This window comes from Kitasatospora sp. NPDC114501 (assembly GCF_055633695.1).
Genome location: NZ_JBVKDS010000012.1, coordinates 1 through 227,936, shown reverse-complemented (window position 1 = coordinate 227,936; position 227,936 = coordinate 1). Strand labels below are relative to the sequence as shown.

Genomic DNA, 227,936 nt, shown 5'->3' with positions numbered 1-227,936 from the left:
GAAGTCCGACCGGCCACCGCTCCACCCGGCAGACCGTCTGGTCCCGGATGGACCCGACCCGCACGCTCGCCCCGCAACCGGACCACGGCGACCCGCGCGAGGCCTGGGCACAGTACGTGCTGGACGCCCAAGTGCTGTGCGTACGAAGGCCCGAGGGCCTGCCGTGGACGGCCCCGGCCGGGCTGACCTTCCGCGACTGGATCCGCGGTGCGGGCGAACGCCCGCCCACGCTGGACGACTTGGCCTACCACTGCACCACGCTCTTCCCGCCGGTGCGCCCGCACGGCCATCTGGAGCTGCGGATGATCGACGCCCAGCCCGGGGACGGCTGGGTGGTGGTCGCCGCACTGGTCACGGCACTGCTGGACGACCCGGTGGCCGCCGACGCCGCGCTGGCCGCCCTGGAACCGCTCGACGCCCTCGACCGATCACACGCGGCGGACGGCCCGCGCCCACCGCGCAGCGAGGCCTGGCGCCGCGCCGCCACCCTGGCGATGGCCGACCCCGAGCTGCGCCGGGCCGCCCTGGGCTGCTTCGCCGCCGCCGACGCCGCCCTGGGCCGCCTGCCCGGTGCCGGAGGGCTGCGCGCCACCGTCGCCGAGTTCGCCGAGCGCTACCCCGCGCGCGGCCGCTGCCCGGCCGACGACCAGCTGGACGCCCTGCGCTCCGGCATCCGACGCACTCCCCCGGAGGAGGCCGCACCATGACCGACGTCCGACCCCGCGGGGGCACCGGATCCACCGCCGCGCCCGGCACCGGCACCGACACCGGCCCGGGTACCGGCGCCGCGGGCGACACCACCGCGCTCGGCCCCATCAGCGCCATCACCGCCATCACCGCCATCGGCGACATCGGAGCCCTCGGCACCGAGGCGCTGCGGGAGAGCATCGCCACCGAGCTGCTGGCCGCCCGCGCCCGGACCGCCGCGCTGACCGACTGCGTCGGGGACGGTGACCTCACCGCCCAGCACTCCCCGCTGATGTCCCCGCTGGTCTGGGACCTCGCGCACATCGGCAACCAGGAGGAGCTCTGGCTGCTGCGCAACGTCGGCGGCCGCGACCCGATGCATCCCGAGATCGACCCGCTGTACGACGCCTTCGAGCACCCCCGCGCCGAGCGTCCCAGTCTGCCGCTGCTGCCGCCCGCCGAGGCCCGCGCCTACGCCCACGAGGTGCGCGGCCGGGTGCTGGACCTGCTGGCCGCCAGCCCGCTGGAGGGCGCGCCGCTGCTGGAGGCCGGGTTCGCCTTCGGGATGATCGCCCAGCACGAGCAGCAGCACGACGAGACGATGCTGATCACCCACCAGCTACGCCAGGGCGAGCCCGCCCTGGCCGCTCCCCCGCCGCCGCCCGTACCCGCCGACGCGGCCACCCTGCCCACCGAAGTCCTCATCCCGGCAGGCCCGTTCACCATGGGTACGGACACCGAGCCGTGGGCACTGGACAACGAGCGTCCGGCGCACACCGTCGACCTGCCGGCCTTCCTGCTGGACACCACCCCGGTCACCAACGCCGCCTACCAGCGCTTCATCGCGGACGGCGGCTACGACGACCCGCGCTGGTGGACGCCGGAGGGCTGGGAGCACCGCCGCCGCGCCGACCTGACGGCCCCGCTGTTCTGGCGCCACCAGGACGGCCAGTGGCTCCGCCGGCGCTTCGGCTCGGTGGCCCCCGTCGATCCGAACGAGCCGGTGCTGCACGTCAGTTGGTACGAGGCCGACGCGTACGCCCGGTGGGCCGGTCGACGGCTGCCGACCGAGGCCGAGTGGGAGAAGGCGGCCCGGCACGACCCGGCCACCGGCCGCTCCCGCCGCTACCCCTGGGGCGACGGGCCGCCCGGCCCCGAGCACGCCAACCTCGGCCAGCGCCACCTGCGCCCGGCCGGCGCGGGCAGCTACCCGAAGGGCCAGTCCCCTTACGGAGCCCGGCAGTTGATCGGCGACGTCTGGGAGTGGACGGCCAGCGACTTCCGCCCCTACCCGGGCTTCCGGGCCTGGCCGTACCGGGAGTACTCGGAGGTGTTCTTCGGCCCCGAGTACAAGGTGCTGCGCGGCGGCTGCTTCGCGGTGGCACCGGTCGCCTGCCGAGGCACCTTCCGCAACTGGGACTACCCGGTCCGGCGGCAGATCTTCGCCGGCTTCCGCACCGCACGCGACCTGGAGGCGGCCTGATGTGTCGCCACATCGCCTACCTGGGCGAGCCGCTGGCGCCGAGGGAGCTGCTGGTGCACCCGCCGTCCGGGCTGTACCGGCAGTCCTGGGCGCCCCGGGTCCAGCAGTACGGCACGGTGAACGTGGACGGCTTCGGCCTCGGCTGGTACGCGGACGGGGACGAGGTGCCCGCCCGCTACCGCCGGACCGGGCCGATCTGGGCGGACGAGACCTTCGCCGACCTCGCCCGGGTGGTCCGCACCCGGGCGCTGCTGGCGGCCGTCCGCTCCGCCACCGAGGGCTGCGCGCCGGGTGAGGGCGCGGCCGCGCCGTTCGCCGCCGAGCGCTGGCTGTTCAGCCACAACGGCGCGGTGGCCGGCTGGCCGGGCAAGCTGGACGCCCTGGCCGCCCTGCTGCCCCCGGCCGAGCTGCTGGGGCTGGAGGCGCGCACCGACTCGGCGCTGCTGTGGGCGCTCGCCCTGCACCGGCTGCGGGCCGGCGCCGGGCTGGGCGAGGCACTGGCGGGCACTGTCACGGACGTCGCCGCACACACCACCGGCCGGCTCAACCTGCTGCTCACCGACGGCACCGCGATCGCCGCGACCACCTGGGGCGACACCCTGTACCACCGCGCCCTGCCGGGCCTCGGCACGGTGGTGGCCTCCGAGCCGTACGACGACGCGCCGGGCTGGACGACCGTCCCGGACGGCTCGCTGCTGCTGGTGGACTCGCGCGGCGTCAGCGTGAGCCGCCTCCCCGGCCGTAACTGACCCCCACCCTCCCTTCATCTTCTGAACAGAGGAACCACCCTGTCATGGACACATTTGATCTCACCCGACTGCTGCCCGCCGACCACTTCAGCACCGCGCTGCGCCACGACGTGCAGCACGGCCTGACCTCACAGCCCAAGTGGCTGCCGCCGAAGTGGTTCTACGACGCGCGGGGCAGCGAGCTGTTCGAGGAGATCACCCGGCTGCCGGAGTACTACCCGACCCGCGCGGAGCGGGCCATCCTGACCGCCCGGGCCGGCGAGATCGCCGCCGCCACCGGGGCCCGCACACTGGTCGAACTGGGCTCCGGCTCCTCCGAGAAGACCCGGCTGCTGCTGGACGCCCTGCGCGGGCTCGGCACCCTGGACACCTACGTCCCGGTGGACGTCAGCGAGAGCGCGCTGACCGCGGCCGGGTCCGCGCTCGCCGCCGAGTACCCCGGGCTCGCGGTGCACGGCGTGCTCGCCGACTTCACCGCCCGGCTGGGCCTGCCCCCGGAGGGCGGCCCGCGCCTGGTCGCCTTCCTCGGCGGCACCCTCGGCAACCTGCTGCCGCAGGAGCGCGCGGCCTTCCTGCGCCGCCTGCGCGCCGCCCTCGACCCGGGCGACTTCCTGCTGCTCGGCACCGACCTGGTCAAGGACCCGGCGGTGCTGGTCGCCGCCTACGACGACTCCGCCGGGGTGACCGCCGAGTTCAACCGGAACGTGCTGAACGTGCTCAACCGCGAACTGGGCGCCGACTTCGACCCGGACGCCTTCGAGCACGTCGCGCACTGGGACACCGAGCAGGAGTGGATCGAGATGCGGCTGCGCTCGCTGCGCTCGCAGACCGTGAAGATCCCGGCCCTGGACCTGCCGGTGCACTTCGCCCGGGGAGAGGAGCTGCGCACCGAGGTGTCGGCCAAGTTCCGCCGGGAGCGGGTGGCCGGGGAACTGACGTCCGCCGGGCTGCGGCTGAGCCACTGGTGGACCGATCCGGAGGGCCGGTTCGGGCTCTCGCTCGCCTCACCCGCCTGACCGGTGGGCCCGGGCGGCCTGGACGGCAGGCCCGGGCCCACTTGGACCGGCGGGGCCGGAGGGCTTCGCCGGCAAACCCGGGCAGCCTGGCCGACAGACCCGGGGCCCCAATTTGCTTGTTCACCTTACGAATTCTCAGAGCGAAAATTGAGGGTCCAGGTGTACAAGACTTAAACGAATAGGGGTTACGATCTCGGCTACCGAGCTCAGCGTTGAGTACCAGGAGTCAGATCGTGAGCGTCACCCAGAAGCCCTCCGGGGCGGTCGAGGCCCCCGCGCCCGGCCGCCTCGGCTTCGTCGTCTTCATCACCGCGGCAGCGGCCCTCGGCGGCTTCCTGTTCGGCTATGACAGCTCCGTGATCAACGGAGCCGTCTCCGGGATCCAGGAGAAGTTCGGCGTCGGCAGCGGCGTGACCGGCCTGATCGTCTCCTCGGCCCTGCTGGGGTCGGCGATCGGGGCCGCGTTGGCCGGACGGTTCGCGGACCGGTACGGCCGCATCAAGGTCATGAAGGCGGGCGCGCTGCTGTTCGCGGTCAGCGCGGTCGGCTCGATGCTGCCGTTCTCCGCCTGGGACCTCGCCCTGTGGCGCGTCCTCGGCGGCGCGGCCATCGGCATCGCGTCGGTGATCGCCCCGACCTACATCGCCGAGGTCGCGCCCACCAAGTACCGGGGCCGGCTGGCCTCCTTCCAGCAGGCCGCGATCGTCCTCGGAATCGCGATATCCCAGCTGGTCAACTGGGTGCTGGCGCAGGCGGCCGGCGGTGAGACCCGCGGCCACCTGCTCGGCCTGGAGGCCTGGCAGTGGATGCTCGGCATCTGCGTCATCCCGGCCGCGGTCTACTTCGTGCTCTCCTCGGTCATCCCCGAGTCCCCGCGCTACCTGATCCAGGCCGAGCGCCTGGACGACGCCCGCAAGGTGCTCGCCGAGGTCGAGGCCGAGGGCGTGGACGCCGACACCCGGATCGCCGAGATCCAGTCGCTCATCGCCTCCGACCACCGCCCGCGCTTCCGCGACCTGCTCGGCGGCCGGTTCGGCCTGCTCCCGATCGTCTGGGTCGGCATCGGCCTGTCGGTCTTCCAGCAGCTGGTCGGCATCAACGTGATCTTCTACTACTCGTCGATCCTGTGGCAGTCGGTCGGCATCGACCAGAGCAACTCGCTGCTGATCAGCTTCGTCGGCTCGGTGATCAACATCCTCGGCACGGTGATCGCGATCGTGCTGGTCGACCGGATCGGCCGCAAGCCGCTCGCCCTGATCGGCTCGGCCGGCATGGCGGTCGCGCTCGGCACCGCGGGCTGGGCCTTCTCCTCGGCCACCGGCAGCGGGGACAACCTCACCCTGCCCGACTTCCAGGGCACCGTCGCGCTGGTCGCCGCCAACGCCTTCGTGCTGTTCTTCGCGCTCTCCTGGGGCGTGGTCGTCTGGGTGATGCTCGGCGAGATGTTCCCGAACCGGATCCGCGCCGCCGCGCTCTCCGTCGCCGCCTCCGCGCAGTGGATCGCGAACTGGGCGATCACCGTCTCGTTCCCGTCCATGTCGCACTGGAACCTGTCGGCGACCTACCTGATCTACGCCGCCTTCGCGGCGCTGTCCATCCTCTTCGTGGCGAAGTTCATGAAGGAGACCAAGGGCGTCCGGCTGGAGGACATGGGCTGATCCGCCCGTCGGACTTCCCGGCCCCCGCACTCCGGCGCGACCAGCGCGCGGGTGCGGGGGCCGAATCGTTTCCGCAGAGAATTCCGGCGGGCCGGGGAGGGTCGGCGGGCCGGGGCGGTTCGGCGGGTCAGAGCGTTGCGGCGGGTCAGCCGGGCAGGGCGTTTCGGCCGGCCAGGGCCGCCGGGCGGCGCTTCACGGCCGCTCGGCGAGTCGGGCGTAGCGCAGGGCGAGCCCGTCCAGCAGCGCCTCCAGCCCGGTCTCGAACGCGCCCTCGTCCACCGCTCCCCGGTGACCGGCCAGCCGGTGCGCCTCGCCGAGGTGCGGGTAGTCGGCCGCGTCGTAGACCTCGGCGTCCGCCGGGAACCCGGCCGCGAAGGAGGCGAGCGCCGAGCCGGTGACGAAGTAGCGCATCAGCGCGCCGATCCTGGTCGCCTGGCCGCGCGGCCAGCCGGACTCGACCAGGTGGCCGAAGACCGCGTCGGCCAGCCGCAGCGCGTTCGGCCGCCGCCCGGGGCCCTGGGCCAGTACCGGGACGATGTTGGGGTGGGCGGCCAGCGCGGCGCGGTAGGAGCGGGCCCAGTCGCGCAGCGCCTGCGGCCAGGGAGGCCCGGCGGTCCCGAACATCGACAGGTCCACTTCGCCGATGACGCTGTCCACCACCGCGTCCAACAGGTCGTCCTTGGTGGCGAAGTGGTTGTAGAGCGAGGGCCCGCTGACCGACAGCTCGGTGGCGAGGCGGCGGGTGGACAGGGCGTCCAGTCCCTCGTCGTCGATCAGTCGCAGCGCGGCGGCGACGATGCGCTCGCGGCTGAGCAGCGGGGTGCGTGGACGGGCCATCGCGGCGGGTGCCTCCGGTTCCTCCGGTCGGGTGTGCTGGCGACCGATTCTGGCAGGTGCCCCTTCCCAGCGCGGGCCGGGCGGGGCTACAGTCCCCCCATAAAACTTGCAGCGCTAGTTTAACGGGCCCGGATCCGACGCCGGGCCCGGACACCGGATTCGGGAGCCGCCGTGAACCTGGAGTTGTCCGAGGAGCAGAGCGCCGTCCGGGACCTCGCCGCCTCCTTCGCCGACCGCGAGATCGTGCCGTACGCCGCCGAGTGGGACCGCGCCGAGTCCGTCGACCGCGCGATCATCGGCAAGCTGGCGAAGGTCGGCTTCCTCGGGCTGACCATCCCGGAGGAGTACGGCGGCAGCGGCGGCGACCACCTCGCGTACTGCCTCGTCCTGGAGGAGCTCGGGCGCGGCGACTCGGCCGTGCGCGGGATCGTCTCGGTCTCGCTCGGCCTGGTCGGCAAGTCGGTCAACGCCTTCGGCACCGAGGAGCAGAAGAGGCACTGGCTGCCCCGGCTCACCTCGGGCCAGGCGCTCGCCTGCTTCGCGCTCACCGAGCCGGGCACCGGCTCCGACGCCGCCAACCTCACCACCCGGGCCGTCCGGGACGGCGACGACTGGCTGATCAGCGGCGCCAAGACGTTCATCACCAACGGCACCTGGGCCGACGTCGCCCTGGTCTTCGCCCGCACCGGCGGCGACGAGCCCGACCAGCGGGGCCACCGGGGCATCACCGCCTTCCTCGTGCCCACCGACCTGCCCGGCTTCACCCGCACCGAGATCCACGGCAAGCTCGGCCTGCGCGGCCAGGCCACCGCCGGGCTCTCCTTCGAGGACGTCCGGGTGCCGGACAGCGCCCGGCTCGGCGAGGTCGGCAAGGGGTTCACGGTGGCGATGGCCGCGCTGGCCAAGGGCCGGATGTCGGTGGCGGCCGGCTGCGTCGGCATCGCCCGCGCCTGCCTGGAGGCCGCCGTCCGCTACGCGGGCGAGCGCGAGCAGTTCGGCAAGCCGATCGCCTCGCACCAGCTCGTCCAGGAGCTGCTGGCCGGCATCGCCGTGGACGTCGAGGCGGCCCGGCTGCTCACCTGGAAGGTCGCCGACCACATCGAGCGCGGCCTGCCGTTCGCCACCGAGTCCTCCGTCGCCAAGCTGTACGCCAGCGAGGCCGCCGTCCGGGCCGCCAACAACGCGCTCCAGGTCTTCGGCGGCTACGGGTTCATCGACGAGTACCCGGTCGGCAAGTACCTGCGCGACGCGCGGGTGATGACCCTCTACGAGGGCACCAGCCAGATCCACCAACTGCTCATCGGACGTGCCCTCACCGGCGTCAGCGCCTTCTGACCCCGCCACGAGCACGCCCGGCCCCGCCACCCGACAAGGAGCCCGACGACGTGCGTCCCGTCTACTTCGCCGCCGCCCGCCGCACACCCATCGGCCGGCTGCGCGGTGCGCTCGCCACGGTCCGCCCGGACGACCTCTCGGCCACCGTGCTGCGCGCCCTGCTCGCCGACGTACCCGCGCTCGACCCGGCCCGGATCGACGACGTCTACTGGGGCGCCGCCAACCAGGCCGGTGAGGACAACCGCAACGCCGCCCGGATGGCCGTGCTGCTGGCCGGCCTGCCGGAGACCGTCCCCGGGGCCACCGTCAACCGGCTCTGCGCCTCCGGCCTGGAGGCCGTCACCCTGGCCGCCCGGGCCATCGGCTCCGGCGAGGCGGAGGTGGTCCTGGCCGGCGGCTGCGAGTCGATGACCCGCGCCCCCTTCGTCCTGCCCCGCCCCGACGAGGCGCTGCCGCACCGGATGGAGACCTTCGACACCCGGCTCGGCTGGCGGCTCACCAACCCGCGGATGGCCGAACTGCACGGCGTGCTCAGCATGGGCGAGACCGCCGAGGAGGTGGCCACCCGGTACGGCATCGGCCGCGAGCGCCAGGACGCCTTCGCGCTGCGCAGCCACCAGCGGGCCGGCGCCGCCCGCAAGGACGGGCACTTCGACGCCGAACTCGTCACGGTCGAGCGGCCGGACGGGGTGACGGTGAGCCTGGACGAGGGCATCCGCGAGGACACCAGCCTGGCGAAGCTCGCCGGCCTCAAGCCGGTGTTCCGGCCCGGGGGCACCGTCACCGCCGGGAACGCCTCGCCGATGAACGACGGCGCGGCCGGGCTGCTCCTGGTCAGCGAGGAGGCGCTGCGCGACCTCGGGCTCCAGCCGCTCGGCCGGTACGTGGCCGGCGCCTCGGCGGGGGTGCACCCGGACGTCATGGGCATCGGCCCGGTGCCGGCCACGGCGAAGGTGCTCGCACGGGCCGGCTGGTCGCTCGCCGACCTGGACACCGCCGAGCTGAACGAGGCCTTCGCCGCCCAGGCGCTCGCCTCCGCCGACGGCATCGGGTTCAGCCCGGAGCAGGCCGAGGAGGTGGTCAACCCCAGCGGCGGCGCGATCGCGCTCGGCCACCCCCTGGGCGGCTCCGGTGCCCGCATCCTCACCACCCTGCTGCACCGGATGCGCCGTACCGGCGCCCGGCGCGGTCTGGCCACCATGTGCGTGGGTGTGGGGCAGGGTGCGGCCGTGCTGGTCGAGAACCTCTGACCACCGGCGGGCGACGGTGACGGGTGACAGCGGACGACGAACAGATAACAGATGATGAAATCTGTCAGCTGTTATCTGTCATCCGTCATCTGTTCGCTGTCGGCTGTCGGCTGTGATCCGCCGCTCGCCCCGTCGCCAGTTGATCCAAACTTTTTCCAAGGAGTTCACATGAAGCGGTTCGCGGGGAAGGTCGCCGTGGTGACCGGCGCGGCGCAGGGAATCGGGGCGGCCACCGCCCGTCTGCTGGCCGAGGAGGGTGCGGCGGTCGCCGTCGTCGACCTCACCGCCGAGCGGGCGGCCGGGACGGTCGCCGAGATCACCGCCAAGGGCGGCACCGCCCGGGCGTACGGCTGCGACGTGGCCGACTACGACGCCGTGGAGGCGGTGTTCGCGCAGGTCTCGACGGACCTCGGCGGGGTGCACATCCTGGTCAACAACGCCGGGATCACCCGGGACAACCTGTTCTTCAGGATGCCGAAGTCCGACTGGGACGCGGTGCTGACGGTCAACCTGACCAGCGCGTACAACTGCAGCCACGTGGCACAGAAGTACATGGTGGCGCAGAAGTACGGGAAGATCGTCTCACTCAGCTCGCGCTCCGCCCTCGGCAACCGGGGCCAGGCCAACTATGCGGCCGCGAAGGCCGGCATCCAGGGCCTCACCGCGACCCTGGCGATCGAGCTCGGGCCGTTCAACATCAACGTCAACGCCGTCGCGCCCGGGTACATCGCCACCGCGATGACCGCGGCCACCGCCGAGCGGGTCGGCAGCAGCGCCGAGGAGCACCAGGCCGAGGTCGCCGCCCGGACGCCGCTGCGCCGGGTCGGGCAGCCGGAGGAGGTCGCCTCGGTCGTCGTCTTCCTGGCCAGCGAGGAGGCGTCCTACGTCAGCGGGCAGACACTGTACGTCAACGGCGGGGCCCGCTAGACATTTCCCTGACACATCGTCAGCAGGTCGTCCCAGGTGGGCGGTTACCTTCCCCTGGGACGACCTTTACCTTTTCGCGTGGCCGAGCCTGACCATAACCATGATCATGTGACCCCACCAAATGACTATGGCATGATCATGCGGCTCTCGATGGGATGGCCGGACCGACCCGACCGAACCAGGTCGGGCCCTGCGCCCCAAGGAGCCCCATGGGCAGCCCCGCCACCCTCCGCCGCGCCCTGGCCCTGCTCGCCGTGGGGGCCACCGCCCTCACGGCCGGCACCGTCGCCGTTCCGGCCGCCGGCACCGCGATCGCCGCCCCCGCGCACGACCTCGCGGGCGTCCACGTCCGCCCCGCCTCCTTCGGGCACCACAACGCCCAGGGCCGCGTCGCCCCGTTGAGCACGGCCCAGTGCGTCAGCCAGCTCGGCATCCACTGCTACTCGCCGCTCCAGTACCGGACCGCCTACAACCTGGACCCGCTGTACCAGGAGGGCATCACCGGCAAGGGCCGCACGATCGTCATCGTCGACTCCTTCGGCTCGCCGACCATCCAGCACGACCTGGAGGTCTTCGACAAGCAGTGGGGCATCCCGGACACCAACGTCGAGGTGGTCAAGTGGGGCAACGTCCCCGACTTCGACCCGAAGAACCCCGACCACACCGGCTGGGCCGGCGAGACCACCCTGGACGTCGAGTACGCCCACGCGGTCGCCCCCGACGCGCACATCATCCTGGTCGAGACCGGCGTCGCCGAGACCGAGGGCACCACCGGCCTGCCCGAGATGATGGACGCCGAGAAGAGCCTCATCAAGCAGGGCCGGGCCGACGTCATCTCGCAGAGCTTCGGCGCCACCGAGAACACCTTCCCGGGCTTCGACAAGGGCGACTTCAAGTCGCTCACCGACCTGCGGTACGCCTTCCAGGCCGCCGCCGACCACAACGTGACCGTGCTCGCCGCCTCCGGCGACAACGGCGCCACCGACGCCAAGGAGAACGGCACCGACCTGTACCCGTACAAGGTCAACTCCTGGCCGTCCTCGGACCCGCTGGTCACCTCCATCGGCGGCACCCAGCTCACCCTGGACGACGCCGGCAACCGCAGCGCCCCCGACAAGGTGTGGCACGACAAGTCCGGCGCCGGCGGCGGTGGCGTCTCGGGCGTCTTCGAGCGCCCGTGGTACCAGGCCGGCGTCGCCAACGTCACCGGCAACCACCGCGGCACCCCGGACATCAGCATGAGCGCGGCCGTGGACGGCGCCGCCTGGACCTACGAGTCCTACGACCCGACCTCGGTCGGCTGGCACCTCACCGGCGGCACCAGCGAGGCCACCCCGCTGTTCTCGGGCGTCGTCGCGCTCGCCGACCAGCTCGCCGGCCACCGCCTCGGCCAGCTCAACTGGCGCCTGTACGGGCTGAACCTGCTGCCCGGCAAGTGGAGCGGCATCGTGGACGTGAAGCAGGGTGACAACAGCTGGGAAGGTGTCACCGGCTACAACGCCACCGAGGGCTACGACCTCGCCAGTGGCCTGGGCACCATCGACGGGGCGAAGTTCGTGCACGCGGTCGCCGGTCGCTGAGACGGGCGGGCCGCCGGGGCGGCGGGTCGCCGAATCGTGGGTGACAGGTAACCGCTAACAGCGAACAGCTGACAGATTTCGAAATCTGTCAGCTGTTCGCTGTTTTCTGTCTGCTGTCAGCTGTTCGCCGTCTGCTGTTCGCGTCCGACCGTCAGCCGTCAGCCGCCGGCCGTCAACGGTCAGCTGTCGGCGGTCAACTGGTGGCGGCCAGCTGGGCGAGGTAGCGCTCGGCGGCGCGGAGCTTGCGGCCGTCGGGGCCCGGGAGGTAGGCGCGCAGCTCGATGATCTCGGGGGCGATCCGGATGGCCTCCGCGCGATCGCCGATCGCGCGCCAGCAGGCCTCGGCGTTGGTGGCCGCCCGCTGGGTCTCCGGGTGGTCCGGGCCCTGCGAGCGGAGCAGCGTCAGCGCGACCTCACGGTAGATGTCCGCGGCCTCGGCCGACCGGCCCGCGAGCCGGCAGACGTGCGCCCGGACCTGCCGGACCTGCAACACCGGCTCGGAGACGGCCCCGTGCTCGGCGATCGCCTCCAGCTCGAGGGCGAAGGCCAGGTCGGTGGCAGCGGCGTGGTCCCCGGCCTCGGCGCTGCGGACGATCCGTCCGATGACCTCGCGGTAGTCCGCCCGGGGCCGACCGGCCGCAGCGGCCTCATCGGCCGGTGGCTCGGCGGAGGTGCCGGTCGGGGCGTCGGTCGGCGCGGGCGACGCGTCGGTGGGCGCCTCGTCGGCCGGGAGTTCACCCTGCGACACGGCATCGGTCGGCACCTCGTCGGCAGGCACCTCGTCAGCAGGCGTCTCGTCGGCCGGAACGACGTCGGCGGGCTCCTCGGCCGCCGGGTCCTCGGTGGCCGGTGCCTCGGTGGCCGGTGCCTCGTCGGTCGGCCGTTCGTCGGTCGGCGACTCCTCGGCGGGAGTCGCCTCGCCGGTCGGCTCCTCGGCGGGCACCTCGTCCGCCGGCACGTCCTCCACCGGGACCGCGTCCGTGGCCTCCTCCGCGACCTCGGGAACCTCCACAGCCTCCGGCCCCTCCTCCACGACCTCCTCGGGCGCGTCCTCGCTCGCCGCCTCGACCGCCTCCTCGGCAGCCAGGGCCGCCGCCTCCACCTCGGCTTCGGCGGCCACCACGGCCTCCTCCTGCGGGAGTTCGGGCTCGGCGAGGGCGTCGTCCGCCGGCGCCGGCCGCGACTTGAGGAGCGTGACGCCCGCCGGGCGCGCGCTGTCCTCGGGCACGGCGTCGGCCGGGGCGGGCTTGCGCAGGATCACGCCCTGCGCCTCGACGGTGCCGCCCGCCTTCACGAGGCTGACCGGGCGGGTCGGACGCGGCGGAGTGGGCGGCACACCCGGCTTGACCAGGCTGACCGGACCGCCCGTGGTCACCGAGGACCCGGCGGTCCCGGCGGCCTCGGAGGACCACACGGGCACCCCGGCCGGGTCCGGCACCGGCCGCTCGGGGACGGCGTCCCGTGGCTCCGTCGTACGCGGCAGCGGCGGCACCGGAGGCGGCACCTCGGTCGGCAGTCCCTCGCCGCGACGGGCGGTGTTGCGGAAGACCGGGCGGTCCGGGGCGTGCGTGGCCAGGATGACCACGTCCGGCCGCAGCACCGAGTACACCTGCTGCCGCAGCTGCTCGGGCGCGAGCACCTCGCCCGCACCGGGCCGGCCGCCGTGCAGCGCCTCGATCAGGGCGCGGGTGAAGGTGCCGATCTGCTCCGGGTCCGGGCTGACCACCGCCCACAGCGGGATGCCCTCGCTGAGCGGCGAGACGGTGCCCTGGAGGTACGGCCAGGCGTTCTGGTCGGCGCTCAGGTCGGCGATGACGAGGGTCTGCCACTCGGCCGGACGGTGGCTCAGCTCGGCGGCGACGGCCTGCCAGGGGAGGCCGTCCTGCTTGGCGTCGCGCAGGGTCAGCTGGAGCTGCCCGCCGCGCTTGTCGGCGACGACGTGGCCGCCCAGGTGGATCAGCAGCGGTCCGGGGTGCCGGGACGCGGCGCGCAGGTGGGCGAGGACGGTGTGCGGGTCACCGGCACCGGGGAGGTGGACGGCGTCCACCGCCTCCGCGGCGAGCAGCACCTGCGGCGAGACGGCGGCGAGCATCGCCGAAAGGACCGGCGCCTGGGTCGGTCCGCCACGGCCCCAGGTACGGCGGCCGGAGTTGCCGTACCCGCCCTCGATCACCAGGATCCGTCCGCGCGGCGCGGCACCGAGCCCGCCCGCTCCGACCACGGAGGCGGCCGGCGCCGCGCTCTGGACCGGGAACGGTGGCGGGGTGGCCGCGGACGCGGCCCCGGCGGCGGGCAGCCCGGTGAGGGTCCATCCGGTGGGAGGAACGGGCGGCGCGACCGGGGGCGCGGGCGGCGACGTGGGCGCCTGCCCGACCGGCGGCATGCCGCCCTGCGCTCCCCCTTGCGCGCCCGACCCGGAAGCCGGCGCGGCACTCGACACGGAAGCGACACCCGGCACGGGAGCGGGAGCGGCCGGAGGCGCCGGCGGCGGCTCGTACAGCGCGGCGGGCCCGGGCGGGTGCTCCTCGGCCGGGAGGCGCGGGGGCGGCGGTACGGCGTCCCAGGGACCCGAGTCCGCCGCCGGGTCGGGACCTCCGGAAACCGCTGTCGTCTCCGTCATCTCCTGGTCACCGCCCCGCCCCGCCGCTCCCGCGGCGTCTGATGCCCTTGACTGCGTGGTGCCTGCCACCACACTCCGTGCGCGCCACCCTACGAGATCCCGGCTCACCCGTTCCAGGCCGGGTGGCCGATCGGCGCCCCACGCGCCCCACCCGCTCCGCCCGGCCCGCTAAGGTGCCGCTGTGACCGACACCGGCCGCCCCTTGCTGTTCCTGGACGTGGACGGCCCGCTGATCCCGTTCGGCGACCCGCCTCCGGGCGGCTACCCCACCTTCCGCAGCCCGTACCTTCCACCCGGAGCGGCACCGGGCGGGAATCCCCTGATCGCCCGATCGGACCCGGAGTTGGGGCCTCGGCTGCTGAGCCTGCCGGCCGAGCCGGTGTGGGCCACCACCTGGCTGGAGGACGCCAACGAGTGCCTCGCGCCCTGGCTCGGCCTGCCCCGACTACCCGTCGTGGACTGGCCGGTGGACACCCGGGACACCCCGTACGCCCCGGACACCACAAGCGTGGGAGCCGAGCCGCACGGTCTGCACTGGAAGACCCGAACACTGGTCGAATGGGCAGGCGGGCGCCCGTTCGCCTGGGTGGACGACGAGATCTCCGACGTCGACCGCCGCTGGGTCGCCGCCCACTCCCCCGCCCGCGCCCTGCTCCACCGGGTGGACCCCCGACGGGGGCTCACCGAGGCGGACTTCACCGCCCTGGAGGCCTGGCTGCGAACGGTCTGACCGGCCACCGCACCCCGCCACCCGGCACCCGCCGTCCAGCGCCCGGCAGCCACCCGACCCGCCGACCGCATCCGTACGGAACGCCCCCACGACCGCCACATCCGCCACCGGCCCGACAACCCCACCGGACCCACCAGTCCCGCCGCCCTTGCCAACCGCGTCAGCCCGCCGGTCCCGTCATCCCCTCAGCCCGTCGACTCAGCCCGTCGACGCGACGGCCCGGCCACCCCCATGGGAGCGGCGGGGCCGTCGCCGATCCGCGTCAGGAGCCCGCGAGCAGGTCCCGCAGCAGGGCGACCGTGTCCGCGTCCAGGTCCCGGCCGGTGCGCCGGCTGAGCGCGTCCAAGCGGTTGACGGCGCGCAGGAGTTGGTCCCGGGCGCCGGCCGAGGCGTAGGCGTAGAAGAGGTCCCGGTGCAGCAGTTCGACGTCCGGGGCGACGGCGAGGCCGCGGAAGACGGCGGCCTCGGCGCTGCGGTGGTCGCCGTACTGCAGGCGGCGGGCGGCCAATTCGTGGGCCGTGTCGACGATCGCCGCGATCATGTCCTGCCGCTCGGCCTCCGCCCAGCCGTACGAGGCCGGCGGGGCCTCGGCGAACGGCGCGCCGCGCACCAGGGCCAGGGCGTGGGCGAGGGCCGCGTCGGCGGTGGCACTGGTGCTGCGCATGCCGCGCCGGTAGAGGCTGCGGAACTCGTCCCAGTCGCAGGTGACCGCCGGGGCGAAGGAGTAGCCCTCGGTGCCCTCGGTGGGCAGGAAGGCCCGGCCCTCGGCCGAGGTACCGAACCAGGCGGCCAGATCGGCGAGTTTGGCGGGCAGCGGACTCTTGGCGTCCGCCGAGGTGGGGTGCGGGTCGAGGTGCGCGGCGCCGGGGTGCAGGTCGTGGTCGAGCGCGAGGTGGTCGGAACCTGGCCTCAGCGCCAGGTAGACGGCCAGCTCGGTGAGCCGGGGCAGCGCGCCGGGATCGGCGGTGCCGAGGACCCCCGCGACGTCGACCGGGCCGAGCAGCCGGATCCGGGGGGCGTTGCGCTGGGCGTGCGCCTCCGGGGAGCGGAGGATGGCGAGCAGGTCGTCGCTGTCGCTGCGCCCGGTCGCGGTCCGGGTGCCCGAGGTGACCGGGGCGACCGCGGCGGGGCCGGGCTCGACGACGGGCTCTGGCTCCTCCACAGCGACGGCGTCCGCGGTCTCCGCAGTCTTCGCGGTTCGGGTGGAACCCTCGGTCCCGACGGCCTCCGCGGCCCCGGCCGGCCCGGTCCCGAGGGCGCCGGCGGACGCGGGAGCGGCCTCCGCGACGGGCTCGACGGACGGTTCCGCCTTCTCGACCGTCGTCGACCCCGCCGACTCCTCCCCCACCGGCTCCGCCACGACGGGCTGCGGCGCAACAGGCTGCGGCACGACCGGCTGGACGGCGAGTACGACCGTCGCCGTGGACTCCGAGGAGGCGTCCCCCGACTCGTCCGCGCCGTCGTCCTCGCCCTCCGGCAGGCCAGGCCGCCGCAGGTCCCGGGTGGGCTCGTCGGTGGCCGCCTGCCGCCCCTGCCCGTTGACGACGAACCGCGCCGGACCGGCCGGAACCGGAGCCGGCGCGGGCACCGGAGCCGAGGCCGAAGCCGAAGCCGAAGGCGGCAGGGCGGCGGTAGTCGGAGCAGGCGTCACCGGATCGGTGCCCGCGAAGGGGCTGGCCCCGGTGCCGATGACCCGGGCGAGCAGCCGGGGGCCGGCTGCCGATTCCGCACCCTCCTCCGCCCCTCCGGTCAGGGCTCCGGCGACCGGCCTACCACCGACCGGCGTGCCACCGGCCGACGCACCGACGGCCGACGCACCGACGGCCGAGGCGCCGACGGCGACCGAAGCCCCGACGGCGGCCAGCACCGGTACGGCGGCGGGCAGTTCGGTGGTGTCGGTGTCGTCCTCCGGCCCGTCCAGCGTCCAGGCCGGGGCCGGGTGCTGGGTGGTGTCGTCGGCGACCCGCAGCAGTTCGGCGACCTGGTCGTACTGCTGCCCGCTGAGCCGCTGCAACTCGACCGTCAGGTGCAGGCCCGGGATCGCGGCCTGGCCGGAGGTCGGCAGCGTCCAGCGGGCGACCGGGCCGGTCCCGCGCTCGGGGGCGCGGGTGACGACGGCGACGCAGGTGCGCGGCCGGGCGTCGAGCAGGCGTCCGAGCTCGGCCGGGACGTCCCCGCCGGGCTGGTGGGCGCAGAGCACGATCTCGGGCGTCCAGGACTCGTCGGCCTGGCCCCGGCTGCGGGCCTCGCGCGGGCTGGTGGCCTCGGCGGCGACCAGGGTGGCGCGGGCCTTGGCGGTGCGCGGGCCGAGGGCGGCGAGCGCGGCCTCCAGGGTGGGGTGGCGGTGCACGCGTTCGGCGGCCGGACCGCTGATCGGCACCTCCTCGGCGAGGTCCACCAGGTGCAGGTGGAGCCGGTCGGCGAGCGGGCTGTGGGCCAGTTCGACGGCGAGGGTGCGCAGCACGTCTCGGGCGTCGTCCGGGTGGCCGGACAGGTGGAGCAGCCGGACGGCCTCCAGGTCGGCGAGGACCACCGAGCCGTCCGGCGAGGTGCCGAGGGTGACCAGCGCGGGGTACGGCGCGGCGGTCTTCCGTGCCTGGGCGGGACTGAGCAGGTCGCCCGAGTCGGCGCTGCACCACCACACGTTGGCGGCGTGCGCGGCGCGGAACGGCGCGATCGGGGTGGCCGGGCCGGACAGGTGCAGTTCGACGGTCTGGCCCTGGGTGATCCGGGCGGCGACGATGGCGGGCAGCCGCTTGCCGCCTCGCACGGTGTTGCGGGCCAGGGTGCGCAGGGCCCGGTCCAGCAGGTCCAGTCCGGCCTGGTCCTGCCGGGCCATCAGCTCGTTCTCGAAGGCGGCGGCCTCGGCGCCGGGCATCGCGATACGGTGCCGGGGGCGGCGGGCGCGCTGCTGGGTGCCGCGCTTGTGGGCGACGGTACCGACCATGACGGCGGCGAGCAGCACGCCGACGGTGGAGGCGGAGAGGGCGACGGTGTAGTCGTCGCCGGGAGCCTGGTCGGCGTGCGCGGCGGGGGCGGGCACGTGGGCCGGCGCGCGGGTGGGCGCGGGCGCCGGGGCCGACTGCGGTGCGCCCTGCGAGGGAGCACCCGGAGCGGGCGCCGGAGCCTGATCGGCCGGAGCGGGCGCCGGAGCCGGAGCCTGGTCGGCGGGCGCAGGCGCAGGCGCGGGTGCGGGTGCGGGTGCGGGAGCCTGGTCGGCCGGCGCCGGAGCGGCACCCGCCGCCCCCGGCACCGCGAGCACCATCCCCGGCACCACCACGTCCGGGTCCGTCAGCCGCTCCCCGTCCGGGGCCTGCACCCCCTTGTTCGCCTCGAACAGCTGCGGCCACTGCTCCCCGTCGCCCAACTCCCGCTGGGCGATGGCCGACAGGCTGTCCCCGGCCTGGACGGTGACGGTCCGCTGCCCGCCGGAACCACCCGCGTCGCCCGTACCGCCGGTACCGCCCGCGCCACCAGCCCCGCCGGGCTCGGAACCGGTCTGCGGCGCCCCCTGCGGCGCGCCCTGCGCCGCGTCCCCCGAGGGGGCCGGGGCGGGCGCCGGAGTCATCGCCTCGTCCGGCTTGGCGTCCGCCGGCATCAGCAGCTCCCAGCCGGGCTGGATCGGCCGCTCCGCGTCGAAGCGGACGCCCGAATCGCCCATCACCCGGCCCTCGTTGAGCTTGGCGATCTCCACCCAGCGTTCCCCCGAGCCGAGTTGGCGCTCGGCGATGGACCAGAGGCTGTCGGCCGGACGGGCGTCCCGCACCGTGTAGGTGGTCTGCTGCTCGGCGGCCGGGGTCAGGACGGGCGCGGCCGGCGCGGCGGGCAGCGCGGCGCGCTGCACACCCGGCGTCAACTGCGCCTGCACGGCCGGGCTTTGGGCCAGTTCGGGAACGGCCGCGAAGGCCGATCCGGCCACCGGCAGCAGGGCGAGCACCGAGCCGACCAGCCCGGCCGCGAGCCGCTGGCTCCAGCCGAAGGCCGGGATGCGGCGGGCGATCCGGCCGCGCAGCTGGGCGGGGACCTCCAGCAGGACGGAGAGCGCGAAGCAGGCCCAGGCGAGCCAGCCGACCACCACCAGCGCCCACAGGAACAGGCTTCCGTCGTCCGGGCTGGTGAGCGCCTCGCCCACCCCGCCCGAGGCGATCCCGCCCATCCCGGCGACCGCGTCGGTGCCGTACAGCAGCAGCGCGGGGACGCCGAACAGCAGGGCGAGCAGGGTGACCAGCGCGCCGAGCGCGGTGATCACGGCCCGGCCGCGCCCCCGGGGTGGTCGGGGCGCCGGGTTGGCGGGCCCTCGGGCGCCGCCGGCGCGATGGGACGTCCCGGCCCGGCCGGTACGGGCCTGGGCGGTAGGGGCCTGGTCCTTGGCACGTGGCGCGGCCATCAGTCGGTCTCCGCTTTCTCGACTCCGTGGACGAGGGTCGCACTGCCCTTGCCCGTTACCTTCCGTTCCCCGAGGGCGCCCAGCAGGACCGGGCGGTAGTCGGCCTGCACGGTGACGGTGACGACCCTGCCGTCGCCGGAGAACTCGATGCCGCCGGCCCGCAGGCCGTAGAGGCCCAGGTAGGCGTCGGCGGCGTCCCGGACGTACTTCTCCTGGACCTTGAAGCCCGTGCCCTGCAGGACGGCCGCCCGGTCGAGCTGCTGGCCGCCGACCCGTGCGGCCTCCAGGGCGTAGGCGTCGGTCCGCTCGGCGACCCGCAGCCGGCCGCCCGCGTCGATCACCAGCGCGATGACGAGCACGACGTAGGCCGCGCAGATCGCCACGAAGAGGGCCACCGCGCCCCGGTCGGACCTGCGCGCCGACAGCCGTCGCCGCAGAGGGCTCACCACTCCCGTCCCCTCCCCCCACTTCGCACGCTGCTCTCCCCACCGGCCCCACCGGGCGTCCCTCGGTGCCGCTGTGTCATCCCCCGAGCGCTCTCCGCTTGCGTCTCCCCCGCACGGGCCGTCTCCAATCCCCCGTCCTCCGGGCGACGGCGCCGCGCGCCGTCAGGTGCCCCGGTAACGGTCCACCACCGAGGTGAACTCGCCGACGAGGTGCTTCGTCACGGGTACGCCGGACGGTCCGCCCAACAGGTCGGCGAGTTCGACGTCGCAGACCACCGTGACCGTGACGGTGGTGACCGGTCCGCCCGGCAGGTTCAGCTCCCCCCTGCCGACCCGCACGTCCCCGTTCCGGCAGGACACGCCCTGCTGGCGCAGGATCGCGAGGGCGGAGTCCCTGGCCGGCTGGTCCATCCCGTCCACGCTGCGCTGCAGGGAGGCGGTCCGGGCCGCGGCCCGGGCGGCGGCCTCCACGGTGCCGGCCGTGGTCTGCACCCGCCCGGCGGCGACGGCCACCAGGACCAGTCCGACCACCCCCGGCACGACGATGGCCGCCTCGATCGCGATCCCGCCCCGGTCCCGTCGGCGCCGCCGCCGCAACCTGAGCCGCGACCCGAGCCTCAAATCGAGTCGCGACCGGTGCCGCGACCCGAGCCGAGCGCCGCTCACGGCTTCACCGCCGGCGGTACGAAGTGCTCCCGCGGCGCCTCCGCGAACTGGGTGATGGCGGGCGCCCTGAGCCCGGGTATCAGCAGCGGCGGGGACAGCTGCACGGTGACCCGGACGGTCTGCGCCGTGCTGCCGTCGGTCCGCACCGTGTACCCGTGCACGCCCTGCCGGTCGAGGAAGTCGCGGGCCTGCCGCTGGGCCGCCTCGTTCTTCTCGCCGTCCGTCGCGCTGCCCTGCACCCGTCCGGCGTCCACGCCCTCGCGGGCCGCGGTGAGCGCGACCTGGCGGTCGTACCACCACAGCGCGGCCTGGACGACGAGCAGCACGAGCAGCAGGACGACCGGGAAGACGATGGCGAGGCTCACGCTCATCGACCCCCGGTCGCCCCTGCGGCGGAGAGCAGGACGCATCACTTGGTGGCGCCGCCCGCGCCCGCGCCGCCCGGCATGTTCGGGTCCTGCTCGACCTTCTGGACGACCTTGTCCTTCAGCAGGTAGAGCGCGGTCGCCACGGCACCCGCGACGAAGACCAACGCGATGATGGCGAGGGCGAGTTCGATGCTGATCGCGCCGCGGTCGCCGCGCGCGCGGGCGGCCCGCAGCCGGCCGAGCCGCAGGGTGAACAGCAGGAGCGCGAACTGGACCGGTAGCAGGACGGGGCGCAGCACCCGGCCTGCCAGCTGGGCGAGTCGTACGGTCATCGGGGTCTCCCGGGGGATCTGGCGGTGTGGTGTGGTGTGGTGGTGGCGCCGACTGCTCTGGACTGCGCCGATCGGGCTTGCGGTACGGGACGGGGCGGTGGGCGCTCCGGGAACGCGGTCAGTTGAGCATCTGGTGCAGGGCGGGGAAGACGATCAGGACGGTCATCAGCAGGGTCAATGCGGCCCCGGGCGCGACCATCCGCTCGCTGTCGGCGTTCGCGCGGGCGAGGTCCTCGGCGAGCAGCTCCCCGCGCAGGCCCTTGGCGCGGGCCCGCAGGGTGTCGTACACGGCGGCGCCGTCGGTGCCGGACAGCCGCATGATGTCGGCCACGTCCTGGAGCGGGCTGAGCCCCAACTCCTCGGCCAGCGCGTCGAGTCCGGCCCACGGCGGGAGGCGGTCGGTGGCCGCGCGCTCCAGGGCGTCGCGGATCCGCCGGAACACCGCGCCCTGCCCGACCGCGGCGGCCCGGCGCAGCGCCTCGGCGGGGCCGCAGTCGGCGGCCCGTTCCATCGCGACGAGTTCCAGGTAGGCGGCGATGCCGTGCAGGTACTCGGTGCGCGCCTCCTTGGCCTCGCCGCGCACGATGGCGTCGGGGACGAACCAGAGCAGTCCGGCCAGCAGCGGCCCGGCGACCAGCGGCAGCGCGAACGGCAGGCCGACGTCCATCAGCACGGCCATCGCGCCCAGGTAGGCGGGCAGCATCAGGCCGAGGGCGGCGAACAGCAGCTTGTGCACCATGAACCGGGCCGGGGTGCGGCCGATCAGGGCGAGTTCGCGGCGCGGGACGGAGACCCCGCGCAGGTGGACGGACCGCTCGCCGATCCGGTCGTACCAACGGGGCCGCTCGTCCGGGTCCTGCTCGCGGTCGGCGGGGGTGGCGTGCAGCCGGTCCAGCGCCTGGCGCAGGTCCGGTGGCGCCGGCCGCAGTTCGGCGACCAGCAGGGCGAGGCCGCCGGCCGCGACGGCGCCGGCCAGCACGGACCAGGGGGAGATCATCGGACCTCCCCGAGCTGCTCGGCCGGCGCCGGCTCGGTCGTCGCGGCGGTGGTCCGCCGTCCGCTCCTGCTGCGCCGGTCGGGCGTCAACAGCCGGGGTACCGGCGGGTGGGAGGCCAGCGCCCGCATCCAGGCGATGATCGCCACGAACAGGGCGGCGACCACGGCGAGCACCACCTGGCCGAGGAAGGTCCCGTACGGCCGGGTGTACTCGGTGTTGAAGGAGCCGACGGTGACGACCAGCACGATGATGCCGACCAGCCAGCGGATGGTGGTCCGGTGCTTGGCCCGGTCGGCCTCGATGGCGCGGCGCTGGCGGACTTCCTCGCGCACCGAGTCGGCCATGTCGGAGAGCGTGCGGGCCAGGCCCGGGCCGCTGTCGCCGGCCCGCAGCACGAGTGCGGCGAGCACCTTGTCGGCGGTGGCGTCGGCGAGGCTGTCGGCGAAGGCGCGCAGCGCCTCCTCCGGCCGCCAGCGGGCCTGGAGGCGGGCGGCCAGTTCGCCGATCTCGTCCTCCAGGGCGGCCGGGGCGGTGCGCCGGCTGGTGACGATGGCCTGGTTGAGGCCGACGCCGAGCAGCAGCACGTCGGCGATCCGCTGGGTCCACTCGGAGAGCGCCTCCAGCCGCTCGATCCGGTGGGTGTCCGGGCGGGTGGTGTCGAACAGCCAGGGCAGTCCGAAGACGGCCAGCGGCACCAGCAGCGCGGTCAGCGGGATGCCGGTGAACAGCCAGGCCAGCGGCGCGCCGGCGAGCGCGATCGGCAGCTGGACGCGGCGCAGCCGCACCATCCGGTGCCCGGCCGTCCCGGGGGCGCCGTACCAGAACACGTGGACCCGGCCGGCCAGCGGGTTGGCCGCCCGCTCCGTCCCGTCCTCGTCGCCGGACTCGCTGCCGCGGGCCCAGGTCACCAGGGCGACCAGGCCGCCCGCGACCGCCAGCCCGCAGAGGGCGAAGAGCAGCATCACCGCGCGCCACCGCCGATCCGCAGCTGGAGCGGGGTGGTCCAACTCCCGTACCGGGAACCGAGCAGCGAGGCGTCGAAGCCGGCCCGGCGCAGGTCGTCCAGGCACTGCGGCGGGGTGTGCGGGACGGCCCGCGGCTCACCGAGGTCCGGCCGGGGGCCGAAGACGGTGTTCAGCGCGGGGCGGCCGCTCTCCCCGAGGCCGGTGACCTCCAGGACGTGGGAGACGAAGCGGTGCCGGCGGCCGCCGACGGCGGTCTCGTCGACCATGGTGACGTGCACGATGAGGTCCAGGGCGTTGGCAGTGAGCCGGTAGGCGAGCGAGTCGGTCATGTGCGAGCCGTACTCCAGGCAGAGTTCGGCGATGCGGTCGACGACCATGTGCGGGCCGCGGGCGTGCAGGGTGCACATCGAGCCGCCCTCGCCGTTGGTCATCACCCGCAGCATCGGGACGACCTCGCCGGAGCGGACCTCCCCGACGATGATCCGGGAGAGCGTCATGCGCAGCGCGGCCGGGATGAGGTCGCCGATGCTCAACTCCCCGGCCAGGCGCCCTTCGACGCGCTCGCCGTTGCCCTCCCGGGCCTCCATCGGGACGACCTGGCGCAGGTGACCGAGGGTGTGCAGCCAGAGCTCGAACTCCGACTCCAGGGTGCCGATCCGCTCGTCCGGCGGGATCTCGGCGGCCATCGCGCGCAGCAGGCTGGTCTTGCCCACGCCCTGGGTGCCGGTGATCATCACGTTCTTCCGGGCCCGGATCGCGGCGGCCAGGAAGGCGGCCAGGGTGGCGTCCAGGGTCCCGAGTTCGACCATCTCGGGCAGCGTCGCGGAGGCCACCCGGTGGCGCCGGATCGCCACGTACGGGCGGGGCGTCACCTCGGTGAGCGCCTGGAGGCGCATGCCGCCCTCCAGGCGCAGCGCGAGGGTCGGGCTGGCGGTGGACAGGCTGCGCTCGCCGCCGCCGTGCTGGCGGGCCAGGTCCTGGAGCAGTTCGACGAGTTCGCCGTCGCTGTCGGCCACCGGCGGTACCTGGCGCAGGGGTTGGTGCACCTTGGAGACCCAGACGTCGTCGCAGCCGTTGATCAGGATGTTCTCGATCTCCGGGTCGTCCAGGTAGGGCTGGAGCCGGCCGGCCCGGAACAGCAGGTCGAAGACGGCCTCGGCGAGGGCGCGGTCCTGCTCCCGGGTGGGCGGGATGCCGTGGGTCTGCGCGTACGCGTCGGACCACCGGGCGACGGCCTCCTCGATCAGCGCCCGGCCGCGCTGGCGGCGGGTGGCGCGGTCCGGCTCGGAGCCGGAGGCGGTGGTCAACCGGCTGATCTGCTGGTGCAGTTCGGCCGCTACCTGGCGCTTGAGCTCGCGGGCGACCTGCGGGTCGACGGCGGGCCGGGTGGCGGCGCCGCGCAGGTCCAGCGAGGGCAGCTGGGAGGGTACGGCGGTGGGCCCGGCCGCGCCGGGCGGGCCGGGCTGCGGCGCGACCGGACCCGGCTGGTACCCGTGCGGCGGGGCGACCGGACCGGTCGTCGGCGCGGGCGCGGACACCGGCGCGGCCCAGGGCAGCGCGGCCGGGTCGGAGGAGGGACGCTGGTGCAGGGGGCTACCGCGCACGGAGCACCTCCCCGGGGTTGTGCGGGTACGGCCCGTTCACGTCGTCCTGACGGTTCGTCACCACTGGCTGCTGGAGCGGGTACTGGTCTTCCGGTTCGCCGTACGGGGCGGACTGGACGTGTGCCGGGAACGGCGCCGGAGCGGCCGGCTGCGGCGCCAGCCCGGCCAGCGGCGCCACCGGGCCGGTGGTGATCACCGGCGGTACGGGCTGCGGCGGGGAGTACGAGGGCGACTCGCCCTCGGCCGTCCCCCCGTAGCCCGACTGGCCGTATCCCGACTGGCCGTGGGCCGTCGCGCCGTACCCGCCCTGCCCGTACCCCGGCTGGGAGTATCCCGACTGCCCGTACGCCGGCTGCCCGTACGGGCCCGGCTCGGGTGCGGGCGACGGCACGGGACCGGCCGCAGGAGCGGGCATCGACGGCTGCGGCGCCATCGGCGCAGCCGGCACCGGCCCCATCGGCACCGGAGGCGCCGGGACGGGAGGCGCCGGCACCGCCGCCGCGACCGGCACCGCCGCCGGGCCGCCCGCCGTCAGCTGGGCCGGTGCCGCGCCCTGCACCGCGCCCGGCGCGAGCCGCTGGCGCCGGCGGCGGACCAGCAGCTGCACCTCGTCCGCCGCCGACCGCGCCGTCCGCATCAGCTCCGAGCGGATGAACCGCCGGTCGGTGGTGTCGCCGCCGTCGGAGAGCACCTTCGCCGTCCGGGTGGCGTGCGGCAGCACCCCGAGCACCGGCAGGCCCAGCTCGCGGGACACCTCCGCCCGGGTGTACGGCCCCTCGGCGACCAGCAGCAGCCCGAGCGCGTCCGCCCCGGTGCCGGCGGACGCCAGGTCCTCGGCCAGGGCGGCGAGCCGGGGCCGGGCCGAGCTCAGCCCGCGCAGCGTGGTGCGCACCGTCGCCACCACCACGTCGGCGCGGCGGGAGAGCACCGCGCTGTGGCCGGTGGCGCCGGAGCGGCCGAGGTCCACGATGACGTCGTAGCCCTGCTGTTCCACGCCGTGCAGCAGTTCGGCGAGCGGCTCCCAGGTGTAGGCGAGGCCGGGCGCCTGGGTGGGGTCGGTCAGCCCGGGCAGCAGCAGCCGTTCGGCGTCGCCCTCGGGCGAGAGGTCGATCAGCTGCTCCCAGATGGTCTGCGCGAGCAGCCCGCGCCGGTCGGCGACGGCCAGGTTGCGCAGCCCGTACACCGCCTCGACCCGGCCCTCCAGGGCGCCGGCGAGCACCGCGCCGCCGTCCGGGTCGGCCTCGACCAGCAGGATCCGCCGGCCGGGCGACAGCGGCCAGGACAGCAGCAGTGCCAGGGCGGTGGTGGTCGCGCCCGGTGCGCCCGGGCCGCCGACCACCGCGATCACGGCCATCAGGCGCCGCCCGTCGCGGCCGGGGCCCCGGGCGCGGCGGCACCACCGGCGGGGGCGCCACCAGCGGCGGCACCACCCGGAGTGGCGGTGCCCGGAGCGGCGCCCGGCGCGGTGGCCCCGGGGTTGGTGGCGGCGGCCGAGGGCGCCCCGCTCGGCGCCGGGGCCGGTGCGGTGCCGCCGCCGGGGCCGCCCGCCGCCGCGCCGCGCGGAGCGAGCAGCACCTGGATCCGCCCGCTGGCCACCCACTGCGCCAGCCGGGGCCCGTCCGCCGTGCCGACCGCCACGTCGATCACCTGGCTGCCGTCGGTGTCCACCCGGCCGACGGTGATCACCGTGGCGGGCAGCGAGTCGGCCCGGCCGTTGTCCGGGGTGAAGACGATGACCAGTTGCACGCCGGGCTGGAGCCGGCTCGCGGGCAGCTGGCTGCGCTTGGCGGACACCCCGACCACGATCTGCCCTGGCTGCACCGAGAGGCCCTGCGCGAGATCGGAGCCGGTGAGCATCGCGCCGCGCTTGAGGTCGGTGGCGGCCCGCATGCCGACCGCCTTCGCCCGGTCCTGGGCCGACACCGGGCGCAGCACCGGGTCCCCCGCGATCCGGGCGACCACCAGGTCGTCCTCGGTGATCACCTGCCCCCACGGCACGTCCCGGGCCAGCGCCAGTACCGCGACCCGCTGACCGGTGCTGTTGTACAGGACGGCGCCGCCCAGCCCGCCGGCCGCGATCAGCGCGACCGCCATCGCCAGCACCGCCGGGCGCCGCCGCCTCGCCCGCATGGTCCGCCCTGGCGCGTGCGGCACCGCCCGCCCCCGGCCCCTGCCCTGGCCGCCCTGGTCCGGCTGCTCCGGGAGTGTCACGGACGCCGCGGCGCCCGCGGAGGTGCCGGATCCCGGCGTCGCGAACGTACGGTTCTCCACCGGGTTCCGCCCTTCCCTCGTTCGTCTCTGACTCGTCCGGCCGGCTCGTCCGGCTGGTCGGTGCGCGGATGCCCGCGCCGGGTCGTTCAGTCGGGAGCGGTCGGCCGGGTGCACCCGGCCGGGCGCGCCCGGTCGGCCGCGCTCAGTTGAGCACCTGCATCTCGGCGACCTTGAGGTCGAAGGGCTTGCTGCTCTGGTTGATGCCCGGGATCGTGAACTTCCGGGGGTTCGGCCCGCCGGTGACCACGACGGCGGCCTCCCAGTGCATCGTCACGGTGGCGCTGAAGACGCTGTTCTTCTCGCGGGCCGAGCTTGTCCTGAACTCGTAGCCGCAGTCCGGGGACTTCGCGTCGCCGTACTTGGGGTCGTACGGCGTGCCGGGGGTGGTGCAGGAGGTCTGGAGGTGGTCGCCGAAGCTCCAGACCGCCCGCACCAGCCGGGGCGTGACGGTGACCGAGATGCCCGCGACCGACGCGCTGCCCGGCGCGGGGAGCGCGGCGTCGTCGGCCCAGAGCCAGACCGGGGCGTTGACCACCGCCGTGTTCCGGGGCGCGGCGCGGCCCACCGGCGGCCTGAACCGGACCTGGTCGTAGGCCTGCTGGATGGCCATGGCCTCGGCGTTGACGTTCTGCCCGCCCGGCGCGGTGGCCTCGAAGACGATCTCGGCGCCGCCCTGGCCCCCGTCGGTCTGCGGGCAGACCTTCGTGTAGAGCGATCCGTCCTTCGGGTCGTGGCCGTCCCACGCCGGGTCGCCGGCGGGCGGCGGGTTGTCCAGCGCGCGGAAGTAGCACCCCTTGTCGCTGTTGAACCAGCCCAGCTGGGGGTCGTGGCAGGCCCACGGGACCCCGTGGTAGCCGCACAGCTGCGGGCCGGTGCCCGAACCGCCGCCTCCGCCCGGGTTCGATCCGCCGGGCACGGGGGTCGTCCCACCGGAATTGACGTCTATGCAGATCACGTTCGGGTAGCACTGCTCGGCCCCGCCGCTCGGCGGTTCGTCCGCGACCGCACCAACCGCCGAGGACAGCAGCAGCCCGGCCGACATCGACGCGGCGATCGCGATTCGCCGGGCCGGTTTCCGCGCGTTCAGCACGTCCGGTCCACCTCCCGTTTGAAGTCGTAGATCAACCAATGCGCTTGGAACCAGCGCAGCGACGCGGTTCCGACGTACCGGTTCAGGCGCGCTCCGGGATCCCTCGCGGCCCCGGTGACGGCGTCGACGCGGTGCCAGCCCGACAGGTCGACGCAGTCCTCGATCACGGCGGTCTGCGGATCGGCATTCAGATCAACGGCCTTGACCACCGCGGAATTGCGCGGCGTTCCGGTCATCATGACTTTCGCGTCACGCAGTTGCCGGAGGCCGACCAGACTGTCGGACAGCGCCCGCCCGGAGGAGTACTGCTCCAGTGCGTAACCGTCCGAATCCGACCGCCCGAAGACCTCCGCCTGGGCCTGCCACCAGTCCTGATAGGCCTTCAGGGCCAGTCGTCCCATGGCCCCTTCCGGGCCGCTGGTCGGCGCGATCGAGCCGTTTACCGAACCACTCGAAGGAGTTAGCGGGTCCACGCCCGCGACGGTGGGCGCGGCCGACCCGATCCGATCGACGGAACCACCCGCACCACCGCTCGCACAAGCGCCGAGCAGCAACACCAGAACCGCCCCGCCGACCCCAATCGCCCCAGGGCGCAACACATTTCCGCGCTGCCGCATGGCCCCACCTCGTTGCGACCGACCTGATCCGTGATCCACGGCCGCCAGGAGAATTCCGCCGTCCCACCGGTGTTTCCGCTGGGGATCGATTCTTCGCCAACCCACCCCATCACGGCAACACCTCAGGCCCCCTGACCTTACGCGGAAGGCGGTTCCGTCGGGGCACTTTCCCGCCACAGAACGGCCAACAGTTCCTCGGAAAGCGACAATCCGGCCAATGCGCCCCGAACCGCGGCCCGATTGCGCATCAGGAGCCGCCCGGCGTGCGGCGGAACCAGCAGGCGCGCGCCAGGCGCACCCGAACTACCGGCCGGTTCTCCACCGTCCGTCAGCGCGGCCACGGCCGGCTGGAGATCGAGCGGGGAGACGGCCGCGGGGGCACCCGGGACGCCCTGGCGCAGGACGGTGGTCAGGGCCCGGCTGAACGAGCCCTCCCCACCCGGCCGGACGGCGTCCCGGCCGCGTCTGCCGGGGGCGTAACGGCTGCCCGGGGCGTAGCGGCCTATCCGACCCCAGAGCGGGACCCTCGAGTAGCTCAGCAGTTCGCCCGCGCCGTCCTCGCCGCGCTCCAGCGCCGACCAGGTGTCCCGGTCGACCACCGCGTCGACCAGCAGCAGCGCCTCCTCCTGGTCCCCGTGCACCATGGCGCTGACCACCCAGTCCCAGGCCAGGCCCCGGCGGTAGGCGTTGTCGGCGGTGCTGCCGGCGGCGACCAGGGCCAGCCGGCGCCCGCGCGGGTCGGCCACCAACTGGCCGACCAGGCAGACCAGCAGCCAGCGGCCCGAGTGCTGGGCGGCGTCCCGGACGGCGGTCAGCATCGCGTTGGCGTCCGCGTCCGGTGCCACCGCGGTGACCCGGCAGCCGGCCGCGCCGGTGTCGAAGCACATCCCGGGCAGCACGTCGGCGAGCAGCCGGGCGCCCTCCGGTGCGAGCGCCGCGCCCCCGAAGGTCCGGTCGGGCCCGCCGTCCGCCCCGATCACCACCAGATCGACCCCGCCCGCCATCCGACCGTCCCCCCTCCTGCACCGTTTCTCCACCCGCCGGGCAGGCTACCGTCCGGACGGCCGCCGACGGGGCTCCCGACCCGTCCGCTCAGGGACCATGGGCCCTATCGACGAGCGCACCGACCGGGGACGATCGGACGCATGGAGCGTGAGGACCGTGTGGAGACCCTGAGCGAGGCCGAGTGCCTGCGGCTGCTCAGCACCGTGCCCGTCGGGCGCGTGGTGTACACCGAGCACGCGCTGCCGGCCGTCCTGCCGGTCTCCTTCGAGGTCCTGGACGGGCGGCTGGTGCTGGCCGTGCGCCGGGGAAGTGCCACCGCGCGCGGGCTCGACGGCACGGTGGTGGCCTTCCAGGCGGATCTGCTGGACCCGGTCACCCGCACCGGGTGGAGCGTGCTGGTGCACGGCCGGGCCGACGTGGTGAGCGATCCCGAGCAGGTCCGGCGGGTGCTGCGCTCCGGCCTGCGGCCGTGGGTGGGCGATCCGGAGCCGCTGTTCGTCGCGCTGGTTCCGGAGCTGGTGAGCGGCCGCCGACTGTTCCCGACCGGACCGGTCCTGCCGGGCCGCCAGGCGCGCCGGCCGTTGGGCAGCGGATTTCCGCTCGGCTCCTGACAGATACCGGTGGGTAGGCATACGCTTCCGGCGTCCTGATCCCTGCCCGGGCCCGTCCCCCACCAGGAGCGCACCGTGACGACCTTCGCCTCCCTCGCCGAACTGACCGCCGCCGTCGGCACCGAGCTGGGCACCAGCCAGTGGCACACCATCGAGCAGCGGCAGATCGACCTGTTCGCCGAGGCGACCGGCGACCACCAGTGGATCCACGTGGACCCGGAGCGGGCCAAGGAGAGCCAGTTCGGCTCGACCATCGCGCACGGCTATCTGACCCAGTCGATGATCCCGGTGCTGGCGAAGGAGTGCTACGCCGTCGAGGGTGTGCGGATGGCGCTGAACTACGGCTCCGACAAGGTGCGCTTCCCGGCGCCGGTACCGGTGGGCACGGCGATCCGGGCCACCGCCGAGCTGCTCTCGGCCACCGAGGTGCCGGGCGGGGTCCAGGCGGTGGTGCGGTTCACTCTCACCAGCGAGCGCAGCGCCAAGCCGCACTGCGTCGCGGAGACGATCACCCGCTTCTACGCCTGACCGACGCCTGTCCGGCGGTTGCCCGACGGCGGGCCGCGCGGCCCTCGCCGGTACGCCGATTGGACCGCGCCGGGCCCTCCACCAGGTCCGGACGGCCCATGGCGAGTAATCTCCGACGAGATGGTTGTCGTATCGCAGCAGCCCCACCCGCCGCTGCGCCGCGACCCCGGCATGCCGGGTAGCCGTGACCGTCCCTGGAGGAGCCGTGCCCCGCCCCGCCCCGTGGTTCTCCCGCCTCGCCGGTCTGGCCTCGCTGTTCGTCCCGCCGTCCACCGACCCCGCCGCCGAGCGCGCCGTCCCCGGTCTGGCCGGAGTGCCCCGGGCCGCCTGGCACCGGGTCCGGACCGACGCGTTCGGCGCCGACCCCCGGGGCGAACGGCTGGCCCGCATCCGCCGCTCCCCGCAGTTCTCCGACGGGGCGTTCCGCAACCCGGTGCCGACCCGCCGCCTGGTGTACGAGCGCAGCCCGCTGGAGATCACCCGCGCCCAGCTGACCGGGGACAAGACCCGCCGGACGCCGACCGCCGCCGTCCCGGTGCACCGGCTGCTCCCGGGCGACCTGGCCGCGCCGCCGGAGTCCGGCCTGCGGCTGACCTGGCTGGGGCACGCCACCGTCCTGGCCGAGATCGGCGGACGGCGGGTGCTGCTCGACCCGGTCTGGGGCGAGCGCTGCTCCCCCTTCTCCTGGACCGGGCCCAAGCGGCTGCACCCGGTGCCGCTGCCACTGTCCGAACTCGGGCCGGTGGACGTGGTCGTGGTCTCCCACGACCACTACGACCACCTCGACATGGGCACCGTCCGGGCCCTGATCGGGACGGGCGCGGTGTTCGCCGTCCCGCTCGGGGTCGGGGCTCACCTGGAGCACTGGGGCGTACCGGCCGGACGGATCGTCGAACTGGACTGGTGGGAGTCGGCCGAGGTCGCCGGGCTGACCCTGACCGCCACGCCGGCCCGCCACTACTGCAGCCGCGGGCCGCGCACCAGCGCGCTGTTCCTGTGGGCGTCCTGGGTGGTGGCCGGGGGCGGGCGGCGGATCTTCCACAGCGGGGACACCGGCTACTTCCCCGGCTTCGCCGAGATCGGCCGCCGGCTCGGGCCGTTCGACGCGACGATGATGCAGGTCGGCGCGTACAGCGACTTCTGGCCCGAGGTGCACATGACCCCCGAGGAGGGGGTGCGGGCGCACCTGGACCTGGGCGGCGGGCTGCTGCTGCCGATCCACTGGTGCACCTTCAACCTCGCGCTGCACCCCTGGGACGAGCCCGCCGAGCGGGTGGTCACCGCCGCCCAGGCGCTCGGCGCCCGGCTCGCGGTGCCCCGGCCCGGGAAACCGTTCGAACCCGCCGACCCGCCGGCCCTCCGCCTGTGGTGGCGCGCCGTCGCCGCCGCCCCGCGCGGCACCTCGCCGCTGGTCGGCGAACGGCCGGAGGAGGCGGCGGAGGAGACGGCGGCGGCTGCGGGGGCGGGCGAGGCGCGCGAACAGACGACAACTTTCAGCGAACAGATTTCAAAATCTGTTCGCTGAAATCTGTTCGCTGAAAGTTGTCAGCTGACATCTGTTCGCCGTCAGCCCCACCGAGCCCGCCCGGCCCGCCCAGCCCACCGGACCCGCCGAGCAGCTCCCCGCCCCCTCCTCAGCCCGCGAGGACGTCCCGCAGCGCCCGTGCCTCCTTGACCACCCGGCCCGAGCCGCCGCGCTCGGCCGCCGCCGTCACCTCGGCCACCGGCCCGCGGGCCCCCGTCCGCCGGGCGCAGTCGGTGGCCAGCGCGACCAGGTCGCCGAGCCCGCGCGTCGACGGGTCGGCCTCCCCCAGCAGCCCCGGCAGCGCCGGGCCGAGCACCGACCAGACCGTCCCCCGGGCGCCGGTCTCCGCCGCCATGGCGAGCGCCGCCCCCAGCCGGCCGGCCATCACCGTGCCGCAGGCCACCAGAACGCCCAGCTCGCGGCCGAGCAGCGCACCGTCCAGGTCCCCGCGCGCGGCGAGCACCAGCAGCGCGTCCACCGCCGCCGTCCGGTCCTCGGCGTGCCGGGCGCCCAGGCCGTACGCCAGCGCCAGGTGCAGCGCGAGCCCGGCCGGGCTGTCGGCCTCGGCCAGCAGCGGGAGGTACCGGGCGGCGCCGCGCTCGTCCCGGTCCGCGCCCTCGGCGAAGGGGTCGAGCCAGCGCGCCGCCAGCTCCTCCCGGTGCCGGGGGAGCATCGCGAACCAGTGCTCGACCGGCCGCCAGCTCCAGTCGTGCACCTTGCGCGCCCGGGCCACGCTGGGCTCGGTGCCGTCCAGCAGCGCCCGGAACTCGGCCGTGAGCCGCTCGCCGCCCGGCCCCTTCGGCCCGGCGCCGATGCCCGGCTGGGCGACCGCGATCCGCTCGATCTCCTCCCACCAGCGGTCCCCGTACAGGTTGGTGCGCTTCAGCCCCTGGCCGGGCGCGAACACCACCCGCTCGGACGGCTGCCCGGGCAGCCCGCCGGTGCGCAGCCAGTGCGCCAGCCGGCGCCCGGCCGGTGAGCCGAGCGCCTCGGCGGCCCGCAGCACCGTCCCGTCCGCACCGCCGACCCTCAGCAGGGCCTGGCACAGGTCGGCCTTCCCCGGCGCGACGCCCGCTGCCTCGTACCCGGCGATCCGCTCGACCAGGACGGCCGCGTCCAGGGCACCGGTGGCGTCCGTCGGGGTGGCCAGCAGGTACGGCAGCGTGGCCTGGAAGATCTGCCGGGCCACCTCGTCCAGCCGGGCGGCGAGGACGGCCCCGTGCACGGTGGTGCGCGGGCCGCGCAGCGCGGAGCCGCTCCTGCCGCCGAGGTAGTCCCAGAGCTTCCACGGCGGCGTCTCACCGGCCACCGCCGCCACCACGTAGAGGATCTCCCGGGGCGTGCAGTCCCCCCAGCCGTTGGTGCCGCGCCACGGGTGCGCCCGGCGGACCGGCTCCACCGCCTCGGCGAGCGCCTGCCGGTCCCGGTGGGTCAGCCGGACCAGCCCGTCCAGCACCCGTTCGAAGACCGCCACGCCGGGCTCGCGCGCGGCGAGCAGGGCGGACAGCTCCTCCGCGAGTTCGGCCGCGGAGGCGATCGGCGCGCCGAGCGGGCGCGGTTCGGGGGCCGGCGGCAGGAAGTCGTCCCACCCGGTGTCCGGGTCGTCCCCGCCCCCGCCGACCGGCGCGCCGAACAGCTCGCCCGCGCGCCGGTGGTGGACCGGGTTCAGCGCCTCGGCGGCGGCCCGGAGCTCCGCCACCACCGCCTCCCCCGCCGCCTTCAGGTGACGGGCCACCACGTTCAGCGCCCGCTCCTGGAGGGCCGCGTCCGGGTGGCCGAAGGCCTCGGCCGCGGCCAGCACCACCGGGCCGGAGCGCTCGGGGGCGCGCCGGGCGGCCTTCTCCAGCCACGTCAGCTGGGCGCGGACCAGCTTCTTCTCGCTCCGGAACAGCACCACCGCCGAGGCCTCGGTGAGCACCCCGGGCTCGATCAGCCCGGCCTCGTCCAGCCCGGCGAGCACCTCCTGGGCGTGTCCGGCGAGCACCGACAGGCCGTCCAGCAGCGCCACCACGTCGCGCACCCGGGCCGCGTACTCCTCGGGCGTCGGGTCGAGCGCCCGCAGCACCTCCAGGAAGGCCCGCTGGTCGGCCGGCTTGCCGCCGCGCAGCAGCCGGGCCAGGCAGCGGTCGAGCAGCTCGGCCCGGTCCATCGTGCCGTCCGCGGCCAGTTCGCCGATCGCCTCCGTCCAGACGTCGCCGGGGCGCGGGCTGCCCCGGAAGGTCAGCGCGTAGCCGACGTCCGCGAGTTCGAACAGTTCCGGCAGCAGCACCGGCGTGAAGGCGTCCTTGCGCAGCCGCGCGGCCAGGGTCGGGCGCGGGCCGTTTCGCTCGCCGGCGCGGTCCATCCAGCTCCGGACGAAGGACTCGCCGCGCGGCACCTCGCAGCCGGTGCGCCGGACCACGGTCTCCAGCACCGGGTACATCGACCAGCCCCAGGTCCGCGCCGGCCGGGCGGCGAGCCGGGTGACCACCTCGACCTGCCACTCCACCGGCTGCGCCTCGATGACGTGGTGCAGCGCGGAGTTCCGGGCCCAGTCGCGGCCGCTGAAGTCGCCCGCGGCCAGCCAGGTGGCGGCGGCGGCCGGACCGGCGTGGCAGCCGGCCCCGGCCACCAGCAGCCTGCTCCTGACCGCGGCCGCCTCCTGCGACCAGTCCTGGCGCAACTCCTTGCGCAGTTCCTTGAGGGCGGGCAGGCAGGCCCGCCGCTGGGCCGCGTCCAATCCGGCCAGCAGCTCCGGTATCCGGGCCAGCCGCCCGGAGCGGACGGCCGTCAGCAGCTCGTCGACCGGCCCCTGCCGGTCGGCGCCCGACGTCGCGCTCACGCTCCGGCCCCCTTCGTCTCCCCAGCCCCGGCAGCCCCGGCAGCCGCGGTGCCTCCGACAGCCCCGGCGGCCGACTCGCGCACCATCCCGACCGCCAGCGCGTGCTTGCACGGCCCGCGCCCGCCCCGGTACTTGCCCCACCACAGACAGGTGCAGCTCAGCCGCCCCGACCCGTCCGCCCGCACCCGCTGGATGTGGTCGTCCACCGTGACCACGGCCGTCGCCCCGCCCTCCTCCAGCCGCACCGCGCCCGCCTCGACCAGCGCCCGGGCGGCCCGCAACCGGGGGTTGGCCGCCTCGGCCCGCCCGGCGTCGTACGGGAGCTGCCGGTGGAAGTACGCGGCCTCGGCGGTGTCGTAGCCGATCTGTCCGGCGGTGCCCAGCCGGGTGAGGGCGGCGCGGACCCGCTCGGGGCTCAGCCCGGACTGGGCGGCGAGGTCCCCGACCTCGATCCGGGGCTCCCAGGCGAGCAGCACCGCGATCAGCTCGGCGTCCCGCTCGGCCGTCCCGGTGGCCAGCGAGTCGAGCACCCCGCCCTCGCCGGAGAAGCCCCGGGCGGCGTTCGGCGACAGCGTCAGGGTCAGCCGCATGCCGGGCAGCACCGCCTCCCAGGCGGAGGCGGTCGGTTCGCCGGCCGCCACCGGCCCGTACACCCGCAGGGCGAGCGCGTGCCGCAGCACCCGCTGGAGCGCCACCAGCCGCTCGGGCCCGGGCAGGCAGACCGCCCCCGGCACCGGCCGGGTGGTCGGCCGCAGCGTCTTCCCGGCCGGCAGGACCCAGCCCACGCCGGCCCGCCCGCCGCGCGGCAGCGAGCGCAGGAACCGGACGGCCTCGGCGGCGGGCAGCTCGGCGCGCGGCTCGAAGCCGGCGGCGACCACCTGGGTCTCGGCGAAGCCGCGCAGCCAGCGCTCCGGCAGCGGGACCTTCTTCTCGACCAGCGGGCCGTCGAAGCTGGTGACCTCCAGCGCGTCCGGACCGACCGCGAGGTGCAGCGGGTCGGCCGGGCCGATCCTGGTCAGCGCCTCCCGCAGCGGGTTGTTGACGTCCACGTTGGTGGTGCCGTGGCCGATCTCGTCCCCGTCGAGCCCGGCCCGGAGCACGTCGAGCCGGGCGTAGACGCCGCAGCAGCCCGAGAAGGACTCGAAGCGCAGCCGGTCCCCGTTGGCGGTGACCACCGGGTCGAGCGAGGCGCGCAGCTGCGGCTGGTAGTAGCGCGCGGCTGCGACGTCCGCGACCGCGAGCAGCGCCGCGGCGGCCGGCGCCGGATCGGCCAGGAAGCCCGCGAAGAAACGCGGGTTGGCGGCGGCGCCGAGCGGGGTGGCGCCGCCGGAGGTGGCCAGGTCGAGGCTCCGGCCGTCGGCGCCGTCCAGGACGGCCGACGGGCGCAGATAGGCGTACGCCTGTGCGGATTGCGTCATGCCGAGCACGCTAGGTGAGGACACTGACAAACCCTCGGGAAGCCCGCGGACTGGAACGTGTTCTATGGCAACGAAGCCATCGAACGGGGACCGGGAGGGCGTTACCCAGGTCACACCACCGGACGGTTGGCTTCTGCCACTATGGCCTCGTGACCAACCTCACCGAACCGCACCTCCGGGCCGAACGGCACGCCCGGCCGGCCGCCCCGTTCGCCGAGCTGCTGCAGATCGAGCAGCTGGACGAGAACACGTTCCGGGGCCACTGCCACGCCGGTGCCCCGATGCGCGCCTTCGGCGGCCACGTCGCCGCGCAGGCGCTCGTCGCCGCCGGGCGCACCTGCGAGGGCGGGCGCCCGGTGCACTCGCTGCACGGCTACTTCCTACTGCCGGGCTCCCCCGCCCGGCCGATCGACTACCTGGTCGAGCGGGTCCGCGAGGGCACGTCGTACACCACCCGCCGGGTGACGGCGGTCCAGAACGGGAACGAGATCTTCACCCTCTCGGCCTCCTTCAAGCACCCCGAGCCGGCCGCCGACCGCCAGCGCGAGGTCCCGCCGCTGCCCCGCCCGGAGTCGCTGCCGAACGCCGTCGCCCGGCTGCCCGAGGAGGTCCGCCGGTCGATCGCCGCGGCAGGCGGCTTCCGCGACCTCGACGTGCGGTTCGTCCCGGCGGACGCCCCGGGGCTGCCGCCGGCCGTCCCCGGGCTGCTCCAGCACTTCGTCTGGATGCGCACCGCCTCCCCGCTGCCGGACGGCGACCCGCTGCTGCACGCCGGCGCGCTCACCTACCTGTCCGACCTCACCCTGGCCTCCACCGCCGGGCTGAACGTGCAGCCGAACTTCTTCCAGCGCACCGAGCCGCCCCGGCTGCTGATGGCCTCGCTGGACCACGCGATGTGGTTCCACCGCCCGTTCCGGGCCGACGAGTGGCTGCTCTTCGCCCAGCGCAGCCCGTCCTCCTCGGACGGCCGGGGCCTGGCGCTCGGCGAGTTCTACGACCTGGACGGCCGGCTGGTCGCCTCCGCCGTCCAGGAGGCGCTGATCCGCGATCTCTCGTGACTCCCCGCGTGACGCCCGTCGTAACGCCCCTCGTGACGCCCCTCGCGACCCCCCGGGACCCCGGTGACCTCCGGGCGAACGGAAGGGGGCCGGACGGCGTCATACTCCTGAGCGGCCCCGGCCCGTATCATGGTGCGGGTGACCAAGGTTGACCTGTCACCACGGCCGGTGGAGGCGATGTCTCCGCGTCAGCTCGAACGCCGCGAAAGCCTGATCGCGGCCGCGCTCGCCCTGGTGAACGAGATCGGCGTCGAGCGGATGCAGATGAAGCAGGTCTGCGAACGGTCCGGAGTCGCCCTGGGGACGGCGTACCGCTACTTCTCCTCCAAGGACCACCTCCTGGCCGCGGCCATCGCCGAGTGGCATCGCCTGCTGCTGGCCGACCTGGTGGCCGAGCTGCGCGGGCCGAGGGCCGGACTGGGGGCCACCGACCGGGCGGTCCGGTTCGTCCGGGGCGGGATGCGGGCCTACCAGCGGCAGCCGGAACTCGCCCGGCTACGGGTGGCCGTGGCGGCCTCCACCGACCCGTTCGCCAGCGAGGCGCTGCAAGGCATGGCCCGGGCCGACAGCACCGCCCTCCAGGCGGTGACGGCCGAGGTGCCGGCCGCCGCGAGCGAGCTGGTGCGGCACATCGTCGCCCACGCCTGGCAGGGGGAGCTGACCGCCTGGGTGACCGGCCGCACCACCCTCGGGGACGCCCGGCGGCGCCTGGAGGACGTGGTGCGGCTGGTGCTGACCCCGTACGAGACGCGCTACCCGGCCCCGTACGAGGTCCAGTCCACCGGATGAGCCGCCGGGCGGCGGTTCAGACCACCGTCACCGGGTGGGCCACCACCGCGCCGAACAGGTAGCCCTCCCGGTTGAAGACCGACCGCTCGGGCTGGGTGTTGCCCCGGCGGTCCGTCGCGCGGGCGCGCAGCTCGTACGGACCGGGCCGCTCGGGGCGCCAGTCGATGCTCCAGCGCGTCCAGCCGCCGGCCCGCGGCTCGTCGCGCAGCTCGGCGCGCCGCCAGGTCCGGCCGCCGTCGGCGCTCACCTCGACCCGGCGCACCGCCGCGCTTCCGGACCACGAGCGCCCGTGCAGCCGGTGCTCGCGGTCCGCCGCCAGGCGGGCACCCGCGGCCAGCTCGAAGGCGCTCTTGACCACCTGCGTGGTGAGCGGCTCCCCGCCGCCGGGCGGGTAGTCCGGGCCGAACATCCGGTAGAAGTCGGTGTTCCACGGCGAGTACAGCGGGTGGTCGGCGACCTCGATGCGGCCCACCCACTTGATCGAGGCGATGCCCACCCAGCCGGGCACCACCAGCCGGGCCGGGGCGCCGTGGTCCGGGGTCAGCGGCTCGCCGTTCATCTCGTACGCGAGCAGCACGTCGTCCAGCGCCTTGGCGATCGGCAGCGGGCGGCGCACCGGGCCGTAGTTGGTGCCGCCGGCGACGAAGTCCGGGTCCAGGCCGACCGGCAGCACGTCCACCGCCGCCCGGGTCAGCCCGGCGGCCCGCAGCACCTCGGCCAGCCGCACGCCCCGCCAGCTCGCCGAGCCGACGCCGCCGAGCGTCCAGGGCGTGCCCGGGACGGGCTGGTTCTGCTGCCTGGGGTAGTAGCTGCGGGCGTTGCCGGCGCACTCGATCAGCGCGCTGATCCGGGTGGACGGCAGCTCCCGCAGGTCGTCCAGGCCGAACTCGACCGGGCGCTCGGGCGTCGGCGCGCCGCGCAGACCGCTGCCGAAGAGCTTGAGGCGCCAGGTGTCGGGGTCGATCAGCGGGGTGCTGGTGTGGTTGCGGACGAAGAACCGCTCCACCGGAACGTGGCGGCCGACGACGGCGTCGCCGTCGGCGTCCCGGAAGGCGTCCCAGCGCATCTCGGCGTTGGTGCCGTGCGCCACGAACCACTCGGCGGGCAGCGCTTTGACGATCCCGGGCACCGGCCCGGGCGCCTCCTCGGCGACCGCCCGGCCCGCGGCGAGCAGCGGGACGGCCGGGATCGGCGCGGCGAGCACCCCGGCGGCGGAGGCCATCCGCAGCAGCGTCCGGCGGTCCACGCCGTCGGCGCGGCCACCGTCCCGCGCGGCGCGCCTCGCGGTGGCGCGCGCGGGGGCCTCGCGCCTCGCGGCGGCCCGCGTCGGAATGGCCTGCGTCGGGGCAGCTTCGTTCGGGGTGCGGACCTTGTCGTCCATGAACGGCGTTCCTTCCGTTTCAGCGTAGGCGGTTCGGCGGTACGTGCGACCGCGGTCGGGGCCCGGACGGGGCCCGGTCGGGACCCGGAGACCGTCGTGGACGGGCTCGCGCTCCCCGGCTTGACCTTCTCACCGGTGTGAAGTCCTACCGTTCCCGCTGTCGGCGAAACCCCGGCCCGCGGAGGAGCAACCCGTGTCAGCCACCCCGCTCACCTCCCGGTGGTCGAGGCGCGGCCCGAACTGCGCGACCTCGTGCCGGAGTTCCTCACGGGCTGAACCTCCGTCGGGAACACCCCGGTGGCCTGCGGCGTTCGCCCGGTCATGCGCATCGGAGAACTCGCCCGCCTGACCGGGGTGTCCACCCGCCTGCTCCGCTACTACGAGGAGCAGGGACTGCTGCGGCCGGACCGCACGGCGGCCGGCTACCGCGAGTACGGCGAGGAGGACACCGTCCGGGTGTGGCAGATCCGCCACTTCCTCGCGGCCGGCCTGAGCACCCGGATCATCGCCGAGCTGCTGCCCTGTGCCACCGGTCCCGTCCCCGTCCTGGAGGCCTGCCCGGAGCTGCTCGCCACCCTGCGCGGCGAACTCGCCGACCTGGACTCCCGGATCGACGACCTCACCCGCAGCCGCCGGGCGCTCTCCCACTACCTCGACACCGCGCAGGGCTCCGGGCGCGACCTCTCAGCCGACCACGCACCCGGCCACAGCCACGACTACGGACACGACTACGCCGAGGAGCGGGCGGCCTGACGGGACGTAGGTCCCGACCCGGCGCCTCCCCGGCGCGCCGTCCCGCCCCTCGCGGAGGGAACTGGACATAGTGCGACATACAGCTTGATTCCGAGCGTGCCGAGCGCGCCGAGTATGTCGAGGGGACCATCCGATGAGCAGCCCGCCGCCGCAGCCCGACCAGCCCGCGAAGGAGCCCGACGAACCCGCCGCGACCCTTCCGGCCGACCGGGCGGTGTTCGGGATCGGCGCCGTCCTGGTCCTGGCCGTGGTCGCCTGGGGCGTCTTCGCCGAGGACTCGCTCGGCCGCGCCTCCGGCACCGCGCTCGGCTGGGTGCTGCACAACTTCGGCTGGCTGTTCGTGGTGGCCGCCGACGTCTTCCTGGTGCTCAGCGTGCTGCTCGCGTTCAGCCGCTTCGGCCGGATCCGGCTCGGCCGCGACGACGAGGAGCCCGAGTTCTCCGGCCTCGCCTGGATCGCCATGATGTTCAGCGCCGGCATGGGCATCGGCCTGATGTTCTACGGCGTCGGCGAGCCGCTCCAGCTCTTCGCCACCCCGCAGCCCGGCTCCGGCCTGGAGCCGCAGAGCGCGGCCGCCGCCCAGCAGGCCCTGGAGTTCTCGCTCTTCCACTGGACCCTGCACCCGTGGGCGATCTACGCGGTCGGCGGCCTGGCCCTCGCCTACACCACGTTCCGCAAGGGCCGGGGCAACCGGATCTCCGCCGCCTTCGTCCCGCTGATCGGACAGCGCGGCGCGGACGGCTGGGCCGGGCGGACGATCGACCTGCTGGCCGTGTTCGCCACCGTCTTCGGCTCCGCGACCAGCCTCGGCCTCGGCGCGCTCCAGGTCGCCGACGGGCTCGGTTACATCTCCTCCGTCCGCAACACCCAGAACGCCCAGCTGGTCATCATCGCCTCGCTGTCCGCCGCGTTCGTGGTCTCGGCGTTCTCCGGGGTGCACAAGGGCGTGAAGTGGCTGTCCACCGCCAACGTCGTGCTGGCCTCGCTGATCATGCTCTTCGTCTTCGTGTTCGGCCCGACGGTGTTCGCCCTGGACGCGATCCCCTCCTCCGTCGGCGGCTACCTCTCCGACCTCCTCGGGATGTCCACCCAGACCGGCGCCTTCACCGACGAGAGCTGGCTCGGCTCCTGGACGATCTTCTACTGGGCCTGGTGGCTCTCCTGGGCGCCCTTCGTCGGCACCTTCATCGCGCGGATCTCGCGCGGCCGCACCGTCCGGCAGTTCCTGCTCGGCGTGCTGCTGGTACCCAGCGGGGCGACGGTCATCTGGTTCTGCGTGATGGGCGGCACCGCGATCCGGCTGGCCACCACCGGCGCGGCCGACCTGGTCGCGACCATCCCCCAGGGCCCGGAGGCCTCGCTGTTCGAGATGCTGCGCTCGCTGCCGCTCGGCTCGGTGACCAGCGTGGTCGCGGTGCTGCTGGTGATGACCTTCTTCATCACCAGCGCCGACTCGGCCTCGCTGGTGCTCGGCTCGCTCTCCAGCCGGGGCTCGCTGCATCCGCGCACCTGGCTGGTGGTGGTCTGGGGCGTGCTGATGGGCGGGGTCGCGGCGGCCCTGCTGCTGGCCGGCGGGCTCACCGCGCTCCAGAACGCGACGATCCTGGTCGCGCTGCCGTTCGTGGTGGTGATGCTGCTGCTCTGCGTCTCGCTGGTGAAGGAGCTCCGCGCGGACCCGGCCGCAGGCCCGTCCCGCTTCCACCCGCCGCACGGCCTGCGGGACGCCGTCCGGGAGGTCGTCGGCGAGTCCGGCACACGGCGCTGACCAGCGCGTACGCCCCGCCCGTCGGAGGGTGGGGCGTACGCGGCCAACCGACGCCCAAGCCCCGCCCGGACTTCACCCGCGCGTACCGACCGTTCACACCGCCCTGGAAACCTCCCTGTCATGAACGCCAACCCTCAGGCGCCCGACCAGGAACCGCGCTTCCCCCTGCCCCGACGGCACCGCCGGCTCCTCGCCGCCACCGCCGTCCTCGCCTCCATCGCCCTCGGCACCCTGGGCGTCGGCGCCACCGTGGAAACCGTCGAACACGGCCCCCTCGCCAGCGCCTCCGCCGGCGAGTAGACCCGCACCACCCGGCACCGCGGTCCCGTCCCGGACCCGGTGCTTCTCACTGTCCGCTCCAGGGCCGCACGACCGGCGCGCCGAGCGCCGCCGGTGCGCCCGCCGTCGGCGCGCCCGCTGCTACGCCCACTGTTCGGCGCGCGGGCCGGCCGGGGGCGGGATCAGCGGCCCGGGGCGGGAGTGGCGGCCGGTGCCCGGGGTGGGGTGGAGGTCGGGGGCCGGGGCGTAGCGGGCGGCGGGCGGGCGCAGCCGCCAGGCCGGGGGGCGGGTCGGATGGGGGGTGGGGACGATCAGGGCGAGGCGGTGGAGCAGGTCGAGGGCGTCGCGCCGCAGGGCGGTGCGGTCGGCGAGATAGCGGGCCGGCAGGCCGTACTCGTCCGCGATGTCGCCGAGGACGCCGTCTATCAGCGCGTCCGGGATCGGGACGTCGCCGCTCACCGTCTCGCCGGGCAGCGGGCGGACCTCCTCGACCAGGCGCTCGACCAGCAGCAGGGCCGCCTGGGAGAGCGTCCCGGCGCCGGGCAGGGCGAGGTCGGTGAGTTCGGCGGCCGGGTCGAGCAGGGCGACGCCCTCGGCCCGCAGTTCGGCCTCCAGGCCGAGGAACTCGGCGAGCACCGCCGGGGCGCTGAGCCGGTGCTCCCGCAGCCAGGCGCGGTGGTCCTCGGGGAGGTCGGCGGCCAGGACGGCGGGCGTCTCGGCGAGCAGGCGGCGCACGGCGGTGGCGGGCTCGGCCTCGGCGGCCCGGCGGATCAGGTCGGCGGCGTCGTCGGCGAGGGCCGGCGGGCCGGCCGGGACGGCGCGGGCGAGTTCGCGGTCCACGGTCAGCACGAAGGAGTCGTCGGCCGGGTCGGACGGCAGCTCGCCGAGCACCTGCCAGTCGGCCAGCGCGGCCAGCGCCATGGCGAGGTCGGCCGGTTCGGCGGCGAGTTCGGGGGCGGCGGCGTCCATCGCGTCGAGCAGCCGCCGGTAGCCCAGCTCCTCCGGCGCGTCGACCAACAGGGCCAGCGCGAGGGCGAGTTGGGCGTACCCGGCCGGAGTGAACGGCGCCCCGGTGACGGGGTGTTCGAGGCGGCGGGCGGCGCCGGGGCCGAGGCCGGCCTTGCAGAGCCGGGCGTGCCAGGGGCCGACCACGAGGCGGTAGCCGAGCAGGGTGTCGAAGCGCTCGGCGAGCCAGTCGCGGTGACGGCGGATCAACGGGAAGCCGTCGGCGTGCGGGCCGGAGGCGGTGACCAGCGGGTGGGCGAGCAACAGCCGGGCGGCGATCCGGCGTTCGGCCGCCGGGAGCTCCTCGGCGGAACGGTCCCGCGCCACCGGGGCGAGCGGAGTCACCCGGGTGCGCTCGGGCCTGCGGTGCCGACCCGGCCCGCCCGGTTTGGCACCTGACCGGACGACGGGCAGCGCGGCGTCGTCGCGCCGGGCGCGGCGCAGGCCGCCCTCGGCGCGGTCCTCGCGGGCGCGTACGGGCACGGCGCAGTGCGCGGTGGGGCCGTGCCACCAGCTGACGCCGGGATCAGCCGCGGGCTCGGCGGCGGCGCCGAGGTGGCGCGCCGGGTAGAGGCCGAAGGAGGCGGTGCAGAGGTCGTCGGCGGTGCCGGGGGTGGCGGCGGCGAACCAGTGAGCCAGGCGCAGCAGTCCCGGGTCGGGCGAGAGCGTCGCGCCGGCGGCCTGGCGGCCCGGCACCTGCGGGTCGTCAGCACCGCGCGCCGCGGCCGTCCCAGGTGCCCTGTCAGCGGGACCGGCGGCGGGACGGGACCCGGGGCCGGCTCCGGCCCCGGCGGCAGGAGCGGGCCCTGGACGGGCGTCACGACCGGCGCCAGGACCGGCGCCAGGACCGGCTTCGCGTACGGCGAGGACGGCGTCGGCGGTTGCCCGTCCTGCCCCGCCCATGCGCCCGTCCGGCCTGCCTGCGGCCACCCGGGTGGCACCGACCGCGTAGTCCTGCTGATTCATGTCGAGGTCCAGACTAGACGGTGCCCGGGCCACCCGACGGCAGCAACCGCCCTCCTGAGGAACTCTCCGCAGGAGCCCTCGAAGCGGGCGCCCGCGCTCCGCTCCCCGGCCACCCGTCATCCGCCGCGCCCCGCCGGGGCTACGCGCCGGTAACCGGCCCTTCCGCCGCCGGTCCGGCTCCTCTAGGGTCGGTCCGAAGCAGCGGATCACCGAGAGGCGCACGCATGACCGTCCGTACCACCGACCGCGCCGGCCTCACCGCGCGGCTGCGTTCGGCCACCGGCCTGCTGGGCGGCTTCGCGGCCACCTCGGCGGCGCACCTGGGCGCGATCGCCTCCGGCGCCTCGGTGCTCCGGAACGCCACCAAGCCGGCCCTGATGCCGCTGCTGGCCGCGCACAGCGTGGCGGCGGCCAGGCAGGCCGGGCGGGAGGCACCGAAGCTGCTGGCACCGGCGCTGCTGCTGAGCGCGGGCGGGGACGTGCTGCTCCAGCTGAAGAACGACCCCGCGTTCCTCGCCGGCATGGGCTCGTTCGCGGCGGCGCACGTCTGCTACGTGACGATGTTCGTCCAGCGCGGCGCGCTCACCGACCGCCGCCGGGCCCTGGTGGTCGCTGCCGCGTACGCGACGGCCTGGGTCGCCCTGGTCGGGCAGCTCTGGCCGGACCTCGGGGACCTTCGCGTCCCGGTGGCCGGCTACAGCCTGCTGCTCGCCTCGACGGCCGTCACCTCGGCCGGGCTGGGCTGGCGGACCGGGCTGGGCGGGGCGCTGTTCCTGCTCTCCGACACCCTGATCGCCACCCAGCTGGCGAAGTGGCGGGAGCTGCCGGGCCATCAGTTCTGGATCATGGCGACCTACGTGCTGGCCCAGTACCTGCTGGCCGACGGCACGCTCCGGCACCAGGACCGGGCGCACCGCGAGGGCACCGAGCCGCGGACCGCCTGACACGCCGCCGCGCCGCCGGTCCCGTCGGGCTCCAGCGGCGCGGCACAGGGGGTGCGCCGAGGCGCACGGCGGCGCGGCCGTCAGGCACCGCGCCTGCGTAGCAGCCAGAAGCCGCCGACCCCGCCCGCGACCAGCGCGAGGCCGCCGGCGAGCTCCGCCGGGTCCGCCGCGACGGAGCCGCCGAGGCCGGTCTGCACGGCACCGTGCGGGGCGACCTGCTGGCTGCCGGCGCCGGACTGCCCGAGCGAACCGGCCCACTCCCCCGCCGCCTCACCCCACTCGCCGAGGCTCTTGTCGGGGCTCTTGGCGGGGCCCTTGTCGGTGCCCTTGTCGGGGGTGGTGGCGGCCACCGTGGTGACCGTGACGCTGGTGGCGAAGGCCCCGCCGTCCGGACAGGTGCCGTCGACCTTGCTGTCCCCGGCGTGCTGGCCGGCCAGTCGGGCGGAGCCGCTGTGCTTGCCGTCGGGACCGAGGGTGAGGGTCGCCGGACCTCCCTCGAAGGCGGCGGAGCGGGCGGTGATGGTCTTGGCGTCGGGCTTGTCCGACTTCTCGCAGGAGACCGTGACCGTCACGGTCTGGCCCGGTGCGGCCTGGGACGGGCTGACCGAGGCCGAGCCGTCCCTGGCGGATGCGAGGGGGGCCGTCAGGCCGGTCAGCGCCGTCGCGCCGATCAGGGCGGCGGCGGCCGTACGCATGGGGCGCATGCCGGAACCTCCGGGATTCTCGGGCGCAGCCGGGGGACTCCATGTCCACGTGGTCGATCGACTGCATCCGGTCATTCACCGACGGTAGGCACCCGCCCCGTGCTCGGCCAGCGCTCACGACCGTTCGGGTTACGGCCCGTGACCCGGCGTGACGCCCGCGGGGGCTCAGAGGTCGAGGTCCACCACGACCGGCGCGTGGTCCGAGGTGCCCTTGCCCTTGCGGGCCTCGCGGTCCACGTAGCTGTCGGTGACGGCGTCGGCGAAGGGCTTGTTGGCGTAGGTGAGGTCGATCCGCATGCCCCGGTTCTTGGGGAAGGCCAGCTGGCGGTAGTCCCAGTAGGTGTAGGGGCGGTCGTACTTGAGCGGGCGGGGCAGCACGTCCTGGAGGCCGATCTCGCCGAGGGCCGTCAGCGCGGCCCGCTCGACCGGGGTGACGTGGGTGAGGCCCTCGAAGGCTGCGGCGTCGAAGACGTCCTCGTCGGTCGGGGCGATGTTGAAGTCCCCGAGGACGGCGAACGGGCGGGAGCCGGCCGCGTCCTCGGTGGCCGCCTCGCGCAGCGCCTCCAGCCACTCCAGCTTGTACTGGTAGTGGGCGTGGCCGACCTCGCGGCCGTTGGGCACGTAGACCGACCAGACCCGCACCGGGCCGCAGGTGGCGGCGATGGCGCGCGGCTCCTGCTCGGGCAGCAGGGCGCCGTCGGCGAGGTAGCCGGGCTGGCCGGGCAGGCCGCGCACGACGTCGTCCAGGCCGAGCCGGGAGAGGATCGCGACGCCGTTCCAGCGGCCGTTGCCGTGCGCGGCCGTCTCGTAGCCGAGCTCGCGGACCGCCTCGTACGGGAAGGCGTCGGCCGCGCACTTGAGCTCCTGGAGGCAGAGCACGTCGGGCTTGGCGCTCTCCAGCCACTCCAGGAGCTTGGGCAGCCGCGCGGTGACGGAGTTGATGTTCCAGGTGGCGATGCGGACGGTCACGGCGGGCGGCCTTCCCGGTGGTTCGGTGCGGACGGGCATGCGGACGGGGTGGGCCCGCCCCTCGCGGGGAGACCCACCCCGAACATACCGCCCGGCACCGACAGGCCGACCCGATCAGCGCGCGGGCCGGACCACCGCGGCCGAGCCGCCGCCGCGCCGCACCGGTTCGGCGGCGGCCACCCAGCGGCCGTCCGGCAGCCGTTCCACGCCGGTGGCGGCGCCGATCTCGCCGCCGTTGACGAAGCTGTGTCCGAGGCCCTCCAGCGCGGTCCGCTCGGGCAGCGCCAGGAAGGCCGACTCGGCCTGGGTCGCGGCGCTGTTGCGCTGGCTGGCGCGCGGCGCGGCGATGGCCTGCTCCAGGCTCAGGCCCCGGTCGAGCCGGCCGAGCAGCACCTGGAGGGTGGTGGTGATGATGGTCGCGCCGCCGGGACTGCCGGTGGCGAGCAGCGGCTCGCCGTCGCGCAGCACGATCGTCGGGGACATCGAGGAGCGCGGCCGCTTGCCCGGGCCCGGCAGGTTGGGGTCGGGGACGCCGGGGGCGAGCGGGGCGAAGTCGAAGTCGGTCAGCTCGTTGTTGAGCAGGAAGCCCCGGCCGGGGACGGTGATGCCGCTGCCGCCGGTCTGCTCGATGGTGAGCGTGTACGAGACGATGTTGCCCCAGCGGTCGGCGACCGTCAGGTGGGTGGTGTTGGGGCCCTCGTACGGCTCGGCGACGGTCTGGCCGGTGTCGGCGCAGGGGACCGGGTGGCGCGGGTCGCCGGGGGCGAGCGGGCTGGTGAGCGCGCGGTCCGGGCTGATCAGGCAGGCCCGGGAGGCCGCGTAGCGCTCGGAGAGCAGCTGCCTGGTGGGGACGTCGGTGAAGGCCGGGTCGCCGACCCAGCGGTTGCGGTCGGCGAAGGAGATCCTGGAGGCCTCCAGGAAGTGGTGGTAGTACTGGGTGCCGCTGTACGTCGAGACGTCGCCGCCGTCCTCCAGGATGTTGAGCGCCTCGCCGACGGTGGTGCCGCCGGAGCTGGAGGGGGCCATCCCGTAGACGTCGTAGGCGCCGTGGGAGACGTGGGTGGGCGCCTGGTCGCGGACCCGGTAGTCGGCGAGGTCGGTGGTGTCGACCTTGCCGGGGCGGGCGTTGCGGCCGGAGGCCGGGTCGACCGGCGGGTGCTGCACGGTGTTGACGATGTCACCGGCCAACTCGCCCTGGTAGAAGGCCTTGACGCCGTCCTTGCCGAGCAGCCGGTAGGTGGCGGCGAGGTCGGGGTTGCGCAGCACGCTGCCGACCTCGGGGGGCTTGCCGTTCGGCAGGTAGAGCGCGGCGGTGGCCGGGAAGTCCTTGAACCGGGGGTAGTTGTCCGAGGTCTGGGTGCGGAAGGTGCCGTCCACGACGAAGCCGTCGTCGGCGAGCCGCTCGGCCGGTTCCAGGTTCTGGGCGAGCGAGCGGCTGCCCCAGTGGCGCAGCGCGGCGTCCCAGGTGGCCGGGGTACCCGGGACCCCGACGGCCAGGCCGCTGGTGACGGCATCGGCGAAGGCCAGCGGCTTGCCGTCCTCCAGGAACAGGCCAGGGTCGGCGGTGCGGCCGGCGGTCTCCCGGCCGTCGACGGTGTGCACCCGGCCGGTGGCGTGGTCGTAGTAGACGAAGTACCCACCGCCGCCGATGCCGGAGGAGTACGGCTCGGTGACCCCGAGGGCCGCGGCGGCGGCGACGGCCGCGTCCACCGCGTTGCCGCCCTTGCGCAGCACCTCGATCCCGGCGGCGGTGGCGTCGGCGTCGACGGTGGCCACCGCCCCGCCCCAGCCCACCGCCTCCGGCACCTTCGAGGGCGGCGCCACGGCGCCGGCCGCTCCGGCACCGGACCAGACCAGCGCGGTGGCGAGCAGAAGTGGTGGTGCGAGACGGGTCAGAGCCCTCATCCGGAATCCTCCTGAGTCGGCGTCAACTCAGTTGTTCCACAGGAGGGATGATCCGACAACCACACCGCGCCGCTACCAGCGGGTAGTTGACGGGGCGACACGGGGCGGACAGGCACGCGGGCGGAGGGCGGACAGCTGAGGGCGGACAGCTGACAGGTTTCAGCGAACAGATAACGTCTTCTGTTCGCTGAAACCTGTCAGCTGTTCCCCCCTGCTCCCTCCCCTGCCCCCGCCGTCCCGCTACAGCGCGCTGCGCTCCACCCGCCGCCGCTTGATCGTCCGGAAGCGGCGCGCCACCTGGCGGGCCAGGTCGGCCGCGCCGACCAGGCCGGCCTCGTTGCCGAGGGCGGCGTGCACGATGGCGGCCTCCGGGCGGAAGCCGCGTCCGGTGAGGGTGCGGCGGAAGGTGTCCCGGGCCGGGCCGAGCAGCAGGTCGCCGGCCTCGGAGACCCCGCCGCCGATCACGAAGCGGCCCGGGTCCAGCGCGGCGGCCAGGTTGGCGATGCCGACGCCGAGCCAGGTGCCGACCTCGTACAGCAGCTCGGTCGCGGTCGGGTCGCCGTCCTGGGCGGCCTCGGTGACCAGCGGCCCGGTGATGCCCTCGACCGTGCCGCCCGCCCGGGCCAGCAGCGGCTGCACCACCGGCGACTCCTCGGCGACCAGCTCGCGCGCGTCGCGCACCAGCGCGTTGCCGGAGGAGTACTGCTCCCAGCAGCCCCGGTTGCCGCACGGGCAGCGGTGGCCGCCGGGCAGCACCTGCATGTGCCCGAACTCGCCCGCCAGACCGTACTTGCCGCGGTCCACGTAGCCGTCCCGGACCACCGCGCCGCCGATGCCGGTGCCCAGGGTGAGCATCACCATGTGGTCCTCGCCGCGCCCGGCGCCGAAGCGCCACTCGGCCCAGGCGGCCGCGTTGGCGTCGTTCTCGACGATCACCGGGAACCGCAGCCGCTCGCTGAGCGCCTCCTGGAGCGGCTCGTTGCGCCAGTTGAGGTGCGGGGCGAACAGCACCTTGGAGCGGTCGGCGTCGACCCAGCCGGCCGCGCCGATGCCGACGGCGTGGACGTCGTGCCGGTCGGCGAGCTGGAGCACCAGGTCCACGATGACGTCCTCGACCACCTTGGCGCTCTTGCTCTTGTGCGGCGTGTCCGTGCGCAGCTTCTCCAGCACCTTGCCCTCGCCGTCCACCACCCCGGCGACCACCTTGGTGCCGCCGATGTCGACGCCGATGGTGGGCAGCCGCAGTATCCCGGCGGGCAGGGCGCGGCGGCGGCGCTCGGCGCGCGGGCCGAGGCCGAGCAGGGTGGGCAGGACGGGGGGCCGGGTGCTGCCTTGGGAGCTGGTCACGGCTGCGGACGCTCCTCACGGGGATCGGAATCACGGGCGTCGGAATCACGGGCGTCGGAATCGCGGAAGTCGGCACCGGGCCCGAACTCGCCGGGGCGGGATTCGGGGCCGGTGACGGAGGGCCGGGCCAGCTCGTGCGAGAGCTCGGCGAGGTCGGAGCCGCCGGCCATCTCGGTGGTGAGCCGTTCGAGGCTGATCTCGGCGCGCGGATGGCTGCCCGCCATCCGGCCCCGCTTGAGCAGCGTGAAGTGGTCGCCGACCAGGTAGGCGTGGTGCGGGTTGTGGGTGATCAGCACGACCCCGAGCCCGGCGTCGCGGGCGGCGGTGACGTACTTGAGCACGACTCCGGACTGCTTGACGCCGAGCGCGGCGGTGGGCTCGTCCAGGATCAGCACCTTGGCGCCGAAGTGCACCGCGCGGGCGATCGCCACGCACTGGCGCTGGCCGCCGGAGAGGGTGCCGATCGGCCGGTCGACGTCCTGCAGGTCGATGCCCATCCGCGCGAGCGCCTCGCGGGTGGTGGCGCGCATCCCGTCGGCGTCCAGCCGCAGGCCGCCCCAGCGGCGCATGCCCTGCTCGGAGCCGAGGAAGAAGTTGCGCCAGACCGGCATCAGGGGGACGACCGCGAGGTCCTGGTAGACGGTGGCGATGCCGCGGTCCAGGGCCTGGCGCGGGGAGTCGAGGCGGACCTCCTCGCCGTCCACGGTGTAGCGGCCCTCGTCGTGCCGGTGCAGCCCCGAGATGATCTTGATCAGGGTGGACTTGCCGGCCCCGTTGTCGCCGAGCACGCAGCTGATCTCGCCGGCCCGCAGGGTCAGCGAGACGTCCTGGAGCGCCCGGACGGTGCCGTAGCTCTTGCCGACGCCTTCGAGTGACAGCAGTTCGGCGCCGATGGGAATCTCCGTGCTCATCGCGGCCCCCGTTCGGCCCGACGCTTGACGTAGGCGTTCAGCAGCGCGGCCAGCAGCAGCATCGCGCCGAGGAAGAACTTGAACCAGTCCGGGTTCCACTGGGCGTAGATGATCCCCTTGCTGGCCATGCCGAAGATCAGCGCGCCGAGCGCGGAGCCGACCACCGAGCCGTACCCGCCGGTGATCAGGCAGCCGCCGATGACGGCCGCGACGATGTAGATCAGCTCGTTGCCGACGCCCTCGCCGGACTGCACGGTGTCGAAGGAGAACAGCAGGTGCTGGCCGAGCACCCAGGCGCCGAAGCCGACGCCCAGGTAGAGCACGGTCTTCGTCCGGGCGACCGGCACGCCGACCGCGCGGGCCGCGTCCGCGTCGCCGCCGACCGCGAAGATCCAGTTGCCGAAGCGGGTGCGCAGCAGCACCCAGCTGCCGACGACGAGCAGGCCGAGCCACCACCAGACGGTGGCCTTGATCGTCAGCCCGCCGACGGTCACCTCGGAGGCGAACAGCCAGCGGCAGGCGGCGAAGCCCTCCATGTCGGCGATCGACTTGGTGGAGACGGTGCCGGAGACCGCCTTGGTGACGCCCAGGTTGGCACCGGTCAGCATCAGGAAGGTGCCGAGCGTGACGATGAAGCTGGGCAGCCTGGTGCGGCCGAGCATCCACCCGTTGAACCAGCCGACGGCCAGCGTGGTCGCCAGCGAGACCAGCACGCCGACCCAGGTCACCGCGGTGAACTGGTACGAGACCATCGAGGAGGTCAGCGCGGCGGTGGTGACCAGCACGCCGGCCGAGAGGTCGAACTCGCCGCCGATCATCAGCAGCGAGACCGGCACCGCCATGATCCCGATGGTGGAGGCCGCGTACAGCACGGTGCCCAGCGAGGAGACCCGCAGGAAGGGCTCGGCGGCGGCGGCGAAGACCAGGAAGACCGCGACGGCGGCGATCAGCGAGCCCAGCTCGGGGCGGGCGAGGAACCGCCGCAGGGCCGCCGGACGGCCGTCGACCAGGCCGTCCTGGGCGAGGAGGTCGGGGGTGCTCACCTGGTCCCCCTCGCGACGTACTCGGCGAGCGCGTCGGCGTTGTCCTTGGTCAGGATCTGCGGACCGGTCTCGACGGGCTTGCCGCCACCGAGCATGTTCAGGTTGTACTTGTACAGCCAGACCAGGTCGACGCCCGTGTAGCCCTGGAGGTAGGGCTGCTGGTCGACGGCGAAGCCGACGCTGCCGGACTTGAGCCCGGACACCACCTGCGTGCCCAGGTCGAAGGTGTCCAGCTCGATGCCGCGGTGGGCGTCCTGGACGGCCTGGAGGCCGGTGGCGGCCATCGGACCGGAGAGCGTCAGCACGGTGTCGATGGCCGGGTCGGCCTGGAGCTTGGCGGAGATCGCGGCGCGGGCGTCGGGCATGTCGACGCCGTTGACGTAGAGCACCTGGAAGGCGCCCCCGGCCTTGGACTGGGCGCCGGAGCAGCGCTGCTCCTGGCCGACGTTGCCCTGCTCGTGGATCACGCAGAGCACGCTCTTGCGGCCGCGCGAGGCCAGCTCGGCACCGGCCGCCCGGCCGGCGGTGGCCTCGTCCTGGCCGATGTGGGTGAGCGCGCCGAACTTCTGCGAGTACTCCTGGCCGGAGTTGATGGTGATCACGGGGATGCCGGCGGCCCTGGCCTTGCCGAGGACGTCGGCCATGGCCTCGCCCTTGGCGAGGGTGACCAGCAGGCCGTCGACCTTCTGGTCGATGGCGGCCTGGACGAGCTGGACCTGGTTCTGGGTCTGCGCGTCGTTGGAGTACAGGAACGTGATGTTGTCCTTGGCGGCGGCCTGCTCGGCGCCCTTGCGCACAGTGTCCCAGAAGGCGTCGCCGGCTCCGGCGTGGGTCACCATGGCGACCTTCCAGCGCGGGGTGGTGACGGCACTGCCGCCGGTGGCCGCGGCCTTGGCGCGGGCCTCCTCGGCGCGTCTGCCTCCGGTACTGCTGCAACCAGCCGCGGTGACGGCGAGTGCCAGGACGGCGCACACCGGCCAGAAGCGGTGGGACGGGCGAAAGCGGGTGATGCTCATCCCCATAGTCTCCCTGCCCGGGTCGCGCGGGATCGCACCGCCTCGCCCGGCAGCCCGGACGACCTGGGAGGTAAGGTGCCCCGGGGGACCTTTCCTGGTAGTTCGCTGAACATCTGGTCCGGACGGCATCCGTCCGGGTGGCAGACTAGGCGCCGATCCGAATGGGGCTCATCACGGGAAAGTGATGTTCCTCTCAGGTTCCGCACAGATTCGGACGGCAACCGATCACCGGTCCATCACCGTCTGATGCCATTGACGTGCGTCCGGGCGAGTGGGGCCCGGGCGGCGTGCGACCCGGATACGAGAACTCGATGGAACTGACAGGTACGCCATTCTTCCTCCTCACCGTCATCCTGGTGCCGGTGTCCATCACAGTGGCGTTGCTGTTCTGGGGCAAGGTCGGCGGTCCGCAGCCGGTACGCTACCTCACCCGGATCGTCATGATCATGTTCTGCCAGGTCACGGCCGTCCTGATGGTCTTCGTCATGGTCAACAACGCCAACCTGATCTACGGCAACTGGGACGACCTGCTCGGCACCGGCAACCACGTCCGCGCGGTGCCCGTGGTGCCGCCGGTGGACCCGGCCGCCACCCCGGGGGGCCAGAGCGCCGACGCCGCCAAGGAGCCGCCGAAGATCAAGCAGAGCTTCGGCGGCGTGAACGACCCGCTGGTCCCGAACGACGTGCAGCGGACCGAGCTCAAGGGCCAGGTGTCCGGCGTCGACGGCGAGGTGCTGGTCTGGCTGCCGCCGCAGTACAACGACCCGGCGTTCAAGGACAAGAAGTTCCCCGTGGTCGAGCTGATCCCGGGCTACCCCGGCTCCTCCTCCACCTGGTACGGCACCCTCAAGGTCTCCGAGCAGCTCAAGCCGCTGATGCAGCAGGGGAAGGTCGCCCCGTTCATCCTGGTCTCGCCCCGCACCAAGCTGCTGAACAACCAGGACGCGGGCTGCACCGACATCCCCGGCAAGATCAACGCCGACGCCTGGGTCACCCGCGACGTCCCGCAGATGGTGCTGGACAACTTCCGCGCCGACCCGTCCGCGGACCGCTGGGCGATCGCCGGCTACTCGGCCGGCGCGCACTGCGCGGCCAAGCTGTCGCTGGCCCACCCCAACAGGTACCGGGCCGCCATCGCGATGTCCGGCTACAACGACCCGGCGCAGGAGCCGGACTCCCTGGTCGGCAAGGACGCCAAGCTGCGCGAGGCCAACAACCCGGTCAACATCCTGAAGACCGCCGCGCAGCCGCCGAAGGTCGCCCTGCTGGTCAGCGGTTCCAAGGGGGACGGCTACGAGGACGGCGCGGCGATCCGCGCCGCGGCCAAGGCCCCGACCACCGTCCAGGTCGAGGAGGGCTCCGGCCCGCACACCACCGAGCAGTGGAAGAAGATGGTCCCGACCGCCTTCGAGTGGCTGACCTCGGTCATCCCGGTGCAGTAACGGCCGCGGTAGTACGACGAGGGCCCGCCGCGACCGTGGTCGCGGCGGGCCCTCCGTCCGTCCGGCGCGGCGTCAGGCCAGCTCCAGCGCCAGGTAGAAGTCCACCCGGTCCTCCAGCCGGGAGAGGTCGCGCCCGGTCAGCTCCTCGATCCGGCCGATCCGGTACCGCAGGGTGTTCACGTGGACGTGCAGCTGCCCGGCGCAGCGGGTCCAGGAGCCGTCCGAGCGCAGGAAGGCCTCCAGGGTGCGGACCAGGTCCGCCTGGTGCTCCAGGTCGTACGCGATCACCTTGTCCAGCAGCCGGCCGCGGAAGGCGCGGCGCACCTCGTCCGGGACGGCGGCCAGCAGCAGCACGTGCGAGGCGAGCTCCTCGGGGCCCGCGACGCAGACCCGGCCGACCCGCGAGGCGGCGATCCGGCGGGCGTGCCGGGCCTCCTCCAGGGCCCCGCGCAGGCCGCCGGCCCCGGACGCGGGGGCGGAGACGCCGAGGGTGATCCGGCCCTCCGGGCCGAGTCCGGCCTCCAGCGGGGCGAGCAGTTCGCGCAGCGTGTCGGCGGGCACCGGGACCTCCGGGGCGGGCAGCACCACCACGGCGCCGGTGCCCGTCCCGGCGACCAGGGCGCGGTCGGAGGTGCCGTCGAGCGCCTCCTCCAGCACCGCCCGTACGGTGCCCTCCGGCAGGCCGGTGCCCTCGGCGCTGAGCAGCAGCCAGGAGCCCTCCTCCGCCCGGGACCCGGGCTCGGCGCCCGGGTAGCGGGCGGCCATCGCCGAGGAGGCGTACAGGGTGCGGCCGATCTCGGCCGGGTCGGCGTCGTGGCGCAGCAGGGCGAGCACCTCGTCGGCGAGCCGGCGGCGCAGCCGGCGGCCCTCGTCGCGGCGGTGGCGCTCGGCGGCGACCAGCCGGGCCAGGTTCTCGGCGAGCTGCTGGCGCTTGGTGGTCCACTCGGTGACGTCGCCGGCCACCGCGAGCACCCAGTCGGCCAGCGGGCAGTCGGACCGCGGGGTGTCGGACTGCGGGGCGTCGGGCTCGGCGGAGGCGGAGGCGGGGGCGGGGGCGGGCAGCAGCGAGTAGGTGCCGGCCGCCAGCCGGGCCCGGTGCGGGGGGCGGCGGCGCTGGCGCTGGGCGGCGAGGTGGGCGCGGACCAGCTGGTCGCGGTCCTGGGCGGAGAGCCGGTCCGCGGGGCCGGCGATCACCGCGCCGGTCGGGGCGAGCACCCAGCAGTCCAGGTCGAGGTCGCCACCGAGCAGGTCCAGGACCGCGTCCAGTCCGCCGCCGCCGGCCGCCGAGACCAGCAGGCGGTGCCGGTCGACCAGGGCGGCGAGGTCGGCCGCCCGGTCGGCGGAGACCTGGCGGCCGATGAACTCGGTGACGGTCCCGAAGGCGATGTCGTCGGGGACGGCGAGCAGCGGCATCCGGTGCCGGCGGCAGGCCTCGACCAGGTCCTCGGGCACCGGGCCGACCTCGGCCTCGCCGGCCGCCAGGGCCACCGCGCCGCCGGCCGCGAGGGTGCGGACGAAGCGCTCGGAGTCGGCCGGGACGGTGCGCCAGAGCATGCCGGTGAGCACCAGTTCGCCGCCGTGCAGGTAGCGGCCCGGGTCCTGGAGGTCCGTCGTCATCACGCCGCTGACCTGCCGGTCCAGCTCTTCCTCGGCCGCGAGCAGGCGCAGTCGCGGGGCGCCGGGGGCGAGCAGGTCACGGACGCGCATCCGCGGACTCCTTAACGGGGCTTGGGGGGAGGGATGAAGGGGTAAACGATAGGGCCTGGCCGAGCGGGCGCCCGGGTCCGTAGCCCGCGCATCCGGGCCGGACTACGGTCGTAGGTGGCACCCCGGCGAACACCTGGGCTGCGGGATTCTCCTTCTTAGAGGAACGTACAGGATGCCGGGCGGGCTCACAGCCGGGGCTTCATGCCATCGGTGACTGCCAGTGGGCCGCGTCACAGCGGTTCACTGGGCGACACGCCGCCGGACACCCGGCGGGCGACGACTTGAGGAGACACCCGCATGGAGTTCCTTCGGCCCGCCACCTGGGACGAGGCGCTCGCGGCGAAGGCCGAGTACCCGACCGCGCTGCCCCTTTCGGGCGGCACGGACGTCATGGTCGAGCTGAACTTCGACGTGCACCGGCCATCCGCGATCCTCGACCTGAACCGCGTCACCGAGCTCACCGCGTGGTCCGACGACGGCGGCGTGGTGCGGCTCGGCGCCGCGGTCCCGTACGCCCGGATCATCGCGGAGCTGTCCGGCCCGCTGCCCGGGCTGGCGCTGGCGGCCCGTACCGTCGGATCGCCGCAGATCCGCAACCGCGGCAGCGTCGGCGGCAACCTCGGCGCGGCCTCCCCGGCCGGCGACTCGCACCCGGCGCTGCTGGCGGCCGGGCGGGACGTGTTCGTCGAGGCGGCGTCGGTGCGCGGCACCCGGCTCATCCCGATCGACGACTTCTACACCGGGGTGAAGCGCAACTGCCTGGCGGCCGACGAGCTGATCCGGGCCGTGCGCGTCCCGGTGGCGGACGGGCCGCAGCAGTTCTCGAAGATCGGCACCCGCAACGCCATGGTGATCGCGGTCTGCGCGTTCGGCTTCGCGCTGCACCCGCGGAACGGGACCGTCGGCACCGGCATCGGTTCGGCCGCCCCCACCCCGCGCCGCGCCGTCGAGGCCGAGGAGTACCTCCAGGGCGTGCTCGCCGAACGCGGCCTGTGGGAGTCCGGGGAACCGCTGGGCAGCGAGGTGGTCCAGCGCTTCGGCGAGCTGGTGAAGGCCGCGGCCTCGCCGATCGACGACGTCCGGGGCACCGCCGACTACCGCCGGCACGCGCTCGCCGTGATGGCGCGCCGCACCCTGACCTGGACCTGGAACGACTACGGCAAGCAGATCAGGAGCGCGGCATGAGGGTCACTTTCACCGCCAACGGCAAGCCGGTCGAGGCCGACGACGTGTGGGAGGGCGAGAGCCTGCTGTACGTGCTGCGCGAGCGGGTCGGCCTGCCGGGCTCGAAGAACGCCTGCGAGCAGGGCGAGTGCGGCTCCTGCACGGTCTACCTGGACGGCGTCCCGGTCTGCTCCTGCCTGGTCGCGGCCGGCCAGGTGCAGGACCGGGAGGTGCGCACGGTCGAGGGCCTGAGCGGGCAGGACGGCGAACTAGGCCTGGTCCAGCGGGCGTTCGTCGACGCGGGCGCCGTCCAGTGCGGCTTCTGCACCCCCGGCCTGCTGATGCAGACCGACGCGCTGCTCGCCGACGACCCGCAGCCGAGCGACGACGACATCCGCGAGGCGCTGTCCGGCAACCTGTGCCGCTGCACCGGCTACGAGAAGATCATGGACGCGGTGCGGCTGGCCTCGGCCCGCAAGTGCGCGGGGACGGGGGCTGCGGAATGAGCGAGCGGACGGTCCAGGGTGCTCGGACGATCCAGGGGCAGAAGAACCTCCAGAAGATCCACCAGGCGTCCAAGGACGGCGTCGGCGGATCTCCGCTGCGCCCGGACGGCAACCTGAAGGTCCGGGGCGAGTTCGCCTACTCCTCCGACCTGTGGCACGAGGACATGCTCTGGGGCACGGCTCTGCGCTCGCCGCACGCCCGGGCGAACATCCTCTCGGTCGACGTCTCCGAGGCGCTCAGGGTGCCCGGGGTGTACGCGGTGCTGACGCACGAGGACATCCCCGGCTCCAAGTACTACGGCCTGGAGATCCAGGACCAGCCGGTCCTGGCCATCGACCGGGTCCGGCACCAGGGCGAGGCGATCGCACTGGTCGCCGCCGACCACCCGGAGACGGCCCGCCGGGCGGCGGGGAGGATCGCGGTGGAGTACGAGGTGCTCACCCCGATCGTCACCGAGGAGCAGTGCCTCGACCCGGAGACGTACGGGTACGTGCACGAGCCGCACGAGTACCGGTCCCACGCGCACGGCAACATCTGCCACGAGCAGCGGCTGGTCTCAGGACGCGGCGTCACCGACGAGGTGCGGGCGCTGGCGGACGTGGTCGTCAGCGGCGACTACGAGGTCGGCATGCAGGACCAGGCCTTCCTCGGCCCGGAGTCCGGCCTCGCGGTGCCCGCCGAGGACGGCGGCATCGACCTCTACATCGCCACCCAGTGGCTGCACGTCGACCGGCAGCAGATGGCGCCGGTGCTCGACCTGCCGGAGGAGAAGGTCCGGCTCACCCTGGCCGGCGTCGGCGGCGCGTTCGGCGGCCGCGAGGACCTCTCGATGCAGATCCACGCCAGTCTGCTGGCCCTGCGCACCGGCAGGCCGGTCAAGATCGTCTACTCCCGGGACGAGTCCTTCTTCGGCCATGTGCACCGCCACCCGGCGCGGATGCACTACGAGCACGGCGCCACCCGGGACGGAAAGCTGGTCTACGCCGACGCCCGGATCGTGCTGGACGGCGGCGCGTACGCCTCCTCCTCCCCCGCCGTGGTCGGCAACGCGGCCTCGCTCGGGCACGGCCCGTACGTGATCCCGAACGTCCGGATGCACGCCCTCGCGCTGTACAGCAACAACCCGTCCTGCGGGGCGATGCGCGGCTTCGGCGCGGTGCAGGCGGCGTTCGGCTACGAGTCCCAGATGGACAAGCTGGCCGCCGAACTCGGCATGGACCCGGTCGAGTTGCGGCAGCTCAACGCCGTCTCGCAGGGCGACCGGATGCCCACCGGGCAGGAGATCGACGCACCCGCGCCGGTGGCCGAACTGCTCCGGCGGGCCAAGGGGATGCCGCTGCCGCCGCCGCTGGACACCGGGCACCCGGACGTGCGCCGGCTGCCCGGCGCGCTGTCCAACACCTCGCACGGCGAGGGGATCGTGCGCGGCGTCGGCTACTCGGTCGGCATCAAGAACGTCGGCTTCTCCGAGGGCTTCGACGACTACTCCACCGCCCGGGTGCGGCTGGAGGCGATCGGCGGCGAGCCGGTCGCCATGGTGCACACCGCGGCGGCCGAGGTCGGCCAGGGCGGCGTCACCGTGCACGCCCAGATCGCCCGCACCGAGCTGGGCGTCGAGCAGGTCACCATCCACCCGGCCAACACCGAGGTGGGGTCGGCCGGTTCGACCTCCGCCTCGCGCCAGACGTACATGACCGGCGGCGCGGTGAAGCTGGCCGCCGAGGCGGTGCGCCGCGAGCTGCTCGACCGGGGCCGGCGGCGCTACGGCTGGACCCACGACGACCTGGCGCTGGCCGGCGGCAAGGTGGTCTCGGCCGCGGCCGGCGTGCTGGTCCCCATCGTCGACCTGCTCGGCGACGAGGCGATCGAGCAGACCCGGGAGCACCGCCACCGGCCCACCCAGCCCTTCGACAAGGAGACCGGCCAGGGCTTCGGCCACGTCCAGTACACCTTCTGCGCCAACCGCGCGGTGGTGGACGTGGACGTGGAGCTGGGCCTGGTCAAGGTGGTCGAACTCACCGCCGTCCAGGACGTCGGCAAGGCGCTCAACCCGCTCTCCGTGGTCGGCCAGATCCAGGGCGCCTGCACCCAGGCGCTGGGTCTCGCGGTGATGGAGGAGATCATCGTGCGGGACGGCAAGGTGCGCAACGCCTCCTTCACCGACTACCTGATCCCCACCATCCTGGACACCCCGCCGATCCCGGTCGAGCTGCTCGAACTGCCCGACCCCAACGCGCCGTACGGGCTGCGCGGGGTCGGCGAGGCGCCGACCGTCTCGGCGACGCCGTCCATCGTGGCCGCCATCCGCGACGCCACCGGGCTGGCGCTCAACCGGATCCCGGTCCGGCCGGAGCACCTGACCACCGAACGGCCCGGCTGACGGCCGGAGTTCGGCTCGCCCCGGGGCGCTGACCGACTTCCGCCGTCCCACCGCCCCGGGGCACCCCACCCACCCACTGCCCTGCCCACGCCGGGGCCCGCAGCGGTGCGCACCGCCTCGCACGCCCGCCGGGCACTCCGCTCGCCCCGTCACGCGAGTGCCCCGCCCAGTGAGTCGATACGTCCCCTGCGCCGCTCCGTCGACCGGCGGTCAGGTCGGCTCGCCCACCCCAACCCCCTCTGACACTTGGGAGTGGACATGCCCAGGATCCCCACGGAGCCCGGCCCCACCGACGACAGACCCGCCGACGACCGACCCGCCGACGACCGACCCACCGACGACAGCCCCGCCGAGGACGGCCCCGCCGCCGACCGACCGGTCGGGGACAGGCCCGCCGGCGTCCTGGACGCCTACTTCAGGATCTCGGCCCGGGGATCGACCGTCGCCGACGAACTGCGCGGCGGGCTCACCACCTTCATGGCGATGGCGTACATCATCCTGCTCAACCCGCTCATCCTGAGCGGAGCGGACGCCACCGGCGCCACGCTGGACCACGCCGCGCTGACCACCGCCACCGCGCTCGCCGCCGCCGTCACCACCGTCCTGATGGGCCTGGTCGGCAACGTGCCGCTCGCCCTCGCCGCCGGGCTCTCCGTCTCCGGCGCGGTCTCCGCGCTGGTCGTCCCGCACACCACCTGGGCGCAGGCCATGGGCCTGTGCGTGATCTACGGCCTGCTGATCGTCCTGCTGGTGGTCTCCGGGCTGCGCGAGCGGATCATGAACGGCATCCCGCTGCCGCTCAAGCACGCGATCACCATCGGCATCGGCCTGTTCGTCACGGTGATCGGCCTCCAGAAGGCCGGCTTCCTGCACACCGGCGGCCCCACCCCGCTCTCGCTCGGCCCGGCCGGGGAGCTGACCGGCTGGCCGGTGCTGGTCTTCTGCGTCACCCTGCTGGCGGTCTTCGTGCTGATGGCGCGCGGCGTCCGCGGCGCCATCCTGATCGGCGTCGCCGGTGGCACCGTGCTCGCGATGGTCGTCAACCGGGCCGCGCACGTGCCGGCCGGGGCCTGGCGGAACTCGGTGCCGGTCTGGCCCGGCAGCCCGGTCTCCGCACCGGACTTCAGCCTGTTCGGCCACGTCGACCTGTTCGGCGCCTTCGGCGGCCACGGCATGGGCGCGATCAGCGCCTCGGTCGCGGTGTTCACCCTGGTGCTGGCCGGGTTCTTCGACGCGATGGCCACCATCATCGGCGTCGGCACCGAGGCCGGACTGGCCGACCGCCGGGGCCGGATGCCCGGGCTGTCCAGGGCGCTGTTCGTCGACGGCGCGGGCGGCGCGGTCGGCGGCCTGGCGGGCGCCTCCGGGCAGACCGTCTTCGTGGAGTCCGCCACCGGCGTCGGCGACGGCGCCCGCACCGGACTCGCCTCCACCGTGACCGGCGCCCTGTTCGCGCTGATGCTGTTCTTCTCGCCGATCGCCGGGATCGTCCCGGTCGAGGTGGCCTCGGCCGCCCTGGTCGTGATCGGCTCGATGATGATGAGCCAGGCCCGGCACGTCGACTGGTCCGACCGCGAGGTGGCCGTCCCGGCCTTCCTCACCTGCGTGCTGATGCCGTTCACGTACAGCATCACCGCGGGGGTGGCGGCCGGCGTCGTCTCGTACACGGTGATCAGGGCCGGACTGGGGCGCTGGCGCGAGCCCGGGCCGCTGATGTGGATCCTCACCGCGGTGTTCCTGGTGTACTTCGCGATCACCCCGGTCAAGTCCTGGCTGGGCGTGCACTAGCCGCTCCCGTACCCGACCGCCCTCGGGCGCCACCGCCGCCGTACGGGATCGTTTCCCGTACGGCGGCGTCTCCCGCTACTGTCGAAACCGTGTAAGGAGCCTCCCCCATGCAGGACATCGCCGAGCAGCTGCGGGCCTGGCACGCGTCCGGGCGCTCCTTCGCCGTGGCCACCGTGGTCGGCGTCTGCGGCAGCGCTCCGCGCGAGCCCGGGGCGGCGCTGGCCGTGGACGCGGACGGCGAGGCGGTCGGCAGCGTCTCCGGCGGGTGCGTCGAGGGCGCGGTGTACGAGCTGTGCCAGGCCGCGATCGCCGACGGCCGGCCGGTGCTGGAGCGCTTCGGGTACAGCGACGAGGACGCCTTCGCGGTGGGCCTGACCTGCGGCGGAGTCCTGGACGTGTTCGTCCAGCCGGTGGTGCCGGGGGCCGACGCCGGGCTGGACGCCGGGATCGCCCGCATCGCGGCCGGCACGCCGGTGGCGCTGGTGCGGGTGATCGCCGGGCCGGGCGCGCTGCTCGGGGCCGCGCTGGCGGTCACCGCCGACGGCGCCGACGGCGCGCTCTCCCCGACCCCCTCCACGGTCGGCGGGCTGGAACGGGCGGTCGTCGCGCAGGCCCGGGCGATGCTGGAGGCCGGACGCACCGGCCAGGTCGTGCTCGGCCTGGACGGACGCCCCTGCGACGAGCACGGGCAGGGCGCCGTCACCTGCTTCGTCGAGTCCTACGTGCCGGCGCCGCGGATGCTGGTGTTCGGGGCGATCGACTTCGCGGCCGCGGTGGTGCGGATCGGCAGGTTCCTCGGCTACCACGTGACCGTCTGCGACGCCCGGCCGGTCTTCGCCACCGCCCGTCGCTTCCCCGAGGCCGACGAGGTGGTGGTCGACTGGCCGCACCGCTACCTGGACTCCCAGCTCGGCCGGATCGACGGACGCACCGTGCTGTGCGTGCTCACCCACGACGCCAAGTTCGACATCCCGCTGCTGGAGCGCGCCCTGCGGCTGCCGGTCGGCTACGTCGGCGCGATGGGCTCGCGCCGCACCCACCGGGAGCGCGCGGCCCGGCTGCGCGAGGCGGGGCTCACCGAGGCCGAACTGGCCCGGCTGCGCTCCCCGATCGGCCTGGACCTCGGCTCCCGTACCCCGGAGGAGACGGCGGTCTCGGTCGCCGCCGAGATCGTCGCCCACCGGCGCGGCGGCAGCTGCCTGCCGCTGAGCGCCTCGGACGGGCCGATCCACCACGACCTGTCGCGAACCGACACGGAGGGTGACACGGCCGGAGGGCCAAGACCCAGCACCCACGCGGCCTGAGCCGGAAACGACTCCGGTCCCGCTCACGTTGCGTGGCCACCGGCGCGGCGGGAGGCTGGAGTTGCGGACTCGCCCCGAGCCCGGGGAAGGAGCAGGGATCATGCGTGCCCTGCTGGAAATCGAACTCGACACCCCGACGGGTAACCAGGCCATCAACGACGGATCGATGGCCGAAGGCGTCAAGCAGTCGCTGGCCCAACTCAAACCGGAGGCCGCCTACTTCCTGGCACGCAACGGGCATCGCACCATGATCGTCGTCATCGACGTCCAGGACGAGGCCTCGCTGCCGTCCATCGTCGAGCCGTTCTGGTTGCAGGCGAACGCCAAGGTCGACCTGCACATCTGCATGAACGCCGACGAACTGCTGGAAGGCCTGGGGCGGTTGAGCTCCTGAGCCCCCCGGTCAGTCGCCCAGCGCCAGCTTCACGCCGAAACCCACCACGACCGCGCCGGTCACCCGGTCCATCAGCCGCCGGGCGGCCGGGCGGCGCAGCCATCCGCGCAGCACCTGGGCGAAGCCCACCAGGACGGTCGACCAGAGCAGGCCCTCCACGACGTGCACGCAGGTCAGCGCCACGCCGGCGGCGAAGTGCGGGGCCCCGGCCGGTATGAACTGCGGCAGCACGGCCACGTAGAAGACCCCGACCTTGGGGTTCAGCAGGTTGGTCAGCGTGCCCCGCCGCCAGCCGTGCGCGAACCCGCCGTCCTGCGGCTCCTCCTCCACCGCCACCTCGCCGCCCCGGTTGCGCAGCATCCCGACGCCCAGCCACACCAGATAGGCCGCGCCCGCCCAGCGCAGGACCTCGTACGCCACCTGCGAGGCGGTCAGCAGCGCCGTCACCCCGGCCGAGGTCAGCGTCCCCCAGACCAGCGTCCCGGTCTGGATCCCCAGCACGACCCCCCACGCCTGCCGGCGGCGCCCCAGCGCGGACGTCCGCAGGACCAGCGCGGTGTCGAGCCCGGGCGTGAGCGTGAGCAGCCCCACGACGAGGGCGAAGGACCACAGGGCGGTTGTCATCTCCATGGGCCGGATGCTCTCACAGCCCCGGGCGGCGCCGGCTCGGGCGAGGTCGGTCCGCGGTATCGGACGGGACGACCCACGGGCTCGGCTGGCCGGTGACGGCGGCGATCATGTCGTGGTCGCCGTCGTAGTGCAGGACCGTGGCGCCATGGCGTTCGGCGGTGGCGGCGATGACGAGGTCCTCAAGGGCGGCGTTGACAGCGGCGGCCTTGGTCGTCGTACCGAGGATCTCGGCAGCCCCGGCCAGCAGGCGTCGTCGACGTCTATCACCGTACGGGCCACGGTCGGCCGCCCGAGGCGGAGTAGGGCCTGCGATATCAATGCCGAGCCTGTCCGATATCGCAGGCCCCTATGGCCCGATCAGTCGATGTCCACCCGGTCAGGTGACGTTGAGGCGGGCGGCGAGGCGGAGGAGGCCGGGGCTGAGGCGGGAGAGGAAGCGGGCGGCCTTGGCCTCGGGGGTGACGGGGACGACGGGCCTGCCGGTGCGGACGGCGGTGAGGATGGCGCTCGCGACCTTCTCCGGCGGGAAGCCGCGGCGGGCGTAGAGCTTCGCGGCGCGGGCCTGCTTGGCGGCCTGCTCGGTGGAGGTGGTGGCGGAGAAGGTGGAGGTGCGGGTGATGTTGGTGTTGACGATGCCGGGGCAGATGGTGGAGACGCCGATGCCGTGGCCGACGAACTCGGCGCGCAGGCAGTCGGAGAGCATGAACACCGCGGCCTTGCTGGTGGCGTAGGCGGTGAGCGCCTTGGAGGGCAGGTACGCGGCGGCGGAGGAGACGTTGACGATGTGGCCGCCCTGGCCGCGGTCGGCCATCAGGGCGCCGAAGGCGCGGCAGCCGTGGATCACACCCCACAGGTTGACGTCCAGGACCCGCTGCCACTCCTTCTCGGTGGTCTGCAGGAACGTCCCGGAGTGGCCGATGCCCGCGTTGTTGACCATCACGTCGGGCACCCCGTGCTCGGCGGCGACGGTCCGCGCGAAGTCGTCCATCGCGGCGCCGTCCGAGACGTCCACCCGGTAGGCGTGCGCCTTCGGGCCGATCAGCGAGGCCAGTTCGGCGGTGCGCTCGGCGGCCGCGAGGTCGAGGTCGCAGACCACCACCCGGGCGCCGTCCTCGGCGAAGGCCAGCGCGGTGGCCCGGCCGATGCCGCTGCCGCCGCCGGTGACCACGACCAGCCGGCCGTCGCCCTCCGCCGGTCGGGCCTGTCCCGCTTCGACGCGGGCGGTGAACTCGCGGACCAGTGCGGCCACGGTGGCTCCCTTCTCCAGCAGCGCCGACCAGTGGCCGGCGTGCAGCGTCCTGCGGGTCAGGTCGGGCACCCAGCGCTCCAGCCCCTCGGAGAGGTAGGTGCCGACGTACCGGTCCCGGGTGAGGGTGATCAGCTGGACCGGCACCTCGGTCGGCCGCTCGCGCGGACTTCCCAGGGTGGGGCGGAAGTTGGCCCGGTACAGCTCGATGCCGCGGACCGCGTCGCGGCGCAGCGTGGGCTGCGGGTGGCCGGCGCGCGGGCTGACGTGCTCCAGGTCGCGCAGCACCCGCGGCCAGGCCCGGGCGAGGCCGAGGCGCCAGATGCCGGGGGCGAGGTAGGGCAGGTGGAAGGCGGTGATGTACCAGGAGTGCAGGCCCTGGTGCAGCAGTTGCCCGAGGTGGCGCGGGGTGGGGCGGCGCAGCCGGTGGCGCAGCCAGTACCCCATGTGGTCCAGGCTGGGGCCGGACAGGGTGGTGTACGAGGCGATCCGGCGTTCGGCACCGGGGGCGGTGACGGCCTCCCAGGACTGGATCGAGCCCCAGTCATGGGCGAGCAGGTGCACCGGGCGGTCCGGGCTGACCGCGTCGGCGACGGCGAACAGGTCCTCGGCGAGGTGCTCCAGGCGGTAGCCGGACCGGTCGGCGGGGGCGGCGGACTCGCCGGCGCCGCGCACGTCGTAGCGGACCACGTGGTGGTCGCGGGCGAGGTCGGCGGCGATGTCGTCCCAGACGACGTGGGAGTCGGGGTAGCCGTGCACGAGGAGGACGGTGGGGGCGTCCGGGTCGCCCTGCTCGAAGACGGCGAGCGGCAGGCCACCGGAGTGGACGGTCCGGCGGCGGACCGGGGGCACCGCCGGGGGCTCGGGCCGGCTCGTCATCGGGCGTGTCATCGGGTGGCCTCCAGGGTGGTCGGCTCGGCGGTGGTGTGCGCGCCGGTGGTCGGCTCGGCGGCGGCCGGCTCGGCGGCGGCCGCGGTGGCCGTCGGGGCGGTGGCCGTCGGGTCGATGACGGTCTGCTCGGTGCCGGCGGTCCAGCGGCGGACGTGCGGCAGGTCGTCGTCGAGCCAGTAGGCGTCGTCCTCGGTGACCACCAGCAGCTCCTCGAACTTGATGCCCACGCCCCGGAAGCCGATGTGCGGCTCGACCGCCCACAGGCCCGGGGTGGGCGCGTGCCGGGACGCGCGGCCGTCCGCCCAGAGCGGCGAACGGCCGTGCAGCCGCTCGGAGACGAGCTCGCGGCCGAGCGTCTGGAGGGTGCGCACGCCGAAGCCGAAGACGTTCACCCCGGCCGGACCGCGCGCGGTGTTGCGGGTGACCTGGTGGCCGATCACCCGGCCCGGGTAGACCTGGTGGCGGTTGTCGTAGCCGTGCGCGGCGATCTGGGCGTCCACCGCGGCGTACACCTCGGCGAGCGGCCTGCGGGCCCGCACCTCCTCGAGGATCAGCTCGCGGTAGACCTTCAGGTCGGCGGCCAGGCGGTCCCACACCCGGTTCTCGCCGACCTTGCCGCCGTAGCCGATGTCGGCGGTGTAGCCGTCCACCACGGGCGCGCAGTCCAGCACGTACGGCATGCCCTCCTCCAGGCGGCGGTTGCCGGCGAAGAACTGGAGCGGGGTGTGGAAGTGCCGGAACGCCGTCCGGTCGCCGAACCAGGCGAAGGGGACGTGGAAGAAGTCCTGCACCCCGGCGGCGACCAGGCGGCGGCGCAGCTCGGCGGTGGCCTGCCGCTCGGTGACCCCGGGTTCGATCCAGGCCGCGACCTGTTCGGCGCAGTGGTAGGCGAGCTGCTGGGTCTCGCGGAAGCGGGTGAGGTCGCGCTCGGTGTAGCGGAAGGTCGGGGTCGCTTTCGCCATGGCAGGGGCTCCTTCTAGAGGTCGAGCACGAGGGTCTCGCCACCGGCGGCCCGGGAGACGCAGGGCAGCAGGGCGCCGGCGGCACGCTGCTCGGGGGTGAGGCGGCGGTCCCGGTGGTCGGGCGGGCCGGCCAGCACCCGGACCTCGCAGGTGCCGCAGAAGCCCTGGTGGCAGGAGTACGGGAGGTCCGGGCGGGCCTCGCGCAGCACGTCCAGGGCGGAGCGGTCGGCGGGGACGTCGAGGGTCGGACCGTCGGTGCCGAGGCGGACGGCGAACGGCTCGCCGTCGGTCACCGGGGCGGCGCCGAAGCGCTCGAAGTGCAGGGAGACGGCCGGGGAGTCGTCCAGGGCCCGCTGCACGGCGGTGAGCATCGGGGCCGGGCCGCAGCAGTAGACGGCGGCGCCGCGCGGGGCATGGTCGAGCAGTTCGGCGCCGGTGGGGACCCCGCCGTGCTCGTCGTCGGTGCGCAGCACCACCCGGTGCGGGTCGAGGGCGCGCAGCTCGTCGGTGTACGGGAGGGTGTCGGCGCTGCGGCCGACGTGCACCAGGCGCCAGTCCAGACCGTACCGCTGCGCCTCGCGGGCCATCGGGAGCAGCGGGGTGATGCCGATGCCGCCGGCCAGCAGGAGGACGGTGGGCTCGGCGCAGAAGGCGAAGCCGTTGCGCGGGCGGCGGGCGGTGAGCCGGGTGCCGGGGTGCAGGGCGTCGTGGACCTCGACGGACCCACCGCCGGCCTCGGGCAGCCGCCGGACGGCGATGCGGTAGGCGGCGCGGTCGGCTGGGTCACCGCTGAGGGAGTAGTGGCGCTCGCGGCCGGAGGGCAGGACGAGGCGCAGGTGGGCGCCGGGCTGCCAGCCGGGCAGCGGACCGCCGGAGGGATCGGCCAGGCGCAACTCGACGACATCGGCCGCCAGTTGGCGGCGCCCGGCGACGACCAGCTGGAGCGGCGGGGTGGGGCGGCTGAGCGGGCGGCGGGGGTTGCGGCGCAGCAGCGGGCCGCCGAGGGCCGGGGAGTAGCGGTCGCCGAAGGCGGTGAGCCGGCGCATGAAGCCGTCGGCGCGGGGGCGGCCGTAGAGATCGGGGGGCGGGGTGAGCAGGTCCATCCGGCGGGGTCCTTGGGCGTCGGGGGGCGGGGCGGAGGGGTGACAGCTGACAGGTTTCAGATTTCAGCCTTCAGATTTCAGCGAACAGAAAACGTTTTCTGTTCGCTGAAACCTGAAACCCGTCATCTGTCAGCCGCGCCCGGCGGCCGCCCGGGCGGCCGGGGAGGTGGCGAGGTAGCCCAGCGCCTGACTGGACGAGCCCTCCTGGGTCGGGTGGTAGCCCGGCCGCAGGTAGCGCAGCCCGGAGCGGACCGACCTGACCGGGTCCGGCAGCAGTCCGCGCCTGGCGATCCGCCCCGCCTCCCGCCAGGTGGGCTTGAGCCGCCCCTTCAGGGTGGGGTCGGCGGCGAGCAGGAAGCGGGCGCCGCGCACCCAGAGGTGGACCAGCAGCGGTCCGGAGACCACCATCCCGCGCACCCGGCGCAGGTATCCCGGGTCCAGGTGGACCATCAGGTCGTAGGCGACGCTGCGGTGCTCGACCTCCTCCGCGCCGTGCCAGCGCAGCAGGTCCAGCATCGTCGGGTCGGCCTTGGCCCGGTCCAGGCCCGGGGAGTTGAGCGCCCAGTCGCCGAGGAAGGCGGTGAAGTGCTCGATCGCCGCGATGAAGGCGACCCGCTCGATGACGTTCTCCCGCCGCCGGGCCGGCGGCAGCCCCGGCTTGTCGCCGAGGACGCGCTGGAACAGCCAGGCGATCTGCCGGACGTACGGCCGAGGGTCGAGCCCCTGGCCGAGCAGGTGGTCCAGGACCTCCTGGTGCGCCTCGGCGTGGATGGCCTCCTGCCCGATGAACCCGAGGACCTCCTCGCGCAGCTGCTCGTCGCGGATCAGCGGCAGCGCCTCCTTGAACACCCTGACGAACCACCGCTCCCCCTCGGGCAGCAGCAGGTGCAGCACGTTGATGACGTGGGTGGCCATCGGCTCGTCCGGGATCCAGTGCAGCGGCAGCCGGCTCCAGTCGAAGCGGACGTCCCGGGGCTCCAGGACGAGGCTGTCGTGCACGCGCGCGGCGGGGGCGGCGAGGGCGGGGACGGGGGTGGAACGGGGCATGGCAGGCCCTCCTGACCTGGGGGCGGCGGCTCGGCTCCAGGGAAACGTACTCGCGGGTAGCCGTGGGGACAAGGGGTTCGGCGGGTCTTATCGACATCGAGTCTAATAAGTGCCGCGCGCCGGGCCGCGGCAGGGCGGACCACCGCCACGGCCGGACGGACACCACCCCTGAACACGCGTTCGGGCTGCGGGGAAAGCCCGAGGGCCCCACCGGACGGCACGCGTCCGACGGGGCCCTCCGGCCGGGCGGCGCTCAGACCGCCATCGCCAGCATCAGCGGCGCCGCCCGGGCCGCCAACAGCTCGGCGGCGGCCTTCAGCTTGTGGATGTTGTCCGCCGGCATCGAGGTGGCCAGGCAGCCGACCGTACTGCCCGCCGTGATCGGCACCGCCGCGCACACCGTCCCCAGCGCGTACTCCTGGATGTCCAGCACCGGCACCGTGGCGGGCTGCCGCTCCAGCCGGTGCATCAGCTGGTCGGCGTCGGTGACGGTGCGGGAGGTGAGCCGGGCGACCGGGTGCCGGGAGAGGTGGTCGCGCCGCGCGTCCGCGTCCAGCTGGCCGAGCAGGCACTTGCCGATCGCGCTGGCGTGCGCGGTGGCCCGGAAGTCCACCCACTCCTGCACGGCCGGCGCGTGGTCGGCGGCCGAGACCGCCTCCACCGACAACTCGCCGTCGTGGTACCGACTGAAGTACACCGCTGCCCCCAACTCGTCCCGGAGTTCGGCGAGTTTGCGGTTGAGTCGGGCCTTCACCAGCTGCTCCCGGTTGTGCTGGCCGAGCAGGGCGAAGGTGCCGCCCAGCAGCCAACCGCCGTCCTGGCACTGGAGATAGCCCTCGACCTCCAGGATCTCGGCGAGCCGGCGCACGGTGGGCAGCCCGAGCGAGGTCTCCCGGGCGAGGGCCACCAGGGTGGTGCCGTCGGGGTGGCGGTCGACCGCCTCCAGCAGTCTGAGGGCGTACTGGAGGAGGTGAACGGGCCCGTCGGGCCCTGATCAAGCGCGGCGTGACGACCCGGGGCTGGTGTCGACATGTCGTCCCCTTCCGATGTCCCCCCACGGAGCGACCGCGGGCACGCCACCAGCCTATCCACCCGGCGGCTCCGACCGCTGCCGTCCGTACATATCCGTGGACAATCCGTGCCGACCCCCCGGCCGACCTGGGCTGACACCGCGGGCCCCGCCACCGGGAGGGGGAAGGGGCCCCGCCCTCCGGCTGCCGGGTCAGGCCTCGTCGCCCTCCCGCAACTCGGCGACGGCGGCGGCCAGCCGGGCGCCGTACTCCTCGTCCGCCGCGCGGAAGTGGGCGAGGTTCCGCTCCACCACGTCGTCGCGCGAGACCTGCGCCAGGGAGCCGGCGAGGTTGCCGATCAGCCGGGTCCGCTCGTCGGCCGACATCAGCCGGTACAGCTCGCCGGCCTGGAAGAAGTCGTCGTCCTCGGGGTGCGCCGGGGTGGGGTGGGTGCCGGTGCGGCCCGTCACCCCGACCGGCGCGGCCAGCGCGTCGCCGGTCTGGACGGGGCCGTCGTACGAGTTGGGTTCGTAGTTCCTGCCGCGACCGGCGCTGTCGACGGCCATCCGCCCGTCCCGGCCGTAGTTGTCGGCCTCGGTGGCGCGCGGGGCGTTCACCGGCAGCCGGGTGTGGTTGACCCCGAGGCGGTAGCGCTGGGCGTCCGCGTAGGCGAACAGGCGGCCCTGGAGCATCTTGTCCGGGGACGGGCCGATGCCGGGCACGAAGTTGTTCGGCGAGAACGCGGCCTGCTCGACCTCGGCGAAGACGTTCTCCGGATTCCGGTTGAGCACCAGGCGGCCGACCCTGACCAGCGGGTAGTCGGCGTGCGGCCAGACCTTGGTGACGTCGAAGGGGTTGAAGCGGTAGTCCGCGGCCTCGGCGACCGGCATCAGCTGGACGTGGAGGGTCCAGGACGGGAACACCCCGCGCTCGATGGCCTGGTGGAGGTCGCGCTGGTGCGAGTCGGCGTCGCCGCCGACCACCCCGGCCGCCTGGTCGGCGTCCAGGCAGCGGATGCCCTGGTCGGTCCTGAAGTGGTACTTCACCCAGTAGGCGTCACCGTCGGCGTTGACCCACTGGTAGGTGTGCGAGCCGTAGCCGTTCATGTGGCGGTACGAGGCCGGGATGCCGCGGTCGCCGAACAGCCAGGTGATCTGGTGGGTCGAGGCCGGCGAGTGGGCCCAGAAGTCCCAGACGTTGTCCGCCTCCTGCACACCGGTGTACGGGTCCCGCTTCTGCGAGTGGATGAAGTCGGGGAACTTGATCGGGTCCTTGATGAAGAACACCGGCGTGTTGTTGCCGACGAGGTCGTAGTTGCCCTCCTCGGTGTAGAACTTCACCGCGAAGCCGCGCGGGTCGCGCACCGCGTCGCCGGCGCCCAGGTTGCCGGCCACGGTGGAGAAGCGCAGGAAGACCTCGGTGCGCTTGCCGACCTCCGAGAGGAAGCCCGCCCGGGTGTACCGCGCGACCTCGTCGGTGACCTCGAAGTAGCCGTACGCACCGGAGCCGCGGGCGTGCACGACGCGCTCCGGGATGCGCTCGCGGTTGAACCGGGCCAGCTTCTCCAGGAGGTGCTGGTCCTGGATCAGCAGCGGGCCGTACTCGCCGGCCGAGGCCGAGTTCTGGTTGTCGGCGACCGGGGCGCCGGACTCCGTGGTCAGGATCTTGGGCATGGCGGGTCCTTCGGATGTCGATAAGGGCAGCAGCACTCGGAGCGAGAAGTGACGTCTCGTCAGGTTCTGCGGCGAGGCCCCGCCTGCCGGAGCCTCACGCAGCCGACCGACCGTCAGTCCCCGAGCAGGCTCCGGACGACGGTCGAGGCCGCCACCGGGTCGGTCACCGGACGGGCGGCGGTCAGCGCGGCGGCCTCGTCGGCGGTGCGGCCGGATCCGGTGAGGGCCGCGACGGCCTCGGCGGCCGGGAGGGCGTTGAACCAGCGCAGTGCGAGCGCGGTGCGGCCGGCCTCGGTGAGACGGCCGGTGAGCCGGAGTCGGGCCAGCCCGCCGTCCGGGTGGACGTTGATCCGCACGTGGGTCACCGGACGGCCGCCGGCGAGCCGGAAGCGGTGCCGGGTGTCGGGCTGGAGCCGGGTGCGGGGCAGGAGTTCGAACCACTCGCCGTGCGCCGGGTCGGCCCCGGTCGAGGCGTCGAAGCCGATCAGGTCGGCCCAGCCGGGGGCGTTGGCGACGAAGCAGGAGGTGTCCACCTCGACGGCCAGGACCTCACCGCCCCCGGCCAGGGCGATCCGCACCCAGTCGTTGGCCTTGTCGCGCCGACGCCGGGTCTCCCACCCGTCGCCCATGACGGAGGCGCGGCCGGGAGCGTTCAGGTTGTGCGGGGAGGAGAAGTAGCGGTCGGACGCCGCCTCGGCCACGCCGCCGTACTCCTGGGCGGCCAGGTCGAAGGTGAGACCGTCCAGTTCGCGCGGGTCGGGCAGCACCTCGCCGTGCACCCGTAGCCGGGCGACGCCGCCGTCCGGGAAGATGCTCAGCCGTACGTGGGTGTAGCGGGTGCCGTCCGCGACGGCGAACTCGTGGGCGGTGTCGCCCTTCAGCCCGGTGCGCGGCACGATCGTGGTCCACTCGGCCTCCCGGAGCTCCTCGGGCGAGGGGTGGCCGGGGACGGACGCGGCCTCGACCGAGGCGGACTCCGGGTAGTTGCCGGTGAAGTGGGCGGTGTCCACGACCACGCCGCGCACCACCCCGGCGGCGCCGAGCCGGACGATCGCCCAGTCGTGGTCCTGGTCGGTAGGGTGCGGCCGGTCGGCGGAGACGCCGCGGCGGCGCCTGGACTCCCAACCGTCCATGATCTGGCCCTTGTGGCCGAAGGTGTGCGGGCGGAACTCGGCCGGCGCGGCGACCAGCAGGTTCTCGGCGTCCGCGAAGGTGTCGTCGTTGGTGGCGACGACGCCCGCGCCGAGCGGTCGGGAGGCCAGGTCGACCAGCTCGGTGAAGCGAGCACTCGGGGTGTCGGCAGTGGTCACTGGCTCTCCTCAGACGCGTTCGGACGGGGCGGTGGTGGGGGTGGGGGTAGGGGCAAGGGTGGGGTGGAGGCGGGGTGGGAGCGGGCGCCGGGCAAGCTGCCGGCCGAAGGGCCGGGCCGCCGGGTCCACCTCGCGGCCGCGCAGCCAGGTGGCGCGCACCGCGCCGGTGAGGGTCCGGCCGGCGTAGGGGGTCACCGGGTTGCGGTGGTGCAGCCCGCTCGTCCGGACGGTGAACCCGCCGTCCGGGTCGAAGGCGACCATGTCCGCGTCGTGGCCGACGGCGATGGCGCCCTTGGTGCCGGTGAGGCCGACCAGTTCGGCCGGTCCGGCGGACATCCAGCGCACCACGTCCGCCAGGGTGTGGCCGCGTCGGCGGGCCTCGGTCCAGACGGCCGGCAGGCCCAGCTGGAGCGAGGCGATACCGCCCCAGGCGGCCGCGAAGTCACCGCTTCCGCCGTACTCGGGCAGCAGCTTGAGGTCGGGGGTGGACGGCGAGTGGTCGGAGACGACGGCGATGAACTCGCCGTCCGCCAGGGCCTCCCAGAGCGCGTCCCGGTTGGCCTCGTCGCGGATCGGCGGACAGCACTTGAAGGCGGTGTCGCCGTCCGGCACCTGCTCGGCCGCCAGGGTCAGGTAGTGCGGACAGGTCTCGGCGGTCACCCGGACGCCGTCCTCGCGGGCCTGCCGCAGCAGCGGCAGCACGGTGGCGGAGGAGACGTGCAGGATGTGCACCCGGGCGCCGGTGGTCCGGGCCGTGTCGAGCAGGCGGGCGACGGCCGCGGTCTCCGCGTCGGCGGGCCGAGAGGCCAGGAAGTCCCGGTAGTGGACGCCGGGTTGCTGCGGGGCGGCGGCGAGCACGGCCGGGTCCTCGGCGTGGATGATCGCCAGCGCCCCGATCCGGGCCTGCTCGGCCAGCGCAGCCTCCAGGTCGGCGGCCTCGACGTGCGGGAACTCGTCCACCCCGGAGGGGGCGAGGAAGCTCTTGAAGCCGAACACGCCCTCCCGGTACAGCGGTTCGAGGTCCGCGACGTTGCCGGGGACGGCTCCGCCCCAGAAGCCGAGGTCGACCCAGGCCTGGCCCTCGGCGGCCTTCCGCTTGAGCACCAGCCCCGCCACCGTGGTGGTGGGCGGGACCGCGTTGAGCGGCATGTCGACGATCGTGGTGACGCCGCCGGCCGCGGCGGCCCGGGTGGCGGTGGCGAAGCCCTCCCACTCGGTGCGGCCGGGCTCGTTGACGTGCACGTGGGTGTCGACCAGGCCGGGCAGCAGGGCGGTGTCGCCGAGGTCGACGAGCCCGCCCTCGCCGGCCGTGAGCGAGCCGTGCGGCGCCGTCCGGGCGATCTTCCCCTCCTGGATCAGCACGTCCGCGGGGCGCTCGCCGTCGGGCAGGACCACCCGCCGGGAGCGGATCACCGTCGGCTGGCTGAAAGGCATGGGAGACCTCCGGAACCTGGGAGTCGGGATGGTTCGAGGGCGCTTCGCGGGTGCTTCGAGAGCGGTGGAACGCGGGAGGTGGAACCCCGAGGTGGCGAGGGATTGCCGGGAGCCTAGGCCTGCCTTCAACAAAACGTCAATGGACGGGAGTGCGAGGGTTCAGCGCGCCAGCAGTCGGTCGGCCAGCCGCTCCCCCGCGAGTTCGGCCAGCTCCGCGGCCCTGGTCATGCTCTCCCCCGGCCGCTCGGCCAGGTCGGTCAGGGCGATCGCGGCGGTGAAGCCCGCGGCCCGCCACTCGGGCTCGGAGAGCTCCAGCCGGCCCGCGACGGCGGCCACCCGGACCCCCGCCCGGGCGGCCGCCGCGGCGACTCCGGCGGGGGCCTTGCCGTGCAGCGTCTGCGCGTCCAGGCATCCCTCGCCGGTCACCACGAGTCGGGCCCCGCGCACGGCCCCGTCGAAGCCCAACAGGTCGAGCAGCAGCTCGATGCCGGGTCGCACGGTGGCGCCGAGCAGGGCCAGGGCCGCGAAGCCCACCCCGCCCGCGGCGCCGGCGCCGGGCGCCTCCCGGACGTCCCGCCCGGTGGCCTCGGCCACCAGGTCGGCGAACCGGGTCAGCCCCTCCTCCAGGACCACCAGGTCCTCGCTGTCGGCCCCCTTCTGCGGGCCGTAGACGGCGGCGGCGCCGCGCGGCCCGAGCAGCGGGTTGTCCACGTCGCAGGCGACCACGAGCTCGACCCCGCCCAGGGCGTCGGCCAGCGGGCCGAGGTCGATCTCCGCGAGCCGGCGCAACGCGGCACCACCGGGCGGGAGTTCGGCGCCGTCGACGTCGCGCAGCCGCACCCCGAGCGCCTGCACCAGGCCGGCCCCGCCGTCCGTACTGGCGCTGCCGCCGAGGCCCAGGACGATCCGCTTCGCGCCGAGCGAGACCGCCTTGGCGATCAGCTGGCCGACCCCGTAGGACCCGGCCGAGAGCGGGGCGGTACGGCCGCCGGGCAGCCGGGCGAGGCCGGCGGCCTGCGCCAGCTCGACCACGGCGGTGTCGTCCCGGACGGCCAGCGCGGCGTCCACCGGCAGTCCGGTCGGGCCGGTCACCTTGGCCGGGACCCGGGTGAACCCGGCCGCGAGCGCGGCGGCCAGGGTTCCCTCGCCGCCGTCGGCGACGGGCAGTTCGCGCACCTCCGTGCCGGGCGCGGCGCGACGGATGCCGGCGGCGATCCTGGCCGCCGCCTCGGCGCCCTCCAGGCTGCCCTTGAACTTGTCGGGGGCGACGACCACATGGCCCGGGTGGGGGGTGGGGGGCATGACGCGGTCCTCGTTTCCGTACGGGTCGGGCGGGGGGGCGCTACGACGTGCGTCCAGCATGAGCCCGGACGGCCGGTGGCAGCGAGCTGCTCGGCCGGGGCGCCGGGGCGGCTGGAGTGGTTGGGGCGGAATCCGCGGTGGGGAGGGGCCCGGCGGCGGGTACGGGCACGACCGGAGTGCCCCCAGGGGAACGTACGCGTCACCGCTCCGGGTCGACCGGCGGGCGGGCGGATGAGCCCCGGCCCGCACGCCGGTCGGGTCCGGCCTCCTGGCGGCGCGGGCACGACCGGATGGGTACACGCCGCCAGGAGGAGTTCGGGGCGGGGGCTCGGCGCGGGAGCCCCCGGAGGTGCTATCCGGCCTCGCGCCCGGAAAGCCGCTCGACGCCCCGCAGGAGCGCCGAGTGGTCCAGCGAGCCGTCGCCGTTGGCCCGGGCGGAGGCGACCAGTTGGGCCACCACGGCGCCGACCGGCAGCGCGGCGCCCACGGCGCGGGCGGCGTCGGTGACGATGCCCATGTCCTTGTGGTGCAGGTCGATCCGGAAGCCGGGGGCGAACTCGCGGTTCAGCATGTTCGCCTTCTTGCGGTTGAGCACGGTGGAGCCGGCCAGGCCGCCGCCGAGCACGTCCAGCGCGGCCGCGAGGTCGACGCCGGCGTTCTCCAGGAACACCACGGCCTCGGCGAGCACCTGGAGGTTGGCCGCGACGATCAGTTGGTTGGCGGCCTTGACGGTCTGGCCGGCGCCGGTCGGGCCGACGTGGACGACCGTGGTGCCCAGCGCGTCGAACAGCGGCCTGGCCTCGGCGAAGTCCTCGGCGGCACCGCCGACCATGATCGACAGGACGGCCTCGACGGCTCCCGCCTCGCCTCCGGAGACCGGGGCGTCCAGGGTGCGGACGCCCTTCTCCCGGGCGGCGGCCTCGATCCTGGTCGAGGTCTGCGGCGTGATCGAGGACATGTCGATCAACAGGGTGCCGGACCCGGCGTGCTCCAGTACCCCGCCCTCGCCCAGGACGACCTGCTCGACCTGCGGGTCGGCCGGGACCATGGTGATCACCACCTCGGCGTCCCTCACCGCGTCCGCGATGCTGGTGGCACCGTGGCCGCCGGCCGCGACCAGGGCGTCGATCGGTGGCCGGGTGAGGTTGAAGCCGGTGACGTGGTGGCCGGCCCTGACCAGGTTGGCGGCCATCGGGCCGCCCATGATGCCGAGGCCGATGAAGGCGATCTTGCGGCTCATCGCGTCGAGTTCCTCACGTGTGCAGGGGGGAGGTCGGGTGGGGCGGCGCCGTTACCGGGCGGCGCGCAGCTCGCGCGGCAGCCATCCGAAGCTGTCGGCGCTGACGCCGGTGGAGGGCCGGTACTCCAGGCCGATGGGGCCGGTGTAGCCCGCGGCCGTGAGCCGGGCGAACAGGTCCTCGAAGTCCAGTTCACCGGTGCCGGGCTCGTTGCGGCCCGGGGTGTCGGCGATCTGCACGTGACCGATGCGGTCGGCGTGGGTTCCGATGACCGCCGCCAGGTCCTCACCGTTCCTGGCCAGGTGGTACAGGTCGCAGAGGAACCTGGCGTTTCCCAGGCCTGTGGCAGCGTTGACCCGGTCGACCACCTCGACCGCGGCGGCGGCCGAGACCAGCGGGTAGTCCGGCGACTCGGCCCTGTTCAGGGCCTCGACCAGCAGGACGGCGCCGATCCCGTGCGCGGCCCGCGCGGCGAGCACCAGGTGCTCCAGCGCGAGCGCGTCCTGCTCCGCCGGGTCGACGCCCTCGACCCGGTTGCCGTACAGCGCGTTGAGCGCGGTGGCGCCGAGTGAGGCGGCGAGTTCCGCGGCGACCGGGACGTTGGCGCGGAAGCGGTCCCGCTCGGACGGAATCGAGACGGTTCCGCGGGCACCGCTGCCCAGGTCGTCCAGGAGGTTGAGGCCGGTGAGCCGCACCCCCGCGTCGGTGAACGCCTTGCGCAGCGCGTCCAGTTCGGCCTGCGACGGGTCGTGATCCGCGCCGAAGGGCCACCACAGTTCGGCTGCGGTGAAGCCGGCCGCGGCGGCCGCGGCGGGGCGCTCCAGGAGCGGCAGCTCGCCGAACAGGATCGACAGGTTGACCGTGAAGCCGTGCTGGGCGGCCGCCGTCACGTCGCTCACCTCTCATCTCTCTTCCATCATCCGCAACTTCCACGATCCGGAAGAGGGATTCTGTGTGGTGGAAGCATCTCCGGGCCTCTGAGCGAGTGTCAAGGGAGTCACAACATTTTGTTGAAGCCGCCCGGCGGTTCGCCTCACCCCGGGTCGGACCGTTCGACCAGCCGTCCCCTGCCCCACCCGCACCCCCGCTCGCTACAGTGACCTCGTGCGATTGATGGTGGAGTTCACGACAGAACCGTTCGAACTGGACACGTTCCCGGAGCACGCCGCGGCGGCCCGCAAGGCCGTCGACGAGGCCGGCCTGGCCGTGTCGGTCGGCCCCTTCGGCACCGGCGCCGAGGGCGAGGCCGAGAAGGTCCTCGCCGCGGTGGCCAAGCTGCTCAAGGAGAGCCTGGACGCCGGGGCCACCCGGATCTCGGTCCAGGTCAGCGTGCTGGGCGAGGAGGACGGTACGCCGTGACCGGGAACGTGGAACACCCGCTCGCCGCCGCGGTGAAGCCGCTGCTGGCCGCGGTCGGCGCGACGCCCGTCCCGCTGGACGAGGCGAAGCCCGACGACGTGGTCCTGGAGTGGGAGGGCACCCCCGCCCTGGCCGTCCGGCTGCCGCACCTGAGCAGTGCGCTGGACCGGCTGCTCGCCGAGATGACCCGACAGTTCGACGGCCGCCCGCTGGCCGAGCTCGACCGGCTGGAGAAGCAGCGGGTCGTCGCCCTGCTGGAGGAGCGCGGTGCCTTCACCGTCCGCCACGGCGTGGAGACCGTCGCCTCGGCCCTGGGCGTCAGCCGCTTCACTGTGTACAACTACCTGAACCGCCAGGACGGCGCGAAGTCGTCCTGACGCCCGGCTCGACGCCCTGCGGGGCGCACACGGACCCGCCCCAGGGGCTTCCGAACGGGTGACCCCGCCGGCGCGGCAGGACTGGATCGGCCTGCGGCGGGGCACACTTGGCGAATCGCACACCAGAGGGCCCGGTAACGCGGCCCGGTTCGAAACGTAACCACCAACCGTTCAACAAAGTGTTGACGGCCGGGTGGGGTCGATCTAGCTTTTCCGGGTGGCACCACTCTTCAGGAGGTCCACTCGTGACCAACCACCCCCACGCCCTTGACGCCCTGGCCTCCGCCGACGCCGCGGAGCTTGAAGGGATCCTGCTGGAGGTCTGCTCCAGCCCCCGCTGGGCCGCCGCCGTCGCGGCGGCGAAGCCCTGGTCCGACCGCGAGGCCCTGCTCGCCGCCAACGCGGCGGCCATGGCGTCCCTGACGGTCGAGGACCTCCACGACGCGATGGCCGGCCACGCCCGGATCGGCAGGCCGACAGCCGGCGACGCCGCCTCCGAGCGCGAACAGGCCGGAATCCGGGGCGTGGACCGGGCGGTCCTCGACCAGCTGCGCGAAGCCAACGCCGCCTACGAGGCCAAGTTCGGCCACGTGTTCCTGATCTGCGCGACCGGCCGCACCGCCCTCGACATGCTCGCCGCCCTCCGCGAGCGCCACCCCCACGACGCCGCAACCGAGGCGGAGATCATCCGTGGAGAGCTGCGCAAGATCAACGACATCCGGCTCGACCGGCTGCTCGACGCGTCCTGACGGACAATCAGTTCACGGCGCCGTCTCACGTCGTCACGCCGCACCGACCACGGCCGGCCGTTCCATCAGGCGCCGCCAGGTGACCTGATGTGACCTGATGTGACCTCATATCCGATACCAGTAAGGCTCCTTCGCCCATGACCGGCATCTCCACCCATGTGCTCGACACCAGCCTCGGCCACCCGGCCACGGGCGTCCCGGTCGAGCTCGCACTGCGCACCGAGGGTGGCTGGCAGGTGCTCGGCACCTCCGCCACGGACTCCGACGGCCGGATCAGGGACCTGCCGGCCGTGGAGGCGGGCTCGGTCGTCCGGCTGCTCTTCGACACCGGCGCGTACCACGCGCTCCGGTCCGCCGAGCCGCCGTTCTTCCCCGAGGTCTCGGTCGTCTTCACGGTCGCGCCCGAACAGCCCCACTACCACGTGCCGTTGCTGCTCAACCCGTTCGGATACTCGGTCTACCGCGGAAGCTAGGACCGACCTCGACAAGCTTAGGAGCCACGTCATGGCCCACGTGCTCGGTCAGAACCAGTACGGCAAGGCGGAGAACCGCATCGTCCGGATCCACCGCGGCTCCACCCGGCACGAGATCAAGGACCTGAACGTCTCGGTCGCGCTCCGCGGCGAGTTCGAGGACGTCCACCTCACCGGGTCCAACGCCAACTGCCTCCCCACCGACACCACCAAGAACACCGTCTACGCCTTCGCCAAGAAGCACGGCATCGAGTCCGCCGAGGCGTTCGGCATCCTCCTGGCCCGCCACTTCGTCGACGACACCGAGCGCGGTGTCGTGCACAGCGCCCGGATCCGGATCGAGGAGTACGCCTGGGACCGGATCAGGACGCCGGACAGCTCGGCCCGCTTCATCGGCTCGGAGGAGGTCGGCCACTCCTTCGTCCGCCGCGGCCAGGAAATCCGCACCAGCGAGATCGTCTACGACGGGGAGTCCGTCCAGGTCGTCTCCGGCCTGAAGGACCTGGTCGTCATGAACTCCACCAACTCCGAGTTCTGGGGCTACATCAAGGACGACTACACCACCCTCCAGGAGGCGTACGACCGCATCCTCGCCACCCAGGTCACCGCCCGCTGGAAGTTCGGCTACAGCGGCGCGGACGGCGAGGCCCAGCCCCACTGGAACCGCTCCTACACCCAGGTGAAGCGGCATCTGCTGGAGGCATTCGCCGAAACGTACTCCTACTCGCTTCAGCAGACCCTGCACGCGATGGGCAGCCGGGTCCTGAACAACCGGGCCGAGGTCGACGAGGTCCGCCTCGAACTGCCCAACAAGCACCACTTCCTGGTCGATCTGGAGCCGTTCGGCCTCGAGAACGACAACGAGGTCTACTTCGCCGCGGACCGCATGTACGGCCTGATCGAGGGCACCGTACACCGCGAGGGCGTCGTCCCGGTCATCCCGGTCGCCTGACTCCTCCGCCAGGTGGACACCGCCCGGAATCGCCGCACCCTCCGGCCCCCGCGGGCCGGCCGAGTCCGGGTGGACCGCGCCACCGACCCCACCCCCCGCGCCACCCGTACCAGCAGTCGCTCCAACCCCACCCCCACCCACCGGAGTTCGTGTCTGCCTCACGGCGGCCGGCCCGGGGCACCGGAGAGGCCCGCCGAGGGGCCCTTGCACCGCCGTCCCACCCTCGGCCGCATCAGCAGCAGCCGCTCTCCAGCGCCACGGGCGCGCCGGGAGCCACGGGCACAAGAGGGGCTCGACATGGCACCCAGCAACACCAGCAGTACAGACGGCGGTTCCACCCCGGCAAGAACGCACGGCCCGGACGGCGCACCGGCCCAGCTCGCCGGACCACCGGCCCACCTCCCCGACACGCCGGCCCACCTCCCCGACACGCCGGCCCACCTCCCCGACGAGTCGTCCCGGACCGGACCCCACCCCGTGGACGAGTTGCTGCCGACGGCGAAGCTGCTCTCCACCGGACTCCAGCACGTCGCCGCGATGTACGCGGGGGTCGTCGCTCCCCCGCTCATCGTCGGCGCCGGCGTCGGGCTCTCCCCCGCCGAACTCGCCCTGCTCATCTCGGCCAGCCTGTTCACCGCCGGACTGGCCACCCTCCTCCAGACCCTCGGCGTCTGGAAGATCGGCGCGCGGCTGCCGTTCGTGAACGGCGTCTCCTTCGCGGGGGTCGCGCCCATGATCGCCATAGCCAACGGCACCGTCGAGAGAACGGGCGGCCCGAAGGACGCCCTCCCGGTGATCTTCGGAGCGGTGATCGTCGCGGGACTGCTGTGCTTCCTCGCGGCGCCGTACTTCTGCAAGCTCATCCGGTTCTTCCCCCCGGTCGTCCAGGGCACCGTGATCACCCTCATCGGGGTCTCCCTGCTACCGGTGGCGGTCAACTGGGCGCGCGGCGGCTCGCCGGGCGCCCCCGGGTACGGCTCCATGCGGGCCGTCGGCCTCGCCGCGGCCACCCTCGTCGCGGTGGTGCTCTGCAACCGGCTGCTGCGCGGCTTCTGGCAGCAGCTGTCGCTGCTCGTCGGCCTGGCGCTCGGCACCCTGATCGCCTTCCCGCTGGGGCTCGCCGACTTCGGCGCGGTCAAGGACGCGGACGTCTTCTCGCTCCCGTCCCCGTTCCACTTCGGCGCGCCGATGTTCGACGCCGCCGCGATCGTCTCGATGTGCATCGTCATGGTCGTCTCGATGACCGAGTCCACCGCCGACATGCTCGCGCTCGGCAGGATCGTCGACCGCGAGGCGGACGAAGCCACCCTCGCCGCCGGCCTGCGGGCCGACGGTCTGGCCACCGCGCTCAGCCCCGTCTTCAACGGCTTCGCCGCCAGCGCCTTCGCCCAGAACATCGGGCTGGTGGCGCTGACGAGGATCCGCAGCCGCTTCGTGGTCGCGGCCGGCGGCGGCATCCTGGTCCTGCTGGGGCTGTTCCCGGTGCTGGGCTCGGTCGTCTCCCTGGTGCCGCAGCCCGTCCTCGGCGGGGCCGGGATCGTGCTCTTCGGCACGGTCGCGGCCAGCGGCATCCGCACCCTCGCGGAGGCCGGCCTGGAGTCCGGCTCGAACACCATCCTGGTGTCGGTCTCGCTCGGCGTGGGCATCGTCCCGATCGCCGTGCCGACGTTCTACGACTCCTTCCCGGAGGCCGCCCGGACCCTGCTGCACTCGGGGATCTCGGCCGGCTGCGTGACGGCCGTCCTGCTCAACCTGCTCTTCCACCACGTCGGTGCCGGCCGCCGGCCAGGGGCCGGCCAGGCCCCCGACACGACGGGGGCGACGGCGCCGACGGCACCGACAGTGACACCGTCCTGACCGCCCGGGGAGGAGCGCGTGCCCCCTGCGGTGCCCGCCCCTTCCGACCCTTCCGTTAGGAGTCACACCATGGCAGTCCAGCCCCCGCCCGCTGACCAGCGGATCGTGATCGAGAACGTCGCGATCGCCACCGTGGACGCGAACGACACCGAGTACGCCCGCGGCCACGTGGTCCTGCTCGGCAACACCATCGAGGCGGTGGGCGACGGCCCCGCCCCCGCGTGGCTGGACAACGTGGTGCGCCGGATCGACGGCGACGGCCACCTGGCCACCCCCGGACTGGTCAACACCCACCACCACTTCTACCAGTGGATCACCCGCGGCCTGGCCCAGGACGACATCCTGTTCGACTGGCTGGTCGCCCTCTACCCGACCTGGGCGCGGATCGACGAGAAGCTCGTCCACGCCGCGAGCCAGGGCTCCGCCGCCGCACTGCTCAAGTCCGGCTGCACCACCGCCTCCGACCACCACTACGTCTTCCCGAAGGACGGCGGCGACGTCCTCGGCGCCTCGGTCGAGGCCGTCCGGGAACTCGGCCTGCGCTTCACCGCGCTGCGCGGCTCGATGGACCGCTCCAAGAAGGACGGCGGGCTGCCGCCGGACCACGCGGTCGAGGAACTGGACGCCATCCTGACCGCCTCCGAGGCCGCCGTGGACCGGTACCACGACTCCTCCTTCGGCTCGATGCTGCACGTCGCGCTCGCACCCTGCTCGCCCTTCTCGGTCTCCACCGAGCTGCTGCGCCGCTCCGCCGAACTCGCCCGGCGCAAGGGCGTCCGCCTGCACACCCACGGCTCGGAGACGGCCGAGGAGGAGCGTTTCTGCAAGGAGCTGTTCGGCATGGGGCCGACCGACTACTTCGAGTCGGTGGGCTGGCTCGGCGAGGACGTCTGGATGGCGCACTGCGTGCACATGGACGACTCCGACATCGCCAAGTTCGCCGAGACCGGCACCGGCGTCGCCCACTGCCCGTCCTCCAACGCCCGGCTGGCGGCCGGCATCGCCCGGGTACCCGACATGCTCCGGGCCGGCGTCCCGGTCGGGCTCGGGGTGGACGGCACCGCGTCCAACGAGTCCGGCGAGCTGGGTACGGAGCTGCGCAACGCCCTGCTGATCAACCGGCTGCACGGATCCCCCACCGCGCTGACCGGGCGGCAGGCGCTGCGCCTGGGCACCATGGGCGGCGCCCGGGTGCTCGGCAGGCAGGACGAGATCGGCTCGATCGAGGTCGGCAAGCTCGCCGACCTGGCGCTGTGGAAGGTCGACGGGATCATGCACTCGTCCATCGCCGACCCGGTCGCCGCGCTCACCTTCGGGGCGCTGCCGCCGCTGTCGATGCTGTTCGTCAACGGCAACGCGGTGGTCGAGAAGGGACGGCTGACCACCGTCGACGAGGACCGGATCGCGCGCGACTGCGCCCGGGCCGCCCGCGAACTGGCGGCCCGTCCGGTCTGACGCCCACCCACCCCGCACTCCGGGGGCGCCCAGGGACGGTGCGCCCCCGGCTCCGTACACCCGAGGGGTGTGCGGACCGCGGCCCCGGATCCACGGCGAGGGTCCGGGGTCGCGGCGTTCGGCGGACGGAGTTCAGCGAACAGGTGACAACTTTCATCATCTGTTCGCTGAAATCTGTTCTCTGAATTCTGTTCGCTGTTCTCTGTTCCCTGCCGCCTGCCCCCCTGCTCCCTGCTCCCTGCTCCCTGTTCCCTGCTCCCCGTCAGGCCGTACGCCCGATCGACGCCAGGTAGGCACGCCAGCCGCCGTGGTGGGTGATCTCACGGTGGACGCCGCGCTCCAGCTCGCCCCGGGAGAGCAGCATCGACAGGCACGCGGAGCCGTCCTCCAGCTCGATCACCCCCAGCTCCAGTTCCCGCGGTTCGCCCGGCAGGATGACGTCCCTCAGCCGCTCCAGGGGAATGTCGTACAGCTCGCCCTCGATGGCGGTGTCCGCCGCCGGGTCGGCCATCAGCCCCGGGCAGACGTCGGTACCACCGCTGTGGTCGATGGAGAAGAAGCGGTAGCCGGGGGCGGTCCGGGCCGGCCCGATCAGCGAGTCGGCGACCTTGGCGTGGAAGGGGCCGCCGACCATCGCCTGGCCGTTGAAGAACATACGCGCCATGGGTGAACTCCTTACGTGGAAAGGGCCGTTCCGCACGGCGACGAGGGGACGGCCGGACTCGTTCGAACGCACGGAACGAAGTGGTGGACCGCCGCGCTCAGCCCAGCAGGGGAAGCGCGGGGAGGGTCAGGAAGTCCACGAACTCCTCGGCCAGGGCGACCTGTTCGAAGAGCTGGGCCGCCTCGCGCCAGCGGCCCGCGCCATAGGCCTCCTCGCCCAGCTCGGCGAGGAGTTCGGCCAGCTCCGCCGCGACCAGGGTGCGGACCAGCTCGGCGGTGGCCTTCTCACCGGTGTCGGACAGCACGACCCCGTTGTGGATCCACTGCCAGATCTGCGAGCGGGAGATCTCGGCGGTGGCGGCGTCCTCCATCATGTTGAAGATGCCGACCGCACCCACTCCGCGCAGCCAGGCCTCGATGTAGCGGATGCCGACCTGGACGGCGTTGTGCAGCCCCGCGCGGGTGCAGGTGCCACCGGCGCCGGCGATGTCGAGCAGCTGGGCGGCGGTCACCGGCTCCGCCGGGCCGGGGTCGTCCTTCTGGTGGGGCCGCTCACCGAGCACCGCGTCGAAGGAGGCCCGGGCGACCGGCACCAAATCGGGGTGGGCGACCCAGGAGCCGTCGAAGCCGTTGCGGGCCTCGCGGTCCTTGTCCGCCTTGACCTTCTCCAGCGCGGCCGCGTTGACCGCGGGGTCGCGGCGGCTCGGGATGAACGCCGCCATCCCGCCGATCGCATGGGCGCCGCGCCGGTGGCAGGTCTGCACCAGCAGCCGGGTGTAGGCGGCCATGAACGGCGAGGCCATGGTGACGCTGTTGCGGTCCGGAAGGATGTAGTGCCCGCCCGCGTCGCGGAAGTTCTTGACGATCGAGAACAGGTAGTCCCAGCGCCCGGCGTTGAGCCCGGCCGCGTGGTCGCGCAGCTCGTGGAGGATCTCGTCCATCTCGAACGCGGCGGTGATGGTCTCGATCAGTACCGTCGCCCGGATCGTGCCGTACGGGATGCCGAGTTCGGCCTGGGCGTGGGTGAACACGTCGTTCCACAGCCGGGCCTCGAGGTGGCTCTCGGTCTTCGGCAGGTAGAAGTACGGACCGGAGTTGGGGTCGTCGGCGCCCCTGGCCAGCAGCCGGGCGGCGTTGTGGAAGAAGTAGAGGCCGAAGTCGACGAACGCGCCGGCCACCGGGGTGCCGTCGACCAGCAGGTGGTTCTCGTCCAGGTGCCAGCCGCGCGGGCGGACCACGACGGTGGCGAGTTCGGCGGCGGGCTTGAGGGTGTACGCCTTACCGGTCGCGCCGGTGAAGTCGATCCGGCCTTCGAAGGCGTCGATCAGGTTGACCTGGCCGCCGACCACGTTCTCCCAGGTCGGGGAGGTGGCGTCCTCGAAGTCGGCGAGCCAGACCCCCGCCCCGGAATTGAGCGCGTTGACGACCATCTTGCGGTCGGTCGGACCGGTGATCTCGACCCGGCGGTCCTGGAGTGCGCGCGGCGCCTCGGCGACCTTCCAGTCCCCGGCCCGGATCCCGGCGGTCTCGGGGAGGAAGTCCAGCGTGCCGGTGGCGGCGATCTCCGCGCGACGGGTCCTGCGCCGGGCCAGCAGTTCCTGTCGGCGCCCCTCGAAGGCGCGATGGAGCCCGGCGACGAAGGCGGTCGCCTCCGGCGTGAGGACCTCCTCCGCCCGGTGGACGCGGGGACCGGCGACAGTGACGACCGGAGCGGCGGCGGTGGAGGCGGTTGGGGAGAACCCCGGCCGGAGGCTGGGCGAGGGCCCCTGATCTGCAGCCATGAGCAGCACACTCCTAAGACGGTTGGGCCTGGCGAAGGAAGCTCCGGCGGGAACTCCTTCCGGAACTTCCTCAGGGAACTTTCTCGGGGAACTCGCTCGGGAGACTTCCTCGATCGGGACCCGCAGTGAGCGAGTTCGATTCTGTAAGGTGGAGACTAGTTTCCGCGATACAGAATTTCAACGATTTGTTGAAGAGGTTGAAGAGATCGCCGGGACTCCACTCCTCCCCGACAGCGAAGGGAACGCCGGTGGCTGCGACCCCCGACCCAGCATCGACGACAGGCGCCGACCGCCCGGGCGGCGGCGTGCAGTCCGTCGAGCGCGCCTTCCAACTCCTGGAGGCGCTGGCCGACTCCGGCGGCGTGGCCACGCTCAGCGAGCTCTCCACCACCTCCGGCCTCCCGATGCCGACCATCCACCGACTGGTTCGTACCCTCGTCCAGCAGGGCTATGTCCGCCAGGACACCGCGCGCCGCTACACCCTCGGCCCCCGGTTGATCCGCCTCGGCGAGACGGCCGGCCGACTGCTCGGCAGCTGGGCCCGCCCGTACCTGGCCGAGCTCATGGAGGCCACCGGCGAGACCGCCAACCTGGCGGTGCTGGAGGGCGGCGAGGTGGTGTACGTCGGCCAGGTGCAGTCGCGACGCTCGATGCGGATGTTCACCGAGGTCGGCCGACGGGTGCAGCCGCACTGCACCGGCGTCGGCAAGGCGCTGCTCGCCCAGCTGCCCGAGGACGAGGCGCGCGCCGTCCTCGGCCCCAACCCGCTGCCCGCGCACACCGAGTACACGGTCACCGACCCGCAGGAGCTGCTGCGCCAGCTCGCCGAGGCGCGCGAGCGCGGATACGTGGTCGACGACCAGGAGCAGGAGATCGGCGTCCGCTGCATCGCGCTCGCCGTCCCGGGCGCGCCGACGCCCACCGCGCTCTCGGTCTCCGGACCGGAGGCCCGCATCCGGGCCCTGGAGGAACAGGCCGGGGCCGCCTCGCTGGTACCGGTGATGCACCAGATCGCGACCCGGCTGGGGCAGGTCCTCGCCCCCTGACCGCCCGTCAACCCCCGCTGCGGGCCGATGCGGTCGGGGCTGCCCGTCGCGTCATCCGTTCGGGCGGACGACGGGCGGGTTGCCACCGGGCCCGGGCGGCGGCTCCGCCACCCTGGTGCCGACGCGGCCCGCAACGGCGCGGGCGGCCGGGATGCGAGGGCAGGGTGAGCGGGGATGGAGCAGCAACACCGGGGCGTGCGGGACGGCGTACGGGGCGGTGAGGTCCGGGGCGGCGACGCACCGGGTGGCGAGTGGCCGGGCGGTGGCGGGCAGGGCCGTGGCACGCGGCGCACCGCGAGAGGCCGGAGGTTCGGCGGGGCCGGACTGGTCGCGGCCGTGGCGGCGGGGTGCGCGGTGACGGTGCTGGCCACCGACCCGTCCTGGGCACTGCGACGGCCCGAGCCCCGGCCCGCGCTGGAGGTCGTGGCGGGCCCGGCCATGGCGACCACCCTGCCCGCGCCGTCGACGCCCGAGGCCTCCACCCTGCCCGCGCCGTCGACACCCGAGGCCTCCACCCTGCCGGCCCCGGTGAGGCCCGGGACAGGCACCGGGGCCGGGTCCGGGACGTCCGAGGCCTCCACGCTGCCCGCGCCGGCCGCCGCTCGGACGTCCGACTCCGACCTGGAGGTGATCCGGCTCGACCCGGACCCGGCCACGCCCGGCGGCACCACCACCGTCCACGCCTTCGTCGGCAACGGGGGCCCGGACACCACCGCGTCCCCGTTCACGGTCGTGGTCGCCCTGCCGGAGGGCGTCACCGCGGAGGGCCCGTACTTCCCGTCCGACTGCCAGGTCATGGGCCACGGCCGCATCGTGCGGTGCGTGTTCGGCCCGGGTCTGCCGGAGGCCCGCAGCGCGACCGCCCTCATCCCGGTCCGGCTCGACCCGGGGCTGCCGGCGGGCAGGTTGAGCGGCGGAGCGGTCACGGTGCGCAGCGCGGACGACCGGAACGAGGCCAACAACCGGCAGCCGTTCGACATCACGGTGGTCGAGACGACCGCCCGTTCCTGAGCCACCTGGTCCCGCCGGTAGGAGCGGCCCTACCGGCGGGACCCTCCCGTCCGCGGAACCCTCCTGTCGACGGGATCCTCATGCCGACGGGGGGCCGCCGGCCCGGCCGTCCTCCCGGCGCCAGTCCTGCCGGAGCGCCGGTCCTACCGGTAGACGCGGACGTAGTCGGCGGCGAAGGTGATCGGGGCGGTCCCCTGCGGCGCGGGGTGGTACTGCCCCGCGCACACCGAGAGGTTGAGGATCAGGTACGCCGACCAGGTGGCGCCGACGCCCTTGCCGTCCGAGAAGACCTTGACGCCGTTGACGTACCAGTCCACCGAGTTGGCGCCGTAGTAGGTGCCGATGGTCACCCACTGGTCCTTCGCGATCGCGCTCGCGTCGGTGTAGTACTTCCCGTTGCCCGGGTTGACGTGGTTGGTCAGCTCCAGCAGGTTCGGGTTGTCGGGGTGGTACTCGAAGGAGTCGATCTCCCCGTTGCCGTTCTTCCAGGTCCACAGGGCCGGCCAGGCGCCGCTTCCGGCGGGCAGCTTGACCCTGGTCTCGGCGTAGTCGCCGGTCTTGACCTGGAAGCCCTCGCCGGAGCCCTCGGTGGTCAGGAAGCCGGTGTTCCAGGACTGCTTGCCGTTCTCCAGCACCGGACCGCCGGACGTGGCGGTGAAGGTGGCGACACCGTTGGCGACGCTGACGTTGTTCCTGTTCAGCCAGTCGAGCTTGTTGTCGTCCGGGTTGTGGTTGCCGTACCGGTACGCGGTGCTCTTGTCGCCGACCCAGCGCTGACCCCAGCTGATCGCACCGTTGAACTCGTCCGACCAGGTCAGCGACTTGCCGGCGACCGGGGAGGCCGGTGCCGGGGCGCTCGGGCTCGGGGTGGTGCTCGGCGTCGGGGTCGACGTGGCCGTCGGGGTCGTGGTCGGCGTGGTGGTCGCCGTCGGAGCCGGGGCCGGGGTGGACGTCCCGGTGGCGGAGACCACCAGCTGCTGCGAGGGCAGGTTGTGCCAGCTGCCGCCGAGGTCCTGCCAGAAGCCGAACTCGGTGTACGTCCCGGCGGGCAGGGTGCGCGCACCGCTGGTGAAGTTGACCCCGCTCGGGCAGATCTGCACGTTGGAGGCGTTGCCGGGGAAGTCGAGGTTGGTGCCGCGCGCGTCACGCACACCCACCCCGACGGTCTTCGCGGTGAAGCAGGCCGAGGAGTGCAGGCCGAGCGAGGCGGTGGTGGCCTTGCCCGCGACCATGGTCGCGGGGGCGAGCCGGTCCTGGGTGACGGTCGGCGCGGTGGCGGCCTGGGCACCGCTGACGGACGGCAGGCCGAGCAGGCCGGCGCCGCTGATGGCGAGCGCCCCGGTGGCGGCGAGGGCGGCGTTGCGGCCCCGGTGGGACGGACGGGCGTGGCGCGGGCCGCGACGGCGGGCGGCCACGGGGGCGAGCACGGGCCGGTGCGTGGAGCTGGCAGGCTGGGGCATGGGGTGACCTCTGCGACGCCTGCGAGGTGAGCTGTCGGGTTCGGGCTGAGGTTGCCCGGCCGCCGGTGGGACGGCTTCACCCCTAGCCGCGGCCCGCACGCGGGAGGCGTACGGGCCGGGCGCTGACCTTGGTTCCCCCGCTCCCGTCCGCTGTGGTGCTCGGTGACCCGCCGGCGGGTGGACAGGACTCGGCGTCCCGGCGGCGGGGTCCGCGAGGGCGGACGACCGTTGCAGGCTAGGCAGGTCGTCCGTGAACGGACAACCCGGCCCGCCCCGTTGTCGCGCAGCTCACAGTGGTGTCGATCAACGACGCAGGGTGGCAGCCGAGTTGATCGGTTTCCGGGAGGGGGCCGGGCCGGGGTTCCGCTCCGGGCTCGCCCGGGCCCGGTCGGCCTGGTCGTGGGTGCCGTCCGCGCCGGTCCCACACCCGGGCGGCGGCCTCGTGGTGACCTGGCGGCGGCGTGGTGGCAGCGTGGTGGCGGACCGTACCGTGGCGAGTGCCTGACCGAGTGGGCCCGGTCGGATAAATTGGGAGTCTGACATCATCCGCCGTGCACAAGAGCGGCGAGCCCGACCGGATGCTCGCCACGACCCGACAGACACGACCTGACAGAGACGAGGACCCGCCCCACCATGACCGCGCCCCTGCCCGCCTTCGCCGGCCGCACCTACCTCTTCCAGGCCGACAACGGCGCGGCCTTCCGCAACACCTACTCGGCCGACGGCACTCGGCTGCGCTGGGAGGGCCTCGGCGAGTCCGCGGGCCAGTGGGAGGACGTGCGGCTGCACGTCGCCGAGGTCGCACCGGAGATCTACTTCGTCAGCTGGACGGAGCAGAGCGGGATCACCGTCAGCCATGTGATGGACCTCGGCAAGCTGACGGTGCGGGCCTTCTGGACCTTCGAGGGCGAGGGCGGCCGGGTCGGCGAGCTGCACACCGGGACGCTGGAGCGAGTGGCCTGAGCGGCGGGACGATCGAACCCCCGGAGCCACCGCTCCGGGGGTTCGGTCGTTGAGGTCCGCTCGATCGGGCTCGCGCTCGTTCGGGTTTCAGACGGTCTGGTTCGGCACCTTGAGGTGCTGGGACAGCCACTCCAGCGAGGACGGCAGCAGGGCGCTCCAGGTCTCGAAGTTGTGGCCGCCGTTCTCCAGCATGCTGTACGAGACCTTCATCGGGCTCCGCACCGCGTCGACGAAGGCCTCGGTCTCCTGCCGGTAGCCGCCGTCGCCCCTCTTGGTGCCGGCCAGCAGCACGGACACCTTCGGCTGCGGCAGGTTCTTCAGCCGCCACATCAGGTTGGCCTCGTCGCGGCGCTGCTTGCTGCCGCCGAAGAGGTCGCCCGTGGTCGGGTCGTCGGCGGCGTCGTAGTAGGCGGAGAGGGCGACGGCCGTCGGGAAGACGTCCGGGTGGCGCATGGCCAGCTTGAGCGCGCAGTAGCCGCCGGTCGAGTTGCCCATGAAGGCCCAGGCCTGCGGGTCGGTGGAGACCCGGTAGCTGGCCTGGATCGCCGAGGGCACGTCCTTGGTGAAGTAGGTGTCGGACTGCGGGCCGTTCGGGACGTCCTCGCACTCGGTGTCCTGCGGCAGCGCGGGCGAGGGGCGCACCAGGACCATGACGGTCGGCTGCATCCGGCCTTCCTGCAGCAGCTTGAGCGCGGCGCCCGGGTAGTTGAAGCGGGTGATCAGGTTCTCCGCGATTCCTGGGAATCCGGTGCTGACGATCACGGCCGGGAACTGCTTCTGGGCGTACTCCGGCTGGAAGTACTGCGGGGGCAGGTAGACGTAGCCCTCGGTGGACAGCCGGCTGACCGCGCCGTCGATCCGGACCTTGCGGATCTCACCGGACTGGCTCGGCTCGCGGCCCATCGCCCCGCCGCCCTTGACCGAGGCCTGGCCCATCGTCTCGACCATCAGCCGGCCGGAGGCGTCCGCCTTGTTGTGTATGACCACCGGGCCGGTTTCGCCGGTGCCCAGCAGGTCGTCCCAACTGCTGTAGAAGGCGAAGTAGTTGTTCGCGACCAGGCCGAGGGCCGCGAGCACCGCGAGCTGGGTGGCGAGCAGGGCGCCGATCCGGCCGAGCACCGCCTGCCAGGTCTTCTTCGCGAGTCTGGGCCACAACCAGACCGTGCCGACCATCATCACGACCGCGACCAGCGCGGTCAGCGCCAGCACCTTGTGGCTCGTCAGACCCATGTCCCGCTTGCTCCCACGCCTCGAACTCCAGCCCCCTCCGCTGGGGACATCCGGGGAGGTCACCCCGGTTCCCCCGCCGGGGCGCGAGGAACAACCCTAACGCCAGCTGGGAGAAAGCCGATCGCGGCTGGGAGGTGACGGGGAGTGGGGCGGACGGATGACAACGTTCAGATAACAGATTTCGAAAGTTGTCATCTGAAATCTGAACTCTGAAATCTGTTACCTGTCAGCCGTCGGTGCCAGCCGCCGGCTACCGCCGGGGCGCCGACCCGTGGCAGCCGGCAGTTGGCAGTCAGCAGTCGGCAGCCATCCAGGGTGGAGCCGAGCCCCGACGGCTCAGCCCATGCGCTCCCAGAGCCGGAGCCCCGCCGTGAGCTCGCGCATGCAGCGCGCGCCGAGGTCCTGCGGGGAGCCCGGACCGTCGAGGGGCGCCTCGGAGGACGCCCACTGCTCCAGCGCCACCCGGATCGCCGCGGTCGCGGCGGCGGAGGCCAGCCGGATCTCCAGCGGGTCGGTGCCGTCCGGGCACCGCTCGGCGAGGGCCGTCCGCAGCCGCTCCTCCGAGTCGGCGTGGACGCGCTGCCAGGTGGCGTTCAGCTTCGGATCGCGCAGCAGTCCGCGGGCCCACCGCATCATCTCGGCCCGCGCCTCGTCGGCCGGGGTCAGCGACGCGACCGCCGCACGCTCCAGCGCCTCGCGCAGCGGCAGGTCGGCGGGGCTCGCCGCGAACAGCTCCACCCACTCCTGCCCACCCGCCGCGAGCAGTGGGGCGACGGCGTCCTCCTTGACGGAGAAGTACCGGTAGAAGGTGCGCAGCGAGATGCCCGCCACGCGGGCGATCTCCTCGGCGGTGGTCGCCTCCGTGCCCCGCTCGGCGAAGAGCGCGGCGGCAGTACGGGCGATCTCCAGTCGGGTGGCCTCACGGCGGCGCTGGGTCAGGGTCGGACGTCCGGTCACGGGCCCCAGCCTACGCGGGCGGATGCCAGGGTGGCATGTAACGACAACATGGCATGGTGAGACTCGTTGGCGCAGCGTGCCATATCGACGTACCGTGTCTCACGAGGTCGAGAGACCGCGAACGAACGGAGTACCACCATGGAGCGCTTCAGCGGACGGAACGTCCTGATCACCGGCGGCGGCTCGGGCATCGGCCAGGCCACCGTGCACCGGATCCTCGCCGAGGGCGGGAAGGCCGTCGCCGTCGACGTCGACGAGGACGGCCTGAAGAGGACCCTGGACCGTGCCACCACCGAGGGCACCGCGGACCGCCTGACCATCCAGGTGCTGGACGTCTCGGACGAGGCGGCCGTCGTCGCGGGCGTCGCCGAGGCGATAGCCGGCCTGGGCGGCCTGGACGTGCTGGTCAACGCGGCCGGCATCCTCCGCTCCTCGCACACCCACGAGACCAGCCTGGAGTTCTGGAACAAGCTCCTCGCGGTGAACCTGACCGGCACCTTCCTGATGACCCGCGAGGCACTCCCCACGCTGCTCGCCGGCGGCAGGGGCGTGGTGGTCAACTTCAGCTCCACCTCCGCGAGCTTCGCCCACCCCTACATGGCCGCGTACGCCGCGACCAAGGGCGGCATCCAGTCGTTCACCCACGCCATCGCCTCGGAGTACTCGAAGCAGGGCCTGCGCGCGGTCTGCGTCGCGCCGGGCAGCATCGACAGCGGCATGACCCACGACCCGGGCCTGCCCGCCGACGCCGACTTCAGCCTGCTGGCCAAGCTCTCCCCCGCCCTCGGCCAGGGCTTCGCCGGCCCGGAGACGGTGGCCGGCGTGATCGCCATGCTCGCCTCCGACGACGGCGCCTTCGTCACCGGCACCGAGCTGCGCATCGACGGCGGCACCCACATGTGACCCGTCGGCCGACCACGGTCCGGTGGAAGACGGGGCCTGTGCCGCCCCCCGTACGGCACAGGCCCGCCTCCGCGTTCCCCCGGCTCTCCCCGACGCCGCCACGGGGTGCCGGGGCAGGCCGCTGCTCCGGTCCCGTACCGGGTGCGTCGGCAGCGGTCAGCCGAGGGGCTTCTCCAGGAGGACTTCCCGGGTGACCCCCTCGGCGAGCAGGTCGCCGGGCTGCGCGAGCGGAGCGAAGCCGTGGCGGCGGTAGAGGGCGAGCGCCGCTTCGTTGCCGGGGAGCTCGGCGAGGCGCGACGTGGTGCCGCCGGTGGCCCGGGCCCAGCGCTCGACCTCCGCGACGAGCCGGTCCGCGACGCCCTGGCCCCGCGCCCGTCGGGCGACCCAGAGCGAGCGCAACTCCCTTACACCGTCCGGCGATCCAGGCATGCCGCCGACCAGGCCGACCGGGTCGTCGCCCAGGAGGGCCGCGACGTGGTGGGCGTCCGGGCGGCGGAGCCGGTCGTGCCAGCGGCCCTCGCCGCCCTGGTGCCAGTCGGCGAGGCCGGCCTTGAAGGCCTCCGGCGCATCGGTCAGGGCGGCGAGGCGTAGGCCCCGCCAGAGCGGCCAGTCGGCGGTCGTGAGGGTTCGGAGCGTCGGCGTCCTCATGTCCGGCACCGTAGACGGGGTGCCGGACGGCCGTCGGCTGGTTCCCGTACCCGGGGATCGCCCACTCCCGGCGTCGCCGGTCAGGGGGCACGTTCGACGAGGGAGCACTACGGCGTGCGCCAGTCGGCGGCGAAGGCGGCGGCCGGGTTGGTGGTGAGGAGCAGCTCGGTCAGTTCGGGGCCGTAGCTGCGGGCCAGGCGCGGGGCGAGCTCGGTGAGCAGGCGGACCGGACCACCGGCCGCGCGGGCGGTCCGGGTGGTGGTGTCGGCGCCGAGCAGCAGTTGGGAGGCGTGACCTGCCTCGACCAGGTCGGCGATCACGTCGAAGGCCTGGTGGTCGCCGGGGTGGCCGGCCCGGGAGGGGCTGTCCAGGGCGAGACGGACGCCTTCGGCGGCCAGGGCGCGGTGCAGCGCGCGGTCGGGCAGCCGGGTGAGGTGGCCGAGGACGATCCGGTCGGGCCGGACGCCGTGCCGGTCGCACAGCTGGTGCAGGACCCAGTGCGGGGCGCCGTCGGCTTCGAGGTGGACGGCGATCGGGGCGTCGGTGGCGTGGTGGGCCTCGGCGGCCGCGGCCATCGTCCACCGGGTGTGCCGACTGGCCGGCCCCGCGTCGCCCGCGACCTTGATCAGCCCCGCCCGGACTCCGTCGGGCGCGCCGGGCAGCCCGATGGTGAGTTCGGCGATGAAACGTTCCGCCAGGTCGGCGTACGGGCCTGGGCGCTCGGCCGACTCGACGCCCTGTTGGGGGGACCCGGGGAGCGCGGGGAGCGCGCTGGTCTCGGGGAGCGCGGCGGACTCGGGGAAGAAGCCCGGCGGGTAGTGGACCGCCTGGTGCGCGCCGGTGGCGGCGACGATCTGAACGCCGGTCGCACGGGAGAGCGCGGCGAGGGTGTCGGCGCCCCGGCCCAGGCCGAGCGGGGTCCACTGGACGAAGGTGCGACCGCCGGCGGCGGCGTAGCCGCGCAGGACGGCTTCGGCGGCGGCCGGGTCGTCCAGCTCCTGGCCGGGGAGCAGCGGGCTGCGGATGAAGAGGTGGTCGTGGGCGTCGGTGACGCCGAGGCCGGCGGGGTCCAGGTCGCCGAGGACGGTGCGGACGGTGCGGCTCATGCCTTGGTCTCCGGGGGCGTGCTCCTGGCGGTCTCAGCCGTTTCGGCGGTCTCGGCGGTCTCGGCCTTGTCGGTGGGGGTGGCCGGGCCGGCGGTCGCAGCCGTCTGGGCGGGGTCGCGGGTCTCGGCGAAGGTGGCGGTGGCGACGCGTAGGCCGGCCAGTGCCTTGGGGAGCCCGACGTACGGGGCGAGGTGGACGATCACCTCGGTGATCTCCGCCTCCGTCAGACCGATCCGTCGGCTGCAGCGGACGTGGTCGGCGAGCTGCGGCTCGACGCCGCCGAGGGCGGTCAGGGCGGCCAGGTTGGCGATCTCGCGGTCGCGCAGGGCGAGGCCCGGGCGCTGGTAGGTACCGCCGAAGAGGCTGGTGACGATCCAGTCGGGGAAGCCGGGCGCGAGGGTGTCCAGGCCGCCGAGGGTAGCGGCGGCGGCCGGACCGGCGAGGTCGGCGAGCAGGGCGTGGCCGGCCGCGCGGTCGAGCGGGGCCTGGGTGAAGCCGGTACCGGCGGAAGCGGTCGCGGGGGACATCGGGGTAATGGGTCCTTTCACCAGTGGCGGCCGGCCGGCAGCCGGTCGAGTTCGGGACGGGAGAGGTGCAACACCTGGAACCGGACGCCGGACGCGTCCTCGGGGGCCGGGCCGTGCCAGAGGGCGAAACGGAGCAGTTCCCAGCGACTCGGGTCGACGGCCACGGCCGCGGTGTGCAGGTCCGGGTGCTCGGGCAGGTCGGCGAGCGCCCGCCCGACGGCCTCGGCCGGGTCGGCGGCTTCCGGCAGCCGTACGGTCTCGCGGGTCGCGGTGGTCGGCGGCCCGACCGGATCCCCCTTTGCCGCCCGGGTCGCCGACGCGCCGTGGGCCAGGCCCGCCCCGAGCCAGTGCCGGACGGCGGGGCGGCCGAAGTCGGCGCTCAGGCCGCGGAAGCCCGCTCCCCAGAGGAAGCTGTTCATGCCCTCGGCGGTGCGCCAGAGGTAGAACGGCGCGTACTGGTTGACGGGAGAGCCCTGATGCCCGCGCTCGCGGACCAGATAGGCCTTGAGGCCGAGGCCGGGGTAGGCGTCGAGCAGGTGGCCCTTGTCGGCGACCCGTCGGCGGATGATGCCCATGTCGTAGTCGGCGGGGAGGGTGATCTCGTACTGCATGGCGTACACGGTGAGGCTCCTCGGGGTCGGCGGGCTCAGCGGGTGCCGCAGGTCCGACGCACTCCGCGGGCGCCCGCGGGCCGGCGGCGCGGGTCAGGATGTGTGGCCAGGACGTGTGGCCAGGACGAGAGGTCAGGCCGTGCGGTGTGCCGCGAGCAGGCCGAGGGCGCCGCGGACGGCCCGCTCGAACGGCTCGGCACTGTCGGCGGCACGGGCCAGGACGTAGCCGCCCTGGACGACGGCGACCACGGCAGCGGCGGTGTCCGCCGGGTCGAGGCCGGGGGCGAACTCGCCGTCCGCCTGGCCTTCGGCGATCAGTCCGGCGATCCGGCCGCGCAGCCAGTCGAAGGTCTCCTCCACGGGCGCGCGCAGCTGCGGGTCGGCGACCACGTCCGGGTCCTGGGTCATCCGGCCGATCCGGCAGCCGCGCAGGACGTCGCGGTCGCGGTGCAGGTAGGCGGCGATCCGGTCGTAGGCGGTGCCGGGGGCGGCGAGGTCGGCCTCGGCGACGCCCCGCATCTGCTCGGCGCTGCGGCGCAGGGCGGCGGCCGCGAGATCGGGCTTGCCGGTGAAGTGGTGGTACATGCTGCCCTGGCCGACCCCGGAGCGCTGCTGGATGGCCTTGGGGCTGGTGCCGACGTAGCCGCGCTCCCAGAGGAGGGCCTGGGTGCTCTCGATGAGGCGGTCCTGGGTGCTCATGCGGAACACTGTACATACCAGTAGGTACAGAATTCCAGTGCGGGATTTCATCCAGGACTCTTGGAGACCTCGGAGATCTCGGAGATCTCCCGGATCTTCCGGTTTGCCGGAATGCGCTCGCCGGGCGGAGACGGTTGAGGGCCGTGCGCCGCCCCCCGGCGGCCACGGCCCCTCGACCGTTCGTCATCCCCCGTACCGCCGAACGGCATTCCGGCGCGACTGGTGGCGCGCGTCACGTCACCCACGGTGGCCGGCGTCACGCCAGGTACGGGGCGCACGGCGCATTGCGCGGGCGGACGGCCCGCCCGGGCGACTACGGCAGCGCGCGGCGCAGCTCCGGGGCCACCTCGGTTGCGAACAGCTCCAGTTGCTCGCACTGCGCCCCTTCGGTGAGCGCGTCCACCCCGATGCCCACCGCCTCGTTGCCGAAGGCCTCGTGGTAGCGGTGGATCTTGTCGATCACCTGCTGAGGCTGCCGACCAGCGCCGAACCGCGCTCCATCGCATCCTCCGGCGACGTGAACGGCGAGTTGTCGTGCCGGCTGGCGGCCAAGTCGAACAGCGCGGTCCGGTACGGGTGAAAGCCCTCGACGGCGTCCTGCGAACGCTTGGCGACGTACAGCCCGCCGAAGCCCGCGCCCACCCGGGCCTGCCCTGGGTCGTGCTCATAGTGCTCCCAGCGCTCGCGGTAGTGCTCCACCAGCGCCCGGTACTTCTCCAGCGGGTGGAAGGAGTTGGTGGAGTGAGCGGGCCGCCGTGGCGGGCGGCTAGGTCGGTTGACTGCCTGCTGGTCGCGCTGCCGCGCCACACCGGGACCGGGTCCTGGAGCGGGCGGAGCCAGACGGAGGCGTCCTTCAGCGGCGGGCGGATGGAGCCCTCCCAGGTCACCTTCTCCTCGCGCCAGAGCCTGCGCAGCAGGCCGTAGTTCTCCGCGAGCGCCTCCCACTGACGCTCCTCTGGGAGGCCGAACAGCCCGAAGTGCTGCGGTTCGCTTCCCTTGCCAACGATCAGCTCCATTCGACCTCAGGAGAGTTGGTCGAGCATCGCGTAGTCCTCGGCGACCCGGTCCGGATCGAGGACGCTGAGCACGGTCACCGTGGTGAACAACCGGGTGGTGGAGGTCCGGGCGGCGATGGCGCTGAGCAGCAGGGACGGCGCCGGGAGAGGAACGGCTCGCCGTGCCGCTCCCCCACGCCGTAGCCGTCGTAGCCGAGTTGCTCGGCGAGGACCCCTGGCCGATGACGTTGTGCAGCTTCCGCTACGAGGTGCGCCGGACGCCGGTGACCGGGTCGGGGGCGTGGGCGACGAGGGACGACGGACGAGACGGTGAACCGCACGGCGGTCTCCTTGGGGACGCTCGGGTCGGGCTCGGGAGGACTCGGGAGGGGCTCGGGATGGGCTAGGGACTCGCCTGGGACGGGACCGGCGGAGACCCGGGGCCCGGTGAGCCGCGCGGAGCACGGGGAGCGCAGGGAGCACGGGGAGCCAGCGCGAGGTGCGGTGCGTGCGCTCTCACGGGCGGCACCGGGGGAACGGCTGACGGGGCGGGCAACGGGCCGCGCGGGCGACAGGGCGCGGTGGTGTCAGCGGTCGGTGCTGCGGTGGCGGTGACAACATCAGCGGGCCGCGGCGGCGGTCACGGTCCGGACTGCCATCTCGCCCCCCTCGCCTCGCACGCACGCGATCCTCCGCGGGCATAGGCACCGGCCGGAAGCCGGAAGTGGGACAAGGGCTTGATCCGCCGCGACCGGCTGGCAAGATGTCCGCCATGAGCTACCTCGCCGCAGATGACCGCTACGACTCGATGACCTATCGGAAGGCCGGCCGCAGCGGCGTCCAGCTGCCCGCCGTTTCGCTCGGGCTCTGGCACAACTTCGGCGACGCCCAGCCGCTGGAGGTGCAGCGGGCGGTGCTGCGCCGGGCCTTCGACCGGGGCGTCACCCACTTCGACCTGGCGAACAACTACGGCCCGCCGTACGGCAGCGCCGAGCGCAACTTCGGCTACCTGTTCGCCCAGGACTTCCGGCCGTACCGGGACGAGCTGTTCATCGCCACCAAGGCCGGCTGGGACATGTGGCCCGGCCCGTACGGCAACGGCGGCAGCCGCAAGTACCTGCTGGCCAGCCTCGACCAGTCACTGGGCCGGATGGGACTGGACTACGTCGACGTCTTCTACTCGCACCGGTACGACCCGGAGACCCCGATCGAGGAGACGATGGGGGCGCTGGACAGCGCGGTCCGCTCGGGCCGGGCGCTGTACGCGGCGATCTCCAACTACCCGGCGGAGCAGCACCGGGAGGCGGTGGCGATCCTGCGCGAGCTGGGGACGCCGGTGCTGATGAACCAGTCGGCGTACTCGATCCTCAACCGCAACGTGGAGGACGGCGGCGTCCTGGACGCGGTGGGCGACACCCAGACCAGCCTGATCGCCTACTCGCCGCTCGCCCAGGGGCTGCTGACCGACCGCTACCTGTCCGGGGCGGTGCCGGCGGGCTCGCGGATGTCGGTCGGGAAGTTCCTCACCGAGGAGACGCTGACCGGCACGAAGCTGGAGCAGCTGCGGGCGCTGGCCAAGGTCGCCGAGGGGCGCGGGCAGACGCTGGCACAGCTGGCGCTGTGCTGGGTGCTGCGGGACCCGCGGGTGGTCTCGGTGATCATCGGCGCGAGCAGCGTGGCCCAGCTGGACCAGAACCTCGACGCGCTGGCGGGCGGGCCGCTGACGGCGGAGGAGCTGGCGGAGATCGACCGGCTGAGCCGCTGAGGGAGCGACTGGAGTCAGGCGCGAGCCATTGCCGGCTAACCGCTGACGGCTGACGGCTGACGGCTGACGGCTGACGGCTGACGACGGGATGTCGACGGTGGGGCGACGGGCGACGGCTGACAAGGGACGACCGACAGATGACAGCTGACAGATTTCGAAATCTGTCAGCTGTCATCTGTTATCTGTTTGTTGTCATCTGTCAGCTGTCACCCGTCGGCCGCTTGATGCCCAGGGCGGGCAGAACCGTTTCTGCAACCCGGTGTGCCTCCTCCAGCAGCGGGTTGCCCGAGAGGATGAAGGTGTCGACGCCCAGCGCCTCGAACTCCTGCAACCGCTCGATCACCTGGGCGGTCGAACCGACCACAGCCGTGCCGGGGCCGGGGCGGAACAGGCTCATCCCCGGCCACAGGTTGGGATAGGCCTCCAGCTCCCGGGCCCGCGCCGGTACCTTGCCGCCGTGCTGGCGGAACTGCCGCTGCCAGCCGACCCCGTCCTCCCCCTTCGCCCCGCCCAGCTGACGCGCGTAGGTGGCCTCGCTGGTCACGTCCAGCAGCCGGTCGGCGGCCGCCCAGGCCTCGTCCTCGGTGTCGCGGACGATCAGGTGCAGCCGTAGTCCGATCCGCAGGGTCCGGCCGTGGGCGGCGGCGCGCTCCCGGACCAGGTCCAGCTTCTCCTTGAGCAGGTGTGGCGGCTCGCCCCAGGTCAGGTAGACGTCCACGTGCTGGGCCGCCATCTCGATGCCGGCCGCCGAACTACCGCCGAACCAGAGCGGGATGCCCCCGGGCTGCACCGGGGCGAGTTCGCGCAGGCTCGCGCCCGCGTTCCTCACCTCGTAGAACTCTCCCTTGTGGTCGAAGACCTCACCCGCCGTGAGGCGCTTGACGATCGACCAGTACTCGCCACTGAGCCGGTACCGGTCGTCGTGCTCGACGTCCAGGCCGTACTCGCGCAGCTGCGCGGTCGAGCCGTTCACCACGTTGAAGCGCAGCCGGCCGCCGTGCAGGTGGTCGAAGCTCAGCGCCATCTTGGCCAGCAAGGTGGGCGAGACCAGCCCGGGGTGGACGGCCAGCAGCGGCTTGAAAGCCGGGGTGGTGGCGGCCGCGAGCGCGCTGCCGAGCGTCCAGACGTCGTACAGGTCGGTCGCGAGCAGGGCACCGGTGTAGCCCAACCGCTCCACGCTGCCCGCGAGTTGCTGGAGGTAGCGGAGGTCCACCGGGCGGCGCCCGGCCGGTTCCCAGGGGTAGTGGCCCTCGCGCGGGATGATGTACCAGAGGACTTCGGAGGCCACGCGTCAGACCGCCTTCGCGAGCGCGGCGGCCACCGGTGCCTCCAGCGCGGGGAGGTGGGCGTCGGCGACGGTCAGCACCCGGTCGATGAAGCCCACCCCGTGGAAGATGTCCGCGGCCTCCTGCTGTTCGGCGACGAAGCCGGCGGTGGCGGGCTCCAGTTGCCACGGCAGTGCGCTCAGCGCGGCCTGCCAGTCGGCGGCCGTGCCGCCCAGCTCCTCGGCTGCGATCGCGGCGGCCTCGGCCGGGTTGGCGGCCGCCCAGGCGTCCGCCCGGCGCAGCGCGGTCGCGATCGCGGCTACCGCCTCGGGGCGTTCGGTCGCGAAGTCCCGACGGGTGAAGAACACCGAGCGGTCGGTGATGACGTCACCGGTGCGGACCAGCTCGCGGAACTCCCCGGTACGGCGGGCGGCGGCGAGTTCGGCGCCCTGGGCGATCCAGCCGGCGATCTCGCCGTCGCGCAGCCGCTGCGCCTGGTTCTCACCGGCCGCCGGGCGCGCCGGGGTGACGTCGCCGCCGTACGAGAGCCCCTGCGCGTGCAGGGCCTTGGCGAGCAGGTGGGTTTGCCAGGAGCCCACGGCGAGGACGACGGTGGAGCCCTTGAGGTCCGCGACCGTCCGCACCGGGCCGGAGTCCAGTACCAGCAGCGCACCGTGGTCCGGGCGAGGTGCCGAGACCGCCGCGTACACCAGGTCGTGGCCGGCCGCCTGCGCGGTGATCGGCGGGGTGGAGCCGGTGCCGCCGAAGTCGATGACGCCTTCGGCGAGCAGTGTGCCGGTGCGGGTGCCGTCCGTGTAGTGGTGGAAGGCGCCGGTCTCGCCGAGCGGGGCCAGCTCCTCGTCCAGGTACGGGAGTCGGGCGAGGTAGTAGAGCGAGGGGTTGCTGGCGTGGACGCCGAGGGTGACGGTCATCTGGTCAACTCCGGTGGTGCGGGATCGGTTAGTCGGACATCGGGGCAAGTCGGGTGAATGTCGTGGGTGTTCACTGGGTCACGGTCGTCCGCAACCTCAGTGAACGTCAGCGAATGTCGGTCGACCTCAGTGGATCTCAGTGGACGCCGAGGTCGGCGAGCAGTCGGCGCCGCAGGTCGGCGAAGGCGGGGTCGGCCGAATCGCGCGGGTGCTGGACGGCGACGGCTTCGTCCCGGGCGAGCAGACCGTCGCGCAGCACCACGACCCGGTCGGCGAGCCGTACGGCCTCGTCCACGTCGTGGGTGACCAGCAGCACCGCCGGGCGGTGCTGGCGCACCAGGTCGCCGACGAGGTCCTGCATGCGCAGCCGGGTGAGCGCATCCAGGGCGGCGAACGGTTCGTCGAGCAAGAGGAGTTGCGGCTCCCGGACGAGTGCCCGGGCGAGCGCGACGCGCTGCGCCTCGCCGCCCGAGAGGGTGGCCGGCCAGGCCTCGGCGTGCCGCTCCAGGCCGACCTCGGCGAGGGCCTTCAGCCCGGTCTCCCGGGTCGCCGCGCCGCGCGGCAGGCCGACCGTGACGTTGGCCAGCACCCGCTTGGATGGCACCAGTCGGGGTTCCTGGAAGACCACGGTACGGACCGGCGGGACGAGCACGGTGCCCTCGTCCGCCTGGTCGAGCGCCCCGAGGATGCGCAGCAGGGTGGTCTTGCCGGTGCCGCTGGCACCCAGCAGGGCGACGAACTCGCCGCGGGCGATGGAGAGGTCGACCCCGTCGAGCACGGCACGGGTGCCGAACACCCGGCGCAGACCGCGCAGATGGACGGCCGGCGCCGCCCCCTCGGACGCCGAGCGGGAAGGGCGGGAAGAGTGGGAGAAGTGGAAAGCGCGGGAGGACCGGGCCGAGGGGGCCGGCGTGGCGGCGGTGGACGTGTCGGCGGTCATCGGGCCGCTCCCTGGACGGCCTGGCGCCACGGCATCAGCACGCGCTCCAGGACTCGGACGGTGCCGTCGGCGGCGAGGCCGAGCAGCCCGTAGATCAGGATGCAGACGGCGAGGACGTCGGTGCGCGAGTAGTTCTGCGCCTGGGCCATCAAGTACCCGATTCCCTCCGTGGAGTTGATCTCCTCGGCGGCGATCAGGGCGATCACGCTGAGCGTCATCGACAGGCGCAGTCCGGACAGCAGCGAGGGCAGCGCGCCGGGCAGCACGACGGTGCGCACGATCGCCCACCGGCCGAGGCCGAAGCTGCGCATCGCCTCGACCAGCTTGCGGTCGGTGCTGCGGACCCCGCCCGAGGCGGACACGTACATCGGGAAGCTGGTGGCGACCGCGATCAGCGCGACCTTCGCGGTCTCGGTGATGCCGAACCACACCATGAACAGCGGGACGAGGGCCAGGAACGGCACGGTGCGCAGGACCTGGATCGCGGAGTCGAGCAACTCCTCGCCGAGACGGGTGAATCCGGTGACCACACCGAGCACCAGGCCGGTGGTGGCGCCGAAGAGAAGACCGAGTCCGGCGCGGGTGAGGGAGACGGACAGGGCGTCGGTCAGCTGGCCGTTGCCCCACAACTCCCGCACGGCCTGGACCACCTGGGCGGGCGAGGCGAGCACGTCCTGGGTGAGCGCGCCGGTGGCGGAGGCGAGGGCCCAACCGCCGAGCAGGGCGAGCGGACCGACGGTGCGCAGGGTCACGGCGAGTGCGCGGGGGCGGGGCCGGTGCCGCCGGCTCCGCGGGGCTACCAGGCCGGCGTCCAGCGCCGCCCGGGTGTTGTCGGGGGTGAACTTCTCGGTAGCGGTGGTCACTTGGCACCGTCCGCGAGCTTGTTGACGTCGATCAGGTACGGTTTGACGTCGACCAGCTGCTTGGTGACCTTCTGCTCGGCGAAGAACCTGGCGACCGTCCCGAAGCGGGCGATGTCGGTGTCGGAGATGGCGTCGGCCGGGGTGCCCTGCCTGCTGATGTTCACCGCGACGTCCTTCTCGGCGGGGGTGACGGCGGTCGGACCGGCGTCGGTGAACACGTTGAGGTAGCCCGCCGGGTCGGCCTTCTCCTTCTCGCCGTTCTCCCGCATGTAGGCGTAGAAGGCCTTGACCACCTCGGGATGTTTGTCGGCGAAGCCGTTGCGCACGGCCCAGACGGCGTAGTTGTCGGAGCCCACCTCCTGGCCGTTGACCAGGAAGTGCGCACCGGCGTTGGCGATCGCGGGCGTCGAGAAGGTGTTCCAGGTCGCCCAGGCGTCCACCTGGCCGGAGTTGAAGACCCCTGAGGTCTGGTCGGCGCGCAGGTAGACCCGCTCCACCCGGTCGGCCGGGACGCCGTTCTTCGCGAGCGCCTTGAGCAGCAGGTACTCGCTGGTGCCGCCCTGGGAGACGGCGACCTTCCGGCCGACCAGGTCCTGGACGGACTTGATGGGCGAGTCGTTCTTCACCAGGATCCCCTCGCCGACACCGTCGGGCGCGGTCTGGGCGAACAGCTTGAAGCCGGGCTTCTGGGCGAGCGCGGCGATGGCCGAGGTGATCGAGCCCTGGGCGACGTCCAGTTGGTCGGCGGAGAGGGCCTGGGCGGCGGGGGCGAAGGGGCCGGCACTGCCGGTCCAGGCGACCTTGGTGTGGACGGCGGCGAGGGCCCGGTCCAGCGAGCCGTCCTTCTTGCCGCGGGCGAGGAAGCCGTTGTTGCCGGGATCGGGTAGCCGGAGCACGACGTCGGCCTTGCCGCCGGCCCCGCCTCCGGCGGAGGCCTTGGCCCCGTCGGCGGACGAGCCGCAGGCGGCCAGGGCGGTGGAGGCGAGCAGCGCGGTGGCGGCGAGGACGAGGCGGGAGGTCTTCAACGGGAGTCTCCAAGTGAGTGACAGATGACGGCCGACAACCGACGACTGACAACTGACAACTTTCAAAATCTGTTAGCTGAACGCTGTTATCCGAAGTCTGTGATCTGAACGCCGTCGGCACCCCCACCCGCACCCCCACCCGCCCCCGCGCGCCGCACCCGCAGCAGCTCGCGGGCGGCGCGGAGCGGCTCAGGGTCGGCCCACGCCTGAACGTCCACCGGCGAGGCGAGGAAGCCCTGCTCTCCGAGGAATCGTTCCTGCAGCGCCAGCAGCTCCAGCCGCTCCGCCGACAGGTCCAGGTGCAGGGTGCGGTGGCTGCCCGGAGCGTAGGCCCCGGCAACGCCCTCGGCCCCGGCGCCGGTCTCGGCCCGCAGGATCCGGACGACCTCCTCCGGGCGCTCCGCCGCCCAGTCGGCGGCCTCCAGCAGCACCGCGAGGAAGCGGGCGACCAGCCCGGGCTGTTCGTCCAGCAGTCGCTGGTGGACGGTGATCGGCCGGGGCGTGCCGTTGTTGACCCGGGCCCGGCGGTCCGGCGCCGCGTCCAGCTCCACGGCCACCTCCGCACCGATCCGGCGGGCCGCCTCGACGGCGAGCGCCCCCTTCACGTACACCGCGTCCACCGTGCCGTCCCGCAGTGCGGCCAGCTCGGCGGACCACTGCCCGCCACCCGGTACGCCCTGGACGTCCACCAGCTCGGCGTCCGCCAGGGTGAGGCCCGCGAGCCCGAGGGCGCCGCGGAGGCCGGCCAGCGCCATGGCCCGCCAGAAGTCGATGCCGATGTCATGATGTGGCACCGCCAGTCGCAGCCCGCGCAGCTGCCCGGGCGCGGTGATGCCGCTGCCGGCGCGGACCAGCACCACCTGGCGCTCCTCGATCCAGGTGAGGCCGATCAGCCTGGTCGTCTCGCCGCGCGAACGCGCCCACAGCGCGGGGACGTTGCCGCCTTCCCGGAACAGGCCGGTCAGCGCGTGGGTGTAGTGGTGGTCCGCTGCCACCTCGGGCGGGGCATCCTGCAGCGAGCGGACGGCGATGCCGTCGGCGGCGAACTCGCGGGCGAGCCACCCCCGGTCGGCGGCGATCCCGGTCGCGGTGGGCACCGGGCAGCGGGTGAACCAGAGGGTGTCGGGAAGCGGGAAGGCGTTCTGGGCACGACTGGACAACGGAGTTGGTCCTCCACGGTGGCTCCGACGGCGGCCGGAGGAGCTCGGGATCGAATGACCGCACGGCGGCCCACGAGGGCTGGTGCGCAAGGGAGTTGTACGCCACATCGCGGGGCGGCGGGCAGCGCGGGAGACATCGGCCGGCGTCGGTCGGCGACGGTCGGCGGCGACGGGTCGGTCAGCGACAACACGAACGGGAGGGGAGACACCGGTGGGACGTCACGGCGCTTCTCCTTCCGTGGAATCGGGGCGGGCACCGGCCGGGCCGAGCGGCCGTCCGGTTGCGATGCGAGGAGCGTTCCACGGCAGACGAGCCGGAAGCAAGCCTTTGCCACATGGTGGGATCAGTTGTTCATCAACGCCATTCCATTGCAACGTTGTCGACACATTCCCGCAGCACCGGCTGCCCTACGCTGAGACCGCCTCCGGCCGTCCGTCCGGAGTTCCGAACCGAAACGCGAGGTGCCATGGCCGGGGCCGCCACCGCCGTCCAGAGTCCGCCGGCCGGCGCGCAGGCCGTACAGCGCGCGCTCGGAGTGCTGAACTGCTTCCATGACAACGGCCCCGACCTGAGCGCCTCGGACCTGGCCCGGCGGATGGGCCTGTCGGTCTCCACCGCGCACCGGCTGGCCCGCACGCTGGTCAGCGCCGGGTTCCTGGAGCAGGACGAGCAGACCGCCCGCTACCGACTCGGCCCGGCCGTCGCCGAACTCGGCCAGCTCACCTTCCACCAACGCGGGCTGCACCTCGCCGGGCCCGAACTGGAGCTACTGTCCCGGCGCACCAAGGCGACCGCCGACCTGGCGATCCGCAGCGGCGCGCACGCGGTGATCCTGGTCGGCGGCTCCGTCCGCCCGGACACCGGCCTGGGCCTGCGCCGTCCGCTGCACTCCACGGCGCTCGGCAAGGTCCTGCTGGCCTGGCCCCGCCCGGGTGAGACCGGGCCGTCCGCGCTCGGCCCGCTGCCCTCCTTCACCGACCGGACGATCACCGAACCAGCCGTCCTGAACGAGGAGTTGGCGAAGGTCCGGGTGGCCGGGTACGCGCTCAACGACGGTGAGTCGGCCGCTGGAGTGCGGACGGTTGCCGTGCCCGTCCTGGACGGGGCCGGGCAAGCGCGGTTCGCCCTGGCGGTCCGTTCGACGCCCACGCACCTCACCGACGACCGGCTGGACTGGTTCCTCGGCCACGCCCGCAGCTGCGCCGACGCGCTCGCCGTCCTCCTGCTGCCACCCGACCAGCGCTCCTGACGGTCCGCCGGAACGCGGCGAAGCGGTGGGACGCCCGTCCGCGTCCAGGACGGGCGTCCCACCGCTTCGACCGGCCGGAGAGGACAGTCGGTGGCGTCCGGCCGCTGGCAACCGGTCGGTGGCGCCGGGCCGGTAACGCTGGCCCGGTGGCGTCATACCGATACGGCCTACCGACGGCGAGCCACCGTCAGACCGCCACCGGGGTGTACTTGTAGCCGACCCGACGGACCGTCACGATGGTGTCCCGATAAGCCGGCCCGAGCTTGCGGCGCAGCCGGGCGACGTGCACGTCGACGGTCCGCCCGTCCCCGACGTGGCCGTAGCCCCAGACCGCGGAGACCAGGTGGTCCCGGGTGTGCACCCGCTGCGGATGCTCGGTGAGGTGGGCCAGCAGCTCGAACTCCAGGTAGGTGAGGTCGAGCAGCCGCCCGTCGACGTAGGCGTTGCGCCGCTCGGTGTCGACGGCGATGCCGCGCGCGGCCGGGCGGACCGGACGGACCCCCGCGACGGTCTGGGCAGCGGGCCCGTCGGCCGCCGGCCGGGCGCCGGGTGCCGCGTGAGCACCGGAGGCTCCGGCGAGACCGGCACCGACCGGCACCCCCGGCAGGCCGGCAGTCCCCGCCGCCGGGCTCTCGGCCGGGACCAGCACCAGGTACCCGACCAGCGGGCTGCCGTTCACGTCGCCGAACTGCGTGCCGTACTGGGCGAGCAGCGCCTGCGGCAGCACGCCCTGCGGCAGGGTGGCGACGACGGCCGCCCCCTCCGGCAGCGCGGCGAGCAACGCCTGGGGAACCTGCGGGGCGGCGGCGCCCGGCTGCACGGCGGCGGGCGGGGGAACGGCCGCCGGACGGGCCGGACGGGCCGGACCGGCGGGCACCGGCCCGACGTGGCCCGCACCGGCATGCGGCGGACGGGTCGTCGCCCCGGGCCATCGGTCGGACACCGACGCCGGGGGGACGGACGGTCCGGCGACCCCGGACGTGCCGGGACCGACCGGGACGACGGCGGGGACGGAGGAGACCGGCGGGAGGGAGCGGACCGCGCGCAGGTGCGGGGCCGCGGTCGGCGGGGTCAGGGTGGCGGTGGAGGAAGAAGACATGGTGTGCCGCTCATTTCGCGCGTGACGGACGGGGTGGAGTCGTCTGCGCGTCGACCGGGCGTACTGCCTGGGCTGGACCGGACCGAACCGGGTCAGCGGGCGGAGGGCCGGGACGCGCTGGGCGAGCCGGGACACGTCTGATCGAACAGGTGCGGCTGCCGGGACGGCCAGAACGGCTCGAGGTCGGGGCGACCCCGCCGGCTGTCCACGGCGCGGCTCGCGCACCGGTTCCACCGTCCGGTCCGTCCGCCCGCGCGCATCGCGGGGGCCGACCCGGTCGTTCGGGTACGGCCGACGACGTCGGGGGCGGTGCTGGGGCAGACGATGTTCACTGGTGGTCTCTCCGCTGGGCGGGTCCGGTTGGTCGGCCGCGGGCACGCCGGACGGGCGGTCCGCTACGGCCTGGTCGACGGGTTTCGGCGGTGCGTCGGGCGGCGGGCCGGGTGGGCCGCGAGCGCCGGGGGACGTACCGGGAAGGTCAGGCCGGTCAGCGACAACACGCGCTGCAGATCAGCGCGTGGTCGATGTAGCGGCGGGCGGTGAGCGCCGGATCGGCGAGGCCGCGTACGGCGGCACCGGGCGTCAGGGCGTCGGACATCAGGGCACCGGGCATCAGGGAGCCGGGAACTGCGGTGATGATGCGTCGTCGGTCGACGGTCATGCTGCTGCCCTCCCCCTCGTTCGCCACCCGGCGGCGCACCGCTTCGGTGCCCGCCGACGATGCCTCGCCAGTACGCCGAAGGCCGTCCGCCGGTCGCAACACCCGCGTGAACGGGGCGTTTCCAGCGCTCCCGACGGCATGGCCGGGCGGCCTTCGTCCACAGAGCCTTCCACGCCCGGGCCGGTCTAGGCAACCTTCGGCGCAGTGATCGTCCGGGATGCGGACGGCCGAATGAGACGTCGGGCGAAACGGGCAGGTCGGCGCGCCCACCCGCCGAGTCCTCGTACGGCCGTCGCGCGGCGGTCGCACGGCGTCCGTCGAAGCGGAGCCGAAGTCGAACCGGAGCCGCCCCGAGCCGCCCCGGAACCGCCCCGAGCCGACCCGGAGCCGCCCCGAGCCGATCCGCCCTCAGGCGCCGACCGGGGCCCGGCGGTGCCGGAGGGCGGCGGCGTGCTCGACCAGTGCGATGAGCAGGTCCTTGCCGTCCTGCCGCAGCCGAGCGTCGCAGAGCAGCACCGGGATGTCCTGGTCGAGGTCGAGCGCTTCGCGGACCTCGTCCGGCGCGAACCGCTCGGTGCCCTCGAAGCAGTTCACCGCGACCAGGAACGGGATGCCGCGCTGCTCGAAGAAGTCCACCGACGGGAAGCAGTCGGCCAGTCGCCGGGTGTCCGCGAGCACCAGAGCACCGAGCGCACCGCGGGCCAGCTCGTCCCAGACGAACCAGAACCGGTCCTGCCCGGGCGTGCCGAACAGGTAGAGCGCGAGGCCCGGCCGCAGGTCGATCCGGCCGAAGTCCATCGCGACGGTGGTGGTGCGCTTCGCCTCCACCCCCGAGGTGTCGTCCACCGGTCGGCCCAGCTCGCTGAGCTCCTCCTCGGTGCGCAGCGGCCGGATCTCGCTGACCGAGCCGACCAGGGTGGTCTTGCCCGCGCCGAAGCCGCCCGCGACCAGGATCTTCACCGCGACGGCCGGACCGCCGCGCCAGCGCGGGTCGTTGGCGTTCGCCGGGTGGGCCGCGGCGCCGTCCCGGTGCGGCCGGGCACCGTCCGGGCGGGGTTGGGGGTCAGAGCGCACGGAGTCCATTGATCACGTCTCGCAGCAGGCGCTCGTCCGGCAGCTCGGCGAGCGGAACGGGTCGGGTGACGCTGATCAGCTCGGCGTCGTAGAGATCGCCGAGCAGCACCCGCACCACGCTGACCGGCAGGTCGGTGTAGGAGCCGAGCTCGGCGACGGAGAGCGGCTCGCGGCGGCACAGGGTGAGCAGCGTCTGGTGCTCCGGGTCGAGGACGTGCGCGGGCACGGCCCCCGCGACCGGCCCGGGATCGACGGCGGTCACCAGCGAGATCAGGTCGAACAGCCCTTCCTCGACCGGTCGGGTGCGGCCGCGGGTCATCGAGTAGAGCCGCACCACCGGGCCGGCCTCGTCGTCGAACCAGCGGTCGTCGACCGGGCTGCGCGGCCGGAACAGGTCGACCTCGGGCCCGTCCGGGGCCGTCTGCCCGTCCTCCGCCGGCGCCCCCGGGCCGGCCCCGTCGACCGAGCTGTCCGAGCCGACCAAGTCGTCCGAACCGACGTCCGAACCACCGGCCGGACCGACGGCCTGACCGACGACGCCGGACGGCCCGGTCGTGCCCACCGGCACCTGGGGGCCGTCCGGCGTCTCCGGGCCGTCCGGCACATCCGCCTTCGGATCCGCCATCGGACCGCTCATCTCACCGGCGGGGCGGTTTCGGTGCGCGGCTCGGCGGCCATGTGCTCGCCGACCCGCTTGACCAGCAGCGCCATCTCGTACGCGATCTGGCCGATGTCCGCCTCGGCCTCGCTCAGCACGGCCAGACAACTTCCGTCGCCGGCGGCCGTGATGAACAGGAAGGCCTCGTCCAGCTCGACCATGGTCTGCCGGACGCCGCCGACCTTGAAGTGCCCGCCGGCGCCCTTCGCCAGGCTGTGGAACCCGGCGGCGACGGCGGCCAGGTGCTCGGCGTCCTCGCGGTCCAGGTCGCGGGAGGCACCGGTGGCCAGGCCGTCGTTGGAGAGGATCACCGCGTGCCGCAGGGCCGCGACGCGCCCCACCAGGTCGTCCAGGAGCCAGTTGAGGTCCCCGGACGACTGCATCGACGTGGTCATGAATCAGTTCCTTCCGCTGGAGCGGGTGGTGCGGGTGGAGCGGGTACGGCGGGTGGTACGGGTGGAGCGGGTACGGCAGGTGGCGCGGTCGCGCCGGTGTCCGGGCTCCGGCGGACCGGCTGTCCGGGCGGCACCCGACGGGCGAGCGGTGCCCGACCGGTGTCCTGCGGCGCGGGCAGCGCCGCCGGGGCGGGAGCCGGGCCGATCGCCCGCCTGGACCGGTCCGGCGGCTGCCAGGCCGGTACGGCGGTGGGCCGCCCGTTCCCGCGTACGGCACGATCGTCGGGCGTGCCGGGACGATCCGTCAACGGAGCACCGGGGCGGTCCGCCGGCGCACCGGTGCGGTCCGGGGACGCGCCCGTACGGTCCGCCGGAGCCGTGGCGCCCCGTCCCCGGGTGAAGCCGCGCTGGAACGAGGCGAAGGTGGCCCGCGCCTCCTCGGGCGAGCGTTCCCTGGCCTCCCGGGACTCCCCGCCCTCGCGGGCACCCCGACCGTCCTGGGCGTCGCCGGTCGACGCTCCCCCGGCGCCGTCGGCTCCGGTCCCGTTGCGGAACCGTTCCTTCAGCTGCTCCGTGAGCTGCTCCCTGAGCTGCGGCGCCAGGTTCGCCTGCCGGACCCGCCTGGGCAGACCGCCCGGCGTCCGGGGCGCGGCGTCCACCGGCGCATCCGCAGGCGAGTCAATCGGCCCGGCGACCCCGACGGCCGCGACGGCTGCCTCGGCCGCGGCCACCGCGGCGTCCTCCCGCCGGTGCCGTCCCGTCCCCGGGGCCTCCTCGGTGTCCGCCGCGGGCGCGGGGACCAGCATCGGTCCGCCCTTGACCCGCGAGGCCCGGCGCGGCAGCCCGCCCGCCGTACGGCCGGCCTCCGGCACGGAGGGCCGCGGCCCTCCCGTCGTCCCACGGTGCCCGCCTGCCGCACCGTCGTCGGCATCCGCGCCCGTACGGCCTCCGGCCCCAGCCCCGACGGCGGCACCCGGACCCGTACCGGCACCGGCACCCGCCCCGACACCAGCACCGGACCCGGAACCGGAACCGGAACCAGCGGAGCCGACCGCCCCGGCCCCCGCCCGGGAAGCGCCTCCCGACCCGGGTACCGCGACCAGGTCCCGCTGCCCGCGCCGACCGCCCGCCGCGGACCGCTGCCGGGCCGCGCCCGGCTCCGGCATCCCGTCCGGCGCCTCCGCGAGCAGTTCGCGCGGGACCAGCACCACCGCCGTCGTCCCCCCGTACGGGGACGGCCGCAGGTGCACCCGGATGCCGTGCCGCCGGGCCAGCCGGCTGACCACGAACAGGCCCAGCCGGTCGGTGTCGGCGAGGTCGAACTCCTGCTCCACGGCGAGGCGTTCGTTGATCTCGGCGAGCAACTGCTCGCTCAGCCCGAGGCCGCGGTCGTCGATCTCCAGCGCGAAGCCGTGCGCCACCACCTCGCCCTGGACGGTGACCTGGGTGCTCGGCGGGGAGAACACCGCAGCGTTCTCGACGAGTTCGGCGACCAGGTGGGTGACGTCCGCGACGGCGCTGCCGAGCAGGCCGGTGCCGGGGAACGGCCGGACGATCACCCGGGCGTAGTCCTCGACCTCGCCGACCGCCGCCCGGACCACGTCCACCATCCGGACCGGCTTGCGCCAGGCGCGGCCGGGCGAGCCGCCGGCCAGGATGATCAGGCCCTCGGCGTGCCGGCGCATGCGGGTGGTGAGGTGGTCGACCTTGAAGAGGTCCTCCAGCTCCGCCGGGTCCTCGGTGCGGCGCTCCATGGTGTCGAGCAGGGTGAGCTGGCGGTGCAGCAGCACCTGGCTGCGCCGGGCGAGGTTGACGAACACCGCCGAGACCCCGCGCCGCAGTTCGGCCTGTTCGACGGCGGCCTCGACGGCGGCCCGCTGCACCGCGTTGAACGCCTGGCCGACCTGGCCGATCTCGGCGTTCCCGAAGTGCAGCTCGGGGGCCTCGGTGGCCACGTCCACCGGCTCGCCCCGGCGCAGCCGCAGCATGACGGACGGCAGGCGGGTGCCGGCCAGCTCGTCGGCCGCGTTGCGCAGGCCGATCAGCTCGCGGGCCAGGCCCCGGCCGATCCGGAACGAGATCATGATCGACAGCACCACGGCGACCAGGCCGACGGCACCGGCGATGCCGCCGCGCCAGAGCATCCCGATCGCCGTGGACCGCGCGCGCTCGTCCAGCCCGACCGAGATCCGGCTGTTGATCGAGGCGAGGTCGCCGAGCGCCCGGTCGGCGGTCTCCCGCCAGCTGTCGCCGTTGAGCGCCTGGACCACCCGGTCGGGGCCGCCGGCGCCGACGAAGTCCGCCTCGGCGCGGGCCAGCGCGCCCCAGGCCTCGCCGCCGCGCAGCGCGGCGTAGTCGGACTGGTCGGCGGGTTCCAGCTCGGCGACGTAGACGGTGAACAGCGCCTGCTGGTTGTGCAGGGCGTCCAGCGCGACCTGGTACTGCTCGGCGGTGGGCCTGGTGGCGCCGGTGCGCAGGCCCTCCATCGCCGCGTCCTCCTGCGACAGGTACTCGCGGGCGCGCACCAGCTCGATCAGGATGGTGCCCTGGCGGGGGAGTTGGCCGCTCTGCCGGGCGACGTAGGCGGACCGGAAGCCGAACACCGGCTTGACCAGGTCGCTGTACTGCTCCAGCGCGAACTCCCAGTTCAGCGCGGAGCGGCCGACCTGGGCGCGCAGCGGTCCGATCTGGTCGGCGGCGGCGATGATCTGCACGAAGCGGCCGCGCTGGGGGGCGGAGAGCTTGCTGCCGGAGCTGTCCTTCTTCTGCCGCAGCACGTCCAGGCTGCGGTCGGTGGCGGCCTTGGCCCGCTCGTAGGCCTCCCGGGCGGCGGGCGAGCGCGGGTCGGCCAGCCGCTGGACGGCGGCGCGGCGCTCGTTCTGCAGGTCGCCGGTGTACTGGTCGACCGGGCCCGCGAACTCCTTGTACGTACGGCTGATCCCGAGCTGGCTCCAGACGTCCCCGGTGGTGGCGATCGTGGCGTACGCCCACAGGGCGATGAGCGCAACGATGGGCACCAGGAGCAGCGCGATGATCTTCGCGCGGATCGAGCTGCTGCGCAGACGCATGGAGTCCTCGGTCGGGAAGTGCCAGGCGCGGACGGGGAGCGGTGGGAGTCGGGGAGCGGCGGGAGTCGCGGGAGCGGCGAAGGAACGGTGTCGGGGGCTGGGCGGGGCCGGGCCGGACAGGGCGGCCCGGGTGGTGCGGGGCGGGGACGGGGGCGGCGGTGGAGGGTGCTGGGGGAAGGGTCGGAGGAGGGGTTCCCGGCCACAGGTCTGCGAGACTCTACTACGCCCTCACCACTCGTTCGAGGGGCGAACCGGTCCACCGGCCGGTCTCGTCCCGCACACGTCAGAAACCGCTCGTCCCCGCCTCCGCTTCACATCCGGATCATCCGCACATGCCCGGAATGACGTATTGGTGCGGATCCTCCGCACCCTCCACGCCCTCCGCCGTTCCTCCTCCGCGCCTCCCCGGCCGCGACACCACCGGAGGGGACGCGTGCCGATCTCGTCGCGTCACCGTCACAACCCTGGGCAGTGACCGGGTGATCCGATAGTTTCGGCCCACCCCGTACTACCGGCACCGAACTGGGGAGGACTGTGCGCGAGTTCACCACCCCCGCCCCGGCCGTACCCGAGGCCACCGGAGGACTCGCCGACTCCCTCTACGACACCGCCGAGCGCACCCCCGACCTGGTCCAGCTCTCCTGGCGGGCCGAGGACGGGCGGTGGCAGGACGTCACCGCCCGGGAGTTCCGGAACCAGGTGCTCGCCCTGGCCAAGGGCCTGCTCGCCCACGGCGTGCGCTACGGCGACCGGGTCGCCCTGATGTCCCGCACCCGCTACGAGTGGACGCTGTTCGACTACGCACTCTGGTCGATCGGCGCGATCACCGTCCCGGTGTACCCCACCGCCGCCCCCGAGCAGGTGCGCTGGATCCTCGCCGAGACCCAGGCGGTGGCCTGCCTGGTCGAGGACGAGGACGCCGCGATGACGGTCGGCGCGGTCTGCGACGCACTGCCCGACCTCACCGGCATCTGGCAGCTGGACCGCGACTGCGTCGCCACGATCACCGGGGACGGCCTGGGCGTGCCGGACTCCCTGGTGCACCGCCAGCGCCTCGGCGTCGCCGCCGGGAACATCGCCACGGTCGCCTACACCTCCGGCACCACCGGCCGGCCCAAGGGCTGCCTGCTCACCCACGCCAACCTCGCCGCCGAGGCCGACGCCCTGCTCGCCGGCTGGGGGGACGCCCTGCGCGAGACCGGCGGCGGCCGTCCCGCCACCCTGCTGTTCCTGCCGCTCGCGCACGTCTACGGGCGGGCCGTGCAGATCGCGGCGGTCCGCGGCGGCTTCCGGATCGGGCACATCCCCGAGGTCTCCACCGACGCGCTGCTGCCCGCGCTGGAGACCTTCCGCCCGACCTTCCTGCACGCCGTCCCGTACGTCTTCGAGAAGATCTTCCAGCAGGCTCGGCGGGCCGCCGAGGACGCCGGACGCGGCGAACTCTTCGAACAGGCCCGGCAGGTGGCCGTCGAGTGGGCCGCCGCCCGGGAGCAGAAGGCCTTCGGCCGCGGCCCCGGCCCGGGCGCGACCCTGCGACTGCGCCACCTCGCGTACGAGCGGACCGTCTACCCCAGGCTGCGGGCGGTGCTCGGCGGCCGGGTGCGCAGCGTGTTGTGCGGCGGCTCCACGCTCCGGCGCGAACTGGGCCTGTTCTTCACCGGCGCCGGCCTCCAGCTGTACGAGGGCTACGGGCTGACCGAGACCACCGCCGCGATCACCGCCAACCCGGTCGGCCGGCAGAAGCTCGGCACGGTCGGGCAACCGGTGCCGGGCGCCTCGGTGGCGATCGCCGACGACGGCGAGGTGTGGGTGCGCGGCGGCTCGGTCTTCGGCGGCTACCTCAACCATCCGCGCTGCACCGCCGAGTCCCTGGTCGACGGCTGGTTCGCGACCGGCGACCTGGGCCGGCTGGACGAGGACGGCTACCTCAGCATCACCGGTCGCAAGAAGGACCTGATCGTCACCAGCAGCGGCAAGAACCTGGCCCCGTCGGCCCTGGAGGAGCGGGTCGAGGCGCACCCGCTGGTCTCCCAGTGCCTGGTGGTGGGTGACGACCGCCCGTACGTGGCCGCGCTGATCACGCTCGACCCGGCGGCGCTGGCGCACTGGCTGAAGACCCGCGGACGGGCGCAGGCGGACCCGTGGGCGGTGCTCGCGGACGACGAGCTGCACGTGGAGGTCCAGCGTGCGGTGGCGGCCGCGAACACGGCAGTCTCCCGGGCCGAGTCGATCCGCGCGTTCCGGCTGCTGCCAAGGGAGTTCAGCCAGGAGCAGGGGCTGCTGACCCCCTCGCTCAAGCTGCGGCGGACGGCGATCGCGGAGCACTACGCGAGGGACATCGAGGAACTGTACCTGTCCTGAACCGGGCCTGTCCGGAGGGTCCCTGACGAGCCGTCTTGTCTCTTGTGTCGCAGGATCGGTGGCGGACGTGCCGCCGGACCGGCGGCCGCTCGGGGCGGTGGGGTTCATCCGCCGTTCCCTTGACGGCCGCATTGGTCTAGTCCATTGTTGCGACGATCCGGAGTTCCACGCCCGGAGTCCCACGACCCGGAGTTCCACGAATTCCGGTTCCACGACCCGGTTCCACTGTTCCACGGTCCGATTCCGCTCACGCTCTCCCCACGGGCGTGCCCCCACCTGCTGGAGTCCTCACGTGTCGATGTCCACGCGCCTGCCCACCCGCCTGTCCGCACTGGCCGCCTCGGTCGTGCTGCTCACCGGCCTCGCCGCACCGGCGGCTTCCGCCGACGCCGCCCCGGACGGTGCTCCGAGCGCCCGGACCGCGCCGTCCGCACCGACCGCCAACCTCGCCACCAACCCCGGCTTCGAGCTGCCCTCCCCCGACCTCGCCGACTGGGGCAGCGTCCCCGGCTGGAGCTGCACCGGCGGGCCGGCCGAAGCGGCCGTCACCTCCACCGCCCCGCACAACGGCACCTCCGCCCTCACCGTCACCCCGGCGAGCGCCGACTCCGCCGGCGAGTGCGCCCAGACCGTCGCGGTCCGGCCCGACACCGCCTACACGGCCTCCGCGTGGGTCCGCGGCGACTTCGTCCACCTCGGCGCCACCGGCACCGGCAGGGACGTCGCCCCCGCCTGGACGGAGACCACCGGCGGCGGCTGGCAGCGGCTGAGCACCCGGTTCACCACCGGCCCGACCGCGCACAGCGTCCGGCTGTACGTGCACGGCTGGTACCAGCAGGGCCCGTTCTCCGTGGACGACGTCCGGGTGGACGGCCCCGCACCCGCCCCGGCCGTCGCCGCGGGCTCCGTCCCCACCAACGACAGGGTCGTCTTCTTCACTGTGGACGACGGCTGGCAGCGCACCCCCGAGGCGGAACAGTTCATCGCCGACCACCGGCTCCCCATCACCGCCTTCCCTCTGCCGATGCCGGCCGCCACCGACCCGGCCTTCTTCAAGCGGGTCACCACCGTGCCCGGCTCCTCGGTCCAGGACCACAGCGTCTCCCACGCCGACCTCACCAAGCTCCCGTTGGAGCGACAGCAGGTCGAGATCTGCGACGCCCGCGACTCCATGACCCGCCTCTTCGGCACCGCACCGGCCTTCTTCCGCCCGCCGTACTTCGCCTGGAACGCCGACACCCTGCAGGCCGCCGCCAACTGCGGCATCCGCACCGTGCTCACGGCCGACGCGGACTTCAGCTGGGGCGCCGGAAACATCTGGCACCCCGGCCCGCTCCAGCCGGGCGACGTCGTACTGATGCACTGGACCGACACCCTCGCCGCCGACCTCCAGCGCGCCCTGGCCGCCGCCGACGCCGCCGGCCTCAAGCCGGCCGGCCTGGTCGACTACCTGCGCTGACGGACGCCGCCCCGAACCCCGACGCGCCGCCGCTCCCGTCACAGGCGGCGGCGCGTCGGGGTTCGGGGCGGGCCGCTCCGGTGGCTCAGCCCGACGGCCGCTCAGCCGTTCAGCCGGTCGCGCCAAGTGAGCGCCCCACGGCGGCTCGGCTCCCCTCGGGCGGTGATCGTGCTCGTTGACAGGGCATCCACGGCTTGGCTCTAATGGGTGCGTGCAGCGCGGCGTCGGCCAAAGAGTAGTGGGCCGGCCGACAGCCGAGCGGGCACCCTTCCGAAGGGACGATGCGCGATGAGCACTCTCTCCGCTTCCCTGATCTGACGCCAGGCGGTCACCGCGGTGCCCGCGTGCGCGAAACGCGTTCCCACGTCCTGCGTCCGCAACGGACGCCGCCGGACGCGCGACCAGCCGTACCACCGGTTTCAGCACCGGCACCGTCGCCGACACCGCGTGTGACCGCGCCCCTTTCCTCTCTGGAGATCCATCACACACGCATGCCCATGTCCTTCAACCTGAACGTCATCGAGGAGTTCCGCGCCAACGGCGGACGGGTCGGCGGCCCGTTCGAGGGCGGCGACCTGCTGTTGCTGACCACCACCGGGGCCCGCTCCGGGCGGCCGCACACCGTGCCGCTCGGGTACGTCCGGGCGCAGGGGCTGCTCCTGGTCGTCGCCTCCGCCGCCGGGGCGCCGGAGCACCCCCAGTGGTACCGCAACCTCCTCGCCCACCCGGTGGTCCGGGTCGAAATCGGCACCGAGGCCTTCGAGACCGTCGCCGTACCCGCCGAAGGCGCCCGCCGGGAACGGCTGTTCGCCGCCGTCGTCCGGAAGGCTCCGGGCTACGGCGACTACCAGGCGCACACCGACCGGGAGTTGCCGGTCGTCGTCCTGGAACGGCTCGAACCACCCGCCGACGGCCCGGCCCCGGTGGTCCGCAGCCTCGCCGACAAGCTGCTGGAGGCGCACACCTGGCTGCGCGCGCAACTGCGCCACGTACGGGAGGAGGCGCACGCCCATGCCCCGGGCCGGCCGGCCACGCTCGGGATGCAGTTGCGCCAGCACTGCCTGGCCTTCTGCGACGGGCTGACGCACCACCACACCGGGGAGGACGCCGCGGTCTTCCCCGCCCTGGCCCGCAGCCATCCGGAGCTGGCCGACACCCTGGCGCGGCTCGGCGAGCAGCATCGGGCCATCGGACGGATCAAGGAGGAGCTGGTCACCCTGCTGGCCGGGATCGCGGTCACCGAGCCGGAGCGGCTGCGCGCGGAGCTGGACCGGATGGCCGCCGAGTTGGAGGCGCACCTCGACTTCGAGGAGGCGGAACTCCTGCCGGTCCTCGCCGGCATCCCCTTCCCGCCGAGCGGGCCGCCACCGAGCGGGTCCGGTCCGGGCGGGCCCACGCCGGGCGGATCGGCGCCGGGCGGATCGGCGCCCTCCGACGGCTGAAACGGCGTTGCCGCCGTCCCCTCCCTGAGGCCTGGGAGGGGAGGGCGGCACCAGTAGGCCCTGCGACGAGACGGTCCTCGCGGCAGTCCTTACAGCGCCGAGAACACCGGCAGGTAGCCACCGGAGTGGCCGGCGGCCTTCGGGTGGTAGCTCTCGTCGACCGGAAGGGTGGTGCTGTTCAGCCAGGTGGTCAGCGAGCCGCAGATCTCGTGCTCGTTGAAGACGCTGCGGACGTCACCGAAGGCGAAGCCGGCGTTGGCGGCCCGCTTGGCGAGGACGCCGTCCAGGGTGTCGGCGGCACCGTTGATGGCGGCGCGCTTGGTGTCGCCGATGCCGAAGATGCAGCTGCCGCCGACCTTGTAGATGTGCGGGTAGCCCATCACCACGACGTGGGCGTTCGGGGACTTGGCCTTGATCGCCGAGTACACCTGGTCCAGCTGGCCGGGCAGGGTGGTGGTGGCGTAGTTCTTGGCCGTGTTGACGGCGTTGATGCAGTCGGCGTCCGAGCCGAGGACGCAGGCCTGCATGGTGTCGGCGAAGCCGGCGTCGTTGCCGCCGACCGAGATGCTGACCCGCGTGGTGCCGGCGTCCAGGGCGGAGATCTGGTTGTTCAGGACGTCGCCGGTCCTGGCACCCGAACAGGCGACGAACTTGAAGGAGGACGGCGCGTGCGCGTTCTTCCAGAGGTACGGGTACGCGTTGGTGCTGCGCTTGCAGCTGCCGCTGTCGCTCAGGTAGCTGCCGGCACCGACACCGGAGGAGTACGAGTCGCCGAGGGCCACGTAGTTGACACCGGCGGCGTTCGCGGACGAGGCGGCGAAGAGCGTCGTCATGGTGAGGCCTGCCGCTATGGCGGCGATGGACAGGGCACGGGCACGGCGGATCATCACAGCTCCAGTGGGGTGGCGTGGTGAGGGTCACAGAAGTGATACCAGGCGGTAGCCGAACCCGGAAGCGGTCATGCCAAGGATGTTGACGGTCAGTCTGATGGCTCGGAGATGGACTGCCGCCGACAATCGGTGATTTCACGCTGGTCAGAGCGGGTGCGCCGTGACGCGCGTAGCGCAGCGCGCGTAGACCGGCAACTTGCGGAAGTTCCGTGCAAGACAAGCGGGGAGTTGCCGCCCGGACGTCGCCAGGCCGGTTCCCAAGCGGGTGTCAGCGGATGCCGGGGGGCTGATGAACACCTCGGGCACGCCGGAAGGCGGTCCCGAAAAGGTGTCACCGGCGCGGCTCGATTTCACCGGATCGGCCGACCCGCCCCTACGGCCGAATGTGGATGCCCTTCGGGACGGTGGGTCGTGAGCGCACGTCAGGACGGCGTGTCGGGAGGTCGCGCAGAAGTACGGTGACGCGCGCGGTCAGCCCTGCACGCCAGGGCGGCCACCACCGGGGTGGCCGCCACCGGCGTGGCCACCGAGGTGCACGCCGAGCGGATACACGGCGCCCGGGGAGACCGTGCAGCCCTCGACCGGCAGCTCCTCGATCGCCTCGTTCGCGGCCGCGGGCACGCCTAGCCAGCGGGTGGCGGTGGCGACCGCCACCCGGGCCTGGCGCAGCCCGGGCGCACCCCAGCCGAGCAGTTCCACGGCGAGGCCCGGCGCGACCAGCAGCCGCCGGTAGTGCCGGCCCGAGGCCGGATCGGCCGTGCTCGGACCGACGGCCCGCAGCGCCGCCGCCATCCGGACGCGCGCGCACTCGTGCCCGCCGTTCGCCGAGCCGACCCGGTCGTAGAGGTAGCCGAGGTAGTACGGCCGGCCGATCAGGGCCTGCGCCTCCTCGGCCGCCTCCCGCGCCAGGGCGGCCGCCGGGTCCCCGCCGTCCTCCGGCTCCAGTGAACCGCCGGGCAGCGAACAGATCCCGTCCCTCGGGTTCACCAGCGTCAGCACCCGCCCGTCCGGCGCGAACAGCCACCCCCAGGACTGCTTGACCGGCAGCCCCTCCGGCACCTGCTCGCCCGGCCGCCACGGCCAGCCCGCCGTGGGGCGCCGCCGCACCTTCCCGAGGAGTTCGGAGATCTCCGCGCTGTACTCGATCGGGCTCATGCTCGCGCCCCGCGGCGCCCGGCGGGGACGCTCGCCCGCACGCACCCCCTGGCACCGAGCTCGCTCCGCTCGCTCATCCGTCCCCCTCTCGCAGTCGGGCTTCGCCGGACCGGCGGTGCGCGAGGAGGACCTGCATGGCGCGGTACGGAGCGGAGCGGCCGGAGCGGCGGCGTGGGGCACCGCGCGCTCCTGCTGTTGATCTTCTCCGAATCTTCCCCGAACAGGCGGTCGATGAACAGTCCCCAGCGCCGCATGGTGGATGCGGAGGCGGTGAACGTGGTGGATACGGGGAGGCGGTGAGCGCTCTGGTCACCCCAGCGGCCCACCCCCTTCCCCGTGGCCCCGGAAGCCGGGCAGCGGGAACCCGGGCCGAGGATCCACCCCGGGCGGGAAGGGCAGCCCGCGCGCGGCGTCGTCGGCCAGCTCGTCGAACACCTCGTGCGCGGTCATCGGCCGCAGCCGCCCACCGGTCAGCGCCCAGCCGAGCACCGGCGGCCGGGGCCGGGCATCCGCGGCCCGGCCGTCGGCCCGAACACCCTGAGCGTCGGCGTGTACGCCCTGGCCGTCGGCCCGCACGCCCAGGCCGCCCGCGCGGACGCCCACCGACGGATCGCCGTGCAGCAGCAGAGCCCCCTCCCCGCCCAGGGCGACGCCCGCCGCGAGCGTGACGCAGAACGCCTCGGCGTCCCGCCCGGCCGGGTCCAGCCGCCCCTCCTCCACGCGGACGTCCACCGCCGAGGTGAGCTCCTCGCCGTCCTCGGGGCCGTGGCAGCGCAGCGTCAGCAGGTGGCAGCCCTCCCCCGCGCCCTCGGCCAGCGCCAGGTAGACCGAGGTCACGTACCTCATCACGGCCGCCATCCGGAGCTGACCGGCCGGGTCGTCGCCGACGGCGTCGAGCAGGACCGCACAGGCCACGGACATCCGCACCCGCGCCCGGTGGTCGTCCAGCAGCACCGGGATCAGTTCGGCCAGCCGCTCCCCCGCGTAGACGAACGGCTCCCCCACCAGTTCCGGATCACCCGCGTAGGCGACCCTGGCGGCGGGCATCCGGGGATCGAGGCCGAGTGCCTCGCAGTAGTCCTCGAAGTCGCCCGCCTCCAGGACCCGCAGGTGCACCTCCAGGCCCTGCCGGTGCAGGGCCGTGAGCTGCTCCTCCGCCCGCCGCAGGTAGGCCTGGTGCCCGAGCCCGCCGAACAGCCCGTACCGCGCCAGCCCGGCGAAGTCCCCGGCGTCGGCGGCCAGGGCCACCGCCACCGGCTGGGGCGGTGGCGCGCCCCGGACCCACCCACCGCGCACGGCCCGCGCACCACCTCCTCCCGCCCGCGACCCCGGCGGCCGCCCGCCCCCGGGCGGCACCGCCCCGGCGGGCCCGCCGGCCGACGACCCCCCGACACCGCCACCCGGCCTGCGACCGGCCAGCGCCAGCACCCGCCGGCGCCCCCGGGCCGACCGGCCCGCCCCGGCCCCCGGCACCTCGCGCACCGACTTCCGCACAGCAGCCATGACTCCTCCTTCTCGCTCGCCCGACACCGGACCGTGCCGACCACCCCGGCTGGGAGTGGCCGACGCCGAGGAACATACACAGAGCCACTGACAATGCACCCCAAGTAATCGAACAAGCTCAGCGCCCGCGCTCCGCCGCCACCACCACCGGCCACACCGCGCTGCCCGCCCCCGCCGCCCGCCCGGGGGCCCGGGACTGCCGGGGCCCGTGGTCCCGCAGGGGCGGACGGGATTGTCACTGCTGCGGGTTAGGGTCGGGAACCATGCGACTGCTGCATACCTCCGACTGGCACCTCGGGCGCTCGTTCCACCGGGAGAGCCTGCACGACGCCCAGCGCGCCTTCCTGGACCACCTGGTGGAGGTGGTCCGGTCCGAGGGCGTGGACGCCGTGCTGGTCGCGGGGGACGTGTACGACCGGGCACTGCCCGGCCTGGAGGCGGTCGCGCTGTTCGACGACGTGCTGCACCGGCTGGCGGCCCTCGGGGTGCCGACGGTCTTCATCAGCGGCAACCACGACTCGGCCCGCCGCCTCGGGGTCGGGGCCGGGCTGATCGGGCGGGCCGGCATCCACCTGCGGACCGACCCGGGCGAGTGCGCCGAGCCCGTCCTGCTGGCGGACGAGCACGGCCCGGTGGCGGTGTACGGGCTGCCCTACCTGGAGCCGACGCTGGTGCGCGAGCGGTTCGGCCTGGCGAAGGGCGGGCACGCGGCGGTGCTCGGGGCGGCGATGGACCAGGTCCGGGCGGACCTCGCGGCACGCCCGGCCGGCACCCGGGCGGTGGTGCTGGCACACGCCTTCGTCACCGGCGGCGCGCCGAGCGACAGCGAGCGGGACATCGCGGTCGGCGGCGTCGCCTCCGTGCCCGCGTCCGTCTTCGACGGGGTGCACTACGCCGCGCTCGGCCACCTGCACGGCTGCCAGACGCTCGCCCCGCACCTGCGCTACAGCGGCTCCCCGCTCGCCTACTCCTTCTCCGAGGTGCACCAGCGCAAGACCATGTGGCTGGTCGACCTGGCCGCCGACGGCTCGGTGGCGGCCGAGCGCGTCCCCTGCCCGGAGCCGCGCCGGCTGGCGACGCTGCGCGACACCCTCGACGCGCTGCTCACCGACGAGAAGTACGCCGAGCACGAGCAGTCCTGGGTGCAGGCCACGCTCACCGACGCGGCCCGGCCCAGCGAGCCGATGGAGCGGCTGCGCCGCCGCTTCCCGCACACCCTCCAACTGCTGTTCGACCCCGAGCGGAGCGACACCGAGCCCTCGCAGTCGTACGCGGCACGGGTCAGCGGCCGCGGGGACCTGGAGATCGCGGAGGGCTTCCTGCGGCACGTCCGCCCCGGGGCCGAGCCGGCGCCGGACGAGCTCGGTTGGCTGAGCGAGGGCTTCGAGCGCGTCCGGGTGACCACCGACCGGAAGGCGGACCTGCCCCGATGAGGCTCCACCGGCTCACCGTCACCGCCTTCGGCCCGTTCGCGGGCAGCGAGACGGTGGACTTCGACGCGCTCGCCGCCGGCGGGCTGTTCCTGCTGCGCGGCGCGACGGGCGCGGGCAAGACCAGCGTGCTGGACGCCGTCTGCTTCGCCCTGTACGGCGAGACGCCGGGCGCCCGCCGGGCCAACCGGCTGCGCAGCGACCACGCCGACCCGAAGCGGCTGACCTCGGTCGAGCTGGAGCTGACCCTCGGCGGGCGGCGCCTCCGGATCACCCGGCTGCCGGAGCAGCGCCGGCCGAAGAAGGTCGGCACCGGCACCACCGTCGAGCGGGCGCAGACCCTGCTGCGCGAGTGGGTCGCCGACACGGGCGACGGCACGCCCGGCTGGCGGGGGCTCAGCAAGTCGCACCAGGAGGCCGGGGAGGAGATCCACCGGCTGATCGGCATGAACCGGGAGCAGTTCTGCCAGGTGGTGCTGCTGCCGCAGGGCGACTTCGCCCGGTTCCTCAAGGCCGACTCCGAGGAGCGCGGCAAGCTGCTGCGGCGGCTGTTCGACACCGAGCGGTTCCAGCATGTGGAAGCCTGGCTGGCCGAGCAGCGGCGTGGCCAGGAGGCCGCTGTCCAGGCCGGTCGGCGCCGACTGCGGGACCTCGCCAGCAAGGCCGAGCAGGCGGCCGGTCCGGGCGCCGAGCCCGCCGCGGGCTGGGTGCCCGCCGAGGACGACGACGCCGGCCTGACCGCCGGAGTGCTCGGCTGGGCGGCGGTCCTGCGCAGCGGCGCGGCCGAGCAGCTCGCCGTCGCCGAGGCCGCCCTCGCGGGCGCCGAAGCGGCCCAGCGTGCCGCCCAGGAGCACCGCGAGTGCGCCGAGGAGCTGGCCGGTCGCCAGCGCCGCCACCGGGAGGCCGTGGGCCGGGCCGAGCGGCTGGCTGCTTTCGAGCCCGCCGCGGCCGCGGACCGGCGGCGGCTGGCCGCCGCCCAGGAGGCCGTCGGGGTGGAGGCGGCGCTGCGGCTGCGGCAGAGCGCGGTCGAGGCGCTCGGGCGGGCGCGGCAGGCGGAACGCCGGCACCGCGACGCGCTGGCCGGCTCCGGAGGCGAGGGCCGGAAACTCGCCGGGGCCGACCTCGCAGTCCTGGCCGAGGCCGAGCTGCGGCTGCGGGCCGAGGTGGTCCGGCTGGAGGCGGCCCGGGCGGAGGAGCGGCGCTGCGCCGAACTCGCCCGCGAGCAGCGCTCCCTGGCCGAGGACCGGCGTGCCGCCGAGGAGCTGGCCGAGGAGGCCGAGGACTGGCTGGCCGAGTTCGAGGGCGAGCTGGGCCGCCTGGAGCAGCGGCACGCGGAGGCCCGGTCGGCGACCACCCTGGTCGAGCAACTGGACGGGCAGCGCGCCGAGTTGACCGTCCGCCTGGGTGCGGCCCGGGAGCGCGACGGCCTGCGCGCCGAGATCGCCGCGGCCGAACCCCGGGTGGCTGCCCTGCGCACCGCCGCGCTGGACGCCCGCGAGCACGGTCTGGACCTGCGGGACCGCCGGCTGAGCGGCATGGCCGCCGAGCTGGCCGAGCAGCTGCGCGCGGGCGAGGCCTGCCGGGTCTGCGGCTCGCCCGAGCACCCGGCGCCCGCCGAGGCCGCGCCCGGCAGCCGGGTCGGCGCCGAGGACGAGGAGCGGGCGCGCCGGGCGCAGGCCGCCGCCGAGCAGGAGTGGACGGAGGCCGACCAGGCGCTCACCGCGCTGCGGGTGCGCGAGGCCACCGCCGCCGGCGCGGCCGGGCCGGACGGCACGGAGGCGCTCGCGCGGGCCCTCGCCGGGCTGGAACGAGACCACCGCGAGGCGCGGCACACGGCGGAGACGCTCGGCCCGGTCGAGCAGGAGATCGCCCGGCTGTCCCAGGACCGCGCCCGCCGGGTCGACGAGCTGCGGGAGGCCAAGGAGCGCGCCGCCGTCCTCTCCGACCGGCTGCTGGCGCTCGGCACCGAACAGCGGGCACTGACCGCCCGGGTGGAGGCCGCCCGGGGCGAGGCGGCCTCCGTCGCCGACCGGGCCGCGGCCCTCGACCGCCTCACCGATACGGTCGCCGCCGCGGCGACCGCCGCCCGGGCGCACGCGGAGGCGGCGGCCCGGCTCGCCGACGCCGAGGACGAACTGGGCAAGGCCGCCGCCGCGGCGGGCTTCCCGGACGCCGACGCGGCGCTGGCGGTGCTGCTGCCGCGCGAGGAGCGCGAGCGGTTGGAGGCCCGGCTGGAGCGGCACCGCGCGGAGACCGCCGCGGTCCGCCGCGAGCTGGCGCTGCCGGAGCTGGCCGAGGCCGCGGGCCGTCCGCCGGTGGACCTGCCCGCCGTCGCCGCCGAGCTCGGCGCCGCCACCGACCGGCTCGGCCGGGCGCACGCCGCCCACGCGGCGGCCCGGGAGCGCTGCGGGGCGCTGGCCGCGATCGGGCGGCAGCTGACCGGGCTCGCCGACGAACTGGCCCCGGCACTGGACCGGTACGAGCGGATCAACCGGCTCGCCGCGCTCGCAGCCGGCACCTCGGCCGAGAACCGGCTGCGGATGCGCCTGGAGTCGTACGTCCTGGCGGCCCGGCTGGAGCAGGTCGCGGCGGCGGCCAGCGACCGGCTGGTCCGGATGTCCGGCGGGCGCTACACCCTCGTGCACAGCGACGACCGGGGCACCGGCACCAAGCGCTCCGGGCTGGCCCTGCGGGTGGTCGACGCCTGGACGGGCACCGAACGGGACACCGCGACCCTCTCCGGCGGCGAGAGCTTCTTCGCCTCGCTCTCGCTCGCCCTGGGCCTGGCCGACGTGGTCACCGACGAGGCGGGCGGCATGCCGCTGGACACCCTCTTCATCGACGAGGGCTTCGGCACCCTCGACGAGCACGCCCTGGAGGAAGTCATGGACGTCCTGGACGGCCTGCGCGAGCGGGATCGCGCGGTGGGCATCGTCAGCCACGTCGCCGACCTGCGCAGTCGCATCCCCGCCCAGCTGCTGGTCCGCAAGGGGCGGCACGGCTCGACCCTGGCGCTGGCCGGGCGGGAGGACGCGTAGGGCCGACCGGGTCGCGGCGGCGCGGGGCTGTGCGGGGCGGATCGAGTCGGGGTCAGCGCGGGGTCAGCCCGAGCAGGCGATCCGCTGCGCCTGCTGCCAGGCGCACACCGGGCAGAGGGTGCTGCCCGGCTGGTCGGCGGGCAGCTCGGTCGGTTCTCCGCACAGCACGCAGTCGGCGCGCGGCCCGGTCGCCTCCGGCTCGTGCCGCAGCGCCGCCTCCGCTCCGCCGTCGGGCGAGAGTTCGCAGACGCCCGCTTCCTGGTTCGTACCGGTGTCGCTCATGCCGCCTTCCTACTCCGCACCCCCGCCTGGTTGCAACTGGCCCCGGCCTGGGCCTCGGCGGATCTGCGGCGGCGACAGCTCTGTCAGCCGACAGAGGTCAGCGGACAGAAGTCAGCTGACAGATTTCAGCGAACAGATTTCAGAAAATGTTCGCTGAAATCTGTTCGCTGAAACTTGTTCGCCGGCGCCCGTCCCCGGCCCGTCCGCCCCGCCGCCGCCCCCTCCCCGCCCGGCGACTACCGTGGCCGACATGCCCACCGACCTGCACCGACGCCTGACCGCCGCCCGCGCCACCACCCCCTCGTACCCCGAGGTGGGTGCCACCCGGGGTGGCGGAGGGCGGCTGCCGGACGGCTACGCCCACCTGCGGCGGCGGGTCCACCTGGGGCGCGGGCCGGAGGTGCTGGAGCGAGCCGGACGGTACGTGCTCGGCTGGGGCAGCCAGCTGGGCACCGGCTTCGCGGTCCACCCGGCCGGCCCGGCCCGGGCGGGAGAGACGGTGCTGCTGCGGCTGAACCTGCCGGGGAGCCGGTGGCCGCGGCTGGCGATCCCCTGCCGGGTGGTGTGGACGGTGGACGAGCCGGACCGGATCGGGTTCGGGTACGGCACCCTCCCCGGGCACCCGGAATGCGGCGAGGAGGCGTTCCTGGTGTCGATGGACGCCGACGGCGAGGTGTGGTTCGAGGTCACCGCGTTCTCCCGGCTGTCCGCCTGGTACGCCAGGTTGGGCCGCCCGGTGGCACTGCTCTGCCAGCACCTGGCGATCGAGCGCTACCTCGCCGCGGTGGCCGCGCACGTCCGCTGAGCTCGCCACAGCGGCCGAGTCCCCGATCCAGCCCGGCCCCGCCGTCAGCCGAGGAAGGACAGCCGGACGGTCCGGCGCGGGTTGTCCCCGTTGGTGTCGACCAGCACCACCGACTGCCAGATGCCGAGCGCCAGTTGGCCGCCGATCACCGGAAGAGTGGCGTGCGGGGCGACCAGGCCGGGCACCACGTGGTCCCGGCCGTGGCCCGGACTGCCGTGCCGGTGGCGCCAGCGGTCGTCGGCCGGCAGCAGGTCGCGCAGGGTGGCGAGGAAGTCGTCGTCGCTGCCGGAGCCGGTCTCCAGCACCGCGATCCCCGCGGTGGCGTGCGGGACGAAGACGTTGAGCAGGCCGTCGCGCCCGGCGGCCCGTTCGTCGAGGAACGCGGCGCAGCGGTCGGTGATGTCGAGCGCGACCTCGCGGCTGCCGGTGGTGATCTCGAAGGTGCTGCTCTGGAAGAGGGAGGTCGGGAACGTGCCGGTCTGGGGGGAATGGTTGTTGTCCGCCATGGCGCCATCCTGTCCCAGGTCAGCGGGCCGGGCGTACTCCCTCGCCGACTCGCCGTGCCAGGGAGGCGAACTCGCATAGGGTGAAAGGTTCAGACCACCCACCCCGGGCGCCATCCACCCCGGGCGCCATCCACCCCGGGCCACCCCCGGGCGCCCGGATCGCCCCGGGCACTACCCCGACACACCGAAGACCCGGCGGACCGGACGGTCCACCGGGTCGGTTCCCGGCCGGGCGGCGGGGAGGAACCCGTGCCGCCCGGCCGGACTAGCCGCGCCCGCCGAAGAGGCTCCGCCGCAGCCGACGCAGCGGCGTCAGCAGCGAGATCCTGGTGTGGCGACGACGGGTCGTCGGGGCCTCGGCGCCGCGCGGCGTGAGTTCCCTTATCAACCCGAGCGCCTCGGCGGTGTCCACCGCCGGGAGTGCGGGCGCGCCGAGCACGGCCAGGTGTCGTTCGATCCGGCGGCCGGTCGTGCCGACACCGCACTGGACCGCCGGCACGCGGGGCCGAGTCCGCACTTGCATGTGTTCCATCAGTTTTTCCCACCCCTACGAGGCGCCAGGGCCGTGAGGCGAAGACTATCCGTGACGGACGGCCTTCGCGCAACCGTCCTTGGTGTTGTGCCACCGTATCGTGCGGCGTCAACTGACGAAGCACCAGGGGCCGCTCGGCCGGTCACGACTAGGCATCAATGATGGTGCACGACCGGCTGTCCGTCACCAGGGCCGGCAGGCGCGGGTGCCCCAGCCGTCAACCGTCAGCCGTCCGCACGGCACGCGCCCGGCACGCGGCCGCACCCCGACGGCGCCACGCCCCGCGGCCGGCTCCACACCCCACCCCGCACCCCACCACCGACACCCCCGTCGCCATATAGGGGACAGCCGCCACATCGACAAAGCGATCACCGAGACGCCCGCCGAAGCCCCAACGCGCCCGGCTTCAGGAAGTGAACACATTCGAGGGATTGACTCCCGTCGATCCTCCAAGCAATATCTGATGCACGCGCCAGTGCCCGCACCGCACTCAAGCGCGTGTTCGAGTGATGAAGAACTCCGGCTCCAGCGAGCCACTGCCAGGCCGCCTCGACGCTGCGGCGGCCAGGCTCGCGCGGTGCCCGGACCGGCGGTCGGCCGTAGAGGGTCGGCCGGACCGCCACCTGACTGCCGGTGCCGCCCCGCGAGGGACCCGGCACCGGCGGTTCCGGGTCCGCCCCGGACACCGGCCGACACCAGCCGAACGCCGAGCGGACACCCCCACCCCGAACGCCCGCGCCCGGGTTCCAGCGGCCCCGACGGCCCCGCCCCGGACGTCCGCGCAGGTCGCACCCGGTGGGATCGGTACACTCGGCCAGCGTGTCCCTCCTCCTCAGCATCGTGCTCCCGGTCCACGGCGTGGAGCGGTACCTCCCGCGCTGCCTCGACTCGATCCTCGGCGACACCCCCGCCGAGGAGACCCGCTTCGAGGTGATCGCGGTCGACGACCTCTCCCCCGACGGCTCCGGCGCGATCCTGGACGCCTACGCGGCCCGCGACGGCCGGCTGCGGGTGACGCACCTCACCGAGAACCAGGGCCTCGGCGGCGCCCGCACCGCCGCCCTGCCGGACGCCCGCGGCGAGTACGTCTGGTTCGTGGACAGCGACGACTGGGTGCCCGAGGGGACGGTCGGCGCGCTGCTGGACGAGCTGGCGCGCGAACACCGCCGGGAGACCCCCGCCGACGTGCTGATCACCGACTTCACCCACGTCTACCCGGACGGCGGGACGGAGCCCAACCCCTGGCGCCACGTGCTGAGCGGTTCCCCGCTGGTCGAGGGCTGCACGCTGGCCGAGCACCCGGCGCTCTTCCAGACCGTGATGTCGGTGTGGAACAAGCTGTTCCGCCGCGCCTTCCTGGACGGCCTCGGAGTCTCCTTCGGCCGCGGCTACTACGAGGACATCTCGGTCACCTACCCGGCGCTGCTGGCCGCCGGGCGGCTGCGCTACCTCGACCGCCCCTGCTACTTCTACCGGCGCGGCCGGGACGGTGCGATCACCGCCACCGCCTCCCCCAAGCACGCCGACGTGTTCGCCCAGTACGACGCGATCTTCGCCTTCCTGGACCGCCCGGACCGCCCCGGCCGGCCCGTCCCGGACTCCCTGCGCACCCTGGTCTTCGACCGGACCGTCCGCCAGGCGCTGAACGTCTACGACACCCCCGGGCTGGTCCCCACCGACCGGCGCAAGGACTTCTTCCAGCGGGTCGCCCGGCACTTCGACCGCCACCGCCCGGCCGGCTACCGCTTCCCCGGCGGAGTGCGCGGCGTGCAGTACCGGCTGGCCGCCCGGGGCGCCCGGATCGCGTACGCCGAGCTGCGCCGCACCGGCCGGCTGCCGCGCGAACTCAAGCGCGGGGCGAGGGCGGTGGCGCCGGCGGTGAAGAAGGGGATGCGCAGCGGCGCCCGGTTCACCGCGTACAACGCGCTCCGCCGACTGCCGCTGGACGAGAACCTCGCGGTCTACGCCGCGTACTGGCACCGGGGTTACGCGTGCAGCCCGGCGGCCATCTACGAGAAGGCGAAGGAACTCGCCCCGCGGATCCGGGGCGTGTGGGTGGTGGAGAACCGCGCCCAGGCCGCCACGCTGCCGCCGGGGGTGCCGTACGTGATCGTCAACACCCCCGCCTACCTCAAGGCGATGGCGACCGCCAAGTACTTCGTCAACAACGTCAACTTCCCCCGCACCATGACGAAGCGGCCGGGCACGGTCCACGTCCAGACCCAGCACGGCACCCCGCTCAAGGCGATGGGCATGGACCTGCGCGACCGCCCGGCGGCGGCCGAGGGGATGGACTTCGAGCAGCTCCAGGAGGCCGTCGACCGCTGGGACTTCCTGGTCTCCCCCAACCCGCACACCAGCGGGCACTTCGCCCGCGCCTTCCCCGGCCGGTACGAGATGCTGGACACCGGCTACCCGCGCAACGACCGTCTGGCGAAAGCCACTTCGGACGAGGTCCGGGCGATGCGCGAGCGGCTCGGGCTGCGGCCGGACACCCGGGCGGTGCTGTACGCGCCGACCCACCGCGGCAGCAAGGGCGGCTACGTGCCGCTGCTGGACGTGGCGGAGCTGGCCCGGCGGCTGGGCCCGGACTTCACACTGCTGGTGCGTACCCACTACTTCCACGCCGACGGCCCGGGCGACCTCTCGGGCGCCGGCGCGGAGTCGGCGCGGATCGTGGACGTCTCGGCGCACCCGACCGTGGAGGACCTCTACCTCGCGGCGGACACCCTGGTGACGGACTACTCGTCGATGATGTTCGACTACGCGGTGCTGGACCGGCCGGTGGTGGTCTTCGCCCCGGACTGGGAGGAGTACCAGCGAGAACGCGGCGTCTACTTCGACCTGTTCGCGGAGCCGCCGGGCGCGGTCACGGTGGACGCGGACGGGCTGGCGCGGGCGCTGCTGGCGGGCGACCCGGAGCCGGCGGCGCGGGAGCGGTTCCGGGCGAAGTTCTGCGTCTGGGACGACGGCGGGGCCGCGGAGCGGGTGGTGCGCCGGGTGTTCCCGGTGGAGAAGCAGGAGATGTAGCCGCCCCGGTACGGGAGCAGCAGCGGCGCCTCCGGACGGGGCCGGTGCCGCCGGTACGGCGACCGGCCCCGTCAGCGCGAGCTCAGCGCTGGCGGGCGGCCAGGAACTCCTCGAAGGTCAGGACGCCGTCGTGGTTGGTGTCCATGCTGTGGATCAGCGCCTCGGCCATCGAGAGAGTGACGTCGTGGTCGCCCATCTCGTTGGCGGCAAGGGCGTACTCGGCCGCGGTGATCCTGCCGTCGCCGTCCTTGTCGAAACGGTCGAAAAAGGCCCTGATCGCCTCGGTGGTCTCCATCGTTCCCTCCTGGGTACTGCGGGGTGCTGCTCGGTTCGGACGGCCGTACACTACCCGGCCGTGGTGCGGGCCACGGTCGCCGGGAGTGGACGTGCGCGGGGGTGGGTGTCGTAGTCTGCGGATCTGATCGCAGGCCCGGGCTCCTCCCGGGCGATCGTTCGTCCAGGGAGGGAATCGTGCTCGACCTCGCCACCAAGTTGGTGCTGAAACCGGTCTCGCGGGGGATCTGGCGGCCGGCCATCGAGGGAATCGAGAACGTGCCGCGCAAGGGCGGAGTGATCCTGGCCAGCAACCACCTGTCGTTCATCGACAGCGTGGTGATCCCGCTGACCGCCCCGCGCCGGGTCCACTTCCTCGCCAAGGCCGAGTACTTCACCGGCACCGGCCTCAAGGGCCGGCTCTCCAAGGGCTTCTTCGAGGCGATCGGAGCGGTGCCGGTCGAGCGCGGCACCTACCGTTCCGCGCAGGCCTCGCTGGAGTCGGCGTTGGAGATCCTGGAGGACGGCAAGGCCTTCGGCATCTACCCCGAGGGCACCCGCTCGCTGGACGGCCGGCTCTACCGGGGCAAGACGGGCGTCGCCTGGCTCGCGCTGACCGCGGGCGTGCCGGTGGTGCCGGTGGCGCTGGAGGGTCCGGAGCAGATCCTGCCGGTGGGCAAGCGGGTGCCGCGGCTGAAGAAGGTGACGGTCCGCTTCGGCGAGCCGCTGCACTTCGACGAGCTGCACGGGCAGGCCCGCTCGCTGAAGGCCCGTCGGCAGGTGACCGACGAGGTGATGGCGGCCATCCAGCGGCTCTCCGGCCAGGAGGTCGCGGAGAGCTACAACGAGGTCCCGAAGGCGGCCTGACCGGCGCACCGCCACCGGCGTACCGTCACCAGCGCTCAGCCGCCCCGGGGTGTGCGTCACACGCGCCGGGCGCGGCTGGTTCCGGCCGGCCGGCGGCCTCCGGTGCCTCCCGGCGCAGCAGCGCCGCGTACCGCCCGTCCAGCGCCACCAGCTCCTCGTGGGTGCCGAGTTCGACCACCTCGCCGCGGTCCAGGACGGCGATCTGGTCGGCGGCGCGGACGGTGGAGAGCCGGTGCGCGATGGTGATGGTGGTGCGACCGGCGGCCAGGGTGTCCACGGCCTGCTGGACGGCGTGCTCGGTGCGGTTGTCGAGCGCGCTGGTGGCCTCGTCGAGGATGAGCACCGGCGGGTTGCGCAGGATCGTCCGGGCGAGTGCGAGGCGCTGCTTCTCGCCGCCGGAGAAGCGGTAGCCGCGCTCGCCGACCATGGTGTCGTAGCCGTCCGGGAGGGCGGCGATGGTGTCGTGGATCTGCGCGGCCCGGGCGGCCTCGACCAGTTCGGCGTCGCTGGCGCCGGGCTTGGCGAAGCGCAGGTTCTCGGCGACCGAGGCGTGGAAGAGGTAGGTCTCCTGGGAGACCACGCCGACCGCGCGGGCCAGGGTGTCGAAGGACAGCTCGCGGACGTCGACGCCGTCCAGGGTGACCTGTCCGCCGGTGACGTCGTACAGCCGCGGGACGAGGTAGCTGAGGGTGGTCTTGCCCGAGCCGGTCTCGCCGACGACGGCCAGTGAGCTTCCGGCCGGGACGTCGAGGTCGACGCCGGCCAGGGTCGGGCGCTCCTGCGCGGGGTCGTAGCGGAAGTCCACGCCCTTGAAGCGGACCTCGCCGCGGATGTCGGTCAGGGTGACCGGGTGGTCCGGCTCGTCGATCTCCACCGGCAGGTCGAGGTACTCGAAGATGCGCTGGAAGAGCGCGAGCGAGGTCTGCACGTCCACGCCGGTGGAGAGCAGGCTGACGGTCGGCCGGAAGAGGCCCTGCTGGAGGGTGACGAAGGCGACCAGGGTGCCGACCGAGACGATCGGCGAACCGGCGGCGGAGGTCAGCCCGGCGGCCCAGTAGATCAGCGCGGGCATCGCGGCCATCACGATCTGGATGGTGTTCATCCGCCAGCGACCGGCCATGCTGGCCCGCACCTCCAGGCCGGCGAGCTGGTCGGACTGCTCGGTGAACTCGCGGGCGAGCGAGCCGGAACGGCCCATCGTGCGGCCGAGCAGGATGCCGCTGACCGAGAGCGACTCCTGGACCGCCGAACTCATCGCGGCCAGCTGCTTCTGCCGCTCGGTGGTGATCTTCTTGCGCTCGTTGCCGACCCGGCGGCTGATCCAGACGAACAGCGGGAGCAGCAGCAGCGAGACGACGGTCAGCCGCCAGTCGAGGGCGACCATGGCGACGACGGAGGCGATCACCGCGGTCAGATTGGAGACCAGGCTGGTGGCGGTGGACGTCACCGTGGACTGCATGCCGCCGATGTCGTTGGCGATCCGGGACTGCACCTCGCCGGTGCGGGTGCGGGTGAAGAAGGCCAGCGACTGCCGCTGGAGGTGCTCGTAGACGGCGGTGCGCAGGTCGTGCATCACGCGCTGGCCGACGGTGGTGGAGATCAGCGTCTGGAGGACGTTGAAGATGCTGTTCACCACGGCGGTCAGGATCATCCCGAGCGCGAGCAGGCTGAGCAGCCCGGTACGGCCCTGCGGGATGGCGGTGTCCAGGACGGCCCGGAGCAGGAACGGCGAGACGACCGAGACCACGGCGGAGGCGGCGACCAGTAGCCCGACGGCCGTCAGACGGCCCCGGTACGGGCGGAAGAGCGCGAGGATGCGGCGCCACTCGGCCGGCGGGCGGGGTTCGCCCTCGGCACGGTCGGGCGGGGTCCAGTCGATGGCGGTGGGCCTCAAGGACGGGCCTCCCTGGGTGGGACGGTCGGGTGGGCTTCCGGCCGGCCGGGCGAGCGCCCGGCCGAGCGGGGGCCAGCATAGCGAGGATAGCTCATAGTTAGACAAGCTAATAGTGAGGGTTGCTCTATTCCTCGAGCCCCGACGCTCGACCGCCCCCGGCCCGTCAGTCGGTCCGGTAGGTGCGCGCCGCCTTCGAGGAGAGCCCGCCGAGCTTGCCGGAGGGCAGCACCCGGGCGATGGCCACCGCGGCCTTGTACCGCTTGCCCGGCACGGACACGGACCGGCCGCGGGCCAGGTCGCGCATCGCCTCGTCCACCACCCGCTCGGCGGAGAGCCAGGACCAGGAGGGGATGTTGCCCGTGCCCATGCCGGCCCGCTCGTGGAACTCGGTGCGGGTGAAGCCCGGGCACAGCGCCATCATCCGCACGCCCGTCCCCCCGAGGTCGCGCAGCACGCCCTGGGTGAAGCTGACCACCCAGGCCTTGCTCGCGCCGTACGTGCCGCGCGGCAGGAAGGCCGCCACCGAGGCGACGTTGACGATCGCGCCGCGGCCGCGCTCCCGCATGCCGGGCAGGGCGGCCGTGGTCAGCCGCAGGACCGCCTCGACGTGCACCTTCAGCATGGCCAGCTCGTCCTGGAGCGGGACGGTCCCGAAGGCGCCCTTGTTGCCGAAACCGGCGTTGTTGACCAGGAGGTCCACCGGGCGGGCGGAGTCGGCGAGCCGGGCCTCCACGGCGCCGATGCCCTCCTCGGTCGCGAGGTCGGCGGTCAGCACCTCCGCCTCGATGCCGTACCTGCCGTGCAGGTCGGCGGCGGCGCGCTCCAGGCGCCCGGTGTCCCGGGCCACCAGGACGAGCTGGTAGCCGCTGCGGGCGAGCCGGCGGGCGAAAGCGGCTCCGATGCCGGCGGTCGCGCCGGTGATCAAGGCTGTGGTCATGCCCCGACGGTACCGACTCCCCGCAGCCGAGCCCACACCCAGGGCAACGTCCCAGCTCAGCGGCGTGCGGATGCACATCCCCGCAGGGGCTCGTAATGTCGAACAGGGGCACCGTCCGACCGGGCGGTGAAATCCAGATGAGGAGGCACATCTGATGCTTACTCAGTTCCGGACCGAAACGGCTTCGACGTCACACAGCGCGACGCTGGAAGCCGAGACACTCGCGAGCCTGATGGTGGAGGACGAGGCCGTCGTGTCCGACGCGCCCACGTACCTGCCCGAGGCCGCCGGCGCGGTGCTGCTCGCCGCCCTGCTGCTCCTCTCGCCGAAGGGCCCGAAGGAGAAGCCGACCCGGTAGGCCGGCTTCTCCCCTGTCGGGCCTCGTGCCCGTGACCAACCCTCCTGAAGGGGGACCCGATCGCCATGCCAACCGCCGAGACCCCTCTCCGTGACGAGTACGCCGCGGCGGTCGAGCGGGTGGCGGACCGGACCCTCGCCGTCCTCCGGGACGGCGAGGGCACGGCCGCACTCGCGGACCCCGACACCCTCGTGCCCCGCCCGCTGCTGGCCGCGGTACGGGTGCTCGGCGCGGACGTGTTCGCACCGCAGCTGCTCACCGGCGCGGAGCCCGACGGCACCACCGCCGCCCTGCTGGCCGAGGCGCGAGTCGCCTTCCCCGCCCCGACCCCCACCTCCGCGGAGGCCGCCCTGGTGATCGGGTGGCAGGACTGGGCGGCCGGCCGACTGCTCGCCCGCACACCGTACGGGGCAGCCGTGCAAGCACCCGCGCCGCTGTCCGGGCCGGAGGACGTGGGCTGGCAGACGTGGTCGAAGCGGATGGCCCAGCTGTCCTCGCTGGCACTGCCGACGCTGGACGGCCCGATGCACGACGCCGCCCGCGCACACACCCTGGACCTCGCCCGCGGCACCGTCCGCTGCATGCTCCGGCGCGACCCCACCACCGCCGTCCGGCTGGCCCGGTGGCTCGCCTGGGCCGAAGCGGAGGGCCTACCGCTCCGGCTGGAGATCGAACCCGTACTGGACCGGATCCGGCTGGCAGGCGACGGGACCTCCCGTTCCGCCCTCGAACTCACCATCGCCCAGAGCCTGTTGAACGGGGCTCGGAGATGACCGACACCGCGGTGCTCGCCACCGCCCAACAGCTCGGCTCCCGGTCACTGGCCTGGCTGCACGCCGGCTACCAGCGCGGCTACAGCCGGCTGGAGGAGAGCACCATCGTCGACCTGGCCGACCCTGAGGACGTCTACAAGCCGCTCTGCGAGGCCGCCCTGGCCTCCTCCCTGGTCCTGCGCGACGGCGTCGCCGGCCCGCACGACGCCCGTCTCGCCCAGGAACTCCTCGAAGCCGCCTGGGCCCAGCTGGGCGAGGGCGACCTGCTGCTCGAACGGCAGTTGCGGCACGTCACCCTGGTCGACCCGCTGGAGACGTACGGCCACTTCGCGCGGTCCGGATACCGCCACGCCCCCATGGAGGAACTGCTCACCTCGATCGGCCGGCTCCGGGCCGTACACGCCGTCGAGATCCAGGGCAGCCGCCACCTCGCCCTCGCCAACGCCCGGCGGATCTCCGGCCTCGAACCCCAGCCGGACTGGCCCAGGCTGGCCCGGAACACCTGGCTGGGCGCCCTCCCCGAGCCATGGACCATCGCCTGGGTGATCGCCTACCAGGTCACCCACACCGTCTTCCACCTCACCGACTGGGGCGCCCGGCCCGAGTGCCTGCCCGAGCCGATGCGCGACTACCTGCGCGACTGGCTGCCGGTCTGGCTCGACATCTGGCTGGAGATCGAGCAGTGGGACCTCGCCGGTGAACTGCTCATCGTGGACTCCTGCATCGGGGAACCGGTGACCGGACGCGCCGGCTGGGAGGCACTGGCCGCGGCCCAGCAGGCGGACGGGATGATCCGCTGCGAGGGCTCCGCACCGGACAACGACGACCCGGAGGAGGACTTCCGCCAGCACTGCCACACCGCCGTGGTCGGGGTCGTGGCCTCCACCGTCACCCTCTCCCGGGCACTCGGCGGCACGCCGGTGGCCCTTTGAGCCGGCCGGACCCGAACGGGCGCGACGCCCGCAGGCGTGACGCGGGCGGGCGTGACGCGGGCGGGCGTGACGCGGGCGGGCGTGACGGCAGCGGTCTGGACACGAACGGGCCGGACGCGAGCGAGCTGGACGCCGCGGTCGCGGCGGTGGTGCGGGCGGCCCGGCCGTACGCCACCGCCGTGACGGTCGCCCTGGTTCGCGGGGACCAGACGGACGTACGCTGCTTCGGGCGGACCGGACGGGCCCCGAACGCTCCGCCCTGCACCCCCGGCACCGTCTTCGAACTCGGCTCCGTCAGCAAGACGTTCACCGCACTGCTGCTCGCCGAGATGGCCGCGCGCGGCGATCTCTCCCTGGAGGACCCGGTCGAGCACCGGCTCCCGCACTGCTGGCGCGCGGCGAAGGTCCGGTCGGCGGAACCCATCCGACTGCTGCACCTGGCCACCCACACCTCGGGCCTGCCCGGGCTCCCCCCGGGACTGCTGGCGAAGGCCGTCCCGGCCTGGTTCAGCAATCCGTACGAGACGTACGGCGACGAGCAGTTGAGGGATGGTCTGGCCCGAACGACCGTACGGGGAAGGCCCGGTAGCCGGTACGGGTACTCCAACTACGGGGTCGGCCTGCTCGGACGGGTACTCGCCGAGACCGGTGGGATGCCGTACGGGGACCTGCTCGCCGAACGGGTCTGCCGCCCCCTGGGACTGCGCTCCACGACCTGCGACCCGGACCCGCCGGGCCGGGCCGTCGGATACCGGCGCGGACGGGCGCTCCCGCCCTGGCGCATCCCCGGACTGCCGGGCGCCGGCGCCGTCCGGGCCGACGGGACCGACCTGCTGCGCTACCTCCGGGCGCACCTGGACGGCGGACCGCCGGCCGAGCCGGACGGTGAACGGCCCGCGGACCCGGGCGGCGGGCTGGGTGCCGCCCTGCGGGACGTCCAGCGGGTGCGCCTGCGGCTGCCGCACTCGACCGACCGGATCGGCCTGGTGTGGATGCACCGCCGCTCGGGCGACCGGGACCTCTACTTCCACAGTGGCGGCACCCGGGGGTTCACCTCCTTCGTGGGGTTCTCCCCGGAGGGTTCGGCGGCCGTCGCGGCGGTGGCCAACACCGCTCCGGCGCTGGACGGCCGGTTCGTCCAGGCCGGGTACGAGGCGCTGCGGGTGGCCAGCGGTGCCGCGGCCCGCTAGACGAGTAGATCCGAAGTCCCGTCCCGCCAAAGGGGCGCGGGTGTCCAAGATCAGTTTGTGACGACCGACTTGGGCACCCTCTGGTCTGCCTCGCGGTGGCCCAGGCCCTACTCGGCTACCGCTCCGAGGCCCGCTGGCTGCGCTACGTGCACAAACACCTGTCCGGCATGTTCCCGTACCTCCCTCAGCGCGCGGGCCAAACAAGCGACTCCGTTCAGCTCTACCGCTGATCAAGCGGGTGATCCGAGAGCTTGCCCGGGACAGCGACTTCCGGACCGACACGGTGTGGATCACCGACTCCACCCCCGTGCCGTGCGGCATGTCGCGCCCCACCGTCCAGCGGTCCGCCTCGCGGGCTGGGCCAGCTACGGCTACTGCGCCTCACACTCCCGCTTGTTCTGGGGACTGCGCCTGTACCCGGTGTGCACGCCGACCGGCATGCCGATCCCGTGGGCGCTGGCCCACCCGAAGCTGGACGAGCGCGAGGTCCTGGCTGCGATGCTCGAAGTCGACGCCGATCTGGTCGCCCGGCGCGAGGGCATAGTCTTCGAGGGCGTCGCGATCCGGGTGGCTCGGCGAGTCCTGGCAATGGCCACCGCAATCTGGCACAACAACCAGACTGGGGCACCCGTCACCCGCTCGCTGATCGCGTTCGACCACTGACGGCATCTGGCATTGACCGCAGCAAGGAGGTTCTCGCCGGGTCAGAGGACTTCGGTCTGCTCCGGGGTCACGCAGTGGTCGTCGTCGCCGACCTGCACGATGTAGCCCTTCGGTGGCTCCAAGGACGTCGTCCACCAGATCCCGGTGACGTCCCCGACAGCTTCCGCCGTCCCGCTCGGGGAGTCCGACTCGATGCGGATTCGGACGCGGGTTCCGTCGGGCAGATCGCTCCGATAACGGGGTGGCATGGCGGGATGAAGTTCTCTCCGGGAGATCAGGAACTCCGGCCGTAGCCCCCAGGGGGTGCCGTCCTCGGTCTCCACCGAGTAGAGCGGTCCGACGTAGCCGTCACGTTCGTCCTGCTTGATGACACACCCGACGATCACACCGCGGCTGCCCACGATCTCCGGCCCAAGCCAGCCCAGACTCGCAATGGGCGGATGCGGCGTCGTCAGCTCCACCATCTCGCCGTAGACCAGCGTGGCCTGCTCGGGCCAGGGAGTCTCATCCAACAGCCACCGTTGTTCGACCGCCATGAGTACCTTCTTGTTCCTGGCCTCGGCAGACCCACCACACCATACGGCGATGCGGTCGGCCGGAGCGGCCTGGCCAGCCCTCCAGCCGCGCGCATGGGCTCTCGGCCACCGTCACATCGGATCTACTCGTCTAGACGGCCACGGCCTTGGCGCGGTCGGCGGCGATGTGCACGGCGAGGCCGGCGAGGACGGTGCCCATCACGTAGCGCTGGATCCGCAGCCAGCCCGGGCGGCGGTTGAGAAAGGCCGCGATGCTGCCCGCGCTCACCGCGATCAGGCCGTTGACGGTGATCGCGATCGCGATCTGGATCAGGCCCAGCAGCAGGCTCTGCACGGCGACGTGCCCGCGTTCCGGGGCCACGAACTGGGGCAGCAGCGAGATGTACATGATGGCGATCTTGGGGTTGAGCAGGCAGGTCAGGAAGCCCATCGCGAACAGTCGGCGCGGAGGGTCCGGCGGCAGCTGCTGCGGGGCGAAGACCGCCGTACCACCCGGCTTGACCGCCTTCCAGGCCAGCCAGAGCAGGTATCCGGCGCCGGCCAGTTTGATCGCGGTGTAGAGGGCGGGCACCACCGAGAACACGGCGGCCACCCCCGCCGTCACCGCGACCAGGTAGACCAGGAAGCCGGCCGCGACCCCGATCAGCGAGATCAGCCCGGCGCGGCGGCCCTGCGCGATCGAGCGCGAGACCAGGTAGATCATGTTCGGCCCGGGCGACAGCACCATGCCCAGGGCCACGGCGGCGATGCCCAGCACGGCCCGGCCATCCACGGCCGATGTCAACGCGTCCATGCGAGGAGGCTAGGGCGGACAATCGGTCGATGCAATGATGACTTTGCACTCGGTGCAATGCGGGGCAGCGGGCCGGTCGTCGTGGCGGCCCTGCGAGGGACCACGGGAGGGCCGACCGCCGATGGACGACTACCGCCTGATCGCCGACCGGATCGCCGCCGAGATCGCGGACGGGCGGCTGCGGCCCGGCCAGCAGCTGCCCACCCAGCGCGCGTTCGCCCGCGGCCGGGGCATCGCCGCCTCGACGGCGGCGCGCGTCTACCGGGAGCTGGCCCGGCGCGGACTGACCGTCGGGGAGGTCGGGCGCGGGACCTTCGTCCGGGCCGGGCGGGCACCGGACGGCGCCCGGGTGGCGCTCGCGGAACCCGCCGCCGCCCCCGTGGACCTGGAGCTCAACTACCCCTCCGTCCCCGGGCAGGCCGAGCTGCTGGCGGGCGGACTGGCGCCGCTGCTGCGGCCGGACGCCCTGGGGGACGCACTGCGGCCGGTCGGCGCGGCCGGGACGGGCGCGGCCCGGCGGGCGTTCGCGGGACTGGTGTCGGCCGGCCCCCGGGAGGTCGCAGGGAAGGTCGCACGGGAGGTCGAAGCGGACGCCGCCTGGGAGGTCGGACCGGAGCAACTGCTGTTCGCCGGCAACGGGCGACAGGCCATCGCCGGGGCGCTGTCCGCGCTGGTGCCGCCCGGGCAGCGGCTGGGCGTGGAGGAGCTGACCTATCCGGTGGTCAGGGCGGTGGCGGAGCGGCTGGGCATCGTGCTGGTGCCGCTGGCCGTGGACGAGCACGGGGTGGTGCCGGACGCGGTGGCCGCCGCCCACCGGGCCGGACCGCTGGCCGCGGTGTACGTCCAGCCGCGTCTGCAGAACCCGCTCGGTACGAGCCTGCCGCCCGAGCGGGCGGCGGCGCTCGCGGCGGTGCTGCGCAGGCTCGACCTGCCGGCGGTCGAGGACGCCATCTGGTCGTTCCTGCGGCCCGACCTGGCGCCGTTGGCCGCACTCGCGCCGGAGCGCACCGTACTCGTGGACAGTCTCTCCAAGCGGCTCGCCCCGGGGCTGACCACCGGGTTCGCGGTCGTCCCGGCGGCGCTGCGGGAGCGGGTGGCGGGCGCGCTGCGCTCGGGCGGGTGGACGCCGAGCGGCTTCGCACTGGAGGCCGCGGTGCGCTGGATCGGGGACGGCACGCTGGCCGCGGTGGAGGCCGCGAAGCGGGCCGACGCGACGGCCCGGCAGCTGCTGGCGCGCGAGCTGCTGACGGGGCAGCGACTGCGGTCCGACCCGTGCTCGTACTACCTGTGGTGGGAGCTGCCGACGGGCTGGCGGGCGGAGGCGTTCGTCGCGGAGGCCGCGCGCGCCGGAATCTCGGTCACGCCCGCGGCGGCCTTCGCGGTCGATCCCCGACGCTCGCCCTCCGCCGTCCGGGTCGGGCTCGCATCACCGCCGCTGCCGGTACTGGCGCGGGCGCTGGAGACACTGGCGGGGATCGCGGGGAACGGGGGCGCACGCTGGGGGGGCGGGACAGCGGCCAGCGAACAACTAACATCTAACAGATGACAGATGACAGATTATGAAATCTGTCATCTGTTAGATGTCGCCTGCCATCCGTTCGCCGTCAGCCCTCAGTCCCCCGCCCCGTTCCGGCTCCCTCGCACCGCCGTGTCCGCCGCACCCCCGGCGCCGACGGCGCGCAGGCGGCTGGCGGCGGTGGCGGCGAGCTGGGGGGCGAGCCGGGCCACGTCCCGGGAGCCGACCACCGCGATCAGGGTCGGCAGCAGCCAGCGGACCGGCTGCATCCCGCGCAGCCAGGCCTGCGCGTAGACGTGGGCGGACCGGCGGGCGATCCCGGCGACGATCCGGTCCACCGCGGGCTCCAGCGGGTACGTCTTGTTCGCCGGCCACGGCAGCCGGGAGCGCATCTGCTTCAGCACCGCGTCCTCGTCGGCTCCGCGCACCATGTCCGTGTCGGTCCAACTCAGGTACCCGACCCCGACCTTGACCCCTTGGAAGGCCACCTCGGCGCGGATCGAGTGGGCGAAGGCCTCCACCCCGGACTTGCTGGCGCAGTACGCGCTCATCAGCGGCGCCGGGGTCAGCGCGGCGAGTGAGGCGATCTGGAGCAGGTACCCCCGGCTCTCGACGAGCGCGGGCAGGAAGGCCCGCGCGGTGGCCACGCTGCCGAGCAGGTTGACCTCGATGACCCGGCTGAACGCCCTGTGGTCGCTGTCGGTCAGCGGTCCGCCGATGGCGATGCCGGCGTTGGCGACGACGGTGTCGATGCGCCCGTAGTGCTCCTGGATCCGCCGGGCGGTGTCCTCGAGCGCGTCGAGGTCGGTGACGTCCACCTCCCAGCTGGTCGCGGACGGGCCGCACTGCGCGGCGACGGTCTTCAGCTCCTCCGGCTCGAGCCCCAGCAGGGCCACCTTGGCTCCGCGCCGGGCGAGGTTGCGGGCCAGCGAGGCGCCGACGCCGCGCGCGGCCCCGGTGACGACGACGACCTGTGCGGACAACGGCGGGATCGCGTTCATGCGACGGCGGTCCTCTCTTCGGCGGAGTCGGAAGCAGGAGTGGGCACGGACCTCAGGTACGCGGAGGCCATCCGGTGGATCTCGGCGGCGACCTCCTCCGGACGCTCCAGCGGCGCCATGTGGCCGACCCCGGGCAACAGCAACAGCCCTTGCGAGTCCCGGAGTTCGGCGACGATCCGATGGGCGTGCACCGGCGGGGTCAGCCGGTCGTCGGTGCCCACCACCACCGCGGTGGGCACGGCGAGCCCGGCGAGTCCGGCTCGGACGTCCAGCCGGTCCAGCACTGCGGCCCAGTTGGCGCGGACCGCGGTCGGGCAGGCGTGCACGATCCGGGCCGTCGCCTCGACCTGGCCTGCGGGCGAACCGGGCCCCATGGTCGCGTACTTGAGCGCCGCCCGGCTGACCGGAGAGACCGGCCCGAGCGGCATCCGGGAGCGCAGCAGCTGCCGGTGCAGGAAGCGCCGCAGGCCCCGGGCGCGTACGGCGGGCGGCAGGACGGTGAGTTCGGCCACCAGGTCGCCCGAGCCGGTGGAGATCAGGACGGCCGCGGCGGTGCGTTCGGCGACGTCGGGGCGGCCACCGGCGGCCATGACGGTCATCCCGCCCATGCTGTGCCCGGCCAGTACGGCCCGCTCACCCGCCGGAACGGTCCGCGCGAGTACGGCGGACAGGTCCTCGGCGAGTGCCCGGGTCGAGTAGCGGGCCCGGCTCGGCGGGACCTCGCTCCGCCCGTGCCCGCGCTGGTCGTAGGCCACCACCCGGTAGCGGTCGGCGAGTCGGCGGATGACCGGGGCCCAGAAGGCGGTCGAGCAGGTCCAGCCGTGCGCGAGCACCACGGTAGGCGCGCCGGGCTGGCCGTGCACCTCGGCGTGCAGCCGGATGCCGTCAGCCGATCGGATGCTCAACTCCTCCACCGGAACGGGCGGTTCGTACTCCTCGGGCAGGTGGACGCGGGTCACGCGGAGACCTCCTGGACAGTACGGGCGGCGGCCGGTGCGCCGCGCATGATCAGTTCGTACTCGCCGAGGTCGACCCTGCGGGTGGCCCGGCGGAACGCGGTGGTGGACCCGGGCCAGAGCACGGTGTTCCTGCCGCTCGGGTCGAGGTACCAGCTGCGGCAGCCGCCGGTGGTCCAGACGGTGCGGTCCATCCGGTGCTGGAGTTCGAGGTTCCACTGCCGCTGGGCCCGCGCAGTGGGCTGCATCGCGGCGGCGCCGATCGAGCCGAGCGTGGTCAACGCGTCGATCAGGTAGTTCAGTTGGGACTCGATCATCAGGATCATCGAGCTGTTGCCGAGGCCGGTGTTGGGCCCGATGACGAAGAAGAGGTTCGGGAAGCCGCGCACGGTCGAGCCGCGCAGCGCCTCCATGCCGTCCTTCCACTCCTCCGCCAGGCTGGTGCCGTTGACGCCGAACACCCGGGCGCCGATGGGCATGTCGGTGACGTGGAAGCCGGTGCCGAAGACGATCGCGTCCACCTCGTGCTCGCTGCCGTCGGCCGCGAGCAGCGTGGATCCGCGCAGTTCGCGCAGGCCGGAGGAGACGACCTCGGTGTTGGCCGCCGCGAGCGCCGGGTAGTAGGTGTTGCTGAGCAGGATGCGCTTGCAGCCGATCCGGTAGTCCGGGGTGAGCCTGGCGCGCAGCGCCGGGTCGGAGACGCTCTGGGCGATGTGGCGTTCGGCGAGTTGCTGGACCAGGCGCAGCAGTCCGGGGCGGCGCACGAACGCGTCCACCTGGAGCTCGCGGAGTGCGAAGAGGGTGCCGCGGCGGATCTTCGTGGTGACCGGCAGGCGGCCGTGCAGCCACTTCTCCAGCTGGGTGATCTCGCGGTCGCGGCGCGGCAGCACCCAGGCCGGGGTGCGCTGGAAGACCGTCAGCTTGCCGACCTCGGGCTGGATCGACGGGATGATCTGGGCGGCGGAGGCACCGGTGCCGACCATCGCGACGCGCTTGCCGGTGAGGTCGAAGTCGTGGTCCCAGCGGGAGGAGTGGAACACCTTGCCGGGGAAGCCGGCCAGTCCGGGCAGGTCGGGGATCTGCGGGTCGGCGAGCGGTCCGGCGGCGGAGACGACGGCGTCGGCGGTCCACTGGCCGGCCGAGGTGGTGATCCGCCATCGGGTCTGTTCGCTCTCCCAACGGGCCTCCAGGACTTCGGTGTTGAAGCGCAGGTGGGGGCGGAGGCCGAAGACGGTGGCGACCTTCTCCAGGTAGGCGCGGATGTCCGGCTGACCGGAGAAGCTGCGCGGCCAGTCGGGGTTGGGCGCGAAGGAGAAGGAGTAGAGGTGCGAGGGCACGTCGCAGGCGCAGCCGGGGTAGCTGTTGTCGCGCCAGGTGCCGCCGACCGAGTCCGCCCGCTCCAGGACCACGAAGTCGGTGATCCCGGCGCGACGCAGTCGGACCGCGGCTCCGAGGCCGCCGAAGCCGGAGCCGATCACCGCCACCCTGACGTGCGGAACGGACTCCTGGGCAGCGGTGATGTCGGCCGCCGCAGTGGTGTCGGCCGCTGCGGACGCGCCGGAGCGGGGGCGCTTGCTGCTGGATGCCATGCGGCAACCTCCTGAGGGTGGGACGGTGATCGTCGCGCTCTCCCGGGGCCTCGCGGCCCCGGAACCTCCCGGGGCGACTCGCCTCCGGGACCCTGCCAATCGCGCCAGCAATCACTGGCACGGTTGGCAGGGTAGCCCTTGCTGACACCGGATGGAAGAAGCGCGACGGCTCCGATTCGGGGAGCCTTCCGAGCCGGCGGTCCTATGCTGATCGCCGTGGACAAGGTCAGAGCTGCTGCGGGCGACAGAAAACGCGAGTACCGGGTGGAGGAACTGGCCGAGGCCGCCGGCATCACCACCCGCACCCTGCGCTTCTACCGCGAGCGCAAACTGCTTCAGCCGCCCCGCAAGGAGGGCCGGATCGCCTGGTACGGCGAGGAGCACCTGGCCCGGCTGCGGATGATCGCCGAACTCCTCGAACGCGGCCACACCCTGGGCGGCATCGCCGAGCTGATCGGCGCCGGCGAGAGCGGTCGGGATGTCGCCGAGCTGATCGGGCTGGAGGCGGCGATCGTCGCGCCGTGGTCCGACGAGACCCCGGTGCGCCTGGGCTGGGAGGAGCTGAGGGCCGCCTTCGGCGACCAGCTCACCGAGGAGAACACCGCCGAATCGATCGCCCAGGGCTACATCACCGTCGAGGAGCACGGCATCACCCACGTCAGCCGTCGGCTGATGGAGGCCACCACCGAGCTGGTGGCGGAGGGGGTGCCGCTCTCGGCGGTGCTGGAGGCGAGCCGGCGGACCCGGGAGCACGTGGACGCCATAGCCGAGATCTTCATCGAGGTGGTCAGCGAACACCTGCTCAGCGCGCTGGCCGCCGACACCCCGCTGCCGCCCGGCACGGCGGCCCGGCTCACCGAGCGCATCATGCGGGTCCGGCCGCTGGCACGGACGGTCGCGGACGCCCAGTTCACCCTCGCGATGGACCGGCGGGTGCACGCCGAGTACGCCGAACTCCTGCGCCAGCGACGGGAGAACGGGTCCGAGGCGTAGCCGGGCCGCCGTGCGGGCAGGGATTCCGGCGCCCCGCCCGTCCGTTGGAGGTGCCCCTGATGCCCCGACCGCTCAGCCGCCGCGCCGCTCTCGGCCTCGCCGCCGGACTCGCCCCCGGGCTGGCGCTCGCCGCCTGCGGGTCCGGCACCACGGCGCCGAGTGGCGGTTCCGGCGCCGGTTCGTCCGGCCCGGGCGGCACGGGCGGGACCCGGACGGTCCGGCACGCGCGCGGCGAGAGCACCGTGCCGGCGCGGGCGAGCCGGGTAGTGGTCCTGGACACCGACGCGCTGGACTCGGTGGTCACCCTCGGCCTCAGCCCGGTCGGCGTCACCACCGTCACTGCGGGCGGTTCCTTCCCCGCGTACCTGCCCGCCGAGCGGTTGGCCGGGACGAAGCCCGTCGGGGCCATCGGCCAGCCCGGCCTGGAGACGATCGCGGCGCTGCGGCCGGACCTCATCCTGAGCAACCAGGTCCGCGACGACAAGCGGTACGACGAGCTGTCGAAGATCGCGCCGACGGTGCTCTCCAGGACCACCGGGCCGACCTGGAAGGAGAACGTCCGACTGCACGCCGAGGCACTGGGCCGCCAGGCCGAGGCCGATGCGGCGGACGCGGCGTACCGGGCGAAGCTGCGGGACCTGGTCACGGCGCTCGGCGGACCGGCCAGGGCGGCGGCCACCCGGGTCGCGATGGCCCGTTTCCTGGCGGGCGCGCCGACCAGGCTCTACCTGAACGACACCTTCGTCGGCTCGCTGTTCAAGGACCTCGGGCTCGGACGGCCCGCCAACCAGGACAAGCCCGGCTTCTCCATGGAGATCAGCCCCGAGCAGGTGGACCAGGCGGCGGCCGACGCCATCTTCTACTCGGTGTACGGGGACGCGGCCAAGTCCGACCAGGGCAAGATCACCGAGGGCGCGCTCTGGAGGAACCTGGACGCCGTGCGCGGCGGGCGGGTGTTCCGGGTGGACGACAACCTGTGGATGCTGGGCATCGGCTACACCGGGGCCGGGCTGATCCTGGACGAGATCCGCAGGGACCTGGCTCCGGCGGGCGGGTGAGGAGCGGCAGGGCGAGCCGTTCCCAGGAGTTGTCCGCTACCACCGTGATGGTCGAGATCTCCGGGTGCACAGGAGCCGACTGAAGGCGCTCACACGCGCCCCGCACTCCGCCGACCACCATCCTCCGTGCCACGAACCACCACCGGGGCTGCACTGGGAAGGTAATCGACGTATCGTCAGGCATCACGCGGCGGCGGCGACGGTGGTCCGCTCACCGTCGCCCCCGCCGTTCCTCGCCCGACCGGCACCCACGGTCCTCAGGAGCCCGTTCAGTTCACGTTGGCGGCCGGCGGGCCGCCGCTACTGGAACCGCCACTCCTGGGCGGTGTTGCCGGGAGTGCAGGTGACCATCGTGACCGCGCCGCCGGGGCCGTTGTTGGTCATGCAGCTCTGGCCCTGGTAGTCGCCGAGGGTGTAGGAGCCGGCCGAACTTCCGGTGCGGACGGACCAGTTGGTGAGGAAGCTGAAGCCGCCGCTCAGGGCGACCTTCCCGTCCATCGTCTGGACCATCTGCGGGCCGCCGTTGTTGCAGGCGTTGAAGAGGATCCACGCGCCGGGGTTGGTCGAGCGCACCCAGCCGTACTGCGCGTGGCCGCCGACCACGATCGGGTTGTCGCCGTTCAGGTTGTCGTCGCGCATCCCGATCGCGCGGCCGTCCTTCACGCTGACGATGGTGCTCCAGCTGGTGCCGCCGCAGGACGCGGGCCGGCTCGGGCTCTGCGGGGCGCTGGTGGTCCCGCCGCCGGTGGTCTGGGCCGGGGGCTGCGGGTTCTGGTTGGCGGGCGGGTTGGGCGGGTTGCCGCCACCGGGCTGGTTGGCCTGACCGGCCGACGACCCGCCCACGGCCGTACCGGTGCCGGTCCCGGTGCCACCGGTCCGGCTGCCGCCCGAACCGCCGCTCGCGCCGCCGGCGCCCTGACCCGCGGCCGGGGCCGGGGGGACCGGCACCTGCGGCTGGTTCTGGGCGGCGCCGGGCGTCTGCTGGTCCGGGCCCGGGGTGGCCGCCGGGGTGTCGGTCGGCGTCGGGGCGGCGGGCGCGGTGGTGGCCGCGGGCGCCGAGGTGGCGGCGCCCGGGTTCACGGGGGCGGTGACCACCACGGTCGGCTGGGCGGCGGGCGGCTGGGCGGCATCGGAGTTGCCGGCGCCGCGGTCGATCAGCAGCACGGTCGCCGTACCCATCGAGATGACGACGGGGATGACGACGGGCACCAGCAGGGTGCGCCGCGACCGTCGACGGCCTGGCTCGGTCTGCGCCTGCGGCTCCACCTTCGCGACCTCGTCCGGCGCCGGGGTGCCGTCCGCGGGCACCACCACGGCCCCCGCCTCGGCGGGCTCCGCGGCACCGCCCTTGGCCAGGTCCACGGCGCCGCCCTTGCCCGCCTTCGCCGCACCGACGTTCGCCGCACCGCCCCCGGCCGCCGCTCCGGCGCCGGGCCGGAGCGGGATGGTGCCGCTGTCCGCCGCACCGGGCTTCGCGGGCCCCGGCTCGCCGACCGGGCCGCCGACCCCCGCACGCGCCGCACGGGCCGCCGCCGCCATCTCGGCGGCGTCCGCGTACCGCTCCTCGGGCTTCTTGGCGAGCGCCCGGGCGACCAGCGCCCGCACCGGCGCCGGGAAGGTGTCCGGCAGTTCCGGCACCGGCTGGTTGACGTGCTTGAGCGCGATCTGGAGCGGGCCGTCACCGGAGTACGGCGGCTCGCCGACCAGCAGTTCGTAGCAGACCACGCCGATCGAGTAGAGGTCGGTGGCCGGTCCGAGGTTCGCCCCCTCGGCCTGCTCCGGGGACATGTAGAGCGCGGTGCCGATGATCGCGAACGGGGCGGTGAGCTTGGTACTGGCGAGCGCCCGGGCGATGCCGAAGTCGGTGATGGCCACCCGTCCGTCGGCGCGCACCATCAGGTTGGACGGCTTGATGTCCCGGTGCACGATGTCCCGCCGGTGCGCGGCGTGCAGCGCGTCCAGGGCGCCGGCCACCAGGTCGAGGGTGCGCTCGACGGTCATCGGGCCGGTGTCCTTGAGCACCCGGTCCAGCGGACGGCCGTCGATCAGCTCCATGACGATGTAGGCGCAGCGCTCCTCACCGTCGCCCCCGCTCTCGCCGTAGTCGTGGACGCCCACCACGCCGGGGTGGTCGACGGCGGCGACCAGCTGCGCCTCGCGGCGGAAGCGCTGGGCCGAGGTGTCGTCCTCCAGCAGCTCCGAACGGAGGATCTTGACCGCGACCTGCCGCGCCAGCACGGTGTCCTCGGCCTTCCAGACCGAGCCCATCGCGCCGCCGCCGATCTTCTCGACCAGCTCGTACCGGCCGCCGAGCACGGTGCCCACCCCGCTCATACTCCTGCTCCCCCGTGTTTCGTGCCCCGCCCCGACGGGTCATCGGCACACAGTGTGCCAGAGCGTGTCGCAGGCTCAGCAGTCCAGGTCCGAAAAGGAATTGAGCACGAATTGTCAGACCTTGCGGAAGTATCGGGCGTGATCCGCAACCTCTCGGACGGCCGCGACGACCGCCGTGGGACGGTCGGCCTGGATGACGTGACCGGCGCCGTGGACGGTGCTGTGCGTCGCCCGGGCGGCGTTCCTCGCGATGCACGCCTGCAACGCGGTCCAGCGGCGGCGCATCGACCCGGGCAGCCCCCTGGTCGCGCTCAGGACCGCCACCGGCATCGCGAGCGGCCGCGCGGCAGCACGGCGCCGTCGGATCTCCGGAGCCGCGCGGGCCGTCATCCGCAGCTCGGCGAGAACGGCCCGCCGCTGGTGCCGGTACGCGATCACGGCGGCCTCGGCCCGGTCGAGCGGCCCCGCAGGCCCGGATGACGCCGTCGGCGGCAACACCCGTGCCGGCGCGTTCCGGAGCAGCCACAGCCGGTTCAGCACGGCCTCGGCCACCCGGACGGACCGCGGCTGGAACTCCTCGTGCCCGGGGTCGACCAGCACCAGCCCGGCCACCAGCTCCGGCCGCTGCCAGGCGAGGAGTTGGGCCAGCTGGCCGCCCCAGCTGTGCCCGACCAGGAGGGCTGGCCCGGCGTCCAGGTGCTGCACCAGGGCGGCCAGGTCGGCGATCTGGCCGTCCAGGGTCAAAGCGGTGGCACGCCCGGGCGCGCTGGCGCCGAGCCCGGCCCGGTCGTACGCCACGACCCGTCCGTACCGGGCGAGTTCGGGCAGGACGGCCGACCAGGTGAGTGCCGTGGTGCCGCAGCCCGCGATCAGGACCACCGGCACGGCACCGCCCCGGCCGGCCTCCACCCAGCGCAACGGCCGTCCGCGACGGTCGAGTTCGCCGGGGTCCAGGTCGCCGCGGTCGAGTTCGCCGGTGCGGACGCCGCCGGGCAGGTGCTCGCCGAGCGCCCGCGCGATGGCCTCCTGGACGCTCCGCAGGCCCGGCCGGGCGGACGCCCTCCGCTCACTCTGACTGGTGTTCATGGGCGATCCCCCCTGGATCGGTCGTCCGGCCCCTCCCCCGGGGCCCGGTTCCGGTTCCGCCCGGTTCCACACGGCCTGCGAGCGGCCGGTCGACACGTCGGCAGGTCGGTCAATCAGTGGGCCGTCAGGCCGGCAACGCCCGCTTCAGCAGGCCGAGGAGCGCCTCCCAGTGCCGCTCGGCGGCCGCCGCGTCGTACCGGGTGGTGTCGGCCTGGGTGTAGCCGTGCGGGGCCCCGGTGTAGACCTCCGCCCGGTACCGGACACCGGCGGCGGTGAGGGCCTCGGCGAGCCGGGCGATCTGCTCGGGCGGCAGCGACGGGTCGTCGTCCGCGTGACCGAAGTACAGCTCGGCGGTGATCCGGCCGGCGCTCAGGTGCGGGCTGTCGGGGCTGTCGGTGGCGAGGCTGCCACCGTGGAATCCGGCCGCGACCGCGATCCGGTCCGGATGGCTGGCGGCCGTGCGCAGCGCCAGCAGGGCCCCGCGGCAGTAGCCGGTCAGGCCGACCGGGCCGTCCTGGACCAGCGGGGACTCGGCGAGCCAGCGCAGGTACGCGTCCGCGTCGCGGGACGTCGCCTCCGGGGTGAGCTCGTCGAGCAGCGGGATGATCCGGGCGAAGAGTTCGTCGGCCCGCTCCACGTCGATGAGCTCCGGCAGTTCGACGACCGGCGCGCGGCCGCTGCGGTAGAAGGCGTTGGGGACGAGCACGGTGTACCCGGCCGCGGCCAGCCGGTCGGCCATCCGTTCCAGGTGCGGCCGGAGCCCGAAGGCGTCCATGTAGAGGATGACGCCCGGGTGGGCCCGGCCGTCGTCGGGGTGGGCGAGGTAGGCGTCGGCGGTGCCGTCCGCCGTCGGGATGTCCACGAGGGTTCCGCGCACGGGCATGGTGAGGGCGCTCCTTATCGGCTCGTCCGCAGCGTATCCGGTGGGCCCGCCCCCGCCCACGCGCCTTTCGTCACACCGCGCCCGCCCCGCTCCCCCGGTTCGCGTCGGGAACGCCGCGGCCCCACGGCGGCGTTGAGCGGGCATGGGGTGGATCGTGGGTGTGGCGGCGGCGGTCGTGGCGGTGCTGGGGATGGTGCTGCTGGCGGTGTGGCAGGTGCAGGACGAGTCCTCGTCGCGGCCGAGGCAACGCGGGCCGGGGACGGGGGTGGGTGTCGGCGGGCTGGAGGAGCTGCACGCGCTGTTCAGCCCGGGCAAGCAGGTGCAGGTCGAGCAGAAGCAGGAGCGGCTCGTGCTGCGGGACGACGCGCAGACCGGAGCGCCACAGCAGTTCGGCGTCGACCTGGACCGGGGCGTGGCGGTGCTGCCCGGCGGCGCCGCAGGCCGTACGCCCGGCCCCGCACCGCGAGCGGAGGGCCCTACGGGAACGGTCACGGAGTCGGGGGCTCAGGCGTCCCAGGTGCGGGAGCGGAGCACCGGCCGGTAGCCGTCCGGGTCGGCCGTCGTCGCGCCGCGCTCGTCCCCGTACGGGCTGTGGGACTCGACCCGGGTGCCGCCGGCCACCTCCAGCCGACGGAACGGGAACCGTGCTGCGCGGCAGGGATGCGGACGAGCCGTCAGAGCCGCCGCAGCCGCTCCTCGTCGGAGGTCCGCGGGCAGGTCAGGCAGGCGGTCGCCGCGGGCCCGACCGCGTAGTAGAGGCAGCAGCCGAGCCGGGTGCGGGTGTGGTGGGCGCGCCCGTCGGGGGTGTGCAGGCGGCGGAAGTCGGCGCCGCCGGGGAGCGGCTGGGTTCCGCCGGGCAGGACGGCCTCGGCGGCGGCGACGGACGCGTCCTCCTCGTCGGCGGCGACGGAGGCGTCCTGCTCACCGAGCATCCGGCCGAGGTACCAGATGGCGGAGGCCAGGTCGTCCGTCACCATGCCCCAGAGCGCGCGGTCGCGGCGGCGGGTGGGCCCGGCGAACGCGGCGAGCACCGGCCCGAGGTGCGCGACCACGGCCGTCCGCAGTTCGGCGCGCAGTTCGTCGTCGCCGGGCAGGGCGACGTGCCCGCGCGGGCGCAGCGCGAGCTCGCCGGTCGGGGCGTGCAGCCAGAGGTCGCCGGGGGCGATGACCGGGACCCGGCGGGCGAGGTACCAGGGGCCGGCGATCAGCAGGCAGGCCGACCAGGCGTAGTGGTGGAGCAGCCGGGAGGCGGTGACGTGGGGCCGCGGGGCGCGGCCGTGCTCGTCGGCGATGCGGGCCTCCGCGCCGGCCAGGGCGGCGGCCAGTGCCCGTTCGTCGGTGGCGAGTTCGGCTCCGGAGTACCAGCCGTCGGCGGCGCACGGATCGGGCTCGGCGGCGTCCAGCAGACGCAGCTCCAGCACCGGGCACAGCTCCACCAGCCGCCGGTAGTCGGCGGCCAGCGCCGAGGACGCGACGGGCGCGCCGGGCCCGACGGGCGCGACGGGCGCGACGGGCGTCACGGGCGCGACGGACAGGGGTGTTCCGGGAACCATTGACACTCCCGATCGATTCTGGATGATCGATTAAGGTGAGGCTCACCTTACAATGCATCACAGCACCCGGCGACCAGGCCCGGCCCACCGGTCGGTTCACTGGTGGCCGACCGGTCGGCCCATCGGCCCAATCGGTCGAACCGACCGAAAGCTTGACGAGATTAGGTAAACCTAACCTAAGATATCTCTTCGTGCTGAGAACCGACCCACCGGCGCCCACAGCCCCGGCGACACCCCGCTCTCCGGCGATCCGGCAGCCCCTGCTGCTGCTCGCCGGCGCGTGCGCGCTCGTGCTGTGTGCCGCCCTGAGCCTTGCGCTGGGCTCCCGATCCATCCCGCTCTCCACCGTGATCGACGCCCTCACCGGTGCCGCCCACGGCGGTGACGCCGATGTGGTGACGGGCCTTCGGGTCCCGCGCACGCTCATCGGACTGGCGGTCGGGGCCGCGCTCGGCGTCGCCGGGGCGGTCGCCCAGGGTGTCACCCGCAACCCGCTGGCATCCCCGATCACCCTGGGCATCAACGCCGGGGCGAGCCTCTTCGTGGTCGCCGCGATCTACACGCTGGACCTCGCCCGTACGGTCGAGTACGTCTGGTTCGCCTTCGCCGGCGCGGCCGTCGCCGCCGTCGCCGCGTACGCGATGTCCCGGCGCGGCGGGGACCTCGACCCGGTCCGGCTGGCGCTCGGCGGCACCGTGCTCACCGTGGTCCTCACCTCCTGGACCTCCTCGCTGATGCTGGCCAGTCACCGCACCCTGGACGAGGCCCGGTTCTGGCTGGCCGGCTCGATCGCCGGGCGGCACCTGGACACCCTCACCCCCGTCCTGCCCTTCCTCGTGCTCGGCCTGGTCGGCGCGCTCGCCATCGCGCCCGCACTGAACGCGCTGGCGCTCGGCGACGAGACCGCGCAGGCGCTGGGCGTGCCGGTGGCCCGGATCCGGGTGGTCGGCGGGCTGGCCGTCGTGCTGCTCGCGGGCAGCGCGGTCGCCGTGGCCGGACCGGTGGCGTTCGTCGGACTGGCTGCCCCGCACCTGGTCCGTCCGCTGCTCGGCAACGACCACCGCTGGCTGCTGCCCGGCTGCCTGATCACCGGCCCGGTGCTGCTGCTGACCGCCGACGTGCTCGGCCGGCTGGTGGTCCGCCCGTCCGAGATCGAGGTCGGCATCGTGACCGCGTTCCTCGGTGCGCCGCTGCTCGCGGTGCTGGCCCGGAAGGTGGCCAAGTGAGCGCGATCGCCCTGCCGGTGCGGGCCCTCGCCCGCCGCCGGACCCGTACCGCCGTCTGGTCGCTGGTGGCCGCCGCGCTGCTGGTGCTGCTGACCGGGATCGCGCTCGGCACCGGGCGGCTCAGCATCTCCGCCTGGGACGCACTGCGCGCCCTGGTCGGCCAGGGCGAACCCGGGGACGTCCTGGTGGTGCAGCAGTTCCGCGCGCCCCGGGTGGTCTCGGCGCTGATCGCGGGCGCCGGGCTGGCGGTGGCCGGCTCGATGCTCCAGCGGCTGTTCCGCAACCCGCTGGCCGCCCCCGACACCATCGGCATCACCGGCGGCGCCTCCTTCGGCGCGGCGCTGATGCTCGCCACCGGTGCCTCCCAGCAGCTGATCCCGCTGGCCGCGGTCGGTGGCGGGCTGCTCGCGGCACTGCTGCTCGGCGGCTTCGCCTGGCGCTCCAAGATGGCCGTCACCCGGCTGGTGCTGGTCGGCCTGGCGGTCCAGCAGGGCCTGGCCGCCGCCGTGAACCTGATGATCGTACGGTTCCCGGCCGAGCTGTCCTCCTCCGCGCTCCAGTGGACCACCGGCTCGCTCTACGGCCGCAACTGGACCGAGGTGTGGCTCGGCGGCACCGCCATCGCGCTGACCACCGTCGCCCTGCTGCTCTGCCAGCGGCGGGTCGCGGTGCTCGACCTCGGCGACGACTCGGCCGGCGGCCTCGGCCTCAACCCCGCCCGGGACCGGCTCTGGCTGCTGCTGCTCACCATCACCCTGGCCTCGCTGGCCGCCGCGCTCACCGGGCCGGTCGCCTTCGTCGCGCTCGCCGTCCCGCACCTGGTCCGGCTGCTCGCCGGGCCGCCCACCCTCGGCACGCTCGGCCTCACCGCGCTCACCGGCGCCGTGCTGCTGCTCTCCGCCGACCTCCTCGTGCTGCACGTGATCCCCGTCCACGGCCTGCCGGTCGGTGCCGTCACCGCCACCCTCGGCGCGCCCTGGCTCCTGGTGCTGATGATCCGCCAGGGCCGGCTTCCCCAGAGGAGCAGCTGATGACCTCCGTCGAGACGACCACCGGGGCTGCCGGGGCTGCCGTGGCCTCCCGTACGGCCTCCGGTACCGCCGGTGCCGGTGCCGCCGGTGCCGCCGCGAACCGGCTCGCCGCCCGGGGCCTCGGCCTGCGCTACGGCGACCGGACCATCGTGGACGAGCTCGACCTGGAACTGCCCGGCAACGCCGTCACCGCGATCGTCGGGCCGAACGCCTGCGGCAAGTCCACGCTGCTGCGCGGGCTGGTCCGGCTGCTCGACCCGGCCGCCGGGACGGTCACCCTGGACGGCTCCGACATCCACCGGATGCCCGCCCGTGCGCTCGCCAAGCGGATGGGCCTGCTGCCGCAGCAGCCCGTCACCCCGGAGGCCGTCACCGTCGAGGCGCTGGTGCGCCTCGGGCGCTACCCGCACCAGCGGATGCTCAGCCCGTGGTCCAAGGCGGACCAGGCCGCGGTCGAGGAGGCGCTGGAGCGCACCGGCACCGCCGAGCTGCGCGACCGCCAGGTGGACCGGCTCTCCGGCGGCCAGCGCCAGCGGGTCTGGATCGCGCTCGCGCTCGCCCAGGAGACCGACCTGCTGCTGCTGGACGAGCCGACCACCTTCCTGGACCTGCGCCACCAGCTGGACGTCCTGGACCTGGTCTCCGACCTGCACGCCGAGGCCGGGCGCACCGTCGTGATGGTGCTGCACGACCTCGGGCAGGCCGCCCGGTACGCCGACCACCTGGTCGTGCTCAAGGACGGCCGGCTCGCGGCCGCCGGCCCGCCGTCGGAGGTCCTGACGGCGGAACTGGTGGAGACCGTCTTCCAGGTGCCCTGCCGGGTCGTGCCCGACCCGGAGACCGGCACTCCGCTGGTCGTGCCGCTGGCGCGCCGACGCGGCGGCGCCATCCCGTCCGGCTCGTGACCTCGTCCGGCTGGTGACCTCACCGGCCCCACCGCTGCCGAACTCCCCTTCCCGTCCCCCTGTTCGACCCGATCCAAGGAACCCCGATGAATCGCCGACTCCCTGTCGCCGTCCTCGCCGTCGCCCTCTCGACCACCCTGCTCGCCGCCTGCGGCAGCAACGGGGACGGCGCCAAGTCGGGCGGCGACTCCGCGTCGTCCGCTTCCTCCGCCCCGGCCGGCACCGCCGCCGGGTTCCCGCGCAGCGTCAAGCACGCCGCCGGGACGGCCCAGATCAAGAGCCAGCCCAAGCGCGTCGTGGTCCTGGACAGCGGCGAGCTGGACGACGTCACGCTGCTCGGCATCACGCCGGTCGGCGCGGTGTCCCCGCACATGAAGACCGAGGGCGGGTTCCCGAACTACCTCAAGGACAAGATCAAGGACACCAAGGACGTCGGCCCGATGAACGAGCCGAACCTGGAGCTGATCGCCTCCCTCAAGCCCGACCTGATCCTCTCCTCCAAGGTCCGCCACGCCAAGGTGTACGACCAGCTGAACGCGATCGCCCCGACCGTGCTGGCCGAGACCACGGGCTTCCCGTGGAAGGACAACCTCGCGCTGTACGCCCAGGCGCTCGGCAAGGAGGACGACGCCAAGAAGGCGCTGGCCGACTACGAGGCGCGGGCGAAGAAGCTCGGCGAGGCGATCAAGGCGAAGAACAACGGGACCATGCCGACGGCTTCGGTGGTCCGCTTCGTGGCCGGCCCGACCCGCCTGTACGCCAAGTCCTCCTACAGCGGCGTGGTGCTCAAGGACGTCGGCCTGGCCCGTCCGGCCTCGCAGGACGTGGAGCAGAACATCGTCGAGGTCAGCGCCGAGCAGATCAACCAGGCCGACGCGGACCTGGTGTTCGTCACCACCGCCGACGACCCGAGCAAGACCAAGGAGAGCGAGGTCCAGCAGACCCCGGTCTGGCAGGGCCTGAACGCCGTCAAGAACAACAAGGTGTTCAACGTCCCGGACGAGACCTGGATGTCCGGCATCGGCGTCCAGGCCGCCGACGCGATGCTCGGCGACATCGCCAAGGCCGCGGGCGTGGACGCGCCGAAGTAACCGTCGACAGCCGGGGCGAACAGATGACAGACAACAGATTTCAGCTGACAGATTTCAAAAGTTGTCAGCTGTCATCTGTTCGCCCTCCCTCCTCCGCCACTCTCCGAGGACCCCTCCATGCGGCTCTACCTGCTCGCGCTCAACCCCACCGACTCCGTCACCTCCGGCTTCCTGCCCGCCGCCGCCCGGCTCGGGCTCGACGTCACCGTCCTGACCGACGGCGCCGACGCCCACCGACGGGCCTACGCCGAGCTGGCCTTCCCCGCACCCGAGGTCCTGGAGTGCGACGTCCGCGACTTCCGCGCCGTCATCAGCCTCGTCTCCCGCCTCGCCCTCGCCGCCCCGGACCACGCGCCCGACGCGGTGTTCAGCAACAGCGACCACCTCCAGACCCAGACCGCGCTGGCCGCCGAGTACTTCGGCCTCCCGGCCAAGGACTGGAAGGCCGCGCTGCGCGCCAAGGACAAGGGCCAGCTGCGCCGCCACCTCACGCTGACCGGTCTGGACACCGTCCGGTCCGCCGAGCTGGCCCCCGGCCAGGACCCGGCCGAGCTGGACGTGCCGTTCCCCTGCGTGGTCAAGCCCCGCGAGGGGGTGGCCAGCGAGGACGTCACCCTGGTCGCCGACGCCGCCGAACTCGCCCAGCGCTGCAAGGAGATCCAGCACCGCAGAGCCGGCGCCACCCTGGTGGTCGAGGAGTTCCTGGCCGGTCAGCTGTGCACCCTGGAGACCCTCGGAGACGGCCGGCGACGGCACGTCCTCGGCGGCTTCCGCACCCGGCTCTCCCCGCCGCCGGACTTCATCGAGGAGGTGCTCACCTTCGTCCCGGCCCACCCGCAGCCGGTGGTCGACCAGGTGCTCGCCCAACTCGACGCGCTCGGCGTCGGATTCGGCGTCTGCCACACCGAGTTCGTCGTCCAGCCGGACGGCCGCGCCCGCATCATCGAGGTCAACTACCGCGCCCTCGGGGACCAGTGCGACCTGATGCTGGCCGAGATCCTGGACATACCCCTGTTCGACCTGATCCTCGGGGTCCACCTGGGCCGCGACCTGCCCGCCGACCTCGCCGAGCGGTGCGCCGCGACCCCCCGCCGGGCCCGCAACGAGGTGGTCTGCGCCGACCGGGCCGGCGTCCTGACCGCCGCGCCCGGCCCGTACGACGAGGAACGCGACGGCGTCCGGCTCGCCTACCGCCCGCTGCGCCCGCTCGGCGAACGCCACGAGCACTACCGCACCAACCGCGACTACCTGGGCGTCGTCTGGACGATCGGCGCCGACCAGGACGCGGTGGACGCCGCCGCCGCCCGCTTCCTCGCCGCCAACCGCTGGGAGATCGCCCCATGACCGTCGGAGACCGGACCACGGCCGTGACCGCGGCCCGCCCTGCGGGCTCCGCCGAGCAGCCCGCCACCACCGCCACCGAGCAGCCCGCCACCACGGCCGCGCAGCCGTCGGCCGCGGCCGAGCAGCTCACCCTGCGCGTGCTCTCCGCCCTGCTGCGCGAGGACGTCCTCGGCCTGCGCACCCGCGGCACCGTCGAGGACCGCACCGACGGCGGCTGGCTGACCATCCCCGAGCTTCAACTCGCTCTGCCCGTAAGGCCCGAGGGCTTCCAGTCGGAGTACGCGGCCCGGCTGCCGCTGCTGGAGCTTGCCGGTCGGCGACTCACCGCCCCGGACACCGTCGTAACGGCGCTCGCCGAGTCGGCCGAGGCCGAGGACCGGCCCGGCTGGGCGGCCTTCGCCGAGGAGTGCCGGCAGACCCTCGCCACCATGGAGCTGCACGAGCGGGTCCGCCCCGAGGTGCACGACCGGCTCGCCGACCTGTACGGCGAGGACCCGGCCGACTGGACCGGCCCCGCCGCCGCCCTCGGCCACGACGCCCTGGCCGCCTACCTCGACCACCCGGTCTACCCCACCGCGCGCGGCCGCGCCGGCCTCACCGAGCCCCAACTGCGCGCCTACGCGCCGGAGTTCCACTCCCCCTTCGAGCTGCGCTGGCTGGCCGTACCGGCCGACGCGCTGACCGTCCACGGCGACCGTCCGCTGCCGAGCTGGTGGCCCACCCCAGCCTGGCTGGGCCTCGCCGACCAGTGCCCCGGCGAGGGCTGGGCCACCCTGCCGGTCCACCCGCTCACCGTCGGCACACCCCTGGACGAGGCACTGGCCGCCACCGGCCTGGCCGGCCGCGCGGTACTCGCCGAGCGGCCGTACCTGACCGTCGTGCCGACCCTGTCCATGCGCACCGTCGCCGTCGCCGACGACCCCGCCTGCCACCTCAAGCTCCCACTCGCCACCGCCACCCTGGGCCGCCTCAACCGCCGTACCATCAAGCCCGGCACACTGCTCGACGGCGCCGCCGGCCAACGGCTGATCGAGGCCGTACTGGTGCGCGAGCCGCGCTTCGCCGGCCGAATCCTGCACGCCGACGAGCAGTCCTGGGCGCACGCCGGACACGAGCTGCTGGCCGTGCTGCTGCGCCGCTACCCGGCCGGGCTTGAGCAGGCCTCGACCGTCCCGCTCGCCGCCCTGCTGGCCCCCGCGCCCGGCGGCCGGCTGGTCGTCGACCACCTCGCCGACCGCTACTTCGGCGGCGACGTCCTGGCCTGCTACGACGCCCTGTTGGAGCTGCTGCTCGACTGGCAGACCACGCTGTTCGGCCATGGCGTCGCCCTGGAGTCGCACCAGCAGAACACCTCCCTGGTGCTCGACCGGGACGGCCTGCGGCTGCTCTACAAGGACGACGACGGACCGCGCGTGCACACCGCCCGGATGACCGCCTCGCTCGGCGACCTGGCGCCCGCCCGCGAGGAGTTCGACGACGCGCGGATATTCGGCGAGGACGACCGGCCGCTCACCGACCTGTTCGCCACCATCACCGGCCACCTGTGCACCGGCGCCCTCGCCTTCGGCCTCGCCGACCACGGCCGGGGCGAACTCGCCGACACCCTGGCCCTGTTGCGCAAGCGCACGGCGGAGGCCGTGGAACGGCTCGGCCCGGTGGGCGAACCGCTGCGGACCGCCCTGCTGGACGCCGAACGGCTGCCGGTCAAGGCCATGGTCACCGCCGGGACACTGCTCAGCAAGCAGCGCTCGGGCGCCGCCGACATCAACAAGCACTACACCAGTGGCCCCAACTACCTGCGCGAGCAGACCGGCGGGCCCGCCTTCGGCCACCCGCACGACCAGCGGCGCACGGACGGGACCGCCCGGTGAGCGTGGAGACCCTGCCGCAGCAGGCACAGCCCTCGGCCGACCGCTCCGACGGCCTCGGCCGGCGCCAGGTGCACGCCGTCGCGGCCTGCTACTTCGTCGCCTCCTTCGCCGCGCTCGGCCTGCCGCCCTACCTGACCGCGATCCTGCCCGCGCTCGGCGACCAGCAGGCCCGCTGGGCCGGTGTGCTGTACATCGTCCCGACGGTGTTCAGCGCGCTCGGCGCACCGCTGTGGGGCCGACTGGCCGACCGGTTCGGGCGCAAGCGCCTGCTGCTGCGCGCCCAACTCGGCCTCACCGTCTCCTTCCTGCTGGCCGGGGCCGCCGACAGCCTGACCACGTTCACCCTCGCCCTGGTCCTCCAGGGCTTCCTCGGCGGCACCTTCGCCGCCACCAACGGCTACCTGGCCGCCGCACTCGACGGACCCCGGCTCTCCCGCGCCCTCACCCTGATGCAGGGCAGCGCGCGGGCGGCGCTGGTGGCGGCGCCGATCCTGGTCGGGGCGCTCTCCCCGTGGATCGACCCGCACCGCCAGTACCTGGTGATGGCCGTACTCCCGCTCGCCGCGGCGGTGTTCCTCTCCCTGCTGCCCGAGCCGGAGCGCCCCGAGGCCGCGACGGCCGCCGACGGCCGACCGGCCGAGCCGACCGCCACGGCGTCGCTGCTGCCGCTCTACGCCTTCGAGTTCACCTTCGTCTTCGCGACGGTCATCTCCTTCCCCTACCTGATCGCCCTCGCCGAGCAGCGCCTGCCCGGTGTGGACGGCACCACGACGGGCGTGCTGTTCGCCCTGCCGCACCTGTGCTACCTGGTGTTCGCCGCCCGCACCCACACCGTGTTCCACTCCCGCCCGCACACCGGCATCGCGCTCGGCTTCGGCTTCGTCGCGCTCGGCCTGGCCGGGCACGCGGTGGCGTACTCGCTGCCCGTGTTCATCGCCGTTCGGCTGCTGCTCGGGGCCGGGCTCACGCTGGGGCTGGTCTGCCTCGCCGTGCTCGCCGCCGGGGCCGCCCAGGGGCGCCAGCCCGGGCGGATGTTCGGCACCCTCGAACTCGTCTCCAAGGGTGGCGCCGTAGCCGCCGGCGCCGTCGCCGCGCTGGCCAACGGGCGGTTCGGCGCCGCCGCCCCCGTGGTGGCCGGAACCGCCGCCGCCCTGCTGGCCGCCCTCGCGGCCGCCACCCTCACCCTTCCGTCCCTCCGCCAGCGCTGGAGTCGCCGATGACCCCCGAGCAGTCCACCCACTCGCCCAGGACCGACGAACCCCGCGACACCGCCGGTCGGCACCTCGACTCCGACAGCGGACCCGGCGGAAGCGACGAACTGCCCACCGCCGACGAGGCGGTGGTCCACACCCTGCTGAACTGCCTGCTGCGCGAGGTCTCCGCGCCCGAGCACCAGACCGCCGCCGACGAGGGCCGGCTGCTGCTGCGCCTGCCGCGCCGCGGCGCCCTGCTGCGGGTCGCCCTGCGCCGCACCTCGCTGCTCGGCGCGCACCGCTTCACCGGACCGGTCGAGGTCGAACGGGACGGCGGCTGGTCCGAGTTGGGCTGGCGGGAACTGGCCGACTACGTCCAGCACGAACTGGAGCTGCGGACCGGCACGGTGAACGAGGAGTTCCTCGACCAGGTCGCGTCGAGCCACCACGGCGTCCGCCAGGTCCTGGAGGGCCGACCGGCCGCCGGAACCGACCGCTACCTGGAGTCCGAGCAGGCGCTGCTGTTCGGCCACCGCTTCCACCCGGCCCCCAAGTCCCGCGCCGCGGCCCGCGGCGACTGGCGCAGCTACGCCCCCGAGTCCCGCGCCGCCTTCCCGCTGCGCCACCTCGCCGTCCGCTCCGACCGGCTGGCCGAGGAGTCGCTGGACGGGGGCGTGACGGCCCTGCTGGACGGTCTCGGCGAGGTGCCGGACGGCTACCGGCTGCTTCCCGCCCACCCCTGGCAGTACCAACTCATCGGCGACCACCCGCTGTTGCGCGCTGCCCTGGCCCGGGCCGACGTCCTCGACCTGGGCCCGCGCGGCGAGCGCTTCACCGCCACCGCTTCGGTGCGCACCCTGCACGGCGCCGATGCCTTCCTCAAGTTCAGCCTGAACGTCCGCATCACCAACTGCCTGCGCAAGAACGCCGCCTACGAGCTCACCGGCGCCGTCGCGCTCACCCGGCTGCTCGCCCCGGCCCTGGCCGACCTCGCCCGGCGCTTCCCCGACTCGGCCATGCTGCGCGAACCGGCCTTCCGCACCCTCGCCCTGCCCGGCGCCGACGGGCACCCCGACCGGGAGCTGTTCGAGGGCTTCGGCCTGATCGTCCGGGAGGGCTTCGGCGGCGTGCTGCGGCCCGGTGTCACCCCGCTGCTCGCGGCCGCCGTCGCCGATGAGCACCCGACCAGCTCGGCGCACATCTCCCGCCTGCTGGACGGGAGTTCGGATGGCGCGGCGGCGCTCGACTGGTGGCGCGCCTATCTGCGGCTGCTCGTCCCGCCGGTCCTGGCCGCCTACTTCGACCACGGCGTGGTGCTCGAACCGCACCTGCAGAACGTGCTGATCGGCGTGGACCCCGCCGGGCACCCCGTCCAGGTACTGTTCCGCGACCTGGAGGGCACCAAGCTCGTCCCCGAGCAGAACGCCGACATCCTCGCCGCGCTCCCGCCCGAGGTGGCCGGCCCGATGACCTACGACGCGGAGCGCGGCTGGGACCGGGTGGTCTACTGCCTGCTGGTCAACCACGTCGCCGAACTGCTCGCCGCGCTCGCCGACCGCCACCCCGAGTCGGAGTGCGCGCTCTGGCAGACCGTCCGGGACACCCTGGAGGAGTTCGCCGCCGCGCACGGCTGCCCGCCCCGGCTGCGCGCACTGCTCGCCGGCGTCCCGCTGCCCGCCAAGGCCAACCTGCTCACCCGCTGGGAGCGCAAGGCCGACCGGGAGGCCGGCTACGTCCGGCTGCCCTCCCCGCTGGCCGGCTCCGTCCTCGCCGAGGCCGCCCGCATGCCCGTCCGTACGCCCGTCCGCCTTCCCGCCGGGAGCACTGCCCGATGACGACCGAGACCTCCCGGCCGACCGAGGCCGTCCACCGCCTCGCCGCCGGCCTCGCGCCCGACGAACTTCCCGCCTACGTCTACGACTTGGTCGCGCTGCGGGAGCACGCCGCCGCCGTCCGGGCCGCGCTGCCCGCGCGGGTCGAGCTGTACTACGCCGCCAAGGCCAACCCGGAGGCGCCGCTGCTGACCGCGCTCCGCGCGGCCGTGGACGGCTACGAGGTTTCCAGCGGCGGGGAGTTGGCCCACGTCCGGGCCGCGGTGCCGGACGCGCCGCTGGCCTTCGGCGGCCCTGGCAAGACCCCGGCCGAGATCACCGCGGCGGTGGACGCCGGGGTGCACCGCTGGCACGTGGAGAGCGAGCAGGAGCTGCACCGACTGGCCGCCGTCCTCGCGGACCGGCCGGACACGGTCGTGGACGTGCTGCTGCGGGTCAATCCGGCCGTCGAAACCGAGGCGCTCGACACGGTGCCGCTCGCCATGGGCGGCCGCCCGACGCCCTTCGGGCTGGACCCGGACCGGGCCGAGGAGTGCGTCCGACTGCTCACCGACGGCGCTCCACTGGGACGGCAGCTGCGTCTGCGCGGTGTGCACGCCCACCTGGCCAGCGGGCTCGCGGCGGCCGAGCAGCTGTCGGTCGCCGCCCAGATCGTCGCCTGGTCGGCCGCACTGGCCGAGCGGCACGGCTTCCCGCTGACCGAGGTCAACATCGGCGGCGGGATGGCCGTGGACTACGCGGACCCGTCCGCCCGCTTCGACTGGACGGCCTTCGGCGAGGGCCTGGCGAAGCTGCTCGACGCCCACCCGGGGCTGACCCTGCGGATCGAGCCGGGCCGGGCACTGACCGCCTACTGCGGCTGGTACGCGACCGAGGTGCTGGACGTGAAGGCGAGCCACGGCGAGGACTTCGCGGTGGTCCGCGGCGGCACCCACCACCTGCGCACACCCGCCACCCGGGGGCACTCCCAGCCCTTCGCGGTGCTCCCGGTGGACGCCTGGCCGCACCCGTGGCCGCGCCCCGCCGTCACCACCGGCCGCGCCACCCTGGCCGGGCAGCTCTGCACTCCGAAGGACGTCCTCGCCCACGCCGCCGAGGGCGCGGACGGCCTGCGGTCGGGCGACCGCGTGCTGTTCGCGATGGCGGGCGCGTATGCATGGAACATCTCGCACCACGAGTTCCTGATGCACCCTCGCCCGGGCTTCCACTACCTGGGCGAAGGCGACGGATGACAGCTGACAGATTTCGAAATCTGTCAGCTGTCATCTGTTATCTGTCGGCTGTCAGCTGTCAGCTGTCAGTCGTCACCCGCCGGCTGTCGCCCCTCCTCGCTCCCCCGACCCACCACCACCCCCTTCCGCCACTCGTGGGAGAGTGGTAGGCAGCGAAGGGAGCGCGAACGTGCTGATGGACAAGGTGGCGGAGATACTCGCCGAGGCGTCGGCCGAGGCGGTGGAACCGCGCTTCCGGGCGCTGGCCGCCGGCGAGGTGATGGAGAAGGCCCCCGGTGAGGTCGTGACGGTCGCCGACCGCGAGGCGGAGGCGATCATCGCTCGTCGGCTGCACGAGCTGCTGCCCGTCCCCGTCGTCGGCGAGGAGGCCGTCGCCGCGGACCCGTCCCTCGCCCGGGCCCTCCACGACGAGCCCGCCGCCTGGCTGGTCGACCCGGTGGACGGCACCGCCAACTTCGTCGCCGGCAGACCCGAGTACGCCGTGATGTGCTCCCTGGTCCGCTCCGGCCAGACCGTCGCCTCCTGGATCTGGCAGCCCGCCACCGCCACCGCCTACTGCGCCGAACTGGGCTCCGGCGCCTGGCGTGACGGTGTCCGCCTGTCCCGCCCGCCGGCACCGAGGGACGTCGCGCAACTGCGCGGCTCGGTGAAGAGCCGCTACCTCGACGCCGACCACCGCCGCCGGCTCCAGGGCAACATCGCGGCCTTCGGCGAGATCTCCCCCGGTCGGCACGCCGCCGGGATCGAGTACCCGGACGTCGTCGAGGGCCGCTTCGACTTCATCCTCTACTGGCGCACCCTCCCCTGGGACCACGCCCCCGGCTCCCTCCTGGTCACCGAGGCCGGCGGCGTCTCCGCCCGCCTGGACGGCACCCCCTACCGCCCGGAGGCCCCCGGCTGCGCGGACGGCCTCCTGGTCGCCGCCGACCCCGACACCTGGGAACTCACCCGGTCGATCCTCCTGGACGACTGACCCCGCACCCCTCCGTCCACCCGGAACGCCCGACCGGGCCGGCCAGCCGACTGACGGCCCGACCGACCGAACCTCCTGCCCGCCGCCCTACCCCGCCCGCTCGCCCGCGACCTTGCGGCCGGCGCCCACCACCTCCCGCAGCAGCGCGCCGACCTCCCCCACCGTGGTGTGGGGGTTCAGCAGGGTGAGCTTCAGCCGGACCCGGCCCGGGCCGTCGCCCGGGAGTTCGGTGCGCCCGACCACCGCCCGGCCGGTGCGCAGCAGCAGACGCCGCAGTTGGCCGTTCACCTCGTCCAGCGCCGCCTCGTCCGTCACCCCGGGCGGCCGGTAGCGGAAGAGGACGGCGGTGAGCACGGGCTCGGTGTGGAGTTCGAGCGCCGGGTCGGCGCGCACGGCGTCGGCGGCGGCGCGGGCGAGGTCGTGGCAGGTGTCGACCAGCCGGCCGAGGCCGTCGCGGCCGAGGGTGCGCAGGGTGACGGCGAGCTTGAAGGCGTCGGCCCGACGGGTGGTGCGCAGCGAGCGGCCGAGCAGGCTGGGGTAGCCGGCCTGCTCGTCGTCGATGGGGTTGAGGTACTCGGCGCGGCGGGCGAGCGAGACGTAGGTCTCGGCGCGGCGCACCAGGAAGACCCCGGCCGCGGCCGGCTGCCAGCCGAGCTTGTGCCAGTCGAGGGAGACCGAGTCGGCTCGGGCGATGCCGTCGAGCAGCGGGGCGAGCCGGTCGGAGAGCAGCGCCCCGCCGCCGTACGCGGCGTCCACGTGCAGCCAGGCTCCGTAGCGGCCGGCGAGGTCGGCGGCGGCGGTGAGCGGGTCGATGGCTCCGGTGTCGGTGGTGCCGGCGGTGGCGACCACGGCGATCGGGGTCCGTCCGGCCCAGCTCGCCTCGGCCATCGCCCGCTCCAGTTCGGCCTCCCGCATCCGCAGTCCACGGTCGACCGGAACGGGGATGACGGCCCGCTCGCCGAGGCCGAGCAGGGCGGCGGAGCGCTGGACGGAGAAGTGCGCGGCCTCGGAGGCGAGGATGCACGGGCGGACGCCAGCCGGGATGCCGTCCAGCTCCACGATGCCGTCGAGCTTCTGGTCACGCGCCAGCATGAGCCCCATGAGGTTGGACTCGGTGCCGCCGGAGGTGAGGACGCCGGCGGAGCGCTGCGGGTCGTAGCCGACCAGCCCGGCGATCTCGACGAGCAGGGCGCTCTCCAGGGCGGTGGCGGCGGGGGCCTGGTCCCAGGAGTCCTGGGAGGGGTTGAGGGCGCTGACCGCGAGGTCCGCCGCGGCGGCGACGGCGAGCGGTGGGCAGTGCAGGTGGGCGGCGCAGGCCGGGTCGGCGGGGTCGGCTGCCCCGTAGGCGAGGAGTTCGGTGAGGCGGGCGAGCGCGCCCGGCCCGTCGGCGGCGGCCAGCGCGTCGTCGACGAGGGCGGCGATCTCGGCCGGGCTGCCCGCCGGGAGCGGTCCGGAGCGCATGGCGGTGCCCGCCTCCAGTGAGTCGAGGACGGTGGCCAGCAGTGGCGCGAGCGCGCCCGGCCCGGCCGCGCCGCCCGCCAGGGCGTCCATCGCGGCGCCGTCGCCGGGGAGCCCGACGGGGTCGGACCCGGGCCCGCTCACCGCTGCCCCCTGCCCGTCGGCGCATCCGCCGGACCGTGCGCCGACGCGCCCGCCGGACCACGCGCCGATCCGCCCGCCGGACGGCTCGTGGAAGCCGCCGTGATCGCCTCCGCCAACCGTTCCAGCACCGCCGCCACCTGCTCGTCCGTGATGGTGAGCGGCGGGAGCAGCCGCAGCACCGCGTCGTGGCGCCCGCCGAGTTCGACGATCAGCCCCCGTGCCAGGCACTCCTCCCGGACCCGTACCGCGAGCGCCGGGTCGGCCGGCCGGGCGCCGCACGCGTCAGGGTCGGCCGCCGGGTCGACCAGTTCGACCCCGAGCATCAGCCCCCGGCCGCGCACGTCTCCGATCACCGGCAGTTCGGCGGCGAGGTCGCGCAGCCGGGCGGCCATCCGCTCGCCGACCACGGCGGCCCGCCCGGCCAGCCCGTTCGCCGCGACGTGGCGCAGCGTCGCGGCCCCGGCGGCCATGGCGAGGGTGTTGCCGCGGAAGGTGCCGGTGTGGGCGCCGGGCCGCCAGCCGTCGTAGTCCTCGCGGTAGACGACGACGGCGAGCGGCAGGCTGCCGCCGATCGCCTTGGACAGGACCATGGCGTCCGGGACGATGCCGCTGTGCTCGATCGCCCACATCGCGCCGGTGCGGCCGACTCCGGTCTGCACCTCGTCGACGATCAGCGGGATGCCGCGTTCGGCGGTGATCCGGCGCATCGCGCGCAGCCAGCCGTCGGGCGCGGGGACGACCCCGCCCTCGCCCTGGACGGCTTCCAGGATCATCGCGGCGGGCGTCACCACACCGCCCGAGGGGTCGTCCAGCAGCCGTTCCACGTAGGTCGCGGCGAGGTCGGTGCCCGCCTCGCCGCCGACGCCGAACGGGCAGCGGTAGCCGTACGGGTAGGGCAGCCGGGCGACCTCGCCGCCGCTCGGCAGCGGTTCCTTGACGGCGACGTTGCCGGTGAGGGCGAGGGCGCCGGCGGTCATGCCGTGGTAGGCGCCGGTGAAGGCGAGCGCGCCGGAGCGGCCGGTGGCGGTCTGCATCAGCTTGAGCGCGGCCTCGACGGCGTCCGTCCCGGCCGGTCCGCAGAAGTGCACTCGGGCGCGGTCGGCGAACTCGGCGGGCAGGCTCTCGAACAGCGCGCTGGTGAAGTCGTCCTTCTCGGCGGTGGCGAGGTCGAGCAGGTGCAGCGGGGCGCCGCTGTCGAGGGTGCGGCGGATCGCCTCCAGCACCACCGGGTGGTTGTGGCCGAGGGCGAGCGTGCCGGCGCCGGAGAGGCAGTCCAGGTAGCGCCGCCCGTCGGCGCCCTCGACGGTCATGCCGTGGGCACGGACCGGGACGATCGGGAAGGAGCGGGCGTACGTTCTGGCGGCGGACTCGCGGACGCGCTGACGGCGCAGGATGGCTTCACCGGCGGCCGGGGCTCCGGAGGCGGCCTGGACGGGTACGGCAGCGAGTGACACGGGAAACCCCCATGGAAGTTAGGTAAGCCTAACTTTACTGCGCTTGACCTGGCAGAATGCCCTCGGGCTCCCAGAACCACCCGAGTGAGTGAACCTCCCCCGGCTCCTCCAACGAGCGCCGCGCGAAAAGGTCACGCAGAAACCCGCGCCCGTCGCCGCCGACCGCCAGGCCCCGCCCCCCGTCAGGCCCCGCGCCGTCGGCCCCGGCCCCCGCGCGCCGACGGTCAGGCCCGACCTCGCCACCGGTAGCAGAGCTCCGGCCGCCCGACGTTCCCGTACTGCGGCTCCCGCACCGCGGACCCGGTCTCCACCAGGTGCTCCAGGTAGCGCCGCGCGGTGATCCGGGAGACCCCGGCGGCGGCGCCCGCGGCCGCCGCCGACAGCCCGGTGGCCGACTCGCGCAGCACCGAGGCGACGATGTCCAGCGTGGGCGCGGACAGCCCCTTCGGCAGGGTGCTGCGCTCCGGCGTGCGGAGCAGGGCGAACGCCTGGTCGACCTCCTCCTGACCGGTCGCCTCGCCGGTGCGCCCGAGGCTGTCGCGGTAGCGGGCGTAGCGCTCCAGGCGGTCGTGCAGGGCGGCCGCGCTGAACGGTTTCAGCAGGTACTGCACGACACCCGCGGAGACCGCCTGCCGGACCATGGCGAGATCACGGGCCGAGGTCACCGCGATGACGTCGGTGCCGTGGCCGGCCGCACGCAGCGTGCGGCAGAGCTGGAGGCCGTGGCCGTCCGGGAGGTAGAGGTCGAGCAGGATCAGGTCGACGGGCTTCCCGGCGGCTCGGGACCGGTCGAGGAAGCGCAGCGCGTCGGCGCAGCTGTGGACCGTCCCCGCGGCGTGGAAGCCGGGTTCGCGCCGGACGTACAGGGTGTGCGCGGCGGCGGCCACCGGGTCGTCCTCGACCACCAGGACGGAGATGCCCGCGGCGGCGGTGTCGGCGGTGGTGCTCACACCAGGGCCCCTTCCTGCTCCCGGCCGTCGGCCTCGTCGAACCGGCCGGTGGAAGTCCCCGGCCCGTCGACCGGCCCTCCCGGCCGTCCGGCCAGCGGCAGCCGCACCGTGAGCACCGCGCCGCGTTCCCGTCCGACCTCGACGGTGCCGCCGTTGCGCCGGGCGGCCTGGGCCACCAGCGCCAGCCCGAGCCCATGCCCGCGGCCGTCCTGCTTGGTGCTCCAGCCGCGCCGGAACACGTCCTCGACCGCACCCGGGTCGATCCCCGCGCCGGTGTCGGCGACCCGCAGCAGCAGGCAGTCGCCGACCGCCCCCGCGCCCTCACCGCCACCGCCACCGCCGCCACTGCCACTGTCGCCTTCGCCGTCTTCGCCACCGCTTCGGCCGGCGCGCTCCCGGGCACCGCAGTCCCGGCCGTCGGCGATCCGCGCGGTGACGGTGACCTCCGGCGGGACGGGGCTCTCGGCCGCACCGGCGATGGCGGCGTCCACGGCATTGTCGATCAGGTTGCCGAGCACGGTGATCAGGTCCCGCGCGGAGAGCCCGGGCGGCAGTACTCCGTCGTCGATCCGGCTGTCCTCGGTGAGGGTCAACTCCACGCCCCGCTCGGCGGCTTGGGCCGCCTTGCCGAGCAGCAGCGCGGCCAGCACCGGCTCGCCGACCGCCGCGACCACCCGGTCGGTGAGCTGCTGGGCGAGCGCCAGCTCGGCGGTGGCGAACTCCACCGCCTGTTCGTGGCGGCCGAGTTCGATCAGCGACACCACCGCGTGCAGGCGGTTGGCGGCCTCGTGCGCCTGCGCCCCGAGCGCCTCGGTGAAACCTCGCACCGAGTCCAACTCACCGCTGAGCGCCTGGAGTTCGGTGTGGTCCCGGAGGGTGATCACCCGGCCGAGACCGGTGCCGGTGCCGATGGTCGAGGTGTTCAGCACGACCACTCGCTCGGCGGTCAGGTGCACCTCGTCCCGGACCGGCTCGGCCCCCAGCACCGCTCCCACCAGCGCCTCCGGCAGGCCCAGCTCCACCACCGGCCGGCCCTCCACCGCGCCCGTCAGGTCGAGCAGTTCACGGGCGGCGTCGTTGCACAGCACCACCCGGTGCGAGCGGTCCAGCAGGACCAGCCCCTCCCGCACCGCGTGCAGGGTGGCCTGGTGGTACTCGTAGAGGTGGCTCAGCTCGTCGGGCCCCATCCCGTGGGTGTGCCGCCGCAGCCGGGAGTTGGCGAGGTAAGTGCCGACGCCGCCGGCCGCGAGCGCGGCCACCGCCACCCCGACCAGGGCGAGCAGCGGACCGCTCAGTTGCTCGGAGATCGACTCCACCGTGAGGCCCACGCTGACCAGTGCGACCACCCGGTGCCGCTCGTCCCACACCGGGGCGACCACCCGCACGGACGGGCCGAGCGTGCCGGTGTACGTCTCGCTGCGGACCTGTCCGGCGAGCGCCCAGTCGATGTGCCCGAGGTAGGTCCGACCGATCTGTTCGGGCAGCGGGTGGGTCCAGCGCACACCGTCGGTGTCCATGACGGTGATGAAGGAGACCCCGGTGTCGGCCCGCACCTGCTCGACGTACGGCTGGAGCACCGCAGTCGGGTCCGGCCCGCCGACGGCGGCCCGGACGGACGGCGAGTCCGCGACGGCGTGCGCGACCGAGGTGACCTGGCGACGGGCGGCGTCCTCGGTGCGCTCGGCGGTGAAGAGGTACGCGAGCACCGCGCCCCCGGCGACCACGGCGGCGACGATCACCACCTGGACGACGAACAGCTGCCCGGCCAGGCTCCGGACCAGCCGCCGGGGCGGGCATCGGACCGGGCGCCGAGGCGCACGGCCGGACAGGCACCGGGCGAGGCGCCAGGCCAGCGGCCAGGCCGGGCACCGGGCCAGGCGTGGAGGCAGCAGCCGCGGCCCGCGGCCCGTCGGCCGGTGCGAGCGGCGGCGCGGGGCGGTGGGGGCGGGGCGCTCGGACATGCCTGCCAGTGTGCACCACGCCGGCGGACGGCCCCAGGGCCCGTCCGTCCGCACCCGTTCGCGGACCGGGCATCCCGACTCCCCCGCCGTTCGTGAACTCTATGAACGCAAACGTGACCTCCGTCACTCCGGGGCCCATAGTCGGAGCGGCCCACCCCCCGGGGCCGCCAGGACTGCACGGCAAGGGAGCCGCAGATGTCGATCGATGAAGCCGCCGTGGCGGCGCGCCCCAGACGCAAGGACCGGACGCACTACCTCTACATCGCCGTGATCGCCGCGGTGGTCGCTGGTGTGGTGGTCGGTCTGGCCGCCCCCGGTGTCGCCGTGGAGCTGAAGCCGGTCGGCACGGGCTTCGTCAACCTGATCAAGATGATGATCAGCCCGGTGATCTTCTGCACCATCGTCCTGGGCATCGGCTCGGTGACCAAGGCCGCGAAGGTCGGCAAGGTCGGCGGCCTCGCCATCGGCTACTTCCTCACCATGTCGACCGTCGCGCTGGCCATCGGCATGGTCGTCGGCAACCTGCTGGAGCCCGGCGGCGGCCTGCACCTGACCGCCGCGCTCGCCAAGTCCGGCCACGCCCAGGCGGCCGCCGGCGGCGCCCAGTCGACCGCCGACTTCCTGCTCGGGATGATCCCCGAGACCCTGTTCTCCGCCCTCACCCAGGGCAAGGTGCTCCAGACCCTGCTGGTCGCCCTGCTCACCGGCTTCGCGCTCCAGGCGATGGGTCCGGCCGGCGCGCCGGTGCTGCGCGGGATCGAGCACGTGCAGCGGCTGGTCTTCCGGATCATGTCGATGATCATGTGGGTCGCACCGATCGGCGCCTTCGGGGCGATGGCCGCCGTGGTCGGGGCCACCGGCACCGCCGCGCTGAAGAGCCTGGCCGTCATCATGATCGGCTTCTACGTCACCTGCGCGCTGTTCGTGGTCGTGGTGCTGGGCGCGCTGCTGCGCCTGGTCGCCGGCGTCAACGTGTTCACGCTGCTGAAGTACCTCGGCCGCGAGTTCCTGCTGATCCTCTCCACCTCCTCCTCCGAGAGCGCGCTGCCCCGCCTGATCGCCAAGATGGAGCACCTGGGCGTCAGCCGCCCGGTCGTCGGCATCACCGTGCCGACCGGCTACAGCTTCAACCTCGACGGCACCGCCATCTACCTGACCATGGCCTCGATCTTCATCTCCGAGGCGATGGACAAGCCGATGTCGCTCGGCGAGCAGATCTCGCTGCTGGTCTTCATGGTGATCGCGAGCAAGGGCGCGGCCGGGGTCACCGGCGCCGGACTGGCCACCCTCGCGGGCGGACTCCAGTCGCACAAGCCCGCACTGGTGGACGGCGTCGGCCTGATCGTCGGCATCGACCGCTTCATGTCGGAGGCCCGCGCGCTCACCAACTTCGCGGGCAACGCCGTCGCGACCGTGCTGATCGGGCACTGGACCGGTGAGCTCGACTCCGAGCGCGCCCGGCGGGTGCTGGCCGGCGAGCTGCCGTTCGACGAGTTGACGCTGGTCGACGCCCACGGTGCGCCCGCCGATCCCGCCACCGCGCCGGACGACTCCGGGACCGACGCGCCCGAGGCCGTCCCCGCCAAGGGCGCCGCCCCCGTCGGCGCCTGAGCCCGACAGCGGCCCCCCGCTCCCCCGGTCCTGCGCCTCCACCCACCCCGGAAACGGCGCCGGACCGGGGGCCTTCGCTTTCCGGCCGACCGCCGCTACGCGGCCCGCCCGACTGGCGCTCCCGGCCCCGCCGGGAGCGCCAGTCACAGCTCCTGCGAGCCGCTGACCACCCAGGCCACCCCGCTGGCCGGGTCCTCCAGCGCGACGTGCAGATAGTGCAGTCCGGCCGACGGCTCCTGCCAGGTGAAGCAGCGCATCCGGGCCACCAACGCGTTCACCTCGGCCCGGCCCACCCCGGCCGCCCCGTCCGGACCCTCCGCCGGCGCCGGACCGTCCGACGTCGCCGAGCCCTCCGGCGTCGCCGACGTCGCCGACGTCGCCGACGCCTCCGGACCGTCCGCCCCGGCCATCGCGGCCAGCGCCCGCCACAGCCCCAGCCTCCCTTGCGCACAGCCCTGCGCCCGGCCCACGGCGGCGGCCCGTACCAGCGCCGGGTAGGCGAGCGCGAACGGCAGGTACCCGCCGACCACCCGCCGGTCGCGGGCCACCAGGGCGGCCGCCGCCGGGGCCTGGCCGCGGACGCAGGCCGTCTCCGCCCACGGCGCGAGCGCGCCCAGCCCGGTCAGCGCCCGGGTGACCCGCGGCCCGTCCGGCCGTCCGCCCGACCGCGCCGCCGGGGGCAGTTCCACCTCACCCAGGCCTTCGCGGCTGGCCGGCAGGGTCAGCAGCGCGCTGCGCGCACCCCCGCCCGGCAGGTACTCGCGCACCCGCACCGCCTCGTCCCAGCCCGCCGCCTCCCACGGCTCTAGGCGCAGCGGCACGCCCTCCGGATCGGGCTCGGCCCCGTACGAGAGGTCCTCGCCGAGCAGCGCCCGGGTGTGCGCGACCAGCCGTCGCACCGGGGACGGACCGAGCAGCGGGGCCAGCCGCAGCCAGGAGTGCCGGGTCGCCAGCACCTCCCAGAGCGGGCCGGCGTCGTGGTCGGCCACCCCGGCGGCCGTCCCCGCACCGCCGTCGCCGTCGAACAGCCGGACGGCCAGCTCCGGCGGCGCCGCATACGCGATCAGGTGGCCCAGCGGCGCCGTCAGCGTGGCCGCGGCCTCCTCGCCCGCCTCCGCCACGGCGGCCACGCGGCCCTCCCGGTAGGCGGCGAGCAGCTCAGGCCAGCGGCCGTCCTCGGCCAGTGCGCGCAGGCGGCCGTCCTCGTGCGTGATCACGATTCGCAGGGTACGGGCCGGAGCGACGGATAGGCTGACTTGCCGTCAGTTCGGTGCGTCGGGGCGATGGTCGGGCACTCGCCGCCGCACCCTCAGCTCCGCTCGCGCTTCCGCTCCCGCGCCCCGACCCCGCTCGCATTCCCGCTCGCGCTCTCGTTCGCGCTCCCGTTCGCATTCCCGTTCGCGTTCGCGCTGGACGACGGCGCGCAGCCGCCCGTGGGCCCGGCGGCGGGTGACGGCCAGCGTGCTGCGGTGCAGCCCGAGCAGTTCGGCGGCCTCGTCGACGCTGTAGCCGTCGAGGTCCACCAGCACCACCGCGCGGGCCTGCTTGTCGGTCAGGAAGCCCAGCAGCCGCAGCACCTCCCAGCGCGCCTGCAACTCGGCCATCCCGCCGGCCCGGGGATCGGACACTCCCGGATCCCGCTCCCCGACCTCACCCGCCTCCGGCACCTCGGGCATCGGCACCCGTCGGCGCTCCCGTCGCCACTGGTCGCGCAGGATGTTGACCATCGTGGTGAACGCGTAGGCGTACGGCTGCGGATGTTCGAGGAAGCGTTCCGGCCGGCGGGCGATCCGGAGGTACGCGTCGTGGACGACGTCCCCGGCGCCGGCCGGACCACCGGCGAGGGAGGCCGCCGCCTGCTGGAGCCTGGGCAGTAGATCCATGAACACCCGGTTGAATTCGGCCGATTGGCCACCGCTCCCGCTGGGACCGAAGTCCCTTTCCCGTCCGCCGCCGCCCACCGTTCGACCAGTGCAATTCACCATGCCGCTCTCCCCGGAATCGGCACCCCGAGCACCCGGCCGCCCTGGCCGCTGGGGCCGTGGACCAACCGAATGACTTGTGACACAGGTCACATCATAGTTCGTCGTCTCACTGTGCGCAGTCATTCGTGTGCAACAAGTCACCAGCCGTACGGCGAGCGGGACTTCGGCTCTCCGCACGGACATCCCGGCGGCCGGGACGCTCCGCCCGACGGGAATCCTCAGCAAGGAGAACCACATGCGAGGTCGCATCGCCAGGAAGATCGCCACGTTCGGACTGGCCGCCACGGCCGCTCTCGGCGTGCTCGGAACCAGCACCCTGCCGGCCGCCGCGGCGACGGCCCCGAGCCGGACCGTCGACCCCGGGGCCGCCGCGGCCTCGAACACCGTCGCGGCCGAGGCGTACCGCTGCGTCATCACCGCCAACTACGGCTGGCGCTGGGAGGGCCACTGCAACGTCTACTCCGGATGGTTGCGCACCATCACCTACTGCGCCGACGGTTCACACAGCACCGGCCTGTGGATCGGCGCGCGACCGGAGGCCTGGGCGGTCTGGGGCAACTGCCCGGGGTCCCGCTGGACGCGGGTCGTGTTCCAGTGGCACAGCTGAGCCGTTGACGGATGGCGGATAACAGATGACAGCTGACAGATTTCAAAATCTGTCAGCTGTCATCTGTTATCCGTCGGTTGCGGGTTGCCCGTCCGCCACCCGCCACCCGTCGCCCGTCGCCCGCCCCTTTCCCGCCGTCGCCCCAGCCCCCGGCTCAGGCCACAGGCTCAGGCTCAGGCCTGCGACTCATCCCACCGGCGAAGCGTCCGCGAGCAGCCGGGCGGCATGCACCCGGCCCGCGTGCTCGACCAGGTTGATCAGCACCTCCTTGCCCGAGGCCCGGCGGCGCGCGTCACACATCAGCACGGGCGTACCGGCGTCCAGGTCCAGCGCGCGGGCCACCTCCTCCGGGCCGAACTCCCGTGTCCCCGCGAAACGGTTCACCGCGACCACGAACGGGATGCCCCGGTGCTCGAAGAAGTCGACGGCCGGGAAGCAGTCGGTCAGCCGACGGGTGTCGGCGAGCACCACCGCACCGAGCGCCCCCTGGGCGAGCTCGTCCCAGAGGAACCAGAACCGGTCCTGCCCGGGGGTGCCGAACAGGTAGACCGCCAGCCCCTCGCGGATGGTGATCCGGCCGAAGTCCATCGCCACCGTGGTGGTGCTCTTCCGCTCCACGCCGTCCAGGTCGTCCACGTCGCGCCCGGCCTCGGTCAGCCGCTCCTCGGTGCGCAGCGGGCGGATCTCACTGACCGCGCCGACCAGCGTCGTCTTGCCGACCCCGAAGCCGCCCGCCACCAGGATCTTGAGCGCGAGCACGGTGCCGTCGGGATCATCGTCCTCGAACGGATCCGACCCGCCGTACGGATCCGACCCGCCGAAGGGATCGGACGGACCGGACAGCCCGGACGGTTCGGCCGCAATGGGCGGTGCGGACGGTGCGGACGGTGCGGACGGGTGGTCAGAGTGCACGGAGTCCACGGATGACCTCCTGGAGGATGCGCTCGTCGGGGAGCAGGGCGGGCGGGACAGGGCGGCGGACCCGGATGAGCCCGGCCGCCAGCAGGTCACCGAGCAGCACCCGCACGACGCCCACCGGCAGGTCGAGGTCGGCGGCCAGCTCGGCCACGGACAGCGGGGTGCCCCGGCACAGCGCGAGGATGCGTGCCTGTTCCGGGCCGACCGGCGGCTCGGGCGCGTCCGGCACGAGCGCCGGGTCGGGCAGCTCCGTGACCACCACGGCGATCAGGTCGAACTGCTGCTCCCCGGCTCCGGTGCGCCCCCGGGTCATCGCGTACGGGCGGACCAGCGGCCCGGCCTCGTCGTCGTACCAGCGGGCCCGGTGGGCGGCGGCGAGCGGATTGCGGGGACGCTCGTCGGGTTCGGTCCTCGGGTGCTCCGGATGTCGCCCCCGGTACGGGCGGGGCACCGGACTCACCGCCCGCCCACCGCCCGCGGCGGGGCGCCCAGGTGTTCCCCGACCCGGCGGACCAGCCTGGCCATCTCGTAGGCGATCAGGCCGAGGTCGGCCCGGGCGGTGGCGAACACGGCGAGGCAGGTACCCTCCCCGGCCGCCGCGACCAGCAGGTAGCCGCCCTCCAACTCGACCATGGTCTGGCGGACTTCGCCCGCTCCGAAGTGCCGGCCGGCGCCCTTGGCCAGGCTGTGGAAGCCGGAGGCGACGGCCGCCAGATGTTCGCCGTCCTCGCGCGCCAGGCCGGCCGAGGTGCCCATGGCCAGGCCGTCGGCGGAGAGCATCACGGCGAAACGGAGCTCGGGGGCGCGCTGAACCAGTTCGTCGAGGAGCCAGTTCAGCTCCCCCGCGCGGTGGGTGGTGGCGATCACGGACGCTCTCCTTCGGATCGGAACGGGGGTTGGTGGTGGCGCGCCCGCGGCGGCTGCGGACGGTCGGCGGGCCGCCCGTCCCGCCGGCCCTCGGGATCAAGGCCGCGCGCCCATCCGTTCTGGAAGGCGGACATCGCGGCCCGCGCCTCCTCGGGACTGCGACCCGCGGCGCCGTAGCCGTCACCCGCGCCGAACTCTGCGAAGGCAGAGGCAGCGGCGGAGGCGGAGAACGCGGCAGCCGTACGACGGCCGTGCGCGGTCGGACGGGCCGGGGCCTCGCGCAGCTGCGGCGCGAGGCTCGCCTGACGGGTCCGGCGCGGCAACTCCTCGGGGCCCGGATCGGCCCGGTGACCGCCTACTCGGTCTGCCCCGTGCCCGTCGGCCCGGTGACCGTCTGCTCGGTGACCCTCCGAGCCGACCCCGGGTACCGGCTCCGGACGGCGTTCCGGACGGTACGGCTCCGCACCGGGCGGCTGCGACGGCCCGGCCTGCGGACGGGCGGCCGCACCCGCGCCGCCGTCCACAGCCGACCCGGTCACCCGGGCGCCGGAGGCCCGGAAGGGGGTTCGGCGCACCGGCCCGGCGTCACTGCCCCGGGCGCCGAACGGCAGCAGCGCCCCGCCCTCCGGCGGCGGCCCACCCACCGCCGGAAGCCCGTCGTTCGCCCTGCCCTGCGGGTGCTCCCGATGCCTCGGACCATCGGCCGGGACGCCACCACCCGGACCGCCCGTCGGCCCCTCGGCGTGACCGTGCACCGACACGAACTCACGCTCGGCAGCGCCTGGTTGAGCCCGCCCGGCGAACGGCGCATCCACCGCAGCGGGTGGCAGCGGCGCCACCGGCTCGAAGCCGTACCGCACGTCCTCCGCCTCCGCCGTCTCCGCCGCATCCTCCCTCTCCGCCGCCACCGGTTCGTCGGCCAGCAGTGTGGTCGGCAGCAGCACCACAGCCGTGGTGCCGCCGTACGCGGAGGTCACCAGCGAGACCTTGACGTCCTGCCGCCGGGCGAGCCGGCTCACCACGAACAGGCCGAGCCGGTCACTGTCGAAGAGGTCGCCCTGCTCGGCGGCGGCGATCCGGCGGTTGGCCGAGGCCAGCACCTCCGGGCCCATGCCGAGGCCGCGGTCCTCGATCTCCAACGCGAAGCCGTTGCCGACCCGTTCGCCCCGGATGTGCACCCGGGTGTGCGGCGGCGAGAACCCGGTGGCGTTCTCGACCAGTTCGGCCACCAGGTGGGTGAGGTCGGCGACGGCATGGCCGACCACCGCGGCGCGCGGCAGCGGGTGGACCTCGACCCGGGCGTACTCCTCGACCTCCGAGACGGCCGCGCGCACCACGTCCACCAGCGGAACGGGCCTGCGCCAGCCCCGGCCGGGGGCGGCGCCGGAGAGGATGATCAGACCCTCGGCGTGGCGGCGCATCCGGGTGGTGAGGTGGTCCAGCCGGAACAGGTCGGCCAGCTCGGACGGGTCGTCGGTGCGGCGTTCCATCGCGTCCAGCAGGGTGAGTTGGCGGTGCACCAGGACCTGGCTGCGGCGCGCGAGGTTGACGAACACCCCGGAGACCCCGGAGAGCACCTCGGCCCGTTCGACCGCCGCCGTGACGGCCGCCCGCTGGACGGTGCCCAGCGCCCGGTGCACCTGGCCGATCTCGTCGCCCCGCTCCACCGGCCGGGGAGCCTCGGCCTCGACGTCCACCTCCTCCCCGGCACGCAACTTCCGCATGGTCGCGGGGAGTTTGCGTTCGGCCAGCTCAAGTGCCGAGTTACGCAGGCCGATCAGCTCGGTGACCAGTACGCGACCGATCTGCACCGAGATCACCAGTGAGGCCACCACGCCGACCAGACCGAGCAGCACGGCCATCCCGGCCGGGGTGAACAGACCCAGGGCGTAAGGGTCCTGGCGCTCGGCGGCGAGCCGTCCGGCCTGGTCCTCGACGGTCCGCAGCGCGTCGGACAGGTCGCCCGCGACCATCGCCCAGCGGTCGGCCGGCACCGCCGCGACCGCGGCCCGTCCGTCGGCGGCCGTCCGCACCCTGTCCTCGTACCCGGCCAGCTCGCGGTGGTCCTGACCGCCGGTGACGGCGAGCAGCGCCTCCCGGTCGACGGGGCGCAGGTCGGCGGCGGCGACCCGCTCGAACTCGCGCCGGGCGAAGACCGCGCCGGAGAACTCCCGCAGCTGCTCGTCGCCGAGCCCGCCGGCCGACTGGGCGGCGCGCAGCAGCGCGTCCTCGCGGGCGAGCAGTTCCCGGGACCGGGCCAGCTCCAGCAGCACCCGCGCGTCCGCGGCCACCCGACCGTCCTGGAGGGGCGTGACGGCGCCGGCGGCGGCGAGCGCCCGGTCCACCGCCTCGCCGTACGCGGCGTACGCCTCGGGCCAGCCGACGCTCCTGGCCAGGACCCGCTCGCGCAGGGCGGGCAGGGCGGCGAGCGAGCTGCCGAGGGCGTCCAGTCGGGCGGCCGCGTCATCGCCCAGGCCCTGGGCGTCGGCCCGGTTGTAGCCCTGGTCGGGGTGGCGGGCGTCCGGGAAGAGCGGGGTGAGCGCCCGGTCGGTGGCCGCCACCGCCTGGCGCAGGGCGCTCTCCCGGGCGGCGGTGGGGGCGCTCGCCGGGGCGGCGAGCAGCTGGCCGACGGCGGTCCGTTCGGCCTGCAGCCCGGCGACCGTCTCGGCGACGGGGGTGAGCAGCGTGCGCTGGGCGTCGCGCTGGCGCAGCAGGTCCCAGACGCCCTGGGCGGTGGTGACGGTGGCGAATCCCCACAGGGCGATGACGGAGACGACCGGGACCATCAGCAGGGCGATGATCCGGGCGCGGACGGTCCGGGGGCGCAGCCCGCGCAACCACGGGCCGGGGCGCGGCGGTCGGGCGGGCGGCCCGGCATGGGCACCCCGACGGGCGCCGGGGGCGGCACCGCGGTCTTCTCGCATGGGTGAGCGGCCTTTCGGACAGGGAAAGCGGGAGGGCTGGACAGCGGGCGGACGGGGGCGGCGACGCGGCACGGAGGTGTGGCTGAGGCGGCGCGGCCCAGGCGGGACGGCCCAGGCGGGACGGCTCAAGCAGGGCGGCTCAGGCGGCGCGGTCGTGCCGCCCCGCGGCGCGCTGCCCGGCCTCCGCCCGGGCGGGCTCACGCCGGGCGGGCCCGGGGCGCTGGGCCGCGGCGGGTGACTCCTCGGCGGCCGGCTCGCCCGCCTCCCGGTAGCCGGCCCGCTCCTGGGCGGTCGGCGAGAGCGCCACGAAGGCGGAGGCGAGGAAGAGGAACGAGCCGAGGCCGACGGCGAGCGGGAAGACGAACTCCATCGGACTGACCCCGCCGAGTCCGGTCCGGGTCGGCTCCAGCCGGACGTGGACGGCGGCCATGCCGATGTAGTGCATGCAGCTGACGGCCAGGCCCATGGCCATCGCGGCGGCCGCGGCCGCGTACACATTGCGGATGGTGACGGCGGCCCAGAGCGCGGCTGTGGCGGCGCCGACCGCGACCAGGACGGACAGCGCGACCGTCCCGGCGTCGTAGTGCAGGCCGCCGTGCATCCGGAGGGCGGCCATGCCCAGGTAGTGCATCGCGGCGACGCCGAGGCCGGTGGTGACGCCGCCGGACAGCAGGGAGAGGCCGCGGTGCCGGCCGTAGCAGACCACGGTCAGGCCGAGGCCGGTGACCAGCACCGCGACCACGAGGCTGAGGACGGTCAGCGGGACGTTGTAGCGCAGTTCGGTGCCGTCGACGGTGAAGCCGAACATGGCGACGAAGTGCATGGTCCAGATGCCGGAGCCGATCGCGGCGGCGGCCGTGATCAGCCAGTTCCGCCGGGCCGGGCCGCTCGCGGCCAGGCCGCGCAGTGCGCAGCGCAGCCCGAGGGCGGCGCCGGCGCAGGCCATCAGGTACGAGAGGACGGGGGTCAGCCAGCCGAGGCTGAGATGGTTGAGAGTGCCCATGGGACCTCCGGTCGACCGGTCGGGCCCGGGGCGGTACACGGTGCGCCCGGGCTCCCCGGGCCGGGCGGACTGCCTACGAATGGCATATGCCAATCGCATGTGCGCTTCCGGCCTGGGGTGCGTGGGACGCTACCGAGGGGCCGGAATCGGTCAGACAAAGATCTGAAAAGCTGCCCGCGGAGCGAGGGCGGTGTGTTCGAATGGTCCGGTCGTGTGCCCAGCGGGCGGTGCGCGTGGCGAACCAGCTCGCCAACTGACAGCGGACAAACGACAGCGAACAGATGACAGAGTTTGAAATCTGTCATCTGTCCGCTGAACTCTGTCGACTGTCAGCCGCCCGCCGTCACCCGGATCCGCATCGGGCTCGCCGCCCGCAGCGTGATCCCCTGGGCGAGCGCCACCCGCCGGTCAACCGCCTCCACCTCGAAGTCCCGCAGCAGCACCCCCAGTGCCAGCACCGCCTCCAGCATCGAGAAGTGCTGCCCGATGCAGGCCCGCGGCCCGCCGCCGAACGGGAACCAGGCGTAGCGGTGCCGGGCCCGCTCCGCCTCCGGCAGGAAGCGGTCCGGGTCGAAGCGCTCCGGATCCACCCAGTGGTCCGGGTGCCGGTGGGTGACCAGCGGCGCGACGACGACCTGCGCCCCCGCGGGGATCACGTACCCGTCGATCACGGTCTCCGCGACCGCCCGCCGCCCGCCCAGGGCCGCCGACGGGTAGAGCCGCATCGCCTCCTTCAGCACCCGGGTGATGTACGGCAGCGCGTCCAGGTCCGCCGCCGTCGGCGCCCGCCCGGCCAGGACGGTCCGCGCCTCCTCCCGGGCGAGCCGCCGCTGCTCCGGGTGGAGCGCCAGCAGGTGCAGCGCGAAGGCCAGCGCGGTGGCCGTGGTCTCGTGCCCGGCGAGCAGGAACACCAGGACCTGGTCGCGGAGTTCGGCCGGGTCCAGCCGCTCGCCGTCGTCGTCGCGGGCCCGTCCGAGCAGGGTGAGCAGGTCGTCCGCGTCCTCCTCGCCGCCGCCGCGCGCGGCCCGTTCGGCGATGATCCGGTCGCAGACCCCGTACAGCGCTTGCTGGGCCCGCGCGCCGCGCCGGTTGGACGGGGTCGGCCAGGTGCGCGGGAGGCGGACCGGTGCGTAGCCGCGCTCCTTCACGTACTCGCCGAGCACCGGGAAGCTGTGGTGCACCACCGCCACCGCCTGCTCCACGTCGGCGCCGAACAGGATGCGCGCGACGGCCCGCAGCGCGAACCGGGACGTCTCCTCCGCCGCGTCCACCACCCCGCCGGGCACCGCCCGCCAGCGCTCGGCGAGCGACTGCGCCTCCTGCGCGAGCGCGTCCGCGTAGCCGTCCACCCGGCGCCGGGTGAACAGCGGCTGGACCATCCGGCGTTGGCGCTGGTAGTCGGCGTCCTGGCTGGTCAGCAGCCCGTTGCCGACGCTGGTCCGCAGCTCGTCGTAGAAGGAGTTCTCCTTGCGGCAGTTGGCCGCCTCGCCGGCCAGCACCTGGCGGACGCCGTCGGGCGAGAAGACTCCGTAGAAGTCGGCCCGCAGCCCGGGCGGACCGGCCTGGAAGCGCACCACGTCACCGTGGTCGCGATGGGCCGCCAGGTAGCTGCGCAGCGGGCGGCGGGTGAGGTCGAACAGCGATCCGACGACGGGGTTCCCGGCCGGGACGGGTATCGCGGAGGTGGGGGCGGGCGCGGAGCCGCGGACGGGAACGGGGATGACTTCGGTGGTCATCGGCACTCCTTCTGTACAGGGAGGTGCCCGCCGGTCCCACCGACGGGCAGTCAGCACCGAAAGGAGCCGCGCCCGGACCCCCCGACGGGCCGACCTGCCCGGCCGGATCCGGACCCGCCTCACTCGTATTCGGTGCCCCCCTTACGGGTCAGATAAGCGTCGCTGACCACCTTGGCGATCGCCCGCCCGCCGAGCACCGGGCTCCACCGCTCGGCGACCGGCCGCACCACCACGCCCTCGCGCAGGTGCAGTTCACGCCCGGAGACGGTCTCCTTGCCCTGGGCGAATCCCAGAACGGTCTCCGGGTCGAACGGTCCGCGCCACAGCTCGGGCACCAACGGCAGTTCCCCGTCCAGCAGTTCGGCCGCCGACAGCCAGTTCAGCCGTCCGTCCACCAGGGCCGACACGTCGAAGGCCGCGTAGCCGGGCCGCTCGGTGCGCGCCGAGGCGCCGTAGGCCAGGTCCTGCACTCCCTCTCCGAAGACCTCACCGAAGATGCCGACCCGCTCGGCCCCGAGGCGCTGCGCCAGTCGGGCCGCCACCGCCGGGATGTCGTACGCGCGCACCGCCCGCCAGTACAGGTTGCGAGGGTCCTCGGCCAGCGCCAGCCCCTGCGCGCCGATGCCCTTGGACGACACCTGCACCTCTCCGGTGGCGGCGACGTACGTGACCAGGCAGCAGCTGCCGTGCAGCTTCTCGGTCAGCACCACCGGCTCGCCCGGCTCGAAGGCGTCGGGGTAGCGCTTGAGGTTCTCGATGTCCACCCAGGGCAGCAGGTCCGGCGCGCTGACCACGTCCCCGTTCATCGAAGTCGGTACCGGGGGCTGCCACTTGACCACCCCGAGCAGCTCGGCGAAGTCCTCGCCGCGCTCGGCCGCGGCGGCCAGGTCGGCGTCGGCGAGCGCGGCGGGCCGGCAGACGATGCCCTGGGACAGTTCGCCGCGCAGCCGTACCGCCTTCACCCGGTTCGCCCCGGCGCCCGCCAGCTTGCCGGTCAGCCCCAGCTCCTCGATCAACTCCTCGGGGAGAACGGACTGTTCGGGGATGTAGACGGCGTGGTCGCCGGTCCGGTACACGCCCTTGGCGACCACCGCCCGGTAGAGGCCGACCTGGGCGAGTTCCAGGGCGTCGGCGTTCGGGTGCTCCAGGATGACCAGCTTCTCGGCGGTGACGCGCAGCGTGGACACGGACGGACTCCTCCCCTTGGTTCGGCCGCGGCGGTGACTCCGACTCGACCGCGTGTACGGACGGCGACCACTCTGGCCGTTCGACCACCGACGGCGCGACGCAATTTCCGCGCGCCCCTGACCACCGATGCCGTCGTCCGTCCCGGTCCCACCCGGGCCCACTTCGGCCCCTCGCCCGACTCACCTCGGCCCCTCGCCCGTCCCACTTCGGCCCCTCGCCGGTCCCACTTCGGCCCCGCGCCTCCGCTCTCCACGGGCCCGCTCGAGCGATCCCACAGCCACCCAGCGGCTCGCGCCTCCCCGCTTGTGCGAACCGACAGGGGATTTATCGCTCGCATTTGCGGCACTATGATCGCCGCCATGGCCGCAGCTGCGGTCGGTCCCTCGCGCCCCTCCCGGCGCGCGCCCCGGAGGGGAAGCACCGATGAGCACTCGCACGCCCACCAGTCGCAGGCTTGCCGCCACCGTCGCCGCAGCCCTCGTCCTCGGCCTCGGCCTCGGCGCCACCGCCTGCGGCAGCGACGGCGGCGCGTCCTCCGGCTCCTCGGCTCCCTCGGACTCCTCCCCGGACGGCTCCGGCGTCGGCAGCGGCGCCCCCAAGGCCTCCGGCACCATCACCGTCTTCGCCGCCGCGTCGCTCAAGGAGACCTTCACCGAGCTCGGCAGGAAGTTCGAGGCCGCCAACCCCGGCACCAAGGTCACCTTTAACTTCGGCGGCAGCTCCAGCCTCGCCACCAGCATCAACTCCGGTGCCCCGGCCGACGTGTTCGCCGCCGCCAGCCCCGCCACCATGAAGACCGTGACGGACGCGGGCGGTGCCGCCGGACAGCCGGCGACCTTCGTCAGGAACACGCTCACCATCGCCGTGCCCAAGGGCAACCCCAAGCACATCGCGGGCCTCAAGGACCTCACCGCCTCCGGCACGAAGGTCGCCCTGTGCGCGAAGGAGGTACCGTGCGGCGCCGCCGCGCAGAGCGCGCTCAAGGCCGCCGGTGTCAACCTCACCCCGGTCACCCTGGAGCAGGACGTCAAGGGCGCACTCACCAAGGTCGAACTCGGCGAGGTCGACGCCTCGCTGGTGTACCGGACCGATGTGCACGCCGATGCTGCGAAGATCGACGGCGTGGACTTCCCCGAGGCCGACAAGGCCGTGAACGACTACCCGGTCGCCGCCCTCGCCAAGGCGCCGAACAAGGGCGGCGCCGCCGCGTTCGTCGCGTACGTCCAGTCGCCCGAGGCCAGGCAGGTACTGACCGCTGCGGGCTTCCAGGCGCCGTGAACGACCGCACCACCGGCTCCGGAGCCAACCGCTCGGACCGGTACCACCGCGACGACCCGACAGGACCGACGCCGGCCCTGCCGCGCCGCCGCCCGCGAAGCCGCCGCCCGCGCCCGCACCGCGTCCCCGTCACCCTGCTGCTCCCGGCACTGCTCGGGCTCGCGTTCCTGATCCTGCCGCTGGTCGGTCTGCTGGTCCGGGCGCCCTGGAGCGGTCTGTCCGAGCAGCTCACCAGCACCGCCGTCTGGGAGGCGCTGCGCCTGTCGTTGATCAGCGCGACCGCCGCCACCGCGGTGTCGCTGGTCCTCGGCGTCCCGCTGGCCTGGCTGCTCGCCCGCACCGAGCTGCCGGGTCGGCGCGTGATCCGGGCGCTGGTCACCCTGCCGCTGGTGTTGCCCCCGGTGGTCGGCGGTGTGGCATTGCTGCTGGTGCTGGGGCGGCGCGGCATCGTCGGCTCCTGGCTGGACTCGGCCTTCGGCATCACGCTGCCGTTCACCACCACCGGGGTCGTGATCGCCGAGGCCTTCGTGGCGATGCCGTTCCTGGTGATCAGCGTCGAGGGCGCGCTGCGGGCCGCCGACCCCCGCTACGAGGAGGCCGCCGCGACCCTGGGCGCCTCCCGGCTGACCGCGTTCCGGCGGGTCACCCTGCCCCTGATCGCCCCGGGGATCGCCGCCGGGGCCGTGCTGGCCTGGGCCCGGGCGCTCGGCGAGTTCGGCGCGACGATCACCTTCGCGGGCAACTTCCCGGGCCGCACCCAGACCATGCCGCTGGCCGTCTACCTGGCCATGGAGTCCGACCCGCAGGCGGCGATCGCCCTGTCGCTGGTGCTGCTGGTGGTCTCCGTGGCCGTCCTGGTCGGCCTGCGCGACCGCTGGCTGTCGACGCCGTGACCCCGCCCGCCCCCGCTCCCCCGTTCACCGGACGCGCTGGACGCACCGGACGCACCGCCCGCACCGCACGCGCCGAACACGCTGGACACACCGGCCGGACCGGCCACACGGGAAACCTGGACACCTGGACGCCGCCCCGATGAGCACCGACCGCCTCCCCGGCCCCGCCCTGGACGCCCGCCTACGGGTCGAGCGCGCCGCTTTCACCCTCGACCTCGCCCTCACCGCCGCCCCCGGCGAGGTGGTGGCGCTGCTCGGCCCCAACGGCGCCGGCAAGTCCACCGCCCTGCGCGCCCTCGCCGGGCTGCTCCCGCTCACCGGCGGCCACCTGCGCCTGGACGGCCGCCTCCTGGAGGACCCGGCGCGGCGCGTGCACACCCCGGCCGAGGAGCGGCCGGTCGGTGTGGTGTTCCAGGACTACCTGTTGTTCCCGCACCTCAGCGCGCTCGACAACGTCGCCTTCGGCCCGCGCTGCCAGGGCCGCCCCAAGCGCGAGGCGCGGACGGAGGCGGCCGGCTGGCTGGAGCGGCTGGGCCTGGCCGACCACGCCTCGGCTCGCCCCGGCCGGCTCTCCGGCGGCCAGGCCCAGCGGGTGGCGCTCGCCCGCGCGCTCGCCGTACGCCCCCGGCTGCTCCTGCTGGACGAGCCGCTGGCCGCCCTGGACGCCCGCACCCGGCTCGACGTACGGGCCCGACTTCGGCGCCATCTGGCCGAGTTCGAGGCGGTGGCGGTGCTGGTGACGCACGACCCGCTGGACGCCATGGTGCTGGCCAACCGGCTGGTGGTGATCGAGGACGGCCAGGAGGTGCAGTCCGGCAGCCCCGCGGAGGTCGCCCGGCACCCGCGCACCGACTACATCGCCCGGCTGGTCGGGTTGAACCTGTACCAGGGCCGGGCCGAGGGCACCCGGGTCACCCTCCCGGACGGCCCGGTCCTGGCCACCACCGAGGAGCTGGACGGCCCGGCCTTCGTCGCCTTCCCGCCCTCCGCCGTGACGCTCTACCGGGAGCGCCCGCGGACCAGCGCGCGCAACCTGTGGAAGGCCGAGGTCACCGGGCTGGACCTGCACGGCGACCAGGTCCGCGCCGAGTTGGCCGGCGACCTGCCGATGGCCGCCGACCTCACCCCCGCCGCCGTCGCGGAGCTGGAGCTGGCGCCCGGCGTCGCGGTCTGGGCCTCGGTCAAGGCCACCCAGACCCACGCCTACCCGGCCTGACGGGCCGCCGACGGCGTCCCGTCGGCGGAACCACCCCGACGGGACCGTTCCGGCGGGGTTCCGGCGGGGGGTTCCCACGGGATCACTCCGACGGTTCGACGAACCCCGACTCGTACGCCGCGATCACCGCCTGGGTGCGGTCCCGCGCGCCCAGCTTCGCCAGCACGCTGCTGACGTGCGTCTTCACCGTCTGCACGCCGAGGAACAGCTGCTCGGCGATCTCCCCGTTGCTGAGGCCGCGCGCGACCAGCCGCAGCACCTCCGCCTCGCGCTCGGTCAGCGCCGCCCGCTCCATGGCCGCCCGGGCGGTCGGGTTGCCGTGCCCGGCCGCGAGGCGGCGGATCGCGGTCGGGAACAGCAGCGATTCGCCCGCCGCCACCAGCCGTACCGCTTGGGCGATCTCGGCCGGGCGGGTGCGCTTGAGCAGGAAGCCGTCCGCGCCCGCGCGCAGCGCCTGGTAGACGTAGTCGTCGTTCTCGAAGGTGGTCACGACCAGGATCCGCGGCGGGCGCTCCCCCGGTGCGCCGGGGCGCAGCAGCTCACGGGTGGCCGCCAGGCCGTCCAGTACCGGCATCCGGACGTCCATCAGCACCACGTGCGGTCGCAGCGCGCGGGCCAGGGAGACCGCCTCGGCGCCGTCGGCCGCCTCGCCTACCACCCGCAGGTCCCCCTGCGCCTCCAGCACCGCCCGCAGGCCGGCCCGGACCAGTTCCTCGTCGTCGGCGAGCAGGATGTCGGTCATCCCGGCGGTTCCCCCGGCCGGACCTTGCGCCACAAGATCGTTCGTCACGAGCCCAAGCGTAGGGGCAGCCGGACGCTCAGCACCCATTCCCCGCTCCCCTCCTCCATCGACCCCGAAGTCGCCCCCACGGCCGCCTCCACGGCCGGTCCCGTCACCGGCCCCGCCACCGGCCCCGCCGTCGACTCCCCGCCGAGCAGGGTGGCGCGCTCGCGGATGCCGCGCAGTCCCTTGCCACCCTTGCGCGTTGCGCCCCGACCCGCCCCGCCCGCCGGGTGCCGCGCCGAGCCGGCCGGCGAACGCCCGGCACCGGGCAGCCGGTTGGCGCAGCGCAGCTCCAACCGGCCGTCCCGTACGGCGATCCGGACGTCGAGCGGTTCGCCGGGCGCGTACTTGAGCGCGTTGGTGACGCCCTCCTGGACGATCCGGTACGACTCGCGGGAGAGCACCCCGGGCAGGGCGCCGGCCGGCACCTCGACCCGCGCCTCCACCGGGCTGCCGGCCGCCCGGGCGGTGTCGAACAGTGCGGGCAGCTGCTCGATCCCGGGCTGCTCGGTGGCCACGCCGCTCGTCCCGGCCGGGGTCTCGCGCAGCAGCACCAGGGTGCGTTCGAGGTCCTCCATGGCCCGCCGGCCGGTCTCCTCGATCACTTCGAGCGCCTTGGCGGCGAAGACCGGGTCCCCGACCTCGCGCGCCGCCCCCGCCTGAAGGACCGTCACCGTCAGGGCGTGACCGATCGAGTCGTGCAGTTCCCTGGCCAACCGGTTGCGTTCCAGCAGCCGTTCGGCCCGCAGCTCCGCCTCGGCCAGCCGCTCCGCCGGGGACGGGCCCAGCAGCCTTACCGCCATGGCGAGTTGGAGGCGCCCCGTGTAGACCAGGAACCAGCCGAAGGCGAGCACCACCACCGGGGCGAGCGGGAGGTACCACAGCGCCCGCGGACCGGTCAGCCGCTCGTAGCAGGTGGCGAGGACGAGGACCAGCGCGAAGCCGACCGCCGAACCGAGCGCGACCCGGCCGATCAGCCAGCCGGCCGTGCGCCACCGGTCAGCCCGGGTGCGGGAGGGCTCGGTCGCGATGTCCTCCTCGCGGTCGGGCACCAGCAGCAGCCGAGCCTGCACGCCTTCGGCCCGCCGGGCAGCCGGAACGAGCGCGGCCAGGGCCAACAGCACGGAGTCCAACGCGATGCTCTTCATCACGATCTCGTCCAGGGGCTTGTCCTCCGTCCCCGGATAGACCATCAGGACGATGCCCGCGAAGATCCACCCGACCAGCAGGTGCAGCAGCCGCGCGTACGTGGCACCGGCCCCCAGGGGCGCGACGAGCCTGGACACCGCGCGTCCCGGCACTGCGGCTCCGGACACCGTGCTCTTCAGCGCTGCGAACTTGGACGCTGCGATCTTGGACATCGGCCCATCCTGCCAGGTCGGCCCCGGCCACCGGCTCCCGCTCCGGTCCCCGACGGACTCCCTCCCGGGAGGGAGGTGACTCCCCGCCCCGGCGGGATCCGCCGCACCGACCCGCTCCGGTCGAATGGGGCCACCGTCCGGGACCGACCACGACAGGCTCCGGCGGGGACCGCCAGGACGACGAGACGAGGGGAGCGGGCCGTGATCGAGATCCAGGGCCTCACCAAGGAGTACGACGGCCGGCACGTCGTCGACGACCTGGCCTTCGAGGTCCGGCCCGGTGTGGTGACCGGCTTCCTCGGCCCGAACGGCGCCGGCAAGAGCACCACCATGCGCCTGGTCCTCGGCCTCGACCGGCCGACCGCCGGACAAGCCCTGGTCGCTGGGCGTCCATACGTCGAACTCCCCAACCCGCTAAGGACGGTCGGAGCACTGCTGGACGCCCAGGCGCTGCACGGCGGCCGGACCGCGCACGGCCACCTGCGCTGGCTCGCCGCGAGCAACGGGCTGCCGGCCCGACGGGTCGACGAGGTGCTCGGCCAGGTCGGCCTGGCGGACGCCGCCGGACGGCGGATCCGGGGCTTCTCGCTCGGCATGCGCCAGCGCCTCGGGGTGGCCGCCGCCCTGCTCGGCGACCCGCCGGTACTGCTGCTGGACGAGCCCGTGAACGGCCTGGACCCGGAGGGCATCCGCTGGATCCGCACCTTGCTGCGCGATCTGGCCGCCGAGGGCCGGTCCGTGCTGGTCTCCTCCCACCTGATGACCGAAATGACGCTCACCGCCGACCACTTGGTGGTGATCGGGCGCGGCCGGCTGCTCGCCGACGCCGCCGCCTCCGAGTTCATCGACCGCCACGGCCGGACCCGGATCAGGGTCCGCGCCGTCGACCCGGCCAAGCTCGCCGCCCTGCTCCGCGACCCCGGTCACGGCCTCGACGCCACCGAAGTCGACGGCGGCGCCTGGGAGGTGAGCGGCGCCGAACCCGAGCGGATCGCCGCGCTCGCCGCCGCCAACGGCGTGGTGCTGTACGAGATCGCCGTACAACAGGACTCCCTGGAGGACGCGTTCATGCGGATGACCGCCGACAGCGTCGAGTACCGCGCGGAGGCCACCGCATGAACGCGCCGCCCCCTGCCGCGACTCCCGTCACGACTCCCGCCTCAGCTCCCGCCGTGACTTCCGCCGGGGCACCTGCCGTCAACGCCGTGCGCGCCGAGTGGATCAAGCTCACGACCCTCCGCTCGCTCTGGATCACCCCCCTGCTCGCCCTGGCGCTCACCGCCGGTGCCACCACCGCCGTCGGCGCGGCCCTCGGCGGCAAGGACGACAGCATCACCGACGACCCCGGCGTCGGCGTCTTCTACGGCCTCAACTTCGGGCAGGCGGCGCTGATCTGCTTCGGCATCCTGCTGATCGGCCAGGAGTTCAACACCCGCATGATCGGCGTGTCCCTCACGGCCGTCCCGCGACGAGGCCGGCTGTACGGCGCCAAGTTGGCGCTCGCCACGCTGGTCGGACTGGCGAGCGGCGCCGTCGCCACGGCGGGCGCCTTCGCCGGGTACGCGGCCACCGTGCCGGCCCACTGGGACGGGCACGCCTTCGTCCGCTCTGCCGTCGCCGGGGTGCTCTACCAGACGATGCTGGTGGTGTTCTGCCTCGGCACGACCGCCCTGCTGGGGAACCTCACCGCCGCCATGGGCCTGCTGATCCCGTCCCTGTTCCTGGTCTCACCGCTGCTCGGCAGCGTGCCCGGAGCGCGCCGGGCGGTCCAGTTCCTGCCTGACCGGGCCGGCCAGTACGCCCTGCGGTACGCCGACGACCCGCAGGTCGTCTACGGCCACTGGACCGGGCTACTGATCATGGCGCTCTGGACGGCCCTGGCGGTCTACGGCGGCCTACGGGCGATGCGGCGCGCCAAATGAGCCCGGACGGACGGGACATGGAGCGAAAGAGAGAGACGGGAACCGGGAGATGGGAGCGACGATGATCACGATGGCCGACGCCCTGCGCGCAGAACGGGTCAAGTTCACCACCCTGCCCTCGCAGTGGGCGGCCCCGCTGGTCGCCCTGATACTGACCGTCGGCGTCACGGCGGCCGTCAACGCCGCCTACGGGGCGAAGGACCACACCGTCGGCGAGGACCCGGCCGGCGGGATCTTCTACGGGCTGCTCTTCGGCCACGTCGCGGTGGCCTGCCTCGGCATCCTGCTCATCGGGCAGGAGTTCAACACCCGCATGATCGGCACCTCGCTCACCGCCGTCCCCCGACGCGGCCGGCTGTACGGCGCCAAGCTCACGCTCGGCGCCGGGCTGGGCCTACTGCTCGGGCTGGCCTCGACGGCGGGTTCCTTCCTGGCCGTCGGCACCACCGCCGGCCTGGACCTCTCCACCCCGGGCCTGACCCGCAGCTTCCTCGCCGGCGTGCTGTACCACCCGATGATGGTGCTGCTCTGCCTCGGGCTGACCGCGATGCTGGGCAACTTCAGCGCGGCGCTCGGCCTGCTGACGCCGATGGTGTTCCTGGGCACCACCTGGCTGGCCGCCATCCCCGGCATCCGCGAACTCGGCCAGTTCCTCCCCGACCGGGCCGGTCTGTACGCGACGCGCACCCAACCGGAGGCGGGCATCCACTACGGCCACTGGACCGGGCTGCTGATCATGGCGCTCTGGACCGCCCTGGCGGCCTACGGCGGCCTGCGAGCGATGCGGCGTTACGAGCAGAGCTGACGGGCAACAAGGAACAGCGAACAGATGACAGATGACAGATTTCGAAATCTGTCATCTGTCATCTGTTCGCTGTCGCCGTCAGCAGGCCCATTCCTCATGAGTACCTACCTTCGCGGTCCACAGCCCGACGAGATCGCGGTACAGAGCGGACTCCGTGAGCATCTGATCATGGCTCCCGATCTGCGGGATCCCGCCGTCCATCACCATCACCCGGTCCGCGGCCCGGGCCGAGCTGATCCGGTGGGCGATGACGAACAACGTTCCGGGGCGCTCCCGCATCGCCTCCTCCGCGCGGGCCTCCGCCGCTGGGTCCATATGGCACGTTGCCTCGTCGAGCACGATCAGCCGGGCCGGCGAGAGGTAGGCGCGTGCCAGGGCGATCAGCTGGCGCCGGCCGGCGGAGAGGGCATCGGGGTCCACGAGACCGTCGTAGCCGGCCGTCGTGGACACCAGGTCAGTCAGGCCGAACTCCGTGACCGCGCGGTTCATCCGGTGGTCGTCCACTGGACCGTCTGCCAGGTAGACGAGGTTCTCACGGAGCGTCCCGGTGAAGACGTACGCCTCCTGTGGCAGATAGGCCCGCAGTGCGGCCTGCTGGACGGGCGCGAGTGAGGTGAGGTCGACGCCGTCGAGGAGGACCCGGCCGCGGGTGGGCTCGAAGGCGCCGGCCAGCAGGGCGGCCAGTGTCGACTTGCCTATACCGCTGGGGCCCACGACCGCGATGTGCTCGCCGGGCGCCACGTGCAGGTCGATGCCGCTGAGGACGTCGTTCGCGGCTCCCGGATAGGTGAAGGACACCGACTCCATGACCACCTCGACCCCGGTGTCTCCCCCCTCCCCGACTCCAGTGGAGGACACAGAGGCGGGGACAGCCGGTGCGGGCGCCGGCCCGGCGCCGCCCGGCCGCGGACCCGGGGCGTCCAGCAGCCGCCCGAGCGTGACGAACAGCCTGATGCCGGTGGTGCCCACGCCCTGGACCAGGGTCTGCACCGCGGGGCGCAGGCTCTGCGCGAGATAGGTCAGTGTGCCCAGGACCGTGCCCGCGCTCATGGCCCGGGCTCCCCACTGTGCCCACAGCAGGACCAGGATCAGCGGCACCCAGCCGCCCACCCCGAGAGCGAGGGTGCGCAGCGCGGTCAGACGGGCGAGGACGGTCTCCGCGCACGCGTTCTCCTTCGCCGCGTCGTCGAACCGGCGCAGAGCCTGTTCCTCCACGCCGTATGCGGTGATGTCCCGCAGTCCCGCAGAGAGCCGCCAGGCCTCGTGTGCGAGGGATTCGGTCGCCAGGGTGCTGCGCATCTGGGTACGGACCACCCCCCGCAGGGATACCAGATAGCAGCCGACGCCGACGACCACGGGAGCGAAGACCAGCAGGGCGACCGTCGGCTCCAGGGTGAGGGTGCCGACGCACACCCCGACGAAGGAGAAGGCGAAGCGGCCCACCACCGCCACCAGGCTGCCCGCCGCTTCCCGCACGATCTCGACCTGGCGGGTGAGCCGTGCGACGCCGGAGCGGTCCTGCTCCATGCGGCCGCCGGTCAGCGCGTGTCGCAGTGTGCCGTCCACCGTGCGGATCACCAGCGCGTCACGCAGGGGCTCGACGAGGGCCGCGGTGCTCAGGAGCGCTCCACGGGCCCCCAGCGCACCCACCGCCGAGGCCACGGCGAGCAGCGTCAGCCAGCCAAGGCCCGCCAGCGGTTCGCCGGCCAGGAACCCCCGGTCGACGGCCGAGGCCACGGCGTGCCCGGCCACGAAGGCGGGCAGGGACTCCAGGCCTGTCCACACCAGGACGCGGAACAGCGTGCGGTGGTTGTCGCGCAGGTGCTGCAGCAGATACGGCCCGGCAGTGTGGTCACCGGCGGAGCTCATGGGGTCGCTCCCGCGGCGTCCAGGGGTGTGCGGGTCTCGGGCCGTTCTTGGAATACCGCCCGGTATCCGGGGAGTTCCCACAGCTCGCTGTGCGTTCCGGTCGCGCGTACCTGCCCCGCATCGATCCAGACCACGGTGTCGGCGCGGGCCGCGCTGGAGGCCCGGTGGGCGACGACCACCCGTGTTGCCCCCGAGGTGTCGGCGGCCAACGCCCGGTCGATCTCGTGCTCTGTCGCCATGTCCAGGCTCGATGTGGCGTCGTCGAGCAGCATGAGCCGGGCGGGCCGTACGAAGGTCCGGGCGAGGCCTATCCGCTGCATCTCGCCGCCTGACAGGGCCACGGACTCGACGCTGGTGCGGTATCCGTTCGGCATCTTCTCTATGAAGGACGCGGCGCGGGCGAGTCCGGCAGCTCGGGCCACGTCGTCGAGCGTGGCGTCGGGAGCACCCGCCGCGATGGTGTCCGCGACGGTGTCACCGATCAGCTCGGGCCGTTCGAAGGCGAAGACGACCGAGCGCCGCAGCGCTGTCCTCGACAGCGTCCCCACGGGCACACCGTCGAGGAACACGGCGCCGCCGTCGGGGTCGAAGAGGCGTCCCATGAGTGCCGCCACCGTGGACTTTCCCGAGCCCGACCGCCCGACGAGTGCCACCACCTCTCCTGGCGGTACGGCGAGGTCGAGACCCGACAGGACGGTGCGCCCGGCGCGCCGTACGGTCACGTTCTCGAGTACGACGCCCAGGCCCGTGGAGGCGACGGGCCCGGGTAGTTCCGCCGAGCCGTACTCCATGGGCGGCAGCGCCGCATACGTCGCCAGTTGCTCCGCTCCGGACCGGGCCCGGGCGAGTTGGTTGACGAACAGTACGGTCATGCCGAGGCCGGTGCCGATGGCCGCGTACTCCGATGCTGCCAGCATCTGCCCGGAGGTGATACGGCCGCGGCAGAGTTCGAGCCCCGCGGTGGCGACGACAACGATGTGCAGGAGAGGGAACAGCACGTTGCCCTGCGCGGTGACCTTGGCCTGGAGCCGCCAGAGCTCGTCCCCGCTGCGGCGCAGCTGTGGCAGCGGCTCCACCACGCGGGCCACTTCGCGCTCCAGCGTGTGGGACGCGGCGATGGTGCGAGCGCCGCCCAGCGCCTCCGCGAGCCGGCTCGACACCGCGCTCTGCTCTTCCAGGTAGCGGGTGACCAGGAGCGAGCTGTCGGCGGCGAACGATCTGAGACACCAGGCGACCACCGGCAGGCCGCAGGTGAAGACGAGCCCGATCCACACGTCCGTCGACCACAGCATGACCAGGCTCACCAGCGCCGGAAGCAGGGAAAGCACCAGCCACACCGCCGCGTTGGTGCCCATGGCTGCCGCGGCGGCGCTTTCCAGGACGCAGGCCGCGAACCCGCCCGGTCCTCCGCCGGTCCGTGGGCGCGGACCCGCACCCACGAGCCGTCTGGCGGTCGTTCGCCGGTAGAAGAGCGCCGAGCGCGCCTGCACCACGCCGGCCCGGTAGTCGCTGTACGCCTCGAACGCCACGTAGACCACCACCAGGGCCACGCAGGCCGCCAGCCACCGGCTGAGGTCGGTGCCGCCGACGAGTGCGTCGACCGCCTTGCCCAGCACGGTCGGCAGGGCGAGCTGAGCGGCGGCGCTCACACACCCGGTGGCGACGAGCACGGCGGCGCCGGCGGCCTGGGCGCGCGCCGCGGTACGCAGCAGTCGTATCCCCGTACCACCCACCACTGGTCTCCACCTCGTTCACGCGGATCACGGCGGCCGAGCGCCGACCCCTGATGTGGCGAGCGCCCCGGGGGACTTCCCGTCTCCCCGAGGCGCTGCCGGAAGTCCGGGCGGCGGCGGTCGCAGTGGGCCGCCGTCCACGCGGACGGACATCTCGATCAGCCTCAGCAGAAGATCCAGCTGTGGCTGGAACAAGTCGCGCTGTTCGAGCTGCCCAGCGGCTGCGCGGACGTGTCCGGCAGCTCAAGCCCCTGAAGGTCGAGGATCGCCATGAGTCTTCCCTCCCCTCGGTTCGTCTCTCGTCGTCACGGCCCGTACGACCGCGAGTCGACTCGGGATCAGCAGAAGATGTAACTGGAGTTGCTGCAGTTGTTGCTGACACCGCTCATGGGCGCCAGGTTGTCGCCCTCGGGCAGCTCAAGCCCCTGAAGGTCGAGCACCATCGGGTTCACCTCCCTTCGTGGATGGATCCGTGCCGTCCCGCCCGTGGTCCGGGTGGGAAGTCTTGGGAGTGCCGCCGGGGAGGACGGTGGACAGCAGGGGGAGTCCGGGGTGCTCCCGGCCCAGGGCCACCGCCAGGGCGGTGAGCACGCCGGCGTTGCCGGTCGCCAGGTCCATGGACAGCCGCATGAGCATCTCGCCGGGGAAGGCGAGGCCGTCCTCGTAGGACAGAGCATGCAGGTTGAGGAGGCCGATCTGGCGGTCGAGATCGGCACGACTTGCCTCACGGGGGCGGGTCCTGGCGCGTTCGGCGAGGTACAGGATGATTCCGGCCCGGCCGTTGAACAAGTCGGACTGCACGTAGAACTGGGACGAGGCGGCGCACGCGATCGCGTCCGAGGCGGTGACGAGTCGTTCGTCCGAGTCGTACCGGAGGTACTGGTCCAGGACCAGGCCGATGCCGACGCTGCCGGTCGCGAGGTACGGCATGGTCCGCCATCCCTCGTTCACGTGCATCATCCCGTTGTCACGTGTGGTGCAGCGGCGCAGGTCCTGTTCGAGGGCGGTACGGGACAGCCGCAGGTACTCGCGGTCGCCGGTCCTCTCGTACAGACGTAGGAAGAAGAGGGCTGGGCCGGAGGAGCCACGCATCAGCCCGGCGTGGGGGTGTGCGCCCCCGCTGGTGGTGGCGACGGAGTCGGCCGTGCCGAACCGGTCGGAGATGAGCTCCGCAGCGCGCAGGTAGTCGGTGTCGCCCGTCCTCCGGTTGAACGCCAGGAGGTTGAGCCCGATGCCGGCCAGACCGCCTTTGAGGTCGCTGCCGAGCATCTCCCACTGCTCCTTGAGGCACACGGCGAGGAGCTCGCGCGCGGTGTCCTCGTCGCCGAGCCTCATCAGGGCGTGGGCCACCCCGTGCATGCCGTCGTACAGGCCGAGCCGGTCCTGCGGGCGGCGGGTCAGAGCGCGTTGTGCGAGCCACGTGCGGTATTCGGGCGGAAAGTCGACCCCGGCGTCGAGGAGTGCGAGAAGCACGCCGGCTGCCCCGTGTTGCAGGTTCAGAGCGCCGGTGTGGAACTGCTCGATGTCACCGGGAAACAGCCGGTCGTCGCGGGAGGGGGTCGCGCTGCGCAGAACGGCCCGGCCGAGCGCGTCGCGCAGCTGTGGCCACTGCTCGGGGTCGGCGGTGATCCGCGGTATCCGGTCCAGCGCGGTCTTCGGCCGACGACGCGAGGTGGGCGTCGGGCCGGCGGTGATCCTCTCGACAGCCTCTTCGAGGTATCCCGGGGGCAGCGGGAACACCTGCCGGATGTACTCGACGAAGTGGTGTGCCTTCCCGAAGTCGTGTCGGAGCAGGGTGGTGAGCGGCATGAACAGCGAGAGCCGGAGACAGCCGAGTGCGTAGTGGTCATGGTCGAATCCGGTACGGTCGGCCGGCGCCGCGAACGCGGGGTTCACCAGACTGGGCTTCACCCCTGACTCGGCATCCGATGCCACTTCGTAGTCGATCAGCGAGACCTTGCCGTCTTCGCCCACCAGGATGTTGAAGGGGTGCAGGTCTCCGAAGACGATGCCGCGCTCGTGGATCTCGGCGACGATGGCCTCGGTCTGCCGCGACACCTCCAGGGCCCACTCGGTGTAACGCGCCGCTTCGACGGGGTCGGTCTCCCTCTCGTTGAGCGGGTAGCGCAGGGCGAAGGTCCTGCTGAGCGTCTCCCCCTCGACGAACTCCTGCACGAGGAAGTGGTGGCCTCCCCACTCGAAGTAGTCGATGAGTTCGGGGACGCCTGTGACACCCTTGAGCCGCTCCAGGATGTCCCGCTCGTGACGCAACCGGTGCACCGCGTCCGCCGAATCCATGGTCAGCCCGGCATGGGGGCGGGCCTCCTTGAGGATCACCTTGCGGCCGCTCTCCCGGTGCCGTGCCTCGTACAGTCCGCCCGCGTTGGAGAAGTGGACGGCGCGTTCGACGGTGTAGGCGATGTCGTTCGTGCTGCCGCTCTTGCGTGCCTCGATGTGAGGGGCGAAGAACTCCGGCACAGTGACCCACGCCGGGACGTGGAAGACCGGGTCACGGCGGTCGGGCACCAGGGTGCCGTGGTCGTCCTCGATCGCGCCGACGAGCGTGCCCGTCTCCGATATGCAGTGCCGCTCGACGAATCCGCCGTAACGCACGTACAACGGGCCGTTTCCCCAGCGCAGGTCGCTCAGAATGTACGGCCCTTCCTGGCCGTCGAGCTCCCTGCCGAGCTCTTCGAGAGTGGTCCGCAGAACCTGCTCATCCAGCGGGTAGATGGTGATGAACTTTCCGCTGGACCCGCGGTCGGAATACTTGAGATTCCGGTTCTTCAGCACGTGGCGCCCGGAAAGGTATTTGAAGGATATGTCGCGCGGCACGCAGTAGCGGTACACGGATTCCAGCACGGTGTCCGCGCTCACACCTGTCGCCGAGACGTGGATCTTCCATCCCTGCATCGGAAGCCGTTGCCCGGACGGATTGCAGACGATCCAGTCCTCCTTGGTGAATTTGGTCCACCCAGCAGGGAGTTCGATGGAATCCGCGGCGAAGGCGAGCTCGGCGAGCTCTTCGGGGGACGCCTTCCGGTCCGACCGGTCGTAGAAATAGCGGTCTGCCAGACAGTAGACGTCGTAGCGCTTGTCCACCATTCTCCCCCTGAGATCTCCCGGCGATTCACTGACTGGAATATCTTCACCCGGCGAGAGATGTCGAACAAGTGTGTTCCCCACGGCTGCACACATGGATTACACATGAGGGAGCGAGCTGGTTCACGGACCTGTCGCGGGGTGGATTTCAGGGCGGCCTAAAGGGCCGCCGGCCCGAACGGATCCCACCGCTCGGGCCGGCGGCCCCGGTTCTCTCGGGGCCTGCGCGGCCCGCCCGTTACCCGGCCCCGCGCAGCGCGGCGGACGGACCCTGGCGAAGGGCGATGCGCGTGGTGGACACGCCGGTGGCAAGGGCGAGGACGGACGCCCCGCCCAGGATGAGAGCGAGCGTGGCGCCGTCGAGGCGCGGGTACGAGGAGCCGGTCAGGGCCTGGCTGAACACCGTGAGAACGGCCCCCGCGACCAGCGATCCGACCAGGAGCGCGGTCAGCACGATCACGGCGGTCTCCAGGAGCATCATGCGGGCGACCTGTCTGCGGGTGGCACCCACGAGACGCAGCAGGGCGAACTCTCCCGAGCGTTCCATCGTGGTCATCACCAGCGTGTTCACGACCGAGATCGAAGTGAAGACCGTCACCACCCCGAGGAGCAGATAGGTGACGGTCATGGACGCGTCCTGGCGGCGCAGGGCCTCGGCCCGGTGGGCATCGCGGTCGAGTACCCGCCAGGACGGCTCGGCCCGGCGCAGTACCGCGAGGCTGTCGTCCACCTGCTGTTCCCGGCCGGGCTGGGCTCGCACGTACACGGCATCCAGGAGCAGCGGCCTGTCGTACAAGTGCCCGGCCGCGAGACTCTGAGGCAGGACGGCATCGCCGAAGCCGCGGGAGCGGCTGTACACGGCGGCGACCCTGGCCGTCGCGACCTGGTTGTCCTCCAGGGTGATGTGCACCTCGTCGCCCGCCCGGACGTGGGCGCGCCCGGCCAGGTCCTCGCTCAACGCGATGTCCCGCGCGCCCAGCGGGCCCATGCGGCCCTGGACCACGCCCAGGTCGAGGACCTCGTCCAGCGGTCCGTCCGAGACGATCTGTGCGATGCCGCCGGGGCCCAGCTGAGGGGACTCGGGGTCGCCGACGATCGTCACGTAACTGCCCGTGGTGGCAACCGCGGTACCAACTCCGGCGGCACCGCTGATCGTTGCCGCAGCCGAGTCGGGAAGTCCGTCACCGGCGCTCTGCACGATCCGCTCGGCCACCATGCGCTGCCGGTCCTGCTCCGACAGTTCGTGCCACTTCATCTGCGGTACGAACAGGGCCACGGCGGCGAACGCGACCGTGAGGGCAAGCGGGGTGGCTGCGGTGCCGAGTCGGCGGTAGGCCGTGGTGAGGTTGGTCTTCACCAGCAGCCCCATCACCGGGAACAGGAGCTGGCAGAGCAGGCCGAGCACGCTGCCGGCCAGCTTGCCGATCCAGGGGGCGAGCAGTCCGACGGCGGTCATCAGCACCATGACCATGGCCCCGGCCGTGGTCCCGGCGTCGGAGCCCCCCGATCCCCTGATCGCCGCGAGCCCCCACACGCCACCGACCAGGACCGCGAGCCCGAGGCACGTACGGGCCGCACTCACTCGGCGGCGCGGCACCGAGGCCTCACCCAGAGCCTGGACGGCGCGCACCCGAGACGCCCGCCGGCCGCTGCTCCACACCGCGGCCTCGGCGGTCACCCAGCAGATCAGTACGGCGATCGAGATGCCCGCGGGCCCGAACTGGAGACGGAAGGCATCGGGAACCAGACCCTGGGCCACGAGCCGGGCCCGCAGTCCCGCGGCGAGCAGCAGGCCGAGCCCACAGCCTGGAACGGCGGCGAGGACGGTCACCACGAGCGCCTCGTAGGCGACCATCCGACGGACCTGGCCGGGGGTCGCGGCGATGGCCCTCAGCAGAGCGATCTCCCTGGTCCGCTGCTGGACGGACAGGGCGAAGGCGCCTGCGACCGAGAAGGCCATGACGAACAGGCAGATGAAACCGAAGGGCATGACGAACGACACCACGTCCGCGCCGCCCTCCCCCGGCGCGGCCCGACGGCCGGATTCGAGCAGCACCCCACAGGCCGTGACCAGTGCCTGCGCGCAGAGCATGGCCACCAGGGATCCGGCGAACGAGACCTTGCGGGAGCGGACGGACCACCACGCCAGGAGGAACAGCATGGATCAGCCCCCCAGCCCCGCCATGCGCTCGGCGATCGTGCCGGCGGACGCCCCCTGCAGAACCTCTGTCACTTTTCCGTCCGCCAGGATCAGTACGGAGTCGGCGTACGAGGCGGCCCCCGGGTCGTGGGTGACCATCAGGACCGTTTGGCCGACGTCGTCCACGAGACCGCGGAGCAGTTCGAGGACCTTGCGGGCCGAGGTGGTGTCCAGGGCGCCGGTGGGCTCGTCGGCGAAGACCACCTCGGGGCGGGTGATCAACGCGCGGGCGACGGCCACTCGTTGCTGCTGACCGCCGGAGAGCTCGGTCGGCCGGTGACCGCGCCGCTGGGCGAGCCCGGTGTAGTCGAGCAACTCCTCCAGCCAGGGCCGGTCGAGCCGGACGCGCCGGCCGGCCAGCCGCACCGGAAGCGTGATGTTCTGCTCTGCGGTCAGCGCGGGCAGCAGGTTGAATCCCTGGAACACGAAGCCGATCCGCTCGCGCCGCAGCGCGGTCAACTCCCGCTCGCCCAGCGGTCCCAGATCCCGGCCACCGATCTCGACGGTGCCGTGGTCGGGGCGGTCCAGACCCGACGCGCAGTGCAGGAAGGTGCTCTTGCCGGAGCCCGAGGGCCCCATCACGGCGGTGAACGTCCCGTACGCCAGTTGCGTGGTGACCCCGTCAAGCGCCGTCACGGCGGACCGGCCGCTTCCGTGCACCTTGCGCACGCCATCGAGGCGCACCGCCCAGGGCCGCTCCCTGGACGGCGGTTCGGCTCCGCCCCGCGACCGGTACTTCACGGCCCGCCCTAAGTGATGGCCGGCTCCGGTGCCTGCGTGCTCGCTCACGTGCGCTCTCTCTCGCATCAGTACGTACTGGCTGGTGACCGCCGGCCACCCGTGCAGGATTCCGTTCGCCGTCACACGAGTGCCATCACGCGGTCATGCCGAGTCGGGGGCGCGGGACGGCCCACCAGTCGGTTCACCTCACGGCCCGCGCCAGGGCCCGGACGAACCGGGGCACGTCGACCGTACCCCAGCCGCCGGCCGTGTCGAAGCCCGGGCCCGCCGTGAAACCGGGGACCTCGGCATAGGTGTTGGAACCCTCGGTGACGTCGACGATTCCGGCGGCGGTCCCGGCCGATCCGAGCCGGTAGAGCGTGGGGTTGATGTCGCCCATCGGCCCGCGGTGCAGCTGCACGGCGAGGGCCAGCACACCAGCGAACAGCGGGGCCGACTGGGAGGTGCCGGCCGCCCCCTGCATCACGAGGTCCGGGACCGACCGGCCGGATGCCACGTCACCGGCCGTGGCCGAGCGTTGCCATTCCGGGCGCCCGAACAGCGACGAGTGCCCGGCCCCGGACTTGGGCCACAGCGTATCGGGAGCGGTGCGACGGCCCTGGGCGTCGACGTGGAGCAGCGCCCCTCCGACGGCGGTCACCCGGGGGTCGGACGCGGGCCAGGCCACTACGCGCCGAGGGTGGTGCCGGTCGGGGTGGTCACGCAGCGGGCCGCTGGCCCCGTGGTCCCCCGAGGAGGCGACCAGGGTCGTGCCCGCCACGCGCGCCCGGTCGAACGCGGCGCCGTAGGCGAGCATGGACGCGGGGTCCGCGAAGTTCTGCTCGACGGAGCCGAAGCTCATGGACACCACGTCCGCCAGGCGGTGCCGCGTGAGGTGATCCAGGACGCTCATCATCTCGGGCATGCCGCTCTCGCCCTGCGTCTCGTCCACCGGGGAGGCCGCGACCACGATGCGGGCCTGTGGGGCCAGCGAGTGAACCATGGCGACATCGAGTCTGGTCTCCGACACCCACGCCTGACAGTTCTTCGTGTCGACGCCGGGAGAGGTGCAGGACGGCGGCTTCCCCAACGGTTCGACCCGCCGGATGTCAGCGGTGGGAAGCCCGTACTCCGCGTCGTAGTCCGCCATGAACTGTTCCAAACCCGGGTCTCCGTACGACACGAGCACCGCGACCGTGGTGCCGCGGCCCGTGACCCCCTGCCGCCACAGCTCGCCCACGCGGTAGGGCACGGCTATCGAGGGCTCGCGCAGGCCAGGGTCGTCGGCTGCCCACGCGCGGCCGATGGTCTCCGCCGAGGCCGGACCGACACCGGGAACGAGCAGGCCGACTGCGGCGAGCAGTCCGCCTATGCACCGCCACGTGCCGCCACCGCGCCCGGCCCCTCTCACGGACCCCATATCGCCGTCTCCCCTCATCCGACGCGTCCTGTCAGTACAGGATCGATCCGCCGGGCGGCCGGCGTACGGCTCAGCGGCACACTCGTGGGTTATCCACGGAGAGGGCACGTGACAGGACGTCACCAGCACCCCCGCTGACGTGTCTACGCCGCCCGCCCGGCGGCGCCGCGGCAGGCGTCCGCGCTCGCCTGTCGGACGCGCGCCTCGCCGGCATGAATGTCTCAAAAAAGGTGGTTCAACTTGGCGGCGAACGAACACCCGCCGACGCTCTCTACGTCAGCCACATCGAACCTCCACCTCCACTTCAATGTGGCGGTACACCCGTGTGCACATCGATGCGCCATCCCAGTCACACGAGTTGACGGACGTGAACGATCGACTTAGCATCCTGCGGGTCAATCAATTCTCGTACCGTAACGGTAAGTTGACTGATCATCAGACTTGGGGGGCAAGGGCGTGCGACGCCCGGCGCAAACCCCGGCCGAGCATGAGCCTGACTTTCCTAGTTTGGGGGGGAATTTCATGAGCATCACGCAAAGCGGAGCAGGCCCACAGAACCACGCGGCGTACGGGGCGAAACTTTCATTGCCGACTGCGGGCCGACTGCCGGGCAGCAGCGGACTAGACGCTGTCGGCGTACTGATCCTCGCCCAGGGGACCCTCACCCGCAGCGGCATCGCTGCCATGATCTCCTCCCGGGCGGGCATCCGGGTACTTGCGGACGCGGAGGACGTCACCTCTGTGCCGGGTGACAGACCACTGAACCCCGATGTGGTGGTCCTCTGTCTCGCCGATGGCAGCAGAGCCGCGTTCGAGAGGCTCCGCAGAGCGCGCGAGGCCTTCCGAGCGAGCGCAATCCTTCTGATCATAGGAGTGCTCTCGGCGGGCGGCACTCAGCGCGCCCTGAAGGCCGACGTGTCAGGAGTGATCTCCGACGACGTCACTGCCGACGAACTCGTCGAGGCGATCAGGCACCTGAGCTGCGGGCGGCGAATCGTCGGCACCGACATCGCCGTCTTGGGCAGCTCACAGACACCGAACCCGCTGACACCGCGGGAGTCCGAGATCCTCGGTCTGGCGGCCGAGGGCGAGAGCCCCGCGGACACCGCGGACCACCTCCACCTGTCCGTCGGGACCGTACGCAACCATCTACTGTCCGCAGTGCAGAAGACGGGCGCCAGGAACCGGATGGATGCGGTCCGGATCGCCCGCGCCAGGTCCTGGCTCTGACACGCCTGGTACTGCTCTCCTCGGGAGGGGCGAATACCCCGCTGTCCTACGTCTCCGTAGAAGCGCCGACATCGACGAGCACGACCGCTGGAAGGCCGGCGACTGCCTCGTCCCCGATAGCAAAGACTTCACCGGCAACGGTTTCCACACCCTCGCCTCGGCGGACGGCAGCGTCACACCGGACGCCCGTCGCCGCAGGTCCGGGGCAGGCACCAGCGATCGGCCGCGTGCCCCCGAGCGGGTGCTGCCGCACCGAACGGCGGCGGGCTGCGGCGCCGGGGTCAGAGGTCGGGTCGGAGTGGCGCGCGGTCACGAGCGCCGAAGGCGCGGGGTGGGGCAGTAGCGCGTGCCGCCTTCGAGTGCGACTGTCGGCCCCGGCGCGATCTCGGTGAAGCCCGCGTCGTGGACCACGGGCAGCTCGCTGCGGACGAGCTCCTCCCACGCCTCCGGCGAGGCCGTCCGGACCGCGAGTGCGAAGCCGGCCTCGGCCCACTCCTTGCGCTGCGCCTCGTCCAGCCGCCACCACGCGAGCTGGGCGGCGTGCCCGGTCTGCGCCATCGTCTTGCCCGCGCTCATCTCCAGGTCGGGGTTGAGCCACAGCACCGGAAGTCCGGGCTCGGGCGCCCCGACCTCCGCCGTCTCCTCCAGGTCCGTCCCGGACACTTGGAGCTTGGCGAGCTCCTTCGGCCAGCCGTCCAGCGGGACCGGCGGGAACACCCGCACCTCGGCCTCCCGCCCGTGCACCGTTATGCCCGGCAGCTCGCCCGCCCGACGCCACTCCCCGCCCCGGGCCCGCCGGACCACCTTGCGGATCCGGGCGTCCTCCCAGGCGGCGACCCGCTCCGCCCACTCGCCGTCCGCTCCGGTCACCCGTGGGTCGGCCAGCAGCGTGAGCACCGCCCGCGCCGAGGTCTCCAGCGCGTCCGTCCGACCCGGCGGGGCGGCCCGCTCCAGCCGGACGACCAGCGGCAGCACGTACTGCGGCAGCTCGTCGCGGTCCTCGCGCCCCGCGGCGTCAACGGGGTCAACGGCGTCGGCACGGTCGGCGGCGTCGGCCGGGTCGGCTGCGTCGGCCAGAGGAGCGGGAGGCACGGACGCCGAAGCCGGAGCCGGAAGAGCGGAAGTCGGGGCATCGGAAGGATAAGTCACCCGTCCAGGATGCCAGCCCCGCCCCGGCCGGCTCGGGCCGCCCCGTCAGCGCCGGAAGCCGCGCTGCGGGTCCCGTTCCTCCGCGTCCTCGTACATCAGGAACCAGCCCTCCGGGTGGGTGGCCGCCAGCAGCACCTCCGTGCGCTGCTCCGCCCCCAGCTCCGCGTCGCCGTCGTCCGGCCCGTAGACCCCGAACAGCTCGTCGTGGCAGCCGTCCCAGTCGTAGTCGTAGAGGTCGGCCGGGAGGTCGCCCATCATGTCCGCCACCGACTCGGGCTGCGCGCCGAGCAGCGCCCGGGCGTCCACCAGCGCCATCCGGAGCGCGAGCTCCTCCGCCAGGCAGCGCGGCAGCGGCCACTCGCCGAGCGCGAGGTCGTCGGCGAGGTCGTCGAAGGCCCGGGCCATCGCGCGGCGCCAGCCCCGGTGCATCCGCCAGGTGCGCTGGGGTAGCCGGGCGAAGACCGTCCAGTCCACGTCCTCGCCGTCGACGACGGGCTCGTCCCCGTGCTCGTCGAGGTCGTCGTACGCGGCGTCGGCCAGGCCGATCAGCTGGGCGTGGAGCAGGCAGGCGGTGCGCGGGGTGAGCGTCCAGTCCGCGCCCGCGCCGCCGTCCTCCTCGTCGCCCTCCAGCGGGAACAGGTCGGCGAAGTCGGGGGTGAAGTCCTCGGTGACGCTGATCTCCAGCGTGCCGCCGATCGCCTCGACCCCGGGGATGGCGGCCACCAGCCGGTCCGGATGGAGCAGCGCGCCGAGCGCCGCGTTGGCGTCCTCGGCGACCTCGCGCAGCAGTTCGCGGCGCTGGCCGGCCGAGTCGATGCCCTCGAACTCCAGTTCCTCGACAGCCCTGATCGCGGCCGCGCGCAGGGCCGGCCAGTCGGTGATCCGCAGGCCCAGCACCACCGTCGCCTCGATCTCCTGCGCGCCGGAGTCCTCCGCCGCGCCCGGCCCCTGTGGATGATCGCTTCGCTCGCCCATGGGGCTAACGGTACGGCCTTTCGGTCGCCCCATCACCGGTCCGGACCAGCATCCGGTCGCCTTCTCGGCCGCCGCCCGGCCCTGCCTGGGTCACTCGGACGCAGGAACTTGGCAGGATGCGTCCCATGGCTGACATCAACGAGTACGGCGGCGGGCAGGGCCCGAACGCCGACGTCCTGGTCGTGACCACCAACGACATCCCCGGCTTCCGGGTCGACCACGTGATCGGCGAGGTCTTCGGGCTGACCGTGCGCAGTCGCCACATCGGCAGCCAGATCGGCGCCGGTCTGAAGTCGCTGATCGGCGGCGAGCTGCGCGGTCTGACGAAGACCCTGGTCGAGAGCCGCAACGAGGCGATGCAGCGGCTGATCGAGCAGACCAAGGCGCGCGGCGGCAACGCCGTCCTGATGATGCGCTTCGACGTCACGGAGGCGGCCGACGTCGGCACGGAGGTCTGCGCCTACGGCACCGCCGCGGTCATCTCCCCGCTCTCCTGACGGCCCCGCCGACGCGCGTCCGCTCGCGCCCGCCGGCGGAATCCTTCGGGAACAGCCGCCGGCCCGCCGATGTTTCATGGGCGTGACTGTTTACGGTGCAACGAACAGCGTTCAGCGACGCGTGGACGTCCTGGTGGTGGGCGCCGGGCAGGCGGGCCTGTCCGCCGCCTACCACCTGCGCCGCCGCGGCTTCGCCCCCTACCGGGCCGGCGCCGACGGCGGCTTCGTCGTGCTCGACGCCGACGCCGGTCCCGGCGGCGCCTGGGCGCACCGCTCGCCGTCCCTCCGGATGGCCACCGTGCACGGCTTCCACGACCTCCCGGACGCCGAACTCCCGCCGCCGGACCCCGAGGCCCCCGCGCGCGAGGTGGTGCCGGGGTACTTCGCGGCGTACGAGGCCCGGCACGCGCTCCCGGTCGTACGCCCGGTCACGGTGCGCGCCGTACGCGCCGAGTCCGGGAGCCCCGACTCCCGGCTGCTGGTCGAGACCGACCGCGGCACCTGGTCCACCCGCGCGCTGATCAACGCCACCGGCACCTGGACCCGCCCCTTCCTCCCGCACTACCCGGGCCGTTTCGCGGGCCGCCAGCTGCACTACGCGGAGTACCGCGGCCCCGAGGAGTTCGCGGGCAGGCGCGTGCTGGTGGTGGGCGGCGGCGCCTCGGCGATCCAGGTGCTGTCGGAGGTGGCGGCGGTGGGCGAGACGGTCTGGGTCACCCGCTCCGAACCCGTCTACCACGAGGGGCCGTTCACCCCCGAGTACGGGCGCGCGGTGGTCGCCAAGGTCGAGGAGCGGGTCCGGCAGGGCCTGCCGGTGCGCAGCGTGGTGAGCGTGACCGGGCTCGGCCCGTCCGTCGCCTACCGGCGCGCCGAGGAACTGGGCGCGCTGCACCGCCGACCGATGTTCGACCGTCTCACCGAGCACGGGGTCGCCTGGGGCGACGAGGAACTGGCGGTGGACGCGATCGTCTGGGCGACCGGTTTCCGGCCCGAGGTCGGGCACCTCGCCCCGCTCGGGCTGCGCTCCCCCGGCGGCGGCATCGCGCTCACCGGCACCCGCGCCACCGCCGACCCCCGCGTCCACCTGGTCGGCTACGGCCCGTCCGCCAGCACGGTCGGCGCCAACCGGGCCGGCCGCGCGGCGGTCAACGACCTGGTCAGGCTGCTCGGGGACCCGGCGGCCGGGGATCCGGCGGCCGGGAGTCCGACGCTCGGAGAGCCGGTGCCGGAGCGCTCGATGCTCGGGAGCCCGACGCCCGGGAGCCCCACGCCCGGGAGCCCCACGCTCGGCGTTCCGGCCGTGGAGCCCGCCTTGGTCTGAGGCTCAGCGGTCGTATCAGCGGTCGTAGTCGACGGTCACCCGGTCGGTGACCGGGCGGGCCTGGCAGGTGAGGACGTAGCCCGCGGCCAGCTCCTTCTCCTCCAGCGCGAAGTTGCGGCGCATCTCCACCTCGCCCTCGGTGACCAGCGCGCGGCAGGTGCCGCACACCCCGCCCTTGCAGGCGAACGGCAGGTCCGGGCGGGAGCGCTGGGCGCCGTCCAGGATCGAGCGGTCGCGCGGGAGGCAGAGCGTGCTGCCGCGGCCGTCGAGGACGACGGTGACCTCGCTCTGCGGGCCCGACGCGCCGTCGGCCGAGGCGTCGCTGCGGTCCCAGTCCTCGTCGCGCTCCGGGAGCGGCTCGTCCTCCGCGTGGAAGAGCTCCTGGTGCACGCGCTCGCCCGGCACGTCCAGCTCGGCGAGCAGGTCCTTCGCCCCGACGACCATGCCGAACGGGCCGCACAGCCACCAGTGCCCGACGCTCCCGACGTCCACCAGCGCCGCCAGCAGGGCCCGTACCCGCTCCGGGTCCAGCCGGCCGCTGAGCAGCTCGGCGTCCCTGGTCTCCCGCGAGAGCACGTGGACCAACTGGAAGCGGCCGAGGTACCGGTCCTTCAGGTCGGCCAGCTCGTCCGCGAACATCACGGTGTCGCTGCGCCGGTTGCCGTAGAGCAGGGTGACGGTGGAGCTGCGGTCGGCGGCCAGCACGGAGGCGGCGATCGACAGCATCGGGGTGATGCCGGAGCCGGCCGCGAGCAGCACGTGGTCGGCCGGGACGCCGAGTTCGGGGCTGAACAGGCCGGACGGCGTCAGCACCTCCACCTCCTCGCCCGGCTCCGCCTCGCGCACCAGCCAGCGCGAGAACAGCCCGCCGGGCACCTCCCGGACGGCGATCCGCAGCGGTCCGCCCGCCGGGGCGCAGATCGAGTACGAGCGGCGCTCGTCGGCGCCGTCCACCAGCTTGCGCAGGGTCAGGGTCTGCCCCGGCCGGAAGGCGTACTCCTCCGCCAGCTCGTCCGGCACCGCGAAGGTCACCGCCACCGCGTCCTCGCAGAGCCGCTCGACCCGGTCGATCCGCAACCGGTGGAAGGTCGGACGGCGGGCGGGGCGGATGCCGGGAGTCTGGGCGTCGGGAGCCTGGGCGTCGGACGCCTGGATGTCGGACGCCTGAGTGTCGGACGCCTGGATGTCGGACGCCTGGGTGTCGGCGGCGGGCTGGACGGCGGCGGGCATTCAGATCTCCTTGACGCGTTCGAAGGGCTCCCGGCAGGCGAGGCAGCGCCAGAGCGCCTTGCAGGCCGTGGAGCCGAAGCGGGACAGCTCCTCCGTCTCCGTGCCGCCGCAGAGCGGGCAGGGCACCCTGCTCTCGGCGGTTCCGGTGCGCGTCGGGCCGAGGGTGAGCGCCACCGGTCCGGCCGCGGCGGCCACGGCTACGGCGGCGGTCGGGCGCGGCGGGGCGATGCCCGCCTCGGCGAGCTTTCGGCGGCCGTCGGCGGTGATCAGGTCGGTGGACCACGGCGGGTCCAGCCGCAGCCGCACCCGGACGTCCGGGTACCCGGCCGCGCGCAGCCGGCGGTCCACGTCGGCTGCCATCTCGGCGACGGCGGGGCAGCCCGAGTAGGTCGGGGTCAGCCAGGCGGTCACGGTGCCGCTGCCGCCGTCCACCTCGACCTCGGCCAGGACGCCCAGGTCGGCCAGGGTGAGCATGGGCAGCTCCGGGTCCGGGACGGCCGCGGCGACTGCCCAGGCCAGGTCGCGGGCCGTCGGGCCCTCCGGGTCCGCGGGGACCGTCGTGCCCGTCGCGCCTGTGGTGTCCGCCGTGTCCGCCGCGCCCATCGCCGCGTCGTCCGTCACCATGTCGCCCCCGGGTGGGCGCGGGCCACCACCTGGAGCTCGGCGAGCAGCGGACCGAGCGCCTCGGTGTGCACGCCGTCCCGGCCGGCCCGGCCGAGGACGGTGGCCAGCGGCGGCACGTCCGGCACGGTCAGCCCGGCCTCGGCGAGGACCGCGGCGATCGAGCCCAGCACCGGTTCGCGCAGGGTCGCCGGGTCGACGCCCGCCCGCAGCTCCACCGGGTGCGCCGTGAACAGTTCCTCCAGCAGCGGCCAGACCGCGTCCAACCCGGCCTGCATCCGCTCGGCGGAGTACGGCGTGCCGTCGCCGAGGCGCAGCGTCCAGGCGGTGGCGTACTCCCGGTGGTACGCCAGTTCCTTGACCCCCCGGGCGGCGACCGCGGCCAGTACCGGGTCGGGGTGCGCGCTGAGTGCCTCGTACAGGGCGCCGCGCGCGGTGGCGAACAGCAGCAGCCGGGCGATCGAGTACGCGAAGTCGCCGTTCGGCGTCTCCACCAGGCGTACGTTGCGGAACTCGTGCTCCTCCCGCCAGTACGCCAGATCGTCCTCGGTGCGGCCGGTGCCGTCCGCCTGGCCGGCCCGGGTGAGCAGCAGCCGGGCCTGGCCGAGCAGGTCGAGGCCCAGGTTGGCGAGCGCGACCTCCTCCTCCAGCTCGGGCGCCCGGGTGCACCACTCGATCAGCCGCTGCGCGAGGACCAGGGCGTCGTCGCCCAGCATCTGGCAGTAGGCGGCGAGGTCGGCACCGTCCAGTCCGGCGGGCAGCGCGGTGTCCACGCCGAGCAGTGGGTCGGCGAAGCCCGTCCCGTACGCCCAGCGTCCCTCGCCCTCGGGGCCGGGGGCGGCGTCGACGAGGCTCAGGTAGACGTGGTCGTCCTGGTCGGCGCCCGCGCCGGTGCCGGTGGTGGAGGTGGTGTGGTCGTGCACGGTGGCTCCCCCGTCAGATGTGCGGGACATCCTCGGGGATGTCGTAGAAGGTCGGGTGGCGGTAGACCTTGTCGCCGCTGGGTTCGAAGAACGGGTCCCGCTCGTCCGGGGTGGAGGCGGTGATCGCGTCCGAGCGGACCACCCAGAGGCTGACGCCCTCGTTGCGACGGGTGTAGAGGTCGCGGGCGGCGAGCAGGGCCATCCGGTCGTCGGAGGCGTGCAGCGAGCCGACGTGGACGTGGTTCAGCCCGCGCCGGGGGCGCACGAACACCTCGTACAGCGGCCAGCCGGCCTTGGACCCGGCCGGGGAGCCAACCTGGGGGTCGGTCACTTTCCGTTCTCCTGTTCGGTGGCTTCGCTGAGTTCGATGGGTTCGGTGGCCTCGGTGGCTTCGACGGGTCGGGTGGCTTCGGCAGCGCGCTTGGCCGCGTAGGCGACGGCCGCCTCGCGGACCCAGGCGCCCTCCTCGTGGGCGGTGCGGCGGCGGTCGATCCGCTGGGTGTTGCAGGGGCCCTGGCCGTGGATGACCCTGGTCAGTTCGGACCAGTCCGGCTCACCGAAGTCCCAGCCGCCGCGCTGCTCGTTCCAGCGCAGCTCGGGGTCCGGGAGGGTGACGCCCAGGTGCTCGGCCTGCGGGACGGTCATGTCGACGAAGCGCCGGCGCAGCTCGTCGTTGCTGTGCCGCTTGATCCGCCAGGCCATCGAACGGGCGGAGTTCGGCGAGTCGGCGTCGGAGGGGCCGAACATCATCAGCGACGGCCACCACCAGCGGTCCACCGCGTCCTGCACCATCCGGCGCTGGCCCTCGGTGCCGCGCATCAGCGTCATCAGGAGCTCGTAGCCCTGGCGCTGGTGGAAGGACTCCTCCTTGCAGATCCGCACCATCGCGCGGGCGTACGGGCCGTAGCTGCAGCGGCAGAGCGGGACCTGGTTGCAGATCGCGGCGCCGTCCACCAGCCAGCCGATCACGCCGACGTCGGCGAAGGTGAGGGTCGGGTAGTTGAAGATCGAGGAGTACTTCTGGCGGCCGGAGATCAGTTTCTCGGTGAGCTCGGCACGGTCGACGCCGAGGGTCTCGGCGGCGGCGTAGAGGTAGAGGCCGTGGCCGGCCTCGTCCTGGGCCTTGGCGAGCAGGATGGCCTTGCGGCGCAGGGACGGCGCCCGGGTCAACCAGTTGCCCTCGGGCTGCATGCCGATGATCTCGGAGTGGGCGTGCTGGGCGATCTGGCGGATCAGGGTGGCCCGGTAGGCGTCGGGCATCCAGTCCCTGGGCTCGATCCGCTGCCCGGCGGCGACGACCGCCTCGAACCGGTCCTCCGGCGTCTGCGCGGGGACCGCCTCGGCCACCTCTGCTGTCACCACAGTCCCCTCTCGTGTCCTGCCCGGTCGGGTTGCCGGAGCACCGGACAACCAACCGACTGACCGTTCGGTCGGTACCATTCTGCGCGGCGGGGCGGAGGGATGGCAAGGTGCGGAACAGATAACAGCTGACAGATTTCAGAATCTGTCAGCTGTTATCTGTCAGTTGTTCGCTGTCTGCCGTCAACCGTCCGCGGTCTGCTGTCAGCGGTTCACCGCGGGCTCAGCCCTCCGCGCGGTCCCGCAGGCGCGGGAGTGGCACGGCGAGCAGCCCCGCCAGCAGGGCGATCCGGGGGGCGATCTGGTCGAGCCGGATGTGCTCGTGCCGGGCGTGGGCACCGGCGCCCACCGCGCCGAAGCCGTCCAGGGTCGGGAGCCCGCGCGAGCCCGGCAGGTTGGTGTCCCCCGCCCCGCCCGCCGGGGCGCCGTCCAGCTGTTGCCCGAGCACGGCGGCGAGCGAGCGCACGTGCCGCAGCAGCGGGTTCCCGGTCCGCTCGGGCCAGGCCGGACGACTGGACAGCACCTCCGTACGGACCCGGGCACCCGGACGCAGCGCGGTGAGCCGGGCGAGGTCGTCCAGCGTGCGGCGCTGCGCCTCGACGGTGGCGAACCGCAGGCCCAGCTCGGCCTCGGCCCGCCCCGCGACCACGTTGGCACGCGAACCACCGCTGATCCGACCGGCGTTGAGCTCTGTGCCGGGCTGCCCGGCGAGTCCACGCACCAGCACGAGCTGGTCCACCAGCTCGTCGACCGCGGACACCCCGTCCTGGGCGTCGTTGCCCGCGTGCGCCTCCCGGCCGGTCACGGTGAGCCTCACCCGGGTGCTGCCGCGCCGCGCCGTCTTCAACCGACCGTCGGGGTGCGGCGGTTCGAGCCCCAGGACCGCGGCGGCACCACGCAGTTGGCGCTCGACCAAGCGCCGCCCGTCCGGGCTGCCCACCTCCTCGTCGGAGACCACGACCAGGCGGACGGTCCGGTGCGGGCGCTCACCCAGGTCCGCGAGGAGCCCCAACGCGCCCTCCAGGATGGCGAGTCCCCCCTTCATGTCGACCACACCGGGGCCGGTGAGCCGGCCGTCCTGCTCGGTCACCGGCCAGTCCGCGAGGGTGCCGACCGGCCAGACGGTGTCGTGGTGGCCGACGATCAGCAGGTGCGGCAGGGACTCATCCCGGCCCTCCCACTCCAGTACGAGGTGGTCCCCGGCCGGTCCGGGTTCACGCCGGGCGGTGGCACCGGTGGCCCGGAAGCCGGCGGCCAACTCCTCGGCGAGGGCGTCGAGTCTGGGGGCGTCCCCGCTCGGTGACTCGATCCGTGCCAGGTCGACGCAGCGGCGCCGGACGGCGCCGGCGAGGGTACGGGCACGGGAGCTGAGCGCCTGCGGCAGGCCGGGCAGCGCCGCGGTGACGGGGCCGGCGACGGCGGTGCCGGACGTGGCGGTGGCGGTGGCGGTCGGCCCTGTCACGGTCTTCGCGACAGCGGTCGACGCGGCTGAGGTCTGTGCGGCTGAGGTCTGCGCGACCGCGTTCTTCGGCACCGCGGTCTTGACGACGACGGGTTTGGCCACGACGGGTTTGGTGAGGGATGACTTCGCGAGGGCGGACTTGGCGGCCGCGGTCTTGGCTACGGCCACCTTGGCCACGGCGGCCTTCGCGGCAGTGGACACGGCGGTGGTGGCCTGAACCGAGGCGGCCGGAACCGTAGCGGCCGTGGCGGGAAGGGCGGTTGCCGTGCCGGCGACGTCAGCCGTTGTGGTGGCCGTGGCCGCCACGGGGAGGGCCTCGCCGTCGGTGGCGGTCGGGACGGTGGCCGAGGTCGGATCGGGTTGCGCGGTGGCGCCCGGTACGGCGGGCGACCCGATGGTCTGGGGACTCAACGCTCGCCTCCGCGGCCGCCGCCGGTATTCAGCGGCCGTACCGGCCGACCGCTCCCGCCCGGGTACCAGGACCGGCCTGACCGCACCGGCCGGCCGGATTGACGGGCGACCCACCGGGTCGGCCCGTCTGGCCCAAGTACGGTGGAACGGTTGGGCGGCGTGCTTGGCATTGTGCGTCCTCCTCGCTCGATCCGGGGCCCCGGTCCGCCCGGAGCCCCGTGGACGGCGGCTTCCTGGTGGCGGGCGCAGTGGCCGGACCGCCGCAGGGAAGCCGAGATGTGAGCCTAGAAGAACCGTTCGGTTTCCTGCGAGGTGGCCCTGCTCCCAGCGTGCCGGTACCGGGCCCCGCTTCGGAGGCCGCCCGGCCGCGCTCGGCGCGGGCGCTCGGCGCGCGGGCCTGGATCGGCGCGCGGGCGCGGTCGCCGATCGCGCCCATCTCCACCATGGACCCGCCGCCCGAGTTCGGCAGCGCAAACGGCCAAGGCACGGCATTTCCACGCCGGATGGGTGACAGCGGCTCAGCATGCGGTACGAACCGGGAGCACGCGGCGGCTCAGGGAAGCCCGCTTCGCCGCCTGCCCTGACTCCAGAGGAACATCCGGGGAACACCCGCGTGAACACCGGCCGATGCCGTGCCCCGGTGTGCCCCGTCGAGCATCGACGTACCTCGGCTTGCCGCCCCGGGCGCGCGACATGGCCATCCCCGGCGCGGCGGGCGATCGCCAGGAGACGGCGGTGGAGCACCCTGGCACGGCAGTGGAGCACCCGGACATGAACGAGCGCGGTACCTGCCCGCACCTGCACGCACGTACACGACCGACCGGAACCTGTTGCCCGGCCCCGGGCACAGCCACTCTCGACCGTCCGCCCTCAGCCCCCGTCGCCCACCAGCCCGGCGTCACGGGCGAGGAGCGCCGCCTGGACCCGGTTGCCGACTCCGAGCCCGGTCAGGATCCGGCTGACGTGCGCCTTGACGGTGCTCTCGCGCATCCCGAGCACGCCCGCGATCTCCGCATTGGAGAGCCCGTCGGCGAGTTCGCGCAGCACGTCGGTCTCCCGCGGGGTGAGCCCGGCGACCCGGCTACGGGCGGCCACCGACCGGGGCGCCCCGACCCGGTGGTACCGGTCGATCAGCCGCCGCGCGGCCGCCGGGTGCAGCATCCCCTGGCCGCCCGCGACGACATGGACGGCGCGGGCGATCTCCGCGGGCGGGGTGTCCTTCAGCAGGAAGCCGTCCGCCCCAGCCGCGAGCGCCTGGTACACGTACTCGTCCAGGTCGAAGGTGGTGAGGGCGATGACCCGTGGGCCGTCCGGGAGTTCGCGCAGCCGCCGGGTGGCGGCGATCCCGTCGAGCCGGGGCATCCGGATGTCCATCAGTGCGACGTCGATCCGCCGGCGGCCGGCGAGTTCGACGGCTTGCAGCCCGTCGGCGGCCTCGGCGACCACCGTGAGCGCCGGGTCCTGGGTCAGGATGTCGACCAGGCCGAGGCGCACCAGCGCGTCGTCGTCGACCACCATGGTTCGGATCATGCGGCGCCCCTCGGCTGCGTATTCGGTTCCTGCTCCGGTTCCATCGGCTCCTTCGGTTGCTTAGGCCCGTTCGGTGGGTTCGGTGGCTTCGGTGGCTTCAGGTTCCTCGGTTGCGTCGGTGGCTCCGGCTGTCGCACCTCTTGCGTCCCGGGCAGCCCTTCCTGCGACTGCCGTGCCCCTCGTATCCCTTGCCCCGGTTGCGGCGCCCGCCCCCGCTGTGGAGCCGGACCGTCGCCACGGGCGGGAGCAGGGTCGGACGCCCCCAACGGCGGGCGGTCCGGCGCGGGTAACCGGGCGGAGAGCCGGAAGCCTCCGCTGCCGTCCGGACCGGCGTCGAGGTGGCCGCCGAGGGCACCGACCCGTTCGGCCAGCCCCACCAGCCCGTACCCGCTTCCGGCGGCCGTCCCGTCCGGCGGCGCCCCGCCCGGGCCGTTGCGGACCTCGACCGTCGTCGCCGGTGCCCCGTAGCCGACCCGAACGGTCACGGGCGCGGCGTACGCGTACCTGCGGGCGTTGGTCAGCGCCTCCTGGACCAGCCGGTGCACGGCCAGCCGGTGGGTGGTCGGGACGGCCTCCGGGTCTCCGGAGAGGGCGAGTTCGACCTGTTGCCCGGCCTCGGTCGCCTCGCCGACGAGCTCGGCGAGGTCGCGCAGGGCGGGCGCCGGGACCCGCCCGGGCTCGGCAAGTACGGGCGGCTCGCTCCCCGGCGCCGGCGGGGCCGGTGGGTCGGCCCGCAGCGCGCCCAGAACGTCTCGCAGGTCGTCGAGTGAACGGGCGGCTGTGGTGCGCAGCAACTCGAGGCGGTGGGTGAGCCGGTCGGGGTCGGCGGCGACGGTGCCGGCGCTGGCCTGGTCGCGCAACACCCCTGCGTGCAGCACCAGGAGGCTGAGCCGGTGGGCCAGCACGTCGTGCATCTCCCGGGCGATCCGGGCGCGTTCGGCGGCCCGGGCCTGTTCGGCGCGCAGCTCACGTTCGCGGCGCAGCGCGTCGACCTGCTCGTGCAGGGTACGGATCAGCAGCCGTCTGCCGTGCAGCCACAGACCGAACGCCAGGACGGCGGCCTGGACGAGGAATTGGGACCCGGTGCTGCCGAGCCAGCCGACCAGCGAATCCGCAGCCGTCGCGTTGATCACGGCGATGACCGCGCCGCCCGCCATCGCCGGGCCCGTCCGGCCGAGGTAGGCGAGGTGGAAGACGCTGAACAGGCCAGGGAACGCCCGGTTGAACAGCCCGCTGGTGAGCACCGGCAGCACGGCCGCGGCCACCGGACAGCGACGGGCGAACAGGAGCGAGAGCGCGGCGAGCGCGGCCACGGCCGTGCGCGGCAGGCGCAGCGGCCCGTCGGAGTGCGTCCACTGGACCAGGGCTTCCTCGGCGGCCAGGCCGAGCAGGCCGATCAGCAACAACGTGTCGGCCCCGGCCCGGTGGTCCGGCCCGTACCAGCCGAGCACACTCCTGCGCATGGCGCTCCTCCTTTCCCCTCTCCCGCTCCGAAAGCCTTCCGTGCGTCCGCCGTCCGGCACTTCGGGCTCGATGCTAGGGGCGCTCGGCCGCGGACCGCCTCTGTCTTCCGGCCAACCTCACCCTCGACTTTCGTCGGGGGTCGGCGCCGCTGACCGGCCGATTCGCGGCCGCTCGGCCCTGCCTAGCGTCGACGGCATGACCGACGAACGGCTCCACCACCGCCCCGACTCCCCTTCCCCTCGGTACAGTCCGCCCGCCGGCGGGGACCGCCTGCTGTTCCTCGCCGAGGCCCTGCGCGCCTTCCACGACACCGGCGCACTGGCCCCGAGCGGCCCGGAGCTGGTGAACGCGCTGGTGGTACCGGTCACCAGCCGCCCGAACCGTCCGATCTCGGTGCTGGAAGTCGGGGCCGGCACGGGCGTGGTGACCCGCCGGCTGGCCCAGGTGCTGCGCCCGGGCGACCGGTTGCACGTCGTCGAGGCCAACCCGCGGTTCACCGACCGGCTGCGGGAGGACCCGGTCCTGGCCGCGCGCCACCCGGGGGTGGGGCTGCGGCTGTCGGCCTGCCGGGTCGAGGAGCTGCCGGAGCACCGGCCGCCGGTGCCGGAAGCGGCCGGGCCGGAGGGCGGCGGGCAGCGGTACGACGTGATCGTGTCCGGGCTGCCCTTCACCAACTTCGAGCCCGCGCAGGTGCGCGACATCCTCGACCTCTACCTGCGGCTGCTGGCGCCCGGCGGCGAGCTGACGTACTTCGGGTACCTCGGCACGGCGACGGCGCGCACCGTCGCCTCGGGCCCCCGCCGGGGTGCCCGTCACCGGGCGGTGGTGCGGCTGCTGCGACGGTTCGAGGCGACGTACGGCCTGGGCGAGCGCACGGTGTGGCGCAACGTTCCGCCCGCCCGTGCCTACCTGCTGCGGTCGCCGGGCGGGCGCGAGAGCTGGGCGTCGGCCGAAGGCCCCGCCGTCGGCACGACGGACGCGACGAACGCGGAGGACACGAGGGCCCCGGCTGCTCGATGACGGCTTGGGGCCGGGGACGGCGCAAGGTGGCGAAGGCCGGCCCGTCACGAACAAATGACAGACGACAGCTTTCAACTTTCAGATGACAGACGACAGCGAACAGATTTTGAAATCTGTTCGCTGTCATGCCATAGTGACACCCGGGTCACCCTGCCCCCGCCTCCCGGCACCGCACTGTCCCCCTGGAGTACCCGTGTCCTCGCACATCCGCCCCGCCCAGCGCACGCTCGGCACCACCGGTCCGGTCACCTCGGCCCTCGGCCTTGGCTGCATGGGCATGTCCGACCTGTACGGCCCGGCCGACGAGGCCGAGAGCATCGCCACCATCCATGCCGCCCTCGACGCCGGGATCACCCTCCTCGACACCGGCGACTTCTACGGCATGGGCCACAACGAGCTGCTGATCCATGAGGCGCTGCGCGGCCGCGACCGTGAGAGCGTGCGGATCAGCGTGAAGTACGGCGCCCAGCGCAGCCCCGACGGTCAGTGGCTCGGCTACGACACGAGCCCCGCCGCCACCAAGACCGCGCTCTCCTACACCCTGCGCCGCCTGCGCACCGATCACATCGACGTCTACCGCCCGGCCCGCCTGGACCCGAGCGTCCCGATCGAGGAGACCGTCGGCGCCATCGCCGACCTGGTGAAGGCCGGCTACGTCCGCCACATCGGGCTCTCCGAGGTCGGCGCCGACACCCTGCGCCGGGCCGCCGCCGTCCACCCGATCAGCGACCTCCAGATCGAGTACTCGCTGCTCTCCCGCTCGATCGAGACCGCCGTCCTGCCCACCGCCCGCGAGCTCGGCATCGGCGTCACCGCCTACGGCGTGCTCTCCCGCGGCCTGCTCAGCGGCCACTGGGGCTCGGACCGCGCCCTCGCCGGCACCGACTTCCGCAGCCACAGCCCGCGCTTCCAGGGCGAGAACCTGGCCCACAACCTGGCCCTGGTCGAGGCCCTGCGCGAGATCGCCGCCGCGCGGGGTGCGACCGTCGCCCAGGTCGCCATCGCCTGGGTGGCCTCGCGCGGGCAGGACGTCGTCCCGCTGGTCGGCGCCCGCCGCCGGGACCGTCTGACCGAGGCCCTCGGCGCACTCGACGTCACACTGACCGAGGCCGACCTCGCCGCCATCGAGGCCGCCGTACCCGCCGGCTCCGCCGCCGGTGACAGGTACGCTGCCGCACAGATGGCCCACCTGGACAGCGAGCGCTGACCGCCCCACCGGCGCCATCGGCGCACGACCCGACCGCACGACCCTAAGGACGGACCTCCCCGTGACCACGGACACCACACTCACCGCCGAGCAGATCCTGATCGCGGCGGAGGACGTCCTCCGGCGGTTCGGCCCGGCCAAGGCCACCGTCGTGGACGTCGCCCGCATCCTCGGCGTCAGCCACAGCAGCGTCTACCGGCACTTCCCCAGCAAGGCCGCGCTGCGCGAGGCGGTCACCCAGCGCTGGCTCGACCAGGCGCACCACGACCTGGCGACCGTCTCCAACGAGGGCGGCCCCGCCTCCGAGCGGTTGCACCGCTGGCTGACCACGCTGTTCGCGGCGAAGCGGAAGAAGGCACTGGACGACCCGGAGCTGTTCGCCACCTACATGGTGCTGGTGGAGGAGAACAGCGGCCTGGTGGACACCCACATCGACACCCTGGTCGACCAGATCGCGCAGATCGTCGCGGACGGGATGGAGAGCAAGGAGTTCAAGCTCGCCCACATCCGCGACACCGCCCGTGCCGTCTTCGACGCCACCGGGCCCTTCCACGACCCGGTCTACGCCTCCACCTGGTCCGCCCCCGGAGCCGACGACCGGTTCGAGGGCGTCTGGAAGCTCGTCCTCGGAGGCCTGAAGGCGAAGTGACCGGACGCCGGTGACCGGACGCCGGTCCCGAGGCGCAAGCGACCGAGGCGCAAGTGACCGAGGCTCGGGCAACCGAGGCGCCGGCCGGCGGGGAAAACCGCTGGTCGGCGCCTCGCCCGTCCGGCAGACTGCCCCGCACCGTTGATCTCGCCTGGAGGATGACATGCGTGCGGCCGCCTCGGTCCTGGACAGCCTGGAGAGCCTGAACGGGCTCGCCCTCGGCGACGCCTTCGGCGACCGCTGGTTCTCGGTCCCGCTGGACGAGGCGCCCGCCGCCCTCGCCGCCCGGCTGGTCCGGCCCGCGCCCTGGCACTGGACCGACGACACCGCCATGGCACTCGTGCTGGTCCGCCACCTGCTCGACACGGGCGAGGTCCGACCGGACGCCCTCGCCCGGGAGTTCGCCGCCGAGTACGCCCGCGAGTACGGGCGCAAGTACGGCCCGTCGATGCACCGGGTGCTGCGCGGGATCGGCGCCGGCGGGGACTGGCGCACCATCACCGCCGGCCAGTTCGAGGGCCAGGGCTCGCACGGGAACGGCGCCGCGATGCGGGTCGCCCCGCTGGGGGCCTGGTTCGCCGACGACCTCGACACGGTGGTCCGGCAGGCCGAACTCCAGGCGCTCACCACCCACTTCCACCCGGAGGCGGTCGCCGGCGCGGTGGCGGTCGCGCTCGCGGCGGCACTGGCGGTCCGCAGCCGGGGCGAGGACGCACCCGGCCGGGCCGAGTTGCTGGCCGAGATCGCCGGACGGCTGCCGGACAGCGACGTCCGCTCCGGCCTGCGGATCGCCGCCCGACTGCCCGCGCACACCAGCGTCCGGCACGCCGCCAACGTGCTCGGCTCGGGAACGCTGATCTCCGCCCCGGACACCGTGCCGTTCGCGCTCTGGTCCGCGGCCGGGCACCTGGACTCGCTGCCCGACGCCGTCTGGCACACCCTGGAGGGCTGGGGAGACAAGGACACCACCTGCGCCATCGCGGCCGGCGTGGTCGCCGCCCGGACGGGCCTCGCGGACGTGCCGCCCGGTTGGCTCGCCTCGCGCGAGCAGCTCCCGGGCTGGGTCACCGAGGCGTCCCGGGCCGCTGCCCGGTGACCAGGCACGGCCGGATCGCCGCCCGGCGACCGGCGTCGGACGGCCGGCGACCGGTGCCGGCCGTCGGACGAGCGACGCCCGGTGCCGGACGGGTCGGCGCCCAGCGGTCAGCGCCGGGTGATGAAGCGGAACACCCGGTAGGCGAACAGCAGGAGCATCGCACCGCCGATCGCCGACACCCAGGTCGTCACGTCGAGGAGGCTCGGCCTCACCGTCCCGTGCATCCAGTGCGCGACGATCCAGGCGCCGATGTAGGAGCCGGTGATGCCGATCAGGGTGCTGCCGATCAGACCGCGCTCGCCCCTCGACATCGCCATCCTGGCCATGGTCCCCGACACCACGCCCAGCACGATCCACGCCATCCAGCTCATCCGCCGCCCCTTGCGTCATCGGTGTGACGACCCCGTCGAGCCCCCCGGGTCCGACCGGAAGGACGTACGGGGGCCTCGCACCGTTCCAGCGCCCGGCAGGGCCGGTCCGAACCGGCCAACCGGGGCCCTGCGCGCTCCGGGCGGCGGATGCCCTCACGGCACCGTCCCGACGCGGCCCCTACGCGGCCCTGACGCCGCCCGTGCGCCGTCCGGGCGCCGCTGCCGCAGCGAACCCGCCTGTCAGCGGCGCGAGTTGCCGAACAGCAACCGGTAGCCGATCAGCAGCACCAGAGCGCCGCCGATCGCCGACACCCAGGTCGCCGCGTCGAAGAAGTGCGCGGTAACCGAGCGGTGAAGGAAGTGCGACGCGATCCAGCCGCCGACGAAGGACCCGGCGATACCGATCAGAGTGGTCACGATCAGGCCGCCCGGGTCCTTCCCCGGCAACAGCAGCTTGGCCAGCGCGCCCGCCAGCAGGCCCAGCACGATCCACGCGACGATGCTCATCCGTCATCCCCTCCCGTCCGAGGCGCGACGGGCCCCGTCCCGTCCCGCTCTGCCCGCAGGGACGCCACCGACCGCCGCCCGGTTCCGTCACCCGGCCCCAGCCGCCCGGTGACGCCACTCGCGGAACGGCGTTCGAGGGCGGCTGGAGGGGCCGGACCGCCCGCGCGGCGTCCTTCCCGTGGGCCCGTCCGCGCCGAAATACTGCGGCCATGCGCATCCTGATCGCCACCGCCGGCTCCCGGGGCGACGTGGCCCCGTTCACCGGGCTCGGCGCCCGCCTGCGAGCGGCCGGACATCAGGTGGCCGTCGCCACCCACGGCACCTTCGCCGAGTCGGTGCGGGCCGCTGGACTGGAATTCCGCCCACTACCGGTCGACCCGCGCGCCGAACTCGCCTCCGCCGAGGGCCGCCGCCTGCTGCGGGCCGGCGGCAGACCGGACGCCGTCCTGCAACTCCTGCGGCTCGGCCGGAAGTTCATGCCCGCACTCGGCGACGGCATCGCCGACGCCACGGCGCTCGGCACCGACCTGCTGCTGACCACCAGCACCACCAGCGCGCTCGGCCAGGTTGTCGCCGAGGCGGCCGGCCTCCCCACCATCGGGCTGTACCTCCAACCGCTCGCACCCACGCGCGAGTTCGCGTCGGCCGTCGCCGGCACCCGGTCACTGGGCCGACCCGGAAACCTGCTGGCGGGGCACGCCGTCCAGGCCACGACCGACCAGCTGTTCGTCCCGGCCGTCCGCGGGCTGCGCCGACGGCTCGGCCTGCCGCCGCTCGGGATCGCCCGGGCCCGCCGCGACCACCCCGTCCTGCACGGCTTCTCGCCCCTGGTGGTGCCCCGCCCCGCCGACTGGCACCCCCGACTGGACGTGGCGGGCTACTGGTGGCCGGCCGACCGACCCGACTGGCAACCCCCGGCCCGGCTGCTCGACTTCCTCGCCGCCGGTCCACCACCGGTCTTCGTCGGCTTCGGCAGCCTGGTCGTCCCCGACGCCGATCGGCTCACCGCGACCGTCCTCGCCGCCGCCCGCGCCGCCCGGGTGCGCGTGCTCCTCCAGTCGGGCTGGAGCGAACTGACCGCCGAGGACTCGGACTCCGTCCTGACCATCGGCGACACCCCGCACGACTGGCTCTTTCCCCGAACCGCCGCCGTGGTCCACCACGCGGGTGCCGGCACCACGGCCGCCGCCCTCCGCTCCGGGACCCCCACCGTCCCTGTACCCGCCCAGCTCGACGCGCCGTTCTGGGCCGCCCGGCTCGCCCGGCTCGGCGTCTCCCCCGGACCCGTCCCGCTACGCAGCCTCACCGCCGACCGCCTCGCCACCGCCCTCCGCCTGACGCTCGACGACGCCCGCTACCGCACTCGCGCCCAGGCCGTCGCCACCGCCCTGGCCGTCGAGGACGGCGCGGCGAAGGTCCTCACCGCCGTCGAACGCTCGGCGGCAGCGGCCGGGTGACGAGCGACAGGCGACAGGCGACAGGCGACGGAACGGCGGACAACGGACGGCGAACAGCCGACAGCGAACAGCTAGGGCCTGTGTGAGGTTGTGATCAGTCTTCGGGTTCTGCCTTCGTCCGAGGGTGAAACCCGGTACGACTGTGTCTGTGACGCGTAGGCAACT

197 protein-coding genes, 2 pseudogenes and 1 riboswitch (1 of these 200 running past the window's edge) are annotated in these 227,936 nt (G+C 74.0%); of the genes and pseudogenes, 82 read left to right on the top strand and 117 right to left on the bottom strand.

The features are described from left to right. The 5 genes from egtA to ACZ7RU_RS23440 all read left to right on the top strand — a co-directional run. On the top strand, window positions 1-707 hold the 3' portion of the coding sequence (gene egtA, locus ACZ7RU_RS23460; RefSeq protein ID WP_470342975.1) for an ergothioneine biosynthesis glutamate--cysteine ligase EgtA. Its footprint begins 601 nt before the window's first position; 707 of the gene's 1,308 nt are visible here — the last part of the coding sequence; the start codon falls outside the window, past its left edge; the stop codon is at window positions 705-707. Further along, a complete protein-coding gene (gene egtB, locus ACZ7RU_RS23455; RefSeq protein WP_470342889.1) occupies window positions 704-2,170 on the top strand; it encodes an ergothioneine biosynthesis protein EgtB in 1,467 nt (488 codons plus the stop codon). Before egtA ends, egtB begins: the two co-directional genes overlap by 4 nt. Beyond that, entirely contained in the window at window positions 2,170-2,919 is a 750-nt protein-coding gene (egtC, locus tag ACZ7RU_RS23450; RefSeq protein ID WP_470342888.1) for an ergothioneine biosynthesis protein EgtC, read from the top strand. The genes egtB and egtC overlap by 1 nt, the downstream gene beginning before the upstream one ends. A 44-nt stretch (window positions 2,920-2,963) precedes the next feature. Then, the gene (gene egtD / locus ACZ7RU_RS23445) at window positions 2,964-3,935 is read left to right on the top strand and encodes an L-histidine N(alpha)-methyltransferase (protein ID WP_470342887.1); all 972 of its coding nucleotides are present in this window, start codon (window positions 2,964-2,966) and stop codon (window positions 3,933-3,935) included. A 230-nt stretch (window positions 3,936-4,165) separates the two neighbouring features. After that, window positions 4,166-5,593, top strand: coding sequence for a sugar porter family MFS transporter (locus tag ACZ7RU_RS23440; RefSeq protein WP_470342974.1), 1,428 nt, complete (start codon window positions 4,166-4,168; stop codon window positions 5,591-5,593). Window positions 5,594-5,785: 192 nt separating this feature from the next. Here ACZ7RU_RS23440 and ACZ7RU_RS23435 read toward each other — a convergent pair whose 3' ends face one another. Further along, window positions 5,786-6,430, bottom strand: a complete 645-nt coding sequence (locus tag ACZ7RU_RS23435) for a TetR/AcrR family transcriptional regulator (RefSeq protein WP_470342886.1) — start codon at window positions 6,428-6,430, stop codon at window positions 5,786-5,788. Window positions 6,431-6,601: 171 nt separating this feature from the next. On the opposite strand from ACZ7RU_RS23435, the gene ACZ7RU_RS23430 reads away from it, so the two are divergent. The 4 genes from ACZ7RU_RS23430 to ACZ7RU_RS23415 all read left to right on the top strand — a co-directional run bounded on the left by ACZ7RU_RS23430 (window position 6,602) and on the right by ACZ7RU_RS23415 (window position 11,522). Then, window positions 6,602-7,765, top strand: a complete 1,164-nt coding sequence (locus ACZ7RU_RS23430) for an acyl-CoA dehydrogenase family protein (RefSeq protein ID WP_470342885.1) — start codon at window positions 6,602-6,604, stop codon at window positions 7,763-7,765. A gap of 50 nt (window positions 7,766-7,815) precedes the next feature. After that, on the top strand, window positions 7,816-9,015 hold the full coding sequence (locus ACZ7RU_RS23425; protein ID WP_470342884.1) for a thiolase family protein: 1,200 nt from the start codon (window positions 7,816-7,818) through the stop codon (window positions 9,013-9,015). 168 nt (window positions 9,016-9,183) lie between these two features. After that, window positions 9,184-9,942, top strand: a complete 759-nt coding sequence (gene fabG / locus ACZ7RU_RS23420) for a 3-oxoacyl-ACP reductase FabG (RefSeq protein ID WP_470342883.1) — start codon at window positions 9,184-9,186, stop codon at window positions 9,940-9,942. 209 nt (window positions 9,943-10,151) lie between these two features. After that, window positions 10,152-11,522, top strand: a complete 1,371-nt coding sequence (locus ACZ7RU_RS23415; protein ID WP_470342882.1) for a S53 family peptidase — start codon at window positions 10,152-10,154, stop codon at window positions 11,520-11,522. 193 nt (window positions 11,523-11,715) lie between these two features. Here the strand turns inward: ACZ7RU_RS23415 and ACZ7RU_RS23410 are convergent, their stop codons facing one another. Next, window positions 11,716-13,905 carry a hypothetical protein gene (locus ACZ7RU_RS23410; RefSeq protein ID WP_470342881.1) on the bottom strand — a complete coding sequence of 730 codons (2,190 nt, stop codon included), beginning with the start codon at window positions 13,903-13,905 and terminating at the stop codon, window positions 11,716-11,718. A gap of 418 nt (window positions 13,906-14,323) precedes the next feature. Here ACZ7RU_RS23410 and ACZ7RU_RS23405 point away from each other — a divergent pair, with 418 nt between their 5' ends. Continuing rightward, complete coding sequence (locus ACZ7RU_RS23405) at window positions 14,324-14,872, top strand: HAD domain-containing protein (protein WP_470342880.1); 549 nt, start codon at window positions 14,324-14,326, stop codon at window positions 14,870-14,872. A 262-nt stretch (window positions 14,873-15,134) separates the two neighbouring features. Here ACZ7RU_RS23405 and ACZ7RU_RS23400 read toward each other — a convergent pair whose 3' ends face one another. The 13 genes from ACZ7RU_RS23400 to ACZ7RU_RS23340 all read right to left on the bottom strand — a co-directional run bounded on the left by ACZ7RU_RS23400 (window position 15,135) and on the right by ACZ7RU_RS23340 (window position 29,619). Continuing rightward, complete coding sequence (locus tag ACZ7RU_RS23400) at window positions 15,135-19,259, bottom strand: LysM peptidoglycan-binding domain-containing protein (protein ID WP_470342879.1); 4,125 nt, start codon at window positions 19,257-19,259, stop codon at window positions 15,135-15,137. Beyond that, a complete protein-coding gene (locus tag ACZ7RU_RS23395; protein ID WP_470342878.1) occupies window positions 19,259-19,708 on the bottom strand; it encodes a hypothetical protein in 450 nt (149 codons plus the stop codon). Before ACZ7RU_RS23395 ends, ACZ7RU_RS23400 begins: the two co-directional genes overlap by 1 nt. A 159-nt stretch (window positions 19,709-19,867) precedes the next feature. Next, window positions 19,868-20,245, bottom strand: a complete 378-nt coding sequence (locus ACZ7RU_RS23390) for a pilus assembly protein (RefSeq protein WP_470342877.1) — start codon at window positions 20,243-20,245, stop codon at window positions 19,868-19,870. Window positions 20,246-20,367: 122 nt separating this feature from the next. Then, window positions 20,368-20,742 carry a TadE/TadG family type IV pilus assembly protein gene (locus ACZ7RU_RS23385; RefSeq protein WP_470342876.1) on the bottom strand — a complete coding sequence of 125 codons (375 nt, stop codon included), beginning with the start codon at window positions 20,740-20,742 and terminating at the stop codon, window positions 20,368-20,370. A 38-nt stretch (window positions 20,743-20,780) separates the two neighbouring features. After that, entirely contained in the window at window positions 20,781-21,071 is a 291-nt protein-coding gene (locus ACZ7RU_RS23380) for a hypothetical protein (protein WP_401113413.1), read from the bottom strand. 118 nt (window positions 21,072-21,189) lie between these two features. Continuing rightward, window positions 21,190-22,068, bottom strand: coding sequence for a hypothetical protein (locus tag ACZ7RU_RS23375; RefSeq protein ID WP_470342875.1), 879 nt, complete (start codon window positions 22,066-22,068; stop codon window positions 21,190-21,192). Continuing rightward, window positions 22,065-23,030: a type II secretion system F family protein gene (locus tag ACZ7RU_RS23370; RefSeq protein WP_470342874.1), complete on the bottom strand. Its 966-nt coding sequence runs from the start codon at window positions 23,028-23,030 to the stop codon at window positions 22,065-22,067. Before ACZ7RU_RS23370 ends, ACZ7RU_RS23375 begins: the two co-directional genes overlap by 4 nt. Further along, window positions 23,030-24,637: a CpaF family protein gene (locus ACZ7RU_RS23365; RefSeq protein ID WP_470342873.1), complete on the bottom strand. Its 1,608-nt coding sequence runs from the start codon at window positions 24,635-24,637 to the stop codon at window positions 23,030-23,032. The genes ACZ7RU_RS23370 and ACZ7RU_RS23365 overlap by 1 nt, the downstream gene beginning before the upstream one ends. Continuing rightward, window positions 24,627-25,991 (bottom strand): CpaE-like family protein, encoded by a 1,365-nt coding sequence (locus ACZ7RU_RS23360; protein ID WP_470342872.1) that lies wholly within the window; start codon window positions 25,989-25,991, stop codon window positions 24,627-24,629. The genes ACZ7RU_RS23365 and ACZ7RU_RS23360 overlap by 11 nt, the downstream gene beginning before the upstream one ends. After that, window positions 25,991-26,767 (bottom strand): SAF domain-containing protein, encoded by a 777-nt coding sequence (locus ACZ7RU_RS23355; protein WP_470342871.1) that lies wholly within the window; start codon window positions 26,765-26,767, stop codon window positions 25,991-25,993. The genes ACZ7RU_RS23360 and ACZ7RU_RS23355 overlap by 1 nt, the downstream gene beginning before the upstream one ends. Window positions 26,768-27,050: 283 nt before the next feature. Further along, window positions 27,051-27,998 carry a hypothetical protein gene (locus ACZ7RU_RS23350; protein WP_470342870.1) on the bottom strand — a complete coding sequence of 316 codons (948 nt, stop codon included), beginning with the start codon at window positions 27,996-27,998 and terminating at the stop codon, window positions 27,051-27,053. Then, window positions 27,992-28,615, bottom strand: coding sequence for a hypothetical protein (locus tag ACZ7RU_RS23345; RefSeq protein WP_470342869.1), 624 nt, complete (start codon window positions 28,613-28,615; stop codon window positions 27,992-27,994). The genes ACZ7RU_RS23350 and ACZ7RU_RS23345 overlap by 7 nt, the downstream gene beginning before the upstream one ends. Before the next feature lie 137 nt (window positions 28,616-28,752). After that, entirely contained in the window at window positions 28,753-29,619 is an 867-nt protein-coding gene (locus tag ACZ7RU_RS23340; RefSeq protein ID WP_470342868.1) for a hypothetical protein, read from the bottom strand. Between the two features lie 141 nt (window positions 29,620-29,760). Between ACZ7RU_RS23340 and ACZ7RU_RS23335 the strand changes: the two genes are divergently transcribed. The 3 genes from ACZ7RU_RS23335 (at window position 29,761) to ACZ7RU_RS23325 (ending at window position 32,284) form a co-directional block, all read left to right on the top strand. Continuing rightward, window positions 29,761-30,231 (top strand): pyridoxamine 5'-phosphate oxidase family protein, encoded by a 471-nt coding sequence (locus ACZ7RU_RS23335; RefSeq protein WP_470342867.1) that lies wholly within the window; start codon window positions 29,761-29,763, stop codon window positions 30,229-30,231. 75 nt (window positions 30,232-30,306) lie between these two features. Next, window positions 30,307-30,759, top strand: a complete 453-nt coding sequence (locus tag ACZ7RU_RS23330; protein WP_387756727.1) for a MaoC family dehydratase — start codon at window positions 30,307-30,309, stop codon at window positions 30,757-30,759. A gap of 304 nt (window positions 30,760-31,063) precedes the next feature. Further along, window positions 31,064-32,284 (top strand): MBL fold metallo-hydrolase, encoded by a 1,221-nt coding sequence (locus ACZ7RU_RS23325; protein WP_470342973.1) that lies wholly within the window; start codon window positions 31,064-31,066, stop codon window positions 32,282-32,284. Between the two features lie 109 nt (window positions 32,285-32,393). Here the strand turns inward: ACZ7RU_RS23325 and ACZ7RU_RS23320 are convergent, their stop codons facing one another. Together ACZ7RU_RS23320 and ACZ7RU_RS23315 are read right to left on the bottom strand one after the other, a co-directional pair. Continuing rightward, window positions 32,394-35,105, bottom strand: a complete 2,712-nt coding sequence (locus ACZ7RU_RS23320; protein ID WP_470342866.1) for a DUF7824 domain-containing protein — start codon at window positions 35,103-35,105, stop codon at window positions 32,394-32,396. Then, window positions 35,102-36,523, bottom strand: a complete 1,422-nt coding sequence (locus ACZ7RU_RS23315) for an SWIM zinc finger family protein (protein WP_470342865.1) — start codon at window positions 36,521-36,523, stop codon at window positions 35,102-35,104. Before ACZ7RU_RS23315 ends, ACZ7RU_RS23320 begins: the two co-directional genes overlap by 4 nt. Before the next feature lie 149 nt (window positions 36,524-36,672). Here ACZ7RU_RS23315 and ACZ7RU_RS23310 point away from each other — a divergent pair, with 149 nt between their 5' ends. Both ACZ7RU_RS23310 and ACZ7RU_RS23305 read left to right on the top strand, forming a co-directional pair. Then, window positions 36,673-37,581 carry an acyl-CoA thioesterase gene (locus ACZ7RU_RS23310; RefSeq protein ID WP_470342864.1) on the top strand — a complete coding sequence of 303 codons (909 nt, stop codon included), beginning with the start codon at window positions 36,673-36,675 and terminating at the stop codon, window positions 37,579-37,581. 138 nt (window positions 37,582-37,719) lie between these two features. Continuing rightward, window positions 37,720-38,370, top strand: a complete 651-nt coding sequence (locus ACZ7RU_RS23305; RefSeq protein ID WP_470342863.1) for a TetR/AcrR family transcriptional regulator — start codon at window positions 37,720-37,722, stop codon at window positions 38,368-38,370. A gap of 16 nt (window positions 38,371-38,386) precedes the next feature. Here ACZ7RU_RS23305 and ACZ7RU_RS23300 read toward each other — a convergent pair whose 3' ends face one another. After that, window positions 38,387-39,751, bottom strand: a complete 1,365-nt coding sequence (locus tag ACZ7RU_RS23300) for a sulfite oxidase (RefSeq protein ID WP_470342862.1) — start codon at window positions 39,749-39,751, stop codon at window positions 38,387-38,389. Window positions 39,752-40,072: 321 nt separating this feature from the next. Between ACZ7RU_RS23300 and ACZ7RU_RS23295 the strand changes: the two genes are divergently transcribed. The 3 genes from ACZ7RU_RS23295 to ACZ7RU_RS23285 all read left to right on the top strand — a co-directional run bounded on the left by ACZ7RU_RS23295 (window position 40,073) and on the right by ACZ7RU_RS23285 (window position 42,569). Continuing rightward, complete coding sequence (locus tag ACZ7RU_RS23295; protein WP_470342861.1) at window positions 40,073-40,504, top strand: MerR family transcriptional regulator; 432 nt, start codon at window positions 40,073-40,075, stop codon at window positions 40,502-40,504. A 133-nt stretch (window positions 40,505-40,637) separates the two neighbouring features. After that, window positions 40,638-42,269, top strand: a complete 1,632-nt coding sequence (locus tag ACZ7RU_RS23290; RefSeq protein ID WP_470342860.1) for a BCCT family transporter — start codon at window positions 40,638-40,640, stop codon at window positions 42,267-42,269. A 120-nt stretch (window positions 42,270-42,389) separates the two neighbouring features. Further along, entirely contained in the window at window positions 42,390-42,569 is a 180-nt protein-coding gene (locus ACZ7RU_RS23285; RefSeq protein WP_470342859.1) for a hypothetical protein, read from the top strand. A gap of 120 nt (window positions 42,570-42,689) precedes the next feature. Here the strand turns inward: ACZ7RU_RS23285 and ACZ7RU_RS23280 are convergent, their stop codons facing one another. Continuing rightward, window positions 42,690-44,249, bottom strand: a complete 1,560-nt coding sequence (locus ACZ7RU_RS23280) for a DUF2398 family protein (protein WP_470342858.1) — start codon at window positions 44,247-44,249, stop codon at window positions 42,690-42,692. A gap of 494 nt (window positions 44,250-44,743) precedes the next feature. Here ACZ7RU_RS23280 and ACZ7RU_RS23275 point away from each other — a divergent pair, with 494 nt between their 5' ends. Beyond that, window positions 44,744-45,463 (top strand): lysoplasmalogenase, encoded by a 720-nt coding sequence (locus ACZ7RU_RS23275; RefSeq protein WP_470342857.1) that lies wholly within the window; start codon window positions 44,744-44,746, stop codon window positions 45,461-45,463. Window positions 45,464-45,543: 80 nt separating this feature from the next. Here ACZ7RU_RS23275 and ACZ7RU_RS23270 read toward each other — a convergent pair whose 3' ends face one another. From ACZ7RU_RS23270 to ACZ7RU_RS23240, 7 genes are all read right to left on the bottom strand, one after another. Next, window positions 45,544-46,167 carry a hypothetical protein gene (locus ACZ7RU_RS23270; RefSeq protein ID WP_470342856.1) on the bottom strand — a complete coding sequence of 208 codons (624 nt, stop codon included), beginning with the start codon at window positions 46,165-46,167 and terminating at the stop codon, window positions 45,544-45,546. 165 nt (window positions 46,168-46,332) lie between these two features. Then, the gene (locus ACZ7RU_RS23265) at window positions 46,333-47,175 is read right to left on the bottom strand and encodes an exodeoxyribonuclease III (RefSeq protein WP_470342855.1); all 843 of its coding nucleotides are present in this window, start codon (window positions 47,173-47,175) and stop codon (window positions 46,333-46,335) included. A gap of 75 nt (window positions 47,176-47,250) precedes the next feature. Then, window positions 47,251-49,041, bottom strand: a complete 1,791-nt coding sequence (ggt, locus tag ACZ7RU_RS23260) for a gamma-glutamyltransferase (RefSeq protein WP_470342854.1) — start codon at window positions 49,039-49,041, stop codon at window positions 47,251-47,253. 240 nt (window positions 49,042-49,281) lie between these two features. After that, the gene (locus tag ACZ7RU_RS23255; RefSeq protein ID WP_470342853.1) at window positions 49,282-50,388 is read right to left on the bottom strand and encodes an ROK family glucokinase; all 1,107 of its coding nucleotides are present in this window, start codon (window positions 50,386-50,388) and stop codon (window positions 49,282-49,284) included. Then, the gene (locus tag ACZ7RU_RS23250; RefSeq protein WP_470342852.1) at window positions 50,385-51,299 is read right to left on the bottom strand and encodes an ATP-binding cassette domain-containing protein; all 915 of its coding nucleotides are present in this window, start codon (window positions 51,297-51,299) and stop codon (window positions 50,385-50,387) included. Before ACZ7RU_RS23250 ends, ACZ7RU_RS23255 begins: the two co-directional genes overlap by 4 nt. Next, entirely contained in the window at window positions 51,296-52,342 is a 1,047-nt protein-coding gene (locus ACZ7RU_RS23245) for an ABC transporter permease (RefSeq protein ID WP_470342851.1), read from the bottom strand. Before ACZ7RU_RS23245 ends, ACZ7RU_RS23250 begins: the two co-directional genes overlap by 4 nt. Then, window positions 52,339-53,358, bottom strand: a complete 1,020-nt coding sequence (locus ACZ7RU_RS23240) for a substrate-binding domain-containing protein (protein ID WP_470342850.1) — start codon at window positions 53,356-53,358, stop codon at window positions 52,339-52,341. Before ACZ7RU_RS23240 ends, ACZ7RU_RS23245 begins: the two co-directional genes overlap by 4 nt. A gap of 311 nt (window positions 53,359-53,669) precedes the next feature. Here ACZ7RU_RS23240 and ACZ7RU_RS23235 point away from each other — a divergent pair, with 311 nt between their 5' ends. Further along, on the top strand, window positions 53,670-54,800 hold the full coding sequence (locus ACZ7RU_RS23235; protein ID WP_470342849.1) for an alpha/beta hydrolase: 1,131 nt from the start codon (window positions 53,670-53,672) through the stop codon (window positions 54,798-54,800). Window positions 54,801-54,872: 72 nt separating this feature from the next. On the opposite strand, the gene ACZ7RU_RS23230 is transcribed toward ACZ7RU_RS23235, so the two are convergent. Then, window positions 54,873-56,507, bottom strand: a complete 1,635-nt coding sequence (locus ACZ7RU_RS23230) for a PucR family transcriptional regulator (protein ID WP_470342848.1) — start codon at window positions 56,505-56,507, stop codon at window positions 54,873-54,875. 297 nt (window positions 56,508-56,804) lie between these two features. On the opposite strand from ACZ7RU_RS23230, the gene ACZ7RU_RS23225 reads away from it, so the two are divergent. From ACZ7RU_RS23225 to ACZ7RU_RS23200, 6 genes are all read left to right on the top strand, one after another. Beyond that, a complete protein-coding gene (locus ACZ7RU_RS23225) occupies window positions 56,805-57,692 on the top strand; it encodes an FAD binding domain-containing protein (protein WP_470342847.1) in 888 nt (295 codons plus the stop codon). Then, window positions 57,689-58,177: a (2Fe-2S)-binding protein gene (locus ACZ7RU_RS23220; RefSeq protein ID WP_470342846.1), complete on the top strand. Its 489-nt coding sequence runs from the start codon at window positions 57,689-57,691 to the stop codon at window positions 58,175-58,177. Before ACZ7RU_RS23225 ends, ACZ7RU_RS23220 begins: the two co-directional genes overlap by 4 nt. Continuing rightward, a complete protein-coding gene (pucD, locus tag ACZ7RU_RS23215) occupies window positions 58,174-60,558 on the top strand; it encodes a xanthine dehydrogenase subunit D (protein WP_470342845.1) in 2,385 nt (794 codons plus the stop codon). The genes ACZ7RU_RS23220 and pucD overlap by 4 nt, the downstream gene beginning before the upstream one ends. Before the next feature lie 258 nt (window positions 60,559-60,816). Beyond that, entirely contained in the window at window positions 60,817-62,346 is a 1,530-nt protein-coding gene (locus ACZ7RU_RS23210; RefSeq protein ID WP_470342844.1) for an NCS2 family permease, read from the top strand. A gap of 107 nt (window positions 62,347-62,453) precedes the next feature. Next, on the top strand, window positions 62,454-63,650 hold the full coding sequence (locus tag ACZ7RU_RS23205; RefSeq protein WP_470342843.1) for an XdhC family protein: 1,197 nt from the start codon (window positions 62,454-62,456) through the stop codon (window positions 63,648-63,650). 100 nt (window positions 63,651-63,750) lie between these two features. Further along, a complete protein-coding gene (locus tag ACZ7RU_RS23200; RefSeq protein ID WP_470342842.1) occupies window positions 63,751-64,044 on the top strand; it encodes a hypothetical protein in 294 nt (97 codons plus the stop codon). 9 nt (window positions 64,045-64,053) lie between these two features. On the opposite strand, the gene ACZ7RU_RS23195 is transcribed toward ACZ7RU_RS23200, so the two are convergent. The 12 genes from ACZ7RU_RS23195 to ACZ7RU_RS23140 all read right to left on the bottom strand — a co-directional run bounded on the left by ACZ7RU_RS23195 (window position 64,054) and on the right by ACZ7RU_RS23140 (window position 78,789). Beyond that, complete coding sequence (locus ACZ7RU_RS23195) at window positions 64,054-64,674, bottom strand: LysE family translocator (protein WP_470342841.1); 621 nt, start codon at window positions 64,672-64,674, stop codon at window positions 64,054-64,056. A 376-nt stretch (window positions 64,675-65,050) separates the two neighbouring features. Continuing rightward, window positions 65,051-66,799, bottom strand: coding sequence for an SDR family oxidoreductase (locus ACZ7RU_RS23190; protein ID WP_470342840.1), 1,749 nt, complete (start codon window positions 66,797-66,799; stop codon window positions 65,051-65,053). 8 nt (window positions 66,800-66,807) lie between these two features. Continuing rightward, window positions 66,808-67,773: a M24 family metallopeptidase gene (locus ACZ7RU_RS23185; RefSeq protein ID WP_470342839.1), complete on the bottom strand. Its 966-nt coding sequence runs from the start codon at window positions 67,771-67,773 to the stop codon at window positions 66,808-66,810. Between the two features lie 14 nt (window positions 67,774-67,787). Beyond that, complete coding sequence (locus ACZ7RU_RS23180) at window positions 67,788-68,876, bottom strand: PDR/VanB family oxidoreductase (protein ID WP_470342838.1); 1,089 nt, start codon at window positions 68,874-68,876, stop codon at window positions 67,788-67,790. Between the two features lie 129 nt (window positions 68,877-69,005). Beyond that, window positions 69,006-69,923: a metal-dependent hydrolase gene (locus ACZ7RU_RS23175; RefSeq protein WP_470342837.1), complete on the bottom strand. Its 918-nt coding sequence runs from the start codon at window positions 69,921-69,923 to the stop codon at window positions 69,006-69,008. Between the two features lie 253 nt (window positions 69,924-70,176). After that, window positions 70,177-70,872, bottom strand: coding sequence for an IclR family transcriptional regulator (locus ACZ7RU_RS23170; RefSeq protein ID WP_470342972.1), 696 nt, complete (start codon window positions 70,870-70,872; stop codon window positions 70,177-70,179). A gap of 273 nt (window positions 70,873-71,145) precedes the next feature. Further along, complete coding sequence (locus ACZ7RU_RS23165; protein WP_470342836.1) at window positions 71,146-72,606, bottom strand: catalase; 1,461 nt, start codon at window positions 72,604-72,606, stop codon at window positions 71,146-71,148. 113 nt (window positions 72,607-72,719) lie between these two features. Beyond that, a complete protein-coding gene (gene alc, locus ACZ7RU_RS23160; protein WP_470342835.1) occupies window positions 72,720-73,916 on the bottom strand; it encodes an allantoicase in 1,197 nt (398 codons plus the stop codon). 9 nt (window positions 73,917-73,925) lie between these two features. Next, entirely contained in the window at window positions 73,926-75,350 is a 1,425-nt protein-coding gene (gene allB, locus ACZ7RU_RS23155; RefSeq protein WP_470342834.1) for an allantoinase AllB, read from the bottom strand. Between the two features lie 159 nt (window positions 75,351-75,509). Next, window positions 75,510-76,652 (bottom strand): glycerate kinase, encoded by a 1,143-nt coding sequence (locus ACZ7RU_RS23150; RefSeq protein WP_470342833.1) that lies wholly within the window; start codon window positions 76,650-76,652, stop codon window positions 75,510-75,512. Between the two features lie 352 nt (window positions 76,653-77,004). Further along, a complete protein-coding gene (locus ACZ7RU_RS23145) occupies window positions 77,005-77,892 on the bottom strand; it encodes a 2-hydroxy-3-oxopropionate reductase (RefSeq protein ID WP_470342832.1) in 888 nt (295 codons plus the stop codon). 51 nt (window positions 77,893-77,943) lie between these two features. Next, window positions 77,944-78,789, bottom strand: a complete 846-nt coding sequence (locus tag ACZ7RU_RS23140; RefSeq protein WP_470342831.1) for a TIM barrel protein — start codon at window positions 78,787-78,789, stop codon at window positions 77,944-77,946. 214 nt (window positions 78,790-79,003) lie between these two features. Here ACZ7RU_RS23140 and ACZ7RU_RS23135 point away from each other — a divergent pair, with 214 nt between their 5' ends. The 7 genes from ACZ7RU_RS23135 (at window position 79,004) to ACZ7RU_RS23105 (ending at window position 85,112) form a co-directional block, all read left to right on the top strand. After that, window positions 79,004-79,249: a thiamine-binding protein gene (locus ACZ7RU_RS23135; protein ID WP_470342971.1), complete on the top strand. Its 246-nt coding sequence runs from the start codon at window positions 79,004-79,006 to the stop codon at window positions 79,247-79,249. Beyond that, complete coding sequence (locus ACZ7RU_RS23130) at window positions 79,246-79,626, top strand: helix-turn-helix domain-containing protein (RefSeq protein ID WP_470342830.1); 381 nt, start codon at window positions 79,246-79,248, stop codon at window positions 79,624-79,626. Before ACZ7RU_RS23135 ends, ACZ7RU_RS23130 begins: the two co-directional genes overlap by 4 nt. Before the next feature lie 245 nt (window positions 79,627-79,871). Further along, on the top strand, window positions 79,872-80,375 hold the full coding sequence (uraD, locus tag ACZ7RU_RS23125; RefSeq protein ID WP_470342829.1) for a 2-oxo-4-hydroxy-4-carboxy-5-ureidoimidazoline decarboxylase: 504 nt from the start codon (window positions 79,872-79,874) through the stop codon (window positions 80,373-80,375). A 137-nt stretch (window positions 80,376-80,512) separates the two neighbouring features. Continuing rightward, entirely contained in the window at window positions 80,513-80,848 is a 336-nt protein-coding gene (gene uraH / locus ACZ7RU_RS23120) for a hydroxyisourate hydrolase (protein ID WP_470342828.1), read from the top strand. A 31-nt stretch (window positions 80,849-80,879) separates the two neighbouring features. Beyond that, window positions 80,880-81,800, top strand: a complete 921-nt coding sequence (gene pucL, locus ACZ7RU_RS23115) for a factor-independent urate hydroxylase (RefSeq protein WP_470342827.1) — start codon at window positions 80,880-80,882, stop codon at window positions 81,798-81,800. Window positions 81,801-82,097: 297 nt separating this feature from the next. After that, a complete protein-coding gene (locus ACZ7RU_RS23110) occupies window positions 82,098-83,657 on the top strand; it encodes a nucleobase:cation symporter-2 family protein (RefSeq protein WP_470342826.1) in 1,560 nt (519 codons plus the stop codon). 69 nt (window positions 83,658-83,726) lie between these two features. Next, window positions 83,727-85,112 carry an 8-oxoguanine deaminase gene (locus ACZ7RU_RS23105; RefSeq protein ID WP_470342825.1) on the top strand — a complete coding sequence of 462 codons (1,386 nt, stop codon included), beginning with the start codon at window positions 83,727-83,729 and terminating at the stop codon, window positions 85,110-85,112. 262 nt (window positions 85,113-85,374) lie between these two features. Here ACZ7RU_RS23105 and ACZ7RU_RS23100 read toward each other — a convergent pair whose 3' ends face one another. Together ACZ7RU_RS23100 and aceB are read right to left on the bottom strand one after the other, a co-directional pair. Next, window positions 85,375-85,776, bottom strand: a complete 402-nt coding sequence (locus tag ACZ7RU_RS23100) for an allophanate hydrolase-related protein (RefSeq protein WP_470342824.1) — start codon at window positions 85,774-85,776, stop codon at window positions 85,375-85,377. 97 nt (window positions 85,777-85,873) lie between these two features. Further along, on the bottom strand, window positions 85,874-87,556 hold the full coding sequence (aceB, locus tag ACZ7RU_RS23095; protein WP_470342823.1) for a malate synthase A: 1,683 nt from the start codon (window positions 87,554-87,556) through the stop codon (window positions 85,874-85,876). 248 nt (window positions 87,557-87,804) lie between these two features. Between aceB and ACZ7RU_RS23090 the strand changes: the two genes are divergently transcribed. Further along, on the top strand, window positions 87,805-88,602 hold the full coding sequence (locus tag ACZ7RU_RS23090) for an IclR family transcriptional regulator (protein ID WP_470342822.1): 798 nt from the start codon (window positions 87,805-87,807) through the stop codon (window positions 88,600-88,602). Between the two features lie 174 nt (window positions 88,603-88,776). Then, entirely contained in the window at window positions 88,777-89,613 is an 837-nt protein-coding gene (locus ACZ7RU_RS23085) for a hypothetical protein (RefSeq protein ID WP_470342821.1), read from the top strand. A 143-nt stretch (window positions 89,614-89,756) separates the two neighbouring features. Here the strand turns inward: ACZ7RU_RS23085 and ACZ7RU_RS23080 are convergent, their stop codons facing one another. Continuing rightward, entirely contained in the window at window positions 89,757-91,073 is a 1,317-nt protein-coding gene (locus ACZ7RU_RS23080) for a glycoside hydrolase family 16 protein (protein WP_470342820.1), read from the bottom strand. 1 nt (window position 91,074) lies between these two features. Next, window positions 91,075-91,241, bottom strand: a riboswitch (cyclic di-AMP (ydaO/yuaA leader). 465 nt (window positions 91,242-91,706) lie between these two features. On the opposite strand from ACZ7RU_RS23080, the gene ACZ7RU_RS23075 reads away from it, so the two are divergent. Further along, window positions 91,707-92,036, top strand: a complete 330-nt coding sequence (locus ACZ7RU_RS23075; RefSeq protein WP_360338223.1) for a phenolic acid decarboxylase — start codon at window positions 91,707-91,709, stop codon at window positions 92,034-92,036. A gap of 87 nt (window positions 92,037-92,123) precedes the next feature. Here the strand turns inward: ACZ7RU_RS23075 and ACZ7RU_RS23070 are convergent, their stop codons facing one another. After that, window positions 92,124-93,266: an alpha/beta hydrolase gene (locus ACZ7RU_RS23070; RefSeq protein ID WP_470342819.1), complete on the bottom strand. Its 1,143-nt coding sequence runs from the start codon at window positions 93,264-93,266 to the stop codon at window positions 92,124-92,126. Between the two features lie 336 nt (window positions 93,267-93,602). Further along, complete coding sequence (locus ACZ7RU_RS23065; protein ID WP_470342818.1) at window positions 93,603-94,223, bottom strand: TetR family transcriptional regulator; 621 nt, start codon at window positions 94,221-94,223, stop codon at window positions 93,603-93,605. A 138-nt stretch (window positions 94,224-94,361) separates the two neighbouring features. Between ACZ7RU_RS23065 and ACZ7RU_RS23060 the strand changes: the two genes are divergently transcribed. Beyond that, the gene (locus ACZ7RU_RS23060; protein ID WP_470342817.1) at window positions 94,362-95,126 is read left to right on the top strand and encodes an SDR family NAD(P)-dependent oxidoreductase; all 765 of its coding nucleotides are present in this window, start codon (window positions 94,362-94,364) and stop codon (window positions 95,124-95,126) included. 156 nt (window positions 95,127-95,282) lie between these two features. Here ACZ7RU_RS23060 and ACZ7RU_RS23055 read toward each other — a convergent pair whose 3' ends face one another. The 8 genes and pseudogenes from ACZ7RU_RS23055 to ACZ7RU_RS23020 all read right to left on the bottom strand — a co-directional run. Beyond that, window positions 95,283-95,774, bottom strand: a complete 492-nt coding sequence (locus ACZ7RU_RS23055) for a GNAT family N-acetyltransferase (RefSeq protein WP_470342816.1) — start codon at window positions 95,772-95,774, stop codon at window positions 95,283-95,285. Between the two features lie 107 nt (window positions 95,775-95,881). Then, a complete protein-coding gene (locus tag ACZ7RU_RS23050; RefSeq protein ID WP_470342815.1) occupies window positions 95,882-96,880 on the bottom strand; it encodes a phosphotriesterase family protein in 999 nt (332 codons plus the stop codon). Continuing rightward, complete coding sequence (locus tag ACZ7RU_RS23045) at window positions 96,877-97,407, bottom strand: carboxymuconolactone decarboxylase family protein (RefSeq protein ID WP_470342814.1); 531 nt, start codon at window positions 97,405-97,407, stop codon at window positions 96,877-96,879. Before ACZ7RU_RS23045 ends, ACZ7RU_RS23050 begins: the two co-directional genes overlap by 4 nt. Before the next feature lie 17 nt (window positions 97,408-97,424). Further along, entirely contained in the window at window positions 97,425-98,027 is a 603-nt protein-coding gene (locus tag ACZ7RU_RS23040) for a DUF4865 family protein (RefSeq protein WP_470342813.1), read from the bottom strand. Window positions 98,028-98,150: 123 nt separating this feature from the next. Beyond that, window positions 98,151-98,717 carry a TetR/AcrR family transcriptional regulator gene (locus ACZ7RU_RS23035; protein WP_470342812.1) on the bottom strand — a complete coding sequence of 189 codons (567 nt, stop codon included), beginning with the start codon at window positions 98,715-98,717 and terminating at the stop codon, window positions 98,151-98,153. 313 nt (window positions 98,718-99,030) lie between these two features. Next, entirely contained in the window at window positions 99,031-99,180 is a 150-nt protein-coding gene (locus ACZ7RU_RS23030) for a hypothetical protein (RefSeq protein ID WP_470342811.1), read from the bottom strand. Next, window positions 99,177-99,416: a hypothetical protein gene (locus tag ACZ7RU_RS23025; protein ID WP_470342970.1), complete on the bottom strand. Its 240-nt coding sequence runs from the start codon at window positions 99,414-99,416 to the stop codon at window positions 99,177-99,179. The genes ACZ7RU_RS23030 and ACZ7RU_RS23025 overlap by 4 nt, the downstream gene beginning before the upstream one ends. Before the next feature lie 101 nt (window positions 99,417-99,517). Beyond that, window positions 99,518-100,177: pseudogene (locus tag ACZ7RU_RS23020) on the bottom strand (LLM class flavin-dependent oxidoreductase); the annotation flags it as partial. A gap of 307 nt (window positions 100,178-100,484) precedes the next feature. On the opposite strand from ACZ7RU_RS23020, the gene ACZ7RU_RS23015 reads away from it, so the two are divergent. Beyond that, on the top strand, window positions 100,485-101,477 hold the full coding sequence (locus tag ACZ7RU_RS23015) for an aldo/keto reductase (RefSeq protein ID WP_470342810.1): 993 nt from the start codon (window positions 100,485-100,487) through the stop codon (window positions 101,475-101,477). A 199-nt stretch (window positions 101,478-101,676) separates the two neighbouring features. Here ACZ7RU_RS23015 and ACZ7RU_RS23010 read toward each other — a convergent pair whose 3' ends face one another. From ACZ7RU_RS23010 to ACZ7RU_RS22985, 6 genes are all read right to left on the bottom strand, one after another. Then, the gene (locus tag ACZ7RU_RS23010; protein WP_470342809.1) at window positions 101,677-102,765 is read right to left on the bottom strand and encodes an LLM class flavin-dependent oxidoreductase; all 1,089 of its coding nucleotides are present in this window, start codon (window positions 102,763-102,765) and stop codon (window positions 101,677-101,679) included. A 3-nt stretch (window positions 102,766-102,768) separates the two neighbouring features. After that, on the bottom strand, window positions 102,769-103,674 hold the full coding sequence (locus ACZ7RU_RS23005; protein ID WP_470342808.1) for an ABC transporter substrate-binding protein: 906 nt from the start codon (window positions 103,672-103,674) through the stop codon (window positions 102,769-102,771). Window positions 103,675-103,810: 136 nt separating this feature from the next. Next, entirely contained in the window at window positions 103,811-104,614 is an 804-nt protein-coding gene (locus ACZ7RU_RS23000) for an ABC transporter ATP-binding protein (RefSeq protein ID WP_470342807.1), read from the bottom strand. Next, window positions 104,611-105,477: an ABC transporter permease gene (locus ACZ7RU_RS22995; protein ID WP_470342806.1), complete on the bottom strand. Its 867-nt coding sequence runs from the start codon at window positions 105,475-105,477 to the stop codon at window positions 104,611-104,613. Before ACZ7RU_RS22995 ends, ACZ7RU_RS23000 begins: the two co-directional genes overlap by 4 nt. After that, the gene (locus ACZ7RU_RS22990; protein ID WP_470342805.1) at window positions 105,474-106,502 is read right to left on the bottom strand and encodes an NrtA/SsuA/CpmA family ABC transporter substrate-binding protein; all 1,029 of its coding nucleotides are present in this window, start codon (window positions 106,500-106,502) and stop codon (window positions 105,474-105,476) included. The genes ACZ7RU_RS22995 and ACZ7RU_RS22990 overlap by 4 nt, the downstream gene beginning before the upstream one ends. 86 nt (window positions 106,503-106,588) lie before the next feature. Then, the gene (locus ACZ7RU_RS22985; RefSeq protein ID WP_470342804.1) at window positions 106,589-107,662 is read right to left on the bottom strand and encodes an ABC transporter substrate-binding protein; all 1,074 of its coding nucleotides are present in this window, start codon (window positions 107,660-107,662) and stop codon (window positions 106,589-106,591) included. A 467-nt stretch (window positions 107,663-108,129) separates the two neighbouring features. On the opposite strand from ACZ7RU_RS22985, the gene ACZ7RU_RS22980 reads away from it, so the two are divergent. After that, window positions 108,130-108,912: an IclR family transcriptional regulator gene (locus tag ACZ7RU_RS22980; RefSeq protein ID WP_470342803.1), complete on the top strand. Its 783-nt coding sequence runs from the start codon at window positions 108,130-108,132 to the stop codon at window positions 108,910-108,912. Between the two features lie 187 nt (window positions 108,913-109,099). On the opposite strand, the gene ACZ7RU_RS22975 is transcribed toward ACZ7RU_RS22980, so the two are convergent. The 6 genes from ACZ7RU_RS22975 to ACZ7RU_RS22950 all read right to left on the bottom strand — a co-directional run bounded on the left by ACZ7RU_RS22975 (window position 109,100) and on the right by ACZ7RU_RS22950 (window position 115,867). After that, the gene (locus ACZ7RU_RS22975; RefSeq protein WP_470342969.1) at window positions 109,100-109,732 is read right to left on the bottom strand and encodes a winged helix-turn-helix domain-containing protein; all 633 of its coding nucleotides are present in this window, start codon (window positions 109,730-109,732) and stop codon (window positions 109,100-109,102) included. 766 nt (window positions 109,733-110,498) lie between these two features. Next, window positions 110,499-110,672 carry a hypothetical protein gene (locus ACZ7RU_RS22970; protein ID WP_470342802.1) on the bottom strand — a complete coding sequence of 58 codons (174 nt, stop codon included), beginning with the start codon at window positions 110,670-110,672 and terminating at the stop codon, window positions 110,499-110,501. 408 nt (window positions 110,673-111,080) lie between these two features. Beyond that, window positions 111,081-111,632 carry a GTP-binding protein gene (locus ACZ7RU_RS22965; RefSeq protein ID WP_401113615.1) on the bottom strand — a complete coding sequence of 184 codons (552 nt, stop codon included), beginning with the start codon at window positions 111,630-111,632 and terminating at the stop codon, window positions 111,081-111,083. Between the two features lie 103 nt (window positions 111,633-111,735). Next, window positions 111,736-112,140, bottom strand: coding sequence for a DUF742 domain-containing protein (locus ACZ7RU_RS22960; RefSeq protein WP_470342968.1), 405 nt, complete (start codon window positions 112,138-112,140; stop codon window positions 111,736-111,738). Window positions 112,141-112,379: 239 nt separating this feature from the next. After that, a complete protein-coding gene (locus ACZ7RU_RS22955) occupies window positions 112,380-112,799 on the bottom strand; it encodes a roadblock/LC7 domain-containing protein (RefSeq protein ID WP_049652175.1) in 420 nt (139 codons plus the stop codon). Then, window positions 112,796-115,867 carry a sensor histidine kinase gene (locus ACZ7RU_RS22950; protein WP_470342801.1) on the bottom strand — a complete coding sequence of 1,024 codons (3,072 nt, stop codon included), beginning with the start codon at window positions 115,865-115,867 and terminating at the stop codon, window positions 112,796-112,798. Before ACZ7RU_RS22950 ends, ACZ7RU_RS22955 begins: the two co-directional genes overlap by 4 nt. Before the next feature lie 534 nt (window positions 115,868-116,401). Here ACZ7RU_RS22950 and ACZ7RU_RS22945 point away from each other — a divergent pair. The 3 genes from ACZ7RU_RS22945 to ACZ7RU_RS22935 all read left to right on the top strand — a co-directional run bounded on the left by ACZ7RU_RS22945 (window position 116,402) and on the right by ACZ7RU_RS22935 (window position 121,129). Then, on the top strand, window positions 116,402-118,228 hold the full coding sequence (locus ACZ7RU_RS22945) for an AMP-dependent synthetase/ligase (protein ID WP_470342800.1): 1,827 nt from the start codon (window positions 116,402-116,404) through the stop codon (window positions 118,226-118,228). Between the two features lie 298 nt (window positions 118,229-118,526). Then, window positions 118,527-119,687: a polysaccharide deacetylase family protein gene (locus tag ACZ7RU_RS22940; RefSeq protein ID WP_470342967.1), complete on the top strand. Its 1,161-nt coding sequence runs from the start codon at window positions 118,527-118,529 to the stop codon at window positions 119,685-119,687. 491 nt (window positions 119,688-120,178) lie between these two features. Next, a complete protein-coding gene (locus tag ACZ7RU_RS22935; RefSeq protein WP_470342799.1) occupies window positions 120,179-121,129 on the top strand; it encodes a nitroreductase/quinone reductase family protein in 951 nt (316 codons plus the stop codon). 89 nt (window positions 121,130-121,218) lie between these two features. On the opposite strand, the gene ACZ7RU_RS22930 is transcribed toward ACZ7RU_RS22935, so the two are convergent. From ACZ7RU_RS22930 to ACZ7RU_RS22920, 3 genes are all read right to left on the bottom strand, one after another. Then, the gene (locus ACZ7RU_RS22930; protein ID WP_470342966.1) at window positions 121,219-122,013 is read right to left on the bottom strand and encodes an SGNH/GDSL hydrolase family protein; all 795 of its coding nucleotides are present in this window, start codon (window positions 122,011-122,013) and stop codon (window positions 121,219-121,221) included. 477 nt (window positions 122,014-122,490) lie between these two features. Beyond that, window positions 122,491-123,174: a hypothetical protein gene (locus ACZ7RU_RS22925; RefSeq protein ID WP_470342798.1), complete on the bottom strand. Its 684-nt coding sequence runs from the start codon at window positions 123,172-123,174 to the stop codon at window positions 122,491-122,493. A gap of 309 nt (window positions 123,175-123,483) precedes the next feature. Further along, window positions 123,484-124,470, bottom strand: a complete 987-nt coding sequence (locus ACZ7RU_RS22920) for a hypothetical protein (protein ID WP_470342797.1) — start codon at window positions 124,468-124,470, stop codon at window positions 123,484-123,486. 470 nt (window positions 124,471-124,940) lie between these two features. Here ACZ7RU_RS22920 and ACZ7RU_RS22915 point away from each other — a divergent pair, with 470 nt between their 5' ends. Both ACZ7RU_RS22915 and ACZ7RU_RS22910 read left to right on the top strand, forming a co-directional pair. Then, the gene (locus tag ACZ7RU_RS22915) at window positions 124,941-126,110 is read left to right on the top strand and encodes an exonuclease SbcCD subunit D (protein WP_470342796.1); all 1,170 of its coding nucleotides are present in this window, start codon (window positions 124,941-124,943) and stop codon (window positions 126,108-126,110) included. Further along, entirely contained in the window at window positions 126,107-129,145 is a 3,039-nt protein-coding gene (locus ACZ7RU_RS22910; RefSeq protein WP_470342795.1) for an AAA family ATPase, read from the top strand. Before ACZ7RU_RS22915 ends, ACZ7RU_RS22910 begins: the two co-directional genes overlap by 4 nt. A gap of 63 nt (window positions 129,146-129,208) precedes the next feature. Here ACZ7RU_RS22910 and ACZ7RU_RS22905 read toward each other — a convergent pair whose 3' ends face one another. After that, entirely contained in the window at window positions 129,209-129,427 is a 219-nt protein-coding gene (locus ACZ7RU_RS22905; protein ID WP_470342794.1) for a hypothetical protein, read from the bottom strand. Between the two features lie 250 nt (window positions 129,428-129,677). On the opposite strand from ACZ7RU_RS22905, the gene ACZ7RU_RS22900 reads away from it, so the two are divergent. Continuing rightward, window positions 129,678-130,232 (top strand): DUF1990 family protein, encoded by a 555-nt coding sequence (locus ACZ7RU_RS22900; protein ID WP_470342793.1) that lies wholly within the window; start codon window positions 129,678-129,680, stop codon window positions 130,230-130,232. Window positions 130,233-130,276: 44 nt separating this feature from the next. On the opposite strand, the gene ACZ7RU_RS22895 is transcribed toward ACZ7RU_RS22900, so the two are convergent. Continuing rightward, window positions 130,277-130,738 (bottom strand): YjbQ family protein, encoded by a 462-nt coding sequence (locus ACZ7RU_RS22895; RefSeq protein ID WP_387756806.1) that lies wholly within the window; start codon window positions 130,736-130,738, stop codon window positions 130,277-130,279. Window positions 130,739-131,003: 265 nt separating this feature from the next. Continuing rightward, window positions 131,004-131,270 carry a hypothetical protein gene (locus tag ACZ7RU_RS22890; protein WP_387756807.1) on the bottom strand — a complete coding sequence of 89 codons (267 nt, stop codon included), beginning with the start codon at window positions 131,268-131,270 and terminating at the stop codon, window positions 131,004-131,006. An 819-nt stretch (window positions 131,271-132,089) separates the two neighbouring features. Here ACZ7RU_RS22890 and ACZ7RU_RS22885 point away from each other — a divergent pair. Then, a complete protein-coding gene (locus tag ACZ7RU_RS22885) occupies window positions 132,090-134,300 on the top strand; it encodes a bifunctional glycosyltransferase/CDP-glycerol:glycerophosphate glycerophosphotransferase (RefSeq protein WP_470342792.1) in 2,211 nt (736 codons plus the stop codon). 82 nt (window positions 134,301-134,382) lie between these two features. On the opposite strand, the gene ACZ7RU_RS22880 is transcribed toward ACZ7RU_RS22885, so the two are convergent. Then, a complete protein-coding gene (locus ACZ7RU_RS22880; protein ID WP_470342791.1) occupies window positions 134,383-134,595 on the bottom strand; it encodes an EF-hand domain-containing protein in 213 nt (70 codons plus the stop codon). Between the two features lie 176 nt (window positions 134,596-134,771). Here ACZ7RU_RS22880 and ACZ7RU_RS22875 point away from each other — a divergent pair, with 176 nt between their 5' ends. Next, entirely contained in the window at window positions 134,772-135,440 is a 669-nt protein-coding gene (locus ACZ7RU_RS22875; protein ID WP_470342790.1) for a lysophospholipid acyltransferase family protein, read from the top strand. Window positions 135,441-135,465: 25 nt separating this feature from the next. Here ACZ7RU_RS22875 and ACZ7RU_RS22870 read toward each other — a convergent pair whose 3' ends face one another. Both ACZ7RU_RS22870 and ACZ7RU_RS22865 read right to left on the bottom strand, forming a co-directional pair. Then, on the bottom strand, window positions 135,466-137,334 hold the full coding sequence (locus ACZ7RU_RS22870; RefSeq protein WP_470342789.1) for an ABC transporter ATP-binding protein: 1,869 nt from the start codon (window positions 137,332-137,334) through the stop codon (window positions 135,466-135,468). A gap of 163 nt (window positions 137,335-137,497) precedes the next feature. Further along, the gene (locus ACZ7RU_RS22865) at window positions 137,498-138,271 is read right to left on the bottom strand and encodes an SDR family NAD(P)-dependent oxidoreductase (RefSeq protein WP_470342788.1); all 774 of its coding nucleotides are present in this window, start codon (window positions 138,269-138,271) and stop codon (window positions 137,498-137,500) included. A 154-nt stretch (window positions 138,272-138,425) separates the two neighbouring features. On the opposite strand from ACZ7RU_RS22865, the gene ACZ7RU_RS22860 reads away from it, so the two are divergent. The 5 genes and pseudogenes from ACZ7RU_RS22860 (at window position 138,426) to ACZ7RU_RS22840 (ending at window position 142,187) form a co-directional block, all read left to right on the top strand. Beyond that, window positions 138,426-138,629: a hypothetical protein gene (locus ACZ7RU_RS22860; protein ID WP_359821891.1), complete on the top strand. Its 204-nt coding sequence runs from the start codon at window positions 138,426-138,428 to the stop codon at window positions 138,627-138,629. Between the two features lie 65 nt (window positions 138,630-138,694). Further along, on the top strand, window positions 138,695-139,402 hold the full coding sequence (locus ACZ7RU_RS22855) for a hypothetical protein (protein WP_470342787.1): 708 nt from the start codon (window positions 138,695-138,697) through the stop codon (window positions 139,400-139,402). Then, entirely contained in the window at window positions 139,399-140,334 is a 936-nt protein-coding gene (locus ACZ7RU_RS22850) for a DUF6895 family protein (RefSeq protein WP_470342786.1), read from the top strand. The genes ACZ7RU_RS22855 and ACZ7RU_RS22850 overlap by 4 nt, the downstream gene beginning before the upstream one ends. Continuing rightward, window positions 140,331-141,524 carry a serine hydrolase domain-containing protein gene (locus ACZ7RU_RS22845; RefSeq protein WP_470342785.1) on the top strand — a complete coding sequence of 398 codons (1,194 nt, stop codon included), beginning with the start codon at window positions 140,331-140,333 and terminating at the stop codon, window positions 141,522-141,524. The genes ACZ7RU_RS22850 and ACZ7RU_RS22845 overlap by 4 nt, the downstream gene beginning before the upstream one ends. Window positions 141,525-141,532: 8 nt before the next feature. Next, a pseudogene (locus ACZ7RU_RS22840) lies at window positions 141,533-142,187 on the top strand (transposase family protein). A gap of 41 nt (window positions 142,188-142,228) precedes the next feature. Here the strand turns inward: ACZ7RU_RS22840 and ACZ7RU_RS22835 are convergent. Together ACZ7RU_RS22835 and ACZ7RU_RS22830 are read right to left on the bottom strand one after the other, a co-directional pair. Beyond that, window positions 142,229-142,723, bottom strand: coding sequence for a hypothetical protein (locus ACZ7RU_RS22835; protein WP_470342784.1), 495 nt, complete (start codon window positions 142,721-142,723; stop codon window positions 142,229-142,231). A 130-nt stretch (window positions 142,724-142,853) separates the two neighbouring features. Further along, a complete protein-coding gene (locus ACZ7RU_RS22830; RefSeq protein ID WP_470342783.1) occupies window positions 142,854-143,516 on the bottom strand; it encodes a LysE family translocator in 663 nt (220 codons plus the stop codon). Window positions 143,517-143,637: 121 nt separating this feature from the next. Between ACZ7RU_RS22830 and ACZ7RU_RS22825 the strand changes: the two genes are divergently transcribed. Next, window positions 143,638-145,062, top strand: a complete 1,425-nt coding sequence (locus tag ACZ7RU_RS22825) for an aminotransferase-like domain-containing protein (protein ID WP_470342782.1) — start codon at window positions 143,638-143,640, stop codon at window positions 145,060-145,062. Window positions 145,063-145,127: 65 nt separating this feature from the next. On the opposite strand, the gene ACZ7RU_RS22820 is transcribed toward ACZ7RU_RS22825, so the two are convergent. The 3 genes from ACZ7RU_RS22820 to ACZ7RU_RS22810 are packed head-to-tail and all read right to left on the bottom strand — an operon-like array spanning window position 145,128 to window position 148,578. Next, on the bottom strand, window positions 145,128-146,033 hold the full coding sequence (locus ACZ7RU_RS22820) for an SDR family oxidoreductase (RefSeq protein WP_470342781.1): 906 nt from the start codon (window positions 146,031-146,033) through the stop codon (window positions 145,128-145,130). Next, window positions 146,030-146,992: an alpha/beta fold hydrolase gene (locus tag ACZ7RU_RS22815; protein WP_470342780.1), complete on the bottom strand. Its 963-nt coding sequence runs from the start codon at window positions 146,990-146,992 to the stop codon at window positions 146,030-146,032. Before ACZ7RU_RS22815 ends, ACZ7RU_RS22820 begins: the two co-directional genes overlap by 4 nt. Beyond that, the gene (locus ACZ7RU_RS22810; RefSeq protein WP_470342779.1) at window positions 146,989-148,578 is read right to left on the bottom strand and encodes a flavin-containing monooxygenase; all 1,590 of its coding nucleotides are present in this window, start codon (window positions 148,576-148,578) and stop codon (window positions 146,989-146,991) included. The genes ACZ7RU_RS22815 and ACZ7RU_RS22810 overlap by 4 nt, the downstream gene beginning before the upstream one ends. Window positions 148,579-148,782: 204 nt before the next feature. On the opposite strand from ACZ7RU_RS22810, the gene ACZ7RU_RS22805 reads away from it, so the two are divergent. Further along, entirely contained in the window at window positions 148,783-149,571 is a 789-nt protein-coding gene (locus tag ACZ7RU_RS22805) for a MerR family transcriptional regulator (RefSeq protein WP_470342778.1), read from the top strand. A gap of 59 nt (window positions 149,572-149,630) precedes the next feature. Next, entirely contained in the window at window positions 149,631-150,629 is a 999-nt protein-coding gene (locus ACZ7RU_RS22800; RefSeq protein ID WP_470342777.1) for an ABC transporter substrate-binding protein, read from the top strand. A 300-nt stretch (window positions 150,630-150,929) separates the two neighbouring features. Here ACZ7RU_RS22800 and ACZ7RU_RS22795 read toward each other — a convergent pair whose 3' ends face one another. The 3 genes from ACZ7RU_RS22795 to ACZ7RU_RS22785 form a co-directional block, all read right to left on the bottom strand. Then, window positions 150,930-152,963, bottom strand: a complete 2,034-nt coding sequence (locus ACZ7RU_RS22795) for a serine/threonine-protein kinase (protein WP_470342776.1) — start codon at window positions 152,961-152,963, stop codon at window positions 150,930-150,932. Window positions 152,964-153,077: 114 nt separating this feature from the next. Continuing rightward, on the bottom strand, window positions 153,078-154,049 hold the full coding sequence (locus ACZ7RU_RS22790) for an alpha/beta fold hydrolase (RefSeq protein WP_470342775.1): 972 nt from the start codon (window positions 154,047-154,049) through the stop codon (window positions 153,078-153,080). 124 nt (window positions 154,050-154,173) lie between these two features. Then, complete coding sequence (locus tag ACZ7RU_RS22785; RefSeq protein WP_470342774.1) at window positions 154,174-154,932, bottom strand: dienelactone hydrolase family protein; 759 nt, start codon at window positions 154,930-154,932, stop codon at window positions 154,174-154,176. A 142-nt stretch (window positions 154,933-155,074) separates the two neighbouring features. Between ACZ7RU_RS22785 and ACZ7RU_RS22780 the strand changes: the two genes are divergently transcribed. Then, complete coding sequence (locus tag ACZ7RU_RS22780) at window positions 155,075-155,476, top strand: DUF6191 domain-containing protein (protein WP_470342773.1); 402 nt, start codon at window positions 155,075-155,077, stop codon at window positions 155,474-155,476. Here ACZ7RU_RS22780 and ACZ7RU_RS22775 read toward each other — a convergent pair. Together ACZ7RU_RS22775 and ACZ7RU_RS22770 are read right to left on the bottom strand one after the other, a co-directional pair. Further along, window positions 155,437-155,553, bottom strand: coding sequence for a hypothetical protein (locus ACZ7RU_RS22775; RefSeq protein ID WP_470342772.1), 117 nt, complete (start codon window positions 155,551-155,553; stop codon window positions 155,437-155,439). The two genes, ACZ7RU_RS22780 and ACZ7RU_RS22775, sit on opposite strands and share 40 nt — an antisense overlap. A 53-nt stretch (window positions 155,554-155,606) precedes the next feature. After that, window positions 155,607-156,452, bottom strand: coding sequence for a (2Fe-2S)-binding protein (locus ACZ7RU_RS22770; RefSeq protein WP_470342771.1), 846 nt, complete (start codon window positions 156,450-156,452; stop codon window positions 155,607-155,609). A gap of 281 nt (window positions 156,453-156,733) precedes the next feature. On the opposite strand from ACZ7RU_RS22770, the gene ACZ7RU_RS22765 reads away from it, so the two are divergent. From ACZ7RU_RS22765 to ACZ7RU_RS22720, 10 genes are all read left to right on the top strand, one after another. Next, on the top strand, window positions 156,734-157,711 hold the full coding sequence (locus ACZ7RU_RS22765) for a FecCD family ABC transporter permease (RefSeq protein ID WP_470342965.1): 978 nt from the start codon (window positions 156,734-156,736) through the stop codon (window positions 157,709-157,711). After that, window positions 157,708-158,742 (top strand): FecCD family ABC transporter permease, encoded by a 1,035-nt coding sequence (locus ACZ7RU_RS22760; RefSeq protein WP_470342770.1) that lies wholly within the window; start codon window positions 157,708-157,710, stop codon window positions 158,740-158,742. The genes ACZ7RU_RS22765 and ACZ7RU_RS22760 overlap by 4 nt, the downstream gene beginning before the upstream one ends. Further along, on the top strand, window positions 158,742-159,647 hold the full coding sequence (locus tag ACZ7RU_RS22755) for an ABC transporter ATP-binding protein (RefSeq protein ID WP_470342769.1): 906 nt from the start codon (window positions 158,742-158,744) through the stop codon (window positions 159,645-159,647). Before ACZ7RU_RS22760 ends, ACZ7RU_RS22755 begins: the two co-directional genes overlap by 1 nt. An 86-nt stretch (window positions 159,648-159,733) precedes the next feature. Beyond that, window positions 159,734-160,738 (top strand): ABC transporter substrate-binding protein, encoded by a 1,005-nt coding sequence (locus ACZ7RU_RS22750; protein ID WP_470342768.1) that lies wholly within the window; start codon window positions 159,734-159,736, stop codon window positions 160,736-160,738. 117 nt (window positions 160,739-160,855) lie between these two features. Further along, window positions 160,856-162,082 carry an ATP-grasp domain-containing protein gene (locus ACZ7RU_RS22745; RefSeq protein ID WP_470342767.1) on the top strand — a complete coding sequence of 409 codons (1,227 nt, stop codon included), beginning with the start codon at window positions 160,856-160,858 and terminating at the stop codon, window positions 162,080-162,082. After that, entirely contained in the window at window positions 162,079-163,953 is a 1,875-nt protein-coding gene (locus ACZ7RU_RS22740) for an IucA/IucC family protein (RefSeq protein ID WP_470342766.1), read from the top strand. The genes ACZ7RU_RS22745 and ACZ7RU_RS22740 overlap by 4 nt, the downstream gene beginning before the upstream one ends. Then, window positions 163,950-165,173, top strand: a complete 1,224-nt coding sequence (locus tag ACZ7RU_RS22735; RefSeq protein WP_470342765.1) for an MFS transporter — start codon at window positions 163,950-163,952, stop codon at window positions 165,171-165,173. Before ACZ7RU_RS22740 ends, ACZ7RU_RS22735 begins: the two co-directional genes overlap by 4 nt. Beyond that, the gene (locus ACZ7RU_RS22730; protein WP_470342764.1) at window positions 165,170-166,981 is read left to right on the top strand and encodes an IucA/IucC family protein; all 1,812 of its coding nucleotides are present in this window, start codon (window positions 165,170-165,172) and stop codon (window positions 166,979-166,981) included. The genes ACZ7RU_RS22735 and ACZ7RU_RS22730 overlap by 4 nt, the downstream gene beginning before the upstream one ends. After that, window positions 166,978-168,210 (top strand): type III PLP-dependent enzyme, encoded by a 1,233-nt coding sequence (locus ACZ7RU_RS22725; protein ID WP_470342763.1) that lies wholly within the window; start codon window positions 166,978-166,980, stop codon window positions 168,208-168,210. The genes ACZ7RU_RS22730 and ACZ7RU_RS22725 overlap by 4 nt, the downstream gene beginning before the upstream one ends. 175 nt (window positions 168,211-168,385) lie before the next feature. Further along, window positions 168,386-169,183, top strand: a complete 798-nt coding sequence (locus ACZ7RU_RS22720) for an inositol monophosphatase family protein (protein WP_470342964.1) — start codon at window positions 168,386-168,388, stop codon at window positions 169,181-169,183. Between the two features lie 87 nt (window positions 169,184-169,270). On the opposite strand, the gene ACZ7RU_RS22715 is transcribed toward ACZ7RU_RS22720, so the two are convergent. The 4 genes from ACZ7RU_RS22715 to ACZ7RU_RS22700 all read right to left on the bottom strand — a co-directional run bounded on the left by ACZ7RU_RS22715 (window position 169,271) and on the right by ACZ7RU_RS22700 (window position 175,150). Further along, a complete protein-coding gene (locus ACZ7RU_RS22715) occupies window positions 169,271-170,785 on the bottom strand; it encodes a pyridoxal phosphate-dependent decarboxylase family protein (RefSeq protein ID WP_470342762.1) in 1,515 nt (504 codons plus the stop codon). Continuing rightward, window positions 170,782-172,239, bottom strand: coding sequence for a diaminobutyrate--2-oxoglutarate transaminase (locus ACZ7RU_RS22710; protein ID WP_470342761.1), 1,458 nt, complete (start codon window positions 172,237-172,239; stop codon window positions 170,782-170,784). Before ACZ7RU_RS22710 ends, ACZ7RU_RS22715 begins: the two co-directional genes overlap by 4 nt. Before the next feature lie 224 nt (window positions 172,240-172,463). Further along, window positions 172,464-173,189 (bottom strand): response regulator, encoded by a 726-nt coding sequence (locus ACZ7RU_RS22705; RefSeq protein ID WP_470342760.1) that lies wholly within the window; start codon window positions 173,187-173,189, stop codon window positions 172,464-172,466. Continuing rightward, entirely contained in the window at window positions 173,186-175,150 is a 1,965-nt protein-coding gene (locus ACZ7RU_RS22700; protein ID WP_470342759.1) for a sensor histidine kinase, read from the bottom strand. The genes ACZ7RU_RS22705 and ACZ7RU_RS22700 overlap by 4 nt, the downstream gene beginning before the upstream one ends. Window positions 175,151-175,345: 195 nt before the next feature. On the opposite strand from ACZ7RU_RS22700, the gene ACZ7RU_RS22695 reads away from it, so the two are divergent. Further along, window positions 175,346-176,761, top strand: coding sequence for a cation:dicarboxylate symporter family transporter (locus ACZ7RU_RS22695; RefSeq protein WP_470342758.1), 1,416 nt, complete (start codon window positions 175,346-175,348; stop codon window positions 176,759-176,761). A gap of 143 nt (window positions 176,762-176,904) precedes the next feature. Here the strand turns inward: ACZ7RU_RS22695 and ACZ7RU_RS22690 are convergent, their stop codons facing one another. Together ACZ7RU_RS22690 and ACZ7RU_RS22685 are read right to left on the bottom strand one after the other, a co-directional pair. After that, the gene (locus ACZ7RU_RS22690; RefSeq protein WP_470342757.1) at window positions 176,905-177,978 is read right to left on the bottom strand and encodes a hypothetical protein; all 1,074 of its coding nucleotides are present in this window, start codon (window positions 177,976-177,978) and stop codon (window positions 176,905-176,907) included. A 45-nt stretch (window positions 177,979-178,023) separates the two neighbouring features. Continuing rightward, window positions 178,024-178,746 carry an RNA polymerase sigma factor gene (locus ACZ7RU_RS22685; protein WP_470342756.1) on the bottom strand — a complete coding sequence of 241 codons (723 nt, stop codon included), beginning with the start codon at window positions 178,744-178,746 and terminating at the stop codon, window positions 178,024-178,026. 235 nt (window positions 178,747-178,981) lie between these two features. Between ACZ7RU_RS22685 and ACZ7RU_RS22680 the strand changes: the two genes are divergently transcribed. Further along, complete coding sequence (locus ACZ7RU_RS22680; RefSeq protein WP_470342755.1) at window positions 178,982-179,353, top strand: hypothetical protein; 372 nt, start codon at window positions 178,982-178,984, stop codon at window positions 179,351-179,353. A 186-nt stretch (window positions 179,354-179,539) separates the two neighbouring features. Here ACZ7RU_RS22680 and ACZ7RU_RS22675 read toward each other — a convergent pair whose 3' ends face one another. The 7 genes from ACZ7RU_RS22675 to ACZ7RU_RS22645 form a co-directional block, all read right to left on the bottom strand. Then, a complete protein-coding gene (locus ACZ7RU_RS22675; RefSeq protein ID WP_470342963.1) occupies window positions 179,540-180,112 on the bottom strand; it encodes a GTP-binding protein in 573 nt (190 codons plus the stop codon). A gap of 142 nt (window positions 180,113-180,254) precedes the next feature. Next, complete coding sequence (locus tag ACZ7RU_RS22670) at window positions 180,255-180,731, bottom strand: DUF742 domain-containing protein (protein ID WP_470342754.1); 477 nt, start codon at window positions 180,729-180,731, stop codon at window positions 180,255-180,257. After that, window positions 180,728-181,138, bottom strand: coding sequence for a roadblock/LC7 domain-containing protein (locus ACZ7RU_RS22665; RefSeq protein WP_470342753.1), 411 nt, complete (start codon window positions 181,136-181,138; stop codon window positions 180,728-180,730). Before ACZ7RU_RS22665 ends, ACZ7RU_RS22670 begins: the two co-directional genes overlap by 4 nt. Further along, window positions 181,135-184,062: a sensor histidine kinase gene (locus tag ACZ7RU_RS22660; protein WP_470342752.1), complete on the bottom strand. Its 2,928-nt coding sequence runs from the start codon at window positions 184,060-184,062 to the stop codon at window positions 181,135-181,137. The genes ACZ7RU_RS22665 and ACZ7RU_RS22660 overlap by 4 nt, the downstream gene beginning before the upstream one ends. Window positions 184,063-184,201: 139 nt before the next feature. Beyond that, complete coding sequence (locus ACZ7RU_RS22655) at window positions 184,202-185,065, bottom strand: MHYT domain-containing protein (RefSeq protein WP_470342751.1); 864 nt, start codon at window positions 185,063-185,065, stop codon at window positions 184,202-184,204. Between the two features lie 329 nt (window positions 185,066-185,394). Continuing rightward, window positions 185,395-186,801: a cytochrome P450 gene (locus tag ACZ7RU_RS22650; RefSeq protein WP_470342750.1), complete on the bottom strand. Its 1,407-nt coding sequence runs from the start codon at window positions 186,799-186,801 to the stop codon at window positions 185,395-185,397. A 119-nt stretch (window positions 186,802-186,920) separates the two neighbouring features. Continuing rightward, window positions 186,921-187,988 carry an RNA ligase (ATP) gene (locus ACZ7RU_RS22645; protein ID WP_470342749.1) on the bottom strand — a complete coding sequence of 356 codons (1,068 nt, stop codon included), beginning with the start codon at window positions 187,986-187,988 and terminating at the stop codon, window positions 186,921-186,923. Window positions 187,989-188,412: 424 nt separating this feature from the next. On the opposite strand from ACZ7RU_RS22645, the gene modA reads away from it, so the two are divergent. From modA to ACZ7RU_RS22630, 3 genes are all read left to right on the top strand, one after another. Further along, window positions 188,413-189,267 carry a molybdate ABC transporter substrate-binding protein gene (gene modA / locus ACZ7RU_RS22640; RefSeq protein ID WP_470342748.1) on the top strand — a complete coding sequence of 285 codons (855 nt, stop codon included), beginning with the start codon at window positions 188,413-188,415 and terminating at the stop codon, window positions 189,265-189,267. A 77-nt stretch (window positions 189,268-189,344) separates the two neighbouring features. Next, window positions 189,345-190,160 (top strand): ABC transporter permease, encoded by an 816-nt coding sequence (locus ACZ7RU_RS22635; RefSeq protein ID WP_470342962.1) that lies wholly within the window; start codon window positions 189,345-189,347, stop codon window positions 190,158-190,160. 139 nt (window positions 190,161-190,299) lie between these two features. Then, window positions 190,300-191,376 (top strand): ABC transporter ATP-binding protein, encoded by a 1,077-nt coding sequence (locus tag ACZ7RU_RS22630; RefSeq protein ID WP_470342747.1) that lies wholly within the window; start codon window positions 190,300-190,302, stop codon window positions 191,374-191,376. Between the two features lie 82 nt (window positions 191,377-191,458). Here the strand turns inward: ACZ7RU_RS22630 and ACZ7RU_RS22625 are convergent, their stop codons facing one another. Continuing rightward, a complete protein-coding gene (locus ACZ7RU_RS22625; protein ID WP_470342746.1) occupies window positions 191,459-192,118 on the bottom strand; it encodes a response regulator in 660 nt (219 codons plus the stop codon). Window positions 192,119-192,162: 44 nt separating this feature from the next. Continuing rightward, a complete protein-coding gene (locus ACZ7RU_RS22620) occupies window positions 192,163-193,521 on the bottom strand; it encodes a sensor histidine kinase (RefSeq protein ID WP_470342745.1) in 1,359 nt (452 codons plus the stop codon). Window positions 193,522-193,722: 201 nt separating this feature from the next. Here ACZ7RU_RS22620 and ACZ7RU_RS22615 point away from each other — a divergent pair, with 201 nt between their 5' ends. The 3 genes from ACZ7RU_RS22615 to ACZ7RU_RS22605 are packed head-to-tail and all read left to right on the top strand — an operon-like array spanning window position 193,723 to window position 196,248. Next, window positions 193,723-194,640: an ABC transporter ATP-binding protein gene (locus ACZ7RU_RS22615; RefSeq protein ID WP_470342744.1), complete on the top strand. Its 918-nt coding sequence runs from the start codon at window positions 193,723-193,725 to the stop codon at window positions 194,638-194,640. A 53-nt stretch (window positions 194,641-194,693) separates the two neighbouring features. After that, a complete protein-coding gene (locus ACZ7RU_RS22610) occupies window positions 194,694-195,443 on the top strand; it encodes an ABC transporter permease (protein WP_470342743.1) in 750 nt (249 codons plus the stop codon). A gap of 49 nt (window positions 195,444-195,492) precedes the next feature. Further along, window positions 195,493-196,248, top strand: coding sequence for a hypothetical protein (locus tag ACZ7RU_RS22605; RefSeq protein WP_470342742.1), 756 nt, complete (start codon window positions 195,493-195,495; stop codon window positions 196,246-196,248). Between the two features lie 78 nt (window positions 196,249-196,326). On the opposite strand, the gene ACZ7RU_RS22600 is transcribed toward ACZ7RU_RS22605, so the two are convergent. The 7 genes from ACZ7RU_RS22600 to ACZ7RU_RS22570 all read right to left on the bottom strand — a co-directional run bounded on the left by ACZ7RU_RS22600 (window position 196,327) and on the right by ACZ7RU_RS22570 (window position 207,310). Beyond that, the gene (locus ACZ7RU_RS22600) at window positions 196,327-198,117 is read right to left on the bottom strand and encodes an ATP-binding cassette domain-containing protein (protein WP_470342741.1); all 1,791 of its coding nucleotides are present in this window, start codon (window positions 198,115-198,117) and stop codon (window positions 196,327-196,329) included. Continuing rightward, a complete protein-coding gene (locus ACZ7RU_RS22595) occupies window positions 198,114-199,853 on the bottom strand; it encodes an ABC transporter ATP-binding protein (protein ID WP_470342740.1) in 1,740 nt (579 codons plus the stop codon). The genes ACZ7RU_RS22600 and ACZ7RU_RS22595 overlap by 4 nt, the downstream gene beginning before the upstream one ends. Before the next feature lie 161 nt (window positions 199,854-200,014). Beyond that, on the bottom strand, window positions 200,015-200,122 hold the full coding sequence (locus ACZ7RU_RS22590; protein WP_469840328.1) for a SapB/AmfS family lanthipeptide: 108 nt from the start codon (window positions 200,120-200,122) through the stop codon (window positions 200,015-200,017). A gap of 145 nt (window positions 200,123-200,267) precedes the next feature. Then, on the bottom strand, window positions 200,268-202,952 hold the full coding sequence (gene lanKC, locus ACZ7RU_RS22585; protein WP_470342739.1) for a class III lanthionine synthetase LanKC: 2,685 nt from the start codon (window positions 202,950-202,952) through the stop codon (window positions 200,268-200,270). 238 nt (window positions 202,953-203,190) lie between these two features. After that, entirely contained in the window at window positions 203,191-205,113 is a 1,923-nt protein-coding gene (locus ACZ7RU_RS22580; RefSeq protein WP_470342738.1) for an FtsX-like permease family protein, read from the bottom strand. A gap of 3 nt (window positions 205,114-205,116) precedes the next feature. Continuing rightward, the gene (locus tag ACZ7RU_RS22575; RefSeq protein WP_470342737.1) at window positions 205,117-205,941 is read right to left on the bottom strand and encodes an ABC transporter ATP-binding protein; all 825 of its coding nucleotides are present in this window, start codon (window positions 205,939-205,941) and stop codon (window positions 205,117-205,119) included. A gap of 133 nt (window positions 205,942-206,074) precedes the next feature. Next, window positions 206,075-207,310 carry a S53 family peptidase gene (locus ACZ7RU_RS22570; RefSeq protein ID WP_470342736.1) on the bottom strand — a complete coding sequence of 412 codons (1,236 nt, stop codon included), beginning with the start codon at window positions 207,308-207,310 and terminating at the stop codon, window positions 206,075-206,077. A 504-nt stretch (window positions 207,311-207,814) separates the two neighbouring features. On the opposite strand from ACZ7RU_RS22570, the gene ACZ7RU_RS22565 reads away from it, so the two are divergent. Continuing rightward, a complete protein-coding gene (locus ACZ7RU_RS22565; protein ID WP_470342735.1) occupies window positions 207,815-208,522 on the top strand; it encodes a helix-turn-helix transcriptional regulator in 708 nt (235 codons plus the stop codon). A 309-nt stretch (window positions 208,523-208,831) separates the two neighbouring features. Here the strand turns inward: ACZ7RU_RS22565 and ACZ7RU_RS22560 are convergent, their stop codons facing one another. Together ACZ7RU_RS22560 and ACZ7RU_RS22555 are read right to left on the bottom strand one after the other, a co-directional pair. After that, window positions 208,832-209,614: a peptidyl-tRNA hydrolase gene (locus ACZ7RU_RS22560; protein ID WP_470342734.1), complete on the bottom strand. Its 783-nt coding sequence runs from the start codon at window positions 209,612-209,614 to the stop codon at window positions 208,832-208,834. Between the two features lie 102 nt (window positions 209,615-209,716). Then, a complete protein-coding gene (locus ACZ7RU_RS22555) occupies window positions 209,717-210,646 on the bottom strand; it encodes a hypothetical protein (RefSeq protein WP_470342733.1) in 930 nt (309 codons plus the stop codon). Window positions 210,647-210,771: 125 nt separating this feature from the next. Here ACZ7RU_RS22555 and ACZ7RU_RS22550 point away from each other — a divergent pair, with 125 nt between their 5' ends. Together ACZ7RU_RS22550 and ACZ7RU_RS22545 are read left to right on the top strand one after the other, a co-directional pair. After that, window positions 210,772-211,143, top strand: coding sequence for a YbjQ family protein (locus tag ACZ7RU_RS22550; protein ID WP_470342732.1), 372 nt, complete (start codon window positions 210,772-210,774; stop codon window positions 211,141-211,143). Window positions 211,144-211,219: 76 nt separating this feature from the next. Further along, window positions 211,220-212,464, top strand: coding sequence for an NAD(P)-binding domain-containing protein (locus tag ACZ7RU_RS22545; RefSeq protein ID WP_470342731.1), 1,245 nt, complete (start codon window positions 211,220-211,222; stop codon window positions 212,462-212,464). Window positions 212,465-212,479: 15 nt separating this feature from the next. Here the strand turns inward: ACZ7RU_RS22545 and paaE are convergent, their stop codons facing one another. The 8 genes from paaE to ACZ7RU_RS22505 all read right to left on the bottom strand — a co-directional run bounded on the left by paaE (window position 212,480) and on the right by ACZ7RU_RS22505 (window position 221,463). Next, on the bottom strand, window positions 212,480-213,619 hold the full coding sequence (gene paaE / locus ACZ7RU_RS22540; protein ID WP_470342961.1) for a 1,2-phenylacetyl-CoA epoxidase subunit PaaE: 1,140 nt from the start codon (window positions 213,617-213,619) through the stop codon (window positions 212,480-212,482). Window positions 213,620-213,694: 75 nt separating this feature from the next. Then, complete coding sequence (paaD, locus tag ACZ7RU_RS22535) at window positions 213,695-214,318, bottom strand: 1,2-phenylacetyl-CoA epoxidase subunit PaaD (RefSeq protein WP_470342730.1); 624 nt, start codon at window positions 214,316-214,318, stop codon at window positions 213,695-213,697. Then, entirely contained in the window at window positions 214,312-215,238 is a 927-nt protein-coding gene (gene paaC, locus ACZ7RU_RS22530) for a 1,2-phenylacetyl-CoA epoxidase subunit PaaC (protein WP_470342729.1), read from the bottom strand. The genes paaD and paaC overlap by 7 nt, the downstream gene beginning before the upstream one ends. Window positions 215,239-215,251: 13 nt before the next feature. Beyond that, a complete protein-coding gene (paaB, locus tag ACZ7RU_RS22525) occupies window positions 215,252-215,569 on the bottom strand; it encodes a 1,2-phenylacetyl-CoA epoxidase subunit PaaB (protein WP_387757691.1) in 318 nt (105 codons plus the stop codon). Continuing rightward, the gene (gene paaA, locus ACZ7RU_RS22520) at window positions 215,566-216,678 is read right to left on the bottom strand and encodes a 1,2-phenylacetyl-CoA epoxidase subunit PaaA (RefSeq protein WP_470342728.1); all 1,113 of its coding nucleotides are present in this window, start codon (window positions 216,676-216,678) and stop codon (window positions 215,566-215,568) included. The genes paaB and paaA overlap by 4 nt, the downstream gene beginning before the upstream one ends. A gap of 142 nt (window positions 216,679-216,820) precedes the next feature. After that, complete coding sequence (locus tag ACZ7RU_RS22515) at window positions 216,821-218,470, bottom strand: M20 family metallopeptidase (protein WP_470342727.1); 1,650 nt, start codon at window positions 218,468-218,470, stop codon at window positions 216,821-216,823. 870 nt (window positions 218,471-219,340) lie between these two features. Further along, on the bottom strand, window positions 219,341-220,000 hold the full coding sequence (locus ACZ7RU_RS22510; RefSeq protein ID WP_470342726.1) for a response regulator: 660 nt from the start codon (window positions 219,998-220,000) through the stop codon (window positions 219,341-219,343). Further along, window positions 219,997-221,463 (bottom strand): sensor histidine kinase, encoded by a 1,467-nt coding sequence (locus ACZ7RU_RS22505; protein ID WP_470342725.1) that lies wholly within the window; start codon window positions 221,461-221,463, stop codon window positions 219,997-219,999. The genes ACZ7RU_RS22510 and ACZ7RU_RS22505 overlap by 4 nt, the downstream gene beginning before the upstream one ends. 196 nt (window positions 221,464-221,659) lie before the next feature. Here ACZ7RU_RS22505 and ACZ7RU_RS22500 point away from each other — a divergent pair, with 196 nt between their 5' ends. The 4 genes from ACZ7RU_RS22500 (at window position 221,660) to ACZ7RU_RS22485 (ending at window position 225,436) form a co-directional block, all read left to right on the top strand. After that, on the top strand, window positions 221,660-222,484 hold the full coding sequence (locus ACZ7RU_RS22500) for a class I SAM-dependent methyltransferase (protein WP_470342724.1): 825 nt from the start codon (window positions 221,660-221,662) through the stop codon (window positions 222,482-222,484). A gap of 193 nt (window positions 222,485-222,677) precedes the next feature. Beyond that, window positions 222,678-223,691, top strand: a complete 1,014-nt coding sequence (locus ACZ7RU_RS22495; RefSeq protein ID WP_470342723.1) for an aldo/keto reductase — start codon at window positions 222,678-222,680, stop codon at window positions 223,689-223,691. Window positions 223,692-223,752: 61 nt separating this feature from the next. Continuing rightward, complete coding sequence (locus ACZ7RU_RS22490; protein ID WP_470342722.1) at window positions 223,753-224,340, top strand: TetR/AcrR family transcriptional regulator; 588 nt, start codon at window positions 223,753-223,755, stop codon at window positions 224,338-224,340. A gap of 163 nt (window positions 224,341-224,503) precedes the next feature. Continuing rightward, window positions 224,504-225,436, top strand: a complete 933-nt coding sequence (locus ACZ7RU_RS22485; RefSeq protein WP_470342721.1) for an ADP-ribosylglycohydrolase family protein — start codon at window positions 224,504-224,506, stop codon at window positions 225,434-225,436. 107 nt (window positions 225,437-225,543) lie between these two features. On the opposite strand, the gene ACZ7RU_RS22480 is transcribed toward ACZ7RU_RS22485, so the two are convergent. Then, entirely contained in the window at window positions 225,544-225,807 is a 264-nt protein-coding gene (locus ACZ7RU_RS22480; RefSeq protein WP_470342720.1) for a GlsB/YeaQ/YmgE family stress response membrane protein, read from the bottom strand. Between the two features lie 240 nt (window positions 225,808-226,047). Beyond that, window positions 226,048-226,314, bottom strand: coding sequence for a GlsB/YeaQ/YmgE family stress response membrane protein (locus ACZ7RU_RS22475; protein WP_470342719.1), 267 nt, complete (start codon window positions 226,312-226,314; stop codon window positions 226,048-226,050). 209 nt (window positions 226,315-226,523) lie between these two features. Between ACZ7RU_RS22475 and ACZ7RU_RS22470 the strand changes: the two genes are divergently transcribed. Beyond that, window positions 226,524-227,771 carry a glycosyltransferase gene (locus ACZ7RU_RS22470; RefSeq protein WP_470342718.1) on the top strand — a complete coding sequence of 416 codons (1,248 nt, stop codon included), beginning with the start codon at window positions 226,524-226,526 and terminating at the stop codon, window positions 227,769-227,771. The last annotated feature ends 165 nt before the right edge of the window (window positions 227,772-227,936 follow it).

Coding starts and splice junctions, on each gene's coding strand:
- ACZ7RU_RS23045 (WP_470342814.1), bottom strand. CDS start 97,407: ATGTCCCCCGCGACCGCTTCCGCCGGTACCGGCTTCACCCAGGCCCCG.
- ACZ7RU_RS23315 (WP_470342865.1), bottom strand. CDS start 36,523: ATGACGCAATCCGCACAGGCGTACGCCTATCTGCGCCCGTCGGCCGTC.
- ACZ7RU_RS23435 (WP_470342886.1), bottom strand. CDS start 6,430: ATGGCCCGTCCACGCACCCCGCTGCTCAGCCGCGAGCGCATCGTCGCC.
- ACZ7RU_RS23080 (WP_470342820.1), bottom strand. CDS start 91,073: ATGCCCCAGCCTGCCAGCTCCACGCACCGGCCCGTGCTCGCCCCCGTG.
- ACZ7RU_RS22505 (WP_470342725.1), bottom strand. CDS start 221,463: ATGCGCAGGAGTGTGCTCGGCTGGTACGGGCCGGACCACCGGGCCGGG.
- allB (WP_470342834.1), bottom strand. CDS start 75,350: ATGCCTTTCAGCCAGCCGACGGTGATCCGCTCCCGGCGGGTGGTCCTG.
- ACZ7RU_RS22700 (WP_470342759.1), bottom strand. CDS start 175,150: ATGTCCGAGCGCCCCGCCCCCACCGCCCCGCGCCGCCGCTCGCACCGG.
- ACZ7RU_RS23385 (WP_470342876.1), bottom strand. CDS start 20,742: ATGAGCGTGAGCCTCGCCATCGTCTTCCCGGTCGTCCTGCTGCTCGTG.
- ACZ7RU_RS22935 (WP_470342799.1), top strand. CDS start 120,179: ATGCCCATGTCCTTCAACCTGAACGTCATCGAGGAGTTCCGCGCCAAC.
- ACZ7RU_RS22650 (WP_470342750.1), bottom strand. CDS start 186,801: ATGACCACCGAAGTCATCCCCGTTCCCGTCCGCGGCTCCGCGCCCGCC.
- ACZ7RU_RS22820 (WP_470342781.1), bottom strand. CDS start 146,033: ATGAACGCGATCCCGCCGTTGTCCGCACAGGTCGTCGTCGTCACCGGG.
- ACZ7RU_RS22605 (WP_470342742.1), top strand. CDS start 195,493: ATGGGAGCGACGATGATCACGATGGCCGACGCCCTGCGCGCAGAACGG.
- ACZ7RU_RS23230 (WP_470342848.1), bottom strand. CDS start 56,507: ATGCGCGTCCGTGACCTGCTCGCCCCCGGCGCCCCGCGACTGCGCCTG.
- ACZ7RU_RS23075 (WP_360338223.1), top strand. CDS start 91,707: ATGACCGCGCCCCTGCCCGCCTTCGCCGGCCGCACCTACCTCTTCCAG.
- fabG (WP_470342883.1), top strand. CDS start 9,184: ATGAAGCGGTTCGCGGGGAAGGTCGCCGTGGTGACCGGCGCGGCGCAG.
- ACZ7RU_RS22955 (WP_049652175.1), bottom strand. CDS start 112,799: ATGACCACGTCGATGCAGTCGTCCGGGGACCTCAACTGGCTCCTGGAC.
- ACZ7RU_RS23195 (WP_470342841.1), bottom strand. CDS start 64,674: ATGGAGATGACAACCGCCCTGTGGTCCTTCGCCCTCGTCGTGGGGCTG.
- ACZ7RU_RS22475 (WP_470342719.1), bottom strand. CDS start 226,314: ATGAGCATCGTCGCGTGGATCGTGCTGGGCCTGCTGGCGGGCGCGCTG.
- ACZ7RU_RS22980 (WP_470342803.1), top strand. CDS start 108,130: ATGGCCGGGGCCGCCACCGCCGTCCAGAGTCCGCCGGCCGGCGCGCAG.
- ACZ7RU_RS23340 (WP_470342868.1), bottom strand. CDS start 29,619: ATGGCGGGCGGGGTCGATCTGGTGGTGATCGGGGCGGACGGCGGGCCC.
- ACZ7RU_RS22565 (WP_470342735.1), top strand. CDS start 207,815: ATGAGCATCACGCAAAGCGGAGCAGGCCCACAGAACCACGCGGCGTAC.
- ACZ7RU_RS23185 (WP_470342839.1), bottom strand. CDS start 67,773: ATGGCGAAAGCGACCCCGACCTTCCGCTACACCGAGCGCGACCTCACC.
- paaA (WP_470342728.1), bottom strand. CDS start 216,678: ATGGTACCGACCGAACGGTCAGTCGGTTGGTTGTCCGGTGCTCCGGCA.
- ACZ7RU_RS22905 (WP_470342794.1), bottom strand. CDS start 129,427: ATGAGCGACACCGGTACGAACCAGGAAGCGGGCGTCTGCGAACTCTCG.
- ACZ7RU_RS22925 (WP_470342798.1), bottom strand. CDS start 123,174: ATGAGCCCGATCGAGTACAGCGCGGAGATCTCCGAACTCCTCGGGAAG.
- ACZ7RU_RS22600 (WP_470342741.1), bottom strand. CDS start 198,117: ATGAGCTCCGCCGGTGACCACACTGCCGGGCCGTATCTGCTGCAGCAC.
- modA (WP_470342748.1), top strand. CDS start 188,413: ATGAGCACTCGCACGCCCACCAGTCGCAGGCTTGCCGCCACCGTCGCC.
- ACZ7RU_RS22850 (WP_470342786.1), top strand. CDS start 139,399: ATGACCGACACCGCGGTGCTCGCCACCGCCCAACAGCTCGGCTCCCGG.
- paaD (WP_470342730.1), bottom strand. CDS start 214,318: ATGGTGACGGACGACGCGGCGATGGGCGCGGCGGACACGGCGGACACC.
- ACZ7RU_RS22555 (WP_470342733.1), bottom strand. CDS start 210,646: ATGGGCGAGCGAAGCGATCATCCACAGGGGCCGGGCGCGGCGGAGGAC.
- ACZ7RU_RS22940 (WP_470342967.1), top strand. CDS start 118,527: ATGTCCACGCGCCTGCCCACCCGCCTGTCCGCACTGGCCGCCTCGGTC.
- ACZ7RU_RS23105 (WP_470342825.1), top strand. CDS start 83,727: ATGGCAGTCCAGCCCCCGCCCGCTGACCAGCGGATCGTGATCGAGAAC.
- pucD (WP_470342845.1), top strand. CDS start 58,174: ATGAGCGAGCGGACGGTCCAGGGTGCTCGGACGATCCAGGGGCAGAAG.
- ACZ7RU_RS22790 (WP_470342775.1), bottom strand. CDS start 154,049: ATGAACACCAGTCAGAGTGAGCGGAGGGCGTCCGCCCGGCCGGGCCTG.
- ACZ7RU_RS23250 (WP_470342852.1), bottom strand. CDS start 51,299: ATGAGCACGGAGATTCCCATCGGCGCCGAACTGCTGTCACTCGAAGGC.
- ACZ7RU_RS23180 (WP_470342838.1), bottom strand. CDS start 68,876: ATGGACCTGCTCACCCCGCCCCCCGATCTCTACGGCCGCCCCCGCGCC.
- ACZ7RU_RS22685 (WP_470342756.1), bottom strand. CDS start 178,746: ATGGTGAATTGCACTGGTCGAACGGTGGGCGGCGGCGGACGGGAAAGG.
- ACZ7RU_RS22970 (WP_470342802.1), bottom strand. CDS start 110,672: ATGACCGTCGACCGACGACGCATCATCACCGCAGTTCCCGGCTCCCTG.
- ACZ7RU_RS23225 (WP_470342847.1), top strand. CDS start 56,805: ATGGAGTTCCTTCGGCCCGCCACCTGGGACGAGGCGCTCGCGGCGAAG.
- ACZ7RU_RS22805 (WP_470342778.1), top strand. CDS start 148,783: ATGCTGATCGCCGTGGACAAGGTCAGAGCTGCTGCGGGCGACAGAAAA.
- ACZ7RU_RS22835 (WP_470342784.1), bottom strand. CDS start 142,723: ATGGCGGTCGAACAACGGTGGCTGTTGGATGAGACTCCCTGGCCCGAG.
- ACZ7RU_RS23345 (WP_470342869.1), bottom strand. CDS start 28,615: ATGCGGCAGCGCGGAAATGTGTTGCGCCCTGGGGCGATTGGGGTCGGC.
- ACZ7RU_RS22570 (WP_470342736.1), bottom strand. CDS start 207,310: ATGAGGGGAGACGGCGATATGGGGTCCGTGAGAGGGGCCGGGCGCGGT.
- ACZ7RU_RS23335 (WP_470342867.1), top strand. CDS start 29,761: ATGGAGCGTGAGGACCGTGTGGAGACCCTGAGCGAGGCCGAGTGCCTG.
- ACZ7RU_RS22510 (WP_470342726.1), bottom strand. CDS start 220,000: ATGATCCGAACCATGGTGGTCGACGACGACGCGCTGGTGCGCCTCGGC.
- ACZ7RU_RS23055 (WP_470342816.1), bottom strand. CDS start 95,774: ATGAGGACGCCGACGCTCCGAACCCTCACGACCGCCGACTGGCCGCTC.
- ACZ7RU_RS23110 (WP_470342826.1), top strand. CDS start 82,098: ATGGCACCCAGCAACACCAGCAGTACAGACGGCGGTTCCACCCCGGCA.
- ACZ7RU_RS22695 (WP_470342758.1), top strand. CDS start 175,346: ATGTCGATCGATGAAGCCGCCGTGGCGGCGCGCCCCAGACGCAAGGAC.
- ACZ7RU_RS22800 (WP_470342777.1), top strand. CDS start 149,631: ATGCCCCGACCGCTCAGCCGCCGCGCCGCTCTCGGCCTCGCCGCCGGA.
- aceB (WP_470342823.1), bottom strand. CDS start 87,556: ATGGCTGCAGATCAGGGGCCCTCGCCCAGCCTCCGGCCGGGGTTCTCC.
- egtB (WP_470342889.1), top strand. CDS start 704: ATGACCGACGTCCGACCCCGCGGGGGCACCGGATCCACCGCCGCGCCC.
- ACZ7RU_RS23415 (WP_470342882.1), top strand. CDS start 10,152: ATGGGCAGCCCCGCCACCCTCCGCCGCGCCCTGGCCCTGCTCGCCGTG.
- ACZ7RU_RS22755 (WP_470342769.1), top strand. CDS start 158,742: ATGACCTCCGTCGAGACGACCACCGGGGCTGCCGGGGCTGCCGTGGCC.
- ACZ7RU_RS23050 (WP_470342815.1), bottom strand. CDS start 96,880: ATGAGCCGCACCGTCCGCACCGTCCTCGGCGACCTGGACCCCGCCGGC.
- ACZ7RU_RS22865 (WP_470342788.1), bottom strand. CDS start 138,271: ATGACCACAGCCTTGATCACCGGCGCGACCGCCGGCATCGGAGCCGCT.
- ACZ7RU_RS22810 (WP_470342779.1), bottom strand. CDS start 148,578: ATGGCATCCAGCAGCAAGCGCCCCCGCTCCGGCGCGTCCGCAGCGGCC.
- ACZ7RU_RS23355 (WP_470342871.1), bottom strand. CDS start 26,767: ATGCGGGCGAGGCGGCGGCGCCCGGCGGTGCTGGCGATGGCGGTCGCG.
- ACZ7RU_RS22890 (WP_387756807.1), bottom strand. CDS start 131,270: ATGGAACACATGCAAGTGCGGACTCGGCCCCGCGTGCCGGCGGTCCAG.
- ACZ7RU_RS23360 (WP_470342872.1), bottom strand. CDS start 25,991: ATGGCCGTGATCGCGGTGGTCGGCGGCCCGGGCGCACCGGGCGCGACC.
- ACZ7RU_RS23060 (WP_470342817.1), top strand. CDS start 94,362: ATGGAGCGCTTCAGCGGACGGAACGTCCTGATCACCGGCGGCGGCTCG.
- ggt (WP_470342854.1), bottom strand. CDS start 49,041: ATGAGGGCTCTGACCCGTCTCGCACCACCACTTCTGCTCGCCACCGCG.
- ACZ7RU_RS23290 (WP_470342860.1), top strand. CDS start 40,638: ATGAGCAGCCCGCCGCCGCAGCCCGACCAGCCCGCGAAGGAGCCCGAC.
- ACZ7RU_RS23380 (WP_401113413.1), bottom strand. CDS start 21,071: ATGACCGTACGACTCGCCCAGCTGGCAGGCCGGGTGCTGCGCCCCGTC.
- ACZ7RU_RS22620 (WP_470342745.1), bottom strand. CDS start 193,521: ATGTCCAAGATCGCAGCGTCCAAGTTCGCAGCGCTGAAGAGCACGGTG.
- ACZ7RU_RS22855 (WP_470342787.1), top strand. CDS start 138,695: ATGCCAACCGCCGAGACCCCTCTCCGTGACGAGTACGCCGCGGCGGTC.
- ACZ7RU_RS23015 (WP_470342810.1), top strand. CDS start 100,485: ATGAGCTACCTCGCCGCAGATGACCGCTACGACTCGATGACCTATCGG.
- ACZ7RU_RS23165 (WP_470342836.1), bottom strand. CDS start 72,606: ATGCCCAAGATCCTGACCACGGAGTCCGGCGCCCCGGTCGCCGACAAC.
- ACZ7RU_RS23375 (WP_470342875.1), bottom strand. CDS start 22,068: ATGATCTCCCCCTGGTCCGTGCTGGCCGGCGCCGTCGCGGCCGGCGGC.
- ACZ7RU_RS23275 (WP_470342857.1), top strand. CDS start 44,744: ATGACCGTCCGTACCACCGACCGCGCCGGCCTCACCGCGCGGCTGCGT.
- ACZ7RU_RS23220 (WP_470342846.1), top strand. CDS start 57,689: ATGAGGGTCACTTTCACCGCCAACGGCAAGCCGGTCGAGGCCGACGAC.
- pucL (WP_470342827.1), top strand. CDS start 80,880: ATGGCCCACGTGCTCGGTCAGAACCAGTACGGCAAGGCGGAGAACCGC.
- ACZ7RU_RS22915 (WP_470342796.1), top strand. CDS start 124,941: ATGCGACTGCTGCATACCTCCGACTGGCACCTCGGGCGCTCGTTCCAC.
- ACZ7RU_RS22780 (WP_470342773.1), top strand. CDS start 155,075: ATGGGGTGGATCGTGGGTGTGGCGGCGGCGGTCGTGGCGGTGCTGGGG.
- ACZ7RU_RS22880 (WP_470342791.1), bottom strand. CDS start 134,595: ATGGAGACCACCGAGGCGATCAGGGCCTTTTTCGACCGTTTCGACAAG.
- ACZ7RU_RS22545 (WP_470342731.1), top strand. CDS start 211,220: ATGGGCGTGACTGTTTACGGTGCAACGAACAGCGTTCAGCGACGCGTG.
- uraH (WP_470342828.1), top strand. CDS start 80,513: ATGACCGGCATCTCCACCCATGTGCTCGACACCAGCCTCGGCCACCCG.
- ACZ7RU_RS23145 (WP_470342832.1), bottom strand. CDS start 77,892: ATGAGCCGCAAGATCGCCTTCATCGGCCTCGGCATCATGGGCGGCCCG.
- ACZ7RU_RS23135 (WP_470342971.1), top strand. CDS start 79,004: ATGGTGGAGTTCACGACAGAACCGTTCGAACTGGACACGTTCCCGGAG.
- ACZ7RU_RS22895 (WP_387756806.1), bottom strand. CDS start 130,738: ATGGCGGACAACAACCATTCCCCCCAGACCGGCACGTTCCCGACCTCC.
- ACZ7RU_RS23300 (WP_470342862.1), bottom strand. CDS start 39,751: ATGGACGACAAGGTCCGCACCCCGAACGAAGCTGCCCCGACGCAGGCC.
- ACZ7RU_RS23270 (WP_470342856.1), bottom strand. CDS start 46,167: ATGCGCCCCATGCGTACGGCCGCCGCCGCCCTGATCGGCGCGACGGCG.
- ACZ7RU_RS23205 (WP_470342843.1), top strand. CDS start 62,454: ATGCAGGACATCGCCGAGCAGCTGCGGGCCTGGCACGCGTCCGGGCGC.
- ACZ7RU_RS23070 (WP_470342819.1), bottom strand. CDS start 93,266: ATGGGTCTGACGAGCCACAAGGTGCTGGCGCTGACCGCGCTGGTCGCG.
- ACZ7RU_RS23150 (WP_470342833.1), bottom strand. CDS start 76,652: ATGCCCCCCACCCCCCACCCGGGCCATGTGGTCGTCGCCCCCGACAAG.
- egtC (WP_470342888.1), top strand. CDS start 2,170: ATGTGTCGCCACATCGCCTACCTGGGCGAGCCGCTGGCGCCGAGGGAG.
- ACZ7RU_RS22860 (WP_359821891.1), top strand. CDS start 138,426: ATGCTTACTCAGTTCCGGACCGAAACGGCTTCGACGTCACACAGCGCG.
- ACZ7RU_RS22470 (WP_470342718.1), top strand. CDS start 226,524: ATGCGCATCCTGATCGCCACCGCCGGCTCCCGGGGCGACGTGGCCCCG.
- ACZ7RU_RS23200 (WP_470342842.1), top strand. CDS start 63,751: ATGCGTGCCCTGCTGGAAATCGAACTCGACACCCCGACGGGTAACCAG.
- ACZ7RU_RS22825 (WP_470342782.1), top strand. CDS start 143,638: ATGGACGACTACCGCCTGATCGCCGACCGGATCGCCGCCGAGATCGCG.
- ACZ7RU_RS22900 (WP_470342793.1), top strand. CDS start 129,678: ATGCCCACCGACCTGCACCGACGCCTGACCGCCGCCCGCGCCACCACC.
- ACZ7RU_RS23085 (WP_470342821.1), top strand. CDS start 88,777: ATGGAGCAGCAACACCGGGGCGTGCGGGACGGCGTACGGGGCGGTGAG.
- ACZ7RU_RS22950 (WP_470342801.1), bottom strand. CDS start 115,867: ATGCGTCTGCGCAGCAGCTCGATCCGCGCGAAGATCATCGCGCTGCTC.
- egtD (WP_470342887.1), top strand. CDS start 2,964: ATGGACACATTTGATCTCACCCGACTGCTGCCCGCCGACCACTTCAGC.
- ACZ7RU_RS23000 (WP_470342807.1), bottom strand. CDS start 104,614: ATGACCGCCGACACGTCCACCGCCGCCACGCCGGCCCCCTCGGCCCGG.
- ACZ7RU_RS22500 (WP_470342724.1), top strand. CDS start 221,660: ATGACCGACGAACGGCTCCACCACCGCCCCGACTCCCCTTCCCCTCGG.
- ACZ7RU_RS22830 (WP_470342783.1), bottom strand. CDS start 143,516: ATGGACGCGTTGACATCGGCCGTGGATGGCCGGGCCGTGCTGGGCATC.
- ACZ7RU_RS22725 (WP_470342763.1), top strand. CDS start 166,978: ATGACGACCGAGACCTCCCGGCCGACCGAGGCCGTCCACCGCCTCGCC.
- ACZ7RU_RS22625 (WP_470342746.1), bottom strand. CDS start 192,118: ATGACCGACATCCTGCTCGCCGACGACGAGGAACTGGTCCGGGCCGGC.
- ACZ7RU_RS23370 (WP_470342874.1), bottom strand. CDS start 23,030: ATGCTGCTCTTCGCCCTCTGCGGGCTGGCGGTCGCGGGCGGCCTGGTC.
- ACZ7RU_RS22630 (WP_470342747.1), top strand. CDS start 190,300: ATGAGCACCGACCGCCTCCCCGGCCCCGCCCTGGACGCCCGCCTACGG.
- ACZ7RU_RS22680 (WP_470342755.1), top strand. CDS start 178,982: ATGCGAGGTCGCATCGCCAGGAAGATCGCCACGTTCGGACTGGCCGCC.
- ACZ7RU_RS22480 (WP_470342720.1), bottom strand. CDS start 225,807: ATGAGCTGGATGGCGTGGATCGTGCTGGGCGTGGTGTCGGGGACCATG.
- ACZ7RU_RS23235 (WP_470342849.1), top strand. CDS start 53,670: ATGGAACTGACAGGTACGCCATTCTTCCTCCTCACCGTCATCCTGGTG.
- ACZ7RU_RS22795 (WP_470342776.1), bottom strand. CDS start 152,963: ATGAGCGGGGTGGGCACCGTGCTCGGCGGCCGGTACGAGCTGGTCGAG.
- ACZ7RU_RS23295 (WP_470342861.1), top strand. CDS start 40,073: ATGCGCATCGGAGAACTCGCCCGCCTGACCGGGGTGTCCACCCGCCTG.
- ACZ7RU_RS23175 (WP_470342837.1), bottom strand. CDS start 69,923: ATGCCCCGTTCCACCCCCGTCCCCGCCCTCGCCGCCCCCGCCGCGCGC.
- ACZ7RU_RS22720 (WP_470342964.1), top strand. CDS start 168,386: ATGGACAAGGTGGCGGAGATACTCGCCGAGGCGTCGGCCGAGGCGGTG.
- ACZ7RU_RS23240 (WP_470342850.1), bottom strand. CDS start 53,358: ATGAGCATCACCCGCTTTCGCCCGTCCCACCGCTTCTGGCCGGTGTGC.
- ACZ7RU_RS23210 (WP_470342844.1), top strand. CDS start 60,817: ATGCCCAGGATCCCCACGGAGCCCGGCCCCACCGACGACAGACCCGCC.
- ACZ7RU_RS22910 (WP_470342795.1), top strand. CDS start 126,107: ATGAGGCTCCACCGGCTCACCGTCACCGCCTTCGGCCCGTTCGCGGGC.
- ACZ7RU_RS22730 (WP_470342764.1), top strand. CDS start 165,170: ATGACCCCCGAGCAGTCCACCCACTCGCCCAGGACCGACGAACCCCGC.
- ACZ7RU_RS22785 (WP_470342774.1), bottom strand. CDS start 154,932: ATGCCCGTGCGCGGAACCCTCGTGGACATCCCGACGGCGGACGGCACC.
- ACZ7RU_RS23005 (WP_470342808.1), bottom strand. CDS start 103,674: ATGACCGTCACCCTCGGCGTCCACGCCAGCAACCCCTCGCTCTACTAC.
- ACZ7RU_RS23265 (WP_470342855.1), bottom strand. CDS start 47,175: ATGCCCGTCCGCACCGAACCACCGGGAAGGCCGCCCGCCGTGACCGTC.
- ACZ7RU_RS22745 (WP_470342767.1), top strand. CDS start 160,856: ATGCGGCTCTACCTGCTCGCGCTCAACCCCACCGACTCCGTCACCTCC.
- ACZ7RU_RS23285 (WP_470342859.1), top strand. CDS start 42,390: ATGAACGCCAACCCTCAGGCGCCCGACCAGGAACCGCGCTTCCCCCTG.
- ACZ7RU_RS23190 (WP_470342840.1), bottom strand. CDS start 66,799: ATGACGAGCCGGCCCGAGCCCCCGGCGGTGCCCCCGGTCCGCCGCCGG.
- ACZ7RU_RS23035 (WP_470342812.1), bottom strand. CDS start 98,717: ATGAGCACCCAGGACCGCCTCATCGAGAGCACCCAGGCCCTCCTCTGG.
- ACZ7RU_RS22550 (WP_470342732.1), top strand. CDS start 210,772: ATGGCTGACATCAACGAGTACGGCGGCGGGCAGGGCCCGAACGCCGAC.
- ACZ7RU_RS23400 (WP_470342879.1), bottom strand. CDS start 19,259: ATGGCCGCGCCACGTGCCAAGGACCAGGCCCCTACCGCCCAGGCCCGT.
- ACZ7RU_RS23410 (WP_470342881.1), bottom strand. CDS start 13,905: ATGCCGCCGGTCGGGCAGGCGCCCACGTCGCCGCCCGCGCCCCCGGTC.
- ACZ7RU_RS22590 (WP_469840328.1), bottom strand. CDS start 200,122: ATGGCGATCCTCGACCTTCAGGGGCTTGAGCTGCCGGACACGTCCGCG.
- ACZ7RU_RS22580 (WP_470342738.1), bottom strand. CDS start 205,113: ATGCTGTTCCTCCTGGCGTGGTGGTCCGTCCGCTCCCGCAAGGTCTCG.
- ACZ7RU_RS22660 (WP_470342752.1), bottom strand. CDS start 184,062: ATGCGAGAAGACCGCGGTGCCGCCCCCGGCGCCCGTCGGGGTGCCCAT.
- ACZ7RU_RS22655 (WP_470342751.1), bottom strand. CDS start 185,065: ATGGGCACTCTCAACCATCTCAGCCTCGGCTGGCTGACCCCCGTCCTC.
- ACZ7RU_RS22485 (WP_470342721.1), top strand. CDS start 224,504: ATGCGTGCGGCCGCCTCGGTCCTGGACAGCCTGGAGAGCCTGAACGGG.
- ACZ7RU_RS22750 (WP_470342768.1), top strand. CDS start 159,734: ATGAATCGCCGACTCCCTGTCGCCGTCCTCGCCGTCGCCCTCTCGACC.
- ACZ7RU_RS23100 (WP_470342824.1), bottom strand. CDS start 85,776: ATGGCGCGTATGTTCTTCAACGGCCAGGCGATGGTCGGCGGCCCCTTC.
- ACZ7RU_RS22740 (WP_470342766.1), top strand. CDS start 162,079: ATGACCGTCGGAGACCGGACCACGGCCGTGACCGCGGCCCGCCCTGCG.